At 73.6% G+C, this 215,577-nt stretch carries 190 protein-coding genes, 1 pseudogene and 1 riboswitch (1 of these 192 cut by a window edge); of the genes and pseudogenes, 97 read left to right on the plus strand and 94 right to left on the minus strand.

The window, feature by feature from the left end; translation table 11 throughout:
* A protein-coding gene (locus tag ACFYYW_RS36835; RefSeq protein WP_387655992.1) for a serine hydrolase domain-containing protein crosses the window boundary here: on the plus strand, positions 1–446 show its 3' portion. It extends 700 nt beyond the left edge of the window; 446 of the gene's 1,146 nt are visible here — the last part of the coding sequence; the start codon falls outside the window, past its left edge; the stop codon is at positions 444–446.
* Between the two features lie 135 nt (positions 447–581).
* Here ACFYYW_RS36835 and ACFYYW_RS36840 read toward each other — a convergent pair whose 3' ends face one another.
* The 6 genes from ACFYYW_RS36840 to ACFYYW_RS36865 form a co-directional block, all read right to left on the minus strand.
* Positions 582–1,676 carry a right-handed parallel beta-helix repeat-containing protein gene (locus ACFYYW_RS36840; RefSeq protein ID WP_387655995.1) on the minus strand — a complete coding sequence of 365 codons (1,095 nt, stop codon included), beginning with the start codon at positions 1,674–1,676 and terminating at the stop codon, positions 582–584.
* Entirely contained in the window at positions 1,673–3,580 is a 1,908-nt protein-coding gene (locus ACFYYW_RS36845) for a DUF2264 domain-containing protein (RefSeq protein ID WP_387655997.1), read from the minus strand. The genes ACFYYW_RS36840 and ACFYYW_RS36845 overlap by 4 nt, the downstream gene beginning before the upstream one ends.
* Positions 3,581–3,583: 3 nt before the next feature.
* Positions 3,584–5,941 carry a polysaccharide lyase 8 family protein gene (locus tag ACFYYW_RS36850; RefSeq protein WP_387656000.1) on the minus strand — a complete coding sequence of 786 codons (2,358 nt, stop codon included), beginning with the start codon at positions 5,939–5,941 and terminating at the stop codon, positions 3,584–3,586.
* Between the two features lie 60 nt (positions 5,942–6,001).
* Positions 6,002–7,321 carry a M60 family metallopeptidase gene (locus ACFYYW_RS36855; protein WP_387656003.1) on the minus strand — a complete coding sequence of 440 codons (1,320 nt, stop codon included), beginning with the start codon at positions 7,319–7,321 and terminating at the stop codon, positions 6,002–6,004.
* 112 nt (positions 7,322–7,433) lie between these two features.
* Entirely contained in the window at positions 7,434–8,513 is a 1,080-nt protein-coding gene (locus ACFYYW_RS36860; RefSeq protein ID WP_387656005.1) for a LacI family DNA-binding transcriptional regulator, read from the minus strand.
* Complete coding sequence (locus ACFYYW_RS36865; RefSeq protein ID WP_387656008.1) at positions 8,510–9,529, minus strand: hydroxyacid dehydrogenase; 1,020 nt, start codon at positions 9,527–9,529, stop codon at positions 8,510–8,512. Before ACFYYW_RS36865 ends, ACFYYW_RS36860 begins: the two co-directional genes overlap by 4 nt.
* A gap of 189 nt (positions 9,530–9,718) precedes the next feature.
* Here ACFYYW_RS36865 and ACFYYW_RS36870 point away from each other — a divergent pair, with 189 nt between their 5' ends.
* The 6 genes from ACFYYW_RS36870 to ACFYYW_RS36895 are packed head-to-tail and all read left to right on the plus strand — an operon-like array spanning position 9,719 to position 18,058.
* Positions 9,719–10,699: an ABC transporter permease subunit gene (locus tag ACFYYW_RS36870; RefSeq protein WP_364419890.1), complete on the plus strand. Its 981-nt coding sequence runs from the start codon at positions 9,719–9,721 to the stop codon at positions 10,697–10,699.
* The gene (locus ACFYYW_RS36875) at positions 10,686–11,573 is read left to right on the plus strand and encodes a carbohydrate ABC transporter permease (protein ID WP_352323979.1); all 888 of its coding nucleotides are present in this window, start codon (positions 10,686–10,688) and stop codon (positions 11,571–11,573) included. Before ACFYYW_RS36870 ends, ACFYYW_RS36875 begins: the two co-directional genes overlap by 14 nt.
* Before the next feature lie 26 nt (positions 11,574–11,599).
* Complete coding sequence (locus ACFYYW_RS36880) at positions 11,600–13,267, plus strand: extracellular solute-binding protein (protein WP_387656010.1); 1,668 nt, start codon at positions 11,600–11,602, stop codon at positions 13,265–13,267.
* A 2-nt stretch (positions 13,268–13,269) separates the two neighbouring features.
* A complete protein-coding gene (locus ACFYYW_RS36885; RefSeq protein ID WP_387656013.1) occupies positions 13,270–14,640 on the plus strand; it encodes a M1 family metallopeptidase in 1,371 nt (456 codons plus the stop codon).
* Positions 14,637–16,844 (plus strand): right-handed parallel beta-helix repeat-containing protein, encoded by a 2,208-nt coding sequence (locus ACFYYW_RS36890; protein WP_387656016.1) that lies wholly within the window; start codon positions 14,637–14,639, stop codon positions 16,842–16,844. The genes ACFYYW_RS36885 and ACFYYW_RS36890 overlap by 4 nt, the downstream gene beginning before the upstream one ends.
* Positions 16,841–18,058, plus strand: a complete 1,218-nt coding sequence (locus ACFYYW_RS36895) for an alpha-L-fucosidase (protein WP_387656018.1) — start codon at positions 16,841–16,843, stop codon at positions 18,056–18,058. Before ACFYYW_RS36890 ends, ACFYYW_RS36895 begins: the two co-directional genes overlap by 4 nt.
* A gap of 58 nt (positions 18,059–18,116) precedes the next feature.
* On the opposite strand, the gene ACFYYW_RS36900 is transcribed toward ACFYYW_RS36895, so the two are convergent.
* Positions 18,117–18,875: an SDR family oxidoreductase gene (locus tag ACFYYW_RS36900; protein ID WP_387656021.1), complete on the minus strand. Its 759-nt coding sequence runs from the start codon at positions 18,873–18,875 to the stop codon at positions 18,117–18,119.
* A gap of 190 nt (positions 18,876–19,065) precedes the next feature.
* On the opposite strand from ACFYYW_RS36900, the gene ACFYYW_RS36905 reads away from it, so the two are divergent.
* Complete coding sequence (locus ACFYYW_RS36905; RefSeq protein ID WP_387656023.1) at positions 19,066–19,944, plus strand: helix-turn-helix transcriptional regulator; 879 nt, start codon at positions 19,066–19,068, stop codon at positions 19,942–19,944.
* Positions 19,945–19,991: 47 nt separating this feature from the next.
* On the opposite strand, the gene ACFYYW_RS36910 is transcribed toward ACFYYW_RS36905, so the two are convergent.
* From ACFYYW_RS36910 to ACFYYW_RS36920, 3 genes are all read right to left on the minus strand, one after another.
* Complete coding sequence (locus ACFYYW_RS36910; RefSeq protein ID WP_352323987.1) at positions 19,992–20,330, minus strand: hypothetical protein; 339 nt, start codon at positions 20,328–20,330, stop codon at positions 19,992–19,994.
* Between the two features lie 9 nt (positions 20,331–20,339).
* The gene (locus tag ACFYYW_RS36915) at positions 20,340–20,783 is read right to left on the minus strand and encodes a VOC family protein (protein ID WP_387656026.1); all 444 of its coding nucleotides are present in this window, start codon (positions 20,781–20,783) and stop codon (positions 20,340–20,342) included.
* Positions 20,784–21,152: 369 nt separating this feature from the next.
* A complete protein-coding gene (locus ACFYYW_RS36920) occupies positions 21,153–21,572 on the minus strand; it encodes a nuclear transport factor 2 family protein (protein ID WP_387656029.1) in 420 nt (139 codons plus the stop codon).
* A gap of 242 nt (positions 21,573–21,814) precedes the next feature.
* Here ACFYYW_RS36920 and ACFYYW_RS36925 point away from each other — a divergent pair, with 242 nt between their 5' ends.
* Positions 21,815–22,771 carry a LysR family transcriptional regulator gene (locus ACFYYW_RS36925; RefSeq protein ID WP_387656032.1) on the plus strand — a complete coding sequence of 319 codons (957 nt, stop codon included), beginning with the start codon at positions 21,815–21,817 and terminating at the stop codon, positions 22,769–22,771.
* Between the two features lie 78 nt (positions 22,772–22,849).
* On the opposite strand, the gene ACFYYW_RS36930 is transcribed toward ACFYYW_RS36925, so the two are convergent.
* Both ACFYYW_RS36930 and ACFYYW_RS36935 read right to left on the minus strand, forming a co-directional pair.
* Entirely contained in the window at positions 22,850–23,803 is a 954-nt protein-coding gene (locus ACFYYW_RS36930; protein WP_387656035.1) for a hypothetical protein, read from the minus strand.
* 309 nt (positions 23,804–24,112) lie between these two features.
* The gene (locus ACFYYW_RS36935) at positions 24,113–24,553 is read right to left on the minus strand and encodes a DUF402 domain-containing protein (RefSeq protein ID WP_387656037.1); all 441 of its coding nucleotides are present in this window, start codon (positions 24,551–24,553) and stop codon (positions 24,113–24,115) included.
* 287 nt (positions 24,554–24,840) lie between these two features.
* On the opposite strand from ACFYYW_RS36935, the gene ACFYYW_RS36940 reads away from it, so the two are divergent.
* Positions 24,841–25,884 carry a zinc-dependent alcohol dehydrogenase family protein gene (locus ACFYYW_RS36940; protein ID WP_387656040.1) on the plus strand — a complete coding sequence of 348 codons (1,044 nt, stop codon included), beginning with the start codon at positions 24,841–24,843 and terminating at the stop codon, positions 25,882–25,884.
* Between the two features lie 315 nt (positions 25,885–26,199).
* Positions 26,200–26,430 carry a hypothetical protein gene (locus tag ACFYYW_RS36945; protein WP_387656043.1) on the plus strand — a complete coding sequence of 77 codons (231 nt, stop codon included), beginning with the start codon at positions 26,200–26,202 and terminating at the stop codon, positions 26,428–26,430.
* Positions 26,431–26,460: 30 nt separating this feature from the next.
* On the opposite strand, the gene rph is transcribed toward ACFYYW_RS36945, so the two are convergent.
* Positions 26,461–29,085 (minus strand): rifamycin-inactivating phosphotransferase, encoded by a 2,625-nt coding sequence (gene rph / locus ACFYYW_RS36950; protein ID WP_387656046.1) that lies wholly within the window; start codon positions 29,083–29,085, stop codon positions 26,461–26,463.
* A 562-nt stretch (positions 29,086–29,647) separates the two neighbouring features.
* Here rph and ACFYYW_RS36955 point away from each other — a divergent pair.
* From ACFYYW_RS36955 to ACFYYW_RS36970, 4 genes are read left to right on the plus strand one after another with little or no spacing between them, the layout of a single operon-like run.
* Complete coding sequence (locus ACFYYW_RS36955) at positions 29,648–30,178, plus strand: EF-hand domain-containing protein (RefSeq protein ID WP_352323995.1); 531 nt, start codon at positions 29,648–29,650, stop codon at positions 30,176–30,178.
* A 52-nt stretch (positions 30,179–30,230) separates the two neighbouring features.
* Positions 30,231–31,301, plus strand: a complete 1,071-nt coding sequence (locus ACFYYW_RS36960; RefSeq protein WP_387656049.1) for an isocitrate/isopropylmalate family dehydrogenase — start codon at positions 30,231–30,233, stop codon at positions 31,299–31,301.
* Positions 31,298–32,215, plus strand: coding sequence for a cysteine hydrolase family protein (locus ACFYYW_RS36965; RefSeq protein WP_387656052.1), 918 nt, complete (start codon positions 31,298–31,300; stop codon positions 32,213–32,215). Before ACFYYW_RS36960 ends, ACFYYW_RS36965 begins: the two co-directional genes overlap by 4 nt.
* Entirely contained in the window at positions 32,170–33,126 is a 957-nt protein-coding gene (locus ACFYYW_RS36970; RefSeq protein ID WP_387656055.1) for an SAM-dependent methyltransferase, read from the plus strand. Before ACFYYW_RS36965 ends, ACFYYW_RS36970 begins: the two co-directional genes overlap by 46 nt.
* A 222-nt stretch (positions 33,127–33,348) precedes the next feature.
* Here the strand turns inward: ACFYYW_RS36970 and ACFYYW_RS36975 are convergent, their stop codons facing one another.
* On the minus strand, positions 33,349–34,242 hold the full coding sequence (locus ACFYYW_RS36975) for a Gfo/Idh/MocA family protein (protein WP_387656058.1): 894 nt from the start codon (positions 34,240–34,242) through the stop codon (positions 33,349–33,351).
* Between the two features lie 403 nt (positions 34,243–34,645).
* Between ACFYYW_RS36975 and ACFYYW_RS36980 the strand changes: the two genes are divergently transcribed.
* The 4 genes from ACFYYW_RS36980 to ACFYYW_RS36995 all read left to right on the plus strand — a co-directional run bounded on the left by ACFYYW_RS36980 (position 34,646) and on the right by ACFYYW_RS36995 (position 39,160).
* Positions 34,646–36,070: an amidase gene (locus ACFYYW_RS36980; protein WP_387656060.1), complete on the plus strand. Its 1,425-nt coding sequence runs from the start codon at positions 34,646–34,648 to the stop codon at positions 36,068–36,070.
* 223 nt (positions 36,071–36,293) lie between these two features.
* On the plus strand, positions 36,294–36,872 hold the full coding sequence (locus tag ACFYYW_RS36985; RefSeq protein ID WP_387656063.1) for an RNA polymerase sigma factor: 579 nt from the start codon (positions 36,294–36,296) through the stop codon (positions 36,870–36,872).
* The gene (locus tag ACFYYW_RS36990) at positions 36,869–37,828 is read left to right on the plus strand and encodes a CU044_5270 family protein (protein ID WP_387656066.1); all 960 of its coding nucleotides are present in this window, start codon (positions 36,869–36,871) and stop codon (positions 37,826–37,828) included. The genes ACFYYW_RS36985 and ACFYYW_RS36990 overlap by 4 nt, the downstream gene beginning before the upstream one ends.
* Positions 37,829–38,008: 180 nt before the next feature.
* Complete coding sequence (locus ACFYYW_RS36995; protein WP_387656068.1) at positions 38,009–39,160, plus strand: serine hydrolase domain-containing protein; 1,152 nt, start codon at positions 38,009–38,011, stop codon at positions 39,158–39,160.
* A 44-nt stretch (positions 39,161–39,204) separates the two neighbouring features.
* Here ACFYYW_RS36995 and ACFYYW_RS37000 read toward each other — a convergent pair whose 3' ends face one another.
* Positions 39,205–40,107 carry an RDD family protein gene (locus ACFYYW_RS37000; RefSeq protein ID WP_387656071.1) on the minus strand — a complete coding sequence of 301 codons (903 nt, stop codon included), beginning with the start codon at positions 40,105–40,107 and terminating at the stop codon, positions 39,205–39,207.
* A gap of 194 nt (positions 40,108–40,301) precedes the next feature.
* Here ACFYYW_RS37000 and lgt point away from each other — a divergent pair, with 194 nt between their 5' ends.
* Positions 40,302–41,138 carry a prolipoprotein diacylglyceryl transferase gene (gene lgt / locus ACFYYW_RS37005; RefSeq protein ID WP_387656073.1) on the plus strand — a complete coding sequence of 279 codons (837 nt, stop codon included), beginning with the start codon at positions 40,302–40,304 and terminating at the stop codon, positions 41,136–41,138.
* Positions 41,139–41,152: 14 nt separating this feature from the next.
* Here lgt and ACFYYW_RS37010 read toward each other — a convergent pair whose 3' ends face one another.
* From ACFYYW_RS37010 to ACFYYW_RS37020, 3 genes are all read right to left on the minus strand, one after another.
* On the minus strand, positions 41,153–41,773 hold the full coding sequence (locus ACFYYW_RS37010; protein ID WP_387656076.1) for a DsbA family protein: 621 nt from the start codon (positions 41,771–41,773) through the stop codon (positions 41,153–41,155).
* A 131-nt stretch (positions 41,774–41,904) separates the two neighbouring features.
* Positions 41,905–43,890 carry a right-handed parallel beta-helix repeat-containing protein gene (locus tag ACFYYW_RS37015; RefSeq protein WP_387656079.1) on the minus strand — a complete coding sequence of 662 codons (1,986 nt, stop codon included), beginning with the start codon at positions 43,888–43,890 and terminating at the stop codon, positions 41,905–41,907.
* Between the two features lie 47 nt (positions 43,891–43,937).
* On the minus strand, positions 43,938–45,068 hold the full coding sequence (locus ACFYYW_RS37020; RefSeq protein ID WP_387656082.1) for an ROK family protein: 1,131 nt from the start codon (positions 45,066–45,068) through the stop codon (positions 43,938–43,940).
* A gap of 132 nt (positions 45,069–45,200) precedes the next feature.
* Between ACFYYW_RS37020 and ACFYYW_RS37025 the strand changes: the two genes are divergently transcribed.
* Genes ACFYYW_RS37025 through ACFYYW_RS37055 form a run of 7 tightly spaced genes read left to right on the plus strand, consistent with a single transcriptional unit; the run spans position 45,201 to position 55,109 of the window.
* The gene (locus tag ACFYYW_RS37025; RefSeq protein WP_387656085.1) at positions 45,201–46,478 is read left to right on the plus strand and encodes a Gfo/Idh/MocA family protein; all 1,278 of its coding nucleotides are present in this window, start codon (positions 45,201–45,203) and stop codon (positions 46,476–46,478) included.
* A gap of 5 nt (positions 46,479–46,483) precedes the next feature.
* On the plus strand, positions 46,484–47,779 hold the full coding sequence (locus tag ACFYYW_RS37030; RefSeq protein WP_387656088.1) for an ABC transporter substrate-binding protein: 1,296 nt from the start codon (positions 46,484–46,486) through the stop codon (positions 47,777–47,779).
* A gap of 1 nt (position 47,780) precedes the next feature.
* Positions 47,781–48,731, plus strand: a complete 951-nt coding sequence (locus ACFYYW_RS37035) for a sugar ABC transporter permease (protein ID WP_352328248.1) — start codon at positions 47,781–47,783, stop codon at positions 48,729–48,731.
* A complete protein-coding gene (locus ACFYYW_RS37040) occupies positions 48,728–49,621 on the plus strand; it encodes a carbohydrate ABC transporter permease (RefSeq protein WP_387656092.1) in 894 nt (297 codons plus the stop codon). The genes ACFYYW_RS37035 and ACFYYW_RS37040 overlap by 4 nt, the downstream gene beginning before the upstream one ends.
* 20 nt (positions 49,622–49,641) lie before the next feature.
* On the plus strand, positions 49,642–51,987 hold the full coding sequence (locus ACFYYW_RS37045) for a discoidin domain-containing protein (protein ID WP_387656095.1): 2,346 nt from the start codon (positions 49,642–49,644) through the stop codon (positions 51,985–51,987).
* Between the two features lie 22 nt (positions 51,988–52,009).
* On the plus strand, positions 52,010–53,710 hold the full coding sequence (locus ACFYYW_RS37050; protein ID WP_387656098.1) for a beta-galactosidase family protein: 1,701 nt from the start codon (positions 52,010–52,012) through the stop codon (positions 53,708–53,710).
* The gene (locus ACFYYW_RS37055; protein ID WP_387656100.1) at positions 53,703–55,109 is read left to right on the plus strand and encodes a glycoside hydrolase family 20 protein; all 1,407 of its coding nucleotides are present in this window, start codon (positions 53,703–53,705) and stop codon (positions 55,107–55,109) included. Before ACFYYW_RS37050 ends, ACFYYW_RS37055 begins: the two co-directional genes overlap by 8 nt.
* A gap of 19 nt (positions 55,110–55,128) precedes the next feature.
* Here ACFYYW_RS37055 and ACFYYW_RS37060 read toward each other — a convergent pair whose 3' ends face one another.
* A complete protein-coding gene (locus ACFYYW_RS37060; protein WP_387656103.1) occupies positions 55,129–55,617 on the minus strand; it encodes a hypothetical protein in 489 nt (162 codons plus the stop codon).
* Positions 55,614–56,459, minus strand: coding sequence for an alpha/beta hydrolase (locus tag ACFYYW_RS37065; RefSeq protein ID WP_387656106.1), 846 nt, complete (start codon positions 56,457–56,459; stop codon positions 55,614–55,616). Before ACFYYW_RS37065 ends, ACFYYW_RS37060 begins: the two co-directional genes overlap by 4 nt.
* A 234-nt stretch (positions 56,460–56,693) precedes the next feature.
* Here ACFYYW_RS37065 and ACFYYW_RS37070 point away from each other — a divergent pair, with 234 nt between their 5' ends.
* Positions 56,694–57,296 carry a TetR-like C-terminal domain-containing protein gene (locus ACFYYW_RS37070; RefSeq protein WP_387656109.1) on the plus strand — a complete coding sequence of 201 codons (603 nt, stop codon included), beginning with the start codon at positions 56,694–56,696 and terminating at the stop codon, positions 57,294–57,296.
* A 6-nt stretch (positions 57,297–57,302) separates the two neighbouring features.
* Here ACFYYW_RS37070 and ACFYYW_RS37075 read toward each other — a convergent pair whose 3' ends face one another.
* Positions 57,303–58,313: a hypothetical protein gene (locus ACFYYW_RS37075; RefSeq protein ID WP_352330376.1), complete on the minus strand. Its 1,011-nt coding sequence runs from the start codon at positions 58,311–58,313 to the stop codon at positions 57,303–57,305.
* 113 nt (positions 58,314–58,426) lie between these two features.
* Between ACFYYW_RS37075 and ACFYYW_RS37080 the strand changes: the two genes are divergently transcribed.
* Both ACFYYW_RS37080 and ACFYYW_RS37085 read left to right on the plus strand, forming a co-directional pair.
* Positions 58,427–60,226 carry a hypothetical protein gene (locus ACFYYW_RS37080; protein ID WP_387656112.1) on the plus strand — a complete coding sequence of 600 codons (1,800 nt, stop codon included), beginning with the start codon at positions 58,427–58,429 and terminating at the stop codon, positions 60,224–60,226.
* Between the two features lie 202 nt (positions 60,227–60,428).
* Positions 60,429–63,914, plus strand: coding sequence for a S8 family serine peptidase (locus tag ACFYYW_RS37085; RefSeq protein WP_387656115.1), 3,486 nt, complete (start codon positions 60,429–60,431; stop codon positions 63,912–63,914).
* 4 nt (positions 63,915–63,918) lie between these two features.
* On the opposite strand, the gene ACFYYW_RS37090 is transcribed toward ACFYYW_RS37085, so the two are convergent.
* A complete protein-coding gene (locus ACFYYW_RS37090) occupies positions 63,919–64,890 on the minus strand; it encodes a helix-turn-helix domain-containing protein (protein WP_352328209.1) in 972 nt (323 codons plus the stop codon).
* Positions 64,891–65,078: 188 nt separating this feature from the next.
* Here ACFYYW_RS37090 and ACFYYW_RS37095 point away from each other — a divergent pair, with 188 nt between their 5' ends.
* The 3 genes from ACFYYW_RS37095 to ACFYYW_RS37105 all read left to right on the plus strand — a co-directional run bounded on the left by ACFYYW_RS37095 (position 65,079) and on the right by ACFYYW_RS37105 (position 67,035).
* Complete coding sequence (locus ACFYYW_RS37095; protein WP_387656118.1) at positions 65,079–65,882, plus strand: NUDIX domain-containing protein; 804 nt, start codon at positions 65,079–65,081, stop codon at positions 65,880–65,882.
* An 82-nt stretch (positions 65,883–65,964) separates the two neighbouring features.
* Positions 65,965–66,186 (plus strand): DUF3072 domain-containing protein, encoded by a 222-nt coding sequence (locus ACFYYW_RS37100; RefSeq protein WP_387656121.1) that lies wholly within the window; start codon positions 65,965–65,967, stop codon positions 66,184–66,186.
* Between the two features lie 87 nt (positions 66,187–66,273).
* On the plus strand, positions 66,274–67,035 hold the full coding sequence (locus ACFYYW_RS37105) for a hypothetical protein (protein ID WP_387656124.1): 762 nt from the start codon (positions 66,274–66,276) through the stop codon (positions 67,033–67,035).
* Here the strand turns inward: ACFYYW_RS37105 and ACFYYW_RS37110 are convergent.
* Positions 67,022–68,455, minus strand: coding sequence for a multicopper oxidase family protein (locus ACFYYW_RS37110; protein ID WP_387656126.1), 1,434 nt, complete (start codon positions 68,453–68,455; stop codon positions 67,022–67,024). The genes ACFYYW_RS37105 and ACFYYW_RS37110 overlap by 14 nt on opposite strands.
* Before the next feature lie 214 nt (positions 68,456–68,669).
* On the opposite strand from ACFYYW_RS37110, the gene ACFYYW_RS37115 reads away from it, so the two are divergent.
* On the plus strand, positions 68,670–69,773 hold the full coding sequence (locus ACFYYW_RS37115) for an ABC transporter substrate-binding protein (protein WP_387656129.1): 1,104 nt from the start codon (positions 68,670–68,672) through the stop codon (positions 69,771–69,773).
* A gap of 17 nt (positions 69,774–69,790) precedes the next feature.
* On the opposite strand, the gene ACFYYW_RS37120 is transcribed toward ACFYYW_RS37115, so the two are convergent.
* On the minus strand, positions 69,791–70,660 hold the full coding sequence (locus ACFYYW_RS37120) for a GNAT family N-acetyltransferase (protein ID WP_387656132.1): 870 nt from the start codon (positions 70,658–70,660) through the stop codon (positions 69,791–69,793).
* Between the two features lie 74 nt (positions 70,661–70,734).
* Positions 70,735–73,002, minus strand: a complete 2,268-nt coding sequence (locus ACFYYW_RS37125; protein WP_387656134.1) for a catalase — start codon at positions 73,000–73,002, stop codon at positions 70,735–70,737.
* A gap of 254 nt (positions 73,003–73,256) precedes the next feature.
* Here ACFYYW_RS37125 and ACFYYW_RS37130 point away from each other — a divergent pair, with 254 nt between their 5' ends.
* Genes ACFYYW_RS37130 through ACFYYW_RS37140 form a run of 3 tightly spaced genes read left to right on the plus strand, consistent with a single transcriptional unit; the run spans position 73,257 to position 74,979 of the window.
* Positions 73,257–73,940 carry a hypothetical protein gene (locus ACFYYW_RS37130; RefSeq protein WP_387656137.1) on the plus strand — a complete coding sequence of 228 codons (684 nt, stop codon included), beginning with the start codon at positions 73,257–73,259 and terminating at the stop codon, positions 73,938–73,940.
* Entirely contained in the window at positions 73,937–74,329 is a 393-nt protein-coding gene (locus ACFYYW_RS37135; protein WP_387656140.1) for a phage holin family protein, read from the plus strand. The genes ACFYYW_RS37130 and ACFYYW_RS37135 overlap by 4 nt, the downstream gene beginning before the upstream one ends.
* Positions 74,305–74,979 carry a DUF3618 domain-containing protein gene (locus ACFYYW_RS37140; RefSeq protein ID WP_352328802.1) on the plus strand — a complete coding sequence of 225 codons (675 nt, stop codon included), beginning with the start codon at positions 74,305–74,307 and terminating at the stop codon, positions 74,977–74,979. Before ACFYYW_RS37135 ends, ACFYYW_RS37140 begins: the two co-directional genes overlap by 25 nt.
* Positions 74,980–75,050: 71 nt before the next feature.
* Here ACFYYW_RS37140 and ACFYYW_RS37145 read toward each other — a convergent pair whose 3' ends face one another.
* The 6 genes from ACFYYW_RS37145 to ACFYYW_RS37170 form a co-directional block, all read right to left on the minus strand.
* Positions 75,051–75,515, minus strand: coding sequence for an ester cyclase (locus ACFYYW_RS37145; protein ID WP_387656143.1), 465 nt, complete (start codon positions 75,513–75,515; stop codon positions 75,051–75,053).
* Positions 75,516–75,572: 57 nt separating this feature from the next.
* Complete coding sequence (locus ACFYYW_RS37150; protein WP_387656145.1) at positions 75,573–76,457, minus strand: LysR family transcriptional regulator; 885 nt, start codon at positions 76,455–76,457, stop codon at positions 75,573–75,575.
* A 60-nt stretch (positions 76,458–76,517) separates the two neighbouring features.
* Entirely contained in the window at positions 76,518–77,264 is a 747-nt protein-coding gene (locus ACFYYW_RS37155) for a class I SAM-dependent methyltransferase (protein ID WP_387656148.1), read from the minus strand.
* Between the two features lie 146 nt (positions 77,265–77,410).
* Positions 77,411–78,670, minus strand: coding sequence for an alpha/beta hydrolase (locus ACFYYW_RS37160; protein WP_387656151.1), 1,260 nt, complete (start codon positions 78,668–78,670; stop codon positions 77,411–77,413).
* Between the two features lie 78 nt (positions 78,671–78,748).
* Positions 78,749–79,402 carry a response regulator gene (locus ACFYYW_RS37165; RefSeq protein ID WP_387656153.1) on the minus strand — a complete coding sequence of 218 codons (654 nt, stop codon included), beginning with the start codon at positions 79,400–79,402 and terminating at the stop codon, positions 78,749–78,751.
* Positions 79,399–81,300 carry a sensor histidine kinase gene (locus ACFYYW_RS37170; RefSeq protein WP_387656156.1) on the minus strand — a complete coding sequence of 634 codons (1,902 nt, stop codon included), beginning with the start codon at positions 81,298–81,300 and terminating at the stop codon, positions 79,399–79,401. The genes ACFYYW_RS37165 and ACFYYW_RS37170 overlap by 4 nt, the downstream gene beginning before the upstream one ends.
* Positions 81,301–81,365: 65 nt before the next feature.
* Between ACFYYW_RS37170 and ACFYYW_RS37175 the strand changes: the two genes are divergently transcribed.
* On the plus strand, positions 81,366–81,551 hold the full coding sequence (locus tag ACFYYW_RS37175; RefSeq protein ID WP_352331543.1) for a hypothetical protein: 186 nt from the start codon (positions 81,366–81,368) through the stop codon (positions 81,549–81,551).
* Here ACFYYW_RS37175 and ACFYYW_RS37180 read toward each other — a convergent pair.
* Entirely contained in the window at positions 81,548–82,159 is a 612-nt protein-coding gene (locus ACFYYW_RS37180) for a dihydrofolate reductase family protein (RefSeq protein ID WP_387656159.1), read from the minus strand. The two genes, ACFYYW_RS37175 and ACFYYW_RS37180, sit on opposite strands and share 4 nt — an antisense overlap.
* A 74-nt stretch (positions 82,160–82,233) precedes the next feature.
* On the minus strand, positions 82,234–83,076 hold the full coding sequence (locus tag ACFYYW_RS37185) for a helix-turn-helix domain-containing protein (protein WP_387656161.1): 843 nt from the start codon (positions 83,074–83,076) through the stop codon (positions 82,234–82,236).
* Positions 83,077–83,167: 91 nt separating this feature from the next.
* Between ACFYYW_RS37185 and ACFYYW_RS37190 the strand changes: the two genes are divergently transcribed.
* The 5 genes from ACFYYW_RS37190 (at position 83,168) to ACFYYW_RS37210 (ending at position 88,233) form a co-directional block, all read left to right on the plus strand.
* Positions 83,168–83,449 carry a hypothetical protein gene (locus ACFYYW_RS37190; protein WP_387656164.1) on the plus strand — a complete coding sequence of 94 codons (282 nt, stop codon included), beginning with the start codon at positions 83,168–83,170 and terminating at the stop codon, positions 83,447–83,449.
* 53 nt (positions 83,450–83,502) lie between these two features.
* Positions 83,503–86,253: a LuxR C-terminal-related transcriptional regulator gene (locus ACFYYW_RS37195; protein WP_387656167.1), complete on the plus strand. Its 2,751-nt coding sequence runs from the start codon at positions 83,503–83,505 to the stop codon at positions 86,251–86,253.
* Between the two features lie 3 nt (positions 86,254–86,256).
* Positions 86,257–87,144 carry an alpha/beta hydrolase gene (locus ACFYYW_RS37200; RefSeq protein ID WP_387656170.1) on the plus strand — a complete coding sequence of 296 codons (888 nt, stop codon included), beginning with the start codon at positions 86,257–86,259 and terminating at the stop codon, positions 87,142–87,144.
* Positions 87,145–87,296: 152 nt separating this feature from the next.
* Positions 87,297–87,701 carry a YbaB/EbfC family nucleoid-associated protein gene (locus ACFYYW_RS37205; protein WP_387656172.1) on the plus strand — a complete coding sequence of 135 codons (405 nt, stop codon included), beginning with the start codon at positions 87,297–87,299 and terminating at the stop codon, positions 87,699–87,701.
* Positions 87,694–88,233: a hypothetical protein gene (locus ACFYYW_RS37210; RefSeq protein WP_387656175.1), complete on the plus strand. Its 540-nt coding sequence runs from the start codon at positions 87,694–87,696 to the stop codon at positions 88,231–88,233. The genes ACFYYW_RS37205 and ACFYYW_RS37210 overlap by 8 nt, the downstream gene beginning before the upstream one ends.
* Here the strand turns inward: ACFYYW_RS37210 and ACFYYW_RS37215 are convergent.
* From ACFYYW_RS37215 to ACFYYW_RS37235, 5 genes are all read right to left on the minus strand, one after another.
* Entirely contained in the window at positions 88,170–89,351 is a 1,182-nt protein-coding gene (locus ACFYYW_RS37215) for an amidohydrolase (RefSeq protein WP_387656177.1), read from the minus strand. The genes ACFYYW_RS37210 and ACFYYW_RS37215 overlap by 64 nt on opposite strands.
* A 55-nt stretch (positions 89,352–89,406) precedes the next feature.
* Positions 89,407–91,218, minus strand: coding sequence for a S9 family peptidase (locus tag ACFYYW_RS37220; protein WP_387656180.1), 1,812 nt, complete (start codon positions 91,216–91,218; stop codon positions 89,407–89,409).
* Complete coding sequence (locus ACFYYW_RS37225) at positions 91,218–93,005, minus strand: N-acetylglutaminylglutamine amidotransferase (RefSeq protein ID WP_387656183.1); 1,788 nt, start codon at positions 93,003–93,005, stop codon at positions 91,218–91,220. The genes ACFYYW_RS37220 and ACFYYW_RS37225 overlap by 1 nt, the downstream gene beginning before the upstream one ends.
* Before the next feature lie 31 nt (positions 93,006–93,036).
* Positions 93,037–94,194 carry a glutamate--cysteine ligase gene (locus tag ACFYYW_RS37230; RefSeq protein WP_387656186.1) on the minus strand — a complete coding sequence of 386 codons (1,158 nt, stop codon included), beginning with the start codon at positions 94,192–94,194 and terminating at the stop codon, positions 93,037–93,039.
* Between the two features lie 112 nt (positions 94,195–94,306).
* Positions 94,307–94,885 carry a helix-turn-helix domain-containing protein gene (locus tag ACFYYW_RS37235; RefSeq protein ID WP_387656473.1) on the minus strand — a complete coding sequence of 193 codons (579 nt, stop codon included), beginning with the start codon at positions 94,883–94,885 and terminating at the stop codon, positions 94,307–94,309.
* A 138-nt stretch (positions 94,886–95,023) separates the two neighbouring features.
* Between ACFYYW_RS37235 and ACFYYW_RS37240 the strand changes: the two genes are divergently transcribed.
* Positions 95,024–96,058 carry an alpha/beta fold hydrolase gene (locus tag ACFYYW_RS37240; protein WP_387656189.1) on the plus strand — a complete coding sequence of 345 codons (1,035 nt, stop codon included), beginning with the start codon at positions 95,024–95,026 and terminating at the stop codon, positions 96,056–96,058.
* Here the strand turns inward: ACFYYW_RS37240 and ACFYYW_RS37245 are convergent.
* Positions 95,942–96,847 carry a MerR family transcriptional regulator gene (locus ACFYYW_RS37245; protein ID WP_387656192.1) on the minus strand — a complete coding sequence of 302 codons (906 nt, stop codon included), beginning with the start codon at positions 96,845–96,847 and terminating at the stop codon, positions 95,942–95,944. The genes ACFYYW_RS37240 and ACFYYW_RS37245 overlap by 117 nt on opposite strands.
* 22 nt (positions 96,848–96,869) lie before the next feature.
* Positions 96,870–97,679, minus strand: coding sequence for an alpha/beta fold hydrolase (locus ACFYYW_RS37250; RefSeq protein ID WP_387656194.1), 810 nt, complete (start codon positions 97,677–97,679; stop codon positions 96,870–96,872).
* 200 nt (positions 97,680–97,879) lie between these two features.
* On the opposite strand from ACFYYW_RS37250, the gene ACFYYW_RS37255 reads away from it, so the two are divergent.
* Complete coding sequence (locus ACFYYW_RS37255; protein ID WP_387656197.1) at positions 97,880–98,197, plus strand: hypothetical protein; 318 nt, start codon at positions 97,880–97,882, stop codon at positions 98,195–98,197.
* A gap of 24 nt (positions 98,198–98,221) precedes the next feature.
* Here the strand turns inward: ACFYYW_RS37255 and ACFYYW_RS37260 are convergent, their stop codons facing one another.
* Positions 98,222–99,277 (minus strand): DUF2867 domain-containing protein, encoded by a 1,056-nt coding sequence (locus ACFYYW_RS37260; RefSeq protein ID WP_387656199.1) that lies wholly within the window; start codon positions 99,275–99,277, stop codon positions 98,222–98,224.
* A gap of 82 nt (positions 99,278–99,359) precedes the next feature.
* On the opposite strand from ACFYYW_RS37260, the gene ACFYYW_RS37265 reads away from it, so the two are divergent.
* The 4 genes from ACFYYW_RS37265 (at position 99,360) to ACFYYW_RS37280 (ending at position 102,865) form a co-directional block, all read left to right on the plus strand.
* On the plus strand, positions 99,360–99,992 hold the full coding sequence (locus ACFYYW_RS37265; protein WP_387656202.1) for a TetR/AcrR family transcriptional regulator: 633 nt from the start codon (positions 99,360–99,362) through the stop codon (positions 99,990–99,992).
* 13 nt (positions 99,993–100,005) lie between these two features.
* Positions 100,006–100,764: a class I SAM-dependent methyltransferase gene (locus ACFYYW_RS37270; RefSeq protein WP_387656205.1), complete on the plus strand. Its 759-nt coding sequence runs from the start codon at positions 100,006–100,008 to the stop codon at positions 100,762–100,764.
* Between the two features lie 168 nt (positions 100,765–100,932).
* Positions 100,933–102,159 (plus strand): cytochrome P450, encoded by a 1,227-nt coding sequence (locus ACFYYW_RS37275; protein ID WP_387656208.1) that lies wholly within the window; start codon positions 100,933–100,935, stop codon positions 102,157–102,159.
* A 145-nt stretch (positions 102,160–102,304) separates the two neighbouring features.
* Positions 102,305–102,865 (plus strand): GNAT family N-acetyltransferase, encoded by a 561-nt coding sequence (locus ACFYYW_RS37280; RefSeq protein ID WP_387656211.1) that lies wholly within the window; start codon positions 102,305–102,307, stop codon positions 102,863–102,865.
* A gap of 13 nt (positions 102,866–102,878) precedes the next feature.
* On the opposite strand, the gene ACFYYW_RS37285 is transcribed toward ACFYYW_RS37280, so the two are convergent.
* The 6 genes from ACFYYW_RS37285 to ACFYYW_RS37310 form a co-directional block, all read right to left on the minus strand.
* A complete protein-coding gene (locus ACFYYW_RS37285) occupies positions 102,879–103,019 on the minus strand; it encodes a hypothetical protein (RefSeq protein WP_387656214.1) in 141 nt (46 codons plus the stop codon).
* 149 nt (positions 103,020–103,168) lie between these two features.
* Complete coding sequence (locus ACFYYW_RS37290) at positions 103,169–104,173, minus strand: C-terminal binding protein (protein ID WP_387656218.1); 1,005 nt, start codon at positions 104,171–104,173, stop codon at positions 103,169–103,171.
* Positions 104,160–105,932, minus strand: coding sequence for an IlvD/Edd family dehydratase (locus ACFYYW_RS37295; protein WP_387656221.1), 1,773 nt, complete (start codon positions 105,930–105,932; stop codon positions 104,160–104,162). The genes ACFYYW_RS37290 and ACFYYW_RS37295 overlap by 14 nt, the downstream gene beginning before the upstream one ends.
* 103 nt (positions 105,933–106,035) lie before the next feature.
* On the minus strand, positions 106,036–106,815 hold the full coding sequence (locus ACFYYW_RS37300) for an LLM class flavin-dependent oxidoreductase (protein ID WP_387656224.1): 780 nt from the start codon (positions 106,813–106,815) through the stop codon (positions 106,036–106,038).
* Positions 106,815–109,148 carry an ATP-binding cassette domain-containing protein gene (locus tag ACFYYW_RS37305; RefSeq protein WP_387656227.1) on the minus strand — a complete coding sequence of 778 codons (2,334 nt, stop codon included), beginning with the start codon at positions 109,146–109,148 and terminating at the stop codon, positions 106,815–106,817. The genes ACFYYW_RS37300 and ACFYYW_RS37305 overlap by 1 nt, the downstream gene beginning before the upstream one ends.
* A gap of 78 nt (positions 109,149–109,226) precedes the next feature.
* The gene (locus ACFYYW_RS37310; protein ID WP_387656230.1) at positions 109,227–109,781 is read right to left on the minus strand and encodes an NADPH-dependent FMN reductase; all 555 of its coding nucleotides are present in this window, start codon (positions 109,779–109,781) and stop codon (positions 109,227–109,229) included.
* Between the two features lie 116 nt (positions 109,782–109,897).
* On the opposite strand from ACFYYW_RS37310, the gene ACFYYW_RS37315 reads away from it, so the two are divergent.
* Positions 109,898–110,815 carry an AraC family transcriptional regulator gene (locus ACFYYW_RS37315; RefSeq protein ID WP_387656233.1) on the plus strand — a complete coding sequence of 306 codons (918 nt, stop codon included), beginning with the start codon at positions 109,898–109,900 and terminating at the stop codon, positions 110,813–110,815.
* Between the two features lie 46 nt (positions 110,816–110,861).
* Here the strand turns inward: ACFYYW_RS37315 and ACFYYW_RS37320 are convergent, their stop codons facing one another.
* Positions 110,862–111,419 carry a hypothetical protein gene (locus ACFYYW_RS37320; RefSeq protein WP_387656236.1) on the minus strand — a complete coding sequence of 186 codons (558 nt, stop codon included), beginning with the start codon at positions 111,417–111,419 and terminating at the stop codon, positions 110,862–110,864.
* Positions 111,420–111,619: 200 nt separating this feature from the next.
* On the opposite strand from ACFYYW_RS37320, the gene ACFYYW_RS37325 reads away from it, so the two are divergent.
* Both ACFYYW_RS37325 and ACFYYW_RS37330 read left to right on the plus strand, forming a co-directional pair.
* On the plus strand, positions 111,620–112,204 hold the full coding sequence (locus tag ACFYYW_RS37325; RefSeq protein ID WP_352326557.1) for an isochorismatase family protein: 585 nt from the start codon (positions 111,620–111,622) through the stop codon (positions 112,202–112,204).
* 13 nt (positions 112,205–112,217) lie between these two features.
* Positions 112,218–113,120: a GlxA family transcriptional regulator gene (locus tag ACFYYW_RS37330; RefSeq protein ID WP_387656239.1), complete on the plus strand. Its 903-nt coding sequence runs from the start codon at positions 112,218–112,220 to the stop codon at positions 113,118–113,120.
* Positions 113,121–113,251: 131 nt separating this feature from the next.
* On the opposite strand, the gene ACFYYW_RS37335 is transcribed toward ACFYYW_RS37330, so the two are convergent.
* A complete protein-coding gene (locus ACFYYW_RS37335) occupies positions 113,252–113,719 on the minus strand; it encodes a cupin domain-containing protein (RefSeq protein ID WP_387656242.1) in 468 nt (155 codons plus the stop codon).
* Between the two features lie 55 nt (positions 113,720–113,774).
* On the opposite strand from ACFYYW_RS37335, the gene ACFYYW_RS37340 reads away from it, so the two are divergent.
* On the plus strand, positions 113,775–114,377 hold the full coding sequence (locus tag ACFYYW_RS37340) for a pyridoxamine 5'-phosphate oxidase family protein (protein WP_387656245.1): 603 nt from the start codon (positions 113,775–113,777) through the stop codon (positions 114,375–114,377).
* Between the two features lie 15 nt (positions 114,378–114,392).
* Here ACFYYW_RS37340 and ACFYYW_RS37345 read toward each other — a convergent pair whose 3' ends face one another.
* The gene (locus ACFYYW_RS37345; protein ID WP_387656248.1) at positions 114,393–115,361 is read right to left on the minus strand and encodes a phosphotransferase family protein; all 969 of its coding nucleotides are present in this window, start codon (positions 115,359–115,361) and stop codon (positions 114,393–114,395) included.
* A gap of 101 nt (positions 115,362–115,462) precedes the next feature.
* On the opposite strand from ACFYYW_RS37345, the gene ACFYYW_RS37350 reads away from it, so the two are divergent.
* The 4 genes from ACFYYW_RS37350 (at position 115,463) to ACFYYW_RS37365 (ending at position 119,618) form a co-directional block, all read left to right on the plus strand.
* The gene (locus ACFYYW_RS37350; protein ID WP_387656251.1) at positions 115,463–116,077 is read left to right on the plus strand and encodes a TetR/AcrR family transcriptional regulator; all 615 of its coding nucleotides are present in this window, start codon (positions 115,463–115,465) and stop codon (positions 116,075–116,077) included.
* A 99-nt stretch (positions 116,078–116,176) separates the two neighbouring features.
* Positions 116,177–117,688, plus strand: a complete 1,512-nt coding sequence (locus ACFYYW_RS37355; protein WP_387656254.1) for a nitrilase-related carbon-nitrogen hydrolase — start codon at positions 116,177–116,179, stop codon at positions 117,686–117,688.
* 77 nt (positions 117,689–117,765) lie between these two features.
* A complete protein-coding gene (locus tag ACFYYW_RS37360) occupies positions 117,766–118,983 on the plus strand; it encodes a sensor histidine kinase (protein ID WP_387656257.1) in 1,218 nt (405 codons plus the stop codon).
* 44 nt (positions 118,984–119,027) lie between these two features.
* Entirely contained in the window at positions 119,028–119,618 is a 591-nt protein-coding gene (locus tag ACFYYW_RS37365; protein WP_387656476.1) for a LuxR C-terminal-related transcriptional regulator, read from the plus strand.
* Here ACFYYW_RS37365 and ACFYYW_RS37370 read toward each other — a convergent pair.
* On the minus strand, positions 119,608–120,252 hold the full coding sequence (locus tag ACFYYW_RS37370) for a TetR/AcrR family transcriptional regulator (RefSeq protein ID WP_387656260.1): 645 nt from the start codon (positions 120,250–120,252) through the stop codon (positions 119,608–119,610). The two genes, ACFYYW_RS37365 and ACFYYW_RS37370, sit on opposite strands and share 11 nt — an antisense overlap.
* 99 nt (positions 120,253–120,351) lie before the next feature.
* Here ACFYYW_RS37370 and ACFYYW_RS37375 point away from each other — a divergent pair, with 99 nt between their 5' ends.
* The gene (locus ACFYYW_RS37375; RefSeq protein ID WP_387656263.1) at positions 120,352–121,776 is read left to right on the plus strand and encodes an MDR family MFS transporter; all 1,425 of its coding nucleotides are present in this window, start codon (positions 120,352–120,354) and stop codon (positions 121,774–121,776) included.
* Here the strand turns inward: ACFYYW_RS37375 and ACFYYW_RS37380 are convergent.
* Positions 121,715–122,194, minus strand: a complete 480-nt coding sequence (locus ACFYYW_RS37380; RefSeq protein ID WP_387656266.1) for a MarR family winged helix-turn-helix transcriptional regulator — start codon at positions 122,192–122,194, stop codon at positions 121,715–121,717. The genes ACFYYW_RS37375 and ACFYYW_RS37380 overlap by 62 nt on opposite strands.
* Positions 122,195–122,289: 95 nt before the next feature.
* Here ACFYYW_RS37380 and ACFYYW_RS37385 point away from each other — a divergent pair, with 95 nt between their 5' ends.
* Positions 122,290–123,702 carry an FAD-binding oxidoreductase gene (locus tag ACFYYW_RS37385; protein ID WP_387656269.1) on the plus strand — a complete coding sequence of 471 codons (1,413 nt, stop codon included), beginning with the start codon at positions 122,290–122,292 and terminating at the stop codon, positions 123,700–123,702.
* Positions 123,703–123,747: 45 nt separating this feature from the next.
* Here the strand turns inward: ACFYYW_RS37385 and ACFYYW_RS37390 are convergent, their stop codons facing one another.
* Entirely contained in the window at positions 123,748–124,350 is a 603-nt protein-coding gene (locus tag ACFYYW_RS37390; protein ID WP_387656272.1) for an RICIN domain-containing protein, read from the minus strand.
* A 124-nt stretch (positions 124,351–124,474) separates the two neighbouring features.
* Here ACFYYW_RS37390 and ACFYYW_RS37395 point away from each other — a divergent pair, with 124 nt between their 5' ends.
* The 3 genes from ACFYYW_RS37395 to ACFYYW_RS37405 all read left to right on the plus strand — a co-directional run bounded on the left by ACFYYW_RS37395 (position 124,475) and on the right by ACFYYW_RS37405 (position 126,247).
* Positions 124,475–125,056 carry a hypothetical protein gene (locus tag ACFYYW_RS37395; RefSeq protein WP_387656275.1) on the plus strand — a complete coding sequence of 194 codons (582 nt, stop codon included), beginning with the start codon at positions 124,475–124,477 and terminating at the stop codon, positions 125,054–125,056.
* A 127-nt stretch (positions 125,057–125,183) separates the two neighbouring features.
* A complete protein-coding gene (locus tag ACFYYW_RS37400) occupies positions 125,184–125,492 on the plus strand; it encodes a hypothetical protein (protein ID WP_387656278.1) in 309 nt (102 codons plus the stop codon).
* A gap of 305 nt (positions 125,493–125,797) precedes the next feature.
* Positions 125,798–126,247: a hemerythrin domain-containing protein gene (locus tag ACFYYW_RS37405; RefSeq protein WP_387656280.1), complete on the plus strand. Its 450-nt coding sequence runs from the start codon at positions 125,798–125,800 to the stop codon at positions 126,245–126,247.
* Between the two features lie 208 nt (positions 126,248–126,455).
* Here the strand turns inward: ACFYYW_RS37405 and ACFYYW_RS37410 are convergent, their stop codons facing one another.
* From ACFYYW_RS37410 to ACFYYW_RS37425, 4 genes are all read right to left on the minus strand, one after another.
* Positions 126,456–126,827 carry a hypothetical protein gene (locus ACFYYW_RS37410; RefSeq protein ID WP_387656282.1) on the minus strand — a complete coding sequence of 124 codons (372 nt, stop codon included), beginning with the start codon at positions 126,825–126,827 and terminating at the stop codon, positions 126,456–126,458.
* Positions 126,820–128,313 (minus strand): nitronate monooxygenase, encoded by a 1,494-nt coding sequence (locus ACFYYW_RS37415; protein WP_387656285.1) that lies wholly within the window; start codon positions 128,311–128,313, stop codon positions 126,820–126,822. Before ACFYYW_RS37415 ends, ACFYYW_RS37410 begins: the two co-directional genes overlap by 8 nt.
* Before the next feature lie 14 nt (positions 128,314–128,327).
* Positions 128,328–128,819, minus strand: coding sequence for a hypothetical protein (locus ACFYYW_RS37420; protein ID WP_387656288.1), 492 nt, complete (start codon positions 128,817–128,819; stop codon positions 128,328–128,330).
* Between the two features lie 61 nt (positions 128,820–128,880).
* Entirely contained in the window at positions 128,881–130,047 is a 1,167-nt protein-coding gene (locus ACFYYW_RS37425; RefSeq protein WP_387656291.1) for a globin domain-containing protein, read from the minus strand.
* Between the two features lie 209 nt (positions 130,048–130,256).
* Between ACFYYW_RS37425 and ACFYYW_RS37430 the strand changes: the two genes are divergently transcribed.
* Positions 130,257–130,682 (plus strand): pyridoxamine 5'-phosphate oxidase family protein, encoded by a 426-nt coding sequence (locus ACFYYW_RS37430; protein WP_387656293.1) that lies wholly within the window; start codon positions 130,257–130,259, stop codon positions 130,680–130,682.
* 52 nt (positions 130,683–130,734) lie between these two features.
* Here ACFYYW_RS37430 and ACFYYW_RS37435 read toward each other — a convergent pair whose 3' ends face one another.
* Complete coding sequence (locus tag ACFYYW_RS37435; RefSeq protein WP_387656296.1) at positions 130,735–131,490, minus strand: sigma 54 modulation/S30EA ribosomal C-terminal domain-containing protein; 756 nt, start codon at positions 131,488–131,490, stop codon at positions 130,735–130,737.
* Between the two features lie 122 nt (positions 131,491–131,612).
* Positions 131,613–132,080: a MarR family winged helix-turn-helix transcriptional regulator gene (locus ACFYYW_RS37440; RefSeq protein ID WP_387656298.1), complete on the minus strand. Its 468-nt coding sequence runs from the start codon at positions 132,078–132,080 to the stop codon at positions 131,613–131,615.
* A 69-nt stretch (positions 132,081–132,149) separates the two neighbouring features.
* Here ACFYYW_RS37440 and ACFYYW_RS37445 point away from each other — a divergent pair, with 69 nt between their 5' ends.
* Genes ACFYYW_RS37445 through ACFYYW_RS37455 form a run of 3 tightly spaced genes read left to right on the plus strand, consistent with a single transcriptional unit; the run spans position 132,150 to position 134,441 of the window.
* Complete coding sequence (locus ACFYYW_RS37445) at positions 132,150–132,926, plus strand: SDR family NAD(P)-dependent oxidoreductase (RefSeq protein ID WP_387656301.1); 777 nt, start codon at positions 132,150–132,152, stop codon at positions 132,924–132,926.
* A 52-nt stretch (positions 132,927–132,978) separates the two neighbouring features.
* Entirely contained in the window at positions 132,979–133,803 is an 825-nt protein-coding gene (locus ACFYYW_RS37450; RefSeq protein WP_387656304.1) for an SGNH/GDSL hydrolase family protein, read from the plus strand.
* On the plus strand, positions 133,800–134,441 hold the full coding sequence (locus ACFYYW_RS37455; RefSeq protein WP_387656307.1) for an NAD(P)-dependent oxidoreductase: 642 nt from the start codon (positions 133,800–133,802) through the stop codon (positions 134,439–134,441). Before ACFYYW_RS37450 ends, ACFYYW_RS37455 begins: the two co-directional genes overlap by 4 nt.
* A 278-nt stretch (positions 134,442–134,719) precedes the next feature.
* Here the strand turns inward: ACFYYW_RS37455 and ACFYYW_RS37460 are convergent, their stop codons facing one another.
* From ACFYYW_RS37460 to ACFYYW_RS37470, 3 genes are all read right to left on the minus strand, one after another.
* On the minus strand, positions 134,720–135,436 hold the full coding sequence (locus ACFYYW_RS37460; protein WP_387656310.1) for an alpha/beta hydrolase: 717 nt from the start codon (positions 135,434–135,436) through the stop codon (positions 134,720–134,722).
* Positions 135,437–135,569: 133 nt separating this feature from the next.
* Positions 135,570–136,076 (minus strand): GNAT family N-acetyltransferase, encoded by a 507-nt coding sequence (locus tag ACFYYW_RS37465; RefSeq protein ID WP_387656313.1) that lies wholly within the window; start codon positions 136,074–136,076, stop codon positions 135,570–135,572.
* A gap of 82 nt (positions 136,077–136,158) precedes the next feature.
* Positions 136,159–137,004 carry an acyl-CoA thioester hydrolase/BAAT C-terminal domain-containing protein gene (locus ACFYYW_RS37470; protein WP_387656316.1) on the minus strand — a complete coding sequence of 282 codons (846 nt, stop codon included), beginning with the start codon at positions 137,002–137,004 and terminating at the stop codon, positions 136,159–136,161.
* Between the two features lie 105 nt (positions 137,005–137,109).
* On the opposite strand from ACFYYW_RS37470, the gene ACFYYW_RS37475 reads away from it, so the two are divergent.
* On the plus strand, positions 137,110–137,406 hold the full coding sequence (locus tag ACFYYW_RS37475; RefSeq protein ID WP_387656319.1) for a DUF4287 domain-containing protein: 297 nt from the start codon (positions 137,110–137,112) through the stop codon (positions 137,404–137,406).
* A gap of 56 nt (positions 137,407–137,462) precedes the next feature.
* Here ACFYYW_RS37475 and ACFYYW_RS37480 read toward each other — a convergent pair whose 3' ends face one another.
* Both ACFYYW_RS37480 and ACFYYW_RS37485 read right to left on the minus strand, forming a co-directional pair.
* Entirely contained in the window at positions 137,463–138,494 is a 1,032-nt protein-coding gene (locus ACFYYW_RS37480; protein WP_387656322.1) for a ribonucleotide-diphosphate reductase subunit beta, read from the minus strand.
* Positions 138,476–140,950, minus strand: coding sequence for a ribonucleoside-diphosphate reductase subunit alpha (locus ACFYYW_RS37485; protein ID WP_387656325.1), 2,475 nt, complete (start codon positions 140,948–140,950; stop codon positions 138,476–138,478). Before ACFYYW_RS37485 ends, ACFYYW_RS37480 begins: the two co-directional genes overlap by 19 nt.
* 128 nt (positions 140,951–141,078) lie before the next feature.
* Positions 141,079–141,284, minus strand: a riboswitch (cobalamin riboswitch).
* A gap of 195 nt (positions 141,285–141,479) precedes the next feature.
* Here ACFYYW_RS37485 and ACFYYW_RS37490 point away from each other — a divergent pair.
* Positions 141,480–142,424, plus strand: a complete 945-nt coding sequence (locus ACFYYW_RS37490) for an alpha/beta hydrolase (protein WP_387656328.1) — start codon at positions 141,480–141,482, stop codon at positions 142,422–142,424.
* Between the two features lie 108 nt (positions 142,425–142,532).
* Positions 142,533–143,507, plus strand: a complete 975-nt coding sequence (locus tag ACFYYW_RS37495) for a hypothetical protein (RefSeq protein WP_387656331.1) — start codon at positions 142,533–142,535, stop codon at positions 143,505–143,507.
* A gap of 16 nt (positions 143,508–143,523) precedes the next feature.
* On the opposite strand, the gene ACFYYW_RS37500 is transcribed toward ACFYYW_RS37495, so the two are convergent.
* Complete coding sequence (locus ACFYYW_RS37500; RefSeq protein ID WP_387656333.1) at positions 143,524–144,144, minus strand: TetR/AcrR family transcriptional regulator; 621 nt, start codon at positions 144,142–144,144, stop codon at positions 143,524–143,526.
* Positions 144,145–144,257: 113 nt separating this feature from the next.
* Between ACFYYW_RS37500 and ACFYYW_RS37505 the strand changes: the two genes are divergently transcribed.
* Positions 144,258–144,905, plus strand: coding sequence for an FMN-dependent NADH-azoreductase (locus ACFYYW_RS37505; RefSeq protein WP_387656335.1), 648 nt, complete (start codon positions 144,258–144,260; stop codon positions 144,903–144,905).
* Between the two features lie 2 nt (positions 144,906–144,907).
* Positions 144,908–145,228 carry a multidrug efflux SMR transporter gene (locus tag ACFYYW_RS37510; RefSeq protein WP_352331556.1) on the plus strand — a complete coding sequence of 107 codons (321 nt, stop codon included), beginning with the start codon at positions 144,908–144,910 and terminating at the stop codon, positions 145,226–145,228.
* Positions 145,229–145,275: 47 nt separating this feature from the next.
* Here ACFYYW_RS37510 and ACFYYW_RS37515 read toward each other — a convergent pair.
* Positions 145,276–146,793 (minus strand): annotated as a pseudogene (locus ACFYYW_RS37515) (FAD-dependent monooxygenase); the annotation flags it as partial.
* A 69-nt stretch (positions 146,794–146,862) separates the two neighbouring features.
* Here ACFYYW_RS37515 and ACFYYW_RS37520 point away from each other — a divergent pair.
* The gene (locus ACFYYW_RS37520) at positions 146,863–147,468 is read left to right on the plus strand and encodes a TetR/AcrR family transcriptional regulator (protein WP_352330390.1); all 606 of its coding nucleotides are present in this window, start codon (positions 146,863–146,865) and stop codon (positions 147,466–147,468) included.
* A gap of 43 nt (positions 147,469–147,511) precedes the next feature.
* Here ACFYYW_RS37520 and ACFYYW_RS37525 read toward each other — a convergent pair whose 3' ends face one another.
* Positions 147,512–148,054 carry an RICIN domain-containing protein gene (locus tag ACFYYW_RS37525; protein WP_387656338.1) on the minus strand — a complete coding sequence of 181 codons (543 nt, stop codon included), beginning with the start codon at positions 148,052–148,054 and terminating at the stop codon, positions 147,512–147,514.
* Positions 148,055–148,159: 105 nt separating this feature from the next.
* On the opposite strand from ACFYYW_RS37525, the gene ACFYYW_RS37530 reads away from it, so the two are divergent.
* Positions 148,160–148,936 (plus strand): class I SAM-dependent methyltransferase, encoded by a 777-nt coding sequence (locus tag ACFYYW_RS37530; protein ID WP_387656341.1) that lies wholly within the window; start codon positions 148,160–148,162, stop codon positions 148,934–148,936.
* 31 nt (positions 148,937–148,967) lie between these two features.
* Here the strand turns inward: ACFYYW_RS37530 and ACFYYW_RS37535 are convergent, their stop codons facing one another.
* Together ACFYYW_RS37535 and ACFYYW_RS37540 are read right to left on the minus strand one after the other, a co-directional pair.
* The gene (locus ACFYYW_RS37535) at positions 148,968–149,597 is read right to left on the minus strand and encodes a response regulator transcription factor (RefSeq protein ID WP_352330396.1); all 630 of its coding nucleotides are present in this window, start codon (positions 149,595–149,597) and stop codon (positions 148,968–148,970) included.
* Positions 149,594–150,706: a sensor histidine kinase gene (locus ACFYYW_RS37540; RefSeq protein WP_387656344.1), complete on the minus strand. Its 1,113-nt coding sequence runs from the start codon at positions 150,704–150,706 to the stop codon at positions 149,594–149,596. The genes ACFYYW_RS37535 and ACFYYW_RS37540 overlap by 4 nt, the downstream gene beginning before the upstream one ends.
* Before the next feature lie 120 nt (positions 150,707–150,826).
* Here ACFYYW_RS37540 and ACFYYW_RS37545 point away from each other — a divergent pair, with 120 nt between their 5' ends.
* Positions 150,827–151,930, plus strand: a complete 1,104-nt coding sequence (locus tag ACFYYW_RS37545) for a hypothetical protein (protein WP_387656347.1) — start codon at positions 150,827–150,829, stop codon at positions 151,928–151,930.
* Here the strand turns inward: ACFYYW_RS37545 and ACFYYW_RS37550 are convergent.
* Entirely contained in the window at positions 151,899–152,279 is a 381-nt protein-coding gene (locus ACFYYW_RS37550; RefSeq protein WP_364418609.1) for a PPOX class F420-dependent oxidoreductase, read from the minus strand. The genes ACFYYW_RS37545 and ACFYYW_RS37550 overlap by 32 nt on opposite strands.
* Positions 152,280–152,372: 93 nt before the next feature.
* Here ACFYYW_RS37550 and ACFYYW_RS37555 point away from each other — a divergent pair, with 93 nt between their 5' ends.
* Together ACFYYW_RS37555 and ACFYYW_RS37560 are read left to right on the plus strand one after the other, a co-directional pair.
* Positions 152,373–152,837 carry a winged helix-turn-helix transcriptional regulator gene (locus ACFYYW_RS37555; protein WP_387656350.1) on the plus strand — a complete coding sequence of 155 codons (465 nt, stop codon included), beginning with the start codon at positions 152,373–152,375 and terminating at the stop codon, positions 152,835–152,837.
* Positions 152,838–152,972: 135 nt separating this feature from the next.
* Positions 152,973–155,210 carry an Orn/Lys/Arg decarboxylase N-terminal domain-containing protein gene (locus tag ACFYYW_RS37560; protein WP_387656353.1) on the plus strand — a complete coding sequence of 746 codons (2,238 nt, stop codon included), beginning with the start codon at positions 152,973–152,975 and terminating at the stop codon, positions 155,208–155,210.
* 115 nt (positions 155,211–155,325) lie between these two features.
* Here ACFYYW_RS37560 and ACFYYW_RS37565 read toward each other — a convergent pair whose 3' ends face one another.
* On the minus strand, positions 155,326–156,225 hold the full coding sequence (locus tag ACFYYW_RS37565) for a hypothetical protein (RefSeq protein ID WP_387656356.1): 900 nt from the start codon (positions 156,223–156,225) through the stop codon (positions 155,326–155,328).
* A gap of 115 nt (positions 156,226–156,340) precedes the next feature.
* Between ACFYYW_RS37565 and ACFYYW_RS37570 the strand changes: the two genes are divergently transcribed.
* From ACFYYW_RS37570 to ACFYYW_RS37585, 4 genes are all read left to right on the plus strand, one after another.
* On the plus strand, positions 156,341–156,853 hold the full coding sequence (locus ACFYYW_RS37570; protein WP_364418617.1) for a SigE family RNA polymerase sigma factor: 513 nt from the start codon (positions 156,341–156,343) through the stop codon (positions 156,851–156,853).
* On the plus strand, positions 156,840–157,568 hold the full coding sequence (locus ACFYYW_RS37575; protein WP_387656359.1) for a hypothetical protein: 729 nt from the start codon (positions 156,840–156,842) through the stop codon (positions 157,566–157,568). Before ACFYYW_RS37570 ends, ACFYYW_RS37575 begins: the two co-directional genes overlap by 14 nt.
* Positions 157,569–157,649: 81 nt before the next feature.
* Positions 157,650–157,919 carry a metal-sensitive transcriptional regulator gene (locus ACFYYW_RS37580; RefSeq protein ID WP_352328991.1) on the plus strand — a complete coding sequence of 90 codons (270 nt, stop codon included), beginning with the start codon at positions 157,650–157,652 and terminating at the stop codon, positions 157,917–157,919.
* 159 nt (positions 157,920–158,078) lie between these two features.
* The gene (locus ACFYYW_RS37585; protein WP_387656363.1) at positions 158,079–159,470 is read left to right on the plus strand and encodes a rhodanese-like domain-containing protein; all 1,392 of its coding nucleotides are present in this window, start codon (positions 158,079–158,081) and stop codon (positions 159,468–159,470) included.
* Between the two features lie 100 nt (positions 159,471–159,570).
* On the opposite strand, the gene ACFYYW_RS37590 is transcribed toward ACFYYW_RS37585, so the two are convergent.
* Positions 159,571–160,206 carry a transcriptional regulator gene (locus ACFYYW_RS37590; protein WP_387656365.1) on the minus strand — a complete coding sequence of 212 codons (636 nt, stop codon included), beginning with the start codon at positions 160,204–160,206 and terminating at the stop codon, positions 159,571–159,573.
* Positions 160,203–160,598, minus strand: a complete 396-nt coding sequence (locus tag ACFYYW_RS37595; protein ID WP_352328996.1) for a DNA-binding protein — start codon at positions 160,596–160,598, stop codon at positions 160,203–160,205. Before ACFYYW_RS37595 ends, ACFYYW_RS37590 begins: the two co-directional genes overlap by 4 nt.
* Before the next feature lie 58 nt (positions 160,599–160,656).
* Between ACFYYW_RS37595 and ACFYYW_RS37600 the strand changes: the two genes are divergently transcribed.
* On the plus strand, positions 160,657–161,955 hold the full coding sequence (locus ACFYYW_RS37600; protein WP_387656368.1) for a PEP/pyruvate-binding domain-containing protein: 1,299 nt from the start codon (positions 160,657–160,659) through the stop codon (positions 161,953–161,955).
* A 27-nt stretch (positions 161,956–161,982) separates the two neighbouring features.
* Complete coding sequence (locus ACFYYW_RS37605; protein ID WP_387656371.1) at positions 161,983–162,579, plus strand: histidine phosphatase family protein; 597 nt, start codon at positions 161,983–161,985, stop codon at positions 162,577–162,579.
* A gap of 17 nt (positions 162,580–162,596) precedes the next feature.
* Here the strand turns inward: ACFYYW_RS37605 and ACFYYW_RS37610 are convergent, their stop codons facing one another.
* The 5 genes from ACFYYW_RS37610 to ACFYYW_RS37630 are packed head-to-tail and all read right to left on the minus strand — an operon-like array spanning position 162,597 to position 172,121.
* Positions 162,597–165,692: a DUF5722 domain-containing protein gene (locus ACFYYW_RS37610; protein WP_387656374.1), complete on the minus strand. Its 3,096-nt coding sequence runs from the start codon at positions 165,690–165,692 to the stop codon at positions 162,597–162,599.
* An 11-nt stretch (positions 165,693–165,703) separates the two neighbouring features.
* The gene (locus tag ACFYYW_RS37615; protein ID WP_387656377.1) at positions 165,704–167,155 is read right to left on the minus strand and encodes an ABC transporter substrate-binding protein; all 1,452 of its coding nucleotides are present in this window, start codon (positions 167,153–167,155) and stop codon (positions 165,704–165,706) included.
* Positions 167,156–167,203: 48 nt separating this feature from the next.
* Complete coding sequence (locus tag ACFYYW_RS37620; RefSeq protein ID WP_387656379.1) at positions 167,204–168,028, minus strand: carbohydrate ABC transporter permease; 825 nt, start codon at positions 168,026–168,028, stop codon at positions 167,204–167,206.
* Entirely contained in the window at positions 168,025–168,915 is an 891-nt protein-coding gene (locus ACFYYW_RS37625; protein ID WP_387656382.1) for a carbohydrate ABC transporter permease, read from the minus strand. The genes ACFYYW_RS37620 and ACFYYW_RS37625 overlap by 4 nt, the downstream gene beginning before the upstream one ends.
* 5 nt (positions 168,916–168,920) lie before the next feature.
* Entirely contained in the window at positions 168,921–172,121 is a 3,201-nt protein-coding gene (locus ACFYYW_RS37630) for a family 78 glycoside hydrolase catalytic domain (RefSeq protein WP_387656385.1), read from the minus strand.
* Positions 172,122–172,291: 170 nt separating this feature from the next.
* Here ACFYYW_RS37630 and ACFYYW_RS37635 point away from each other — a divergent pair, with 170 nt between their 5' ends.
* A complete protein-coding gene (locus tag ACFYYW_RS37635; protein ID WP_387656388.1) occupies positions 172,292–173,329 on the plus strand; it encodes a LacI family DNA-binding transcriptional regulator in 1,038 nt (345 codons plus the stop codon).
* 89 nt (positions 173,330–173,418) lie between these two features.
* Positions 173,419–174,999: a DUF5722 domain-containing protein gene (locus tag ACFYYW_RS37640; RefSeq protein ID WP_387656391.1), complete on the plus strand. Its 1,581-nt coding sequence runs from the start codon at positions 173,419–173,421 to the stop codon at positions 174,997–174,999.
* A 74-nt stretch (positions 175,000–175,073) separates the two neighbouring features.
* On the opposite strand, the gene ACFYYW_RS37645 is transcribed toward ACFYYW_RS37640, so the two are convergent.
* The 3 genes from ACFYYW_RS37645 to ACFYYW_RS37655 form a co-directional block, all read right to left on the minus strand.
* Positions 175,074–179,528 (minus strand): ThuA domain-containing protein, encoded by a 4,455-nt coding sequence (locus ACFYYW_RS37645; RefSeq protein WP_387656394.1) that lies wholly within the window; start codon positions 179,526–179,528, stop codon positions 175,074–175,076.
* Between the two features lie 212 nt (positions 179,529–179,740).
* Positions 179,741–180,928: an ROK family protein gene (locus ACFYYW_RS37650; RefSeq protein WP_387656397.1), complete on the minus strand. Its 1,188-nt coding sequence runs from the start codon at positions 180,926–180,928 to the stop codon at positions 179,741–179,743.
* A gap of 113 nt (positions 180,929–181,041) precedes the next feature.
* Positions 181,042–182,187, minus strand: coding sequence for an ATP-binding protein (locus ACFYYW_RS37655; RefSeq protein WP_387656400.1), 1,146 nt, complete (start codon positions 182,185–182,187; stop codon positions 181,042–181,044).
* 102 nt (positions 182,188–182,289) lie between these two features.
* On the opposite strand from ACFYYW_RS37655, the gene ACFYYW_RS37660 reads away from it, so the two are divergent.
* The 5 genes from ACFYYW_RS37660 (at position 182,290) to ACFYYW_RS37680 (ending at position 186,225) form a co-directional block, all read left to right on the plus strand.
* A complete protein-coding gene (locus ACFYYW_RS37660; RefSeq protein ID WP_387656403.1) occupies positions 182,290–182,832 on the plus strand; it encodes a helix-turn-helix domain-containing protein in 543 nt (180 codons plus the stop codon).
* A gap of 3 nt (positions 182,833–182,835) precedes the next feature.
* On the plus strand, positions 182,836–183,210 hold the full coding sequence (locus tag ACFYYW_RS37665; protein WP_387656406.1) for a hypothetical protein: 375 nt from the start codon (positions 182,836–182,838) through the stop codon (positions 183,208–183,210).
* Between the two features lie 64 nt (positions 183,211–183,274).
* Positions 183,275–184,321, plus strand: coding sequence for an ABC transporter ATP-binding protein (locus ACFYYW_RS37670; RefSeq protein ID WP_387656409.1), 1,047 nt, complete (start codon positions 183,275–183,277; stop codon positions 184,319–184,321).
* Positions 184,318–185,115, plus strand: a complete 798-nt coding sequence (locus ACFYYW_RS37675; protein ID WP_387656412.1) for an ABC transporter permease — start codon at positions 184,318–184,320, stop codon at positions 185,113–185,115. Before ACFYYW_RS37670 ends, ACFYYW_RS37675 begins: the two co-directional genes overlap by 4 nt.
* A 108-nt stretch (positions 185,116–185,223) precedes the next feature.
* Positions 185,224–186,225, plus strand: a complete 1,002-nt coding sequence (locus ACFYYW_RS37680; protein WP_387656415.1) for an alpha/beta fold hydrolase — start codon at positions 185,224–185,226, stop codon at positions 186,223–186,225.
* Between the two features lie 115 nt (positions 186,226–186,340).
* Here ACFYYW_RS37680 and ACFYYW_RS37685 read toward each other — a convergent pair whose 3' ends face one another.
* The 3 genes from ACFYYW_RS37685 to ACFYYW_RS37695 form a co-directional block, all read right to left on the minus strand.
* Positions 186,341–192,589 (minus strand): RHS repeat domain-containing protein, encoded by a 6,249-nt coding sequence (locus ACFYYW_RS37685; RefSeq protein ID WP_387656418.1) that lies wholly within the window; start codon positions 192,587–192,589, stop codon positions 186,341–186,343.
* Between the two features lie 20 nt (positions 192,590–192,609).
* A complete protein-coding gene (locus ACFYYW_RS37690; RefSeq protein WP_387656421.1) occupies positions 192,610–195,855 on the minus strand; it encodes a LamG-like jellyroll fold domain-containing protein in 3,246 nt (1,081 codons plus the stop codon).
* A gap of 197 nt (positions 195,856–196,052) precedes the next feature.
* Entirely contained in the window at positions 196,053–197,255 is a 1,203-nt protein-coding gene (locus ACFYYW_RS37695) for an aminotransferase class V-fold PLP-dependent enzyme (protein ID WP_387656423.1), read from the minus strand.
* Between the two features lie 28 nt (positions 197,256–197,283).
* Between ACFYYW_RS37695 and ACFYYW_RS37700 the strand changes: the two genes are divergently transcribed.
* Complete coding sequence (locus tag ACFYYW_RS37700) at positions 197,284–198,678, plus strand: PLP-dependent aminotransferase family protein (RefSeq protein ID WP_352327505.1); 1,395 nt, start codon at positions 197,284–197,286, stop codon at positions 198,676–198,678.
* A 10-nt stretch (positions 198,679–198,688) separates the two neighbouring features.
* On the opposite strand, the gene ACFYYW_RS37705 is transcribed toward ACFYYW_RS37700, so the two are convergent.
* The 4 genes from ACFYYW_RS37705 to ACFYYW_RS37720 all read right to left on the minus strand — a co-directional run bounded on the left by ACFYYW_RS37705 (position 198,689) and on the right by ACFYYW_RS37720 (position 201,254).
* Positions 198,689–199,354, minus strand: coding sequence for a hypothetical protein (locus tag ACFYYW_RS37705; protein WP_387656479.1), 666 nt, complete (start codon positions 199,352–199,354; stop codon positions 198,689–198,691).
* Positions 199,237–200,199, minus strand: coding sequence for a serine/threonine-protein kinase (locus ACFYYW_RS37710; RefSeq protein ID WP_387656426.1), 963 nt, complete (start codon positions 200,197–200,199; stop codon positions 199,237–199,239). Before ACFYYW_RS37710 ends, ACFYYW_RS37705 begins: the two co-directional genes overlap by 118 nt.
* Before the next feature lie 139 nt (positions 200,200–200,338).
* Positions 200,339–200,695 (minus strand): hypothetical protein, encoded by a 357-nt coding sequence (locus ACFYYW_RS37715; protein WP_352366240.1) that lies wholly within the window; start codon positions 200,693–200,695, stop codon positions 200,339–200,341.
* A 1-nt stretch (position 200,696) separates the two neighbouring features.
* Positions 200,697–201,254: a TetR/AcrR family transcriptional regulator gene (locus ACFYYW_RS37720; RefSeq protein ID WP_387656430.1), complete on the minus strand. Its 558-nt coding sequence runs from the start codon at positions 201,252–201,254 to the stop codon at positions 200,697–200,699.
* 97 nt (positions 201,255–201,351) lie between these two features.
* Here ACFYYW_RS37720 and ACFYYW_RS37725 point away from each other — a divergent pair, with 97 nt between their 5' ends.
* On the plus strand, positions 201,352–202,149 hold the full coding sequence (locus tag ACFYYW_RS37725; RefSeq protein WP_387656432.1) for an endonuclease/exonuclease/phosphatase family protein: 798 nt from the start codon (positions 201,352–201,354) through the stop codon (positions 202,147–202,149).
* Between the two features lie 53 nt (positions 202,150–202,202).
* Here ACFYYW_RS37725 and ACFYYW_RS37730 read toward each other — a convergent pair whose 3' ends face one another.
* Positions 202,203–202,610 (minus strand): hypothetical protein, encoded by a 408-nt coding sequence (locus tag ACFYYW_RS37730; protein WP_387656435.1) that lies wholly within the window; start codon positions 202,608–202,610, stop codon positions 202,203–202,205.
* 324 nt (positions 202,611–202,934) lie between these two features.
* Between ACFYYW_RS37730 and ACFYYW_RS37735 the strand changes: the two genes are divergently transcribed.
* Entirely contained in the window at positions 202,935–203,342 is a 408-nt protein-coding gene (locus tag ACFYYW_RS37735; RefSeq protein ID WP_387656438.1) for a hypothetical protein, read from the plus strand.
* Between the two features lie 7 nt (positions 203,343–203,349).
* Here ACFYYW_RS37735 and ACFYYW_RS37740 read toward each other — a convergent pair whose 3' ends face one another.
* Complete coding sequence (locus ACFYYW_RS37740) at positions 203,350–203,811, minus strand: winged helix-turn-helix transcriptional regulator (RefSeq protein ID WP_387656441.1); 462 nt, start codon at positions 203,809–203,811, stop codon at positions 203,350–203,352.
* An 83-nt stretch (positions 203,812–203,894) separates the two neighbouring features.
* Between ACFYYW_RS37740 and ACFYYW_RS37745 the strand changes: the two genes are divergently transcribed.
* A complete protein-coding gene (locus ACFYYW_RS37745; RefSeq protein ID WP_387656444.1) occupies positions 203,895–205,091 on the plus strand; it encodes an MFS transporter in 1,197 nt (398 codons plus the stop codon).
* Between the two features lie 4 nt (positions 205,092–205,095).
* Here the strand turns inward: ACFYYW_RS37745 and ACFYYW_RS37750 are convergent, their stop codons facing one another.
* Together ACFYYW_RS37750 and ACFYYW_RS37755 are read right to left on the minus strand one after the other, a co-directional pair.
* Positions 205,096–205,920 carry a nitroreductase/quinone reductase family protein gene (locus tag ACFYYW_RS37750; protein WP_387656447.1) on the minus strand — a complete coding sequence of 275 codons (825 nt, stop codon included), beginning with the start codon at positions 205,918–205,920 and terminating at the stop codon, positions 205,096–205,098.
* A gap of 285 nt (positions 205,921–206,205) precedes the next feature.
* Entirely contained in the window at positions 206,206–206,619 is a 414-nt protein-coding gene (locus ACFYYW_RS37755; RefSeq protein ID WP_387656450.1) for a VOC family protein, read from the minus strand.
* Positions 206,620–206,898: 279 nt separating this feature from the next.
* Here ACFYYW_RS37755 and ACFYYW_RS37760 point away from each other — a divergent pair, with 279 nt between their 5' ends.
* Positions 206,899–208,284 (plus strand): MFS transporter, encoded by a 1,386-nt coding sequence (locus tag ACFYYW_RS37760; protein ID WP_387656453.1) that lies wholly within the window; start codon positions 206,899–206,901, stop codon positions 208,282–208,284.
* A 17-nt stretch (positions 208,285–208,301) separates the two neighbouring features.
* Here the strand turns inward: ACFYYW_RS37760 and ACFYYW_RS37765 are convergent, their stop codons facing one another.
* Entirely contained in the window at positions 208,302–208,913 is a 612-nt protein-coding gene (locus ACFYYW_RS37765; RefSeq protein ID WP_387656456.1) for a dihydrofolate reductase family protein, read from the minus strand.
* Between the two features lie 128 nt (positions 208,914–209,041).
* Here ACFYYW_RS37765 and ACFYYW_RS37770 point away from each other — a divergent pair, with 128 nt between their 5' ends.
* Positions 209,042–211,768, plus strand: a complete 2,727-nt coding sequence (locus tag ACFYYW_RS37770; protein WP_387656458.1) for a LuxR C-terminal-related transcriptional regulator — start codon at positions 209,042–209,044, stop codon at positions 211,766–211,768.
* On the opposite strand, the gene ACFYYW_RS37775 is transcribed toward ACFYYW_RS37770, so the two are convergent.
* Entirely contained in the window at positions 211,752–214,226 is a 2,475-nt protein-coding gene (locus ACFYYW_RS37775) for an ATP-binding protein (protein WP_387656461.1), read from the minus strand. The genes ACFYYW_RS37770 and ACFYYW_RS37775 overlap by 17 nt on opposite strands.
* Before the next feature lie 178 nt (positions 214,227–214,404).
* Between ACFYYW_RS37775 and ACFYYW_RS37780 the strand changes: the two genes are divergently transcribed.
* Together ACFYYW_RS37780 and ACFYYW_RS37785 are read left to right on the plus strand one after the other, a co-directional pair.
* Complete coding sequence (locus ACFYYW_RS37780) at positions 214,405–214,860, plus strand: carboxymuconolactone decarboxylase family protein (RefSeq protein WP_387656464.1); 456 nt, start codon at positions 214,405–214,407, stop codon at positions 214,858–214,860.
* A 60-nt stretch (positions 214,861–214,920) separates the two neighbouring features.
* Positions 214,921–215,385, plus strand: coding sequence for a DUF1801 domain-containing protein (locus ACFYYW_RS37785; protein WP_352330113.1), 465 nt, complete (start codon positions 214,921–214,923; stop codon positions 215,383–215,385).
* Positions 215,386–215,577: the final 192 nt, after the last annotated feature.

The following is a 215,577-nucleotide window of genomic DNA, read 5'->3' on the forward strand; positions in this document are numbered from 1 at the left end:
GTTTCGCCCACGGGTACACGGTCGACAACGGCAAGACCATCGACTACTTCACCCGCTACGGGGCCACCGGCATCCCCACCGACGTGTACGGCATGCCGTTCGGCGACGGGATGTTCGCCGGGACCGCACTCGGCGCCGCCAAGCTCCTCGACGCGCTGTATGCCAGGAAACGGCTCCTGCTGCCTGCAACAGTCACGCAGATGATCAAGGTGACGCCCCAGTCGGTCCAGGCCGGGGAGCCCTACGGGATGGGCACCCTGGCGACCAGCGTCTCCGGGCGCAGCTGGCAGGGGCACTCAGGGCTGTACGGCGGTTTCACCTCCCTGGGCGGCACCGACATGGCGAGAGGGGTCACCCTCATGGTCGTGACCAACCAGGAAGGCAGGGGAGCCGCCAGGACGATCTGGACGGACCTGGCGAAGGCCTACGCGTCCGCAACCTCCTGACGCCCGAAGAGGGCACGGCCGGCGCGGACGCCAAGCACATCGGCCCAGGTCATGGGTCTGCGATCGTGGTGGCCACATCGCCCACGCGGACGCGGGCGGCCCGCGTCCGCGTGGGCCGCCCGTGCTGTCGGCCGGTCAGGAGGTGGGGGCGCAGTCGAGCGTGGTGCCCGGTCTCGCGGTGACGGCGCCGTAGTAGTGGACCTTCTCGCAGGGCGCGGTGTTGCCGGTGACCACGACGTCGGTGACGGGCGCCGCGTCGGCGCGGATGCCGACGGCGTCGCGGGCGCCGGTGCCGGTCACCTGGTTGCCGGTGATCTCGACCGTGCGCAGCGGCGCGCCCGCGACCGACTTCACGTAGATCCCGCCCTCGCAGTTCTCCACCTGGTTGTCGGTGATGCGGACGTTCTGGGCGTTGACGGTGGCGATGCCGTCGTAGCGGGTGTTGCGTACGAGGTTGTTCTGAATGCGGATGTTGGTGTGCGGGTGGGCGGGGTCGGAGGTGTGGGAGCCGGTGAACTGCCCCCAGCCCGCCTGCGAGCCCGAGATGTCGCAGGTGTTGCCGGTGAGCAGGATGTCGGTGCACGGCGTCAGGTCGCTCGCGCCGCCCCACGTGTTGTCCCCGGCGGGCAGGTCGAGCTGTACCGCCTCGCCGTGCCACAACCCCTGGCCGGGGTCGCGGATCCAGCCCTTGAGCGCGCAGCCGCTGACCGTGCCGCGCCGTACGGCGTTGAGCTCGATGCCGTGCCACCACTTGACGTTCCACATGGTGACGTTCTGGATGAGGACGTCGGAGGCGTGCACGGCGGTGATGCCGTTCATCGCCGGGGCCTCGTCGAGCGCGCCGCGCTGGACGAAGTCCCAGACCGGGTCCCAGCTCCCGCCGGTGATCGCGATGTTCCCCGCTCCGGCGTAGCCTCCGGTGGCCGCCCCGACCGCGTTCAGGACCATCGTGTGCTTCACGCCCTCGGCGGGGAAGCGGGACACGATCCGCGCGGCCGTGGCGTCCAGGTGGGTGTTGCGGTACACGACGAGGGGCTCGGTCAGCAGGTACGTGGCCTTGGGGACCTCGGCGACGTACCGGCCGGCGGCGTCCTTGGCGCCCTTGCCGTCGCGGGCGGCGTCGAGGAGCTTCTGGATCTCCGAGCCGCTGACGTAGCTGGGTAACGAGGTGAACGCCTTGCCGGCGACCAGGGCCGCCGCGCCGCTGAGAAAGGTCCGTCTTCCGATCATGAAGCACTGTGGTCCGGGCCGGGAGACCGTGTCAAGATCGTGGACGTGCCGTCGGGGAAGCCGATGACGACCTCGCGGGCGGCGACGTCCACGGTGATCGCGTCGCGGAGGGCGGCCGGGTGCACGGCGTCGCCGGAGAGCACGACCAGCGAGACGTGCAGGCCCGGCTTGTCCGCGTGCAGGCACGGGACGGCCGAGTGCGGGCCGAACGCGTTGGACTCGATCTCGCGCGCGACGCTCGCCCGCCGCCAGCCGTGCAGGGCGACGATCGCGGAGGTGAGGCCGTCCGCGCGGCGCGCCATCGCCCATCCGCGCCCGGTCGCCACAGTCGGCGGCACGTCCCCGGCCACGGCGAACCCGCCTTCACGCACACCGCCCTCACCGCTGTCCTCGCCGCCGTCCTCGCCGCCGCCTTCGTCGCCGTCCTCGCCGCCGGCGATCTCGTGGACGCGGAGCTCCCAGGGGCCGCGGACGACCGAGGTGCTGGTGACGAGTGCGCCGCCCGCGGTCCGATGGGAGGAGGAGGCGGTGGCGTCCGCGCACGTCAGCGGCGTGATCGCGGTACGGCGCGAGGGGGTGCCGTCGGGCGCGACCAGCGCGAGGTGGTTGTCGAGGTCGCGGGCCCAGGCGTGCTCGGCCGCCTCGGGGGCGGTGCGGGTGGAGTAGGCGAGCTTGGCGTAGTGCGGGTCGTCGGGCGGCGCGCCGTGGTCGCTGCCGTGGTTGACCAGGCGGACGATCCCGTCGTGCCGGGTGCCGTGCAGGAGCAGCCCGGCGGCGGGGACGGCCGCGACGACGTCGTGCTCGTCGATGGGCAGCGGCTGCTCGCGCTCGGTCCACACCGGGTGGTCCGGCGGCAGCAGCAGCCCGAGGAACCCCTTCGACGCCCAGTACGGCGACGCGGGCCCCGAGTACGCCTGCGTCACCGGCAGGAACGGCTCGTACCAGCCGAGGGAGAGCAGCCCGTCGGGGCCCGGCACGCCGCGCTCGGCGAAGTGGCGCACCACGGAGGAGGCGAGCTTCCTGGTCTGGCCCGGCGTGAGCGGGGTGGCGCCGGTGAGCGCGCCCAGCCAGACGGGCGCGAGGGCGGCGAAGCGGTAGGTGAGCGAGCGGCCGTGATGGACGGGCGCCCCGTCCGCACCGAAGAAATGCTGATATGTCGTGAGGAATTCGTGCAGGCGGCTCGTGTAGACGCCGGCCCGCTCCGCGTCGCCCGACATGCGCGTCCACAGCAGCGGGTACAGGTGCAGCGCCCAGCCGCAGTAGTAGTCGAAGTTGCGCGAGCCGCCGTCGGTGTACCAGCCGTCGCCGGCGTACCAGTCCTCGATGCGTTCCAGGCCGCGGTCGATCTCGCGCTGCTCGTACGGCCCGCCCACCGACTTCAGGAACTCCTCCGTCACCGTCTGGAACAACATCCAGTTGTTGTCCCAGGTGCGCTTGCCGACGAAGCCGCCGAGCCAGTGGACGACCCGGTCCCGTACGCCGTCGTCGAGCCGGTCCCACAACCACGGCCGGGTCTCGTGCAGCGCGACCGCGATCGAGGCGGCCTCCACCATCTGCTGCGAGCAGTCGGTCAGCTCGGGCCACGCCTCGCCGCTGCCGGGGTCGGTGCCCGCCGCCAGGCCCCTGGCGTACCGTTCGGCGAGGCCGGGGACGTCGCCCGCCGCGCCCGCCAGGCGGAACGCGGCGAGCAGGAAGGTGCGCGCGAACCCCTCCAGCCCGTCGAGCGCCACGCCCGACCAGCTCGCCCGGCCCGGGAGGCGGAGCTGCGCGAAACCGGGCGAGGCGTACGGCGTCACCGCCCCGAGCAGCCGGTCGGCCAGGGCCTCCCAGTGCGCGCGGGTCCAGCCGGTGCGCGAGGAGAGCACGCGGTCGGTCGGCGGCAGCGACAGGTACGGAGGGATCAACGTTCAGCCTTTCCTGCCGACGGCGAGCACGGCGGTGTGGGACCGGCCGCGGGAGCCGGCCAGATCGACGATGACGGAGGGCCGCTCGCCCGTCGTGACCGAGACGGTGTCGTCGGCCCTGACCAGGGCGTGCGCGGGATGGGAAAGCACGAGCGTCACGGCCGCCACGGTACGCCCGGGGTCGGACACGGCCACGGTCAGCCGTCCCGCCGCCCGCCGGACCAGGACCGCGCAGGGAGTCGAGGCCGACACCCCGCCCGCCTCCCCCGCCGCCCAGAACGTGGCCGCGAACAGCTCGCCGCCGCCCGCCGAGCGTCCGTGCGCGCGCACCGCCTGCACGGTCGCGGTGTTGGCCAGGATCTCGGCCCGGTCGAAGTCGCGCGTCCGGTCGGGCGTGGCGCCCGGGAGCATGATCCAGGCGTAGTCCGCGCCGGACGGGCTGATCCCGTGGTCGAGCCACAGGGTGGTGTAGTCGCAGGTCACGGTGGCGTCCGTGCCCTGCGTGCTCGCGCCGTCGTTGATCGACCGCCAGGTGTCGGCACGGCGCTCGGTGAGCGAGCGCGGCCGGTGACCGGCCGGGAAGACGTACCCGGCGACGCCTTCGAGGTGCGCCCAGCCGTCGCCGGTGGTGAGCGGGGCGGAGGTGCGCCGGTTCTCCACGACCGTCTCGATCACGCGGCCGTCGGCGCTGGTGATCCCGGCGCCGAGGCAGACGACGGCGTCGTCGAGGCACACCCAGGTCTTGCGGGCGGTGAGCGTGGTGCCCGCGGCCGTCAGGTCGAGCGCGGCGACGCCGTACCCGTCCGCGGTGGCGCCGCCCGCCCAGGCGTTCTTCGGGCGGAACGTGCCGGTGCCGCCGGAGGAGACGGCCGGGTCGCGCGGGCGGGTGTCGACGGTGGTCCCGGCGAGCCGGTGGGAGTCGACCGTGGGCCAGTAGCCGTCGCTGTAGTGGCCGGCGTCGAGGTAGAGGTACGTCGCGCCGTCGCCCTGGTACCAGGCCCGGTAGTTCTCGCCGTTGCCGCACTCGTACATGGCGATCCGCCTGGACGACAGGCTGATCGCGTACGACCAGCCGGGGCGGCGGTGCACGACGCGGTCCATGTCGGCGAACACGTGGTGGCCGCTCGGCCGGGGCGCGGGGGCGACCGCGTCGTCGGCGAGCACGGCGACGGCCCGCGCGGTGGCCGCGACGTCCGCGCCCGCCAGGAACCGGCCGCGCGCGATCCACCCCTTGGCCAGCTCGCGGAACCGCGCCGCGTACGGCTCCCCCGCGCCGGCCGCCAGGCGCAGGATCGCGTCCACGGTGTCGCGGCCCGCGTCGTGGTCCTGGCTGAACTGCCGCGACACCGCCCGGCCGCGCACGCTGTCCATCATCAGCCCGTCGTGGATCCACGGCGCGTACGTGCGCTCCACGGCGTCCAGCACGACCCGTACCGCCGGGTCGTCCACCTGCCAGGCGCTCCCGCCGAGCAGGCCGAGGATCGCGCTCACCGACTGGAGCAGGACGACGCCGTACGAGCCGGTGTAGGCCACGACGTCGTGCTGGACGAACGAGCCGTCGGCGTAGTAGCCGTCGCCGGAGGTGACGTAGCCGAACAGGGTGTGCTTGCCGGCGTCCCGCCGGTCGGACAGGCCGTCGCGGGCGAGTGCGATCTTGTCCGCGCTCTCGCCGACGATGCCGCGCAGGGCGACGATGAGCGCCTTGTCGGCGCGGTTCGCGCCGGTCTCAGCGAAGTTCGTGAGGTTCGTCCGGCGGTCGGGGTTCGGGCAGAAGCGGTCCACGGCGCGGATCCAGGCGGCCCGCCGTCCCGCGTCGACGGCGTCGTGCATGAGCACGCAGGTGTCCATCAGCGCGCGCGGGGCGCCGATCTCCCAGTGCCACCAGTTGCCGGTCTCGCGCTTGCCCTCGTTGTAGGCGCGCTCGTAGAGCAGGTCGAGGCCGCCGATGATCTGCGCGGCCAGGGTCTCGTCGGCGTACAGGGCCGAGCCGCGGCTCGCCCAGGCGGTGGCGAGCGCGCGCAGGCGCTGGTGGCTGGTCGCGATGTCGCCGGACACGCCGGTCAGCGGGAGGTCCGGCCACAGGTGCGTACGTCCTGGAGCCAGGTTCATCGACGCCCGGTGCGCCAGGGCGGTCGCGTCCAGGCGGGCCAGCGGCGCGGCGAAGGCCGGGTCGCGCGGGTCGAGGTCGCCGCCCGTGATCAGCTCGGCCGCCTTGGCCCGAAGCCGGGCGAAGTCGGCCGGACCCGCCGATGCGTCCACCCCCGAGGCCGCCGTGTCGCGGACGGTTCCGGCCCAGGCCGGGGTCGCGGCGAGCAGGGGCGCGGCGGCGACGGCACCGAGGAAGGCGCGGCGGCTGGTCATCGCTCGCTCAGCCGGGTCAGGTCGGCGTCGGGCGGGGCGGGCAGGGGGCATGGGGGGCTCCTAGTCGGTGAGCGTCGAGGGGTCGGCGGCGGGGGCCGGGAGGCCGAGGGCGGCGACCCGGGCCAGGTACTCGGCGGTCAGCGGCGCGCCCCAGCGGGTCCAGAAGCCCGACAGGTCGGCCCCCGCGATCCGCGAGGTGTAGATCGCGAGGTAGCCCCACCGCTTGGCGGACTCGGTGTAGTCCGAGGCCGGACGTTCCGCGCGGACCAGCCGGTGCAGGCGCGGGTGGAAGTCCTCGCCGAAGGCCAGTTCGAGCTGCCGGAACGGCACGAGCTTCTCGTAGGCCCCCAGCTTGCGGAAGTCGGCCGCGGGCAGCTTGGCCAGCGCGCTCTGGTACGGCGTGAGCCCCGTCCTGGCGTCCGGCTTGGTGAGGTTGGACGGCTGCGCCAGCGTGCGCTGCGCGGCCAGCGCGTAGACGTTGACCGTCACCTCGGTCAGGTCCTCCGGCTTGTAGGCCATCTGCTGGTGCTGGTGCCCGAGCTCGTGGTAGACGCCCCAGCCCCGGGTGCGCAGCCCGTCCACGGCGATGAGCCGGTCGAGGTAGGTGCGGGGGTAGGCGGTCCAGCCGTGGGTGGCGTACGCGCCCGCGCCCGTGGGCATGCGCGGGGCCTCGACGAGGTGGAAGGGCAGCGGGGAACGTTCGGCGGCGGACAGGCCGGAGATCGCGGCGTGCGAGGCGATGATCGTCTCCAGGAGCCGGAGCAGTTCCCCGTGGTCCTGGTCGCGCCAGGCGAGCAGGCCGTCGCGGGTGATCGTGACGATGGCGTGCGGGGAGACCAGCTCGGCCTGCGGCGCGGCGGTCAGCGTGTCGAGCTGGGCCTGGAACTCGGCCTCGGTGCTCTCCCCCAGCGTGAACGTCGGCACGCGCACCCCGCCCGACAGGAACTTGACCCTGGCGCGCTGCCCGTCGCCGGTCAGCGCCAGGTAGACGAGCCCGCCGCCGGGGTCGGTCACGGTGGTGACGCCCTCGGTGAGCGGGTAGGCGCGCGGGTTCTTGTACGCGACGTCGGCGTGGGTGTCGGGCGCGCCGACGTACAGGGTGGGCAGCACCCCGTCGGGGGCGGTGACCTCGACGGCCATCGGGGTGCCGGCGGGCAGGTGGACGCGGGTGGGGTGGAACTCGGTGGTCCTGAGCGCCTGCTGGAGCCGGAGGCGTTCGCCCTCGGCCGCGGGCCTGGCCCTGAGCGTCACGGTGTGCCGCGCCTCCTGGCCGGCCGTGCGGGCCAGGGCCGGGCGGGAGCCGAGCAGGGCCGCGCCCGTCACCGCGCCGGCCGTGCCGAGGGAGGCGCCGAGGAAGGTTCTGCGTGTGAGGGGGGTCATGGCAGGGATTGTGTAAGCGCTTACTATGCCGGTCAAGGGCTTACTAGATCTTTCTACGGCTTTCTATCCCTGCTCCACGCGGCAATCCGGACCCATGATCAGTAAGCGCTTCCTACGGCAGTGGCGCGACCGAGGCCCTGACCACGATGCTCGTGCCGACCTTGGCCATCGTCTGCACGGGCGAGAGGTAGTCGTCGTCGTCCCCGACGTCGAGGCCGAGGCGGACGGCCTGGCGGCCCAGCTCCTCCAGCGGGATGCGCACGGTCGTCAGCTGCGGCCGCAGCTCCTGCGCGATCGGCACGTCGTCGTAGCCCACCACCGAGACCGCCTCCGGCACCGGCACGCCCGCGAGCTCCAGCCCCTGCATCGCGCCCGCCGCGACCGTGTCGTTGGCGCAGAACAGCGCCGTGAAGTCGAGCTTGTCGGCCAGCAGCGCGCGGATCCGGTCATAGCCGAACCTGCGGTTGAGCTGCCCGAGGTGGATCAGGCCCTTGTCGTAGGGCAGGCCGCGGAAGGCGAGCGCGCGGCGGTGCCCGGCCAGCCGCGCGACGGTCGTGGACAGGCTCGGCGGCCCGCCCAGGAAGACGATCCTCCGGTGCCCCTGCGTGATGAGGTGGTCGGTGATCGCGAAGGCGCCGCCCTCGTTGTCGTACTCGACGACCCGGGTCGGCACGTCGTCGCCGAGCGACGGCCGGCCGCACAGCACCAGCGTGGAGCCGCTGGCGTGCAGCGCGCGGGCCCGGCGGGCGACCTGGGCGGCGTAGGCGCGGTCCTCGTAGGCGCCGCCGACCAGGATGACGGCGTCGGCCCGCTGCTCGTGCAGCAGGTCGATGAGCGCCAGCTCCTTCTCGTGGCTGCCGTGGGTGCAGCAGACCATGCACAGGCGGCCGTGCCTGGTGGCCTCGCGCTCGACGCCCCGGGCGATGTAGGCGTAGAAGGGGTCGATCACGTCGTTGATGATGATCCCGACGGTCCTGTTGGTGGCTCCGGCCAGGGCGCGGGCGTGGGCGTTGGCGACGTAGCCCAGCTCGGCGATGGCTCGCTCGACCCGCTGGCGCGTGACGGCCGAGACCGGGTAGTTGCCGTTGATCACCCGGGACACGGTCGCGCTGGAGACGCCCGCGTGCTTCGCCACGTCGGCCATCGTCGCCAGGCTCGGCTCGGTCACCGGCACCTCCTCGCTGTCGATCATGCCATTCGGTCGAGCTCGCCGCGATCGATCTCGTGCAGCAGCGGCAGCCCGGCGGCGTAACGGGCGATCTCCCCGAGCGTCGACTCGGCCAGCCTGCCGAGCTCGTTGCCCTGCGCGCCCGCCAGATGGGGGGTCACGAACGCGTTGGGCAGGTCGAACAGCGGATGGCCGGGCGGGAGCGGCTCGGGGTCGCTGACGTCAAGTATCGCGTCGAGCCGGCCGCTGCGTACCTCCTTGACCAGCGCGTCCGTGTCGACCAGGCCGCCGCGGGCGGTGTTGACGACGACGGCGCCGTCGCGGAGCATCGACAGCCGCCTGGCGTCGAGCATGCGGCGGGTCTCGCGGGTCTCGGGGGCGTGCAGGCTGACCACGTGCGACCGCCTGACCAGGGTGTCGAGGTCGACGGCCGTGCCGCCGAGCTCGGCGATCCCGGCGGGGTCGGCATACGGGTCGTAGACCAGCACGTCCGCGTCGAGGCCGCCGAGCAGTTCCATGACGCGCCGGCCGATCCTGGACAGCCCGACCAGGCCGACCGTGATGCCGCAGGCGCCGAGCCAGGGCAGACCGGAGAAGTCGCGCCGGGTGCCGCGCTCGCGGTAGCGGCGGGCCAGGGTGAAGGCCCGCTTGGCGCCGAAGACGATGGCGGCGAAGGTGAACTCGGCGACGGGCACCGCGTTGGCGTCGGCCGCGCTGCAGACCCGGACGCCGCGTTCGAGGACGGCCGGGTCGAGGAAGGTCTTGACCGTGCCGGCCGCGTGCGCGACGAGGCGCAGGCCGGGGGCGTGTTCGAGCAGCCCGGCGTCGATCTTCGGGCAGCCCCAGCCGGTCACCAGGACCTCCGCCGCGGCCAGCGCGCGCAGGGCGTCCGGCGAGCCGACCTCGTGCAGCACCTGGTCGTGGAGCTCGGTCAGCTCGCCGAGGCGGCGCAGGGCCTGGGGCCCGAACACCTCCTCGCGCACCCCGGGCGCCATCGCCAGCACGGCGCGCGGTCTCGGCCGGGTGTGCGGAGGTCTCACCGGCGCCTCTTGTCTGCCCACGTCCATCTCCCGATAGTAAGCGCGTTCTACGCACTGCTGCGGCACGCTAGGGCGTCACCTGCGTAAAGGTCAAGAAGCCCGGCACAGAAAGGCATGACTTCCGGCCGGGGTCTTGACGAAGCATGAAAGCGCTTACTAGCTTCCTCGCCAACCGGAAGGACCCAGCGCATGACCGCTACCCTCGACGCCCCCCGTGCCGGGACAGCGTCGTCGTCCGGCGAGAGGCCGCGCAGGCTCTCGCTGTGGCGGCGCCTCCGGCGCGACCGGGTGATGCTCCTGCTGACGCTGCCCGGGCTGATCTATTTCCTGGTCTTCCACTACGGGCCGCTGTTCGGCTACGTGGTCGCGTTCAAGGACTACCAGCCCTACATCGGCTTCATCGACAGCGCCTGGGTGGGGCTGCGGAACTTCGCCGCCGTCTTCGGCGACCCCGGCGTCTGGAACGCCCTCGGCAACACCCTGAAGATCACCCTCACCCAGCTCGTGCTCTTCTTCCCCGCGCCGATCGCCCTCGCCCTGCTGCTCAACAGCGTGGTCAGCGACAGGGTGCGCAGGTTCGTGCAGAGCGTGGTCTACCTGCCGCACTTCATCGGCTGGGTGATCATCGTCTCGGTGTTCCAGCAGATCCTCGGCGGCGCGGGCGCGCTGCCGAACTTCCTGCAGAGCGCCGGCCTGCCGCGCTACGACATGATGACCGACCCCGACGTCTTCCCGCTGCTGGTGACGTTGCAGGTGATCTGGAAGGACGCCGGCTGGGCGACGATCATCTTCCTCGCCGCCCTGCTCGCCATCAACCAGGACCTGTACGAGGCCGCCGCCATGGACGGCGCGGGCCGCTGGCGCCGCCTGTGGCACGTCACGCTGCCCGGCATCACGCCGATCATCGTCCTGCTGCTGATACTCAACCTCGGCAGCATCCTGTCCGTCGGCTTCGAGCAGATCCTGCTCCAGCGCGACAACGTCGGCCCCGAGGCGGGCGAGGTGCTGGACACGTTCGTCTACTTCAACGGCGTCAAGGACGGCCAGTGGGGGCCCGCGGCCGCGGTCGGCCTGGTCAAGACCGTCGTCGGCACCGCGATGGTGCTCGGCGCGAACAAGGTGGCCCACCTGTTCGGCCACGAGGGGGTGTACCGCGGTGGCGACAAGTAGCCGGCCGGCCTGGATGGAGCGGCCCTCCACGCCCGGCCTGATCCTCAAGGGCGCGATCCTCACGACGGTCGTCCTGCTGGTGGCCTACCCCTTCGTCGGCGTCATCGGCACCAGCCTGTCGGCCGAGTCCGACATCGCGCGGGCGGGCGGGTTCGTGCTGGTCCCGTCCGCGCCAAGCCTGGCGGCGTACTCGACGATCTTCAGCGGCGGGGTGGTGACGCGGGCGCTGCTGGTCAGCGTGCTGGTGACGGCCGCCGGCACGCTCGCCAGCATGCTCGCGACCATCGGCATGGCGTACGGGCTGAGCCGCCGCGAGGTGACCGGCTCGCGCTGGATCCTGATGGTGGCCCTGCTGACCATGCTCTTCAACCCGGGCCTGATCGCCAACTTCCTGCTGGTCAAGCAGGTCGGCCTGATCGACTCGTTCGGCGCGCTGATCCTGCCGAGCCTGGTGAGCGCGTTCAACCTGGTCGTGCTGCGCTCGTTCTTCATGGGGCTGCCGCGCGAGCTGCTGGAGAGCGCCCGCATCGACGGCGCGGGCGACTTCGGCATCCTGGTCAGGATCGTGCTGCCGCTGTCGAAGGCGGTGCTCGCGGTGATCTCGCTGTTCTACGCCGTCGGCTACTGGAACGCCTTCTTCAACGCCCTGCTCTACCTCGACGACTCCGACAAGTTCCCGCTCCCGCTGATCCTGCGCACGTTCGTCCTGCAGGGCCGTTCGATGGAGACCGTGACGGCCGCCGAGGCGCCGGCGCCCGTGCAGGCGGTCCAGATGGCCGTGCTCGTGGTGGCGATCGTGCCGATCCTGCTCGTCTACCCCTTCCTGCAGCGCTACTTCACCAAGGGCGTGCTCACCGGCGCCGTCAAAGGCTGACCCCCCAACCCCCCAAGGAAGATCCCATGAGAGAAAGCGTCTCGCGCCGAGGATTCCTGCGGCTCGGCGCCGCCACGGCGGCGGGTGTCGTCGCCTCCTCCGCCCTGGCGGCCTGCGGCGGCGGGTCCGCCGCGCCCGCCGCCAAGGCGCAGGGGCTGACCATCAAGCTGCCGACGTACACGCCGCTCGCCGGCACGCTCACCCCCGACCTGCCGGGCAGCCCCACGGGCGTTCCCGAGGGCTACTTCACCTATCCGGACAAGCTGTTCAGGGCCGTCGCCAAGCCGCCCATGTCGGGCGGGACCGTGAAGATCGCGGTGCAGACGTTCCTGCCGCCGCCGCCCGGCCGCGCGCAGAACCCGGCGTGGCAGGAGGTGGAGAAGCGGCTCGGCGGGACGGCCGACGTGCAGGCGGTCTCCTCCGACGACTGGCCGACGAAGTTCAACACGATGGTCGCGGGCGGCACGTTGCCCGACATGTTCACCTACATCCAGTCGCAGGGGGTGAACAACCTGCCCGCGTTCGCGGCCAGCCAGTGCACCGACCTGACGGCGCTGCTCGGCGGGGACGCCGTCAAGGAGTACCCGAACCTGGCGGCGATCCCGCAGGTGTTCTGGAAGCAGGGCATCGTCGGCGGCAAGCTGTACGGCATCCCCATCCCGCGCAACATGGTCGGCGGGCTCGGCTTCTACCGGGCCGACATGTTCGCGAAGGCGGGCGTCACCGACCTGTCGCAGATCTCCGACATGGACCGCCTGTTCGAGCTGCTCAAGGAGGTGACCAGGCCCAAGGACAACCAGTGGGGCGTGCTCACCATGGTCGGCGGCGTGTACGGCCTGTCGATCTTCTCGCAGCTGTTCGGCGCCCCCAACGCCTGGCGGCTGGAGAACGGCAAGCTGGTCCACGCCATCGAGACCGAGGAGTACAGGGCGGCCGTCGAGTACGTCCGCAGGCTCCGCGAGGCGGGCGTCGTCTACCCCGGCTCGGAGGGCTTCGACGGCCTCAAGCGCAAGAACGAGTTCAACTCCGGCCACGCCGCGATGGTCTACGACGGCCTGCCCGCCTACCTCGGGCCCACCGGCTACCTGCAGACGTCCAAGAAGATCGACCCGGCGGCCGATCCGCGGCCGCTCACGCCGGTCGGCCCGAAGGCCAAGGCGTTCCTCAACAACATCGTCGTCTCGATCACCATGCTGAAGAAGAGCGACGAGCAGCGGGCCAAGGAGCTGCTGCGGGTGGCCGACTTCTTCGCCTCGCCGTTCGGCAGCGAGGAGTACACGCTGCTCAACTACGGCCTGGAGGGCACCGACCACACGCGCGACGCCAAGGGCGCGCCGGTGCTGACCGAGCAGGGCGGGCGGGACACCGCCGTGCCGTGGAAGTTCGTCGCCGCGCCGACGCAGGCGCTGTTCGACTCCTCCTCGAAGGAGGCCGTGAAGATCATGCACGACGCGATCGGCAAGATGATCGCCGTGGGCGTGGAGGACCCGACGGTCGGGTTGTACTCCCCCGCCAACGAGAACAAGTACGAGTCGCTCTACACCATGCGCACCGACCGCGTGACCTCCATCGTGGCCGGGCGGGCGCCGCTGAGCGACCTGGACAAGCTGGTCAAGGACTGGCGGGCGCAGGGCGGCGACCAGGCGCGCGCCGAGTTCGAGGAAGCGATCGAGCAGTCTCCGAAGGCGGGCTGACCATGAAGCGGACCGTCCTCGCCCTCGTCGCGGCCGCGCTGCTCGGCACCGCCGCCGCCGTACCCCCGTCGCCGGGCTCGCCCGGCCTCGGCGACCCGCTCTTCCCGACGCTCGGCAACGGCGGCTACGACGTGCGCCACTACGACGTCTCCTTCGACTTCACCCCGGTCACCTACGACTTCTCCGGCGTCGTACGGTTCACCGCGAAGGCCACCCAGGCCCTGTCGTCCTTCAACCTCGACACCGACGGGCACGTGATCGACGCCGTCACGGTCGACGGCCGGCCCGCCGCCTGGGCGCTGTCCGCCGGGCAGAGCGGCCAGGAGCTGACCGTCACGCCCGCCGAGCCGCTGCGCGAGCACGTCCCGTTCGAGGCCGAGGTGCGCTTCCACGGCAACGGCAAGGCGCCGCGCGCGGGCCTGACCGGCTGGCGCTTCGGCCCCGACGGCGGGTTCGCCGCCGCCGCGCAGTCCAGCAGGGCCGACACGTTCTTCCCGGTCAACGACCACCCGTCGGACAAGGCCACCTGGACCTTCCGCGTCACCGCCCCCGAGGGGTACGTCGCCACCGCCAACGGCGTCCTGACCGGCCGCGACGGCGGCACCTGGACGTTCGAGGAGCGCGAGCCGATGGCCTCGGAGCTGATCGGCCTCGCCGTGGTCAAGGGCACGTACGTGCACGGCACCGGCCCGCACGCGCTGCCCCTGCGGCACGTCGTCCCGCAGGGCCAGGAGGCCAGGTACGCGCCGATCGCCGCCGAGACCGGCGCCCAGATCGCCTGGGCGGAGGCCAGGTTCGGCCGGTTCCCGTTCTCCACGTACGGGGTGCACATCTACCCGGGGTACACCGACGCGCTGGAGAACCAGACGCTGTCGCTGTTCGGCACCGGGTGGTTCGACCGGCCCGCGTACTCCAACACGATGGTGCACGAGCTCGTCCACCAGTGGTTCGGCGACTCGGTGACCCCGGCCACCTGGCAGGACGCCTGGCTGAACGAGGGCCCGGCCGTCTACTACGCGGCCGTGTGGGCGCAGGAGCACGGCGGCCAGCCGCTGGCCGACAGGATGCGCGGCGTGTACGCCAAGCTCGACGAGGTGCGCGCCAAGGACGGCCCGCCCGGCAGGCCGAAGGGCCTCGGCGGCTACAACATCTACGACGGCGGCGCCCTCGTCCTGTACGCCCTGCGCACCGAGGTCGGCGAGGAGACGTTCGACCGGATCATGCGCCGGTGGGTGCAGCGCAACAAGGACGGCAACGCCTCCACCGAGGACTTCATCGCCCACGCCGCCGCCACCGCCCACCGTCCCGCCCTGGACGGATTCCTGCGCGCCTGGCTCTACGGCCCCCAGAACCCCCCGCTGGAGGGAATGTGAACGCCGCGATCGCCCTCGCCCTGGCCCTCTCCCTGACCCCCGCGACGCCCCCCGCGACCGGCCCGGCCCCGAAGGTCTTCCACGTCGCCCCGGACGGCCGGTCCGCGGCCTGCAACCAGGTCAACCCGTGCTCCCTGGAGACCGCGCGGGACAAGGTCCGCGCGGCCCTGGCCGGCGGCATGGACCGCGACGTCGAGGTCCGCCTGGCCGGCGGCGTCTACCGGATGGCCGCGCCGCTCGTCCTGGACCGGCGCGACTCCGGCCCCGAAGGGCACACGGTGACCTGGACCGCCGCCCCCGGCGCCCGCCCGGTGCTGTCCGGCGGCGTGCCGATCACCGGGTGGCGGCAGGAGGGGCGCCTCCAGGTCGCGCCCGTTCCCGAGGGCCTCTCGCCGCGGCAGCTCTTCGTCGGCGGCGTACGCGCGATCCGGGCCCGCGGCGCGTCGTGCCCGGCCTCGACCTGCGACGCGACCAAGACGGGCATGACCGGCGCGGTGAAGAGCGGGGTCGCGGGCTGGGCCCACCCGGCGAACGCCGAGGCGGTCATCAAGGTCAGGTGGCGGAACTACCGCTGCCGCATCGACCGCGTGGACGGCGACGTGATCACCTTCGTCCAGCCGTGCTGGACGAACTCCGCGAGCGGCACCGGACGCACCGGGCCCGCGTGGGACTCGACGACGGTCGACTCCTCCCGGTACTCCAAGGTGTCCTTCTTCGAGAACGCCGCCGAGCTGCTCGACGAGCCGGGCGAGTTCGTCTTCGACCGGACCGCCCGTACCGTCTCCTACCTGCCCCGGCCGGGCGAGCGGCTGGACGACGTGATCGCGCCCGCCACCGAGACGCTGCTGCGCCTGGAGGGCGCGAGCCGGGTCAGGATCGCCGGGCTGGGCTTCGAGCACGCCGCCTACCTGCAGCCGGACACCGACGAGGGGTACGCGGGCACGCAGGGCGGCCTCACCCTGACCGGCGCGACCGGCCCCGAGGACCACGCCGGCCGCTTCTACACCAAGCCGGCCGCGGCACTCGTCGTGCGCGGCGGCCGGGACGTGACCGTCGACGCAGCCGCGTTCGCGCACCTCGGCGGCGCCGGCGTGATCCTGGAGGGCGGCGCCAAGGACTCGGCGGTCACCGGCTCGACGTTCACCGACCTGTCGTCGGGCGCGGTCTACGTCGGCGACACCGAGCCCAACCCTCCGGCCGAGCTGCGCGGCGAGCGCAACACGGTGGCCCGCAACACCATCACCTGGACCGGCCGCGAGTTCACCGACGCGGTGGGCGTCTGGGCGGGCTACGAGTCCGGGTTGCGCGTGGACCACAACACGCTGGAGAAGCTGCCGTACTCGGGCGTGTCGGTCGGGTGGGGCTGGAACCAGCCGGTGGCCCAGAACCCGGACATGCGCGACAACCGGATCACCGGCAACAGGATCGTGGACGCCATGATGGTCGCCGAGGACCAGCACGACGGCGGCGCCATCTACACCCAGGGCCCGCAGCCCGGCACGGTGATCTCCGGCAACTACCTCAACCGGTCGGCGTACGGCAACACCGAGCGCGACGGCAACGGCGTCTACCTCGACGAGCAGAGCTCCCACATCACGGTCGAAGGCAACGTGATCACCCGCGTCGGCTACAAGTGGATCTCCAACTGGGCCGGGTACGGCATCGACAACCTCGCCACCGGCAACTGGACCGACACCACCGCGCCGGAGCTGTCCGGCCGCGGCTCGCGGCAGGCGGACAACCACACCGCCCTGGAACGGCTGCCCGACGCGGCACTCGCCGTCGCCGCGGCGGCGGGCGCGCGCCCCGGCCCGGTCGAGCAGCTCGAACCCGACCTGGCCAGGACGGGCACCGCGACCCAGTCCACCACCGAGGGCACGGCGGCGGCCGCGAACGCCCTCGACGGCTCCACGGTGACCGACACCAGGACGACGTCCGCGCCCGGCTCCTGGTGGCAGGTCGACCTGGGCGGCCCGCACCGGATCGGCACCGTGGAGATCTGGAACGACGCCTCCATGACCACGGCCGACGCCGAGCTGCTGGTCTCGGCCACCCCCGACTTCGCGCAGGCCACGCGGGTGCCGCTGCCGGGCCGGGCGCTGCGCCCGTCCGTGGTCGCGGTGGACGCCGAGGGCCGGTACGTGCGGATCCAGCGGACCGGCACCGGCAGGATCGGCCTGTCGGCCGTGATGGTGCACCCATGAGCTGGTTCACGCAGGCCCGGTTCGGCCTGTTCGTCCACTGGGGCATCTACGCGGCGGCCGCCCGCCACGAGTGGGTGCAGTCCTACGAGAAGATGGACGACGAGCGCTACCGCCGCTACTTCGACCACTTCGACCCCGACCTCTACGACCCGGCCGCCTGGGCCGACGAGGCCGTCAACGCCGGGATGAAGTACCTGGTCGTCACGAGCAAGCACCACGACGGCTTCTGCCTGTGGGACTCCGCGCTGACCGATTTCAAGGCCCGGCGCGACCTGCTCGCCCCCATGCTCGACGCCTTCAGGGAGCGCGGCCTGCGTACCGGCCTGTACTACTCCCTGCTCGACTGGCACCACCCCGACTTCCCCAACGACCTCTACCACCCCCGCCGGGAGGAGGACCTCGGCGAACGCGACATCGCCAAGTACGCCGACTACCTGCACGGCCAGGTCCGCGAGCTGCTGACCCGCTACGGCCGCATCGACACGATGTGGTTCGACTTCTCCTACGCCGGACGCGGGTTCGGCGCCAAGGGCCCCGACGAGTGGCGTTCGGCCGAGCTGGAGCGGATGGTCCGCGAGCTGCAGCCGGGCATCCTCGTCAACAACCGGCTCGGGCTCGGCGGCGGCGACTTCACCACGCCCGAGCAGGTCATGCCGCCCGGCGGCGTGCCCGGCCACCGGCCGTGGGAGGCGTGCCAGACGCTCAACGGCAGCTGGGGCCACCACCGCGACAACCAGGACTGGAAGCCGGTCGAGCTGCTGGTCAAGATGCTGGTCGACACCGTGTCCAAGGGCGGCAACATGCTGCTGAACGTCGGCCCGAACGCCCGGGGCGAGTTCGAGCCGCGGGCCCTGGAACGGCTGCGCGGGATCGGCGCGTGGATGCGCCTGCACGCCCGGTCCATCCACGGGGCGGGGCCCGCGGAGTTCGAGGCCCCGCCCGACTGCCGCTACACCCGGCGCGGCGACCGGCTCTACCTGCACCTGCTGTCGTGGCCGATGCAGCACGTGCACCTGCCCGGCCTCGGCGGCCGGGTGGCCTACGCCCAGTTCCTGCACGACGCCTCGGAGGTGCCGTTCGTCGAGATCGACCAGAAGGAGCCGTTCCACCACTACCTGCGCGGCCTGCCGGAGGACACCCTGACCCTGCGGCTGCCGATCACCCGCCCCGACGTGACGATCCCGGTCGTCGAGCTGTTCCTGCGGCCCGGGTGACGTGCCTCCAAGGGCGCGTGCGGCACGAGCCGGGCGACGACGCCTGGCCGGGACGCGGTCACGAGGATCGGGAGAACATGGCCAGGGCCTGGGAGCGCTGCGCGACGAGCTCGTCGTAGGTGCCGTCGCGCTCGGCCCAGCGGTGCATGAGGACCCGCTCGACCAGGATCTCGTCAGGGGTCGGGTCCTGGGAGAGCAACCGCGTGACCTCCTCGGCGAAGTCGTCGAGCGGCAGTGCGTGCGGGTTCACCTTCTCCTGGCCCGCCGTGGCGACGGCCGGCGGGACGAGTTCGACGACGCCGACGCCGGTGCCGTCGAGCTGCGCCCGAAGCGCCTCGGAGTAGGCGTGCACCGCGGCCTTCGAGGCGGCGTAGGTGGGCATGGGCGGGAACGGCAGGAAGGCGATCCCGGAGGTGACGGTGACGAACGTGCCGGCGCCGCGCCGCACCAGGTGCGGGGTGAAGGCGTCGATGACCCGGATGGTGCCGACCAGATTGGTGTCGATCGTCGTCCGCGCCGCCTCGAAGTGGGCGGGGTCGCGCAGATCTTCCAGGAGCATGACGCCCGACATGGTCACCACGGTGTCCAGCTCGGGGTAGCGGGCGAGTACGGCGTCGCGGGCGCGTGCGACGGAGGCGTCGTCGGTGACGTCGACGGCGAACGCGCCCAGACCTTCGCCGGCGAGTTCCTGGAGCGACTCGGCGCTGCGGCCTCCGACGGCCACGGTGCTGCCCGCCGCGGCGAACCGCCGGGCCAGCTCCCGCCCGATGCCCGAGGTTCCGCCCACGATGAGAACGGTGCGGTTGGAGAGGTCCACGAGGTCTTCCCTTCGGTGGGGTGCGCCGCGGCGTTCGGGCCTGCGGCGCCTTCGATGACGGACGGCGTCACCGGGCGCGGCGGTGACGTCTCGAGTGTGGACGTCCCCCTGCGGGCCTGGCAGCGCCCCCGTCTTCCCTGGTCCTGACAGGACCCCCTCTGGGGCGCGCGCACCGCATTACGGTGTCGGTATGAAGGGCGATAAATCCGACAATCGGCTCGGCAGCTACCTTCGCGCACGCCGTGAGCTGGTGACCCCGGAGCAGGCCGGCCTCCCGCCCGGGGGCAACCGCCGCGTCCCCGGACTGCGCCGGGAGGAGGTCGCCCTGCTCGCCGGGATCAGCGCCGACTACTACCTGCGCCTGGAGCGGGGCCGCGACAAGAACCCCTCGCCCCAGGTCCTCGAATCGCTCGCGCGCGTCCTGCGACTCGACGACGTCGAGCGTGCGTACCTGCTCGGCCTCGCCGCGCCCCGCCCGAGAACGCGCCGCCGCAGGCGACCCGAGCACGTGCCGGCACGGGTGCACGAGCTCCTCGCCCATCTCCAGATCCCGGCGTTCGTCGAAGGACGCGCCTTCGACGTCCTGGCCTCCAACCCGATGGCCGTCGCGCTCTCCCCGCGGCTGAGGCCCGGCCAGAACCGGCTGCGCTCCTTCTTCCTCGACCCCGAGGAACAGGCCTTCCACCGGGACTGGGAGAAAGCCGCCGCCGGCTTCGTCGCGACCCTGCGCACCAGCGTCGGAGACGACACCGACGATCCCCGCTTCATCGACCTCGTCGGAGAACTCGCACTGTCCAGTCAGACGTTCCGCACCCTGTGGGCCCGGCACGACGTCCGCGCCCTCGACGGAGGGACCGCCGTCGTCGACCACCCCGTCGTCGGTGAACTACGGCTGCACCGCGACAAACTCCCCGTGGACGACGTCATCCTCGTCCTCTACTACCCCGACAAGGACAGTGACAGCGACGAGAGACTGAGGCTCCTCGCCGCCCTGTCGCACACCGCCCACCGGGAGCACGCGGAGCACGCGGAGGCAGTCCGCCCCGGTCGGCTCCATGATGATCCGTGACGCACCTGACAGACCTGGCAGGCGCTGATCGACCTGGCTGAGGTCGTTCATGCGGGGAGGGCGTCTCCGGGGAAGCCGTGGCAGGGGTGCACCTCGTAGCGCATCATCCCGGCCTGCACGCAGGGGTCTCCGGCCATGATCTCCGAGGCCTCCTCGGCCGGCACGGTCATGATCGCGACGCCGGCCATGGTGTCGGAGGCGACCGGGCACAGGATCGCGATCACCCCCTCGGCGCGCAGGGACACCATGCGTCGCTGGTGTTCGAGTTCGATGGCGTCCGCGCCGTCCCTGGTGCGGTCCGGCCCCCAGTGCAGGAGCGCCAGGCTGTACGGCTTCGCGGTCGCGGCCAGAGCCTGGATCTGTTCGTCAGTCACGGTCGTGCTCATGATGTCCCCTTACTTCTCGATGCGTTCGGCCAGCGAGACGCAGATGCCTTCGGGCCCGCGGACGTAGGCCATCCGCCAGGCGCCCTCGTATTCGCCGATGCCTCCCACCAGCCCGTAGCCCTCGGCTGCGGCGTGGTCCACCGCGGCCTGCAGGTCGTGCACCTCGAAGGCGACGTTGCGCAGGCCCAGCTCGTTGGCGGGCGCGGCGGGCGAACCCGGGAGGTGGTGCGGGCGCGTGAAGCTGGAGAGCTCCAGTGTCGTCCCTCCGCCGGGCGGTCGCAGCATGACGATCTCGGTGCGGGCGCCGGTCATGCCGATCACCGTGTCCAGGAAGTCGCCTTCGACGGCCATCTTCGGATCGGCCTCCAGACCGAGGCTGACGAAGAACGCCGTCACGGCGTCGAGGTCGGCGACGGTGATGCCGACGTGGTCGAAACGCCTGATGAATGTCATCGGATGCCTTTCAGGGTTTCTTCAAGAGACGCATGAGGAAAGTAGCACTTTAGGTTCCGTAAGGGAACCCCAATTGCTGGGGACCGGCCTCGGCTCGGGATCCGATGCGTTGCCCGGCCCTGATCTTCCCGGCTTCTCGGCCTCCCTTGCAGGTGCTCAACCGCGCGGACCTCGCGAACGGCGAGGAGGCGCTGGAGCGTTTCGTCCGCGAGGTCGGCGCCACTCGGCGGGTCTCCGCGTTCCGCACCGCGGCGCTGATCGACACCGGCCTCGACCAGCACCGGCCGCACATCGCCAGCGAGTACGTCGCCGGCCCGATGTTGAGCGCCGTCGTGGCCGCCGGGTTGCGGCTCGTCCGGTCCCGATGGGTCAAGGGGTGGAGTGGTGAGGGAAGAGGGCGGCGGCGACGTGCTGGGTGTCGGTGTACTCGATCACCGAGGTGATCTTGCCATGGTGAACGGTGCAGACGGCGATGCAGCGGTTGTCGTAGGCGGTGTCGTGGACGGTGGTGGCCTTGGAGGTCCATTCGGCGACCACGTGCTCACCCTCGGCGATCGTGCTGACCAGCTCGATCTGCAGGGTTCCCGGGACCAGGATCGTTCCCATGCCGCCCAGGAAGTCGTTGACGATCGCGTCGCGCCCCCGCCACACCTTCGAGATCGGCAGGTCGCCGGGATAGTGCCAGGTCGCGTCGTCGGCGAAGCTGTCGCGGACGACGTCCGCATCGCCATCCCGGACGGCTTCGACGTAGCGGATGACGACGGCTCGGGGATCGGTGACGGCGTTCATGATCTGCACTCCTACGGTCGGGGGTCTCGTGGTGGGCAAGCGGGGCGTTCAGGGGGCGCGGAAGTGGCGGATGACGGCCGACTCGGGCCCGTCGAAGAAGGCGAAGAGACCCGGGAATGAGCGCCTCCATCCTTTTGCCTCCCCGGTGCTTTTTGCGACCAGTTCACCGGAGGGGGCAGTGACGAGGCCAACAACGCGCCCGCCCGGCCGACAACGCCTGGTTGTCGCCTATGGTCGTAGGCGTGGATCTCGACCTGACCTTGGTCCGCGCGTTCGTCGTGACCGCCGGGACACTGCACTTCGGGCGCGCCGCCGAGCGGCTGGGGACCAGCCAGCAGGCGCTGTCCAAGCGCATCGCGCGACTGGAGGCAGTGCTGGCGGTACGGCTGTTCGAACGCGAGGGCGGCATCCGGCTGACCGAGGCGGGCGAGCGGTTCCTGCCGGCCGCACGCGAGGCGCTGGCGGCGGCCGAACGCGCGGTCGCGGAGGTGACGGGAGCCGGACCAGTCGTGCGCATCGACACCTGGGGCCACCTGTACGGGCCGATGCGCACCGTCGCTCAAGCAGTGCAGGCGCTCAGCACGGTCCGCCTGGAGCCCGGCCCGGGACGCGACTGGCCCTCGGTCGCGGCGGCGTTGCTGCGCGGCGACACCGACGTGGGCTTCGGCCGGGTGCACCCGCTGCCGGGCGGCTCCGACGTCGGCCTCACTCAGCGGCTGGCGCGGCTGGAACCGGTCGACGCCGTGGTGAGTACGTCGCACCCGCTGGCCGCCGCCACCACATTGCGTCCGGCCGATTTGCGCGACAGCACCCTGTGGTGCCCGGCCGAGCTGACTCGCCTGGACTTCCTGCGCCGTTTCGCCGACGAGTTCCAGATCACGCGGCGGCAGGACGGCCCCAATCTAGGCATGGACCACCTTGTGCAGCACCTCCGCACCGACGTCTCGTGCTTCACGCTCGTTCCCGCCGACGCGCCGCTTCCCGACCACGCGGGTCTGCGCTCCATCCCGCTCGTCGAGCCGACCCCGCTGTACGCGTGGTCGCTGGTCTGGCGCACCTCCCACCGGCATCCGCTGCTCGAACCCCTGGTGCGCGGTTTCGCCGACACCGGCCGCGCCCACCGATGGCTGGACTACACGCCACAGCAGGACTGGCTCCCTGACGCCGACCACGCCAAGCTCATGGCCGATCACGTGTGATCATTACCGCTTGGACGCGCCGCACGCGTCCAAGAGCGTCGACCCCGGTCTGACCTCGGCCGCAGCGCAGGAGCGTCCCTAGGAGAACCAGCTTCCGCCGAGCTCCTGGACGGCCTTGCCGCCCTTGGGCACCAGCACCGCCTCGCTCAGCACGTTGGTGACGCTCTTGGTGTCGTTGAGCAGGGCGAACAGGAAGAACATGCCGCCACTCGCCGTACGGAAGCCGAAGACGGAGCCGTGGCCGGCGAAACCGACGTACAACCCCTTGTTGACCTCGGGGAACGCCTTGCGGCTGTAGCTGTCCTTGGCCAGGCGGTAGCCGGAGTCGCCCTCCTTGTCCTTGTCCCCGTTCCAGAAGTTGCGGTACTCCTCGGCCACGGCGGCCGCCATCGCGTTGTCCATGTCCGTGATGTAGCCGTCGGCGTCGAGCAGCGGCTCGGGCATCCGCTGTCCCCAGTGCACCGGGGTCACGACGGCCAGCCGGAAGGACTGCCCGGCAGAGCGCAGGAACCCCAGCAGGTGCGGACGGCTGTGGCCCTTGGTGTCCCGGTAGGTCGCCTTCGCGATGAACCAGTCCCCGGCCGGTGGCTGCCGCTCCGGCCTGGGCACATAGATCGTCGGGGTGCCGGTCGGGTTGATCGGTCGGTGCGCCGGCTTCCATCCGAGCTCCTCACGGCTGCGTTCGAGCACGCCCTCGTACAGGGCGCCTTCGACGAACAGCGCGTCGAGCCGGGCGTTCGACCGCCACCACTTGCGCTTCTTGAGCGCCGCGTTGTACGTGGCCAGCCACGTGCGCATGGCCGTCCGGGCCCGGGCGACGGTCAGGGCCTGCGCGGTCGCCGAGGGAGCCGGGGTGGCGCTCGCGGACGGCGCGGCGTCCGGCGACGGAGCCCGAGACGGAGACGGCGAGGTGGCGGGCGAGGCGGCGCGACTCGGCGTCGGCGGGTCCGCGGGCCGATAGGGCAGTCCCGGGATCGCACCGCAGCCGCCCAGGCTCAGCACGAGAGCCACGATCAGCGGTAGTGCGCGCACCGAACAACTCCCCCAAGACAGCACAAAGCCCCGACAAACAAGAACATATCGAATGCGTCCCGCCACACCGGTATCCACACAGCTCACCGGCATACGAAGGACCGGCATACGCGCTTCGGCACCCGCGGACCGGCGGCCATTACACAGCCGCGCAGCCCTGCGGAATCACCTGCCGGGCTGCAGGCCGCCGCGGGACGTGGTCAGCAGCCTGCCCCTGTTCGGCGGCGTCGGAACGAAGACCAAGTCGCACGAAGACCAAGTCGCACGAAGACCAAGCCGCCCGCCACCAGGTGAACCGCCCTTCTCCGGTCAGGAACGGGGGATCTCCACCTCGCGCACGGCCGACAGCGCGGCCGGCGGAAAGTCCGGCCACTGCGGCCCGTGGTGCCCCTCACCCTGGAGGTACTTGTCGGCGAACGCCTGGGCGGCGGCCAGAACGTCCGCGACCTGCCGCGCGGTGAGCCTCCCGGACGTCAACGCCTCTCCCAGCTCGTGCAGATCCAGCACCCGGTACGGAAGCCCCGGCGGGCCGACGACGAAGTCGACGTAATGGTCGACCACCCGGACCGTGTCGCCCCTCTCGCGGATCCCGACAAGGTCGATGTACCACCAGCCGGCGCGCTCCGGCCGGAACACCACGGGCTGGTGGAGTTGCACCGACTCCTCCAGCAGCAGGAACGCGCGTTGCCGCCGCCCCGCGCCGGGGCGCACGTACCTGCCCTCCGGGATGTCGAACTCGTACGCCGCCACCCGGCCCACCCGAACCCCCGGACACGACAGATCACCGCGCACAACCGTGACCCGCTCCTGAAGAGTTCGGCCCTCGCTCACACGGCCGGATCGTATCGGGGCCGGCCGTTCAGCGGGACGGATCGGTGGAGGGCGGCTCCTGGGGATGGGTGGCCGCCAGGCGTGACGCGCCCGCGCTGGCCTCCGCCTCGAGCGTGTATGGCCAGGTCAGACGGGGAGGAGCCAGGAAGCCGGGACGCTCGGGCCCGCTCGCGACCACCACGCAAGAACGAATCGGAGAACTCCTGATGCGCGCAACCCTGATGTACGGCGCCGGCGACGTCCGCGTCGAGCAGGTGCCCGACCCGGCCGTCCAACTGCCCACCGACGCGCTGGTCCGCGTCACCGCGTCCTGCATCTGCGGCAGCGACCTGTGGCCCTACGGCTCGATGAAACCGCAGGACGGCCCCGCCCGGATGGGACACGAGTTCATCGGCGTCGTCGAGGACGTCGGCTCCCAGGTGACCACCCTCGCCCGGGGCGACCTGGTCGTGGCGCCGTTCGCCATCTCCGACAACACCTGCCGGTTCTGCCGCGAGGGCCTGCACACCTCCTGCGCCGACCCGCAGGCCGGCTTCTGGGACGCCGAACCGGACGAGGGCGGCCAGGCCGAGGCCGTACGCGTCCCGCTCGCCGACGGCACCCTGGTCAAACTGCCCGTCGAAGCCGACTCGCCCCTCATGCCGTCCCTGCTGACACTCGCGGACGTGCTCGGCACCGGCCACCACGCCGCCGTGGCCGGCGGCGTCGGCCGGCGCACCCGCGTCACCGTCATCGGCGACGGCGCCGTCGGCCTGCTGGCCGTGCTGTCGGCCAGGCGCCTGGGCGCCGAGCAGATCATCCTCATGGGACGCCACCAGGCCCGCACCGACCTCGGCCGCGAGTTCGGCGCCACCGACGTCGTGGCCGCCCGCGGCGAGGAAGGCGTCGAGCAGGTACGCGACCTCACCGGCGGCGACGGCACCCACGTCGTCCTGGAGGCCGTCGGCAACATGCCCGCCTACCAGCAGGCGCTCGGGGTCGTCCGGCCGGGCGGCGTCATCAGCCGCGTCGGCGTCCCGCAGTACGACGACGCGCCGATCGGCATGGACAGCCTGTTCCGCCACAATCTGCGCCTGGCCGGCGGCCCCGCCCCGGTCCGGGCCTACATCGAGCAGCTGATGCCCGACATCCTGAACGGCGTCATCGAACCCGGCAAGGTCTTCGACGCCACCACTGACCTCGACGGCGTCCCGGCCGGCTACCGGGACATGGCCGACCGCAAAAGCCTCAAAGTGCTCATCAAGCCCTGACCTTCCGAAGCTTCCCCGAAGCGTCGGCCGCAACAGGCAAAGCCGCGATCGACGCCGGAACGCCACCCGCGGGCGAAGCCGCTGCCAAGCGGGAGGAAGGAAACAACCCCGCGAGGAACGATCCTCAGCCCGTCACGCCACCCCGCCCGCCCCTCCCCCGCGCGCGGTCGCCATACTGCAGAAGGCGCACGGTGAAGAGCCCCCTGGTGGCCTGAGCACAGACCACCACGGCACCTCCCGCCGACCCGGTGCTCCGGAGCCGCCATCGGCCCGGAGCACCCGCGCCCACGACATCCACGACGTCGAAAGGCCCTGATGACAGCCGACCAGCCCATCTGCTGCCCCACCTGCAAGGGAGTCCTCCCCGGCCGGCAGCGCAGCGACTACACGGCCGCCCGCGGACGCCTCGTCGTCGTCAACGGCTACTGCCAGGGCCAGTGCCCGGCCCCCGAACAGCGGCCCCGCCTCCAGGCCCCCGCCGAGCACCCCGCGCCCGCCGGCCACGGCACCCCGCAGCCGCTGAGCGTACCGGCGCCGGCGCTCTGACCCCGGCACGCGAGACAGGGCCGCCGCGGCTCAGTCGAGGAGCTCCACGTACCCGTCGGTCCCGTGAACGCGGATCCGCTGCCCGTCCCGGATCAGCCGGGTGGCCCCCTCCACCCCCACCACCGCCGGCAGCCCGTACTCCCGCGCGATCACCGCTCCATGCGTCATCAGGCCGCCCACCTCCGTCACCAGCCCGGCGATGCCCACGAACAACGGGGTCCAGCTCGGGTCGGTGAAGGCGGTGACCAGGATGTCACCCGCCGCCAGATCGGCCCGCGCCATGTCCGGCACCACGCGGGCACGTCCCTCGACGGTCCCCGCCGACACCGCCAGACCGGCCAGCGCCCCCGGCGGCACGTCCTCGCGCTGGTACCGGCCGGCGAGCACCTCGCCGTCCGACGTGATCACCCGCGGCGGGCGCAGCGTCTCGTGCCACCGGAAGTCCTCCCGACGCCGCCGGACGAGCTCGCCGTCGGCCTCGCCCGTGCGCACGACCTCCTGCAGTTCCTGGAACCGCAGGTAGAAGACGTCCTCCCGGTCCCGCAACACCCCCGCCCGGACGAGCCGATCGGCCTCCCGCCACAACGCCTGCTTGTAGGCCAGGTAACGGCAGACCATGCCGTACTTGGGGAACTCCCGATAGCCCGCGAACGTGCGCACCCGGGCGATCATCCGCTCGGTCTCCGCCGCCTTCCGCTCCCCGTCGGGCAGGGCCCGCAGGCGCGCCAGCACGTCCCGCTCCTTGCGCAGAGCCTCCTGACGTCCCTGCTCGAAACGCCGCGCACCGGCACCCGCCTCAAAATTCCGGACATTGCCCAGAATCACCGGAACCAGCATGGCGGGCCGCTCACTCCAGCGCGTCCGGGTGATGTCGATCTCCCCCGGGCAACGCATGCCGTACCGCTCCAGGAAGCCCCGCATGGCCTCGGCCGCCTCCCGGCCGCCGGGCAGCTCGCCCAGCTCCTCCAGGAAACCGTCGCCCTCCCGATCCTCCGCCGCCACCCGCTGCAGGAACGCCACCACCTCCGCGTGCGGACGGATCACGTCCGCCACGTCCAGCAGCGCCAGCCCCATCTCCGACGTGACGTTGTGCGGAACGGACTGCGTCAGCACATCGGCCACGTTCCGCTCACCCAGCCACTCCTCCAGGTGATCGTTCAGCCACCAGGCCGCCTCCATCCCCGCCATGATCGCCTGGAAGCTCCGCGGGCCGAACAGCAGCCGCCTCAGCTCCGCGATGTCGGCCAGGATGAACTCGAACAGCTCCGGCCCGGACAGCTCCTCGATACGGCGCCGCAACACGGCCACGGACTCCCGGCCGTCCCGGACCAGCTCGGCGACCAGCTCCGGATCGGTCTCGATCGGCGCGGGCGGAGCGGCCGCGGGCGCGACACCCGACTCCTCCTCCGGCACCGCGCGGATGAAGTCGCCCCGGTCCACCACCGTCTGCAACGCGTCCCGGATGAGCGGATCGGACTTCCCCAACGTCCCGATGAGGTTCGCCCGGCCCGCCGCCGTCGCCAGAACCGGGGCCACGTCCACGAACAGCCGCCCGCCCGCCTCCGCCATCGGCCGCGACGTCGTCAACTGCCAGAAGGACAACCCCAGCGGCTTCATCGCGTCGGTCATCATCTGCTGATGCCCCACGGAGACGTAGACATGGTTGTCCTGGTCGTCGGCGACCGGGACCGGGAACAACGTCGTGATCGGCCGGCTCTGGACGACATGGAACTCCTCGCCGGACAGACACCACTCGATGTCCTGCGGCCGGCCGAACCACGCCTCGATCCGCCGTCCCAGCCCCACCAGACGAACCGCCTGCTCATCGGTCAGAGCGCGCCGGACCGACCGCCCGGCCTCGACCGGCCCCTCCTCGGTGCCGCCCGCCGGCGAGGCCCGCACCACCCGCGCCTTGTCCCCGACCGACACGTCCACGACCCGCTCGTCCCGCACCGTGTAGACGTCCCCCGCGACCACGCCCGAGACCAGCGCCTCACCCAGCCCCCACACCGCCTCCACGACGGCGGTCCTGCGGTCCGACGTCACCGGATCCGCGGTGAACAGGACCCCGGCCGCGTCCGGGAACACCATCCGCTGCACGACCACCGCCATCCGCACCCCCCGGTGGTCGAACCCGTTACGACGCCGATAGACCACCGCCCGCTCGGTGAACAGCGAGGCCCAGCACCGCCGCACATGCGCCAGCACCTCCGCCCGCCCCACGACGTTCAGGTACGAGTCCTGCTGCCCGGCGAAGGACGCCGTCGGCAGGTCCTCGGCCGTCGCGCTCGACCGCACCGCGCAGGCCGCCTGCTCCCCGAGCCGGGCCAGCGACTCCCCGATCGCCGCCACCACGTCGTCGGGCACCGGCGCGCCCTCGATGACGGCGCGGATCTCCGCGCTCAGCGCGCGGACCGCCGCCGGGTCGTCCGGATCCACCTTCGCCAGCAGCTCCAGCTGGGCGTCGAACGACGGCACCGCGGACACCACCCGCTGGAAGGCCTCGGTCGTGACGCAGAAGCCGTCCGGCACGCGGACGCCGTCGATCCGCGAGAGCTCGCCGAGGGCGACGCCCTTCCCGCCGACGTCCGCGATGTTCGCCGCGTTGATCTGCCCGAACTCCAGCACGTAACCCAATTCCGTCGCTCCATCCATCGTCGGGTTGGTTCGCAACGGGCAGTATGAACGACTTTTCGAGGTCTCATGAGGGGCGGGGATCCGCTATAAAGTGAAAGTGAGGGGACGTTCGTTTCCCCAGCATCCAGCCCGACCGCCGCTGCCGGACGGTCCGTGGGGCCGTTCGCCTCGGAAGATCACTTTCGCCGGTCGCCTTTACATTGTAGATCTTGCCACGAGACGGCGACGACGCAATCACCTAAAAGCCGCCAAGGCTACCCCCATCCGGGCCACCCCCGCCCCCACCATCACCCGGAGACATGAAAAACTAGCTTCCGGGCTACGGAAACACGGCGCCCTCGAACCGCAAGTCACAAATCCCCATATAACCGGAAATATCCCCAGCTTCCCGGCGGTCCCCGCCTGCCACGGGTGCGAGAATCGCATGACTTCTCCACCTTTGTCGCCCATCGAGGCTTTCTGGCGAATTATTCCAAATGCGGGATTTTACGTTTCCATCAGCGCCAAAGACCTGGTCACCCACGCGTCTGGTTCCGTTATAGAGTCTGCACCCGGACCCCGCCGAAGAAAGGTGTCAGGCATGCAAGACGCGGCCATCGACCGAGTAAAGCTCATCTTCACCCTGTTCGACGCCGACGGCACCGGTTACCTTGAGGCCGAAGACTTCGACCGCATGGCCAACCGCGTATTGGCGGCCTCCCCTCGTTCTACAGAAGCCGCCAAGAGCGCGATCAGTGACGCTTTCCGTCGTTACTGGACGACTCTTGTCGAGGAACTCGACAAGGACAAAGACGGCCGCATCAGCTTCGAGGAGTACAGCGCGTGCGTCCTGTCCCCCGAGCGCTTCGACGACGCGCTCACCGACTTCGCCGAGGCGCTGGCCGAGCTGGGCGACCCCGACGGCGACGGCCTCATCCACCGCACCGATTTCATGGCGCTCATGACCGCCATCGGCTTCAAGCGGCGCAACGTCAACACCCTCTTCGACGCGTTCGGCCCCTCCCAGGACGACCAGGTCAAGGTCCCGGTCTGGGCCGAGGGCATCAAGGAGTACTACAGCCCCGAGAAGGCGGACATCGCGGGCGACCTCCTGCTCGGAGAGTCCAGCTGACGGCCGCCACGAGCCGGCGCGTCCGGCCTTCGACGACGAAAAGGGAGCAGTAGTGGAACCAGTCATCGGACTTGCCATCGGCCGGGGAACGGGCCCCGAGCTCGCGGCCGTCTTCGAGCGGGTGCTGGCCGGGATCGCCGACGCCTGCGGCACGAAGGTGGCCCTCACCCGCTCTGAACGGATCTATCACTCCTACGTGTCCTTGAAGGCCGGCGCGGAGGCCGAGGAGATCCGCGAGAGCACGCAGCAGGACGCCGACCACTACACGCGCTTCTGCCGCTCGCTGGCGGCCGCCGGCGTCCCCGCCGTCTTCCGTACGGCGATCAACGCCCAGTCGCTCTACCTGGTCCGCCAGCGCCTCCAAGCGGTGAAGATCGACGCCATCACCACGGCGGGGGCCTCGCTGCTGCTGGTCAGAGACCAGGCCCAGGGCTTCTACACCGGCGAGAACGTGCATCTTCCCGGCGCGCTCGTCCGCACGATGACCTTTAGCAGGGAGATCACCGAGAAGGTCATCGCGCTGGCCGTGCGCCGGGCGCGCCAGGAGTGGCCCGACGGCCGCATCGACGAGATCGTCATGGCCTACAAGTTCCACCTGCTCGACGGCGCGCTCGACGAGTGGGTGGCCGAGAGCGCCGCGCGCCACGGCGTGCAGATCGGCCTGTTCCAGCCCGACACGGTGAACCGCAACCTCATCGAACGCGGCCCGCGGCCCCGCACGGTGATCATCGCAGGCAACGAGTGGGCCGACATCATGCACGTGGTGCTGCTCGACCGCTTCGGCTCCGAGCGACAGGAGAACCGCTGCACCGAGAACGTCTACCTGCATCCCGACGCGTGCGGCCTGGTCGAGTACCAGACCGTGCACGGCTCCGCCGACGACCTGGCGGGCACCGGGAGGGTCAACCCGGTGGCCACCGTCCGGGCCGCGGCGGCCATCGCCGAGCGGCACGCGGGGTGCGCCGGAGCGGTGCGGATGGTCGAACGCGCCCTGATGGCGCTCGGCCGTCACGGCGTCGCCACCCCTGACGCCGGCGGACGCCACTCCACCACCGGCGTGGTCGACGCCCTCCTCGACGCCCTGGAACCCGCGGCCCAGCCGGTCCTGATGGCGGACTCATGACCGACGAGCAGTCACCGTCCCGTAAGGAACGTTCCATTCGGGTCCCCGGGGAACATCAGGAACGTGCGGCCGTCCCGGCTGCCGAAGGCCACCGGCCCGTCCAGGAACATGCGGCCGTCCCGGCCGCCGAAGGGCACCGGCCCGTCCAGGAACATGCGGCCGTCCCCGCCGAAGGGCACCGGCCCGTCCAGGAACGTGCCGGTCTGGCCGGCGAGGAGCACCTGCCCGGCACCGAGCGTGCGGCCCTGGTCGTCGTCGACCTGCAGAACGACTTCTGTACCGGCCCCACCGCCCGTGCCCGTTACGCCGGTGACCCGGCGGCTCTGGAAACAGTCGCGGCCAACACCGCCAGAGCCCTCGCATCGGCGCGAGCCCGCGGCATGGACGTGGTGTTCGTCCGGTTCGTCGGCGACGCCGAGCATCAGGGGCCGAGCTGGCGGCGGCGCGACCTCGCCCAGGGCAAACCCCTCAAATGCCTCGAAGGCACCTGGGGCGCGCAGTTCCACAAGGTCGAGCCCGCGCCCGGGGAGCCGGTCTTCACCAAGTGGGCCTGCTTCGACGCCTTCCTCAGCGAGGGCTTCGAACGGCACCTGCGCGGGCGCGGCATCGTCCGTCTGGTGTTCGCCGGCCTGTACACCGACGTCTGCGTGGACTCCACCGCACGCACCGCCTTCCAGAAGGGCTTCCACATCACGGTGCTGACCGACTGCACCGCCAGCCGCTACCTGCCCGACTCGGAGATCCTGCGCTTCATGGCCGCCCTCTACGGCGCCCATCTCACCTCCCACGACGTCCCTGGCTCGTGGATCCCGGAACAGGAGACCGCCGCGGTGTCAGCGGCCGGTCGACCGGCCCGAGAGGAGAGCACGTGCCGGACAACCGACAGCTCCAGATCGACACCGGCGTCGGCCTGACCGCGCTCATGGTCGCCGCCGCGCGGGCGATCGAGACCCACCGCCCCGACTCCCTGGCCGCCGACCCCTACGCCGAGCACTTCGTCCGCGCCTCCGCCGCCTCGGCCGCCTGGCCGACCCGTCCGCAGGACGTGCCCGGCGGCGACGCCAACCCTCTCTGGGGCAGGCTCGGCCGGTACTTCGGTCTGCGTACCCGGGTCCTCGACGACTTCCTGCTGCGCGCGGCCAAGGGGGGCATCCGGCAGGTCGTCCTGCTCGGTGCGGGGCTCGACACCCGGGCTCTGCGGCTCGCCTGGCCTCGGGGGCAGGTCGTGTACGAGATCGACCGGCCTGGCGTGCTGGCGTTCAAGGAGCACGTGCTCGACGCGCTCGCCGTCGAGCCGCCCTCCCGGGTCCGGGGCGTCCCGGCGGCACGGCGTCGGGTGGTCGCGGCCGACGTGGGCGACGACTGGGCCGGCGCGCTGCTGGCCGCGGGCTTCGACGCGAGCACACCGACCGCTTGGCTGGCCGAGGGGCTTCTGCTCTACCTGGATCCAGCGGTCGAACGCCGGCTCCAGCGGACCATCGACGTCCTGAGTGCCGAAGGAAGCGTCCTGGCGTTCGAGGCCAAGCTCGGGCTGGGGTCGCCTGCGGTCCGCGCCAACCCGGTCTACGCCTCGACCAAGGCACAGATCGGCGTGGATCTGCTCGCGTTGTTCGACAGGAAGCCGCGTCCCGACTCCATCGGGCTGCTGAGGGGGCGCGGCTGGTCCACCACCGTCCGTACGCCCTTCGACTTCACCCGTCAGCACGGTCGAGGTCCCCTTCCCGAACCGGACGACGCCTTGGCCACCAACCGCTGGGTGTTCGCCGACAAACCACGACAAAGTCACGTCTTGGGCGTCTCGGTGCCCACGTTCCGCGACTGCTGACGGCCGCATCCGGAACCAGCCCCCGATCAGACGGCGCGGCCCCGTTCCTCGGCTGCACCGGGCGGTTGCGATCGCGAACGGCCGGAGAGCGGGGCAGCTCAGGTGGCGCGGCTCAGGATGGTGCCATGGGTGGCCGTCGGGCGGGGGCTCGGTCGGGAGGCGGGCTTGGTGTTTGAGCAGCGATTGGTGGTGGCGGCGGTGCTCAGGTGGTGGGGGCGGTGCTCAGGTGGTAGGGGCGTGTTCTCGTGCTGAGATCAGGATGTCGAGGATTGCGAGGGTTTCGGCCCATGGCACTGGGTTCGGGGCGCCGTCCACCATGCTGAGGAACGCCTCCATTGTCCGGACGTATCCCAGGTTGTGGACGGGGTCGGGGCCGCTTTCGATCACGACCGACTCGCTGCCGTGCCGGCCGTGGAGGGTCACCGTGTAGGCGTTGTCGTCCGAGACGCCCAGGATTTCGACCGTTCCGACTATTCCGTTCGCCCACTGCAGTGCCAGGACGCCGGTGTCCTCGGAGCTGAGTGTCCGGTAGTGGCGTCTGGTTCCGGCTGCCCCGACCAGGCGCACGTCCGGGCCCAGGAGGGCTACCAGCGGCTCGACGCCGTGGATGCCCATGGTCACGATCGTCCCGCCGCCCTCGCCGGGTGTGTCCTGCCAGGCGTTGTAGCCGTCGGCCCACTGGCCCACGTCGTGCCGGACCGTCGCCCGTACCGACAGCACGTCCTGCGCGTCGGCGCGGACCTCGGCGAAGGCGGGCGCGAAACGCAGCACCGAGCCCGACATCACCCGATCGTGCACCGGCAGCCGGCGCAGGGCGTCGAGCTGCTCCCTGGTCGCGGCGGCGGGCTTGTTCACGAAACACGGCACGCCGGTCTCCAGCACCCGGCCGAGGGCGGCGGGCACGTCCGGGTTGGGCAGCGTCAGTACGACGCCGTCCGGGTTTCCCGCCAGCAGCTCGTCGAGGTCGCCCGCCACCTTCGCCCCGGGATGCTCCTCGGTGAAGCGCCGCAGCCGCTCGGCGTCGGGTTCCCACACGGACAGCTCGGCGTGGTGGGCGAGGGTGCGGGCGTCGGTGTACGGGTGGCTGGTGGCCAGCCCGGCGAGCGCGATGCGCACAGGTTTCCTCCAAGTGGGCGATATTTCAGGAAATGATCCACATCATGTCAGGACCGCGGGAACCGCTCCGGCCCCCCGAAGCTGGATCCCAGGGCTCCCCGGCCGAAGCCGTTCCTGGAGGGCACGGGCAACCCACTCCCGACCCCCAGGAGCGGAAGGCGCGCCCCGGGCCTTCGGCTCGTCGTGTTGCGGCCATGAGGGCCGTGGCCCCCCGGCGGAAAACTCGGTGGACCGAAGGGCCGGGCACTGCGAGCATGGCCGGTGATGTACCGAGCGTAGGAACACGTCGATCACCGGCAGGGGGACGGCCCAGGAGCCGTCGCTCCCTTGTCGGCAGCTCTCGGACTCTTTCCTCAGACGATCGACGTGCGGGCGCCCGAGCGCGCCCGGAGAAGGGCTCTCCATGGACATCCATGAGTACGCCAGGTACGACGCCACCGGCCTCAGCGACCTGATCAGGACGGGCGAGGCCGACGCCGGCGAGGTCGAGACGGCGGCCCGCCAGGCGCTGGCGCAGGTTGACGAACACGTGAACGGGCTGGCGCTGCCGGTGTTCACGCCGGCGCTCGGCCACGCGGCGGACGGCCCCTTCGCGGGGGTGCCGTTCCTCATCAAGGATCACGGGCCGGTGGCCGAAGGGGTGCCGTTCACGCTGGGCAGCCGGGCCTATCCCGGCGTCCTCGCCCGGCGCGACACCGACCTGATGACGCGGTTCCGCGCCGCCGGTCTGGTCACGCTGGGCCTGACCACGGTGCCCGAGCTGTGCGTCAGCTTCACCACCGAGCCCGTGCGCTACGGACCCGTACGCAACCCCTGGGACCTCGGCCGCACTGCGGGCGGGTCGAGCGGCGGCGCCGCGGCGCTGGTGGCGGCCGGGGCTGTGCCGGTCGCGCACGCCAGCGACGGCGCGGGCTCGACCCGGATCCCGGCCGCCTGCTGCGGGCTGGTCGGGCTCAAGCTGAGCCGTGGGCGCGGCCCCTGCGGCCCGGACGCCGGCGAGCTGGTGCTCGGCATGGCGGACGAGTTCGTGCTCACGCGTACGGTCCGCGACGCCGCGAGCCTGCTGGACGCGGTCCACGGGCCGGGGATCGGCGACAAGTACACCGCCCCTCCGCCCCGCGGGTCGTACACGCGGGAGCTCCTGACGGAGCCGGGCCGGTTGCGGGTCGCGCTGACCACCACCTCCTGGATGGGCACGGACGTGGACCCGGAGGTCGCCGCGGCGGCGGTCGCGACGGCCCGCGTGCTGGAGCAGGCGGGGCACGTCGTGGAGGAGGCGAGCCCGGCGGTCGACCGGGAGGACGCCATGAGGGCGTGGATCATCGAGGCCGTCGGGGTCGCCGCCCCGTGCCTGCTCGCGCCGCGGCTGCCCGACGAGGCCAGGATGGAGGCGGTCTCGCGGGAGTTCCTGAAGGCGGCCAGGCAGGCCACCGCGCTGGACATGCTGGCCGCCTTCGACGCCCAGAACCGGATCACCCGGTCGGCGGCGGCCTTCTTCACCGGGTACGACCTGCTCGTCACGCCCACCCTGGGCCGTCTGCCGGTGCCGCACGGCACGTTGCGGTACGACGATCCCGGTCAGACGCTGCGGGGATGGCTGGAGACGTTGTCCGGGTTCGGGCCGTTCACGCAGTTGTTCAACACCACCGGGCAGCCGGCGATCAGCCTGCCGCTGGGGCAGAGCGCCGGCGGGCTGCCCATCGGCGTGCAGCTCGCCGCCGCGTACGGGCGCGAGGACCTGCTGTTCCAGGTTGCCGCGTACCTGGAACGGGCGATGCCGTGGCGGGACCGGGTTCCGCCGATCTTCGCGGGCGGCCTGTCAGGGTGATCGGAAGGCGGCCGCTCTGAAGCGGCGGGTGAGGGCGGCTCGGCTTCGAGCGGGGGACATGGTCATACCCGGTCGAGGTCGTAGCCGCCCTTGCGGCCGGTTCAGGGCGGTCGCGCCATCGCGAGCCGACTGTGGGTGCCCGCGGACGGGCGCGTCGCGTGAACTCGAACGCCGGCTCGTGTGAAAGACGGGCGACACTACTTCCTTGCAAAGGCTCAACCACATGCCGCCCAGTACAACCCTGTCCGACGCCGCCCTGATCGAACGGTCGTGGCGAGATCCCGAGGACTTCGCCTTGCTGTTCGACCGGCACGCAGGACACATCCACCGTTATGTGGCCCGCCGGCTCGGCGACGACACGGCCGACGACGTCGTCTCCGAGACGTTCCTCGCGGCGTTCAGGCAGCGCCGGGACTACGACACCGCCCGTCCTGAGGCTTTGCCCTGGTTGTACGGCTTCGCGACCAATTTCGTCCGCCGGCACCAGCGCGCCGAGATCCATCGCTACAAGGCGTACGCGAAGGTGGGCGCGCTGCCGGACGCGGACGACGCCGCGGAGCAGGCACTTGAGCGAGCCAGCGCGCAGGCCGTGCGCCGCCCGCTCGCCAGGGCGCTGGCCTCGCTGAAGGCCCGCGACCGTGACGTGCTCTTACTCGTGGCCTGGGCCGACCTCACCTACGAGGAGGTGGCCAACGCCCTGTCCATCCCGATCGGAACGGTTCGTTCCCGCCTCAGCCGCGCGCGGGCCATCGTCCGCGACGCCCTCGGCAGCACCGACCCCACGATGGAGCAGACCTCATGAACGACCGGACCGAGCTGACCGAGCTGCGTGACCTGTTCGCCGACAAGCCGTACCCGACGGCGGATCGCCTCGCCCCCGCCCGTGCCGCGCTCCTGGCCGAAGCCCGTACCAAGCGCCGGCTCCGGCTCCGGGCGGCCGGGCTGCGGCGGCTGGTGCCGGCGGCGGGCCTGGCCGCGGCGATGGCCGCGGGGGTGATCGTCGTCCAGACGGTCAACTCCTCCGCGCCCGCGAACGCCGCCGAGGTGCTGCGGCTGGCGGCCGAGGCCGCGACCGCCGCGCCCTGGCCGCAACCCCGCGACGACCAGTACCTCCACTACGAGCGCATCGCGGTGGCCCGCAGCGAGAAGGGCGTCCGCAACGTCGTCCCGCGCCACAACACGGGTGAGGTCTGGCAGTCCGTCGACGGGTCCCGCACAGGGCTCCACTGGCACAAGCCGGCGAAGACCGTCCCCCGAGGGGGCGAGTACAAGCAGCTCCTGGTCCGGTGCCCCGAACGCGGCGTCCGGCGTCTCACCTACGCCGACCTCCGCGAGTGGCCGGTCGACCGGCAGCAGCTGCGGCGCAAGCTGGCCGAACGCGGCAACGAGATGCTCCCCGGCAAGGACACGGCGACCCAGATCTGGTACGGCGTCCGCTCCGTCCTCGGCAGCCCGGTCCCGCCCGCGCAGCAGGCGGCCATCTTCGAGATCGCCGCGACCCTGCCGGGCATCGAGATGGAGGAGCTCAAGGACGCCACCGGCAAGCCGGGCATCGCGGTGACCCGGGTGGACGACCTGGGGCCCGGGGGTACCGTCTCGAGGGAATCCCTGATCTTCGACAAGGCCTCCTACGTCCTGCTGGGCGGGCAGGACTTCGTGCCGGGGCAGGGGCGTGAAGTGTGGTCCGTCAGCCGCCCGCAGGTCACCGACGCCCTCCCGGCCTGGTCCAAGTCGGTGACGCGGAAAGCCTGCGCCTGAGCCGCGCCCGGCGGACCACGGACGGACCGCAGGGCGCGACCGCCTGGCGGCGGGCCCAGTGGACCGGTTCCGGAGTACTCCCGGGGTCGTAGCCGGCCGTCCACTGATCCCCCGGCGGTAGCGGCAGGTCACTCCGCCGGCAGGACGCCGTCGGACGGCGGCGCGACCATCATGGCGGGCATGAGATCAGCAGTGAATGAGCGGGAGAGGTCGGAGGTCCTGGATTCGGCGCTGGACGCCGTGCGTCGCGCGGGGGTGCCGGGCGTGTACGCCGAGGTGCGCGACACCGGCCGGGTGTGGCGGGGCGCCGCCGGGGTGGCCGACGTGGACAGCGGACGTCCCGTCGAGCCCGGGATGGTGCAACGTGTGGGCAGCATCACCAAGACCTTCGTCGCGGCGGCCGTCCTGCAGCAGGCCGAGCGGGGCGACCTGCAGCTGGACGCGCCGATCGGCCGCTACCTGCCCCGGCTGGTGCCGGGCGGACGGGGGCAGCGGATCACCGTCCGGATGCTGCTCAACCACACCAGCGGCATCGCCGACTATCTCCCGGCCGCGTTCCCGTCGCTGGGCGGATTCCCCTCCCTCCCGGACGTCTCGCCGGCGAGCCTTGACGGCAACCGGTTCACGTACTTCCCGCCGGCCGAGCTGATCAGGATGGGGCTGGCGGCGCCCCCCACCGGCGAGCCCGGCGGCTCTCCCGGCGTCTACTCCAACACCAACTACATGATCCTCGGCCGGCTCCTGGAGCACGTGACCGGCACCACGGCCGAGGGGTACGTCACCCGGCACGTCATCGAACGCGCCGGGCTGCGCAACACCGCCTTCCCCGGCGGGCCGAGGATCGAGGAACCGCACCCGCGGATCTACGAGTCGTTCTTCGGCATGATCGACCCGCCCCGCGACTACAGCGTGTACGACATGTCCTGGGTGCGGACGGCGGCCTCCCTGGTGTCCACCATGGAGGACCTCAACACCTTCTACGGCCTGCTGCTCGGCGGCGAGATCGTCGGCCTGTCCCACCTGGCGGAGATGCACCGCACGGTCCCGGTCCGCGCCCACACCGGGGAGATGCTCGACTACGGCCTCGGCCTGCAGAGGGTCGAGATCCCGAGGGGCGGCGTCTGCTGGGGCCACGGCGGCACGGTCTGGGGAGCCACGACGTTGTCGCTGACCCGCGACGACGGCAGGCGGCAGATGTCCATCACGACGAACCTCGCGAGATGGAACAGGCCGGACTCCTCGGGCAGGCCCCAGCCGCATCCGATCGACGCCGCCCTGGCCGCCTTCGGTCGGCAGGTCATGGGTCCTCGCAAGGGCCGCGGCCGTGCGTGAGTTCCTTACCAGCGCGCCCGCCTTTACAACGTAGATTCCTTCCGTCAGGGCCGATCGCGGGCGACCCGGGTGCCGGCCAGGCGGTCGCGCAGGGTGCGGCCCGCCGGGTCCGGCACCGCCCACAGGCCGTCCACCAGCAGCACGATCAGCCCGAACTCCGGCAGGCAGACGAGCACGGGGAACACCAGCGCCCGGACGGCCGCCCGGCGCAAGCCCGGCCAGTGCCCCGTGGTGTCGCAGACGACGCGTAAACGCATGAGCTGCTTGCCGAACGTCCGTCCGCTCAGGACGTACACGAACATGGCGGCGACGGCGAGCAGGGGCGCCGGCTCGTCGAGGCGCAGCCAGTTCCGCAGCCCGAAGTCCAGACGGCTCCACCCCGGTTCGAGGGCGGCCAGGAAGGTCACGAAGAACCCGTAGTCGATCGCGAAGGCCACCGCCCGGCGACCGGTGAGCCCGTACGGGACGGGCCGCCCGCCGGTCCCGGTGGCCGCCAGAACCAGCAGGGCGGACAGCAGGAGGGCCGACTCGTAGGGTCCGTACGCGTTCGCCACGGCCGCGAACCAGTCGTTGGTCAGCACGGGGACGGTCGAGCAGCCGTCCGCGGCGGTGTGGAACGGGCTGAGCGGCCCGGCGACCGCGAGCAGGGTGAGCAGGCCGGCCACGCGGCGGCCGATCAGGGCTCGGTCGCGGGTGCCGGCCGACATGAGCCATCCCGCCAGGACGGTGACCGCGGGCACTCCCCACTGCAGGGCCGAGTAGGCCAGGCCGTAGGCGTCCGCCAGCGGAGGGGAGACCAGGTCCGCGAGTTCGTGGCCGTGGACGGGGAAGGCGGCCACGCAGCCGTGCAGGGTGTACTCGCCGTCCTCGGGATGGTGGAGGTCCCACGTGGGGTAAGCGGCGGCGGCCAGGGCGGCCAGCCAGGCGAGCAGGGTTGATCGCGACACGAATGATCTCCGTTTTTCGCGACACCCTAACGCTGACGTCCCGGATCGCTCGCGCGGTGGGGGCGCGGGATGGTCGCGGATGGGGGCGGGGTGGTCGTGGATGGCTCGGGGGTTGCTCGCGGGGTGGTCGCGGATGGTTCGCGATCGGGTCACGGGGACGGCCTGGCGGCCGTTCGTCGGCTAGCGTCACCGGCATGCCCCTCGCCTCGATTCCCAGCCCTTCCCAAGGGGTCTGGCATCTCGGATTCGTCCCGATCCGGGCCTACGCGTTGTGCTTCATCGTCGCCATCGGGTTCGGCATCTGGCTGAGCGAGCGGCGCTGGCGCGCCCGGGGCGGCGAGCGGGGCACGATCGGCGACATCGCGATGCCCGCGGTGATCCTCGGGCTGGTCGGCGGCCGTCTCTACCACGTTCTCGTCGACTGGCAGACCTACTTCGGCCCGCGCGCGATCAAGGAGCCGTACCAGGCGCTGTTCGTCTGGGAGGGCGGGCTCGGCATCTGGGGCGCGGTCGCCCTGGGCGGCGTGGGCGTGTGGCTGGCCTGCCGCCGCCGGGGGCTGCCGCTCGGGCCGGTGGCCGATGCGATCGCGCCCGGCATCGCGTTCGGGCAGGCCATCGCCCGGTGGGGCAACTGGTTCAACCAGGAGCTGTACGGCAGCCCGACCACCCTGCCGTGGGGCCTGGAGATCGACCAGGCGCACGGCGGCCTGCCGGGCACGCTCTACCACCCGACGTTCCTGTACGAGTCCCTGTGGGACGTGGCGCTCGGCTTCGCGCTGATCCTGGCCGGCCGGCGGCTGAGGCCGGGCCGCGGCCGGCTGTTCGCCCTCTACGTCGCCGGTTACACCGCCGGACGGTTCTGGATCGAGGGGCTGCGGATCGACCCGGTCGGCGGCGTGGACCACGCGGTGACGCTCCTGGGCCTGCGCATCAACCAGTGGACCTCGATCGTGCTGTTCGCCGGCGCGCTGGTCTTCCTCTGGGCGACTCGCCGCAAGGAGGCCGAACCGGCCCTGGAGCTCAGCCGCTGACGGCCGGGACGGCGTCAGCCGGTCGGGGCGCCCAGCAGCCGTCGCAGGTCGGCGACCGGCTGGACCCCGGAGACCGGCGGACGGCCGTCGATCACCAGGCTGGGCACGCCGGTGACGCCGTGCTCGGCCGCGCGGCGCCGGTCGGCGCGCACCTGCTCGGCGTACTCGTCGCCGGCCAGGACGGCGCCCGCCTCGGCGTCGTCCAGCCCGGCCTGGCCGGCCAGGCGCCGCAGGACCTCCGGGTCGGCCACGTTGAGCCCTTCGGTGTGGTAGGCGTACAGCAGCGCCTCCAGCATCTCCTCGGCCCGGCCGCGGCCGGTGGCCAGCTTGACCAGCCGGTGGGCGTCGAAGGTGTTCACCGGCCTGGCCAGGTGCAGGTTCAGCTCCAGGCCCTCGGCCGCGCCCACCTCCCGGATGTGGGCGACGCGGGCCGGAGCCTGCTCGCCCCACCAGCCCGCCATGGCCTCGGCGGCGGTCGGGCCGGGGGTGCGGCCCTCGTCGGGTGCGAGTTCGTGGCTGCGCCAGACGATCTCGACGCCGTCGCGGGCGCGGTGCCCGGCCAGCGCGCGGGACAGGCGTCGCTTGCCGATGTAGCACCAGGGGCACAGCACGTCGGCGTAGATCTCGAGCTTCATGAACGTCCTGTCCTGATCGGGGGAAGCGGTCGGGGGGCCAGGACATCGTGCAATCTCAACCGCGCTTGAGGTCAACCCGGCGGCGGGAGGTCGCGCCAGGGATCCCGGCGCGACCTCGGTGAGGGAGGGGCTCAGCGGGTCGTGATCTCGCTGACGGACAGGTTGCCCCAGGTGTGGTTGGCGGCCTTGACGACCAGGCGCACCTGGGTGGTGGTGACCGGCGCGGGCAGCGGCACCGACCGGCGTTCGACCGTGGCGGTGTTGCTCGCCCAGCTGATCGCCGCGCCGGCCGTCCGGGTCACCCAGGCCGAGCCGTCCCAGGTCTGGACGTCGAGGGAGGTGATGCCCTGGCCCTGGCCGAAGTGGGTGGCCAGCACGACCTCGCCGACCGTCCTCGCGTTGGGGAAGGTGAGGGTGACGGTGCCCGGATAGGTGACGCCGGAGGACGGGCTGGCCCAGGTCGTGTAGTCCCAGCCGTCGGTGAGGGCGGCGGGGGTGGTGCTCTGGCCGTTGCCGAAGGAGGTGGTCACGGTCGCGGCCGGCTCGGACAGGCCCGCGCCCGCGGTCCGCTGGACGGCGCCGAGGTCGGGCATGCCCGAGGGCAGGGCCGTGCCGGAGACGTCGCGGCCGCCGTCGGAGGCGATCTCCAGGCCCTGCCGCAGGACCGGGGAGGACGCCGTCGGGAGGTAGCCGGACAGGTCGGCCAGCGTGGTGGCGGCGCCGGGGGCGGTCAGCAGCGGGTTGCCGGACAGGGCCGCCCGGTCGCCGCCGGGGACCGGCCCGGAGTAGTAGAGGTTGCGGTCGTACTGCACGGCGCCGCCGTCGTTGTAGGGCAGGTTGGCGCCGTTGTAAATGACGTTGTTGCGCAGCCGGATGTTGCTCACCGAGCTGCTCCACACCTTCACCAGGCTGAACGAGGCCCGGTCCGGATGGTTCTGGATGAACGGCGTCAGCGGCACCCAGACGGTGTTGTTGTAGGCGTCGATGTTCCTGGTGTTGGTGGAGAAGGCGAAGACCTGGTTGGCGTCGTTCTGGCTGATGTTGTAGCGGATGGTCGCCTCGGCCGGTCCGGTGCCGGTCGACACGGCGATGAAGAAGCCGCCCTCGTTGTCGTGGCTGAAGTTGTACTGGACCAGGCTGCGGTGGACGGAGGCGTCGGCGTCGAAGGCGTTGCCGTCGCTGGCCAGGCCCCAGTACTTCGTCCCGGACACCTCGTTGAACTGGACCACGGTGTCGTCGGCCCCGGCCCACCAGATGCCGACGTTGCCGTGGTTCTGCGCGGTCCTGGCGACCCGGTTGCGTTCGATGAGCGCGCCCTGGGCCTGCATGACGGTGATGCCGCCGGCCGAGATGTCGTGCACGTCGTTGCCGCGGACGACCACGCCCGTGCTCGGCGTCCAGGGCCGGTAGTCGGCGGCGGGGATGCCCATGAGGTCGCTCCACAGGGACGTCCAGCCTTCGCGCTGCATCCACTGCGACCAGGTGACGATCCCGTACGAGCGGGAGTCGGCGACCTCGTTGTCCTCGATGAGCAGGTCCTGGTAGTAGGTGGCGGTGTTCTTGCCCAGCGCGCTGACGATGATCCCGCCCGCCGACGGGTTGGAGGACTGCGATCCGGAGGTGGCGCCCTGGATGGCGTGCACGTAGTTGCCGCGCACGGTGATCCGGGGGACGGCGCCGAGGTCGGTCGCGGTGACCGCGATGCCGATGCGCGGCGTGCTCCCCGACCCGGTGTTGGTCACCTCGAAGCCGTCCAGGACGACGTCGTGCAGGTCGGCCAGCTTGACGGCCGCGTCCACGACGCCGCCGCCGGCGATGGACGGCCGGGCGCCGGCGCCGTAGGAGGTGAAGGTGACCGGGCTGCCGGCCGAGCCCGAGCCGCGCGGCGCGAGCCGGCCGGTCCACTGCCCGCCGGCCTTGAAGCGCACGGTGTCGCCGGGCTGGAACGTCTGGGCGTTGACCTTGTCCAGGGTCCGCCACGCGGTGGACGGGGAGTGCCCGTCGGCCGCGTCGTTCCCTGCGGGGTCGACGTAGTAGGAGGTGGCGGCGTAGGCCGGGGCAGGCGCGGCTGCGAAGGTCAGGACCAGCGCGGCGCACGGTAAGAGAACTCGGAACACGGCAACTCCTTGGGAGGTGACGGTCGGGCGCCCGAGTTACTAATTAATCAAGGTTTAATATCTTGCCTGAAGAGGGTCAGGTCAAGAGGGAGATCCACGTCGTAGAGAAGCTCGTCCACGTGGTTGAGGGCGTGCCGTACGGCGCCGAGCACGACGGCCTGGTCGGCGAGGGTGGAGATCTCCAGGGCGGGCGGTTCGAGGCAGAGCGGGTCCAGGTGGCGGCGCAGCGGCTCCATGAGCACGTCGCCCGAGCGCGAGACGCCGCCGCCCACCACCACCAGGTCGGGGTCCACGGTCAGCACGATGGCGGCGATGCCCTCGGCCAGGTCGTGCGCGTACTGCTCGACCGCCCACCGGGCGGCGGGGTCGCCGTCCCTGGCCGCGGCGAAGACCAGCCCGGCCACCTCCTCCGGCGCGGCATCGGGGGCGAAGCGCGCCAGGTGGTCGGGCGCGCGGTGCCAGCCGACCAGGTGCAGCGCGCCGATCTCGCCCGCCATGCCGCGCCCGCCGCGGTGCAGCTCGCCGCGCACCAGGATGCCGGCGCCGGTGCGCACGCCCGACAGCACGAACACCACGTCGTCCACCTTGCGGGCCACGCCGGCCCACCGTTCGGCCAGGGCGGCGAGGTTGCAGTCGTTCTCCACCAGGACCCGGCAGGGGTAGTCGCGGCCCACCTCGGCGGCCAGGTCCAGGCCCGTCCACTCGGGCAGCCCCACGCACAGGCGGACCGTCCCGGACGGGCTCACCACGCCGGTGGTGCCCACGGCCACCGACAACACCTGGTCGGCGGTGACGCCGGCCTCCCGCAGCGCGGCCGCCATCGTCGCGCGGACGGCCGCCAGCCGCTCGGCCCTGCCGTAGTCGGCCTGGACGCGGGTGAAGCCGAGGCCGACGGGCTCGCCCTCCAGGTCGGTCACCTGGGCGCGGACGCTGGAGGAGCCGATGTCGACGCCGACGACGTAGCCGGTGGTGGCCCGGAACCGGTAGAGGCGGGCCGGCCTGCCCATCTGGCCGGCCTCGGGGGCGACCTCCTCCAGCCATCCGTGCCCGTGCAGCTCCTCGACCAGGCCCTCCACGGTCGGCCTGGACAGCCCGGCGCGGCGGGCCAGGTCGGTGAGCGGGACGACGCCCGCCGCGCGGATCGCCCGCAGCGTCGCGATCATGTTGATCCGCCGCAAGCGATGTGCGTCGCTTCCTTGGAGCGCGACCTTCCGCATGGACCCCCCTTGACAGTGCTGCCTGGCGACCAATACAAACAGGGACTAATAAAAACAGCTTTAATTACTAAGTGGCAAACCGGAAGGACATCGATGTCGGAACCCGTCGTCACGCTCGCCGTCGCGGGCGCGGGGCTGCGGAGCACGCTGTACGCCCGCCGGGCCCTGACGACCGGCCGCGCGAGGATCGTGGCCGTCGCCGAGCCTGATCCGCGACGCCGCGCCGCCTTCGCCGCCGAGCACGGCATCGCACCCGGCAACGTCTTCGCCGACTGGGCCGACCTCGTCGCGGCGGGCCGGCTGGCCGACGCCATGATCATCGGCACCCAGGACCGGATGCACGCCGAGCCCGCCGTCGCCGCGGCCGACCTCGGCTACCACATCCTGCTGGAGAAGCCGATGGCCCCGACCGAGGAGGAGGCCGCGCGCATCACCGAGGCCGCCGAGCGCAACGGGGTCATCCTGGCCGTCTGCCACGTCATGCGGTACACCGACTACACGCGGGCCCTGAAGTCGCTCGTCGACCGGGGCGCCGTCGGCCAGATCATGAACATCCAGCACCTGGAGCAGGTCGGCTGGTGGCACCAGGCGCACTCCTTCGTCCGCGGGAACTGGCGCAACGAGGCGGAGTCGGCTCCGCTGCTGCTGGCCAAGGCCTGCCACGACCTCGACTGGATGGCCTACATCAAGGGCAGTCTGCCGCACCGGGTCTCCTCCTTCGGCGATCTCGTCTATTTCCGCCAGGAGCAGGCCCCGGCCGGCGCCACGGCCAACTGCCTCGACTGCCCGGTGGAGGCCACCTGCCCGTACTCGGCCAAGCAGCTCTACCTGGGCTGCCTGGGCGACCCGGACAAGGAGTGGTGGCCGCTGTCGGCGGTCACCGCCGACCACACGGAGCAGGGCGTGCTGACCGCGCTGCGCGAGGGCCCGTACGGCAGGTGCGTGTTCGCCTGCGACAACGACGTGGTCGACAGCCAGGTGGTGAACCTGGAGTTCGCCGACGGCGCCACCGCCTCGTTCACCGTCACCGCCTTCGCCGCCCTGGAGCACCGCAAGACCCGGATCTTCGGCACGCACGGCTCCATCGAGGGCGACGGCGTGCGCCTGCGCCTGCACGACTTCCTCACCGACCGGATCACCGAGATCGACACCCGGACCGGCGCCGGGGCCTCGATGGCCGGCGGCCACGGAGGCGGCGACGACGGCCTGATGGACGCCTTCCTCGACGCCGTGGCCTGCGGCGACCCGGAGATGATCCGTTCCAGCGGTCACGAGAGTTTGGCCACGCACCGCGTGGTCTGGGCGGCCGAGCGCGCCCGCCTGTCCGGCACGGTGATCACTCTCGCCGAGCCCTCCCCCCTTGAAAGGTGACAACCATGACCAACGTCCTCTCCCGGACGGCCGCGCTGGTGGCGGTCGGCGCGCTCGCGTTCGGTGTGACCGCGTGCGGCAACAAGAACAGCGGCGGCCCGGCCGGGCAGGCCGGGCAGAAGTCCCTCGTCTACCGCTCCTCCTGGGGCGAGCAGGAGCCGCAGGCCAAGATCTTCAAGGCGATTCTGGACGACTTCGCCAAGCAGAACAACGTCAAGGTGGACGCGAAGTTCGTCGGCCGCAAGGGCACCGAGAACCTGCCCACCGAGATGGCCGCCGGCCAGGGCCCCGACCTGTTCGACGTCGCGACCGACAACCTGCCCGGCTGGCGGGCCCAGAACCTGAACGCCCCGCTGGACGACCTGCTCACCAAGCAGGTGCCCGGCGAGGGCAAGACCGTCGGGGACGTGCTGCCGGAGTCGGTCCGGCAGGCCGCCTCCGACGACAAGGGGCTGGGCTTCCTCCCGCACACCGTGATCTCCACCGCCGTCTGGTACGACGCCGCCAAGCGCCCCGAGCTGGCCGAGAACCCGCCGCGCAGCTGGGCGGACCTGATCGCCTTCCTCGACAAGGAGAAGGCCGCCGGCCGGACCGGCATCGGCCAGGACGGCACGATCCCGTTCTACAACGTCTACTGGTTCTACTCGGCCCTGGTCCGCGCCAACGGCGCCGGCAGCCTGCTGGCGCTGTCGAAGGACGCCGCCGCCTGGGACAAGCCCGAGGTGCTGGCCGCCGCCAAGCAGGTCGAGCAGCTCACCAAGGGCGGCTACTTCCAGAAGGACCACATGGCCACGAAGTACCCGGCCGCGCAGGACGACTGGGCGCAGGGCAACTCCGCCCTGAACATCAACGGCACCTGGCTGGCCAGCGAGGTCAAGACGAAGACCCCGGCCGGCGCCAAGATCCGCTCCTTCCAGCTCCCCGTCGGCGGCAAGAACTCCGTCGAGGTCGGCGCGCTCGGCTGGGGCGTCAACGTCAAGGGCAAGAACGTCGAGACGGCCAAGGAGTTCCTGGCCTTCGCGCTGCAGAGCAAGCACCTGAGCCGCATCTCCACCGAGGCGCTCAACATCCCCTCCCGGCCCGACATCCCCGCCCCCGACTTCCTCGCCGACGTGCAGAAGGCGATCGCCGAGGCGCCCGCCGTGCACAAGACCTACGACACCCTGGCCGCCGACAAGGCCTACTGGGTCGACCTCCTGCTGCCCCTGGACGACCAGCTCCTGGCGGGCAAGATCGACGCCGCCGAGTTCGTCGCGCAGGGCAAGAAGAAGACCGCCGACTACCTCGCGAACAAGGGCTGACATGGCATACGGCTCCCTCGTTGCGGAGACGGCGCTCCCGTCGCGGGATCCGTACCGCGGCAAGATCCTGCGGCCGGCGCGGGAACGGGCCTTCTGGCCCTTCCTGCTGCCCGCGCTCGCGCTCTACACGCTGCTGTTCGTGCTGCCCTCCTTCTACGGCGTGTGGGTCAGCCTGTACCGCTGGGCCGGTCCCGGCGCCGAGATGGAGTGGCGCGGCCTGCGCAACTACCTGGCGCTGCTGCGCAACGACGCGTTCCTGCAGTCGTTCGCCAACACGTTCCTCCTGGCGGTGGCGGGCGGCGCGCTGGTCTTCGGGATCACGTTCCTGTCGATGATGGCGCTGCGCCACCTGAAGGGACGGGCCTTCATCAGGTCCGTCGTCTTCCTGCCGATGATCATCTCGGCGATCGCGGTCGGCGCCGCGGTCGGGTTCCTGCTCAACCCCGGCGGCGTCGTCAACCAGGTGCTGGGCTGGGCGGGCATCGACGGGCTCCCCTGGCTCGGCCCCGACCTGGTCTTCCGGTGCGTCATCGGCGGGCTGGTCTGGTCCTCCACCGGCTTCTACATCGCGCTGATGATGTCGGCCGTGGACGGCATCCCGCCCCACCTGTACGAGGACGCGGTGCTCGGCGGCGCGACCAAGTGGGAGCAGTTCCGCCACATCACGCTGCCGCTCACCTGGGACGTGTTCGCGGTCGCCGCCGTGTTGTGGGTGGTCAACAGCCTCAAGGTGTTCGAGATCGTGATCGCCTTCACCACCGGCGGCACGCCCGGCGCCCCGCCGCTGCAGGCCAGGACCGTGGCCGTGCAGCAGTACACGGTGATCACCGGGGGCGGCGTGCCCGAACTGGGGTCCGGCGCCGCGATGGGGGTGGTGGTGACCCTGATCACCATCGTGCTGATCGTCCTGGTGCGCCGCATCACCCGCCGAGAGAGCGTGGAGCTGTCATGACGACCGTCCCGGTGAGGCGTCCGCTGGCCCGGCTGCTGGGCGACCTGCTGCTGCCCCGGCTGACCGCCGTCGCCCTGTGGGCGTGGGTGGCCTTCAACCTGGCCCTGGTCGCCTGGGTCGGCCTGCAGTCGCTGAAGTCCTCCGGCGAGGTGTGGCTGCACCCGTTCGCGCTGCCCGACTCCCCCGCCTGGGAGAACTACGACTCGGCCTGGCAGGCCGGCCAGTTCTCGATCGCCGCGCTCAACAGCGTCGTGCTGACCGCGCTCGGCGCGTTCCTCATCGTCGCGATCGCGGCGCCCGCCGCCTACGCGCTGTCGCGGTCGTCGCGGCGGATCGCCGGGCCGATCACCGGGTTCTTCGCCGTCGGGCTGAGCATCCCGCTGCAGACCATGGCGATCCCGATCGTGGTGGCCAAGCTGTCGGTCTACACGTTCATGGAGGACTGGGTCACCGGCTGGTGGGACAACCGCATCACGCTGCTGGTGTTCGAGGTCGTCCTGTCGCTGCCGTTCGCGGTGTTCGTCCTGACCGGCTACTTCCGGTCGCTGCCCAGGGAGGTCGAGGAGGCCGCCGAGCTCGACGGCGCCGGGCCGCTGACGGCGTTCGTCCGCGTGATCGCGCCGCTGGCCCGGCCGGGCCTGACCACCGTGCTCGTGCTCAACGTGATCGGCCTGTGGAACTCCACCCTGCTGGTCCTGCTCATCACCCCGCTGCCCGAGGAGCGCACGCTGCCGGCGGCCCTGCTCAACCTGTACTCGACCATGCAGTACAGCTCCGACTGGGGCGGCCTGTTCGCCGGGATCGTGATCCTCATCTATCCGATGGTCATCCTCTACATCTGGCTCGGCCGGCGGGTCGTCGAAGGCATGACGGCCGGTATCGGCAAATGACCTGGAAAGGACGCCCGCTCTTGCGCGTCATCGTCACCGCTTTAACGTTGTTCGCCGGACTCCTGGCCGCCACCCCCGCGCAGGCCGCGACCGGCACCACCTACTACGTCGACGCCTCGGCCGGCGACGACGCCGCCGACGGGTCGAGCCCGGCCACCGCCTGGCGGAGCCTGGACAAGGCGAGCGGGCTGAGCCTCGGCCCCGGCGACCGGCTGCTGTTCCGGGCCGGGCAGCGCTGGACCGGCCGGCTCACCCTGAAGGGCGCGGGCAGGCCCGGCGCCCCGGCGACGGTCGGCTCCTACGGCCAGGGCGCCAAGCCGCTGATCGAGGGCGGCGGGCTCGACGGCGCCGCCGTCACGATCGCCGACGTGCACGACTTCGTCGTGGACGGCCTCCAGGTGACCAACAGCGACGGCCGGGCCGTCTACCGCACCGGCGTCAACCTGTACGCCAAGGACTCCGGCAGGCTGGCGAACGTCACCCTGCGCAACCTGGACATCCACGACGTGGACGGCGCCGGCGGCCACAGCGTCGCCACCGCCGGGCTGCTGATCTCGATCCGGGGCAACCGCACGCCGACCTGGTTCGACCGGCTGGTCATCGAGGACAACGAGATCTCGAAGATCGGCTCCTACGGGATCATCATGTGGTCCACCTGGTCCCGGCGCAACGGCATGACCAGCCTCTACCCGGTCGAGACCGGCATCCCCGACAGCGAGGTGGTCACCTGGACGCCGAGCACGGGCGTCGTCATCCGCGGCAACCGCGTCCACGACGTGACCGGCGGCGGCATCACCCCGATGCACACCAAGGGCGCGCTGGTCGAGGGCAACAAGGTCGAGCGGGCGGTGACCGGCCGCACCAAGCCGACCGGCGGCAACGTCGGCATCTGGTGGCAGGGCAACGACGACCTCGTCGTCCAGCGCAACGAGGTGAGCGGCACCGGCTTCAACGGGCCGGGCTCCGACGGGCACGGCTTCGACTCCGACGCCGACAACAACCGCAGCATCGTGCAGTACAACTACAGCCACCACAACGACGGCGGGTTCTTCATCGCGGTGTCCTTCGCCGGCGCGCCCACCCGCGACACCGTGGTGCGCTACAACGTCAGCGAGAGCGACGGCTACGAGGTGTTCGGGCTGTCCACGGCCACCCACGGCACCGACATCCACCACAACACCGTCTACGCCGACGGCCGGGTGGTCGAGGTCAAGCCGCCGCTGGCCGGGGCCGGCCGGTATCCGCTGGGCAAGGTCGTGCGGATCTACAACGACGCGGCGGGCGTCACGGTGCGCGACAACGTGTTCCTCAACGCGGCCGGCGCCGGGTTCGACGGCAAGAACGGCGCGATCTACGACCACAACCTGTACTGGGGCACGCCGCAGCCGCCGACGGGGCCCGACCACAAGGCGATCGTGGCCGACCCCCGGCTGGCCTCCCCCGGCTCCGGCGGCCTGGCGGGCTACCGTCCGCTCGGCGGCTCGCCGGTGTTCGACGCGGGCGTGAGCGTGCCCGCCGTCTCCGACCTGGCCGGCACGCCCGTCCCGGACGCGGCGCCCGACCTCGGGGCGTACCAGCGGGCCGTCCCGCTCCCCGACGTGAGCAGCACGTTCACGCCCCAGGGCCACCTGGAGCGGCTGGCCGACCGCGACCCGGCCACCTTCTGGCAGAGCGGGCCCAAGCCGCGTTTCCCCGGCAACGTCGACCTGACCTACGCCGTGCCCCGCACGTTCAGCCGGGTCGAGGTGAGCGGCTCGCCGGACATCGTGTTCGACGTCCAGACCTCCGCGGACGGCCGTACCTGGCAGACCAGGGCGAGCGGCGCGAAGCAGGCGGTGACGCTGCCCGCGGAGGTCACCACGCGCCGGGTGCGGCTGGTCGTCACGGGCGAGGGCCGCTTCCGGATCGGCGAGGTGCGGCTGAGCGTGCCGGCCGCCACCGAGCCGTACCTGCCGCCCGGCGGCGTGCCGGTGGCCACCTCGTCGTTCGTGTCGGCGTCGGCGCTGGAGAACCTGATCGACGGCGACCCCGGCACGCCGTGGGCCTCGGCCTCGACCGGGGTGACCTTCCCCGGCGACATCACCGTCGACTACCGCACGCCGCGGACCGTCTCCGAGGTCACCCTGCACACCGCCTGGGCCAAGGGCCAGGGCATCACGGACGTCTCGCTCCAGACCTGGGACGGCGACTCCTGGGTCACCCGGGTCGACCATCACCTCATCGACTGGCCGTCCAGCAGCGCCACCGTCGAGACCAGCACGATGCGGCTGCCCGCGCCGGTGTCCACCCAGAAGATCCGGCTGATCGTCCACAAGGCGAACCTCGAATGGGGCAACCTCGCCCTCTACGAGATCGTCACCCGCTGACCAGATCAGGAGAGATGAAGGCATGACTCAGGTGCTGTCGGGAGCGATGCACTACTTCCGGGTCCTTCCCGAGCAGTGGCGGCAGCGCCTGGCCATGCTGCGGGCCATGGGCCTGGACACCGTCGAGACGTACGTGGCCTGGAACCTGCACGAGCCGCGGCCCGGCCGCTTCGACTTCACCGGCCGGGCCGACCTGGGCCGCTTCCTGGACCTGGCGGCCGAGGAGGGGCTGCGGGCGATCGTGCGGCCGGGGCCCTACATCTGCGCGGAATGGGACAACGGCGGCCTGCCCTGGTGGCTGCTCGCCGACCGGGACGCCCGGCTGCGCTGCCACGACGAGACCTTCCTCGGCCACGTCGGGCGCTTCTTCGACGAGGTGATCCCGATCGTCGCCGCCCGGCAGGTCACCCGCGGCGGCAACGTGATCATGGTCCAGGTGGAGAACGAGTACGGCTCCTACGGCTCCGACCGGCGCTACCTGGCGTGGCTGGCCGACGGGCTGCGCAAGCGCGGCCTGGACGTCCCGCTGTTCACCTCCGACGGCGCGATCGACCACATGCTCTCCGGCGGCGCCCTGCCGGGCGTGCGGGCGACGGTGAACTTCGGCTCCGACCCCGAAGGCTCCTTCGCCGAGCTGGCCCGCTTCCGGCCCGAGGACCCGCCGGCGTGCATGGAGTTCTGGAACGGCTGGTTCGACCACTGGGGCGACACCCACACCACCCGGGACGCCGCCGAGGTGGCCGGCATCCTGGAACGCATGCTGGCCGCGGGCGCGTCGGTCAACCTCTACATGGCCCACGGCGGCACCAACTTCGGCACCTGGGCCGGCGCCAACCTGGGCGGCGACCTGCAGGACGGCGCATACCAGCCGACCGTCACCTCCTACGACTACGACGCCCCGATCGACGAGCGGGGCGCGCCGACCGAGAAGTTCTGGGCGTTCAGGAAGGTGCTGGCCGCCCACCGGGAGGGCCAGGTGCCCGAGCCGGCGCCGCTGCCGCCGACGCTGCCGGCCGGCGCCGTCGAGCTGACGCAGTCGTTGCGGCTGTTCGACGCGCTCCCGCCGGTCGCGGGCCGCTCGGCGCGCCCGCCGACGTTCGAGGAGCTCGGGCTGGCCCACGGCCTGGTGCTGTACCGGGCCACCGTGCACGGGCCGCGGGGTCCGTACGAGCTGCACGTCGACGGCCTGGCCGACCGGGCTCACCTGTTCGTGGACGGCGAGCCGGTGGCGGTGCTCGAACGGGACGGGCTGACCGGCGTGCCCGTCGCGGTGCCCGGCCCGTCGGCGGTGGTGGAGCTGCTGGTCGAGTCGATGGGCCGGGTCAACTACGGCCCCCGGCTGGGCGACCGCAAGGGCATCGTCGGCGGCGTGCGGCACGAGCGGCAGTACGTGCACGACTGGGAGGCCGTGCCCATCCCGCTGGACGATGTGTCCGGGCTGCCGTGGGGCCGTACCGGCGCGACGACCGGGCCCGTCTTCCACCGCGGCACGCTCACCGTGGCCGAGCCGCGCGACGCCTACCTCGCCCTGCCCGGCTGGACCAAGGGGTACGTCTGGGTCAACGGGTTCTGCCTGGGCCGCTACTGGGACCGGGGCCCCCAGCGCACCCTCTACCTGCCGTGGCCGCTGCTGCGCGCGGGCGGCAACGAGCTCGTCGTCCTCGAACTGGACGGCTGCCGGGCGCCGGTCGTGGAGATCCGGGAGGAGGCCGGCCTTGGGTAACCCGTGCCCGGTCGTCGTCCCCCGGCTGCAGCAGTGGGACGGCGGCGCCGGCGTGCTCCCCCGGGCCGCGCTGGCCAGGGTCGTGAGCGACGAGACCGCCCTGCGCGACCGGCTGGCCCGGGAGATCGGGCAGGTCACCGGCCTGACCCTGGCCGCGGCCGGCGGGCCGGCGGGCGCCGGTGACGTCGTCCTGACCCTCGATCCGGCCCTGACGTGCGAGGCGGGCGGCGCCCGCTTCGCCGAGGAGGGCTACCTGCTCGCCGTCACCGGCGAGCAGGTGCGGATCTCCGCGCCCACGCCCACCGGCCTGTTCTACGGCACGCGCAGCCTGCTGCAGATCCTGCGCACCGCCGCCGACCTGCCGGTGGGCGCCGCCGCCGACTGGCCCGACTACCCGGTGCGCGGCTTCATGCTGGACGTGGGCCGCCGCTTCTTCACGCCGCGCTTCATCCGCGAGCAGCTGGCCGTCATGGGCTGGTTCAAGCTCAACGAGCTGCAGCTCCACCTCAACGACAACGGCTTCCTGGCCCCTGACGGCACCTGGTCGCAGGTGCAGGCGGGCTTCCGGCTGGTGCCGGAGGATCCCGCGCTGGCCGGGCTGGCCTCGGCCGACGGCGCCTACGACCGGGCGGACTGGGACTCCTTCGAGGAGGCGGCGGCGGCCGAGGGCGTCACCCTCGTCCCCGAGATCGACGCGCCCGCCCACTCGCTGGCGTTCGTCCGGTTCCGTCCCTCGATCGGGCTGGGCGACGACCACCTGGACCTGTCGAAGCCGGAGGCCACGCAGTTCGTCAAGGACGTGTTCACCGAGTTCGTCCCCTGGTTCCGCGGCCCGCACGCGCACTTCGGGGCCGACGAGTACCTGGCCGACGAGCCGCGCTACCGGGAGTTCTTCAACGCGATGGCGGCCCACCTGCGGGCGCTGGGCAAACGTCCGCGCGCGTGGGGCAGCCTGACCAGGATGGCGGGCGGCGTCCCCGAGGGCTACGACCGGGACGTGGTGATCAACTGCTGGGCCACCGTCTGGTACGGCCCGCACGAGGCCGGGCGGGACGGCTACTCCTTCGTCAACACCAGCGACTCCCTGCTCTACATCGTCCCGGCCGCCACCTACTACCACCCCGACGGCCTGGACGGCGAGTACCTGTACGACCACTGGGCGCCGCACGTCTTCCCCGACGGCCAGAGCGTCGCCCCCGGCGATCCGCGGCTGCTGGGCGCCATGTCGGCGGTGTGGAACGACATCACCGCGGCGCCCTACACCGAGGACGACGTGCGGGACCTGGTCGAGCCCACCTTCGCCGTCCTGGCCCAGAAGATGTGGAGCGGCGCGGGGGGCATGCCGTACCGCGCCTTCATGGACGCCGTGCGGGAGGCCGGCGGGCCGGCGCGCCCGTAGCGGTGGGGGGCGGGTTCCCTCAGGGATGGACGGCGGGCACGATGCGCCAGTCCCGCTGGAAGACGAGGTTGTGCAGGTCGGCGGCGGCGATGGCGCGCAGGACGGGGACGAGCTCCGCCGCCTGCGCCGCGTCCGCGACGTTGAGCGGCCACTCCCCGACGGTGGCGCCCCGCAGGTGCGGATGGTGGAAGCCGGCGCCGTAGTGGGCGGTCAGGGTGATCGGCGTGAGGCCGGCCGCCCGTTGCGTCGGCCATGACAACGTCCAGGAGGCGAAACTGCCGCCCGCGGCGTCGGCCCGGGTGCCGGTGGCCTCGACGGCGCCGGCGCCCAGCAGGAGGTGCCGGTCGAACTCGGCCAGCACCTGCCGGGCGGGCGCGTCGAGGAGTTCGGCGGCCCGGCGGAAGGCGTCCTGCTTGCCCTGGCGGGTGACGTGCCCGGCGTGGGTGCCGTCGCGCAGGTCGGCGAAGTGGCGGACGAGCGCCTCAAGGGGGGCGGGGGGAAGGTTCATCGGTGGTCCTCTCGATGGTCGGACGGGCCCGGCCCGCGCAGAGCCCGCGCGAGCAGCCGGAGAAGGGGACGGTCGGGGCGCAGCACGTCGCCGTGGACGGTGCCCGGCGGGCGGAGCAGCCGCACCGGGACGCCGTCCGCGCGCAGCCGTCGCGCGTAGGACTCGACGTCGTCGTGCACGGGGTCGTCGCGGCCGACGGCCAGGACGGCGGGGGCGACGCCGGCCAGGGTGGCCGCCTCCCAGTGCGTCGTGTGCAGGCGGGTGCCGTCGGCGTCGCGGACGGCGGCCGGCCGGTCGCCGCGCCAGGCCCGCCAGGCCCGGCGCAGCGGCTCCGCCTGCGGGAACGCCGCCGGCGAGCGGTGGTAGGACGCGCCGGCGCAGGCGGGGTCGAACGGCGGGTAGGCCAGCACCTGCGCGGCCAGCGGCAGGCCGCGGTCCCGGGCGGCCAGGGCGGCGACGGCGGCGATCGTGCCGCCCGCGCTGTCGCCGCCCACCGCGAGCGGGAGCCCGGCCGCCCGGCCGTGGGCCCAGCCGAGGGCGGCGAGGACGTCCTGCACGGCGCCGGGGTGGCGGTGGCGCGGCGCGAGCCGGTAGTCGACGCTGATCACCGCCCAGCCGGACCAGGCGGCCAGCGCCGCGGTGGCGTCGTGCCAGCCGGCGGCCGAGCCGCGCTGCCAGCTGCCGCCGTGCGCCCAGACCAGCAGTCCGGCGGGCGGCAGGTCCTGCGGCCGATGGACGCGGACCGGCACGGGAGGCGAGCCGGGCAGGACGAGAGGTGACCACGACGGCTCCCGGCGTCCGCCGGTCTCGGCGATCACCGTGCCGCTGGGCTGAAGGTCCATGATGTGCTCCGCGAGGACGGGGACGGCGGGTCAGGCGTGCGCGCGGTCGCGCCGGCCGCGCAGGAAGATCGCCGCGACCAGGACGCCGACCAGGACGAGCGCCGCGTTGACCGCGATCGCGACGGTGACCCGCAAACGGTTCTTTAGTTCCGTTAAGATGCGAGAACAGTAGCACCGAAACCGACGCTAAGGGAACTCTGGTTCCGATAAGGCTTCGATCGAGGAGGAGTCCGCATGGCCGCCGTCCCACCGCCGGGTGCCGTCCGTCCTGGGGGGCGTACCGCCCGCGTCCGCGAGGCCGTCCTGCTGGCCGCCGGCGACACCCTGGTCGAGAAGGGCTTCGCCGGGCTCGACCTCGCCGACATCGCCCGCCTCGCGGAGGTCGGCAAGACCACCGTCTACCGCCGCTGGGGCACGCCCGGCGCGCTCGCCGCCGACCTCCTCAAGGACATGGCGGAGACCTCGCTGCCCCGCGCCCGCAACGGCGACGTGCGGGCGGACCTGCGCGACAACGCGCGCCTGGTCGTGAAGACCCTCACCGACCCCCGCCAGGGACGCCTGTTCAAGGCGCTGATCGCCGCCTCGCTCTGCGACGGGGAGGCCGCCCGGGCGCTGCAGCGGTTCTACGCCGTCCGCATCGAGGAGTGGGCCGGCTGCGTCACCGACGCCGTCGCGCGCGGCGAGCTGCCGCCCGGCACCGACCCGCGCCGGGTGATCGCCGCCGTGTCCGCGCCCCTGTACTACGCCCTGCTCAACACCGGGGAGGCCCTCGACGAGGCCGCCGCCGACCGGGCCGCCGCGGCGGCGCTGGCGGCTGCCCGTGCCGGGGCCCTGTGAGCCTTGTCAGATCCTGAGCTCGGCGTAGACGGTGTCGAGGTAGGCGGCGAAGTCCGCGGTGTACTCCCGGTACCGCCCGCGCCAGCGCTCCAGGTCGGCGGCCGACACCGAGGAGCCGAGCACCGCCGTCAGGTGGGCGATGAGGAAGGTGTCGTCCTGGCCGGCCTCGAACCGCACCCGGCTCTCGACGATCTCGAACCGGCGCATGAGGTCGAGGCGGAGCAGCTGGTAGAGGAAGGACTCGGCGGCGAACCTGAGGGACTCCGGCATCTCCTTCGAGATCGACTGCGGGCCGTGGTACCAGGAGAGGTAGACGGCGTCGTCGAAGATCTCGAACCGGTAGGTCGCGGTGTCCTCGATGTAGGCCAGGTCCACCGGGCAGATGTGCCGGTAGTCGAACAGCGCGACCGTGCTCATGATGAGCTCCTCGCGCAGCTCCTCCGACAGGGTGGAGTTGTCCTTGCCCGCCAGCCTGGCCCAGGTGGTCCGGTCGGTGGCGCGGCGCGAGATGGCCAGCCGGTCGCCGGGGTTGAGCATCGCGACCCGGACCTGGTGGGGGAAGTGGCGGGACCTGGCCAGCCGGGCCGACACGTAGCGGGCGCTCGGGCCGCAGAAGGCGTAGAAGCCGGTGGCCTCCAGGCTCGTGGTCACGTCCTTGTTGAAGGCGTCCCCGTACGTGCCGTCCACCGGGTCGAAGGACGGGTAGACGGCCGTCGGCATGAAGCCCTTGTGCATCGAGGCCACCTCGGTGCGCAGCCCCGTGGCCAGGTCGTCCAGGTGCTGGGCGATGTTCTCCTCCATGCTGCGCTGCTGCACCTGGGAGCTCAGGACGGAGAACACGACGGCGAAGGCGACGGACGCGATCAGGTTGAGGCCGATCGAGGAGAGCACCGCCGCCCTGGTGAGGGCCGGGTCGAAGAAGACCATGAGCACCGCGGCGAGCAGGGTCACCGCACAGGAGAGGCCGAAGGCGTACCAGCTCAGGGTGTTGCGAAGCTTGCGCGGGGGCGTTGACATGCAGAGATCTCGCTTCGTCGCCGAGTGTCGCCACGATCCCCGATCCCGTTCCATGCTAACCGCGCCGGCGGCCCGGCGCGGAGTGCCCGGAAGCGTGCCGGCCGAATATGATCATGCGCATCGCCGCCTTCCTCCGGGCCGTCGCCCGCCACCGCTACGGGCGTCCGGCCGCCGTCGCCGTCGCGCTCTACCTGACCGCCGCCGCCGTCGCCGCCTGGTACGACGGCGGGCGGTGGTTCGTCGCCGTCGCGACGGCCGGCGTCCGGCCGTGGGATGGCGAGGCGCGGCTCCTGCCCGCGGCGATCTGCGTGCTCAACGCGTGGGCGCTGTGGCAGATCCTGCGCGGGCCCGTCCGGGCGGGCGCCGGGGCGTTGCCGCGTGACGTGGTGTGGCTGCGGCGCCTGCTCTACGCGGACGTGGCCGGCGACCTGCTGCTCTGGGACCTCCTCGACCGCCTGTCCGGCCTCGCGGAGTACGTCGCGCGCTGGGCGGTGTGGGCCGCCACCATGCTGCTGCTGGTGCGGGTGCTCACCGGGGTCACGGCCCGGTTCCGGATGATCGCGCTCGGGCTCGGCCTGGCCGGGGTGCTGGGGGCGGCGTTGCGGCCGTTCGCCGCGATCCCGCTGCTGTGGCTGTCGGTCCCGCTGGCGCTGGCGACCCTCGCCTGCAGGGCGATGATCATCGCCGGCCAGGGACGCGACGGCCGGTTCGGCGCCGTCACGCTCGCCGTCGGCTGGACGGCCCTGCTGGTGCCGCAGGCGTACTCACTCCTCCAGGCCGGGCGGCTGACGTTCGACGGCCTGTCGCTCGTCGTGCAGGCACTCGACGGGCTGCTCGTCGTATGGGCGGCGCGCACCGCGCACGAACTCGCCGTGCCCCGCCAGGACGCCCCCGTGGCCGGAGCCGGGTGGGCGCCGCGGCTGCTCGCCGCCGCCGCGGTCCTGCTCGTGCTGCCGATGGCGGTCGTCGGCGCGGAGCGGGACGCCCGGCTCACCTACACGGCCGCGGACGAGGGCTGCCGCGACCGGCTCCGGCCCGCGACCGGCCTCGACGCAGAGGAGCGGCGGCGGTCGTTCCTCTGCCTGGCCAGGAGCGACACCTTCGCCGCGGGCACGATGTTCCCCGGACGGCTGCCCGACCAGCGCGTCCTGGCCTACGGCGGACAGCTGTGCGCGCTGCCCGGCGACCAGGAACGGCTCGCGCTGCACGGGCGGGCCGGCGGCATGGGGGACGCCATCGAGCTGGCCGCGGCCCTGGAGTACCTGTGCCCCGGCATCGTCGCCCGGCAGACCGCCGACGCCGACCGCCGCCAGGCCGAGCACGACCTCCAGGAGGCCAGGTGGAAGGCCGAGGCGAACGCCCGGTGCACCGACCCGTGGCCCCGGGTGCGGGCCAGGCGGCAGGGCACGGCCGCGTACATGTTGTTCGAGGGCGGCGGCTACGCCGTCTTCGACGATCGCGACGACAGCGCGGGCGACCCCGGTGACATCTTCGACAGCGGCGAGGAGGCCGCCGACGTCTTCGACGCCGCCGAGGACGGGTTCATCGACGCCGCGGGCAGCGGCGCCGCCATCGTGACCGCCGAGGAGAACGCGCCGATGTGCCTGACGGTCAAGGCGTTCGACCGCGCCCCGCCGCTGCGGCTCGCCGGCTGGGACCGGGTGGTCGAGGTGGGCATCGCCAGCCGCAGCGGCCGCCTGGTGGTGCCGGCCTACCCCGAGGGCGGCGACAGCGGGGCGGCCGGGCCGCTGCCCAGCCTGGCCGTCGCCGGTCCCGGCCGCTACCGGCTGCGCGTGCACGCCCGCACGGTGCCCTGGGACGAGGACGACCCCGACGCGCCGCTGGAGGAGCACCTGATCGTGGTCTATCCCGGCCGCTCGACGGAGAAGGTCGTCCACCGCCCGCGCGGCTGACCTCGCCGGATCCGGGCGTCGTGGGTGAACGTCGGCGCCGTGTCGCAATCACGACATGGCAGACAAACGGCACGGGTGACACCTGGCGCTCCGCGCATCCGATCACCCACTCTCGTGTGCACTGGTTGTTGCTACGAGAGGTTTCACCCCCATGCACTGGTCCGCCCATGTGACGGTGGCAGGAGTCACCACGGCCGCCCTGTTGAGCTCCCCCTTAGCGGCGGCCTCGGCCGCGGCCGAGCCCGACGGCGGGAGCGTCCACCGCGTCACGCTGATCACCGGGGACGTGGTGACCGTCAGGCAGGCCGAGCCGGGCAGGCAGGCGGTGGAGGTGAAGCCGGGGCCGGGCCGCGAGCGGATGGCGTTCAGCACCACCGAGGAGAACGGCGAGCTGCGCGTCCTGCCCAAGGACGTCGTGCCCCTCCTGGCGGCCAAGCGGCTGGACCCGGCCCTGTTCTCGGTCACCCGGCTGATCGCCCAGGGGTACGACGACGCCAGGTCGGACAAGCTGCCGCTGCTGTTCCTCTACGACGGCGCCGCGCCGAAGAGCGCGTCCGCACCCGAGCTGGAGAGCGTCAACGGCCGGGCGGTCGCCGCCGACAAACGCACGATCGGCGGGTTGTGGAAGTCGCTCGACGGGCAGCGGGCCACGCTGTCGCAGGGCGTGTCGAAGATCTGGCTGGACGCCAAGGTCAAGGCCACCCTCGACCACAGCGTGCCGCAGGTGGGCGCGCCGGAGGCGTGGCAGGCCGGGTTCGACGGCAAGGGCGTCAAGGTCGCCGTGCTGGACACCGGCGTCGACGTCACCCACCCCGACCTGGCCGGACGCGTCAAGCAGAGCAAGGTGTTCACCGGCGAGCCGAGCGTCCGGGACGGCAACGGGCACGGCACCCACGTCGCCGCCACCATCGCCGGCGGCGACGGCCGGAAGGGCGTCGCCCCCGGCGCCGAGCTGATGGTCGGCAAGGTGCTCGGCGACGACGGCTCGGGCACCCTGTCCGGCGTCATCGAGGGCATGGAGTGGGCCGCCGCCGAAGGCGCGTCGGTGATCAGCATGAGCCTCGGCGGCAGCCCGACCGACGGCACCGACCCGCTCAGCGAGGCCGTGAACACCCTCACCGAGCGCACCGGCGCCCTGTTCGTGGTCGCCGTGGGCAACGACGGCGCGGCCTACTCCATCGGCACGCCCGGCGCGGCCACCTCGGCGCTGACCGTCGGCGCGGTGGACGGCAAGGACGCGCTCGCGGAGTTCTCCAGCCGCGGCCCGCGCCTGGACGACGCGCCCAAACCCGACCTGACCGCCCCCGGCGTGGCCATCGTCGCGGCCCGCGCGGCGGGCACCAGCATGGGCGAGCCGGTGGACGAGCGTTACACGGCCGCGTCCGGCACCTCGATGGCCACGCCGCACGTCGCCGGGGCCGCCGCGATCGTCAAGCAGCGCCACCCCGCCTGGACGGCCAGGCAGATCAAGGACGCGCTGATCGGCTCGGCCAAGCCCGTCCCCGGCCAGCAGATCGACGACGCCGGCGCCGGCCGCCTGGACGTGGCCCGCGCGGTGCGCCAGGGCGTGACCGCGACCGGCGTGGTCGACCTCGGCAAGCACCAGCAGGACCAGGGCCCCGCCACGGCCGAGGGCACCATCACCTACGCCAACGGCACGGCCGCCCCCGTCACGCTGGAGCTGGCCGCCACCCTCGACAAGGCCGAGCTCAGCGCCAGATCCGTGACGGTCCCGGCGGGCGGCACCGCCGACGTCAAGGTCACGGTGGACCTGGCCGAGCTCTCCTTCGGCCGGTACGGCGGGCTGGTCACCGCCACGGCGGGCGCGGAGCAGGTGCACACCACGCTGGCGCTGACCTGGAAGGGACCGCAGCACAAGGTCCGCTTCACCGCCGTCGACGCCGCGGGCAGGCCGACCGGCGCCGACACGCTGTCGATGTTCGGCGCGTCGCAGCAGGATGACCTGTTCACCTGGCTGCCCCAGGAAGGGCTGACCGTGGAGGTGTCGGAGGGCACCTACATGACGCAGTCGCTCAACCTGGGCGGCGGCTGGGGCCGCACCCACCCGCGGGACGGCATGGTCGTCATCCCCGAGCTCAAGGTCGACCGCGACCTGGACGTGGTGCTCGACCTCCGCAAGACCACCCCGGTGACCATCAGAACCAGGGAGCCCGCCGAGCAGGTGGGCATCTACACCTACTTCACCCATCGCGCGTTCGGCTCGCGCAAGATCTCCCAGGGCGTCATGAACTTCGACGTCATCGAGGGGCTCAACGTCTCACCGACCCAGCCCGTTCGGGACGGCTCGTTCGAGTTCGCCTCGCGCTGGCAGCTCGTCGCGCCGAAGCTCACCGCCCGCGTGCCCGGCTCGGGCGAGCCGTACCCGATGGGCTTCCTGGGCGGGTCGCCGGGCGTGGACGGGCGGCACATGTGGCGGCTGGCCGACGGGGTCGCCGGGTCCAAGGGCAAGGCCGCGGTCATCCGCAGCCAGGACATCGACTGGTCCGACCCGTCCGGGGCCGCGATCAAGGCGGGCGCGGTCGCCGTGATCCTGGTGCTGTCCCCCGACGACGCGTTCGGCCACGACTGGAAGCCGGTCGGGGCCGACCTGCCGATCCCGGCGCTGGTGGTCGCCGGCGACGACGGGCAGCGGATGCTGGAGCGGATGCGGAAGGGCAACGCCAAGCTGGAGGTCACCGGGCAGATGGACTCGCCCTACCTCTACGACGTCATGCAGGTCTCCGGCGGCCGGGTGCCGGACAAGATCGTGCACGAGGTGAACGACGGCAACACCGCCCGGGTCACCACGACATATGCCGACAACGGCGGCTTCGGCTGGGCCAAGGAACAGCGCTTCGGCTGGCGTCCCTGGCAGTCGTACGCGCTGGGCCAGCAGATGGAGACCCAGCGGATCGTCAGGACCCCGCTGCGCCGCACCGAGTACGTCAGCGCCGACGGCTCCTACTGGCAGCACCTCGTCAACCACCAGTACGTCTGGGACGAGATGGGCCGCCTGCTCGACGGCATGACCGAGCAGCCGCGCACCTACCAGCCCGGCGCGCGGATCAGCGAGAGCTGGCACGCCCCGGTGGTCCGCCCGGCGATCCCCGGCTGGCTCAAGCCGTCCACCCGGGAGGGCGACACGATGGAGATCCGCGTCCCCGAGTTCGTGGACTCCTCCGGGCACGTCTCCCGCGCGGGCGTCGACAACGACACCTCCTCGGCCCGGTTCTTCCGCGACGGCACGCTGGTGGCCGAGCGCGACGCCGCCTGGGGCGCGTTCCCCGCGGCGCCGCAGGAGGCCGCCTACCGGCTGGAGCTGTCCACCAGCCGCACCTCGCAGGAGTGGACGACGGCCGTCGCGACCGAGACAGCCTGGACGTTCCGCTCCAAGCCGGGCGACCGGGTGCTGCCGCTGCTGCAGGTCGACTATGACGTGCGCCCGGAGCGCCCGGGTCTGGTGGGCTTCGCCGTACGGCATCAGGAGGGCGTGACCGGGGCGCGCGCCAAGGACCTGAAGCTGGAGCTGTCCTACGACGACGGCGCGACGTGGCGGCGGCAGCCGGTGATCGCGCTCGGCGGCGGCCGCTACGACGCGATCGTGCTGCGCCCGCACCCGTCGCTGCGGGTCACCGCCACCGACTCGGCCGGCAACACGGTCCAGCAGACGGTGATCAGGGCCTACTGATCGGTCAGAGCCAGTTCTCGCGGGCGGCGTGCCAGGCCAGTTGCATCCGGGTCTGCGCACCCGCCCGCTCCATCAGGTAGGCGATCCTGCGCTGCACCGTCCGCTGGGAGATCTTGAGCTGGGTGGCGATCGACTTGTCCGGGACGCCGGCGACCAGCAGCGACAGCAGGTAGAGGTGGTCGGCGTCGAGCGGGCTGCCCGGGTTGGTGAGGCTGACCGGGGTGGCCCGCTCCCACAGGCTCTCGAACAGGGCCTTGAGGGCGTCGAGCAGGCTGCTGGGCCGGATCAGCGCGGCGGTGAGCTGGGTCAGGCCGTCGGTGTGCTGGATGAGCGGGAGCACGCCGAGCTCGCCGTCCGCGATGAGCATCCGTACCGGCAGGACGGGCAGCGCGCGGGCCTGCTCCCCCAGCGTGATGCCGTCGGCGAGGTTGACCAGCATGCCGGGTTCCTCCAGCAACGCCCCTTCGTAGATGACGCGGTAGCCGACGCCGCGCCGCAGCGCCGCGAGCTCCTCGTCGTTCTCCTGCGAGCTCATCGCCACGTGCCCGGCCCGGCACAGGCTGAGCACCTCGTGCCGGGCGCCGTCCTGCAGCAGCCGGAGCTGCTCGCGCAGCGCCGCCCGGCTGGTGATCACCTCGATGAGCTGCGCGGCCTCGCGCCGCCTGGCGTGCGCCAGGTACTCCCCCGTGAGCTGTTCCATGGCGTGCCGGGCCCGGTCGACCTCGGCCTGCCGCCGGTGCAGCCGGGCCGCGAGCGCGACGTCGGGGGCGACCGCGGTGAACCGGCCGGGCTCGCCCGGGACGGCTCGCGCCAGGCCCTTGGCCAGCAGCGAGCCGAGCGCCTGCCGCGCCACCTCGGCCGCCACGCCCAGTTCCTCGGCCAGGGCGTCGGACTCCACCTCGGTGGTCCTGACCAGCAGCCGGTAGGCGGCCTCCTCCTCCGCGCCCAGCCCCGCCGCGCTCAGCACGTGCCGCACACGGCCCGATCCAGATTCACCCGGCCATTGTAGGGAGCGGCCGCCGGGGCGGTGCCGGCGTCCGTCACGTCACGAGTTCGGTGCGCGGTTCGCGGCTGCCGTCGGGGAAGCGGGATCGCCGGGCAGTGGCGGCACTGCTCACGTACGGAAACTTCCCTGCCATACTCGGTGATCGGGATCCGGCACCCATGGCGAAAGGGCGACATGACGGCACGATCGGCGCGACAGCCCGCTCCTGTCCGCGCGGGCAGGGCGGCGGAGATCCCCACGGCGGGCGCGTCCGCCGGGCGTGGACGGTCGTCGTGACCGCGGGCGTCGACGTGCCCGACGGGCGCGGCCGTACCGGCCTGGACCAGGCGGGACGCGACCTGACCGGCAACCCCCGGGTGCGGGTGCGCGACGTGCGGCTGCTGGCCTGCAACTGGTACGTGCTGCGCACCACCACCTTCGACTACCGGCACGCCGACGGCCACTGGAGCACCCAGCAGCGGGAGACCTACGACCGCGGCAACGGCGCCACCGTGCTGCTGTACGACCCCGACCGCCGCACCGTCCTGCTGACCCGGCAGTTCCGCTATCCCGCCTACGTCAACGGGCACCCCGACGGGATGCTCCTGGAGACCGCGGCCGGGCTGCTGGACGACGACGCGCCGGAGGAGGCGATCCGGCGCGAGGCCGCCGAGGAGACCGGCCACGCCATCGGCGAGGTCGAGCCGGTCTTCTCCGTCTACATGAGCCCGGGGTCGGTGACCGAACGCCTGCACTTCTACGCCGCGCCGTACAGCGCCGCGACCCGCACCTCGGCGGGCGGCGGGGTCGCGGCGGAGGGCGAGGACATCGAGGTCGTGGAGCTCGGCTTCGACCACGCCCTCGACCTGGTCGGGCGGGGTGAGATCGCCGACGCCAAAACGATCATGCTGCTGCAGTGGGCGGCGCTGAGCGGCCCCTTCTCCCCCGCCCGCACACCGGACCGGCCCGCGACGCGGCCGTAGGGGCCGTCGCCTCGCGTTTGCGGCGCGCTCCTGCGGGCACAGCGTGCTGACCCAGGAGAACGTGAGTTCGAGGAGAGTCAGCATGAGTCACGGACCGGTGGAGAAGGACCCCGACGAGTGGACGACCGGTGACGAGCCCATGACCGGCCCGCAGGAGTCCTACCTGCACACCCTGGCCAGGGAGGTGGGCAGGGAGGTGCCCGGCGGGCTGAGCAAGGCCGAGGCGTCCCGGTTGATCGACGAGCTGCAAGAGAACAGCGAGCGCCTGCGCGCGTCCGGCAGCCGGCCGGAGGGCACCGGCTGATCCGCCGGGCGCTGCCCCGCGCAGGGGAGGCGGTTCCCTCGCGGGAGGGAGATCCCGGGCGGGCCGCGCGGCCTACCGTGGGCGGCCATGAGATCACTCACACGGCCCGCGCTGCTGGCCGCAGGCTGGACGGCGGCGGCCGCCCTCGTGCTGGTGGCGCCCGGGAACCTGGTCATGCGGCTGGTGTTCGGCAGGCTCGACGACCCCGCGCTGGCCCGGCAGGCGCTGCTCGCCGCGGCGGGGGTGCTGCTGGCGCTGGCGGCCGTCCGCTTCGGGACGCGTACCGCCGCGCGGCCGCCCGGGCGGCGGGCCGACGGGACGGTCCGGCCCGCCCGCTGGGCCAGGGCGGCGACCTGGACGGCGGCCGTCGTGCCGGTGCTCGGCTTCTCGGTCCCGCACCTGCTGTGGGGGCTGGGCCTGCCGCTGGGCGTGGCGGCGGGCTCCCGCGCGGGCCTGGCCGAGCTGGGCGGCTCGGCGGTGTTCTGGGTGCTGCTCGTCGCCGGGCCGGTGGCCGGGGGCCTGCTCACGCTGGGGCTGATCGCCCGATGGGGACAGTTCGTCCCGCGCTGGGTGCCCCTGGCGGGGGGACGGCGGGTGCCGCGCGCGCTCGCGGCGGTCCCGGCGGCGGCCGTGGGCATGCTGGTCGGCCAGTACGGCGCGATGATGACGAGCTGCCTCGCCTTCGGCGTCACCCGCAGGTGCGCGCCCGGCGGCGGGGTCGAGGTCCTGGACGGGAGCTGGGGCTTCGCCGGGACCTACCCGGTCTTCCTGCTCTGGGGGACCTCGCTGCTGGCCGCCGCCGCCGGTTACCTGCACACGACCGCGCGCACGCCGATCAGTGTCTCATGACGTGCCGGCGCTTCGGGGCCTTGCCGTAGCCGAGCAGGCCCATCATGCCCTGCTCCTGGTGGTAGAGGTTGTGGCAGTGGAACATCCACTCGCCGGGGTTGTCGGCGTGCACGTCGATGCTGATCCGCTTGTACGGCATGACGTTCACGGTGTCCTTCCGCGGCCCGCCGCGCTCGGTCGTCCGGACCTGGAAGGTGTGGCCGTGCAGGTGCATCGGGTGCCACATGTGCGTGTCGTTGTGCATGACGATCCGGATCGTCTCGCCCCGGTCGACCCGCAGGCGCAGCGGGTCGTCGCCGAGGTGCCCGTTCATCGGCCACTCGCTGCCGGAGGTGCCCTGACGCCAGCCGAGCGTGACGGTGACGGTCCTGGACGGCGGGCGCAGCTGGTCGCGGCGGCGCGCCTGGAGGTCCTGGTAGACGAGCTGCCGCCGCTGGAGCTCCGGCACGGCGCCGTCCGGTGACGGCGTGCGCGCGCCGGGCGTGGTGCGCACCACCGCGAACGCCCGCCCGGCCTTGCCCTCCGCCATCGCCATCAGCGGGAACGCCCCCGCGTCGAGCGTGGCGACGAAGTCGTAGCGCTCCCCCATGCCGACCACGACCGTGTCCACGGTGACCGGCTTGCACGGGAAACCGTCGGTGTGGGTGATGGTCAGGCGGTGGCCGCCGAGCGCCACCCGGAAGGCGGTGTCGGCGGCCGCGTTGATCACCCGGAACCTGGCGCGCACGCGGGGACGGCTCATGAAGGTGGTGGGATCGTCGGCGGTGCGGCCGTTGACCAGGTAGTACGGGTAACGCGCGTGTCCGGACGTGCCGCCGAGGACGTGGCTGCTCAGCGTGTCGTCGTGCGGGGTGGTGTTCAGGGCGCGCAGCGTGTCGTCGGGCGTGCCGTTGACGCCGTCCTGCCAGTCGTCGAGGACGACCGTGAACTCCTGGTCGTACCCGAGCGCCTCGTACGGGTCCTCCACGATCAGCGGGCCGTACAGGCCGCGGTCGCTCTGCATGCCCACGTGGGAGTGGTAGAAGTAGGTGCCCGGGTCGGGGACGGTGAACACGTAGTCGAACGTCCCGCCGGGCCGGGTCGGGCGCTGCGAGAGGCCGGGCGCGCCGTCCATGTCGGCGGCGATCCTGATGCCGTGCCAGTGCACGGTGGTCGGCGCGGGCAGGTCGTTGACGAGCCTGACCCGTACCGTGCCGCCGGCCGTGGCCCGGATGGTCGGGCCGGGCAGCAGGCCGTCGTAGGCCCAGGTGGACACCGTCCGCCCGCCGAGGGACACGGTGGCGGGCGCGGCCCGCAGCACCCTCCCGCCGGCCGTCCCGGCGGCCCTTCCCGCCGACGGCCCGGCGGACGCGCCGGCGGCGGCCGCCGGAACGGCGCCCAGGGCGGCGAACATGCCGCTGACGAACAACCTGCGGGACACGGTCCCACGCGAATCAGTCACTACGGATCCCCCTCATCCATCTCGCAAAATAACGGAGAGTGACCGTGGAAGGACGACGCCACGCGCGGCGGGGCGCTTCAAGATCGCCGCACTCCGGCCGGGGACGGCCCGCCCCCCGGCCCCGGCGCCGTCGCGACACCGCGATCCCGGCATACTGGGCCACCGGATCGTCACCTTCAGGGAGATCATGCGCATGAGCACGCCATCGTCGCAGCCGGGGACGAGCGGGCCGTCCGTCCGGATCGGCGCGCTGGTCCCGCTCACCACGCCCGGCTGGGTCGAGGCGGGCCACCACCTGCTGGCCGGGCTGGAGCTGGCCGCGCGGGACGTCAACGACGCCGGCGGCATCGGCGGCCGGCCGCTGGAGCTGGTGGTCCGCGACACCGCGGCCGACCCGCGGAAGGCGGCGGCGGCCGTGGACGAGCTGGCCCGGCTCGGGGTGACCGCGCTGGCCGGCGAATACCACAGCGTGGTCGCCCGCGCCGCCGCCGCCCGCGCCGAAGCCGTCGGCCTGCCGTTCCTCTGCTCCTCGGCGGTCCTCGACGCGCTCACCGAAGAGCCCGCGACGTGGGTCGCGCGCCTGGCCCCCGCGCAGTCGCGCGGCTGGCGGATCTTCGCGGACTTCCTCCTCGGCGCGGGCCACGAGCGCGTCGCGGCGGCGACGCAGCCGAGCCTCTACTGGGCGTCGGGGCTCGGCGTCCTGCGCGACCACCTCGCCGGCCGCGGCGGCACGGTCACCGAGCTCGACCTGACCGCGCTCACCCCCGCGGCCGTGTGCGGCGAACTCGCCCGCGACGGCGCGACGGCGCTGCTTCTCCTGGCCGGCCATCCGGAGCCGGCGGTGCCGATCGTCCGGGCCGTGCGCCGCGACCGGCGGCTGGCCGGGACGCTGATCGGCGCGCCGGCCGGGCAGCCGGAGTTCCCGGGATGGGCCGAGTCGCTGGGCGACGACGGCGCCGGGATCCCGTTCCTGCGCTACCTGCCCGAGAGCCTGAGCCCCCTCGGCGTCCGGGTGGCGGCGGCCCTGCGCGAGCGGCTGGCCGCGACACCGTCGTTCGTCGCCTTCGAGGGCTACGACACGGTCACCGTGGTGGCCGAGGCGCTGCGGTCGCACGGCGTGGACCGGGCGGCCGTCGCCGGGTCCTGGCCGCACGTCGCGGTCGAGGGCACCCGGGGGACGATCCGGTTCTCCCGCGCGCCGGGCGTCGGCGTCTGGCAGTGGGCCTGGCCCCCGATCCAGGTGGCCGACCGCGACCCGGCGAACCCGGCGCGCTTCCGCACCCTGCACACTGCCTGACCGCCGCGCGGGACGCCTCAGGAGGGGTGGCGGGACACGTCGTGCCGCTCCGTCAGCCGTTCGAGACCGGCCGACCGGTAGGTGGCGATGCCGCCGGTGTTGGAGCTCGGGCAGCACACGAGCACGCTGGACGAGCCGGCCTCCCGCAGCGCGCGCGCCGCGGCGACCGTGATCGCCCGGCCGTGGCCGCGGCCCCGGTGGTCCCGGTGCACCCCCATCGGCTCGATCAGCCCCGGCCTGCCCGCACCGGCCGACCACACCGCCACGGCCGCCACCGCCGCGCCCCGGTCGTCGCGGGCGAGCAGGCACCGCGCGCCGGCGTACGGGACGCCCGCCGCCATGGCGTGCCAGCGCTCCTCGGTGAAGGTCGAGCCGTCGAACGACGCCCGGACGACGGCGGCCCACTCGTGCGCCTGCTCCGGCCCGACCGCCTCGACGTGCACGCCGGGATCCGGGACAGGCGCGCCGAGGTCGCGCCCGAGCACCGTCCACGGGTCGTCGGCCACCCAGCCGTCCTTGAGCAACAGGTCCCGGACCAGCGCGCCCGGCGGCGACTCGACGTGCGCCCGCCCCTCGGGCAGCACCCCGCGTCCGGGCTCCGACACGTCGCCGGCCACCCGGCGGGCCAGCTCCTCGTCCTGCGAGGCCCCCGGCGCGAACGCCAGCCGCAGCAGGTCGTCGCCGTCCAGCAGCCCGGCGGCGACGACCTGCCCGGCGCGGCTCCAGGTCAGGGTGGCCGCCGCCGTGCGCCGAGCGCCGAACCGCCAGAACCATCCCAGGTCACCCGGATGCAGTTGCACGGGCTCTCCGTCGCGCTGCCACTCCCCCAGCAGCCGCACCACGTCGCCGAGCCCGTCGATCCCCGGCCTGCCTGTCTCGATCGCCATCCCCCGATCACACACCACCCCGCCCGCCGCCCGCACCCGGATTTCTGGCGGGCCGGCCGGGCGGTTCTGCTGGCTCAGGCCACGTCGGGGTGGACGCGGAAGCGGTCCCAGACCCGGTGCAGGGGCAGCAGGGCCAGCACGTCGCGCAGCACGCCCTCGCCGTCCTGGCCGGTGACGACGCCCGGCGCCTGCGCGGGGATCCCCGCGGCCTGCAGCGCCTGCGCGGCCGTGCCCCAGCCGCCCACCGCCTTGGCGTGCCGGTACGCCTCGCCGACCAGGAGCAGCACGCGCGGGTCGACCGGGGTGCCGCCGTCGCCGGCCTTGGCGTCGCGGGCGCCGTACGCGTCGTCGCCCGGGGCCGGCGCCCCGGCCAGCAGCACCGCGTCGAACTCGACGGAGCGGGCCGTGGCGAAGGTGCGCTGGACGGCCAGCGTGCCGCCCAGCATGCCGCCCTTGGGCGCGATGACGAGCGGCGTCATCCCGCCGTCGAGCACGGCCTGGCGGACGGCGCCGACGACGCCGAGGTCGCTGGTCTCGTCCGCGACGATGCCGATGATCCGGCCGTCCAGCGGCCACTCCCGGCCGACCTGCGACAGCGCCGGGCTCGGCGCCGGGTCGGCGAGCGGCACGGTGGGCTCGGGCGCGGGCAGCCCGAGGCCGTCGGCGACCTCCCGGCACAGGACCGGGTCGATGTTGGCCAGCACCCGCAGCTGGCGTTCCTTGACCGCCTGCTCGTAACACTTGCCCAGCTCGAAGGTGTAGGCGCTGATGAGGTGCTCGCGCTCGACCGGGGACAGGCTCAGCCAGAACAGCCGCGGCTGGCTGTAGTGGTCGGAGAAGGTCGCCGGCGCCTCGCGCACCTTGCGTCCGGCGACCTCGCGCGGCACCTCGACGTAGGCGCCCTGCTCGGCCCCGGCCTGGAAGGGGCAGCCGCCGTCCAGGGAGTTCGGCCGGTACGGGGCCACCCCGCGGTGGACGGCCGTCTGGTGGAAGCCGTCGCGCAGCATGTCGTTGACCGGCGCGTGCGGCCGGTTGATGGGGATCTGCGCGAAGTTCGGGCCGCCCAGCCGGGTGATCTGCGTGTCGAGGTAGGAGAACAGCCGGGCCGCCAGCAGCGGGTCGTCGGTGATGTCGATGCCCGGCACGAGGTGCCCGACGTGGAAGGCGACCTGCTCGGTCTCGGCGAAGAAGTTCGACGGGTTGGCGTTGAGCGTCATCAGGCCGACCGGGTGCACGGGGGCCAGCTCCTCGGGCACGATCTTCGTCGGGTCCAGCAGGTCGATGCCCTCGAACATCTGCTCGGGCGTGTCCGGGAAGACCTGGATGCCCAGCTCCCACTGCGGGTGCGCGCCGGCCTCGATGGCGTCGGCGAGGTCGCGCCGGTGGAAGTCGGGGTCGACGCCGCCGGCGATCTGGGCCTCCTCCCAGGTCAGGGAGTGCACGCCGAGCTTGGGCTTCCAGTGCCACTTGGCCAGCGTCGTCTCCCCCGCGGCGTTGACCAGGCGGAAGGTGTGCACGCCGAAGCCTTCCATCATGCGGAACGAGCGCGGGATGCCGCGGTCGGACATGTTCCACATCGTGTGGAAGGTGGCCTCGGTGTGCAGGGAGACGAAGTCCCAGAACGTGTCGTGCGCGCTCTGGGCCTGCGGGATCTCCCGGTCGGGATGCGGCTTGCCGGCGTGGATGACGTCGGGGAACTTGATGCCGTCCTGGATGAAGAAGACCGGGATGTTGTTGCCGACCAGGTCGAACACGCCCTCGGCGGTGTAGAACTTGGTGGCGAAGCCGCGGGTGTCGCGGACGGTGTCGGCCGAGCCGCGCGAGCCCAGCACGGTGGAGAAGCGGACGAAGACCTGGGTCTTCACGCCTTCGGCGAGGAAGGCCGCCTTGGTGATGTTCGAGGCGGTGCCGTACGCCTGGAACACGCCGTGGGCGGCGGCGCCGCGGGCGTGCACCACCCGCTCGGGGATGCGCTCGTGGTCGAAGTGCATGACCTTCTCGCGCAGGTGGTGGTCCTGCAGCAGCACCGGGCCGCGCGGGCCGGCCTTCAGCGAGTGGTCGGTGTCGCGCAGCCGCACCCCCTGGGCGGTGGTCAGGTACTCGCCGCCCTGCGCCATCTGGTCCTGCGAGGCGCCGGTGGGCTGCCCGGTGGGCGAGACGGTCTCGGGCCCGGTCTGGTCCGGCTTGGGCGGCAGCGGTTCCCGTGGTTCGGTCGGCTCCTCGAGCTGGGGCGGCAAACTGTTGGGCACGCCGGGGATCTCGGCCGGCTTCACCGCGTCGTGATCGGTGACGGCGCCGACGACCTTGTCCACGGCGGACTTGAGCGGGTGTGACTCGTTCATGCTTGGTTCCTTAGGAAGGGCCACATCGGATTGACCAGGTCTGGCGCCTCCCTACCCATGCTCAGCCGTATAACGCGAATCGTCGCACTTCAGGGCGGTTCGCGACCCCGCGCGACCAGGATCGGAGCCCTTCTGGAGCAGCGCGGGACACCGATCCCCTCTTCACGTTCTTTGCCCTGCGTTGGGGTGTTCTTGGTTTGGCGGGGGCCGTCCGGGTAGCCACAGGCGGCATCAATCCCACGAGGAGGGCACCCATGAGTGAATACCCGACGGGGACCGGCCAGGAGGGAACGCTCCATCAAGGCAAGGCCGCCGCGCAGGAGGTCGCCGGGACGGCCAAGGAGGCCGGCGTCCAGGTGGCCGGCGAGGCCAGGGCCCAGGCCAGGAACGCCGTCCACGAGCTGCGCGACCGGGTGCGCGCCCAGTCCGAGCAGCAGAGCCGGCGGGCCGCGCAGAGCCTGCGCGAGTGGTCGGAGGACCTGTCGGCCATGCACGAGCAGGCCAAGCCCGACTCGCCGGTGACCAGCGTCGTACGCCAGGCCGCCGACCAGGGCCGGCGCGCGGCCGACTACCTCGACAGGCACGGCCTGGCCGGCGTGGTCGGCGAGGTGCAGAGCTTCGCCCGCCGCCGCCCGGCCGCGTTCCTGGCCGGCGCCGTGGCCGCGGGCTTCCTGGTGGGCCGCATCATCAAGGCCTCCGGCGACAGCTCGGGGACGGCGTCCCAGCCGGCGAACCCGTCGCCGCCCGCCGACCCCACCCTGCCGAGCGTCGCGCAACCCGGCACGGCGCCGCCGCAGCCGCTGCACCGGCCGCTCGGCGACCCGCTCGGGCAGGACGACACCCGCCCGGTGCCGCCGCTCACCACCCCGCCGGCCCCGCCGGCCCCGCCGGCCGCCCCCGCGGCGCCCGCCTACGGCGCCGGGAGTGACCTGCCATGACCGCGCAACCTGAGGAACCGACGCTCGGCCAGCTGGTCGGCGAGATCGGCGAGGACATCTCCAAACTGTTCCGCCAGGAGGTGGAGCTGGCCAAGATCGAGCTCCGCCAGGAGGCGACCAAGGCGGGCAAGGCGGCCGGGATGCTCGGCGGCGCCGGCTTCGCCGGGTACATGATCGCGCTGCTGGTGACCCTGGCCGTCATGTTCGGCCTGGGCGAGCTGATGGGCCTGGGCTGGGCCGCGCTCGTTCTCGCGGTCGTCTGGGCGGTCATCGGTGGAGTGCTGTACGTCAACGGGCGCAACCGGCTGCGCGCGATCAACCCCAGACCCGAGCAGACCATCGAGACGCTCAAGGAGGACGCGCAATGGGCACGCGACCTGAGGAAGTGAGACACGAGATCGCCGTCACGAGGGCCGAACTCGCGGCCGACGTGGACCGGCTGGCCGACCGGACGAGCCCGGCGCGGATCGCGCGCCGCCGTACCGAACGGGTACGGGAGGCCGCTCGATCGTTGCGGGAACGCGTGATGGGAACCCCCTCCCATGGCGTGTCCCATGCCGCCGGCCGGGCGCGGCACGGCGTCGCCGCCACCGCCGGCTCGGTGGGCGAGGGGGCGCACCAGGCCGGCCAGGCGGTGCGGGAGGGCGCCCACCAGGCGGCCGACACCGTACGGCACGGCGCCCACGTCGCGGCCGAGACCGTCCGGGCCGCGCCGGAGCAGGCCAGGCGGGGCACCCAGGGCAACCCCCTGGCGGCCGGCCTGATCGCCTTCGGCGCCGGTCTGCTGGCCGCCACGCTCATCCCCGCCACCGAGGCGGAGGAGCAGGCCGTCGGCCAGCTCCGCGAGCAGGTCGGCGACGTGCTGGAGCCGGTCGTGGAGGCCGGCCGCGAGTCGGCGCAGCAGCTCGGCCAGGACGCCAAGGAGCTGGCCGGGCAGGCCGTCCAGCAGGTCAGGGACAGCGCGTCGGAGGCGGCCGCGGCCACCGCCGACCAGGCCCGCGAGCAGGCCCGCCAGGTGGGCGGTCACCGCTCCGGCTGACGCCCGCCCGGACGTGCTCAGGCCCTCACAGCCGGATCAGGCCGTGAGGGCCTGCGCCGTTGTCCGGCGAGTCAGCCGGCGTCCTCCGCGGGGGGTTCGAAGGACAGGGGCAGGCACAGGCCGATCTGCGCGTAGATCTCCAGCTGGTCGTAGTAGAGGCGCTGGCTGGAGACGAGGCCGTCGCGCAGGTCCCAGAACCAGCAGGCCCGCACGGTGATCTGGCGGCCGGTCGCGGCCAGCACCTCGCCCCCGACCGTCAGGTAGGGGCCGGAGTGCGTCCCGGTCGCCGTCAGCTCGGTGGCGACCGTGTCGCCCAGCGCGACGGGCTCCCACAGCGTGAAGTGCAGGTCGGGAAAGCCCTCCCAGATCTGGGTGAAATAGGAGGCGATCTCCTCCCGACCGGCCGCCTCCATCTCGGGGCTCACCACGACCGCGTCCGGCGCGTAACACCGCGACACCGCCTCGACGTCGTGCGCGTTGGCCGCGCCGAGCAGCCGGTGCACGATGTCGTCCGGCGGCGGCGGCACCTCTTCCATGCCAGGGACCGTACCCGGGCCAGGGCAGCGCACCGCCAAACGGTCGTCAGCAGCGGCTCATGGATGGGGGGCCGGGGCCGCGGGCGTCCGGAGGGTGCGCAGCTCGCCGAGCAGGTCGCGGATCAGCGCGGAGCCGGCCAGTTCGCGGGTGGTGACGTAGCCCACCCGGCGGCGGGGGGCGCCCTCGCCGAGTCCGGCCGTGGCGACCCTGGCCGGGGCGTCCACCGTGGACAGGCGGGGCACGATCGCCGCGCCGAGCCCGTGCCCGACCATCGACATGACGACGCCGTCGTCCTCGACCGTGATGTCGCCGGGCGGGATCCACTCCTGCGCGGCCAGCCAGCGCCGGGTCTCGCCCGAGCAGTTCTCGTGCCAGTCGATCATGGGGAGCGACCGCGGGTCCGGATGTCCCAGCGGATGGGCCAGCACGTACGGCTCCTCGTACAGCTCCTTGCAGACCAGGCCGTCCACGTACGTCGGCAGGGTGAGGACGCCCACGTCGGCCCGGCCGTCGGCCACCTCGCCGGCGATGCCCCTGCCCAGGTCCGGCACGACGCGCACGTCCACGGTGACCTTGGGGTGCCGCCGGCCGAACCGGACCAGCACGCGCGGCAGCAGGTGGAAGGCGGCGCTGCGGAAGGCGGCCAGCCGGATGGTCCCGGTGGCCTCGCCGCGGGCGGCGGTGCGCGTGTCGGCCCGCATGACCTCCATGAGCCGCAGGATGTGCCGGGCGTGCCCGACCGCGGCCCGTCCCGCCGCGGTGGCCCGCGCGCCGGCGCGGCCGCGCTGGAACAGCACCGCGCCCATCTTCCGCTCGGCCGCGCGCAGGGCGTGGGAGACGGCCGACTGGGTCAGCCCCAGCCGCACGCCGGCCGCCGTGACGCTGCCCTCGCCGTCGACGGCGATCAGGACGCGCAGTTCCGCGGGGGTGAGATCGTCCACGGCGGCGGCAACGTATGAAGACCACTCGTGCATTCCGCGCCGGCCGGCCGCCGGTCCGGGCTACGCGATCAGCAGGCGCAGGCCGAGCTCGGCCTCGTCGAGATCGAGCAGGTCCCGGTTGCGTGCGGCCCACCGGCCGGAGGCGAGGTCGGCACGCAGGTCGCGCACCGCGCGCCGCTCGACGTCCGGCCCGAGCCTGGCCCAGACCGACATCCCGCGGCGGACGTCCTCCTCCAGATACGCCTCCGGCCGGCGCCAGAAGGCCTCGAAGAGGCCGTCGGCGCAGTCCCACGGGATGGGCACGGGTTCCAGCCGGGCCCCGATCGCCGCCGCCAGCTCGGTCACCGAGGGCCGGCCGGCCACGAGGCCGGCGACCTCGGGCAGGTAGTCGCGGGACAGCCAGAACCGGTGGCGCCAGCCGGCGTCGCCGGTGTCGTGGGTGAACACCACCACGCGCCGGGCGACCCGCCGCATCTCACGCAGGCCGCCGAGCACGTCCGGCCAGTGGTGGACGGACGAGACGGCCATCGCGGCGTCGAAGGACCGGTCGTCGAACGGCAGGCGCTCGGCGGACCCGGCCAGGCACGGCGCCGCCCCCGCCGGGCGCTGCGAGCGCATGAGCGCCGACGGCTCCACGGCCAGGACGTGACGATCGGGCGGCTCGTAGGAACCGGTGCCCGCGCCGACGTTCAGCACGGTCCGGGCGTCGCCGAGGGCGGCCCAGATGCGCTCGGCGATGCGCGGATCGGTGCGCCGCGTCCTGGTGTAGGCCGCTCCGATGAGGTCGTACAACGGCGCTCCGGACATTCGGCACCGCCTTCCCGGCCGTCACCGTCCGACGGGAGGCCGCTTGATCGTTGTTCTCGGACCGATCGAGGTCGAGCACCCGCCGCCCGGCGGAGCCCCGAGTCACCCGCATCCTAAGATCGCGGGTCCCGGGGCGCGCGGGTCGTCTAGGACCGGGCGGGATCGGTGGCGCCGGTGTAGGCGGGGACGGGCAGCGGGCGGTCGAGGAGGAAGGCGCGGATCAGGTCGCGGTAGAGGCCGGGGCGGCCGTTGGCGATCGAGTGGCCGGCGCCCGGGACGTACACCAGGGTCGAGTCGGGCAGGGTGCGCCGGTAGTCGTAGGTGACCTCCCACTTCAGGTAGTCGCACTGCCCGCGCATGATGAGCACCGGCACCCGTACCGCGCGCAGCCTGGGCCGCGGGTCGGGCACGGCGGCGGCGTCCTCGGCGGTGACCTGGTTGCTGTAGAAGCCGGGCAGGTTGCCGTGCACGGGGGCGGGTCTCGCGTCCGCGCAGCCCGTGGCGTCCTTGGCCACCAGCAGCAGCGCGCGCATCCGGGCGTCGGCCTCGGCGTCGGGCACCAGCGCCCGCGCCGCGGCCGGGTTCACGCCCAGGAGCAGCGCCTGGACCAGCATGCGCGGGGAGCTCGTCAGCGCGTCGGCCTTGGCCTGGAGGGGGGCGGGCAGCCCGTCCCACGGGCTGCCGACGCCGCCGGGGAAGGCGGGCTCCCAGATCGCGCCCGGCGAGGTGAGCACGGCCTTGGCCACCCGGTCGGGGTGGGCGGCGAGGTAGGCGGCCGCCAGCGTGCCGCCCCACGACCTGCCGACCAGGACGATCTTCGGTGCGCCGATGGCCTGGCGGATGGCCTCCAGGTCGGCGACGTGCCGGGCGACCGTGTACCCGGCCGGGTCGGCCAGCCGGGTCGAGCGGCCGGCGCCGACCTGGTCGTAGGCGTAGACGTCGAACCCGGCGGCGGCCAGCTCCTCGCTGCCCTCCGGCAGCCCCTCCCCGGGCGTGCCCGGCCCGCCGTGCAGGAAGATCACGGGCGGGCGGCCGGCCGCGCCGGATCCGGCGAGCTTGACATAGGCGAGCCGGGAGCCCGTCGGGAGCTGCCAGTACGCGACCCCGGCGGGCGTCGCGGCCGGCGGCGGGACGGGGAAGGGCCGGAAGGCCGCCAGCCCGGCGAGGGCGGTGACCGCCACGGTGTTCACCACCACGTACGCCGGCACCAGCCGGGGCAGCCCGAGCAGCCGCAGCGCGGGACGTCCGAGCAGGAAGGTGACGGCGGCGACGGCCAGCACCCCCGCCCCGGCGAACAGCGGCACGGCGGCCGTCACGGCCGCCACGAGCAGGAAGACCAGGGCCCCGGCGGCGGCCGCGGCGATCTCGGCGCCCACCAGCAGGAGCGCGCCTGACACACGTTTCATGTGCCACAACGTTAGGAACGCGCGCGCCGCGTCTCCTCCTGCCGGCGACCGAACCGCGCCCCCGCCGCGCGGCGGGGGTCAGCCGGCCCCGGGACGGATCAGGCCGGACTCGTAGGCGTGGATGGTCGCGTGCAGCCGGTCGCGCACGCCCAGCTTGGCCAGGATCGCCGCCACGTGATCCTTGACCGTGGCGGGGCTGAGCGCCAGGACGGCGGCGATCTCGGCGTTGGACAGGCCGCGCGCGACGTGCCCGAGCACCTCGCGCTCGCGGGCGGTGAGCCCGTCGGGCCGCGCGGGCGGGCCGGGGCCGGCGGCCGTGGCGAAGCGTTCGAGCAGCCGCCGGGTGATCACCGGGTCGAGCAGCGCGTCGCCGCGCGCGATCACCCGCACCGCGTCCACGACCCGCGCCGGCTCGGCGTCCTTGAGCAGGAACCCGGACGCGCCGGCGCGCAGCGCGCCGAACACGTACTCCTCCAGGCCGAACGTGGTCAGCACGACGATCCGGGTGCCCGGCGGGCCGGCGGTGATGCGGGCGGTGGCGGCGAGCCCGTCGAGGCCGGGCATCCGGACGTCCATGAGCACCACGTCCGGGCGCAGCTCGGCGGCGAGCGCCACGGCGGACGCGCCGTCGGCGGCCTGCCCGACCACGTCGAGGTCGGGTTCGGCGGCCAGCACCGCGGCGATCCCGGCCCGGACCACCGCCTGGTCGTCGACGACGATCACCCTGATCATCTGGGCAACCATACCCGCACGTCGCCTGGGCCGCCGGTGTCGAGCGTCCCGCCGTAGCCGTCGGCCAGGGTGTGCAGCCGGCGGCGGGCGCGCCGGGCCGCCGTGCCCTCGACGAGCACGCCGTCGGGCAGGTAGGACACGGTGACGCGGTCCCCGGCCAGTTCCTCGACGGCCCGGAACACGCCCACCTCCAGCTCGGGGGTCAGGCCGTCCGGGGCGCCGACGTGGCGGACGCCCGACTGCCGCCGGGCGGCCAGCACCTCCAGCCCGGCGAGCGTCGGCGGCGGGCCGTCGGCTCCGGCGGGGCGGCGCAGCTCGTCCAGCAGCCGCCGGAGCGTGTCGATCGCGGCGCGGGCGGCGTCGCGCACCGCCGCCAGGTCGCCCTTCCCGGCCGCCGCGACCACCGCGTCCGCGTGCCCGGCCGCCGTGCCGCGCAGCCCCTCGACGATCCGCTCGCGTTCGCCGCGCGCCACGTCCGCCAGCCGGGCGGCCAGCAGGTCGCGTTCGGCCGTCGCGGCCGCCCGCCGCCGCGCCCGCGCCCGGGCCACCAGGACGCCCGCCGCCCACGCCGGGGCCGACAGGAGCGCCACGGCGGTCGCGAGCACGGCCCAGGCGGCCGTCCGGTCGCCGGCGATGCCCGGTCCGAGGGCCAGCGCCAGGCCGCCCACCAGGCCGACGGCCGCGATCGCGAGCACGCCCCGGCGTCTGGGGTGGTGGGCGCCGAAGGCGTAGAGCTGGGCCAGCTCCACCCACCACGCCCAGAGGAACAGGTCGCCCGCGGGGGTCGGGGTCAGGCCGGCCATCGCCACCGGATGGATCGACAACATCGCGGCCAGGCTCCACGCGGGCCGCCGCACCCGCCACCACAGGGGCACGGCGTGCAGGACGAAGAGGGGGCCGAGCACGAGGAACTCCCGCGGCGCCGGAGTGCCTCCCGGCAGCAGGCTCGCCCCCACCGTCAGCGCGAGGGCGAGCCCGGCCAGCGCCGCGTCCCACGCCCGCCGCCCGCGCCACCACGCCCGCCGGAACGGGGGCGGCCCGGCGGGGGCGGGGAAGGCGGCCCGGACGGTCCAGCCGCCGGCGTCCGGGCCCGCCGTGAGCGTGCCGCCGGCGGCCGCCACGGTCGTGGCCAGCCCGGACAGGCCGTGGCCGGTGCCCAGGTCGTCGTGCTCCCGCGTGCCGCCGGTGTCGCGCACCTCGACGGTCAGCCGGCCGGGTTCGCCGAGGACGGCGACGTCCACCCGGGCTCCGCCCGCGTACCGCGCGGCGTTGGTGAGTCCCTCCCGGACCACCCGGTAGGCGGCCGCCGCGACCTCGGGCGGGGCGGTGGCGGCCGTCCTGCGGTAGCCGACCCGGCCGGGGTCCGCGCCGGGCCGGCCGGCGACCAGGGCGTCGATCGCCGGCAGGTCGCGGACGGCGTCCTGCGCGCCCGCCAGTTCGGCGCGGGCCAGGCGGGCGGCTTCCCCGGCGTGGCGCAGGGCGGACTCCCGCATCGCCGGGTCGGCCACGTGCAGCGCGGACGCCGCGGCCACCGCGATGCCGGTGAGGCGGTGGGCGGCGGTGTCGTGCAGCTCGGCCGCCATCCTGAGGCGCACGGCGTCCGCCACGGCCGCGGCCGCCCGTGACCGCGCCGCCCGGTGCGCGGCCAGGGCCGCCCGCCGCGTCCGGCCCCGCCGGTGCGCCCGCCCGAACGCCCAGACGACCGCGGCCACGCCGCCCGCCACCAGCGCCACGCCCGCCAGCGCCCGCGGCGGCCATCCGCCGGCCGCCGCGACGGCCGTCGCCGCCGCCACCAGGGCCGCGGCGACCGCGATCGTGATGCCGGCCGTGCCGCGGACGGCCGCGCCGTACAGGAGGGCGACGCCGACGAGCGCGCACCACAGCAGAACGGAGCTCACGGCGTCAGGCTAGCTTCCGCGGATCGGCCGCGCCCATGTCCGCGATCATTGGCTACCGTCGGGACATGACCCTCTACTGCCTGGCCTGCCTGCAGCAGAAACGTTCCACCGAGGCGTACACGATCATGCGTGGTTACGCCCTCTGCTTCGACCACGTCGAGCAGATCCTGGCCGACCGGCGGATGAGCCACCCGTCGCTGGACGGGTCGGCGTTCCGCAGGGACCTCGCGCGGATCGTCGGCCGCGACTAGCGGCGCACCTTGTACCGCAGGTGCAGCACCCCCTCGCCCTGGACGACCACGTGGGGGTCCGCCAGGAGGTGCTGCCCTGCGACGCGGCCGAAGTAGGGCTTGCCCGAGCCGAACACCACCGGCACGACGTCCATCGCCACCTCGTCCACCAGACCGGCCGCGAGCAGCTGGCCGCCGACGTCGCCGGCGTTCACGCTGACGACCCGGTCCCCGGCGAGCTCCTGGGCGCGGGCGACGGCGGCCGTCACGTCGGCGGCGAAATGGTAGGACGCCTCGGGGTGCCAGCCCTCGGGCTTCGGCCGGTGGGACACCACGACCACGTGCTCCCCCGCGGGCGGCCGCCCTTCCCACCCGTTCACCAGGTCGAACAGGGTACGGCCCATGATGATCACGCCGACCGACTCCCAGACCGGCCGGACGTACTCCGCCGACGCCTTGGACACCCTGAAGCGGCCGCCCGCGCCGGAGTGGTCGTAGTCCTGGTCGTCGCCCAGCGTGAGCGGGGTGTCGCCGTTCCAGTACCAGTCGTGCAGGGGGCCGACGTCGTCGTTGCCGTCGGCGATGAAGCCGTCCACCGACACCGAGCTGTTCATGATCACTGCGCCCACGGGGTCTCCTCGGTCCTCGTCAGAAGTACGCCTGCGATCCTGCCGCCCGGCGGGGCTGACGGGCTTGTAGAAAATCAATCGGCGGGCATCGGGCCGCCGTCCGGCGGGAAGCCCGGCTCGGCGGGGAACCGGCGCCGCAGCGCGAGGTACTCGGTCGGGGTGTGGCCGGTGAAGTCCTTGAACTCCCTGCTGAAGTGGGCCTGGTCGAAGTAACCCGCCGTGTGGGCGAGCGCCGGCCAGTCGACCGGGCGCAGCGCGTCCACCGACAGGATCAGCCGGGCGAAGCGGTAGATCCGGGCCACCCGCTTCGGGGTGACACCGACGTGGGACTTGAACTGCACGGCCAGGTGGTTGCCGCTCACCCCGGCGGCGTCGGCCAGCGCGCCGACCGGGACCGCGCCGTCCGTCGCCGCCAGGCGGCCGCCCGCGTGCCGGACGAGGTCGAGGTTGCGCGACGCCGTCCCCGCGAACCGCGCCCGCAGCTCCTCCTCCACCACCCGCAGGACCCCGGCGGCCGAGGTGAGGTCGCCGGCCCGGTCGCGGATCCGGTCCAGGGACCGTTGCCACAGGGCGTCGGCCGGCACCCACCGGTCGCGCAGGTCGCCCGCCGGCACGCCGACGAACGGCGACATCCCCCACGGCTTGAAGTGCACCCCGACCAGCCGCACCCGCGCGGGGTACTCGTAGCGGAAGCGCCTGGTCCACATCCCCATGAACCAGCCGTCGGCGAACACCGCCGGGGGCACGGAAGGGTCGGAGTCCCACAGGCGGGCGGGGTCGCCCAGGTTGACGAACAGGTGTCCCGACGGCATCGGCGGGACGTTCATCAGCCGGTGCCGCGGCACCCCGGTCAGGCAGTAGATGTCGTCGATGAACCGGTCGAGCGGCGGCGCGGGCACCCGTCCGACGTATTGCATGGGACCAGTGTGGCCGAGGTGATCGTGTCCCTGCACCGGATCTTCACCTCGGGTGCGCATCGGCCGCACACCGGTCTGCTTCGATGTCGGCGTGACCGATCGGAGCAGGCCGCCGGCCGGGGACGTCCGCTGGGCCTTCGGCTGCGCGTTCCCGGCCGTGTCGGCCGGGTCGGCGGTGCTGTCCTTGCCCGTCCAGTTGCTCGCGCGGTTGCCGTGGGCGGCCGGGCGGCGGTGGCCGCAGCTTCTCTCGGCGGTGCTCGCCCTCGCCGTCACGGTCGCCGGGCCGGTCGCGCTGACCCTGTACGACCTGGCCGTCCAGGGCACCCCTGGCGACTGCGTCCTGCCCTGGTGGCCTGCGTGGCTGCCCTCGTAGGGACGCTCGCCGGGGGCTCGGCGGTCCGGGCCGCGCGCCTACAGTAGGGGCTTGTGCTCTACGGCAGATCTGCGGAAATCAGCGTTCTCGACGAGGTGATCGCGCGCGCCCGCGACGGCGCCGGCGGCGCGGTGGTGTTGCGCGGCGAGGCGGGGGCGGGCAAGACGGCCCTGCTCGACGCGGCGGCCGCGCGCGGCGGCGCGATGCGGGTGTTGCGGCTCACCGGTGTCGAGTCGGAGTCCGACCTGGCGTTCGCGGCGCTGCACCAGCTTCTGTGGCCGGTGGCCGGCTCGCCCGGCGCGCTCGACGCGCTGCCCGAGCCGCAGCGCCTCGCCGTCCGGGCGGCCCTGGGGCTGGCGGCCGGAGGCGCCGGTGACCGGTTCCTGCTGGCCGCCGGGGTGCTCTCGCTGCTGGTGGAGGCCGCCGCGCCGGACGGGCTGGTCTGCGTGGTGGACGACTTCCAGTGGGTCGACCGGGCCTCGGCCGACGCGCTGCTGTTCGCCGCCAGGCGGCTCGCGACCGAACGCGTCGCGATGCTGCTCGCGGTGCGCGGGGACGCTCCGGTCAAGGGCGTGCCGCTGACGGTGGAGGTGCGCGGCCTGGCCGAGGCCGCCGCGGACGAGCTGCTGGCGTCCCGCCACGGCGCGCTGCCCGTCCAGGTGCGGCGGGAGCTCGTCACGCTGACCGGCGCGAACCCGCTGGCCCTGCGCGAGATCGCCGCCCGTCTGACGCCCGCCCAGCTCGCCGGACGCGAACCGCTGCCCGACCCGCTGCCCGGCGGCGCCCGGCTGTTCGGCGACCAGGTGGCCGCGCTGTCCGCCGCCGCCCGGCTGGCCGCCCTGGTCGCCGCCGTGGAGGGCGACCTCGACGTGGCCCTGCGCGCCACCGGCCGCCTGCTGCTCGCCGAACGCGCGGACCGCCCCGGCACCCGGGCCGCCCGCCCGGCCCCGCCCTCCACGGAGGCGACGCCGGAGGTCGAGGTCGGGCGGGCGGCGTTGGGCGAGTTGGAGGAGGGCGGGCTGGCGGAGGTGTCGGGCGCCGGCGTGCGCTTCCGTCACCCGCTGATCCGTTCGGCGGTGCGCGAGGCGGCCACCGCGGCCGAGGTGCGCCGGGTGCACGCCGTCCTGGCGGAGCTGACCGCCGACGACCGCCGCGCCTGGCACCTGGCCGGAGCCGCCCTGGGCCAGGACGAGGAGGTCGCCGCCGCGCTGGTGGCCGCCGCCGGGCGGGCCCGCGACCGCGGCGGGTACGGCGCCGCCGCCACCGCCCTGGCCAGAGCCGCCGAGCTGACCCCCGCCCCGCGCGAGCGGGCCGTCCGGCTGAAGGACGCCGCCGTGGCGGCCTGGCTCGGCGGCCGTCCCGGCCAGGCGGAGTCGCTGCTGGCCGAGGCGCGCGAACGGGCCGGCGGCGACGTCGCCGTGACCATGGAGATCGCCCAGCTCCGGGGCCGGTTCGAGCTGAACTCCGGCAACGCCGCCGAAGCCGTGCGCATCCTGGCGGCGGGCGACAGCCTGGACATGCTGGCCGACGCCTCCGAGGCGGCCGCGTACGTCGGCGACACCGCGATGATCGTCGAGCTCGGCCGGCGGGCCGCCGCGCACCCGGAGGGCTTCCTGCGGGACACGGTGGCCGGCATCGGCCTGACCCTGGGCGGCGACCCCGCCGGGCCCGGCCTGCTGCGCCGGGCGCTGGCGCGGGCCGGTGAGCTGGCGGACCCGGCGGGCCACCTGTGGGCGGCGGCCGCGGCCAGCCAGCTCGGCGAGACGGACCTGGCCGCCGAGCTGAGCGACCGGGCCGGGCAGGTGGCCAGGGTGTCGGGGATGGCGGGGCAGTTGCCCGTCGTGCTGGAGTTCGTGGCGACCGCCGAACGCCTGGCCGGACGGCTGGCGCGCAGCCAGGCCCTCTCGGAGGAGGGCCTGGAGCTGGCCCGCGAGGCCGGTTACGAGAACACGGTGGCCGCGCACCTGGCCAACCTGGCGGTGGTGGCGGCGCTGCGCGGCGAGGAGGAGGACTGCGAGCGGCAGGCCCGCGCGGCGCTGGCCATCGCCGTCCCCCATCGGGTGGGGCTGCGCGCGGGGGTGGCGGCGTACGCGCGGGCGATGCTCGACCTGTGCCTGGGCCGGCACGCGGCGGCGCGCGACCGGTTCGCGGCCATCGCCGCGGCCGGGCCGGGCACCGGGCATCCGGCGGTCGCCTGGCGGACGACCCCCGACCGCGTCGAGGCCGCCGTCGGGGCGGGCGACGAGGCGGGCGCGCGGGCGGCGCTGGAGGCGTACGAACGGGGGTCGCGGCACGCGGCGACGCCGGAGTCACGCGCGTTGCTGGCGCGCTGCCGCGGCCTGGCCGAATCGCGCGAGGACGCCTTCGACGAGGCGCTGCGGCTGCACACCAACCCCTTCGAGGCGGCCAGGACGGCTCTGCTGCTGGGCGAGCGGTTGCGCCGCGGGCAACGTCCGGGCGAGGCGCGGGCGCATCTGCGGATGGCGTGGGAGACGTTCGAACGGGCGGGCGCTCGGCCGTGGGCGCGGCGCGCGCAGGAGGAGCTCCGGGCGGCGGGCGAGAGCGGGCAGGCGCCGGCCACGGCCGTGCTCGACGCGCTGACCCCGCAGGAGTTGCGCATCGCGGGCCTGGTCGCCGACGGGTTGTCGAGCAAGCAGATCGCCGCCCAGCTGTTCCTGAGCCCGCGGACGGTCGAGTACCACCTGTACAAGATCTATCCGAAGCTGGGCATCGGCTCCCGTACTGATCTGGCGCGGCTAGTAGTTCTACAGAAGGCGCCCGTAGCGGGGCCGGGCAAGCTGTGAGGCATGCAAAACGTGAACATCTGGAGTGAAGAGTTCGGCGCCGCCACCGACGAGCCGATCCTGCTGATCATGGGTTCGATGTCGCAGGGCGTCCTGTGGCCGGACGAGTTCGTCGGGCTGCTGACGGCGGGCGGCCGCCGGGTGATCCGGTACGACCACCGCGACACCGGCATGTCGGACACGGTCGACTTCGCGGCCCACCCGTACACGTGGGACGACATCAAGGACGACGTCTACCGGGTGATGGACGCGCACGGCCTGGACAGCGCGCATCTGGTGGGTCACTCGGCGGGCGGGCTGCTGGCGCAGTACGTCGCGGTGGAGCGGCCGGAGCGGGTGCGGTCGCTGACGGTCATCGGCTCCTCGCCGCTGGGCGGTTGCGAGGGTCAGGTCATCATGCGGGCGCTGCTGGGGCAGCCGCAGCCGGAGGGCAGCCTGCCGGCGCCGACGCCGGAGTTCGTGGCCTTCTACCAGGCCCTGATCGCGTCGCCGCCGCCGCAGGACCGGCGGGCGGCGATCGAGGGCATGATCGCCGAGCAGCGTCTGCTGCACGGGACCGGGCTGCCGTTCGACGAGGACGCGGCGCGCCGGCTGCAGGAGCGCATCTACGACCGGGCGCGCGACCTGTCGGCGACGGTCAACCATCGGCTGGCGGCGGGCGCCAACCCCGACTTCGAGCCGGTGGGCGTGCTGCACCAGGTCAAGGCGCCGACGCTGGTGATCGAGGGCACGCACGAGCCGGCCAAGCCGGGCCATGGCGCGCTCATCGCCGAGCAGGTGCCGGGGGCGCGGTTGATGATGATGGAGGGCCTGGGGCACACGCTGCCACCGCAGGTGCACGAGGAGCTGGCCGCCGCCGTCCTCGCGCACACGGCCCCTCGCGATCAGTGACTCCGGGGTCCCGCCGGGTCGGCTCGCCGGCCCGGCGGACGGGTTTCGGTTGGCCTGAACTGCTCGTTTTCCGTCCGTAAAGAGATTTAGTACGGTAGGCGTCCACGTTACAGCTGCGGCAGAAGTCGCCCCTGGTACGAGAGGTACGCCGTTTGAGCGACGAGTTCGGGCTGACGGTCGAAGCGTTGGCCAAGGAGTACAACCGGCAGGCCCGCGAGCTGCGGACGGCGTACGGCAAGCTGTCGGAGCTGGCGGCGACCGCGGAGAGCCGCGACGGCCTGGTGAGCGTCACGGTGGGGCCGCGCGGTCAGGTGCAGGACATCACGCTGGACCCCCGGGTGTACCGCAAGCTCGCGCCCTCGCAGCTGGCCCGCTCGATCATGGAGCAGATCGGCGCCGCCACCGCGCAGGTGGCCGACCGGACGAAGGAGCTGATGACGCCGTTCATGCCGAAGGGGCTGCCTCTGGAGGAGGTGCTGGGCGAGGGGGCGGACATCGAGTCGTTCCTTCCGCAGCCCGTGCGGCTTCCGCCGGCGGACGGCGAGAGGCATGAGTGACACCCGCGGCCAGGGATACCAGGCCGTCTTCAGCGGTCTTCGGCAGCGGTCCGCGCAGGCCGGCTCCAGCGTCAACGCCCTGTGGGACATTCGCGACGTGTTGAGCGCCGCCTTGTACCGCGAGGGCAACCCGCTGGGCGACGACCAGTACGGCATGGAGCTGGAGAAGAACCGGTACAAGATCGAGCACCGCATCTTCGCCGCCTTCGACGGCTACATCCGCGGGCTGGAGGCCGTGCAGGACGGGCTCTGGGGCAACGCGCGGAACTACGAGGACGCCGAAGGCTACGGCGACCCCGGCGGCGAGGACCCGGGCTACCCCTCCCCCGGCGACCAGGGCCTCCCGGATCCGTCCCTCGACGACTGGCTCCCGCCCCCCGCGGACGCGTCCCCCGCGGGGATGCCTCCCCAGGGCGACGGCCGCGGCCGCGTGACGTCCCGCCGCCCGGCCCGCCCGCGGGCCGGGCCTCACCGGGCGGGCGCCGCCGCGGGAGCTCCGGCGGCCAGGACGCGGCGCGCCAGCGTCACGTAGAAGTCCGTCCCCGTCCGCAGGACGGCGTCGTTGAAGTCGTACTCCCGGCTGTGCAGCGGGTCGCCGCCCCGGCCGGGTTCGGTGCCGTTGCCGAGGAGGGCGAAGCAGGCCGGTACGGCCCCGGCCAGGACGCCGAAGTCCTCGCTCGGCATGACGGGCGCGCAGTCGGGGTCGACGCCGTCCTCACCGGCGACCGCGACGGCCGCCTCGACCGCCGCGGCGACGCAGGCGGGGTCGTTGACGGTGGGCGCGAACTCGTGGGTGTAGGTGACGGCGCACGTGGCGCCGTGGGCGGCGCCGATGCCCTCGCAGAGCCGCCGGACGCGCTCCTCCAGGAGCGCGGCGACGGCGGGGTCGAAGCTGCGCGTGTCGCCTCTGATGACGACCTCGCCGGGGATGGCGTTGCGCGCGCCGTCGGTGCTGATGTCGGTGCAGGACACCACGGCGGGCTGCGCGGGGTCGACGTTGCGGGCGACGACCGTCTGCAGGGCCAGGACGATCTCCGCGCCCACCACGATGGGGTCGACGACCATGTGCGGGCGGGCGGCGTGCCCGCCGCGGCCCCGGATGCGGATCTCGAAGTTGTCCTCGCCGGCCATGATGCTCCCGGCGCGGGTCAGGAAGTGACCGGCGGGGGCGCCGGGCCAGTTGTGCAGTCCGTACATGGCCTGGACGGGGAAGCGGGCGAGCAGGCCGTCGTCGAGCATGGCCCGCGCGCCGCGGCCCGGCTCCTCGGCGGGCTGGAAGACGAACCGGACGGTTCCGTCGAAGCCGCCCTCGGCGGCCAGGACGGCGGCGGCGCCGAGCAGCATCGCCATGTGCCCGTCGTGGCCGCAGGCGTGCATGAAGCCGGGGTTGCGGGAGACGTGGGCGTGCGTACCGGGCTCGTCGATCGGCAGGCAGTCCATGTCGGCCCGCAGCCCGACGGCCCGGCCGGAGCGGCCCCTGGTCAGGGAGGCGACGACGCCGGTGCCGCCGACGCCGGTGACGACGTCGAGGCCCGCCGCCTCCAGCGCCTCGGCCAGGTAGGCGCTCGTCGCGTGCTCGGCGAAGGCGGGCTCGGGCCGCCGGTGCAGGTCGTGCCGCCAGGCGCGCAGCCGGGAGTCGAGGTCGGTCACGAGCGGGTCCTTCCGTGCCGGTGGGGCACCATGATGGACGCGTCCGGCCGCCCGATCAATGCGGGGAGGGCCGCAGGTGCTCGTCGAGCCAGTTCAGGACCTTGGAGACGAGGCTGATGCGGTTGGCGCGGTTGCGGAACTCGTGGCCCTCGTCCTCGAAGAGCAGCAGGTCGCAGGGCACGCCGCGGGCGCGGGCCGCCCCGAACGCCTGCCGGGCCTCGTGCACCGGCACGTTGGTGTCCTGCGCCCCGTGCACGACCAGGAGCGGGGCGGCCAGCCGGTCGAAGGCGCGCAGCGGGGACAGGGCGTGCAGCAGGTCGCGGTCCGCCTCCGGGTGCCCGTACTCCGACACCGCCGCGGCGGCGATCCACGGTTCGGTACGGGCGTAGAAGGTCTCGAAGTCGGCGATGCCGCTCATGTTCACGCCGGCTCGGAAGAGGCGGGGATGGGTGACGAGGGCGGCCAGGGTCAGGTAGCCGCCGTACGACCAGCCCATGCAGGCCAGCCTGGACGGGTCCGCCGCGCCCGTCCGCACCAGCGCGGCGGCGCAGTCGGCGACGTCCTCGACCGCGCGGAAGCGCAGCGCCAGGTCGTCGGCCCGGCGGAAGGCCCGCCCGTACCCGCCCGAACCGCGCACGTTGGGCGCCAGCACCCCGATCCCGGCGGCCAGGAGGTTCTGGTAGAGCGGGTTGAAGGTGGGGCGTTCCTGGTCCTCCGGCCCTCCGTGCAGCGACACCACGAACGGCGCCGGCCCATGGACGTGCGCGGGACGGTAGAGCCAGGCGGCCAGCTCCAGCCCGTCGCGGGCCGGGAAGCGCAGCAGCTCGGCGCCGGTCGCGACCGGGAGCCGCCCGGCCCCGGCGGCGTACCGGTACGTCCCGGAGGTCAGGTCGCACAGCAGCACGTGCGAGGGCTCCTCGGGGCTCTCGGCGGCGAGCACCGCCGTGCGGCCGTCCCAGGCGACGCGGACCGAGGTGACCACGTCGGCGGGCGGCCGCGGCAGCGGCCGGACGTGCGCGGCGGGCAGCTCCACGACGTCCAGCGCCGAGCGGCCGTGCTCGTTCCACACCAGGACGCCGCGGCGGCCGTCGACGCTGAGCGCGAACCGGTCCAGCTCGGCGTCCGGCCGCTCGGCCAGCACGACGGGGTAGGCGTTGCGCCGCACCGCCAGCAGCGCGGCCCGGTCGCGGCCCGCGTCCGACACCAGGTAGGCGACCTCGCCGTCGGGCGACAGGACCCCCTGGTCGGTCGAGCCGGGCAGGCCGGGCAGCAGGTCGCGCTCGCCGCCCGGCGGATGGCCCGGGACGGCGTCGGCCGCGTACATCCGGCGCAGGCCGCGCGGCCCGCGCCGGAGCAGCATGCGCGCGTGGTCGCGGCTGACCGCGGCCGGCCACAGCAGCTCCCCCACGGCGATGACCTGACGGGCGCCGGTGACGGCGTCGGCCAGCTCGGCCCGCGTCAGGCCGGCGGCGGAGGTCTCGGCCACCAGGACCGACTCGCCCCGGCCGGTCCAGCGGACCAGCGCGGCCGACCCGTGCGGCGGGACGGCGAGCGGCCGCAGCTCGCCGCCGTGCGGGCGCACGGTCCACACCTGCGTGTGCTCGCCGCCGCCCGGCGCCACCAGGACCGCCAGATGCTCCCCCGTGGGCCCCCAGCTCACGTCCACGACCGGGTGGTGACCGGTGTCGACCGGCCACGCGTCGAGGTCCGCGCCGAGCGGCTGGACCCACACCCGGGGCACGCCGTCCTGGTCGCTGACGAAGGCCACGGCGCTGTTGTCGGGCGCCAGCGCGGGCCGGCGGCAGCTCCAGGCGTGCAGTGCGGCGGCCGACGGCAGGTGCGACAGGTCGCCGATGATGTCCGGCATCACATCTGGTGGGCCTGGAGCCACAGTTCGAGCAGGCCGATCTGCCAGAGCGTGTTGACGCCGGTCGTCGCCCGGTCGGACTCGGGGTCGGCCAGCAGCCGCCGCACGAACTCCGGCCGGAACAGGCCCCGCGCGCGGGCGGCCTGGCTGGTGAGGGCGTCCCGGACGAGGTCGAGCAGGGCCCCTTCGACGTGCCGGACGGCGGGCACCGGGAAGTAGCCCTTCGGCCGGTCGATGATCTGCGCGGGCAGCAGCCGGCGCGCGGCGTCCTTGAGCACGCCCTTGCCGCCGTGGGCCAGTTTGAGCCCGTCGGGGCAGGCGGCGGCCAGCTCGACCAGGTCGTGGTCGAGGAACGGCGTGCGGGCCTCCAGCCCGTGGGCCATGGTCATGTTGTCGACGCGTTTGACCGGGTCGTCGATCAGCATGGCCGTGGTCTCCAGGCGCAGCACGGCGTCGAGCGCGGTGTCGGCGCCCGGCCGCGCCACGTGCTCCCGGACGAAGTCGCCGCTGACGTCCCGCTCCAGCAGGTGATCGGGGGCCAGGACGCCGGACAGCTCCTGGTGCGGGCGGTCGGCGAACTCCCTGCAGTAGACCTCGGCCGCCTGCTCGCGCGGCACGCCCGCCAGCGGCGGGAACCAGCTGTAACCGGCGAACACCTCGTCGGCGCCCTGGCCCGACTGCACGACCTTGACGTGCCGGGCGACCTCCTGCGACAGCAGGTAGAAGGCGACGCAGTCGTGGCTGGCCATCGGCTCGCTCATGGCGCCCACGGCCCGTTCCAGCCCGTCCAGCAGGCGGTCGTCGGGGATCCTGATGCGGTGGTGGTCGGTGCCGAACCGGTCGGCGACCAGGTCGGAGTAGGCGAACTCGTCCCCCTTCTCGCCGCCGGCCGGCTCGAAGCCGATGCTGAACGTGGTCAGGCCGCTCTGCCCCTCCTCGGCCAGCAGCGCCACGATGAGGCTGGAGTCCAGGCCGCCGGAGAGCAGCACGCCGACCGGCACGTCGGCGACCATCCGGCGGCGCACCGCCGTGCGCAGAGCGTCCAGGACGGCCCGGCGCCAGTCCTCCTCGCTCAGCCCCGCGTGCTCGGGCAGGGCGGAGCGGGTGTAGGACGGGTCCCAGTAGCGGTGGTCGGTGTGCGTGCCGTCCGGCTCGACCACCCGGACGGTGGCCGCCGGCAGCTTGCGCACCCCCGCCAGGATCGTGCGCTCGCCGGGCACGAGCGAGTGGAAGGTCATGTAGTGGTGCAGCGCCACCCGGTCGATGCCGGTGTCCAGGCCGCCGCCCGCGACCAGCGCGGGCAGGGTCGAGGCGAAGCGCAGGCGGCGGGCGTCGTGGCTGAGGTACATCGGCTTGATGCCGAGCCGGTCGCGGCCGAGCACGAGCCGGCCGCTGTCCCGCTCGTGGATCGCGAAGGCGAACATGCCCTTGAAGTGGCCGACGCAGTCGGCGCCCCACCGGTGGTACGCCTTGAGCAGCACCTCGGTGTCGGAGGTGGAGTAGAACCGGTAGCCCGCGCCGCGCAGCTCCTCGCGCAGCTCGCGATAGTTGTACAGGCAGCCGTTGAACACCACCGCCAGGCCGAGCCCGGCGTCCACCATCGGCTGGGCCGCCTTCTCCGACAGGTCGATGATCTTGAGTCGCCGGTGGCCCATCGCGACGGCCCCCTGCGCCCACAGGCCGGAGCCGTCCGGCCCGCGGTCGTGCATCGCGTCGGTCATCCGGCCCACCGCGCCGATGTCGGCCTCCGCGCCGTCGAACCGCAACTCGCCGCTCAGCCCGCACATGCCACTACCTCCGTCCCGCAGCCGCCGGCCATCAGGCCGCCGGTCGGCACGAAGGGAGGTCGTGGTCCCCCGTCGGCCGGTCCCACTCGCACGTGCGGGTCTCGCTGAGCACCAGGTCGGCCACGTCCGCCAGGCTGCCCCGTTCGGCGTACACCGCCCGCTGGCGGGCCGCCGACGTGCCCGTCCGCAGGACCTGCCGGGTCAGCCTCGTCACCAGCTCCCAGTCCCCGGCCGCCTCCAGTTGCGGGCGCAGGCCCGTCACCAGGTTCTCGACCACCTCCTTGGCCGGGCGCGGCACGCCCTCCACCGGATCGACCAGGTCGCCCTCCAGCCCCCACCGGGCCGCCTGCCAGGTCGCCGCGCGCGCCGCCTCCACCTGCACCTCCGGCCCCGGGCCGCGGCGCGCCGCCGCCACCTCCCTGGCCACCAGCGCCCGGAACAGCCCGGCGATCAGCACGACGTCCTCCACCCGGGGACAGGCGTCGCAGATCCGCAGCTCCACCGTCGGCACGTGTTGCGAGGGCCGGACGTCGAAATAGAGCATCCCCGCGTCGCTGATCACCCCGGACCGGATCAGACCCTGCACCATCTCCTGGTACTCGGCCGCCGAGCCGAACTTGCCGATCGGCCCCGTCGTCGGCCACCGCTGCCAGACCAGTGTGCGATAGCTGGCGTAGCCGGTGTCGGCGCCGTCCCAGAACGGCGAGCTGGCGCTGAGTGCCAGCAACGGCGCCAGCCAGGGCGTCAGCCGGTGCGCCACCGCGACCGCCAGGTCCGGGTCGGGCACCTCCGCGTGCACGTGCGTGCCGCAGATGAGCTGCTCACGGGTCAGCACCTGGAAATCGCTGAGCATCTTCTCGTATCGCTGGTCGGGGAAGACCTTCACCTCGTCGAGGTCGGCCAGCTGCGGCGTGCCGACCGCCGCGATCCCCAGCCCCAGCTCGTCGGCGGTGGAGATCAGCTTGCGCCGCAGGCGGCACACGTCGCGGGCCAGGTCGTCCAGGGCCAGGAACGGCGCGCTGTTGGCCTCGACCATCGACCGTTGCAGCTCGTGCGTGAAGCTCTCCTCGGGCAGCGCGCTCAGCAGCGCCCCCGCCCGCGCGGTCACCCGGCGTGTGGTCGCGTCGACGATGTGGTACTCCTCCTCCACACCGACCCGGATCGCTCCCCCGGACCCCTCCACGGTCACCACTCCCATCATTAGGCACTCGAAGCCACCCCCTTCTCCCCCGAAAACGGGCTTCAGCACCTCTTGACCTCCACAAATGAAGGTCAGGCCGCGAATGCGGTCTGCCGGGTGTTCAGTGGGGGCTCCGGTGGGGGTCGGCATGGATGTGGGTGCGCATGCCCTGGGGGTCGAACAGGATGAGCAGCTCGACCGTGCCGCCGTCGGCGCTGCCCAGCCAGTGGGGCATGGACGTGTCGAACTCGGCCGCCTCGCCGACCGGCAGCGTCAGGTCGCGGTCGCCGAGGACGAGCCGCAGCCGCCCGGTGAGGACGTAGAGCCATTCGAAGCCGTCGTGGGTCTGCGGGGTGGGTTCGAGCGGTTCCGGCCGCGCGGGGATGATCATCTTGAACGCGTGGACCCCGCCCGGCCGCCGGGACAGCGGCACGAAGGTCATCCCGAACCGGGTGATCGGCTTGAGGTGGATCCGGGGGTCGCCGGTGCGCGGGGCGCCGACCAGGTCGTCGAGCGGGACGTCGTAGACGCGGGACAGCGGCAGCAGCAGCTCCAGCGTGGCCCGGCGCTGCCCGCTCTCCAGCCGGGACAGCGTGCTCTCCGAGACGCCGGTCGTGGTGGCGAGCTCGGCGAGGGTGATGCCGCGGTGACGGCGCAGAGCTCGAAGGCGCGGCCCCACCGCGCTCAGCACCTCGTCCATGTCGTCGTCCACGCGCGCCATCTTGCCATAACCGCAACTTTTCGTGCCAGAACGGCGGGCTGGTGATCGGATCGAACCCGCACTGCTCGACGGCGGCACCGGCCGTCGCCCCCGCCCCTCTTCTCAGGACAGGACCACATGACCACTGCTCCACGGCCGTCGCCGGGCCGCCTCGCCCGATCCGCGCGCACGGCGGCCACCGTCGCGCTCGCCCTCCTGCTCGCGCTCGGCGCCACGGCCTGTGCGCCGCCCGCCGCCGCTCCCCCGCCTGCCGCCTCCTACACCACCGCCACCCAGGACGACCCGCGGTTCGGCAGGACGTTCCGGCACGAGTTCGCCGACGTGGACGGCGTGCGCATGCACTACGTGACGGGCGGGACCGGCACGCCGGTGGTGCTGATCCACGGCTGGCCCCAGACCTGGTACGGCTGGTGGCCGATCATGCCGGACCTGGCCCGGCACCACACCGTCTACGCCGTGGACCTGCCGGGACTGGGCGACAGCGAAGGCTCGCCCACCGGCTACGACAAGGCCACGCTGGCGCGCTACGTGCACCAGCTGATCGCCGGACGGCTCGGGATCCGGGACGCCGCCGTCGTCGGCCACGACTTCGGCGCCGCGGTGGCGTTCCAGTACGCGAGCCGGTTCCCCGCCGACACCGCCCGCCTCGGCTACCTGGACCTGCCGCTGCCCGGCCCGGCCGTCGACGCGGCCGCGTACCGGTCGCTGAGCTGGCACATCGCCTTCCACTCCCAGCGGCGGGTGCCCGAGGCGGTGGTGGGCGACGACGTCCGCGAGTACCTGGCGCTGTTCTACCCCCAGGTCTCCTACGGCGGAACGGCGTTCGGCGGCACCTCGGAGCGGTCCCCGTTCACCGACGCCGAGATCACCGAGTACGCCCGCACCTACAGCCGGCCGCAGGCCCTGTCGGGCGGCTTCGAGCTCTACCGCGCCCTGGACCAGGACGTGCGCGACACGACGGCGGCGGCGCCGGTGCGCGTCCCGGCGCTGCTCATGACCGCCCAGGGGCAGCTCGACGCGATCCGGGCCACGGTGTCACCGCGCCTGACCAGGATCGTCCGCGCGGTGGACGTCCCGCGCGCCGGGCACTGGCTCGTCGAGGAGAACCCCGGTTTCGTCACCGCGGAGCTGGAGCGGTTCCTCGACGGCTGACCCGGCCGGCCACCACGACGGCGGGTCCACCTGCTCCAGTCTGCTCCAGCCGGTCCAGCCATGCCGGCGCAGCAGCTCGATCAGCCGTCGGGCGGGCGGGACGGCGTCGAACGCCAGGGCGTCCATCAACCGGACGAACTGCGGCTCCACGTCGAGGTCGTCGACGTAATCCCCGTCCCGCCCGCCGGTCAGCCGCGTGAGGCAGGCGGCCAGCTCGCCGGCCAGCTCCGCCAGCCGCGGGTCGTCGGCGGGCCGCGTCAGGGCCCGGCCCAGGATGCGGAAGAAGCCGACGAAGTCCGGGTCGTCGAGCTGCTCCCGTTTGCGGGCCATCCACTCCGGCACGCGTCCGGGCGAGTGCGCGGCCAGCAGGATCCAGCCGTCGCGTTCGGCCTGGACGATGTGGTCGTCCACGCCGAGGGCCCGCAGCCGGTCGAGGTAGCCGACCACCTCCGGGGGCAGCGCCAGGCCGTCCCCGGCGGCCAATCGGGCGATCCGCTCCCGGTGGCGTTGCCGCCGCCGGATCTCGGCGCGCAGCCGCCGGTCCACGTCGGCCAGCGCGGCGGCGAACTCCTCCTCGCCGGCCCCCAGCAGCTCCCGCACCCGCGCGAGCGGCACCCCGGCCTCGGCGAGGGTCCGGATCCTGACCAGCTCGACCACGGCGGCGGCGGCGTACCTGCGGTGGCCGTGGCGGTCGCGCGCGGGCTCCGGCAGCAGTCCCTTGGCGTGGTAGTGCCGCACCGCCCGCACGGTCACCCCCGCGTACGAGGCCAGTTCGCCGATGGTCAGCATGGGACCAGCCTTCCAGAGGTCGTCAAGCAGCCGTCTTCCGGATGATCCGGGCGATCTCCGTCGCGTGCGTGAAGACCAGCCCGTGGTCGGCGTCGAGCCACGTCGTGGCGATGCGCGGCTGTTCCCGGACGAGCCGCTCGATCCCGGCCCGCCAGTTGCGGTTGAACCGGGCGGCGGGCCCGTCGCCCGCTCCCGCCATCGAGATCGACATGATCATGCTGATCGGCCGGTCGATCATGGGGTACCGGGACAGGATCCCGGACCGGACCGCGTCGATCTCGGCGTTCAGGTCGAGGATCTGCCGCGCGGTGAGCAGCACCTGCCGCGGGGTGCCGCGCCGGCTCTGCTGCTGCGCGGCCAGCTCCTCCCACATCGCGCGGAACCGCGGCAGGACGTCCTCGGTGAGGAACGGCTCGGGCACCGGGTTCGCCCCGTCGATCAGGACGAGCCCCGCGACGCTCCCGGGATGCCGGGCGGCGTGGTGCACGGCCAGGTCGGCCCCCAGCGAGTACCCCACGAGCACGGGGGCCCGGCCGAGGCCGAGCCGGCCCACCCGGGCCATCACGGCGTCCAGGTCGCCGAGGAACGCCTCGAACGAGTACCGGTCCGCGGCCGGGGTGCGGCCGTGGCCGCGCAGGTCGAAGGTCACCACGTCGTGGTCGTGCCGCAGCAGCTCGATCAGCTCGCCGAGGTCGGCCTGGGTCGAGTTCAGCCCGGGGCACAGCACCAGGGGGCGGCCCCGTCCGCCGCGGGACAGCGGGATGGCGAGGCCGTCGTGGTGGGCCGTCAGCTCGCCGGACGGCGGGCGGTTCGTACTGGTCGCAGGGGTCATGCCCCCATGCTGGGACATTGACCCTGCGTCAGGGGAAGAGCGCCGGACGCGGCCCGCAAGTGTGAGTTCTCCCGGTTCGGCATGATCCTGCTAGCCTGATCGCCGTTTCTGCCGGAGGGCGGGAGCCGAGACGATCGTGTGCCCCGGCCGCGGCGAGCCGCTCGGCCCACGCCGCCATGGAGTCTGGGGGCCGACTGACGATGAGCGCGGAAGAGGATTTCCGGCAGGTCGGCGCCGAGCTGGCCGACCTGGGGGTGCAGATCTCCAGGATGATGGGGCGTCCGGCGCTCAAGGATCAGGCGGGCAAGGTGTTCGCCAGCCTGCAGCGTGACGGCGCGATGGTGTTCCGGCTGGTCAGGGACACCGCTGAGCACGCGGCCGCGCTGGAGCTGGCCGGGGCGTGCCTGTTCGATCCCTCGGGCACGGGCAGGGTGGTCAAGGACTGGGTGGTCGTGCCGCACTCCTCGGCCGAGAAGTGGACGGATCTGGCCGAGGCCGCCCTCAGCCGGCCCCGCTGACCGGCGCCTCGCAGGCCCGAAGCGCTACCGGGCGCCGCCGCGGGTCAACCTCGCCGCGGCGCCCCGGAGCACCCGGGGGGCCAGCCGGCGATGGATCGCCGACAGGGGCGGCCACACGACGCGCCCGAGGCCCCGGTCATAGCGCAGGAGCGTGGTCAGCGACACCCGCCCGTCCGCCGCACGTACGACGAGGTCGGCGGTCAGGAACCAGGACGCGGCCGCCAGCCGGATCCAGTCGTCGCCACGCGCGGTGATCCGCCATCCGGCCACGGTGGCGGGCGATCGGCCGCGGGCGAGCCGGAGCCCCAGGAGGCCCCGCCAGATGAACCGTTCCCCCGCGCTGGGCACGTCGCCGAACATCGCCCGCGCCCACCGCTCCGCCGTCGCCCCGGCGAGGGAGTTCCCGGCGAGGGCGAAGTGGTCGGCGTAGTCGATGACGGGCAAGGAGCTCAGCGCGCGGACCGACGGCGGGATGCGGCCCGTCCCGACGGCGGACTCCAGGACGCCCGCGTCGCGCTCCAGCCAGGCGCGCTCCAGCCGCCGGACGAAGGCCGGCAGGACGATGATCCGGCGGAACGGCGTGATGGCGGCCAGGTAGCACCGTCCCAGCAGGCCGTTGGGGCGCACGAGGACGGCCATGCGCAGCTCGTGCCCGCCGCCGGCGGCCGGCGCCCACGCCAGGTGCATCACCGCGTGAACCGTGCGGTTCGCCAGCTCCAGCGCGCATTCGTCGTCCAGCGCGTAGACCGGGGAGAAGGGCGCCAGGCCGGCGTCGGAGCCGCGCGGAACCCGGGGCAGGTCGGCGGGCAGGCGGTCGCGCAACGACGGGACGCGCCGTCCGACGCCCGCCGACGCCCTGTCCCAGCCGAACAGGGCGCCCAGCTTCCAGCGCACCGCGAGCAGCAGCCGCACCGGCAGGGGGCCGTCGCCGGCGTCGCGCAGCGCGGCGAGCACGGCGGAGAAGTCCTCCTGTCCGGCGCCGGGGGTGCGGATCGCCCAGACGTCCTCCAGCTCGAAACCTCCGGCGATGTCGTGGATGCGCCAGGGCCGGCCGGTGTGGACGGCGTTCGCCAGCCTCATGATCCCTCCAGATCTATACGCTGCCGTATATACTGAGGTTAACCACGGTTATACGGTGGCGTATAGATGTATTCCGAGTGAGGTGGCACACACGGTGGGCGCGGTCCGCACGACACGTGAGGAGTGGATCGAGGAGGGGTTGCGGGCGCTGGCCGCCGGCGGCCCCGACGCGGTGCGCGTGGAGGCGCTGGCCAAGCGGCTCGGCGTCACCAAGGGCGGGTTCTACGGGTACTTCGCCGACCGGGAGGCGCTGCTCCAGGCGATGCTGGACACCTGGGAGCGGGAGAGCACCGACGAGGTGATCGAGCGCGTCGAACGCGAGGGCGGCGACCCGCGGACCAAGATCAGGCGCGCGGGCGTGCTGACGTTCTCCGGCGACCGCCTGCTGCCCATCGACCTCGCCGTCCGCGACTGGGCCAGGCGCGACGAGGCGGTCGCCGCACGCCTGCGGCGGGTGGACAACCGGCGCATGGCGCTGCTGCGCGAGATGATCGGCAGCTTCTGCTCCGACCCCGACGAGGTCGAGGCCCGCAGCCTCCTCGCCTTCTGCGCGGCGATCGGCGCACACTTCCTGGCCGCCGACCACGGCGGCCGCACCCGGGCCCAGGTGATCACCCGGGCGGCCGCCCTGCTGCTCGACAAGGCGGAAGACCAGCCGGCTCGCGAACGTGCGCCCGGCCCCGGCGAACAGGCCGCGTCGCCGCGCACCTCGTGACGTGCGGGCCAGAATGGCCCATATGACGACGATGCCCGAGAAGCGGGTCGCGGATTCGCCCGAGAGCGACGCCTACGACGCGATCGCCGAAGGTTACACGGCCGAGAACGAGAGCAACCTGCTGAACGCGTACTACGAGCGGCCCGCGATGCTGCAGCTCGCCGGGGACGTGACCGGCCGGCGCGTCCTCGACGCCGGCTGCGGCTCGGGCGCCCTGTTCGCCGAGCTGCGGGATCGCGGCGCCGTCGTGACCGGGGTCGACGCGAGCGCCGGGATGCTGGAGATGGCCCGCCGGAGACTGGGCGCCGAGGCGGACCTGCGGGTCGCCGACCTGGCCGACCCGCTGCCCTTCCCCGACGACGCGTTCGACGACGTCGTCGCGTCGCTGGTGCTGCACTACCTGAAGGACTGGGGGCCGGCGCTGGCCGAGCTGCGCCGCGTGCTGCGGCCCGGCGGCCGGCTCCTCGTCTCGGTCGAGCACCCCTTCGCCATCACCCTCACCCAGCACATGGCCGGGGAGAAGCCCGGCTACTTCGGGATCCGCAACCGGGTCGAGGAATGGACCATGGGCGGGCGGACCAGCCGGCTCACCTTCTGGGACCGGCCGCTGCACGCGATGACCGAAGCCTTCACCGCGGCGGGCTTCCGCATCGGCGTCATCAGCGAACCGCCGTACGCGCCGGAGGCCCGCGAGCTGTTCCCCGAGGAGCTCCGCGAGATCCCCGGCCCGAGGTTCCTGGGCTTCCTGTTCTTCGTCCTGGAAGCCGGCTGAGGCGCCCGGCGTCAGGACGTCACACGCAGCTCGCGGGGGCCGTGGAAGCAGGCGCTTGACTTACGGGGGCGGGCGTCGGTTACTGGACATGACATCGGAGAGTGCGGGTGCGTCAGGCGGGAAGTCGATGAGCGCCGTCCGGGGCAGGCGAGTGGAAGGAACACCGTCATGACGGCGATCCCAGATCAGGACATGTCCGGCACGTTGCCCGAGTTCCCCGGCATCCGGGCGGCGGCGTGCCCGTTCGACCCGCCGCCCGCCCTGCAGGCGCTGCGGCAGGACGCGCCGCTGACCCGGGCACGGCTGCGCGACGGCGGCACCGTGTGGCTGGTCACCGGCTACGCCGAGCAGAAGGCGGTGCTGAGCCATCCGCAGGTCAGCTCCGACGTCACCCGGCCCGGCTACCCGCTGCCGGTCCTGGCGCCCAACCGGCCCGACAGCGCGATCAGCTTCATCCTCATGGACGACCCCGAACACCACCGGCTGCGCCGCATGGTGCAGGGGGCGTTCACCGTCAAGCGGGTCGAGACCATGCGCCCGGCCGTCCAGCGCATCGTCGACGGCCTCATCGACGACCTGCTGGCCGGGCCGAGGCCGGTGGACCTGGTGGAGGCGTTCGCGCTGCCGGTGCCGTCGCTGGTGATCTGCGAGCTGCTCGGCGTCCCGTACGCCGACCACGGCTTCTTCCAGGACAACAGCCAGATCATCGTCAAGCGGGACGTCTCGGTCGAGGACCGGACGGCCGCGGGCGGGCGTCTGCGGCAGTACCTGGACGGGCTCGTCGGCGACAAGCTCGCCCGCCCCGGCGACGACCTGCTGTCCCAGGTGGCCGCCCGGGTCACGGCGGGCGAGCTGACCAGGCAGGAGGCGGCCCAGATGGGCGTGCTGCTGCTCGTGGCCGGCCACGAGACCACCGCCAACATGATCGCGCTCGGCACCCTCGCGCTGCTCCGCCATCCCGACCAGCTCGCCCTGGTACGCGGGAGCGACGACCCCGCGCTGATCGCGGGCGCGGTGGAGGAGCTGCTGCGCTACCTGAACATCACGCACGGCGGACGCCGCCGGGTGGCCAAGGAGGACATCGAGGTCGGCGGCCAGGTCATCCGCGCGGGCGAGGGCATCATCGTGGCCAACGACATCGGCAACCGCGACCCCGAGATCTTCCCCGCCCCGGACGAACTGGACGTGCGCCGCGACGCCCGCCGGCACGTGGCCTTCGGCTTCGGCGTGCACCAGTGCCTGGGCCAGCCCCTGGCCCGGCTGGAGCTGCAGGTCGTCTACGGCACCCTCTACCGGCGCATCCCCACCCTGGCCCTGGCCACCGAGTTCGAGAAGATCCCCTTCAAGCACGACGGCCAGGTGTACGGGGTGTACGAACTCCCCGTGACCTGGTGACCGCGCAGGCTCGACGATCACGACCGGCGCGTCATGGCGATACTGACCTGCCTTCCGGCCGTGCCCGCCCCGCCGCGATCAACGGTGCCGGCCGCCCGTGAGAGGATTCCCCGCAAGACGGGTGAACCTGGACGGAAAGGCAGCGATGTTCGCGATCTCCCTGGGCGACGACGGCGCGGAGCTGCGTCCGCTGGAGCCCTGGCGGGCCGAGGAGTTCCTGAGCCACATGGACCGCGGGCGCGAGTTCATCGGCCGGTTCATCTCCCTGCCCGACCTCGTCACCGACCTGGAGTCCGCCAGGTCGGTGCTGCAGTCGTACGCGGACAAGGCCGCGGCCGACACCGGGCGCATCTACGGCATCTGGACCGGCGGCAGGCTGGTCGGCGGCGTGCTGTTCCGGACGATGGACGTCCGGCAGGGCACCGCCGAGGCGGGCTGCTGGCTGGAGCCGTCGGCGGCGGGCAAGGGCCTGGTGACCAGGGCCATCCGCGTGATCGTCGACTGGGCCGTCGAGGAACGCGGCATCCACCGCGTGGAGTGGCAGGCCGCGGCGGGCAACACCGCCAGCATCGCCGTGGCCCGGCGGCTCGGGATGAGCAAGGACGGCGTCCTGCGCGAGAGCTACCCCCACCGGGGCGTGCGGCACGACGTCGAGGTCTGGTCCGTGCTCGCCCCGGAGTGGCGGGCCGGCCGCCGTACGGGCTGAACCGCTTGCGCGGCTATCCGGCCTCGTCCAGTCGCCTGAAGTCCGGCACGAAGTAGCGGTCGATGATCGTGGCGGGATCCTCGGGGGAGACGGCCATGTCCCGGGTGTAGGCGGTCAGGAAGTCGGCGAGGTCGCGCTCGCAGGTGATGCCCATGAAGCGTCCTTGAGGAGTGGGGGTGGCTGCCGTCCCGATCCTCGCCGCCCGCGCCCGCCGTCGTCGTCGTACGGCCGGAGACGGTCGGCGCTGCTCCCGCCGTCGTACGCTCCCGTGCGGCTACGGCGCCGGGAGCACACGAGCGCCCGTCAGGGCCGGGCCGTGACGTCGTTCACGGGGCTGCGCGGCGCCTGCCCGGTCAGGACCCGGACGGCCTCCTCCGCGGCGAACCGCCGCACCGTCTCCACCGCCTGCTCGGAGTAGTAGGCGGCGTGCGGGGTGACGATGACGCCCGGCAGCGTGAACAGCGGGTTGTCCGGACGCCAGTCGCGCTGCTTGGCCGGCTCCTCCTCCAGGTCGTCCAGGGCCGCGCCGGCGATCCAGCCCTCGGTGAGCGCCTGGTAGAGCGCCTCGTCCTGGACGATCGGGCCGCGCGCGGTGTTGACGAGCACCGCGCCCGGCTTCATCCTGCGCAGCGTCGCGCGGTCGAAGGCGTGGTGCGTCCCGGGGGTGAGCGGCGCCTGGATCACCAGGTGGTCGGCGCCCGCCACGAGCTCGTCGAACGACACCGGCCGCACGTGGTGCGCCAGGATCTCGGAGTCGTCCATGAAGGGGTCGTGCGCCCAGACCTCGACGCCGAAGGGCCGCGCGCGGGCGGCGATGAGCTGGGCGATGACCCCGAAGGACAGCAGCCCGAAGACCCGCCCCCGCAGCCGCTGGATCGGCTCGCCGGTCTGCCATCGCCACACGCCCCGCCGGGTGGCGCGGTCGTACTCGCAGATCTTGCGGGCGGCGGCCAGCCAGAGCGCGACGGCGTGGTCGGCGACCTCCTCGGCGCACCACTCGTTCGGCGCGTTGGTGACCTGGATGCCGCGCCTGGTCGCGGCCTCGACGTCGACGATGTCCACGCCCGTGCCGTAGCGGGCGATCACCCGGCAGCGGGTGAGGGCCTCGACGGCGCGGGAGCCGATCCGGGCGTACTGGGTCAGGACGCCGTCGGCGTCCCGGCCCTTCTCGATCACCTCGTCCTCGCTCTTGCACTGCTCGGCGAGCAGCTCGAATCCGGCGGCCTCGACGATCGCGCGTTCGATGTCCACGTCGCCGAAGTCGGAGTCGGCGATCATGATGGTGCCTCTGGCGTCAGTGCGAGTCACGGGGAATCCCCTTGGTGTGTACGAGGTCCTGGTACGACAGGGCCAGCTCCAGGCATCCCCCGCCGTCGAGCTGCCCGACCGTGGCACGGTAGATCTCCTGCCACGGCGTCTGGTTCTCCAGCGGCGGCGGCGTGTGGCGGGCCCACCGCGCGGCGATCTCCTCCTCCGTCAGCAGCACGTCGACGCGCGCGTTGTCCACGTCGACGCGGACGAGGTCGCCGGTGCGCAGGATGGCCAGGTTGCCCCCGGCGGCGGCCTCGGGGCTGGCGTTGAGGATGGACGGCGCGTCGGAGGTACCGCTCTGGCGGCCGTCGCCGAGCGTGGGCAGCGTGGTGACGCCCAGCCGCAGCAGCGCCGACGGCACCTCCATGTTCACCACCTCGGCCGACCCGGGGTAGCCGATCGGCCCGGTGTAGCGGATGACGAGGATGCAGCCCTCGTCCACGCCGAGCTCCGGATCCTGGATGCGGGCGTGGTAGTCCTCGGGCCCCTCGAAGACGATCGCGCGGTAGTCGCGGGCCGTGCGGAACTCCGCGCCGAGGACCGAGGTCTTCATGACGGCCGAGTCGAACAGGTTGCCCGTCATGATGAGCAGCCCGCCGCGCGCGGCGACCGGGTCGTCGTAGGGGCGGATGACCTCCGGGTCGCCGGGCGGGGCGTCGGCCAGGTTCTCGGCCACGGTACGGCCGGAGACGGTCAGGGCCTCGCCGTGCAGCCGCCCGGCCGCCAGCAGCGTCCGCATGACGGCGGGCACGCCGCCCGCGCGGTAGAAGTCCTCGCCCAGGAACTCCCCGGCGGGGGCGACGTCGGCCAGCACCGGGACGTCGGCTCCGACGCGCTGCCAGTCGTGGATCGTCAGCGGCACCCCGGCGTGCCGGGCGATGGCGTTGACGTGGATGGGCACGTTGGTGGAGGCGCCGATGGCCGAGGCGACGACGATCGCGTTCTCGAACGCCCGCATGGTCATGATCTTGCGCGGGGTGAGGTCCTCGCGTACCAGCTGCACCGCCCGCAGGCCCGTGTCGTAGGCCATCTGGGCACGGCGGCGGTAGGGCGCGGGGATCGCCGCGCAGCACGGCAGCGACATGCCGAGCGCCTCGGCCAGGCTGTTCATCGACAGGGCGGTGCCCATGGTGTTGCAGTGGCCGATGCTGGGCGCGGAGGCGGCCACGCGCGCCATGAACTCGTCGTAGTCGATCTCGCCGGTGGCCAGCAGCCGCTTCGACTGCCAGATCACCAGCCCCGACCCCGACGCGGCCATGCGCCTGCCCTGGTGGTAGCCGTTGAGCATCGGCCCGCCGGACAGGACGATCGCCGGGATGTTGACCGTCGCCGCCGCGGCCAGGCACGCGGGCGTGGTCTTGTCGCAGCCCGTCGTCAGGACGACCCCGTCGAGCGGATATCCGTAGAGCACCTCGACCAGCCCGAGGTAGGCGAGGTTGCGGTCGAGGGCGGCGGTCGGGCGTTTGCCGGTCTCCTGCAGCGGATGGACGGGGAACTCCAGCGGGATGCCGCCGCCGTCGCGGACGCCGTCCCTGACCCGGTCGGCCAGGGCGAGGTGGTGGCGGTTGCAGGGCACGAGGTCGCTGCCCGTCTGGGCGATGCCGATGATCGGCCGGCCGGACTGGAGCTCCTTCGGGGTCAGCCCGAAGTTGAGGAAACGTTCGAGGTAGAGGGCGGTCATCTCCGGATTCCCGGCATTGTCCCACCAGGCCTGGCTGCGCAGGCCGCCGCTCTCGGGATGCCCGGTCGGGCGCATCAGCTCGCTCCTCACTCGCGCGGGCCGCCGGCCGGGTGGTGTCGTGGCGCACCTCGGACGGGCGATGACTGGCCTACCCCGGCACCGCCACCGCGCAAACGCCTCAGATCATCGCCGCCATCACCTGCTCGACGCTGCTGACCTCGGGAAACTCGATGAGGCACCACGTCGCGCCGGCGTCCTCGTACGGGCCGGGATGCACCCCCGGCGGGACGCCGACCGCGACCTCGAAGCCCTCCAGCCCGCCCCGGTGCTCGGCGACGACGGCCAGCATGTCCCGCAGCCCGGCCGGGGTGGTCTCGGGACAGAGCCCGTCGAAGAGGGCGGCGCGGCGGAGCGGCGCCCGCCGGACCGACTGGGCGGCCACCCAGACGGGGATCCGCGGCCGCTGCACGGGCTGCGGCTGGAACGCCAGGTCGTCGACGCGGTAGTGGCGGCCCCGGTGGCGGACGGGCAGGCCGGTCCACAGCCGGCAGATGACGTCGAGGCCCTCGTCGAGCATCTCCGCCCGGACGCGCGGGTCGCCGGTCTCCCCCAGCCTGCTCAGCTCCCCGCCGTCGTCCGCGCCCAGCCCGACGCCGAGCACCATCCGCCCGCCGCTGAGCTGGTCGAGGGCGGCGGCCTGCCTGGCCACCTCGTACGGCCTGCGCCGCGACAGCGGCGTGACCCGGGTGCCGATCCGGATGCGCTCGGTGGCGGCGGCGATCGCGGCCAGCGCGATCCAGGCGTCGCAGACGGGCAGCCCGGGGCTCAGCGGGCGCACGACGTGGTCCCACAGGAAGACGCCGTCGAACCCGGCGTCCTCGGCGCGGGCGGCCAGGTCGGCGAGCACCCGCGGATCGGCCAGCTCCCCGAACGGCGGCAGATACAGCGCGCGGCGCATCACAGCAGGCCCTTCAGGTGCGGCGCGGTACGGCTGCGCGGGCTGGCGGCGACCTGCGCCGGGGTGCCCGCGGCCACCACCGTGCCCCCGGCCGAGCCGCCTCCCGGCCCGAGGTCGATGACGTGGTCGGCGGTCGCCACCACCCGCATGTCGTGCTCGGCGACCACGACCGTGCCGCCGCCGCCGACCAGGTCGTGCAGCCGGTCCATGAGCACGTCGGTGTCGTGCGGGTGCAGGCCGGTGGACGGCTCGTCGAGCAGGTAGATCGTGGACTCGGCGCGACGGCCCTGCAGCTCGGCGGAGAGCTTGATGCGCTGGGCCTCGCCGCCCGACAGCTCGGTGGCGGGCTGCCCGAGCCGCAGGTAGCCGAGCCCCACCTCGTGCAGCGTCTCCAGCGGGCGGCGTACCGCGGGGACGTCGCCGAAGAAGCCGGCGGCCTCGTCGACCGTCATCTCCAGGATCTGGGCGATCGTGCGGTCGCGGTAGGTCACCCGCAGCGTGTCGGGGTTGTAGCGGGCGCCGCCGCAGTCGGGGCAGGGCGCGTACGTCGTGGGCAGGAACAGCAGCTCGACGGCGACGTAGCCCTCGCCCTGGCAGGTCTCGCAGCGTCCGCCGGGCACGTTGAAGGAGAACCGAGCCGGGCCGTAGCCGTGGGAACGCGCGCCGTCGGTGGCGGCGAACAGCTTGCGCACCGTGTCGAACAGCCCGGTGTAGGTGGCCAGGTTGGAGCGCGGGGTGCGGCCGATGGGCTGCTGGTTGACCCAGACCACCCGGCGCTCTCCGGCCGCGGCCTCGGCGACGGCTGCCAGCAGGCTGCTCTTGCCCGCTCCCGACACGCCGGTGACGGCGGTGAACACGCCCAGCGGCACGTCGACGTCCACGCCCCGCAGGTTGTTGCGGGTGAGCCCGCGCAGCTCCAGCCGGCCCGCCGGCCGGTGCGCCGGTCGTTCCGGCACGACGGAGTGGAACAGGTAGCGGCGGGTCACCGACCCGGCGACCTCCCGCAGCCCGGGGACCGGCCCGCTGTACAGGACGCACCCGCCGTCGCCGCCCGCGCCGGGGCCGACGTCCACCACCCAGTCGGCCTGGCGCACGACGTCCATGTCGTGCTCGACCAGGCAGACGGTGTTGCCGGTGTCGCGCAGGCGGCGCAGCAGGTCCGACAGCGCGGCGGAGTCGGCGGGGTGCAGGCCGGCGGAGGGCTCGTCCAGCACGTACACGACGCCGAACAGCCCGGCGCGCAGCTGGGTGGCCAGCCGGATGCGCTGCAGCTCGCCGCTGGACAGGGTCGGCGCGGGCCGGGCCACGCTCAGGTAGCCCAGCCCCAGCTCGTCCAGCACCTCGATGCGGTCGAGGATGTCGCGGGTGAGCGCCCCCGCCGGTCCTGGTTCGTCCCGGTGCGGGCGGAGCACGCCGGCCAGTTCGCCCATCGGCATCGCGGCCAGTTCGACGACGGTGCGGCCCGCGTACGTGACCGCCAGCGCCTCGGGACGCAGCCGCCGGCCGCCGCAGAGCGGGCAGGTGCGGTCGGTCATGAAGCGTTCGGCCCGCAGGCGGCTCTTCTCGCTGGCCGAGGACGCGTACGCCTTGAGCACCAGCCGCCGGGCGCTGGCGTACTTGCCCTGGTAGGGGCGGTGGATCCGGCCCGCCTCGCGTACGGGATGGACGGTGACCACCGGCTCCTCGTCGGTGAACAGGATCCATTCCCGCTGCTCGCGCGGCAGGCTGCGCCAGGGCGCGTGGATGTCGTAGCCGAGCGTCGCCAGGATGTCGCGCTGGTTCTTGCCCTGCCAGGCGCCCGGCCACGACGCGATCGCGCCCTCTGCGATGCTCAGCGACGGGTCGGGCACCAGCGACTCCTCGGTGACCTCGTGCAACACCCCCTGCCCCTGACATTCCGGGCAGGCGCCGGCGACGGTGTTGGGCGAGAACGCGTCGGAGTCCAGGCGCGGCGCGCCCGCCGGATAGGCGCCGGCGCGGGACATCAGCATGCGCAGCGAGTTGGAGACCCGGCTCAGCGTGCCGACCGTGGACCGCGCGGACGGCGTGGCACGCCGCTGGCCGAGCGCGACCGCGGGCGGCAGGCCGGTGATGTCGTCGACGTCGGGCATCGGCAGCTGCTGCAGCAGCCGACGCGCGTAGGGCGCCACCGACTCCAGGTACCGGTGCTGCGACTCGGCGAAGATCGTGCCGAACGCCAGCGACGACTTGCCCGACCCGGAGACCCCCGTGAACGCCACGAGCGCGTCGCGCGGGATCGCCACGTCGACGTCCCGCAGGTTGTGCACCCGCGCGCCGCGCACCCGGATGCCGCTGACCACCTCATCTTCCACTCTGCGCAATCTACCCATCGCCCGCCGCGCGACCGCCGCGCGACCGCCGGGCGGGATCGGGCGGCTACCGGGGCGGGATCAGGCCGCCCGCAGCGGGCGCAGCGCCGTGCCCCACGCGAGGACCTGGTCGAGGACGGCGTTCAGCCGGTCCTCGTGGGCGGCGGCGGGCCGGAAGCCGTCGGCGAAGTCGGTGGCGATCGACAGGCCGACCTGGTTGGACACGGTGGCCACGCTGAGCAGGCCCAGCACGTGCCGCAGGTGGGCGATGGCCCGGGGCGCGCCGTCCACGCCGTAGCCGACGAACCCGGCCGCCTTGTTGGTCCACTCGGCGTACAGGAAGTCGAGAGCGTTCTTGAGCGCGCCCGGGTAGGAGTTGTTGTACTCCGGGGTCACGATCACGAACGCGTCCAGCTCCGACACCGTGGCCGACCAGCGCCTGGTGTGCTCGTGCTGGTAGTTGCCCATGGCGGGGTGCTCGGGCTCGTCCAGGTTGCCCAGGTCGTAGTCCTTCAGGTCGATGAGCCGGTACTCGGCGTCGCCCCGCTTGGCCGCCAGATCGCGCACCCAGTGGGCCACCGCCTCGCCGTTGCGGCCAGGACGGGTGCTGCCGAGGATGATCCCTACCTTGAGCATGTGCCTCTCCCTCAGTTCGGTTACGGAAACCAACCGTAGGAAGAACGGCTGAGATACTGAATGCGCTGCTGTCCACCATTTATACGCGAGCGTCTCAGCCCTTAGACTCAATCCTCATGGACGTGCTGAGTGACGTGATGGCCTTCATGCGGTGCGGGCGCCCCACCTCCTCCCGCATCTCCTGGCGGGCGCCGTGGGGGGTGGCGTTCCGCTCGGTGGCGGGGTCGGCGGGTTTCCACGTGGTGCTGCGCGGGTCGTGCTGGCTGATCCCGCCCGACGGCGAGCCCGTCCCGCTCAGCGTCGGCGACGTGGTGTTCCTGCCGCACGGCGACGACTTCGGGCTGGCCGACGATCCCGCCCGGCCCCTGGTCGAGTCCGACTGCGAGCCGCACTCGGAGTTGTTCGCCTCGGCCGGCTTCGGCGGCACGGGGGCCGAGACGGTGGTGCTGTCCTGCGGCTACCGGCTCGAACTCGACCGGACCCACCCGATCCTGGGCTCGCTGCCCGGCGTGATCCACCTGCCTGCGACGCTCGGCAGCCGTCCGGAGCTGCGGGCCGCCGTCGAGCTGCTGGCCGCCGAGATCGACGGCCCGCGGCCCGGCACCGACACCGTCGTGTCGTCCCTGCTCGACATGTTGCAGCTGTACGTCCTGCGCGCCTACTTCGAGACCCAGGACGAGCCCTGCACGGTCTCCGGCTGGGCCGCCGCGCTGGCCGACCCCGTCGTCGGCCGCGCGCTCGACGCCATCCACCGCGACCCGGCCCGCCGCTGGACCGTCGAGTCGCTCGGCGCGCACGCGGGCATGTCCCGGGCCGGCTTCGCCCGCCGCTTCACCGGCCTGGTGGGGCAGCCGCCGCTGGCGTACCTGACGTGGTGGCGGCTGATGAGCGCGGCCCGCCTGCTGCGCGAGTCCGACGCGCCGGTGGCGCGGGTGGCCGAGCAGGTGGGGTACGGGTCGGAGTTCGCCTTCGGCAACGCCTTCAAGCGCGAGTTCGGCGTCGCCCCCGGCCGCTACCGCCGCTCGGCGGCCTGATCCCTCCGGCCGTCACCGCCGGTCGGCGGCCTGATCCCCCTGCCCGTCACCGCCGGTCGGCGGCCTGATCCCACGGGCCGGCCGGGTCGGGGCCCCATCGTTCCTGGGCGTACTGGCGGCGGACGCCGGCCGACTCGCCGATCCGGGTCCAGGAGCGGCCGTCCTTGCGGGCCGCGCGCACGGCGGCGTCCAGGTGGCCCTGGGCCCGGCGCACGGCCTCGGCGGCCTGCCGGACGGCGACCAGGCTCGGCGGGTCGAGGTGCGTCTCCCACTCCGCGCGGATCGCGACCGCCACGTCGTCGGGGGCGGCGCCGGACAGCAGGCATTCGCTCAGCGCGTAGATGCGCCGGGCCGCGAAGTCGTGGCGCACCTGGGCCACGCGTTCCCACAGCGGCCCCTGCCATCCGCAGGCGCAGTGGCCGCGCCAGCCGATCGCGGTGCGGCCGTCCACCACGTCGCCGCGGCCGAAGCCGATGCGGCCGTCGGAGCCGATCGGGTGCACCCTCGCCCCGCCGTCGGCCGGGCCGGTGGAGACCCGCCCGTCGGGGAAGACGGCGGCATCCCAGCCTTCGTGGCGTCCGTCGTCGCCCTCCCACCACTTCATGACACGCCCCCTCCAGAGATCGTCCGGATCAGCTGGCGCCTCCATGGTGGCAGGCGGCACCGGCCCTTGCGAGGGCCCGCGGATTACGGTGTCACGCTGGGGGGATATCGGCCCGGCGGTGGGGCGCCGACTGGATCGGTCCACACGCTGACCAGGTCGTGCCTTCCGCCGGGGCGCCTCGTCCGGCCAGCCTGGGTGGCGTGATCAGCGCCCTCGTCGTCATCGACGTCCAGAACTCCTTCCTGCAGCTTCCCGACTGGCGGCACACCTCCAGGCCGGACATCGTCCCGCAGGTCAACCGCCTGGCCGCGGCCGCCAGGCAGGCCGGGGACGCGGTCGTGTGGGTGCTCGGGTCGCGGCCCGGCTCGGGCACGGTCTTCGATCCGGCCCGCGGGTTCGTCCAGCTGATGGACGGCCTTGAGCCCCTTCCGGACGAGCCCGTCCTCACCAAATCGGCGCACAACGCCTTCACCACCACCAACCTCCACCAGTTCCTCACCCGGCGCGGCGTCAGGCGGCTGACCGTCTGCGGCATCCGGACCGAGCAGTGCTGCGAGACCACCGCGCGCCTCGCCTCCGACCTGGGCTTCGAGGTCGACTTCGCCATCGACGCCACCGCCACCACGCCGCTCCCCCACCGCGACGCGCCCGACGACGTCCCCTTCGACGAGCTCGTACGGGACCCGCGCACGCTCGGCGTGGACGACATCCTCGCCCGTACCGAATACGCTCTTTCGGGTCGTTTCGCCACGATCAGGACCGTGGACGAGCTCACCGGGAACTGAGGAGGCGCCGGTCATGTCCCGAGTCGTCTTCCTGCTCATCCCGCGGGTGCACCTGCTCGACGTGGCCGGGCCCGCCCAGGTCTTCTCCACCGCCGCCGACCTCGGCCGGCCGTACACCATCGACTACGTCGCCGAGGAGCGCGAGGTGGCCAGCGTGCAGGGGCTGACGCTGCACGCGCGGACCTCGTGGCCGTCGCTGACGCCCGACGACCTGATCGTCGTGCCGGGCTGGCGGGGGCCGGCCCGGCCGGCGAGCGGCGAGACGTTGCGCCGGCTGCGCGAACACCACGCGTCGGGCGGCACGGTGGCCGGCGTGTGCGCGGGGGCCGACGCGCTCGGCCGGGCGGGGCTGCTCGACGGCCGCCGGTGCACCACCCACCACACCGTCCAGGACGAGCTGGCCCGCCTCTACCCGCGGGCGAGCGTCGCCAGGGACGCCCTGTACGTCGAGGACGACCGGATCGTCACCTCGGCGGGCGTGGCCGGGGGCATCGACGTGGCGCTGCATCTGGTGACCACCCGGCACGGGCCGTACGCGGCGGGGCAGGTGGCCCGCGCGATGCTCGTGCACGCCCACCGCGACGGCACGGCCGAGCAGGTCAGCCCGCTGCTGCGACGGCGTTCGCACGTGGACGAGACGGTCCACCGCATCCAGGACCTGATCGAGACCCGGTTCACCGAGCGGCTGCCGCTGAGCCTGCTGGCCGGTGCCGCGGGATGCAGCGAGCGCACGGTGACCCGGCTGTTCCGGCGGGCGACCGGGCTCACCCCGCTGGCCTACCAGACCGCGCTGCGGCTGGAGCGGGCCGAACACCTGCTCGGCCGCGGCGCGACCGCCGAGGTCGCCGCGCGCGAGGTGGGCTTCGCCGACGCCCGGATGCTGCGCCGGTTGCGCACCCGCGCGGCGGCCTCCTGACCGTCGGCGCGACGGCTTCCTGGCCGTCGGCGCAGTGGCCTCCTGAGCGTGGGCGCAGTGGCCTCCTGACCGTCGGCGCGGCGGCGTCCTGACCGTCGAGGTGGCGGCGTCCCGAGGATGGGCGCGGGCGGTCAGAGCGAGGTGGTGCGGTAGCGGGAGCGGAACTCCGCCAGCAGCTCGTCGGTGACCTGCGCGCCCGCGGCGACGGCCGCGTGCACCTCGCGGAAGTACCCCTCGTAGCCCGAGGGCGTGTAGAGGCACAGCGCGCGCACGGTGCCGTCGCCGGCGTTCCTGAAGCCGTGCGGGGTGCCGCGCGTGGCCGCCAGCAGGTGGCCGGGGCCCGCCGTCACCTCGCCCGCGCCGTCGTGCAGGGTCAGCTCGCCGTCCAGGACGTAGAAGTACTCGTCGTGGCCGTGGTGGACGTGCGGGCGCGCCCCGACGACGCCCGGGTCCAGCGTGAACTCCTCGAACGCGAACCGGTCCCCCGTGTGCTCCCCGGTCAGCCGGAAGAAGTGCCGGACCCCGGCGACGTTGATGAGCTCCCCCTCGGCGGGACGCCGGAGCAGGGGACGCGGTTCCGGGCTCTCTTCGGCGATCATGCCGGGCATTCTGCCACCCGGAGACACGCCGCCCGCAAGGAGGATAATCCGGACCATGGGAAAGACCTACGACCGGATCGACGGCCGGTTGCGCACGTTCATCGAGTCACAACCCATCTTCTTCACGGCGACCGCGCCCCTGGCCGGCGACGGCACGGTCAACCTCTCGCCCAAGGGCCTGAAGGGCTCGTTCGCCGTCCTGGACGACCACACCGTGGCCTACCTCGACTTCGCCGGCAGCAACGCCGAGACCATCGCCCACCTGCGCGAGAACGGCCGCGTCACGCTGATGTGGTGCGCCTTCGACGGCCCGCCGAACATCGTGCGCGTGCACGGCCACGGCGAGCCGGTCTTCCGCGACGACCCCCGCTGGACCGGGCTGCTGCGGCACTTCCCGGACATCGACCCGGCCCCGCACGGCCTGCGCGCGATCATCGTCGTGACCGCCCGGCTGATCCGCGACACCTGCGGGTACGCCGTCCCGTTCATGACCTACGACGCCGACCGCCCGCTGCACGGCTCCCGCTTCGCCCGCGAGGACGACGAGTCTCTCGACGCGTACTTCCACAAGAAGGAGCACGTGGCGACCAGCATCGACGGCCTGCCCGGGCTGCCGCTCCCGCTGCCCCCGCTGCCCCCGCTCCCCCGCGAAGGCTGACCGGACGGGCCGGCCTCACAGGACGGCGAGGGCCTTGGCGATGTTCCACTCGGCCAGGTCCAGCATCCAGCGCCGGCCGGGGAAGTCGGTGTCGGCGATGCGCAGCGGGCCCTCGATCAGCGAGAGCACCTGCGCGTACCGGTAGAGCTCCAGCCGGTGGGGGTCGAGGGCGGGCGGGCGCAGCGCCGGGTAGGCGTCCTCGAAGCGCATGCGCAGCCAGGCGTGCTCCCACTCGGCGTCGAAGTAGGTCAGGCCCTCGAAGTCGATCATGACGGGTTCGCCCGCGGGCGTGACGAGCACGTGGTCCGGCCCGAGTTCGCCGTGCACCAGCCCGTACCGTTCGCGGGGGGCGACCGCGTCGCGCAGGCGGCGTACGTGGGCGGCGATCCGGTCGTGCGCCCGGCCCATCCGGGCGTCGCGGGCGGCGAGATGGGCGAGCGCGCGGTCCAGGACGACGTCCTCGGCGGGCCGGGACGGCCGGGCCCGGCCGTCGGCCAGACGGGCGAGCTTGCCGTAGGACGGGCCGAGGGTGGCGTGCATGCGGCGCAGGGCGTCGCCGAGTGCGGCCAGCGGCCGGACGGCGGCGGCCGGGTCGCGTTCCGTCAGGGCCTCCAGCGTCGTGGCGCCCGCGTCCTCGACCAGGGCGAGGGCGGCGCCGAGCCGGCGGCCGCCGGGGTCGAGCGCCAGCAGCCGGGGCACCCGCACGTCCGCCGCGGTCAGGGCCGCGTGGCCGGCGGCGAACAGGTCGGCTCCCGACGCGTCGGTGAAGGGGTCGTCCTCGACCGCCGGGGACGGCGGCCAGTAGTTCTCGGCCTCCGCCCAGACGTAGAGGATCACGCTGGTCGCGTCGTCCAGCCGGAGCCGGTAGACGCCCTTCTTGCTGCCGCCGGTCAGCCGGTCGAGGGCGGCCGGCCGCCGGTCGGCGCCGAACTCCTCGGCGACCAGGTCGCGCACGTCGTCGGGCCGCAGGAACGTTCGATTCATGATCGTTTTCTATCACTGAGGAGGGCCGGCGCCGCGCCACCGTCACGGGTTCGTGAAAACATCTGATCGGCAGGTCAGGTCGTGCAGGAAGGTTGTCCCCGATGCCGCCCGCGTTCACCGCAGAGGAGAAGGCCCGCATCACCGCCCTGTTGCTGGCGAACGGCGAGAAGCTGTTCACCGGTCAGGGGCTGCGCAAGACCTCCCTGGAGGAGCTGATGGCCCCCACGGGGGTGGCCAAGAGCAGCTTCTACGTCTTCTTCGACTCCAAGGAGGCGCTGTACCTGGAGCTGATGCTGCGCCAGACCGGCGAGGTGCGGCGGCGGGTCATCGACGGCGCGCTGATGAGCTCCGGCGACCCGCGCGAGGCGCTGCGCCGGTTCCTGCACGCCACCGTCGAGGAGTTGTCGGTCAACCCCCTGTGGCGCCGCCTGATGACCCATCCGGAGGAGATGCAGGCGGTGGCCCGCAAGCTCGACCCCGAACGGGTCGCCGCGATGTCCGGCAGCCCGGCCGCCGCCCTCACCGAGTACGTCACCGCCCGCCGGGCCGCGGGCGAGCTGGTCGACGCCGACCCCGCCGTCATCAACGGCGTGCTGCAGTGCGTGCTGCTGGTGCCGATGTTCGCCGAGCGGCTCGGCGACCCGGCCCTGCACCCCAGGATCATCGACCTGCTCATCGACGTCGTCGCCTCGGGGCTGGCCCGTCCCGGCGGATGACCTCCCTGCGGACGGCCTCCCGGGGGTGGAGATAACTACAGGGAGAGTCGAGAGTCAGCCCCAATGGCGGGCGCCGCGCGATCGGCGAGGCTCCTGGTCATGGCAAACACCGCAACCACGGCAATCCCCCACCTGGCCGGCGGCCGGCGAAAATACGCCTGGCTGGCGGCGGGGATCGTGCTCGCACTGTTCGGCACGAACAGCGAATGGTCGATCCCGCCGGCCGGATGGCTGTTCCCCATCGCCCTCATGCGCTTCACCCGGAGCTCGGGCGGCCCGGCCGGGCTCGCGGCCGTCGGCCTGTCGGCCGCCGCGACGACGGTGGTCTTCGTCGCGGCGGCGGGCTCGCTCGCCGTCCTGCCGATCCTGCTCGGCTGCCTGCTGCTCAGCCTGGTGCTGAGCCTTCCGCTGCTGGCCGACCGGCTGCTCGTCCGGCGGCTCGGCCCGGTCGCCGGCACGCTGGTCTTCCCGGCCGCCCGGGTGACGGCCGAGTTCCTGATCGCCACGGTCAGCCCGCTGGGCACGATCTTCGGGCCGCTGGGGGCGACGCAGTCGGCGAACCTGCCGCTGCTCCAGACGGCGTCCGTCACCGGCGTCTACGGGATCAGCTTCCTGATGGCCTGGGCCGCGCCGGTGGTCAACCTCGCGCTGGAACGCCGGATGGCCTGGCCGTCGATCCGGGGCGTCACGCTGACGTACGTCGCGGTGCTCGTCCCGGTGCTGCTCGGCGGCGGCCTGCGGCTGGCGGCCGCGCCGTCCGCACCGGAGCTGGTGCGCGTCGCCGGGATCAGCGCCTCGCTCGCCGCCGAGCGGCGCATGCGGCAGATCGACGACTTCCACAGCCCGCAGGTCCTGCCCGCGCAGAAGCCGACGCTGCGCAGGGCGTTCGCGGTGATCGACGACGACCTGTTCGCCCGCACCCGGATCGAGGCCGACGGCGGCGCGAAGATCGTGGCGTGGGCGGAGACCGCCGCGGTCGTGCTCGGCGAGGACTACCCCGGCTTCCTGCGCAGGGCCCAGGACCTGGCCAGGGAGAAGGGCGTCTATCTCGACATGGGGGTGGCCGTCGTCCTCGACGGGGAGCCGCGCTCGCGCGACCTGGCCGTGCTGGTGACCCCCGAGGGGCGGGTGGCGTCGGTCTTCGACAAGGCGCACCCGGTGCCCGGCATGGAGAGCCTGCGGCCGGGCGACGGGGTCGTGCCGGTGACCGGCACGCCGTACGGGAGGCTGGCCCACGTCATCTGCTTCGACGCCGACTTCCCCGCGACGCTGCGCACCCGCGCCGACGTCATGGTCGTGCCGGCCAACGACTGGAAGGGCATCGAGCGCATGCACGCGGCGAACGCGGTGTTCCGGGCCGTGGAGAACGGCTACAGCCTCGTCCGGCCGGCCGCCAACGGCCTGGCGATCACCGTCGACCCCTACGGCACCCCTCTGGCCAGGGCGAACTACTTCGGCACGGCCCGGCAGAGCATGGTCGTCTCCGTCCCGACCCGCGGCGTCTGGACGCTGTACGGCCTGGTCGGCGACCTGTTCGCCGGGCTGTGCGCCGCCGCCCTGGCCGGGCTGACCGGGCTCGCCGTGCTCCGGCGGGCCGCGTACCGGGGCTGACCATGGGATTTCCGGAGGAAGGTGCGATGATGCCACGGGCGCGGAACGGGAAGACGCGGACGACGGGGAGACGAGGGGTGAAGGCGAGACTCACGACGCCGGTGCGGGCGCTGGCCATGATCGGGCTGTCGGTGGCCGGCGTGCTCGCGGCCGTCCTGGTCGTGCTCAGCGCGGTGCCGGCGGTGGCCGGCGTGGGCCGGGGGGCGTTCCGGCAGGCGGTGTCACTGCAGCGCGCGGTCGCCGACGCGGCCCGGCGGCTGGCGGGCCGGCTCGGCGTGCGCGTCGAGCGTCCCTACGGTCCCGGCACGGACGCGTCCGCGCTGCTGAAGGACCCGGCGACCTGGCGGGACGTGCTCTGGGGCGTCCTCGACCCGCTCATGGGCACGTGGGCGTCCGCGCTGGCGCTGGGCATGCCGCTCTACGGCCTGTACGGCGTGGCGGTGCAGCCGTTCGTGTGGCGGGCCAACCTGCGGGCCGGCGGCGCGAACGCCTACGGCGTCATCCACGTCACCTCGACGGCCGCCGCGCTGGCGGCGATCCCGGTCGGGCTGGCGCTGATCGCGCTCGGCCTCTACATCGGCCCCCCGCTGCTGCGCCTGCGCGCCCGGTGGGCCGGCGCGCTGCTCGGCCCGTCGCGCAGGGCCGCGCTGGAGCAGCGGGTCGAGACGCTGGTGGAGACGCGCGCCGACAGCGTCGACACCCAGGCCGCCGAGCTGCGCAGGATCGAGCGCGACCTGCACGACGGCGCGCAGGCCCGGCTGGTCGCCCTGGGCATGGGGCTGGGCCACGCCGAGCGGCTGTTCGACGTGGACCCGGAGGCGGCTCGCGCCCTGCTGGCCACGGCCCGCGAGTCCTCCTCCAAGGCCCTGGACGAGCTGCGCGACCTGGTACGCGGCGTGCATCCGCCGGTCCTGGCCGACCGCGGCCTCGCCGACGCGATCCGGGCCCTGGCCCTGGACTGCCTGCTCGACGTCGAGGTCACCACCGACCTGGCCGGACGGCCCGCGCCGCCGGTGGAGTCGGCCGTCTACTTCGCCGTCAACGAGCTGCTCGCCAACACCAGCAAGCACGCCGGGGCGGCGACGGTCCAGATCACGCTCGCCCACCGGCACGGGATCCTGAGCTGCGACGTCGTGGACGACGGCGGCGGCGGCGTCGATCCGGCCGACGGCACCGGGCTGCGCGGCATCCAGAGCCGGCTGGCCGTCTTCGACGGGACGATCGCCGTCGACAGTCCGCCCGGCGGGCCCACCCGGGTGCGTCTGGAGGTGCCGTGCGCGATCAGGTCCGAGTAGTCGTCGCCGAGGACCTGTTCCTCATCCGGGACGCGCTGGTCCGCATGCTGACCGAGCACGGCTTCACGGTCGTGGCCGCCGTCGACAACGGGCCGTCGCTGCGCAGGGCGCTGGCCGAGGAGCGGCCGGACGTGGCGGTCGTCGACGTGCGGCTGCCGCCGTCGTTCACCGACGAGGGGCTGCAGGCCGCGATCCAGGCGCGCCGCGACCGGCCCGGCTTCCCGGTGCTGGTGCTGTCGCAGTACGTGGAGCAGCTGTACGCCCGCGAGCTGCTGGCCGACGGCGCGGGGGCGGTCGGCTACCTGCTGAAGGACAGGGTGGCCAACACCGGGCAGTTCATCGACGCGGTCACCTCGGTGAGCCGGGGCGGCACGGCGATGGACGCGCAGGTCATCGCCAAGCTGCTGACCCGCGGCGACGCGCGCGGCCGCACCGGCGAGCTGAGCCCGCGCGAGCGGGAGGTGCTGAGCCTGATCGCCGCCGGGCGGTCCAACACGGCGATCGCGCACCAGCTCGTGATCTCCGCCAGCGCGGTCAACAAGCACATCTCCAGCATCTTCGGCAAGCTCCGGCTGCCCGAGTCCGAGGACGACAACCGCCGGGTGCTGGCCGTCCTGGCCTATCTCAACCGCTGACCGGGCCGCGGCGGGCGTAGTCGCCGATGGCGGGCCGCAGCAGGTCGTAGGCCTGCCGCGCGGTGCGGGCGAGGGCCGCGAAGATCTGCTCGGACTCCTCCCCCGCGAGGACCCGGCGCTGGGCCTCGTCGAACAGCAGTCGCTCCACCGCGGCCAGCGCGGCGGCCACCAGGCGGGGCGTGACGCCGCTGTCGCCGGTCTCCTCGGCCAGGAGGTCGGCGAGTTTGGTCTCGGCCTGGTCGTGCAGCTGGCGCAGGCGGGCCCGCAGCACCGGCGTGTCGCGTACCATCCGCTGCCAGTCGGCGCCCGCGTCGGGGATCGCGCCGTCGCGGCGGCTCAGGCGTTCGTCGTAGTCGCGGTGGGCGGCCTCCAGGGCCGACTCGCCGGGCTCCCGCCGCGACACGGCCCTGGCCAGGCCGTCGACCACCTCCTCGTGCCGGTCGAGGATGAGGTCCTCCTTCAGCGGGAAGTGGTTGGTGACGGTCATCTTGGCCACGCCGGCGGCGGCCGCGACGTCGGCGATGGTGACGTCGTCGTAGCCGCGCTCCAGGAACAGGCCGGTCGCGACGTCGGAGATGAGCTGCCGGGTCTGGTGTTTCTGGCGCTCCCGCAAACCCTTGGATCGTTCGGTCACGAGCTCTGCCCTTTCCGCGCGTTCATTAGGTTTGACCTAGCGATTAGGTCGGACCTAGTGTTTGGAGTCGTCCTAGTCAATCGATCCTAAGGGTGTTCGATGACCACCACCTCTGCGGCCGGGGCCGCACGCGACCGGCTCGATCCGCACCTGCTGCGCATGGGGATCGTGCTGATCGCGGCCCCGATCCTGGCCACGATCGACGCCACCGCCGTGGGCATCGCGGCCGACGCAATGGCGGCGCACTTCCGCACGTCGCTGACCGACGTGCAGTGGGTGGCGGCCGGCTACCTGCTCGCGATCGCGGTGGTCATGCCCCTGTCGGGCTGGCTGAGCCGGCGGTTCGGGGCCAAGCGCACGTGGATGGCCGCCGTGGCGGTCTTCACCGCCGGTTCGGCCCTGTGCGGCCTGGCCTGGTCGCTGCCGGCCCTCATCGCGTTCCGGCTCGTGCAGGCGGTCGGCGGCGGGCTGATGAACCCCGTCGGCCAGACGATCCTGGCCCAGGCGGCCGGGCCGTCCCGGATCGGCCGGGCCATGAGCGTGCTGACGATCCCCGTCATGTTCGCCCCGGTGCTCGGGCCGATCGTGGGCGGGCTGGTCGTCCAGCAACTCGACTGGCGCTGGATCTTCTACCTCAACCTGCCCGTCTGCCTGCTCGTCCTGCCGGCGGCCGCCCGCGTCCTGGCCCGGGACGAGGTCGCGGACGAGCCCGGCGGCGCGCCCAGGCTCGACCTCCTCGGCCTGGCCCTGCTCTCCCCCGGCCTGGCGGCGGTGGTCTACGGGCTGACCATGGTCGGCGGGCGCGACGGGGCATGGACGCCGGCCGCGCTGGTCGGCGCGGGGCTGGCGCTGATCGCCGGGTACCTCGTGCACGCGCTGCGCACCCGCCGTCAGCCGCTGATCGACGTACGCCTGTTCGCCAAGGGCCGGTTCACCGCGGCCTGCGTGGCGCTGTTCCTGCTCGGGGCCTCGCTCTACAGCTCCATGATCCTGCTGCCGCTGTTCTTCCAGCACGACCGGCACGCCGACACGCTCTCGACGGGCCTCCTGCTCACCCCGCAGGCGCTCGGGGCCGCCGTCGGCTCGTTCGCCGCCGGGCGGCTGGCCGACCGACACGGCCCGCGCGCCGTCGTGACCGGCGGGCTCGTGCTCTCGCTGGCCGGGCTGCTCGCCTTCACCCAGGCCCCCGCCCGTCCGGACACCTGGCTGCTGACCCTCTGCCTGGTCCTGTACGGCCTGGGCATCGGCGGCGTCTCCGCGCCCACCATGGCCGCGGCGTACGCCTCGGTCGACCGGCAGCAGACGCCGGGCGCCGCCGGCGCGCTGAACGTCGTCAACCGGCTCGGCGGCTCGCTGGGCACCGCCGTCCTCACGACCGTCCTGGACAGCGGGCTGCGCCAGGGCGGCGGCGCGGCGCACGCCTACGGCACCGCCTTCTGGTGGGCCTTCGGACTGTGCCTGGTCACCCTGGTTCCGGTGACCTTCTTCCGCTCGGCGCGCCGTGATGGTCGGCGAGGCGGGTGAGCAGGTCGACCAGGCGCTCGCGGTCGGCGGGGGGCAGCGGGGCCAGGAACTCGTCCTGGGCGCGGGCCAGCAGGCGGTCGAGCTCGGCCAGCCGGCGGCGGCCCTCCGCCGTGATGGTGACGATGTTGCGGCGGCGGTCCTCCGGGTCGGGCGCGCGTTCGACGAGCGCGCGCCCGGCCAGGTCGTTGACGGTCGCCACCATGTCGCTGCGGTCGATGCCGGTACGCCGGCCGAGCGCCGCCTGGCTCGCCGGGCCGTACTCCTCCAGCGCGGCGAGCAGCGCGTAGTGGTAGCGCCGGACCTGGGCCTGGGCGAACGCCTGGTCCACGATCCGGTTGGCGGTCAGCGCCGCGTGGTTGGTCAGCCTGCTCGGCAGCGCGCGCAGCCGCTCCGGCGGCCTCCCCTCCGGGATGTTCACGAAGCCAATCTAACAAGTCGTTGGCACCACCCACGATCGTCTGTATTGTTGGTCGAACCAACGTTGGTCCGTCCAACTATTGAGTGAGGTGGAACATGTCCGACATCGAGCTGCGGACCGGCCCGGCGCACGACCTGGCGGCCCTGGCCGCGCTGATCCGGGGCCGCACGCTCCGGCCGGGCGACGAGGGCTTCGCCGACGCCTGCTCCGGCTGGCTGCTGACGGTCGAGCACCGGCCCGCCGTGGTCGTGGTCGCCGCCGACGCCGGCGACGTGGCCACCGCCGTCACGTACGCGGCCCGGACGGGACGTGTGGTCGCGGTGCAGTCCACCGGGCACGGCAAGTCGCTGCCCGCCGACGGAGCCGTCCTCATCGCCACCGGCGAACTGCGCGAGCTGTCGGTGGACCCGGACGCCCGCACCGCGCGGATCGGCGCGGGCCTGCGCTGGGGCGAGGTGGTCGCCGCCGCGGCCCCCCACGGGCTCGCGCCGCTGTGCGGATCGTCGGCCGAGGTCGGCGTGATGGGCTTCCTGACCGGGGGCGGGCTCCCGCTGGCCGCCCGCACGTACGGGTTCGCCGCCGACCGCGTCCGCTCGCTCGACGTCGTCACCGCCGACGGGCGGCTGCGGACCGTCTCACCCGGCAGCGAGCCCGACCTGTTCTGGGCGGTACGCGGCGGCAAGGGCAACTTCGGCGTCGTCGTCGCGGCCGAGATCGAGCTCCTGCCGCTGCGCACGGTCTACGGCGGCGAGCTGTACTACCCGGGCGAGGACCCCGAGCACACCGCCCACCTCCTGCGTTCCTACCTGGCCTGGGCGAAGGAGCAGCCGGAGGAGATGTCGTCCTCGGTGACGCTGGTGCGCTTCCCCGACGCGCCGCAGTTGCCGCCGGAGTTCCGCGGCCGTTCGATGGTGCAGGTCCGGACGGTGTACGCCGGGGACGCGGAGCGGGGCGCCCGGCTGGTGCAGCCGCTGCGCGCGCTCGGCCCGGAGAAGGACACCTGCGCGGCCATGCCGTACAGCCGGATCACCGAGATCTACCAGGACCCCCGCCACCCGGTCTCGGCGCACCTGCGCAGCGCGCTGCTGCGCGAGCTGGACGACGACGCCGCCGCGGAGCTGGCCTCGTTCATCGACCCCGCCCGGACGCAGGGCCCGTTCCCCGGGATCCAGCTGCGTCACCTGGGCGGGGCGCTGGACCGGCCGCCCGCCCGTCCGCACGCGGCCGGCACCCGGGGCGCGGCCTTCCTGCTGTGGATGCGGCTGCCGGCCCCGCCCGGCCAGGCCGAGGCGGCGCGCGCGGCCGCCGACGAGGTGCTGGACCGGCTGCGGCTCTGGGACACCGGCGCCCTGCTGCCGAGCTTCCTGTTCGACCACGACGCGGCCCCGGACCGGGTCAGGCGGGCCTACTCCGAGGCGGACCACCGGCGGCTGTCCGCGCTCAAGGCCCGGTACGACCCGGACCGGCTGTTCCGCGTCAACCACAACATCGCCCCGGCCGCGTCGTGAGGCGGCGCCGGCCCGGAGCGGTCCGGGCCGGCGCCGGGCGGCCGGTCACACCTGCCGGAAGTACCACAACTGCTGGCCCGCGTACTCGTCGCAGGTCCACTGCTGGATGTTGGCGCCGTTGTGCGTCCAGCCGTGGTCGACGTCGAGGCACTTGCCGCTCTTCTGGTTCTCCAGGAAGTAGAAGGTGTTCCACCATGCGTCGGTGTAGGCGTACTTCCAGCGCCACAGCTGCTGCGGGACGTTGACGCATTCCCACTGCTTCACGTTGGCGCCGTCGAAGGTGTAGCCGTTGTCGACGTCCAGGCACTTGCCGCTGTGCTGGGCGCGCAGGAAGAACCACTCGCTGCCGGGGGCCGCCCGCTGGAACTGCCAGTGCTGCTGCGGGACGTTCACGCACTCCCACTGCTTCACGTTGGCGCCGTCGAAGGTGTAGCCGTTGTCGACGTCCACGCACTTCTCCGGCGCGGGGAAGCGCCGGCGGATCTCGAACAGGTAGGACCAGGGCTCGGCGAGCGTGCGCCCGCGAGCCGCCACGGCCCCGGAGGCCGGGGCCGCCGCCGACCACAGGGGCACGGCGACCGACACGACCATGATCACGGCCAGCAGCCCCCGGCGGCCGATCCGTCGAAGATGTACGCCTTTGCGCACCGCATGCTCCTTTCCGGTGTTCCGTCCCTTGCAGGGTGCGCCGCCGGCGGCGGGAGGGCATGAGTACCGCCTACTCAGGTGGGCGGGCTGGCCATCGAGGGGTGGGAGCGTCCATGATCGGCTCATGCTCAGCACCAGTGAGGGCGCGCCGACGAGCGCCTACGTGACCCGCCGGCCGCTGCTCGCCGGCGCCAACCCGTACGTCACCCTCTACGACGGCGACGTCCCCACCGGGTACGCCTCCCTGTGGCAGGTCGACTGGTCCACGCACGGCGCCGGCGCGGTGATGGTGGTGTGGACGCCCGCCGGGTTACGCGTCGTGAGCGACGACCCGGAGCTCGGGACGTGGATCGAGGAGCACTTCGTCCGGCACTTCGACGAGGCCGCCGCGCTGCCGTCCTGGCCCGCCGCGCGGGTGGAACGGGCCGCCGTGGACCTGCGCGTCGACCCCGCGACGGGCACGCATGCGACGGCGGCCGGCCTGGCGGTCAGCATCACCGGGCCGCTGGACGCCAGGCCGTTCTCGATGGCCGACTTCCCGCTGCTGGGCGTCAGCCACGGGCTGTCGATGCAGATCATCCCGTGCGAGCACGCCTCGATCACCGTGGACGGCGTCCCGGTGCCGGGCCGGCCGGCCGTCACGTGGCCCGGCGGCCGGCCCGTCTCGTCGGCCATCACCACCGTCCACGAGGCGTGGAGCAGGTGAGACCGGACGCCCGCCGCGCCTCCACTCCGGTCGAGCGGCGGGCCAGCAGGGCGAAGCGGTGGGCGTGGGCGGCGGCGCGCTGAGGGCCCGGTTGACCTCTTCGAGGTCGCGGCCGCCCACCTGCTGGGTGACGAAGACCCCGCCGTCGGCCAGCACGCGGCGGACCTCGCGCGGGTCGAACGACTCGTGCCGGTTCGCCACCACGGCGAACGCGCCGGCGGGGAACGGCAGCACGTCGTCCTCCCGGACCGCGGCCACCTCGACCCCGAGCGGCGCCAGGCGGCGGCGGGCGATCGGCAGGTTGGGCGGGTGGCCCTCCGTGGCGGCGGTGCGCGGCGGCAGCGGCGCCAGCCCGGCCAGGAACTCGCCGCCGCCGGTCCCCATGTCCAGCAGCGAGGCCGCGCCGGGCAGCCGGCCGCGCAGGAGGCGCTCGTAGCTCCAGGGCAGCGGCTCCTCGACGACCCGGCCGCCCAGGGCGGTGAAGTCCCAGCCCTCGATCACCGCCGCCGACGCCCGCGCGACCAGCTCGCCGTACTCCATGGCCGTGATCGTCCCTGACGCCGCCGGCGCCCGTCACGCGGTTTTCCGACGGAGGTCAGGGGCGATCGGGGACTTTCGGCCCTGACCGGCGCGTCGTCCCGCCGGGAAGGGTGGAGGCAAGGGGCGGCCCGGAGAGCGGTACGCGTATGCGCGCGCCCGGCTGCCGCCGTCCAGAAGCGGCCCTCCTGCAAGGACGTGACCATGTGCAATTACTGCGGCTGCCGGGAGTTCCCACTGATCGGCCGCCTGTCCCAGGAGCACTGGGACATCCAGGAGTGCGCGGGGGCGCTGCGCCGCGCCATCGGGGAACTGCGCCAGGGTGACGCCGTGGCGCTGCTGGCGGACCTGATGGCCCGGCTCGTCCCGCACACCGACGCCGAGGAGAGCGGGCTGTTCGCCGAGCTGCACGCCGAGGGGTCGCTGGCCGAGGAGGTGGAACGGCTGTGCGCCGAGCACGCCGACATCCACGGCATCCTCGGCGCGATCGACCCGGCCGCGCCCGACTGGCCCGCCGTGCTGGACGCCCTCGACCGCCTCCACTGGCACATCGACCACGAGGAGCACGGCCTGTTCCCGGCGGCCGTCATCATGCTGCCGCCGGCCGCCTGGGACCGCATCACACCCGGCCGGTCCCCGGCAACGACCGCCTGACCAGCCCATCGGGGCTGGCCGAGATACAGCTCGCCCTGGACCACCAGCAGCCCGAAGCGGCGGCCGACGGCGGCGAGCACCAGGGCGCGGCGCTCGTCGTCCAGCAGGCGCCGGGCCAGGGGCAGCAGGACGAGGGAGACGGCGAGCTGGCCGCCGACCCACAGCGCGGCCCCGAGCACGTGCAGGAAGCGCACCACCGCCCACCAGGTCATCGCGCGCCCACACGGTCGCCGGGCGACGGGCGGCGGGGGATGCCGGTCGCGCCGAGGTGGAGCCGGGCGTAGAAGTCCTCCAGCGCGGCCAGGGTGCTGTTGATCGTGCTGGGGGCGTAGCGGCCGTCCAGCTCGCCGTGGTAGGCGTGGGCGGTGCGGACGGCCACGGTCGTGTCGGCCAGCGGCTCGCCGGCCAGCAGGCCGCGCTCGCAGGCGGCGGCGACCCAGGTCAGGTAGCGGCCGACGCGGCGCAGGTAGCTGGCCTTGCTGGAGGCGGCCAGCGGCGAGCCGGCCAGCGCGGCGGCGTAGGCGGCCAGCATCGTGTCATAGGGCGCGGCCAGTCCGCCGGGCCTTGTCCTGTCATCCATGGGCGGCCAGTGCTCCTCGCAGGAGGTGGTCCACGACGTCGGCGGCCGAGTGGTCGTCGGGCAGGCCGTCCAGGAAGCCGAGGTCCTGGCCCAGGGTGAGCAGGGCGGGCTCGTGGTAGCCGTCGGCGCGGTGCTGGCCCAGGCCGATGGCGGCGGTCAGCCCGTTGCACAGGCACTGACGGCCCTCGGCCTCCTCGGCGGGCCGGCCCTTGCGGACGTAGGCGTCCACGGGTTCGGCGGGGCAGCGGTAGCCGATCGCGCCGCCGGGCCTGACGTACGGGGTGCGCAGGTAGCCCAGGTCGCACAGCCGGGGACGCCGGTCGAACACCTCGGGCTCCGACAGGGTGCCGGGCAGGCTCGCGACCTTGAACGGGAATCCGGTGGGCGAGGCGCGCGGGTCGTTGCGCACCTCCAGCGCGCCCCGGCGGGCCCGGCTCAGCATGCGCCGCCGCAGGCCGTCGTCGAGGCCGGACTCCCGGCACAGCGCGAACGCCGTCCCCACCTGGATGCCGGCGGCGCCGGTGGCCCGCGCGGCGGCCGCGCCGCCGGGGGTGGCGTAGCCGCCGGCCAGCCAGAACGGCAGCCCGATCGCGGCGACCTTGGCGGTGTCGGCCGCGTCGCGCGGCCCGTAGACGGGTTCGCCGCGCTCGTCCAGCACCAGCCGCCCGCGCGGCGGCGCGCTGTGCCCGCCGGCCACCGGCGTCTCCAGGACGAACCCGTCGGGCCTGGTCACCGGCGAGCGCGCCAGGTAGGCGGCCAGCACGTGGGAGGAGACGATCGCCAGCAGCCTGGGCCGCCGCAGCGGCTCGGCCGGGGCGGCCCCGGGCCACAGCGCGGCCGGGTCGAGGCCGGTCGTGTGGCGGGCGTCGCCGGCCTCGGCCACGGCGACGGTGATCTCGGCCGGGCGGTGGGCGGCGAAGGCGTCGAGCAGCGCCGGGATCTCGGCCGGGATGCCGGCGCCCATCAGCACGTAGTCGACGCCGGCCAGCATCGCGCCGTAGGCGGCGGCGGGCGTGGCGAGCTGGATCTTCTCCAGGTAGTTGACGCCGACGGGCCCGTCGTGGCCTTCCTTGGCCAGGAAGACCTCGGCGAAGTTGGCGACCACGGCCAGCTCGTCGCGGGCCCGGCTGGGCCGCAGCCCGAGCCGGGGCACCGGCCGGTACGGCGTGCCGGGCGCGATCCCGCCGGGCACGAAATAGCGTCCGAGCACGCGTTCGGCGAGCTCGGGGACGGGGCAGCAGGCCAGTGCCCGGCGCAGGTCGCCGCCGGGGTCGCCGCGCTGGAGGCGGCGGGCCAGGGTGACGTCCAGGGCGGTGCCCGACACCACGCCGAGCTGCCCGGTACGGGCGACCGCGCGCGCCAGCCGCCACCCGGACACCGCGACGCCCATGCCGCCCTGGATCAGGACGGGGAGCCTGGCCTCAGACACGCCGGTGGACGGCACGAGGTCCGCCGGCTGGGTGGTTCCGGACGTCGCCGGTCGCATGGTTCCCGTCCCCCTCACGCGTCGGCGGCGAGGGTGGCGCCGCAGGTCAGCAGGGCGGCGCCGGTGAGCGTCAGCAGCCCGCCCAGGCCGATGGCCAGGTTGCCGAGCTGCCAGGCCTGGTAGGCGTTGAGCAGGGAGGCGCGCAGCATCTGGCCGGTGAACGCGGTCCGCCGCAGGCTCTCCAGCTCGGCGTCCGCGCCGCCCGCCGCGAACAGCTCGGCGCTGACCTGCGCGTACGTCCGGCCGCCGGTGGCGGTCAGCACGTTGCGGCCGATCACCTGGGCGTAGGCCCTGGCCTGCGGGCCGGTCAGGACGGCGCGGCCCTGGTGGGCGGCGACCTCGTCGGGCAGCCCCTTGGCGGGGAAACTGATGGCCTGCCGGCGCAGCTCATCGCGGATCTCGCCGCGCGCCCGGACGCCGCGGGCGGCCATGACGGGACCGGCGGCCGCCATCGCGGCGCCGGCGGCGCCCAGAAGCGCCCTCGCCGCGCCTCGGACAACGCTCATCTCATCCTCCTGGTCACGTGGATCGCCGGTGGACCGGCGGGGTGGATCGGCGGGCGGGCGGTCAGCCGGCGGCGAGCCACAGGTCGGGCCCGAAGACCTCGTAGTGCACGTCGCGCGCCGCCACGCCGGCCTTCAGCAGCGCGGCGCGCGCCTCGCGCATGAACGGCAGCGGCCCGCACAGGTAGGCGACCGCGCCCTGCGGGATCGGCACGCCGGCCAGGTCCATCAGGCCGTCGCGGTCGGGGGCCTGGGCGCCGCGCTCGTACCAGAAGACGTGCTCGGGGGCCAGGCGGGTCATGTCCTCGCGCAGCGCGTGCCGGTCGGGCGAGCGGTCGGCGTGCAGGGCCAGGACGCGGCGGCGGGAGCCGGTGGCGGCCAGGTGGTCGAGCATGGCGACCATGGGGGTGCCGCCGATGCCGGCGCTCACCAGCACCAGCGGCGCCTCGGACTCGTCCAGGGTGACGTCGCCGAAGGGCGCCGACAGGGTGAGCTCGTCGCCCTGGCGCACGGTGGCGTGCAGCAGGGTGGACACCTCGCCGGCGGGGTCGCCGTCCACGCGCTTGACGGTGATCCGGCGCAGGCCGTCGCCGGCGTTGGACAGCGTGTACTGGCGCAGCTGGCGCACGCCGTCGGGCATCTCGACCTGGACGCTGACGTACTGGCCGGGGCGGGCGGGCGGCGGGGGCTCCTCCCCGACCGGGGTGAGCAGGAAGGAGGCGACGTCGGGCGTCTCCTCGCGGCGGCCGGCCACCCGCCAGCGCCGCCACGTGCGGCCCTCGACGGCGCCGGCCTCGGCGTAGAGGCGGGCCTCCATCGCGATCAGGGCGCCGGCCATCAGCCAGTAGACCTCGTCCCAGGCGGCGGCGACCTGCGGGGTGACGGCCTCGCCCAGCACCTCGGCGATCGCGCCGAACAGGTACTTGTGCACGATCACGTACTGGTCGTCGGTGACGCCGACCGCGGTGTGCTTGTGCGCGATGCGCGCGAGCAGGTGGTCGGGCCGCTGGTCGGGGTGGTCCAGGAGGGTGGTGGCGAAGGCGGCGACGGAGGCGGCCAGCGCCTTGCGCTGCTCGCCGCTGGCCTGGTTGCCGCGGTTGAACAGGCCGTCCAGCAGCTCGGGCCGGTCGGCGAACATCGTCGCGTAGAACCGCTCGGTGATGGCGTCGAGCGAGGCGCCCACGACGGGCAGCGTGGCGCGGACGACGGCGGCGGATTCCGCGGACAACATGGTGACCTCCACAGTCCCAGGGTGAGACCCGCGACGGCGGGCGGTTCTCAGGCTAGGAGCGCGGCCCGGCCGCCGACCGGGGCGAACGTCCGCAGTCGGAGGGCCGAAGGTCCCGGACGGGACATCCGGCCGGCCGCGGGCCGGTCGCCGGGCAAGAGGGGACTTTCGTCCCTGCCGCGGGCGGGGGCGGGTCGGGGATCCTGGAGACCATGCAGCTCGACTCGTCCGGACTGCAGGTGCTCTCCGAGGAGGAGTGCTTCCTGCTGCTGTCCTCGATGCCCATCGGGCGGATCGTGTTCACCGATCGTGCCCTGCCCGCCGTCCAGCCGGTGAACTTCTGTCTCGACGGGCGGTCCGTCGTGATCCGCACCGCGGCGGGGTCGAAGCTGGCGGCGGCCACTCGGCGGGCCGTGGTGGCCTTCGAGGCCGACGACTTCGACGCCGGGCTGCGCACCGGCTGGTCGGTCACGGCGGTGGGGCACGCGCGCGAGGTGACCGACGCCGCCGAGCTGGCCCGCCTGGCGCAGCTGCCGCTGACGACGTGGGCGCCGGGCGACCGGGACCACTACATCGTGGTCGAGGCCGAGCAGATCTCCGGCCGCCGCATCGCGCCCGCCCGCGCGACCGTCGGGTGACGGGTCTTCGAGCGGTCGGCGCCGCCCCCGGTCCGGGGGGCGGCGCCGGCTCTCAGTCCTCGTGCGCGGTGGTCACCAGGCCGTAGTCGCCGTCGTCGCGGCGGTAGAGGAGGCAGCCCGCTCCGGTGCCGGAGTCGGCGAAGAAGACGAACGGGAAACCGGTCAGCTCCAGCCGGTCGAGTGCCTGCGCGGCGGTGAGGCGGGGGGCCGGCAGCGGGCTGATCGAGATCGCCGCGCAGGTCGGCGCCGGCAGGCCGGGACGGGGGTCGAGCCGGGCCAGGCGGTAGCCGTCGCCGGTGCGGTAGATGACGCTGTCCTGGCCGGTCGCGGTCTCGGTGAACAGCAGGAAGTCGTAGTCGAGGTCGTCCAGGTCCACCGCCGCCTCGTCGGGCACGGCGCGGGCGGCCGTGAAGGTCCGGACGATCCGGCGTTCCCCGGCGGGCGGGGCGGGGTGGGGCGGCCGGGGGTGGCGGCCGCGCCGGTTCTCCCAGTCCCGGGCGCTCTCCAGCAGCCGCGCCCGCAGCCGGTCGCCGAGCAGGTGGATGGCGGCGCGGGTGGAGGCGGCGCCGGCCCGGGCCCTGATGAGCCGGCCCTGGACGTCCACCACGGCCTCGGCCGTCCGCCGCTCCCCCGCGACCTGCGGGGTGGCGGCGAGCTTGACGGTCGCGCCGAGCACCGGCTCGTGGGCGAGCCGGGTCAGGTCGGCCACGGTGTGGCGGGCACGCCGCACGTCGGCCGCGCGCACGCCGCCGCCGCGGATCCTGACCTGCACGTCGTCGGCGTCAAGGGCGATGGGCCTGTGCCTCATTCGGGAACACCTTCTTCGCATCCGGTGATGTTGATCCAAGCCTCTGGCCTGGGCGGATGCGGCTCCAGAGCCGTAGGTCCCGCCGCGCGGGGACCTACGGCCCGCCGGGCGGCGGGCGGCCCTCAGGAGCGGCGGTAGCCGGGATGCACGCCCGGCGTCAGGCCCTGGTCGGCGGCGACCAGCTCCAGCAGGGCGAGCAGCTGGCCGCGCTGGTCGGGGCTGAGGCACGAGGTCAGGTCGGCCTCGTGCGCCATCGCGGTCTTCCTGATGTCCTCCATCACCTTCGCGCCCTGCTCGGTCAGGTGCAGCTCGTGGTTGCGGCGGTCGCCGGCCGAGCGGCGCCGCTCCACCAGTCCGGCCCGGTCGAGCGGGTCGAGCAGCGCGGTGACCCGGCTGGGCACGACGCCGAGGGCGGCGGCGAGCGACTGCTGGCTGCGGCCGGGCTGGAGGGCGATCATCCGCAGCAGGCCGACGTCGGACGGCGACAGGCCGAGCTCGGCGACCCGCGCGGCGAACCGGCCGGCGGCGTGCGCGCCGAGCTGCGCGAGCAGGAAGGCGACGCCCATCGGGCGGTTGCGGGACGCGGACACAGCGCATACTGTACTCCGCACAGAACCATTCACAAGAGTGAACCTTTCTCCAGAGAGAAGTAATATGCGATGACCACCGACCGGCCTGACTGGCCCAGACATCCCGGACTGGAGGGCAAGGTCGCCCTCGTCACCGGCGGTTCCCGCGGCATCGGCGCGGCCACCTGCCACGCGCTGGCCGCCAACGGCGTCCGGGTCGCGGTCACCGGCCGCGACATCGAGGCGGTGGACCGCGTCGTCGCCTCGATCGCCGCCGAGGGCGGCCGGGCGCTGGCCGCGCCCGGCGACGTGACCGACGCGGGCGTCCTGGCCCGCATCCGCGCCGAGGTGGAGGCCGCGCTCGGGCCGGTGGACATCCTGGCCCCCTTCGCCGGCGGGCAGGGCGCGCCCGCGCCGACCGCGGGGCTCGACCCCGGCCGCTGGCGCGCCGTGCTGGAGTCCGACCTGACCTCGGTGTTCCTCACCGTCCACGAGTTCCTGCCGGGCATGCTGGCGCGGCGCGCCGGGTCGATCATCCTGATGTCGTCCACCGCGGGCCGCCACCCCGGAGGCGCCAACGCCGCCTACGCCGCCGCCAAGGCCGGCGTGGTCATGTTCGCCCGGCACCTGGCCGCCGAGGTGGGCGGCGACGGCGTGCGGGTCAACTGCCTGGCGCCCTCGGCCGTGCTCAACGACAAGCTCGCCGCGCTGCCCGCCGAGCGGCTCGCCCAGCTCGCCGCGGCGTTCCCGCTCGGGCGCGTCGGCCGTCCCGCCGACGTCGCCCAGGCCGTCCTCTACCTCGCCTCGCCCGCCGCCGCCTGGGTGACCGGGGCGACCCTCGACCTCACCGGCGGACGGCTCTCATGAACGCCGCGCTCCGCCCGTCCCTCGCACCCATCGCCCCGACGGAGGCCATGTCATGACCGATCCGATGACCGAACGGCTCGTCCGGTTCCAGCGGCCCGACGCCCTGCCGTACCTGATCGGCGCGGACGAGGCCCGCCTCGCCGCCCTGTTCGGCCTCGACGCCGGCGCCTACCGCGCGCTGCTGGACGGCTTCGACCGCCAGACCCGGCAGGCCGCCGAGACGCTGCTGGCCCGGCCCGGCCTCGCCGACGCCGTCGACCGGCTGCCCCTGCGCCCCGAGGGCGACCGCGACGCCTTCCACGTGGTGGCCCTCGGCGAGAGCACCACCGCCGACCGCCTGTCCTGGTTCGAGATCCTGCACCGGCTGGTCGCGCTGCGCCGTCCCGGCGACGCCGTCCGCTTCACCAACCTGGCGATCTCCGGCAGCACCACCACCCAGGCGCTCACCCAGCTTCCCGCCCTCGGCTTCCAGCGGCCCGACCTGGTGCTGTGCATGATCGGCGCCAACGATGCCCAGCACCTGGCCCCCGACGCGCCGACGCTGGTCAGCGCCGCCGAGACCGAGCGCAACCTGGCCATGCTGCACGACCTGGCCCAGCAGCGGGGGCCCGTCCGCTGGGTCTGGCTCACCCCGAGCCCCTTCGACGAGCCGCGCGCCGCCGCCTACCCGCACTTCCGGCGCGCCGGCATCACCTGGGCCGGCAAGGACGTCGACGCCACCGCCGACCACCTGCTGGGCCGTCCCGAGCCGGTCGTGGACACCAGGCTCGCCGTCCGCGAGGAGCACCACTTCCTCGACGACGGCGTGCACCTGAGCATCGAGGGCCAGCGCGAGATCGCCGAGGCCGTCGTACGGGCCCTGGCCGGTGCGGCATGAAGCTGATGGTCCTCGGCGCGACCGGCGGGACCGGACGCCAGGTGGTCGAGCAGGCGGTCGCCGTCGGGCACGACGTCACCGTCCTGGCCCGCGACCCCGCCCGCGTCCCGGCGGCCGAGCGGGTGAGCGTGATCGGCGGCGACGTGCTGACCCCCGGCCCCTGGCGGGACGCCGTCGCCGGGCACGAGGCCGTGCTGTCGTGCCTGGGCAGCACCGACCGCGCCCACCCCACCACCGTCTACTCCCAGGGCACCGCCAACGTCATCGCCGCCATGCGCGACAGCGGGGTGCGCCGCCTGCTGTGCCTGTCGTCGGCGGGCCTGGACATCCCGCCGGGCACGCCGCTGGGCCGCCGCCTGGTCACCCGCTTCGTGATCCAGCGCCTCTACCGGCACGGCTACGCCGACATGAGACGCATGGAGGCCGCCGTCACCGCCGCCCACGACCTCGACTGGACGATCGTGCGCCCGCCGATGCTCACCGACGGCCCGCTGACCGGCCGCTACCGCACCGCCGAGAACGCGCCCCTGGCCAAGGCAGGCTCGATCTCCCGCGCCGACCTGGCCCACTACCTGCTCCACCACCTCGCCGACGAGCACAACCGCCACGCCGTCGTCGAGATCGCCGGCGGCTCCTGACTTCTCCGGCGAGCCGCGGCGAACCCTGGCGAAGGGCCGCGTCACGGCCGCCCTGCGCGATCCCGCGCCCGGCGCGCTGGCGATCACCGGCCCGCCGGGCGCCGGCAAGAGCCGGCTGGTGCACGAGGCCCTCGCCACGCTCGATCCGTCCCGGTTCGTCGTGCATTCCGTGCCGGCCACCTCGGGCAACTCCGACGTCCCGCTCGGCCCGCTCGGCGTGCTCGTCCCCGACGGCGTCGTGGGCGTGGCCGGCCGCCACCTCCCGGCCGGCGGCGGCCTCAGCCCAGCCGGCCGGCCAGGAAGCGCAGGGCGCTGTCGATCTCGAAGTCCGGCACGTCGGCGTGCCCGCCGGGGTTGGCGTGCAGGGTCTTCTCGGCCGAGGCCAGGGCGTCGAACAGGGCCAGGGCCTCGGCCCGGGGCACCCGTTCGTCGTCCCACTGCAGCAGGAACCGCACCGGGACGGTGATCGCGGCGGCGGCCTGGGCCGAGGCGAGCGAGGTGCCGCTCAGCCCCAGCACGGCCGCGCCGATCCGCGGCTCGGCGGCCACCAGCGGGATCCCCAGGGCGCAGCCCAGCGACACGCCCCAGTAACCCACCGGTCCATGGTCGCCGAGCGCGTCCAGGACCGACCGCCATTCCGGCACGGTCCGGGCGGCCAGCAGCGTGTGCAGCTCGGCCAGCAGCGGGGTGGGGTCGCCCGCGCCGGCCATCCGCTCCCGCATGGCGGTGATGATCCGCTCGTGCTCGGCGCTCCGGGGCCGGTCGCCGTGGGCCGGCGCGTCGACGGCCGCCGCCGCGAGGCCGCGTTCGGCCGCCAGCCGGCGCGCGCGTCCGACGACGCCCGGGGCCCGCTTGTGCTGCCCGCCGCCGTGCCCGATCAGGACCAGGCCGCGGGGGTCGGCGTCCTGTGGGGTCCACAGGACGCCGGGGACGTCGCCTAGGGTGAAGGATCGTTCGATGACGCCGTCGGCCGACGTCCGGGAGAGAAAACGCATGCGCGTCCTGAGCCTTTCGGGATGCCTTGTGCGGGCGCTCCCTAGGCGATGCGCGTGAGGGAGCCCCGACCTGTCACAACGTTGATCGGTCTCACCTCCTCAGCTCGAATGCGTGGCAAAACGTACCACACCATCAGTTTTCGGCGGCGGTGAAGGAGATCCACACGTCCGGCGGGACGTCCGGGCGGTTCGGGACGGGCAGGCGTTCCTCCGTCCACGCCTCACCGGCGAACTCGGTCGCGACGCGCCGCCAGAACGCCACGCCCGCCGTGTTGGCGTCCTGGAAGGCGATCCGCCACGGCCCCGGGTGCCGGGAGATCACCTCCCGGACGACCCGCAGCCCGATCCCGGACCGTCGTGCCCCGCGGACCACGAAGAAGCTGTTCAGCACCCGGACCGGGCCGGCCGCTGCCCGGACGAACGCGAACCCGACGGGCCGGTCGCCGCTGGTGAACAGGTAGGCCGTCCAGTCGTCGCCCTCGAGGGCGGTGCGCAGGCGGTCGCCGTGGTAGGTGCCGTCGGGGTCGGGCAGGCCGCCCTGGAAGTCCGCCATGTCGTGGCGGAACATGAGCCAGAGGCGTTCGACGGTGGGGTGGTCCGCGGCCTCGACGGGCCGCACGTTTACCGCAGAAATGGTCATACAAGCACTCTCGGCCAGATGCAACATCCGGCCGGAAGGTACAAACTAGCAGAAGACGATCATCGCAGGCGACCCGCGGGCGTCAGCCGTGCAGCAGGTCGAGGATGTGCGGCCAGGCGTCGGCTCCGAGCCCGGCGTCGGCGACCGGGTCGCCCCCGTACAGGAAGTCCGGCGACTCGGGGGCGGGCCCCTCCCCCGGCAGTCGCGGGCGATGACCCGCCTCGGCCCGGCTGACCACCCGCACCGGGCGGCCGGCGGCACGACGCCGGGCGGCCAGCCGCCCGGCGAACGGCAGGGACGGCCACATGGCGTCATCGCCGCCCGCCACCAGCAGCACGTCGGCCGCCGCCGCCTCGATCGGGATCTCCGCGGCCGGCAACAGGTCGGCGAACGTGCGCTCGCTGAGCTCGTACAGCTCGCGCAGGGCCAGCGGGCCGTGCTCGGGCTCGGCCTCGGCCCAGTCGTCGTCGTACGGGACGAACGGCAGCGGCTGCCCCCGCCACGTCCACGACGACCGGTAGGGACGTTTCTCCCCGTCCGCCCCCGGCCCGACGTTGCCCCACACGACCGAGGTCGGCGACAGCGCCACCACCCCGCCGACCCGCCGATCCCGCACGGCGGTCAGCAGCGCGGCCTCGGCCCCCTTCGACATGCCCAGCACGCAGACCCGCCGGACGCCGGTGGACTCCAGCAGATCGACGGCCGACACGAACGTCTCCAGCGGGATCTCGCAGATGCCCGGCGGCTGGCCCGGACCGCCGAACCAGCGGATCGACAGCGCGGTCACCCCCTCCGCGGCCAGCAGGCGGGCCCTGTCCCGTTCGATCCGCCCGCTCGACCCGGCCAGCACGAGCACGCCCGTGCGGACGGCCGGGCCCGGCGTGACCAGGACGCCTTCCCACGGGGAGCTCAGTTCACGCTCGTCCATCACCGTCACCCCTCGGCACTCGGCGGAACGGCATTCTACTGAGACGGCGTGCCCCTCGAAATGGTGCATCATGGCCGTAACACCCCATGACGAGCGGAGAACACCATGTCCTTCCAGGCCTACCTGGACAACATCGAGGGCAAGACCGGCCTGACCCCCCGTCAGTTCATCGCCCTGGCGAAGGAACGCGGCTTCGACGCCCCGTCCACCAAGGCCGGCACGATCATCGACTGGCTCAAGCAGGACTACGACCTCGGACGCGGCCACGCCATGGCCCTCGTCCACGTGATCAAGAAGGGGCCGCAGATCGACGCCAAGCACGTCGGCGGCACCGGTTCCCACCGCGACGAGTCCGACGTCCTCTGGCTGGACGGCAAGGACAACCGTCCCGGCCCCGCCTGACCCGTCCGGCGGGGGTGACCACCGCCGGACGGCTTTACATTGGAGATCGGTAAGGGTCAGAAGTCGGCGTCGAAGCTGACCGAGCCGGTCACCCCCACCTGGTACGCCGACACCCGCCGCTCGAAGAAGTTCGACAACTCCTGCACGTCCTGCAGCTCCATGAACGCGAACGGGTTCTTCGACCCGTACAGCGGCTCGACGCCGAGCTGGGCCAGCCGCCGGTCGGCCACGTGCTCCAGGTACGCGCGCATGTCCGCCGTCGACATGCCCGGCACGCCCTGCCCGAGCAGGTCCTCGGCGAACTGCGCCTCGCAGTCGACCGCCTCGGCCAGCATCTCCCTGACCTGGCGGGCCATCTCCTCGTCGAAGAGGTCCGGCTCCTCCTGCCGGACGACGTCCACCACGTCGAAGGCGAAGGCCATGTGCATGGACTCGTCACGGAAGACCCAGTTGGTGCCCGAGGCCAGCCCGTTCAGCAGGCCGCGCGAGCGCAGGAAGTAGACGTAGGCGAACGCGCCGTAGAAGAACAGGCCCTCGATGCAGGCGGCGAAGCAGATCAGGTTGAGCAGGAACGCCCGCCGGTCCTCGCGGGTCTCCAGCCGCTGGAGGCTGCCGATGGAGTCGATCCAGCGGAAGCAGAACTCGGCCTTGCGCCGGATGGAGGGGATGTTCTCCACCGCCGCGAACGCCGCGAACCGCTCCTCCTCGTCCGGCACGTACGTGTCCAGCAGGTTCAGGTAGAACTGGACGTGCACCGCCTCCTCGAACAGCTGCCTGCTCAGGTACAGGCGCGCCTCGGGCGCGTTGACGTGCTGGTAGAGGTTGAGCACCAGGTTGTTGGCCACGATCGTGTCGCCGGTGGCGAAGAAGGCGACCAGGCGGCTGACCAGGTGGCGCTCGGCCGCCGACAGCTTGGGCAGGTCGTTCAGGTCGGAGTGCAGGTCCACCTCCTCGACCGTCCAGGTGTTCTTGATCGCGTCGCGGTAGCGGTCGAAGAACAGGGGGTAGCGCATGGGCCGCAGGGTCAGGCTCATGCCCGGGTCGAGCAACATCGGGTTCTCCTCGGGGGTCACTGGCAGGCCTCGCACGACTCGGGGTTCTCCAGGGAGCACACCAGGGCCTCCTCGGACTTGTTCGCGCGGGGCGCGGAGGGCGCGGAGGGCGCGGTGGGCGCGGCGGGCGTGAGGGGCACGGTGGCCTGCTGGATGCGGGTGGCCGGGCGCGAGCGCAGGTAGTAGGTGGTCTTCAGGCCGGACTTCCAGGCGTACAGGTACATCGAGGAGAGCTTGTCGATCGTCGGCGCGCTCATGAACAGGTTGAGCGACTGGCTCTGGTCGATGAACGGCGAGCGCGCGGCGGCCATGTCGATCAGCGCCCGCTGCGGCAGCTCCCAGGCGGTGCGGAACAGCCGGCGTACGTCCTCCGGCAGCTCGGCGATGCCCTGCACCGAGCCCTCGGCCTGCTTGATGGCCGCCCGGACGCGGTCGTTCCACAGGCCGCGCGACTTCAGCTCGGCCACCAGCGCGTTGTTGATCTGCAGGAACTCCCCGCTCAGCGTCTCGCGCTTGAACAGGTTGGACACCTGCGGCTCGATGCACTCGTAGCAGCCGACGATCGAGGCGATGGTGGCGGTCGGCGCGATCGCGATCAGCAGCGAGTTGCGCAGGCCGTGGGCGGCGATGCGCTCGCGCACCGCGTCCCAGCGCCCGGCCTGGGTGCCGCTCTGGCCCCACAGGTCGTGCTGGAGCCGGCCGCGGGCCGCCCACGTCTGGTCGTAGGCGGGGTGGGCGCCGAAGCGCTCGGCCAGGCCGGCGGAGGTCTCCAGCGCCGACAGGTAGATCTCCTCGGCGATCCGGGTGGACAGCTCCTTGGCCTCGGCCGAGTCGAACGGCAGGCGCAGCGCGAAGAAGACGTCCTGCAGGCCCATCACGCCGAGGCCGACCGGGCGCCAGCGCGGGTTGCTGGCCGCGGCCTGCTCGCTCGGGTAGTAGTTGATGTCGATCACCCGGTCGAGGAAGGTGACCGCGGTGCGGACGGTGGCGCGCAGCCGCTCCCAGTCGATGCCGCGGTCGATGCCGCCGTCGGGGGCCGCTGCCTGCCCCGTGCCCGTCAGGTGGGCGGCGAGGTTGACCGAGCCCAGGTTGCAGACCGCGGTCTCGGCGTCGCTGGACACCTCGACGATCTCGGTGCACAGGTTGGACAGGTGCACCACGTTGCCGGGCTCGGCCGCCTGGTTGCACAGGCGGTTGGCGGCGTCCTTGAAGGTCATCCAGCCGTTGCCGGTCTGGGCCAGGGTGCGCATCATCTTGGCGTACAGGTCGCGGGCCTTGATCTGCCGGACGTACCGCCCGTCGCGCTCGGCGGCGCGGTAGGCCTCCTCGAACGCCTCGCCCCACAGGTCGGGCAGCTCGGGGACCTCGTCGGGGTCGAACAGCGACCAGGTGCCGTCGGCCTCGACCCGGCGCATGAACTCGTCGGGGATCCAGTTGGCCAGGTTGAGGTTGTGGGTGCGGCGGGCGTCCTCGCCGGTGTTGTCGCGCAGCTCCAGGAACTCCTCGACGTCGGGGTGCCAGGGCTCCAGGTAGACGCAGGCCGCGCCCTTGCGCCGGCCGCCCTGGTTGACGGCGGCCACCGACGCGTCGAGCGTGCGCAGCCACGGGACGATGCCGTTGGAGTGCCCGTTCGTGCCGCGGATCAGCGCGCCCCGGGAGCGCACCCGCGACCAGGAGATGCCGATCCCGCCGGCGAACTTCGACAGCTGCGCCACCTGGGCGTACCGGTCGTAGATGGAGCCGATCTCGTCACGGGGCGAGTCGACCAGGTAGCAGGAGGACATCTGGGTGTGCCGGGTGCCGGAGTTGAACAGCGTCGGCGAGCTGGGCAGGTAGGCCAGCGACGACATGAGCCGGTAGAAGCCGACGGCCTCGGCGGGCGTCTCGGCCAGCCCGCAGGCCACGCGCAGCAGCCAGTACTGCGGCGTCTCCACCACCAGCCGGGTGGACGGGTGGCGCAGCAGGTAACGGTCGTAGACCGTCCGCAGCCCGAAGTACTCGAACCGCAGGTCGGCGGTGACGTCGATGGCGTCGTCGAGCTTGCGGGCGTTGGCGTTGACGAACTCGGCGGTCTCGTCGCCGATGAGCCCCTCGGCGTGGCCCAGCCGGATCGCCTGGCTGAAGGAGGCCACGCCCTGCCCGCGGACCTCCTTGTCGATGTAGCCCGACAGCAGCCGCGCGGCCAGGCGCGAGTACTGCGGCTCCTCGCCGATCATCTCGGCGGCCGTCTGGATGGACAGCCGGTCCAGCTCGGCGGTGGTGGCCCCGTCGTAGAGGCCGCTGATCGTCTTGGTGGCCACCCGCATCGGGTCGATGTCCGTCAGATCGGTCGCCCAGTGCTCCACCGCACGTACGATCTTGTTGACGTCGACCGGCTCCGCGGTGCCGTTGCGCTTGCGCACCTGCATCTGGACGCGCCGCGGCGCGGACCTGTCGGCGTCCGCCCGCGCCGTCGCGGCCAGGTCCGTCATCGGGTCCCCTGTGACCGTCACTGCGCTCTCCCCTCGTGAACTCGGTCAGCGGCCGAGAACGCGCGCAGGAGGCGGACGGCGAGGCGCCACAGCCCTCTCGCCGGTGCCGTCCACCGTCCCGCGCGGTCTCGGACCAGCCGCGCGCGCATGATCGCGCGCGGCGCGCCGGCAGGTCTTCGGACTCGTGGGCATGCTGTCGCTGCCTACTGGCCGTCGCTTCCCGGGCCTTCGGCCCAGTGCGTCTGACGGCGTTCGTTCCCACTTACCGCTGCGGGGCAGTCCCGGATTCCCACCGGGTTCCCTCTTGCCTCGGCCGCCCTGGCGGGGCGACCGAACCGGCTGCGGGAGACACCATATATAGGGCGGATCAAAAAGTCACACCCAACATCTCGTGTTGCGAAGAACCCACGCTCCGATCCGGCCATCCGCCACGGGGCCGCGCCCGCGAGGCTGGCGGCCCGATTGTGATCGACGTCATAGGCCCGCGATGCCCCGTTTTCGCTACCTTAGGTATCGATACTTCAAGTAGCGAAAACCTGAGGAGACGAGCATGAGCGAGACCACCGGCCTGCGTCCGGTCACGCCCGACTGGGACACCGTCACCCCCGCCGAGCTGGCCGCCTACGTCGAGGCGGAGAACCGGCTGCGCGCCTCCGTCGAGGCACAGGCGATCACCGGCCGGCCGGATCCCGGCGCCGCCGTCGACTGGCGGACGGTGGCGCTGCCCGGCCGCGACATCCGCGTCCGGGTCCACCGGCCCCGAGCGGCCGAGCCGGGGGACGCCCTGCCGCTCGTGCTGCACGTGCACGGGGGCGGCTTCGTCGGCACGGCGCCGCAGAGCGACTGGGTCAACAGCCACCTGGCCGCCCACCTGCCCGCCGTCGTCGTCTCGGTGGACCACCGGCTGCTCGACTGGCGCACGCCGCTGGCCGCCGCCGCCGACGACGGCTGGGACGTGCTCCGGCACGTGCTGGAGAACGCCGCGCAGTGGGGCGTCGACCCGGCGCGGGCCGTCCTGTTCGGCGAGAGCTGCGGCGGCCTGATCTGCGCCCTGGCCGCGATCAGGGCCCGCGACGCCGGTCTGCCCCTGAAGGCCCAGGTGCTGGTCAACCCCGCCGTGGAGGTGGCCGGGACGATGTTCGACCACCCCTCGATGACCCAGTACGCCGACACCCCGACGCTCAGCGTGCCGGTGTTGCGGCTGTTCCACCGGCTCGCCGTGCCCGAGGGGACGGACGCCCGCGCGCTCTCCCCGCTGTACGCCGACGACCTGGGCGGGCTGGCCCCGGCGCTCGTGGCGGTGCCGACCCACGACCCGATCGCCGACCACGGCCGCCGCTACGCCGAGGCGCTGCGGGCCGCCGGCACCCCCACCCGCCTGGCCGAGTACCCCGAGGCCGGGCACGCCTTCCTCAGCATGCCGGTGCTGGCCCCCCAGGCCGAGGACGCGCGGGCGGACATCCTGGGCTTCCTCCGCGACGCCCTCACCGCGTAACCCGCGACCGGAGCGGGCAGGCGAGGACGACCCGGCCCCTCGCGCGGCGCCGGGTTCTGCTTCATGATTCGGGGTGTCACCCCGTGGCCCCTCGCGATGGGACGGTCAGTGAAGCGCATCCTCGCCTGGATCGGCGTCAACGTCGACATCCTCGTCGCCCTGGCGGTGGCGGTCGTCGTGAGCATCTTGGACGTCGCGGGCATCGCCACCGCGGAGGCCGTCAGCAACGCCACCGTGGCCACGCTGGCGGTGCTCGCGTTCGTCATGCTGCGCAGCCGGACGCGGGCGCAGTCGGCGGAGAACGCCGTGGAGCGGGCCGTGCTCGCCGCCGATCGCAAGCTCGACCTGCTGCCGTCCCTGCTCCAGGAGCAGTCGGCGGTCCGGCTGGTGCGCGGCGAGGAGTTCAACCGGGTGCTGGCGCAGGCGCGCGGGGACACCGACCGGTGGATCTTCAAGGGCTCGACGGGCGCGTACGTGCGCGCGGTGACGCTGCCCGAATGCCTGGCCAAGGCCCGTCAGGGACGGCGGGCGCTGCTGGTCCGGCTGGAGATCCTGGACCCGGACGACCTCGCGCTGTGCGAGCGGTTCGTCCGCCTGCACCGGAGCCTGGCGCTGGACGACGACAGCCCGGAGCTGACCTGGACCGCCGACGGCACCCGCAGGGAGCTGTACGCGACCGTGTTGTCGGCCTGCTGGCATCACCAGCGCTACGAGCTCCTGGACATCGAGATCGGGTTCTCCTCGATCGCCTCGACGTTCCGCTACGAGCTGTCCTCCCGCCACATGTTCATCACGCAGCGGGGGCCCGGCTTCCCCGCCACCGTCATCACCGGGAACGCGCTCGCCCTCGACTGCTGGGCCACCGAGCTGCACGCCAGTCTCCGCCAGGCGCGCCCGCTGAACCTGCGGGGCGCCGAGGACGTGACGTTGTCGTTCTCGCCCACGGTCGAGGAGGTGCGGGCGCTGTTCGAACGCCTCGGCCTCGCCCTGCCCGGCGCCTACGGCGACGAGGACGTCGAGGAGATCGTCGGGATGGCCTTCAGGAACGTCGACCCGTACGACAAGGCGGCGGCCTGGGGGTGAGCCGCCGCCGGCGCGGTCAGCGCCCGGCGTCCCGGGCGACGATGCCGTGCGCCAGCCGGGCCAGGGCGGCGCCGATCTGCCCGGGGGTGAGGCCGCGCCTGCGCTGCTCGGCGTAGACGTCGGGGCTGAGCGGGGCGAGCAGGATGTCGGCCAGCGCCTCGGTCTCCGGGACGCCCGCCTCGGTCAGCAGCACCCGCACGTGCGCCCGCCAGAACCCGTAGGCGCCGGTGGCGTAGCGCAGGGCGCCCTGCTCGGCGCCCAGGACGAGCGAGATGTGCTCGTCCAGCAGGCCGACCATCGCGGCGTAGAAGGCGGCAAGCCGGTCGGCGGGGGGCGCGCCGGGGCCGAGCGGCGGGTCGCCGCGCAGCAGGCGTTCCTGCAGCGCGCGCTCGTGCTCGTCGAGCAGGGCCTGCGCGATCGAGACGGTGTCGGGATAGCGGCGGTAGAGCGTGCCGCGCCCGACGCCCGCGGCCTTGGCGATGTCGTCCATCGTCACGCCGCGCGGGTCGCGGGTGGCGAACAGCTCGGCCGCCGCGGCGAGCACCTTGGCGCGGTTGCGGGCGGCGTCGGCGCGCTCCCGCGGGCGGCTCGCCTCCGCCACGGGACGTCCGGTCAGCAACTCGGTACGGGACTCCATGGCGGCGACTCTAACCCACCACGACGTAAGTGGACAACGTGCCCACTTAGTTGCTACGGTCACCTCGACCGCAAACCGGACGTCATGTCCACTTAGTTCGAGGAGCCCCTCCCATGGCCGTTCTGCTGCACCTGGACGCCAGCGCCCGACGCCGTTCCATCAGCCGCGAGCTCGGCGACGCCTTCGCCGAGGCGTGGCGGTCCGCCCACCCCGAGGGCACCTACGTCCACCGCGACCTGGCCGCCGAGCCGGTGCCGCACATCGGGGAGGCGTGGACCGAGCTGTGCGACTACGTCATGGCCAACCAGATCACCGACATCTCCCGCTACCACGAGGCCGCCCGCACCCCGGAGCAGGCCGCCGCCTGGGCGATCGTCGAGCCGCTGCTGTCGCAGCTGGTGGCCGCGGACGTGGTGCTGATCGCCACCCCGATGTACAACTACTCGATCCCGTCGGCGCTCAAGGCGTGGCTGGACCAGGTGACCTTCCCCAAGATGTCCCTGACCGGGCGGCGTTTCGTGGTCACCACCGCCCGAGGCGGGGCCTACTCGCCCGGCGCCCCCAAGGCCAGGTTCGACTACCAGGAGCGCTACCTGCGTGACTTCTTCGCCGGCCACTTCGCCGTCGAGGACACCACCGTCGTCGCCGCCGAGCTGGCCAACTCCCGCATCGACCCCGGCCTGTTCCACCTGCGCGCCCAGCACGACGAGCTGTACGCCGCCGCGCTGCGCGGCGCCCGCGACCTGGGGAAGGAGTTCTGACGATGAACTGGCTCATCCTCGGGCTGGCCGGGCTGGTCGAGATCGCCTGGGCGCAGAGCATCAAGCCCACCCAGGGCTTCACCCGGCCGCTGCCCACGCTGATCTGCTTCGTCCTCATGGTGGCCGCAGTCTGGCTGCTGTCGTACTCGATGAAGACCCTCCCGGTCGGCACCGCGTACGCGGTCTTCACCGGCATCGGCGCGGTCGGCGCGATCGCCCTGGGCGTCGTCGTGCACAAGGACCCGCTGTCGATCGGCCGGATGGCGGCGCTGGCGCTGATCGTCGGCGGCATCGTGCTGGCCCGCGTCACCAGCCCGGAGTGACCCCTCCCCCTCCGGGCGGGCGGCCGGGCTAAGCTCGGGCCGAACCAGCGGGCGAGGGCGGCCCTGAGGCCGTCGGGGCCCGCGCCCGCCCAGGCGACGTAGCCGTCGGGCCGGACGAGCAGCGCCGGGGCGGGAGCGCCGGCGGCGGCGGTGGCGGCCACGTGGCGCACCCGGCCGAGCCAGGGCGCGGCGGCGGCGGCCAGCGCGTCGCCGCCGGTCAGGTCCAGGAGCAGGGGGCGGGCGTCGCGCATCAGCTCGGCCAGGCGCCACGACCGCCCGTCGCCGGTGGTCAGCGCCAGGGACGGCGCGAACCAGCCGGTGGGCCCGGCGGGCCGCTCCTCCCCCATGTCGTGGCGGACGTCGCCGCCCGCCATCAGCTCGGCGATCACGCGCAGGTTCTCCGCACGGCCCAGGAGCTCGGCGAACAGCCGTCGTAGCGCGGTGACCTCGGCGCCGGGCGCCAGCAGGGCGGTCGCGGCCAGGGTCTGGGTGACCACGCGTTCCGCGCACGCGCGGCGCTCGGTCTCGTAGCTGTCCAGGAGCCCTTCCGGGGCCTGCCCCCGGAGCGTGGCGGCGAGTTTCCAGGCCAGGTTGGCGGCGTCCTGGAGCGCCAGGTTCAGGGTGGGCCCGTGGCTCACCTGGGCGGCGTCGCCGGCGATGAAGACGCGTCCGGCGCGGTAGCGGTCGGCGAGCCGGGTGTTGCGCCCGCAGAGCCGGCGCAGCATGACCGGCGCTCCCTCGGGCGGCGGGCTCAGCGGCAGGCGCACCCCGAGGACGCGTTCGACGCTCTTCTCCATCTCGGCCAGCGTCATCGGCGCGCCCGGCCCCGGGAAGCCGCCCGCCGGATGCTCCTCCCACTCGGCGGTGTTGATCAGCGGCCGCCGCGGGTCGTGGGCCAGGAGGGTGAAGACGCCGCGATCGGTGCGGTGGAAGTGGGCGGGGATCTCGCCGAGCCCCTCGATCAGGACGCGCCCGCCGGGCAGGACCCGGAAGTGCTCGCTCGGGCCGATGAGGGCCGAGCGGTCCACGACGTGGTCGTCGCTGACGCCGGGGAAGCCGATGCCCGCAGCCTTCCTGACCATGCTGTGGCCGCCGTCGCAGCCGACCAGGTAGCGGGCGGTGAGGGTGGTTTCGGCGCCGCCGGGGCCGCGGGTCACGACCTCGACCCGGTCGGCGTCCTGGCCGAAGGAGATCACCTCCTGGCCGCGCCGCACCTCCGCGCCCAGTTCGGCCGCGCGCGCGGCGAGCACGCGTTCGAGGTCGCGCTGGTCGCAGGGCAGCAGGTACATCGGGTTGGCCTCGCCGAGCGTGTGCAGCGGCAACGGCATCCCGCCGAAGAAGTAGCCCGGCGCCGGTGCCGGGACGCCCCGGCCGCCGCAGCGTTCGTACAGGCCGCGGTGGTCCAGCAGCCGGACGACCTGGCCGGCCAGGCCGTGGGCCTTGTCCGACAGGTCGGGCTCCGGCCGTCGTTCCAGCACCAGCGGCCGCACGCCGGCCAGGCGCAGCTCGCAGGCGAGGAAGAGGCCGGCGGGCCCGGCGCCGACGACGATGACGTCGAACATCATGGACGGTCCTTTGGGTACAGGGCTGTATCTAATTCCGGCCACCGTAGGGCCCCGAGTTAAGATACGCAAGTGAATCTCAAGCACCGTGCCCCCGGCGGCGCGTCCCGCCGTCGCGGCCCCGCGCTGGAGGAGGCGATCCTCGACGCCGCCTGGCAGGTCCTGGTCGAGCACGGCTACCACGGCTTCACCTTCGAGGCCGTCGCCGCCCGCGCCGGCACCAGCCGACCGGTGCTCTACCGGCGCTGGCCCCGGCGCGACGACCTGCTGCTGGCCACCCTCGCCAAGTTCTGGCGGCTGATCGACGTGCCCGACACCGGCAGCCTCCGCGAGGACGCCGTCGGGTTCCTGCGCAACGCCGGCGACGACCGCGCGGGCATGCTGACGCTGATGAGCGTGCAGCTCGCCGACTACTTCCGGGAAGCCGGCACCAGCCTCACCGAGCTGCGCGACACGCTGCTGCCGCCCGGCCGGGCGACCGCGTTCGAGACGATCGTGGGCCGGGCGGTCGAGCGCGGCGAGCTGCCCGACGTGCCGCGTTCGTCCAGGGTGGTGAACCTGCCGCTGGACCTGCTCCGGCACGACATGCTCGTCACGATGCGCCGGGTGCCGGAGGAGTCGATCGCCGAGATCGTGGACGAGGTGTGGCTGCCCCTGCTGGGCGCGCCCCCCGGCTGACCGGCGGTCACCAGGGGACCGCCTCCCCGTGACGGCGAGCCGGTCAGCTCCCGTAGTAGTCGCGGATCTCCCAGAACCTGGACGGGTGCCCGTCACAGGTGTACTGGACGGCCTCCAGGTTGTTGGCGGTGCTCACCCCGCCGGCGATGGTCAGGCACTTGGCGGTCTGCACGTTGCGGAACTCGACGTACTGGCCGACGCGGTTGCCGAGCGCCCAGTAGCGCGAGGGGTGGGTGTCGCAGGTGTACTGGAGGGCGACGACGTTGTTCTCGGTGCTGACGCCGCCGGCGATGGTCAGGCACTTGCCGGTCTGGCGGTTCCTGACCTGCAGGGCCGCGCTGGAGTAGCCCCAGACGTCCCAGCGGCGGGAGGGGTGGCTGTCGCAGTCGTACTGGACGGCGTGCACGTTGTTCTCCGTGCTGACGCCCCCGGCGATGGTCAGGCACTTGCCGGTCTGCCGGTTGACGAGCTGGACGTTCGACGCGGCCCAGACGGACGCGGCCGACGCGGGCGCCGGGGCGGCGGTGAGAGCCAGGACGAGCAGCGGGGCGGCGACGGCCGCCGGGCGAAGGAGGTGTCTCTTCATGCGCCCAAGCGTGCGGCCGCGGGGTTCGTACCGCCTGAGTAGCGCGTACTCAATGTGCGCCGGCGGGGTTGTGCGCCTGGACGATCATGAATGAGGATCGGGCACATGACAACACAACGGATTCAAGGAAGGGTCTTCGGCGAGGTCGCCGACGAGTACGACAGGGTCCGGCCCGGCTACCCGGCGGAGCTGGCCGCGGACGTGCTGGCCTACGCCGGAGGGCCCGCGCTGGAGGTGGGCGCGGGCACGGGGAAGGCGACGGAGCTGTTCGCGGCGAGCGGCGTCGAGATCGTGGCCACCGAGCCGGATCCGGCCATGGCCGCCGTGCTGGCCCGGCGGACCGCCGGCCGGCCGAACGTGACGGTCACCGTCTCCACGTTCGAGGAGTACGTCCCGGAGCGGGCGTTCGGCCTGCTGTACTGCGCCCAGGCGTGGCACTGGGTCGACGAGGAGGTGCGCTGGCGGCGGGCCGCCGCGGCGCTGGCCCCGGGCGGCGGGCTCGCCCTGTTCTGGAACGTCGACTGGCCCGCCGACGAGGACGTGACCGCGCGGCTGCTGGCCGCCCACGAGCGGTTCGCCCCGCACATCAGGCCCAACACCGGCCCGATCGGCAGGCCCATCGGCGAGGAGGCCGGGGCCCGCGAGTGGGCCGGGGAGATGGGGCTGCCGCCCGAGTTCGGCGACCTCGGCACCCGCCTCTACCGGTCGGGACGCACGCTCTCGGCGGCCGACTACGTCGCCCTGCTGTCCACCCAGTCGTCCTACCGCATCCTGGCCGAGGACGTGCGCGACAACCTGTTCGGCTCGCTCCTCGACACGCTCGGCGAGCAGGTCGCCCTGAACGTCGAGACGGCCCTCTACCTGGCCCGCCACCTCCCCTGACCGGCGGCACGGCACGGACGGGCGCGCCCCGTCACGGCTGGGCCCTGCCGGTCGCCCACGCCCATCCCGCGATCATCACCCGGTTCCTCGCGCCGATCTTGCGCTGGACCGCGGCGACATGGTTCTTCACCGTCCCCGGCGACAGGAAGAGCTCGGCGGCGATCTCCGCGTTGGTCCGTCCCTGAGCCACCAGGGCCACGATCTCGTCCTCCCGCTCGGTCAGCACCACGTCCGAGACCTCCCGTTGCGGGCCGCTGCCGCGCAGCAGCCTCACGGTGAGCTCGGGGCTGATGAGCATGTCGCCGTTCACGGCCGCCCGGACGGCCTCCACGAGCAGCGCGGGGCCCGAACGTTTCAGCACGAACCCGGCCGCGCCGTGCCCGAGCGCCGCCCGGACGTACTCCTCCAGCCCGAACGTCGTGACGACCACCACGTGGATGCCGGTGCCGGACAGGGCGCGGGTCACCTCGATGCCGTCGGCGCCGGGCATGCGGACGTCGGCGAGCACCACGTCCGGCCGGACGGCGAGGGCGGTGTCGATCGCGGTGCGCCCGTCGGCCGCCTCGGCCACCACGCTCAGGTCGGGCTGGGCGTCGAGGATCAGGCGGAAGGCGTCGCGGATGCCCTCCTGGTCGTCGGCGACGAGGATGCGGATGCTCACCCGGGAGATTGTCGCAGCGGCAGCCGCGCCGTCAGCGACCACCCGCCCGGCCCCCGCCCGTCCGGCCCCCACGTGTCCGGCCCCCGCCTGTCCGGCCCCGTGTCCGGCACGGGCCCCGCGACCAGCTCGCCGCCTTGTTCGGCGACGAGCGCGGCCAGGCCGGGCAGGCCCGAGCCGCCGCGGCGGCGGCCCGCCGCGCCGGACGTCCCGTCGTTGGTCAGCGTGATCTCCAGGACGTCGCCCGGCGCCGTGACGGACAGCTCGACGCGGCCGGCCCGGGGCGCGTGCCGCCGGATGTTGGTCAGCCCTTCGATCACGATCCGGTAGGCCAGCGCCGCCGTCTCCGCCGGGACGTCCGCCGCGCGGTCGATGCGCACGCCGACGTGCGCCGGACCGGCGGCGGAGAAGCGCGCGGCGGCCTCGGCGATGCCGTCCAGGTCGCCGGACGGGCCGAGGGGCCGGTCGTGGTGGAGCATGTCGAGCGTGCGGTCGAGCGTGGACAGGGCCCGTTGACCGGCCGCCTCGACGCGTTCCAGCGCCCGCAGCGGATCGCCCGCGACGGTGCCCGCCTGGGCGTGCGCGACCATCTCGCTGATGTCGTGGGCGAGGAAGTCGTGCAGGTCGCCGGCCAGCCGCAGCCGCAGGAGGGTGCGGCTGCCGGCCACTGCCCGCCGCTGCCGTACGTCGAGCAGCCGCAGGTAGGCGCCCACGGCCGCGCCCGCCAGCACGCCCGCACCCCAGAACGCGCACGCCCCCACCGCCTCCAGCGCGGAGGCCGGCGTGAAGACCCGCGGCAGCCAGGTGGCCGCGGCGAGCCCGGCCAGGAGCGCCGCGGGCACGGCCCGGCGGACCGGCGCGTACCTGACGACCAGCCCGGCCGCGACCGTCAGCGCCGCGCTCTCGGCCATGCCCAGCGCGCCGGCGACCGGCGTGGACGGCCCCCCGGCGGCCCGCCACAGGACCGTGACCGCCAGCGACGCGCCCGCGGCGGGAAGGATCAGCCAGGCGAGCCACGTGGCCCTGCTCCCGGCCAGGAACAACCCGATCGCCGCCACGGCGACGGCGACCGCCGCCGGCAGGGACGCGGCGACCATCCACAGCACGTTCACCCGGGACACGATATGCGCCCGCGCCGCGTGCCCCCATGTGCCGAACGGCACTGCCACGACCGGCGGGAGGTGCCGAACGGCATCTGCCCGCCGGACGCCGGCGCTGGAAGGCTCGTCGTCATGACGATCTTCACTTCCGGCCGGTACGGGTACGCGGCGGCGCTGTGGGCGGTCGCCTATGGCCTGCTCGGCGCGGCGTGGGCGCTCGGGGCGCCCGGCTACCCCTGGGGAGCCGACGATCCCGACCCCGACGGCGCGCTGTCGATCCTGGCCGGCACGGCGCCGCCGTTCGGCTGGTGGATCGCGGCGTTCTCGGCCGTGACCGCCGCGACGGCACTGGCCCTGACCCGCCGCACCCACGCCCGCCCGACGGACCGACCCGAGCCGAACGGCCCCTCACCGCGCCGACCCGAACCGGGCCCCCGGGGTGGTGGGCGCCCGGCGAAGGGGGCATGGGGGCGGGTGCCGGTCGTCCTGGCCTGGCCGATCGCCGTGCTGCTGGTGCTCGTGGTTCCGGACTCGCGGCTGATGATGGGCGTCGCCTACACGCCGTTGCTCCTGGTCGCGCCCCTGTTCGGCTGGGGGCTGGGCGGCGCGACGTTCGCCGACGCCTGGCCGTGGCCGGTGCTCAACCAGCTCGTGTGCGTGCTCGGCGGCCTGCTGCTGGCCGCCGCCGCGCGGGACCACGGGCGGGGGCGCGGGAACTGGTTCACCCCGGCGCGCGGGCGGATCGCGGTGTGCGTGGCGGTCGCGGTGCCGCTGGTCTACTGCGCCACCCGGTGGGCCTGGGCACTGGGCATCCCGCTCGGCGTGAGCGCGGAGTTCCTGGCCGAGGGCGAGGACGGGCTGTGGCTGGCGGGGGCGTACCTGGCGACGTTCGGGGCGCTGGGCGGCGTGCTGACCCTCGGGCTGGTGCAGCGGTGGGGCGAGGTGTTCCCGCGCTGGATCCCTGGGCTGCGCGGCCGGCGGGTGCCGCCGCTGCTGGCGGTCGTCCCGGCCGGGTTCGTCTCGATCATCATCACCGTGGCGGGGCTCACCTACATCCGCTGGACCGTGGCCGGCCGGTTCGCCCTGGAGGAGTGGGGAGCCTGGCTGCCGGAGTGCTTCTGGCCGGTGTGGGGCGCCGCGCTGGCCACCGCCGCCGTCTGCTACCACCGGCGTCGCCGGGAGAGCCCGCACCCGGCGGCGCGGGTCAGCCCGCGCTCTGCCGCTCGGGCTCGATGAGCAGGACGACCCGTTCCTCCGCGCGCGAGTAGGGGCCGCCGATGTACTTCGCGGCGATCCGGTCGACGATCTCCCAGCCCGCCTCTCCCTCGACCCACTCCACGACCCTGCCCCTGACGAGCACCGGCCGGAACGGGTCGCCGGGCGGCGTCAGGGAGAGCGCGACCCGCGGGTCGCGCCGCAGGTTGAGCGCCTTTCGGGAGCGCGGGCCGGTGAGGATGGCGACCTGGTCGCCGTGCGTGCCGATCCAGACCGGGACGGAATGGGGAGCGCCGTCGGGCAGGACGGTGGCGAGGTGGGCGATGGGGGTGCCGTCGAGCACGCCGCGCACGTCGGGGTCGAGGTTCATGGTTCTCTCCGGGTCTGTTGAGTTCCTTGAGGAGACTCCGTAACCGTAGCATCCGGAGTTCCTTCAGGGAACCCCAAGAGGTAGAGTGGCCTCATGCAGCGCACGAACTTCGCGGAGATGGCCTGCTCCATCGCCCGCACCCTCGACGTGATCGGCGAGCCGTGGTCGCCGCTGATCCTGCGGGACGTGTGGGCCGGGGTGCGGCGGTTCGACCAGCTCCAGGCCGATCTCGGCATCTCCCGCAAGGTGCTGACCGAACGGCTGGCCCACCTCGTCGGCCACGGCGTGCTCGAACGCCGCCCCTACGACCGGCGGCCGCGCCACGAATACCACCTGACAGCCAAGGGCGCCGAGCTGGTCGACCTGCTCATGGTCATGGCCGGATGGGGTGACAGATGGCTCGCGGGCGAGGCCGGGCCGGCCGTGCTCTACCGCCACCACGCCTGCGGCGAGATCAGCGCCGTGGAGCTGCGCTGCGCCCACTGCGGCGCGCCGATGCACGCCGGCGACGTCGACCTGCTGCCCGGCCCCGGCGCGGCAGAACGCGACCCCGGGTGAATCGGCGGCCGTCGCCGCCGGCGGCCAGGGAGCTCGAGCCACACCCACAGGCTTTCGTCACTTACCGTGTCTTTGCCGTTCCTTGGCGTTACGATCGGGGAAACCTGTCGTCCCTGATCGATCACGGAGTGCCGTATGGAGCGAACGGTTCTGGCCGCCGTCACCGAACACCCCGACGCCGACTCGGCGCTCGCCGAGCAGATCCGCCGGGTGTGCGCCGAGATGGGCGAGCTCGGCCTCCAGGTGCGCTGGACCCGCCGCACGGCCGACGCCCTGGCGGTGGTCGGGTCCGACGCCTCGCTCACGGCGATCCTGGCGGCCTGGGACGCGCCCGGCGCCGAAGACCTGCTGGCCGCGGTGGCCAAGCGCTTCCGCGGCCTGCCGGTCTTCCTGATCACCCAGGACCAGGAGCTCCCGCTGTGGGTGTACGAGGTCATCCAGGGCTACGTCTTCCCGCTGGAGGACACCCCGCAGTTCATCGCCGGGCGCATCGCGCACGCCGCCGAGCAGTACGCCGACCAGATCCTCCCGCCGTTCTTCCGCGCGCTGCTGCACCTGGAGGACCATCACCCCTACTCCTGGCACACCCCGGCGCACGCGGGCGGCGTGGCGTTCCTGAAGTCGCCCGTCGGCCGGGCGTTCTTCGACTTCTACGGCGAACGGCTGCTGCGCACCGACCTGTCGATCTCCGTCGGGGAGCTGGGCTCGCCGCTCGACCACACCGGCCCGATCGGCGAGGCCGAGCACAACGCGGCCCGCGTCTTCGGCGCCGAGCGCACGTTCTTCGTGGTCAACGGCAACTCCACCGCCAACCGCATCGTCGGGCACCACGCGATCGCCCGCGGCGACACCGTCCTGGTCGACCGCAACTGCCACAAGTCGATCCAGCACGCGCTGGCGATCAGCGGCGCCCGGCCGGTCTACCTGGTTCCCGAGCGCAACGGGCTGGGGCTGGCCGGGCCGATCCCGGCCGCCGCGCTGGAGGCGTCCGCGGTCCGGGCGCGGGTGGCCGGCCATCCGCTCGCGGCGGGCGACCCCGCGTACGCGGTCGTCACCAACTCCACCTACGACGGCGTCTGCTACGACGCGGTCCGGGTCGCCGAGCTGCTGGGCCCCACCGTGCCGCGGCTGCACTTCGACGAGGCGTGGTTCGCCTACGGCCGGTTCAACCCGCTCTACTCCCGCCGCTACGCCATGTCGGTCGACGAGCGCACGCTGCCCGGCCCTGAGCGTCCCACCGTGTTCGCCACGCAGTCCACGCACAAGTTGCTGGCCGCGTTGTCGCAGGCGGCGATGTTGCACGTCCGGCCCTCGCCGCGGGCGCCGGTCGACTACGACGCGTTCAACGAGACGTACCTGATGCACGCCTCGACCTCGCCGCTGTACCCGATGATCGCCTCCCTCGACGTGGCCGCGGCGATGATGGACGGCCCCTCCGGGTCGTTCCTGACCGGCGAGGCGATCGTCGAGGCGGTCCGGTTCCGGCAGGCGATGACCCGGCTGGCCGCCCGCATCCGCGAGGACGGCCGCCGGCCCGGCTGGTTCTTCGGTCTCTGGCAGCCGCCCTCGGTGCCCGACCCGCACACCGGCCGGGCCGTGCCCTTCGCCGACGCCGACCCGGCGCTGCTGTGCTCGGAGCCGCGCTGCTGGGTGCTGGAGCCCGGCGCCGCCTGGCACGGCTTCGACGGCATGCGCGACGACTACGCCCTGCTCGACCCGGTCAAGGTGACGATCACCTGCCCCGGCGCCGACGCGGCCGAGGGCACGCAGGAGTGGGGCATCCCGGCCAAGATCGTGGCCGCCTACCTGCAGCGGCGCGGCATCGTGGTGGAGAAGACCGGCGACCACACGCTGCTGGTGCTGTTCTCGATGGGCATCACCAAGGGCAAGTGGGGCACGCTGATCGACGCCCTCACCGACTTCAAGAACGCCTACGACGGCGACCGGGCGCTGGCGGACGTGCTGCCCGGGTTCGGGCCGTCCGGGGTGTCGTTGCGGGCGTTCTGCGGCCGGGTGCACGCGAAGCTGCGCGACTCGGGCGTGGGCGCGCTGCTCGACCAGGTCTTCACCGCGCTGCCCGAGCCGGTCGCCACGCCCGCCGACGTCTACCAGGCCATGATCCGCTCCCGTACCGAGCGGGTCCCGCTGGACCGGCTGGCCGGGCGGGTGGTGGCGGCGACCGTGGTGGTCACCCCGCCCGGGATCCCCATGCTGATGCCCGGCGAGGCGACCGGCGCGGCCGACGGCCCGCTGCTGAGCTACCTGCGGGCCCTGGAGGACTTCGACCGCACCTTCCCCGACCTGGCCACCGACATCCACGGCGCCCACCGCGACACCGAGGGCCGCTACCAGGTGGAGGTCCTCCGCGCCTGACGGCCGCCCCCGCCGGGCCGTCAGAGCAGAGCCGGACCGTCAGGACGCGGCCGGCACGGCGGGCCGGGGCCGGGGCCGGATCAGGGCAGGGCCGGCGCGGCGGGCCGGGGCCGGGTCAGGGCAGGGCCGGTACGGCGGGCCGGGCGTCGGTCCAGCCGACCTCGGCCAGGGTCGTGACGGACGACTTCGCGGGCCCCTTCCCGCCGCCACCGGCGCTGTACTCCTGCGACAGCAGCGCCATCCTGCCGGTGTCGACGATCAGCCGGGTTCTCGTCCGCGTCGCCGTCCCGCCCGTCCCGTTCGTCGTGTCGATCACGACGACGGCGCCCGGCCTGCCCAGCTCGTCCTTGGCGTTGCCGTCCGCGCGCACGCCCGGCATGGTGAGCATCGCCTGGTAGGCGGCGTTGCGCACCTCCTTCGGGGCGGGCAGCACGTGCAGGAGCTGGGGCAGCGTCCCGGCCACCCAGCCGGGCAGGGCGCTGTCGGGGATGCGGCCGACCCGGCCGGCCCTGGTGAGCCAGTCCTTGAGCAGGGCGGGGTCGGCGGGCAGGCGCTGGACCTCGTCGTAGGTCAGCAACTGCCCGGCCAGCTCGAACTTGACGGACTCCCGCACGGCCCCCACGTGCCCCTTGGCCGGCTCGGTGGACAGCCGCACGGTCTTCCCGTCGATCGACTCGCTCCACCTGGCGGGTGAGCCGTCCCGCCGCCAGGCCTTCTTGTCGGCCGGGGTCGGCGGGGTCGCCCCGAGTTCGCGGTAGGCGTACCAGGCCCTGCCGTCGGGGGTGGTCCACCGTTCGATGATCTGCTTCTTGACCAGCGAGTACGGGTGCGCCCTGGTGCCGAACCGCCACTCCTGCGGCATGGTGAGCAGTTCCTTGACGTGCCAGTAGGCGCCCTCCGGCGGGGCCGCCGCGGCCGGCGCCGGCATGCCCAGGGCGGCGCCCACCGCCAGCCCGGCGCCCATGGCGATCAGGCGGCGGAACGTCGCCGCCGCGGTCCATGAATACAAAGTCATGACCGTCCATACGCCTGAGCCGCCCGAAGGGTTGCCCGCCGCCTTCCTGCGCTCTCGCGGGCAACCGCCGCCGGCGCCCAGGCGTATAAGGAAGCGTGAAATCGGACAGACAGCCGTGAGCGCCACGGAACACGACTTCGGCGCATTCGTGGCCGCACGCGCCACGAGCCTGCTACGGGTCGCCTACCTCGCCTGCGGCGACGAGGCGGAGGCCGAGGACCTGCTGCAGACCGCGCTGGAGCGCACCTACCGGAACTGGGACCGGGTCCGCCACGACAGCCCCGAGCCGTACGTGCGCCGCGTCATCGTCAACGCCGCCATCAGCCGGGCCCGCCGCCGGGCGATCCTCAGGATCGTCCCGATGCACAGCCCGCCGGACACGCCGGACCGGGCGACGGACACCGACCTGCGCCAGGTGCTCATGGACGCGCTGCGCGCCCTGCCGCCCCGGCAGCGGGCGGTGATCGTCCTGCGGTACTGGGAGGACCTCAGCGAGGCGCAGACGGCTGAGGTGCTCGGTTGCTCGGTCGGCACGGTCAAGAGCCAGGCGTCGAAGGCGACGGCCAAACTCCGTTCGGCCCTCGGACGGGAGACAGTGGAAGGAGTGATCAGGAATGCCCACGCTTGAGGAGGAGCTCCTCCGGCTCATGACGGAGGAGACCACCCGGCTGCACGCCGCGCCCGACCTGGTGGAACGGGTGGTGCGCGGGTCCCGGCGCAGGCGGGCGAGGGGCCGCATCGCGGCGTTGTCGGCGTCCGTGGCGGTCGTGGCCGCGCCCGTGGCGTACCTGGGCGCGAGCACGGTGACCGCGACGGGCGGCCAGGTCACGATCTCCGTGACGCCGGAGCCGCCCGCCATCGACGACACCCCGCCCCCGCCATCGGAACCGCCGAGCCTCGGCGACCTGGGCGACGGGACGACGTTCGGGCACGTCAAGGTGGGATACCTGCCCGAGCGGCTGAAGTGGTCCGGCTGGTCGGTGGACTTCGGCGACAAGTACACCACCGCCTACTTCTACGAGGGCGACGACCCGGGCTCCTACCGGGTGCAGATCTACATGTACGAGGAGGGGGCCGTCCAGGAGGTCGGCGACCGGATCGCGGCCTACCGCGACGAGGGGGACGGCGAGGAGGTCACCGTCGGCGACCGCGGCGGCTACCTGGTCGTGCAGAACGTCGGCGAGGACGGCATGAAGGGCACGCCCACCCTCTTCCTCCGCATGGGCGACCGGCAGTGGGCCGAGATCATGTTCAGCCCGACGTACGCCAAGGAGTTCCGCGACGCCGGGGCCGTGTCCGCCGAGCTGAAGAAGATCGCTGAGCGGCTCACCCCCAACCCGTGACCGCCTCCGCCTCCACCGCGCCCCCGCGGACGTGCGCGCCACAATACCTAGGGGGGTATATTGGCGGTGGAGGTGGAGCGAATGGACATGAACGCGGCCGTCCTGGCCGAGGCGCTCACCCGGCTCAAGCGGGCCCACGGCCAGCTCGGCGGGGTGATCGCCATGATCGAGAACGGTGACGACTGCGAGCGGGTGCTGACCCAGCTCGCGGCGGTGTCCAAGGCCCTGGACCGGGCCGGATTCAAGATCATCTCCACCGGCCTGCAACAGTGCCAGGCGGCGCGCGAGCGCGGCGAGGAGCCCGCCATCACGCCGGAGCGGCTGGAGAAGCTGTTCCTGGCCCTGTCCTGATTCAGCACCGATCTCCCCCACGGGCATCCGAAGGCGGCGGCTGAACCCGTACGCCCGAGCATGCCCGTCTTTTTACCTGCCCTATACCCCCCAGGGTATCAATGGGTAGGACGGTCCTGACCGGACCGCGACTGCGACGACACGAAGGCGGCGAAGACGATGAGCACGATCCACGTCGAGGTGGTGGAGACCTCTTCCCTGGGCGACCGCAGCTATCTCGCCCACGACGGCCAGGTCGCCCTGGTCGTCGACCCGCAGCGGGACATCGACCGGATCCTCGCCCTGGCCGGACGGCTCGGCGTGCGCGTCACCCACGTGGCCGAGACCCACCTGCACAACGACTACGTCTCGGGCGGCCTGGCGCTGGCCCGGGTGACCGGCGCCGCCTACCTGGTCGCCGACGACGAGAGCGTGCGGTTCGACCGCCGGCCGGTCTCCGACGGCGAGGAGGTCACGCTGTCCGGCGCGATGAGCGTCCAGGCGGTGGCCACGCCCGGCCACACCTTCCACCACCTGTCCTACATCCTGACCGGCCCGGACGGGCCCGAAGGGGTCTTCACCGGCGGCTCCCTGCTCTTCGGCACCACCGGCCGCACCGACCTGCTCGGCGCCGAGCACGCCCACGACCTGGCCCACCGCCAGCACACCTCGGCGCACCGCCTGGCCGACCTGCTGCCCGACGGCGCCCACGTGTGGCCCACCCACGGCTTCGGCAGCTTCTGCTCGGCGACGCAGGCCGACGCCCCGGCCTCCACGATCGGCCGCGAGCGGCAGGCCAACCCGGCGCTGCGCCTGGAGGCCGACGACTTCGTCGCCCAGACCCTCGCCGGTCTCGACGCCTACCCCGCCTACTACGCCCACATGGGCCCGCGCAACTCCGAGGGCGGCGGCCCGATCGACCTCACCCCCGTACGGACCGCCGACCCCGCGGAGCTCAGGAAGCGGATCGCGGCCGGGGAGTGGGTGGTGGACCTGCGCTCCCGCAAGGCGTTCGCCAGCCGCCACCTGACCGGCACGCTCAGCTTCGGCCTCGACGGCCCGATGTCCACCTGGCTCGCCTGGATGGCTCCCTGGGGCGCGCCGATCACCCTGCTGGGCGAGGACGCCGCGCAGGTCGCCGCCGCCCAGCGGGAACTGGCCCGCATCGGCGTCGACCGTCCGGCCGCCGCCGCGACCGGCGATCCCGGCCAGTGGGCCGGCGGTCACGACGAGCGGCTGGGCGAGCTGGCGGTGGCCACGTTCGCCGACCTGGCCGCCGTCCGCGCCGGGCGCGCGCCCGCGCACCTGCCCGCCCCGGACGTCGTGCTGGACGTGCGCATGACCAACGAATGGCGGGCCGGCCACGTCGCGGGCGCCACCCACATCCCGCTGCCGGACCTGCCGCACCGCCTGGCCGACGTCCCGGCCGGCACGGTGTGGACGCACTGCGGCTCCGGCTACCGGGCGGCCGCCGCCACCAGCCTGCTCGCCCGCGCCGGACGCCGCGTGGTGCACATCGACGACGCCTACGCGGCGGCCGCCGAGGCGGGCCTGACCATCACCGGCGACTGATCCGGCCGGTCCGCGCCGCCGTGCGCGTCCGGGCCGCGGCGACATGCCGCTCGACCTGCCGCGCGCACCACACCGCCCCGCGCCCCGGCGCGCGCCGGCGTCAGGAGCGGGCGTGGCGGTCGAGGCCGAGGGTGGAGATCAGGTCCTCGTGCAGCTCGAACCAGACGCGGTGGCAGGAGTCGACGTCGGTGCGGTCCACCCACGCGCCCTCCCCGTTGCGGGCGCGGGCCAGGGCCGCGGCGAAGCGCCTGTCGTACCCGCCGAACCGGGCCAGGACGCCGGTCAGCCGGTCGGCGAGCGGCTGGAGGGCCCGGCCGACGACGGTCAGCTCGTGCAGGATCCGGGCGTCCCAGGCGGGGTCGGAGTGGTCGTTGACGGCGAGCCGGTCGCGGCCGTCCGGGCGCAGCTGCCAGTCGGTGCACGCCTTCAGCAGCAGGGCGTTCAGCGGCAGGAACTCGCGGTAGACGTCGTGCACCTCCTCGGCGCAGCCGGCCTGGTCGAGCTCGGCGGCCAGGCGCCGCTCGTCCTCGGCCCGGCCCGTCTCGGTGAGCGACCAGCCGCCGGTGCCGGCGAACTCTGAGCGGCTCACCCAGCCGCGCGCCTCGGCGTCGAGCAGCTCCTCCTCCGTCTCGGCCACGCCGAGCGCGTACCGGCGGGCGAGCACCGGGGTGTCGGCGAAGCCGGTGACGCGTACGGCGTGCAGCGCCAGCAGGCCGGGCGCGGACTGCCGGGTCATGAGCCGGCCTCCTGACGGGTAGTCAGGCGGGTGTAGTGCTGCTGGCACGCCTGCGGCGAGTTGAACCCCATCGCCTCGGCCATCTGCGCCCAGGTCAGCCCGGCGCTGCGGGCGGTGAACAGCAGGGCGGACTCGATCGCCTCGACCTCGGCGCGCGCGGCGGGCAGCAGGGCCAGCGCCCCCAGGACGTCCTCCGGCTCCAGGCCGGCGTTGCGCCAGACGGCGAACCGCGTCAGGTCGACCGCCGACGGCGGCACGGGCGGAGGTTGCCACGGGCGCGGGTCGAGCAGGTCGGCGCCCAGGGCCATGAGCCGCCGGCGGCCCTCCTTCTCGCGCTGGGCCTGAAGCTGGTCCGCGTTCGCGGCGCGGACGGGGTCGTGGTTGCGTTGCATGCGGGCCATGATTCACAATCGGCGGGACATCGTCAACATTTTGTTGAAGGGCGGGCGGATGATCGTACCCCTCGAGGAGGCCGCGGCCGACACCTGCGGGGGCAAGGGCGGCGCGCTCGGCGCGCTGCTGCGGGCCGGGCTGCCGGTCCCCGACGGTTTCGTGGTGCCGTTCGCCGCCTACCTCGCCGCGGTCCGCGGCCTCGACCTCGGCCGGCGCACCGCGGGCCCCGACGACCCGGCCGCGGCGCGGCGCGCGATCGAGGCGCTCACGGTCGACGCCGGGCTGGCCGCGGCGCTGGCGCGGGGGCTCGGCGCGCTCGGCGACCCGCCCGTGGCCGTGCGGTCGTCGGCGGCCGACGAGGACACCGGCCGCAGCTCGGCGGCCGGCCGATACGAGAGCTTCCTCGCCGTGCGCGGCGCGGACGGCGTGGCCGAGGCCGTGCGCGCCTGCTGGGCCTCGCTGTTCTCACCGCGCGCCGCCGCCGGCCGTGAGTCCGGCGGCGGCTCCGGCGGCGGGTCCGGCGACAGGTCGGGCGACAGGTCGGGCGACGGCCCGGCGATGGCCGTGGTCGTCCAGCGCCACCTGGACGCCGAGGCGTCCGGGGTCATGTTCACCCCGGCCGGGCCGGGCGAGCCCACCGGGATCGAGGCGTCGTGGGGGCTCGGGCCCAGCGTCGTGGGCGGCACGGTCACCCCCGACTCCTACCGGGTCGCCGCGGACGGATCGGTCGTGCGCACGCCGGCCGACAAACGCACCCGGCTCGACCGGGAGGGCGCGCGGCTCGTCGTGCGGAACGTGCCCGACGGCGTCCGGGGGCGGGCGGCGATCGACGACGCGACCGCCGTGCGGCTGGCCGGGCTGGGCGCGCGGATCGCGGCCCTGCGCGGCGGGCCGCAGGACGTCGAGTGGGCCGTCGCGGCCGGCCACGTCTGGATCCTGCAGGCCCGCCCGGTCACCGCCGCTCCCCCGCCCGCCGGCCCGCCCGTCCCGGCCGCGGACGTGCCGTCCGGGGCGCTCGTCGGGACGCCGGGCAGCCGCGGAGCCGTCACCGGCACCGCGCGGATCGTGCGCGGGCCGGGCGACTTCGCCCGCGTGCTCCCGGGCGACGTGCTGGTCTGCCCCTTCACCGACCCGGCGTGGACGCCGCTGCTGCGCATCGCCGCCGGCGTCGTGACCGAGACCGGCGGAGTGCTGTCCCACGCCGCGATCGTGGCCCGCGAGCACGCCATCCCCGCCGTTCTCGGCGTCCCTGACGTGACCAGCAGGCTGCGGGACGGCGCGCTCGTCACCGTCGACGGCACCGCCGGCACCGTCACCGTCACCTGCCCCCGGAAAGGAGAGGGGAGCGGCCGCTGACCCGCCGCTCCCCGATCACCCATGTCAATGCGACGCCTCTACCTGGCCCGCCACGGCGCGGCCGACGCGTTCGGGCAGCTCACCGACGACGGGCGGCGGCAGTCGGCCCTGCTGGGCGAACGGCTGGCCGCCATGCCGATCGACGCCGTGTGGCACTCCCCGCTGTCGCGTGCCGCCGAGAGCGCGGGCGAGCTCGCCCGGCACCTGCCCGGCGTGCCCGTGGCCGAGGCCGCCGAGCTCGTCGACCACGTGCCGTACGTGCCCGCCCCCGCCGAGACGCCCGCGTCCTGGGCCGGTTACTTCGACGGCTTCGACCAGGCCGAGGCGGCCTCGGGGCGCGCGCTCGCCGACGCCCTGGTCGCCCGGTTCGCGACGGTCCCCGGCGAGCCCGCGTCCGACGTGCACGAGGTGCTGGTGACGCACGCCGACCAGATCGCCTGGCTGGTCCGGCACGCGCTGGACGCGCCGCCGCCCCGGTGGCTCGGCCTGAACAGCGCGAACACCGGCCTGACGATCATCGAGTACCGCGCCGGCCTGCCGCCCACGATGGTGATGTTCAACGACCTGAGCCACCTCCCGTCCGGCCTGCGCTGGACCGGCTTCCCGCGGGACCTGTGGCCGTGAGCGGCGGGCCGGGGGCGTCAGGAGATGCTGCGCCCCTCCACCGCGTCGAGCACCAACGGGCTGGGGCCGGGGTCGCCGCGCACGCCGAAGCCGTAGCGGTAACCGGCCCTGACCTCCGGGTCCGACAACGCCGGCAGGTGTTCCAGCGTGGCCGCGGTCACCAGCTCCCAGCCGGAGCCGGTGTCGGCGTACATGGCGGCCCGCTCGCCCACCAGCGACAGCGCGAAGCGGCCGCCGTCGGGGACGGTGACGCCCTGCTTGACGCCGAAGACCGCGATCCCGCCCGGCACCTGCGGGCCGCGCACCTCGAACCCGGCGAACTTGTGGCTGTTGACGTAGAACGCCGCCACGTCCGTGCTGCCGTCCTTGACCAGGCCCGTGTAGACGGTGTCCATGTCGGTGGAGTCGCCCTGGAACCTCCTGATCGTGATCGCCGTGGCGAACGCCGGGTTGCGCGGCGAGACGCCCGACGACATCAGCCCGAACCAGGACGCCGACGGGTGCCCGGCCGACAGCGCGCCGCCCGCGTACGTCACCCGCGGCAGCTCCTTGTCCTCCGGCTGGACCCGGTAGGCCTGGTAGTCGCCGGCCTGGTCGAAGTCGTCGGCCAGCTCCTGGTTGGCGAAGGCGTCGGGGGCGGGCGGCACGTACGCGGCCTGCGGCGGCAGCCGGAACGTCACCCGGTCCGTGCGCCCCAGGTAGGACGCGCACACCACCGGATACTCCTGGTTCGCCGGCGCGTATGCGGTCAGCGTGGTCCCGTACGTGCGGCTCGCGCCCGTGCGCAGGCCGCTCACCGGCAGCGCGCCCGGGTCGACGGCCACGCCGTCGCAGGCGGACAGCGTGACCCGGCCGGCCATCGGCAGCACGTCCCGGTTGGTGACGGTGAAGGTGACCTTGGAGCCGAGCCGGCCGCGCTCGGCGGTGGACGCGCTCACCTCGACGTTGCGCCGGGCGAGGCCGGGCAGCGCCGCCGCGGCCAGGCTCAGCCGGTCGATGTCGTAGGAGCCCGCCCAGTCGGAGCCTGCCGAGCCGCGCACCCACACCTTGACCCGGGAGATCGCGGCGCGCGGGGCCCAGCGGGACAGGTCCAGCGTGAGCCGGTTCCAGCCGAGCTCGGGGTCGACCGTGCCGGCGCCCTCCGCGACCGCGCCGCCGCGCCCGTAGACGCGGACCTTGGCGGTGAAGACGTTGCCCGGTTTGAAGCCGTCGTCGGCCTCGGGCGGCACCCGGACCGACACCGACAGCGACGGCGTGCGCGAGGCGTCGAGCGGCTTGCCGAACAGCACGTCGGCGCCCTTGTACGACTTGGCGTACCGCGACCAGCCGGGCAGGTCGCGGTCGAAGCGCACGCGCAGCGCGTGCCCGCCGTCCACGGCCACCCGCTCCACGGCGGCGGCGTTGTCCGAGGGCCGCCAGCCGTCGGCGCCGGTCTCGAAACCGGAGATCACCCGCTCGGCGACCGGCCTGGCGTCGAGCTGCGTGCCCACCGTGGCGGGCGGCTTCCTGACGGCCAGCTTGCCCGGGTCGAAGCCGGGGATGACGTCCTTCCAGTCGGAGATGCCGATGATCTTCTTGGCGAACTCGGTCACGCTCAGCGACCGGTCGGTGTCGATGGCGGCGAACACCTCGTGCAGGGGCTTGCGCTCCCCGGCGTTGGAGGGCGCGCCGTGCTCCTCGTCCCACGTCCACAGGCCGAGCCGCAGGCCGCCCTCCTGCTTGTGGTCGACGTGCCGGTGCAGGATGAAGGAGTCGATGCCGTCGGCGAAGGCGATCTTGTAGTAGGCGTACGCGTAGGCCGCGGCCTGCAGCTCCAGCTCCTTGGCGGAGTAGTCCTGGGAGTTCAGGCCCTGTTCGGAGAGGATCACCCGCCGCCGTTGCCCGTTGTAGGTCAGGTTGTCCTGGGCGAGGTAGCGCGGCAGCAGCTCGATGTTCTTGAACGTGATCCGCAGGGTGTCGAAGCTGTCCGTGGCGGTCTTGTCGTTCCAGAACGCCGGGTTAAACAGGTTCTCCGGGTAGGGGTGGTAGGCGATGTTCCAGTCGAAGTCGCCCTGGCGCTTGGTGAGGGCGTTGAGCCCGTCCACCACGTCGCGGCCCTTGTAGGTGTACTTCGGGTCGTCGTTGGCCGCGCCCGTCCAGAAGTGCGTCAGCGAGGTGTAGACGCGGGCGGCGGCGTCGGCCTTGCGCACGGCCTGCCAGGTCAGCCGCATGGCGCGGGCGTACTGGTCGAGGAAGACGGCACGGTCCTGGCGGCCCATGTTGTACCAGAACTGCTGGGCGTCGATCTCGTTGCCGACGATCCAGCCCCACGCCCGGCCGTACCGGCCGTCGGCCTGGCTGTAGCGCTGGGCGAAGAACTCCATCGCGGCGGTGAAGTGCGCCTCGCCCTCGGCCGTCTTGGTGTTGAACGCGTACACCGTGCCCTTGCCCAGCTCGGCGTCGGGGTGGATGAGCGTGCGCGCGGCGGAGTTGGGCGCGCCGCTGTTGTAGACCAGCACGATCATGTTGACCAGGACGCCGTTGTCCGACAGCGGCTTGACCTGGGCGTCGAGCCCGGCGACGGCGCCGCGGTCGAAGTAGTACGTCTTTCCCTGCGAGACGAACTCGATGGTGTTGCCGGGGGCGCCCGGCCCGGCCGTCATGACCGAGTCGAGGGCCAGGTTGATGCCGGCGTGCTGGACGCCGATCTCCTCGGCGTCGTCCGTCATCTGCACCTGTAACCCCTTTTTGCCCGACATTTCGGGATAAAGGGTTTGGTTGGCCGACGCGAAGCTCAGCTTGTCGGCGTAGTGCACCTCTCCCACCGGGCCGTCCGCGCCCACCGCGAGGAACTTGTCGTAGAGCCGGTCCTGGTCACCGTCCATCCGGGGCACCTCGACGCGGAACGGGCCCGCCTCGACGGACGCGACCGGCTGCTCGCCCGCGGGCGAGTCCTGCCAGGTGTCCAGCGCGTACAACTCAGCCCGGCCAGGGGCGACGCCGGTGACGGTGATCGTGTCCCCGCCGACCTCGACGCCGCTCACCCCGCCGGCCGCCGCCGCGCGCGCGGGCTGGGCCTGCGCCGGGAGGGCCAGCATCGGGACGGCCAACGCCAGGGCGATCAACAACCTCATGTCATCTCCTCCTACTTGGCCCAGTCCTCGTCGCCCCAGGCGTTCTTCTTGATGCCGGCCTCGATGCCGCGCTTCCACCACTTGTCCAGGTCGGCCAGCTCCTCCTCCAGGGAGCGCCGGCCGAGCAGGTAGCCGTCGAAGACGTCGCGGAAGGAGGTGCCCTCCGGGCCGCCCGGCAGGGCCACCACCCGGAACGGCTTGCCCCACTCGCCCTCCAGCATCCCGGCGGTCTCGGCCGACGGCTCCACGCCCTCGACGGCGGGCAGGCCGCCGGTCGCGTCCAGCCAGGGCTTGATCGCCGGCGAGCTCATGTACTGGAGGAACTTGACCGCCGCCGCGTACTTCTCGCCCTTGACGGTGGAGGGGATCATGTAGCTGGTGCCGCCGATCGAGGCGCCGTAGCGGGCCGGGGCCTCCGACGACAGCGGCGTGCTGGCCTTGGTGATGGTCGGGAACGGCATCGTGCCGAGGGCGAACTTCGCGTCCGCCTTCAGCGCCTCCACGGCGAAGTCGGTGCCCCACGACATGGCGGCCTTGCCGGAGACGAAGTCGCGGTAGCCCACGGTCGCGCCGCCGTCGGCGACGCCCGTCCAGTTGGGCGTGCCGCAGTCGAAGAACTCCTTGTAGATCTTCAGGGACTCGGCGACCTCGGGCGTCCTGGTGGTGAGCGTGCCCTGCTTGATGGCCTTGCTCATCGACTTCTCGGTCACGGTCGGCGCCTTGCCGGGCTTGCCGGCGGCGTCGAAGAAGTTCCAGTCGTCGTGGTACTTGTCGATGAGCTGGGTGCTGACCGCCTCCCACGTCCAGCCGGCGGCCAGGCCGCCCTTGTCGAGGGCGACGGGGTCGAAGCCGGCCGCCTTGAGCTTCCCGCAGGCGCTCCTGAAGTCCTGCCAGGTGGCGGGGGGCTGGTCGATGCCCGCCTTGGCGAAGGCGTCCTTGTTGTAGAACAGGCCGATGGCGACCAGGTTGAAGGGGATGTACTCCAGCTTGCCGCTCTCCTTGCTCAGCGCCTTGGAGACGGCGGGGCCGTAGTACTCCTTCCTGAACACGTCGATCCAGCGCTGGTTGCCCGGCACGTACGGGTTGGGCTTCTGCAGCTCGGCGTCGAGCGCGTGCACCTCGTGGGCCTTGTGCGGCGGCTGGTTGAAGACCAGTTCGGGCGCGGTGCCGGCGGCGAGCTGGGTGGTGATCGTCTGCATGAAGCCGTCGAGAGGCAGCACCTGCGTCCTGACCTCGATGCCGGGCTCGCGCTTCTCGAAGGCGTCGACCAGCGCCTCCCAGGCCGGTCCGAAGCTGCTCCCGCTGGCGTTCCACTGGTTGGGGCCGGCCAGCGTGATCGTCACCTTGCCGCCGCCGTCCTGGGCGGACGTGCCGCCGGTGCCGAGCAGGCCGCAGCCTGTCAGCGCGAGCAGCGCGGCCAGCGCGGCCGGGGCCGCGAGCCCGCTCGTGGGGGGTGTTCTCATCGGGTACGGGTCCTTTCCATATTGATACGTTTCAATCGCGAGACCGGCTCACTTGCCGGACACGATGCCGCCCTGGATGCCCGCCAGGAACCACTTGGACAGGAACGTGAACAGCACCACCAGCGGCAGGCTGGCCAGCACGTAGCCGGCGAACAGCGGGCCCCACTGCTGCGCGTTCTGGTTGGCGAAGAAGGCCAGCCCCGCGGGGATCGTCCGGTAGGCGTCGGTCTGCACGGTGAGCAGCGGCCAGAAGTAGTCGTTCCACACGCCCAGCACCGTCATCAGCGCCACCGTGCCGATGACCGGCCTGGCCAGCGGCAGCATGAAGGCCAGGAACAGCCGGACGCCGCCCGCCCCGTCCACCCGCGCCGCCTCGAAGATCTCCTCGGGGATCTGCGCCATGTAGGTGCGCATGACGACGATCCCGAAGACCGTGTTCGCGGTGACGTGCGGGATGATCAGCACCAGCCGGCTGTCCAGGATGCCGAGGTCGCGCATCAGCACGAACAGCGGGATCAGGCTGGTGATCGAGGGCACCATGAGCAGCGCCGCGACCAGCCCGAACAGCGCGTTGCGCCCCGGGAAGCGGTAGCGGGCGAACACGAACGCCGCCGCCGGGGCCAGCAGCATCGTGCCGCCGATGGCCAGCGCCGCCACCACGAACGAGGTGAACAGGTACGGGCTGACCTGCTCCCACGCCGCCGCGTAGTTGTCCAGGTGCACCGGCCAGGCCGGCGACCAGTAGCTGGCGAAGAACTGCTCGTTGTCCTTGACCGACGCGGCCAGCATGAACAGGTACGGGAACAGCCCGGCGAAGGCCAGCACCGTCAGCACGCCGCCGGCCACCAGGTCGGTCCTGCGGGTCCGGCTCACGATCCCGACCTCCTGCCGAGCGCCAGCGCGACCAGGCTCACCCCGAGGGTCAGCGCGAACAGCACGGTGCCGAGCGCGGCCGCGTACCCCCAGCTCGTGTCCACGAAGGCGGCGTCGAGCATGCGCAGCACGGGCACCTGGGTGGCGTTGTCGGGGCCGCCCTTGGTCATGATGTGGGCCTGCATGCCGTACTGGAGCACCGAGATCACCGCCAGCACCAGCAGCAGCTTGACGTCGCGGAACATCATCGGCAGGTCGATGCTCCAGAAGCGGCGCAGCCGGCCGGCGCCGTCCACCTCGGCGGCCTGGTAGATCTCGGCCGGCACGTTCTGCAGCGCCGACAGGAAGACCAGGAACGGCAGACTGGCCACCCACGGGAAGCCGATCGTCATCAGCGCGGCCAGCGCCGTGGCCGGGTCGCCGATCCAGTTGCCGGCCAGCCCGTCCAGGCCGAGCGCGCGCAGCAGGCTGTTGACGACGCCGTCGCGCGGGTCGTACATGAACTGCCACAGCAGCACGTTGACCACGGCCGGGAAGGCCAGCGGCAGGATCAGCAGGGTGCGGAAGACGAACCGCAGCCGCTCGCTGGACAGCGACATCACCAGCTCGGCGGCCAGCAGCGGGAACACCCACATGAGCGTGACGGCCCAGACGAAGATGATCCCGGCGTTGCGGAAGGAGGCCCACCACAGGTCGTCGCCGAGCATCGTGAGGTAGTTGTCCAGACCGACGAACGGCGAGCCGAAGCCCGGCCGCCACTCGTACAGCGAGTGCAGCATGCCGTTGAGCGCCGGGTAGTAGGCGAACGCCGCGAGCAGGGCGAAGGTGGGAAGAAGGACGAGGTAGACGCCCCACGGGATCCGGCGGCGCGCTTGTGTGCTGGTCACGATCGTCAATGCCTCTCAGCGGTGGTGCGGAACGCGTACGAGCCGGAGCCGACCCGGTAGACCGCGGCCCCGTCGTCGAGGCGGTCGAAGGTCACGCCCTCCGCCTCGGCCGCCGGCCGGCCGCCCTCGGTCACCCGCTCCGGCGGCGCGGGCACGTGCACCTCGGCGCGGGTGTTGGGCGGCACGACGACGTCCAGGGCGAGGCCGCCGTCCGTCAGCCGCCAGGCGATCTCCACCTGGCCGTGCCGGGTGCGGTGGGCGGTCCGCGCCCAGCCGATCCCGCCGCCGGGGCGGGGGCGCACGACGATGTCGGCGTAGCCGGGCGAGCCGGGGGCCAGGCCGCCGACCGTCCGGTACATCCAGTCGCCGACGGCGCCGTAGGCGTAGTGGTTGAAGGAGTTCATTCCGGGGTCCTGCAGCCCGCGGTGGTGGCTCCAGGAGTCCCAGCGCTCCCACATGGTCGTCGCGTCGCCGTGCACGACCGGGTAGAGCCAGGACGGGAAGGTGTCCTGCGTCAGCAGCCGGTAGGCCACGTCCAGCCGCCCGGTCGAGGTGAGCGCGTCCAGCAGGTACGGCGTGCCGAGGAACCCGGTCGACAGGTGGCCGCCGCGCGCCTCGACGTCACCGGCCAGCCGGGCCGCGGCCCTGGGCAGCTCGTGCTCCTCCAGCAGCCCGGCGGTGACGGCCAGCACGTACGCGGTCTGCGTGCCGCTCGCCACCACGCCGGGGCCCTCGACGAAGGCGGCGCGGAAGGCCCGGCGCACCCGTTCGTACAGCTCCAGGCAGGTACGCTCGTCGGCGTCGCGGCCGAGCGCGGCGGCCAGCCCGGCCAGCTGACGGGCCGACAGTGCGAAGATCGCCGTGCCGACGAGCCGTTTGGGGGTCTCGGCGCCGATCGACAGCCAGTCGCCGAACCCCTCGTCGGGGAAGATCCCGTTCTCGGAGCGGCGGTCCAGGTAGGCCAGCCAGCGCAGCATGGGCTCGAAGCAGGCGGCGACCACGCGGGCGTCGCCGCGCAGCCGGTGCAGCGCCCACGGCAGCATGACCAGCGCGTCGCCCCAGCCGGGCGAGCCGGCCTCCTTGGGGCTGGGCGACAGGCCGCGGCCCGACAGCACGTCGGGCACCACGTGCGTGACCGCGCCGTCGTCGCCCTGGGCGTCGACCACGTCGGTCAGCCAGCTGCGCAGGAACGCGGCGGCGTCGTAGTTGAACAGGGCGGTCGGGGCGAAGGCCCAGATGTCGCCGGTCCAGCCGAGCCGCTCGTCCCGCTGCGGGCAGTCGGTGGGGACGGCCAGGAAGTTGCCGCGCTGCCCCCACACGATGTTGCGCTGCAACCGGTCGAGCCGCTCGTCGGAGCAGGTGAACTCGCCGGCCGGCTCCATCGCGGCGTGGGCCACCCTGGCGGTGATCGACTCGGGGGCCGCGCGCAGGCCCGACACCTCGGCGTACCGGAAGCCGTGGAAGGTGAACCTCGGCTCGAACGTCTCGGCCTGCTCGCCGCGGGGCAGGAACTCGTCCGTGGCGCGGGCCGAGCGCAGGCTGGCCAGGTGCAGGCCGCCCTCGTGGTCGAGGACCTCGGCGTGCCGCAGCACCACCGGGCGGTCGCGGCCGGCACGGCCGGTGAGCCGGACCCAGCCGACCAGGTTCTGCCCGAAGTCGGCGATCCACACGCCGGGCCGGTGCTCCCACACGCGCACCGGCTCCACCTCCTCGTGCACCCGGATGGGCGGCGCGACGGAGGCGGTCACCCGGCCCGCCGGCGGGCTCACCGGCACCACGGGCGCCCAGCCGGAGTCGTCGAACCCGACGGCCGTCCAGCCGAGCGGTTCTGCCGCCAGGTCCTGCCGCTCGCCGTTCTGCAGGTCGGCGTAGCGGATCGCGCCGGAGCCGGCGCGCCAGTCGGCGTCGGTGCGCAGCCGGGTGCGGGTGCCGTCCTCGTGCAGGATCTCCAGCTCGGCGCGGAAGGCCAGGCGGCGGCCGTACTGGAAGGAGCCGAACCAGCTGATGTTGCCGGCGTACCAGCCGTCGGCCAGGACCGCGCCGATCGTGTTGCGCCCCTCCGCCACCAGCGCCGTCACGTCGTAGGTCTGGTACGTGACGCGGTGGCGGTAGTCGGTCCAGCCGGGCGCCAGGTGGTCGGCGCCGACCCGGGCGCCGTTGAGGTGGATCTCGTAGACGCCGAGCGCGGTGGCGTACAGCCTGGCCCGGCGCACCGGCGACGGCACGCCGAACTCGCGCCGCAGGTACGGGCTCGGCCGGTCGCCGACCGGTTCGCGGCCCAGCGGCGGGTCGCCGTGCAGCCCGACCTCCTCGGCCAGCCGCCAGCCGGAGTCGTCGAAGCCGGGCTGCTCGAAGCCCTCGCCCGGCCGGTTCTCGGCCCGCCACCGGCCGCCGGAGGTGACGGTCACCGTGCTCTCGCCCGCCACCGGGACGAGCTGCGGCAGCGCGGGCCGCCCCTCGACCACGACCTCCAGCCGCACGCACAGCCCCGGCCCGGCGGCCCGGATCGCGAGCACGTTCTCGCCCGAGGCCACCAGGTCGCCCGCGTCGGCCACGAACGCCCCGTCCCGCCGCTCCCCCGCGACCGGCACCCCGTTGACGTACGCCTCGATCGTCTCGGCGGTCTCGAGCGTCTCGGCCGTCTCGGCGGCGCCCCCGCCGTCGCCGATCACCAGCCACGCCGACAGCGGCCTGGCCCCGCCCGGCACCGCGAACCGCGTCCGGAACGCCCCGGTCGGCGACCCGGACGGGCCCAGCGGGCCGGCGACCCAGATGCGCGGCACGTTCTCCAGCGACGGCAGCCGCTCCGAGCCGGGCACCATGGGGGTGCCGATCCAGCCCGCCATCCAGCCGCCGGCCTCGCCGAGCCCGGTCTCGAACCAGTGCGCGGGGCTCCAGCCGGACCATTCGCCCTGCTCGTCGGCCACCTCGACCCGCCACTGGTAGCGCGTCCTGGGCCGCAGCGCGGCGCCGCCGTACGGGACGTCGAAGGTCGCGGCCGAGGTCACCGCGCCGCTGTCCCAGACGACTTCGGCCCCCTCGCCGGCCGGATCGCTCTCCCGGGCCACGACCAGCCGGTACGCGCTCTGCGCCCGTCCGCGCCCGGCCCCGGTGATCCGCCAGGAGAACTCCGGCGCGTCCACGTCGAGGCCCAGTGGTTCGGCCAGTCCTTCGACGCGCAGGTCGGTCACGGCGAGATGCGACAAGGGTACTCCCGACTAGTTGAAACATTTCAAACAATGCGCACCGTAGGCACCGTGAGGTACTTCCGTCAATGCCCCGGATCCAGACGTGCAGCGCGGGATCGTTTGGCTGAAACATTTCAACAAGTAGACTGGCCCTCTCTCTGCCAGGTGACCAGAAGGGCTGTCCACCGGTGACCGACATCCACAAGCCGGCCGAGCGCCGCCGGCTCAGCATGGTCGACGTCGCGGCGCATGCCGGCGTGTCCGTGGGAACGGTCTCCAACGTGCTCAACCGGCCCGAGCTGGTGGCCGAGCGCACGTTGCGCCGGGTGCGCGCCTCCATCAAGACGCTCGGCTTCGTGCCCAGCGCGCCGGCCCGTCAGCTGCGCGGCGGCTCCGGCCGCTCGGTGGGCGTCATGGTGCGCGACATCGGCAACCCGTTCTTCAGCGAGGTGCTGCCCGGCATCGAGACCCGGCTGTCGCAGGAGCAGCTGCTCCTGGTGCTGTGCAGCTCCGGGGACTCGGCCGAGAAGGAGGCCCACTACCTGCAGATCCTGGAGCAGCACCGGGTGCCCGGCATCCTCATCACGCCCGCCGGGCCCGACATCTCCCATCTGGTGGAGCTGCGCAGGCGCGGCGTCGGCATGGTGCTGCTCGACCGGCCGGGCGCCGACGCCCAGCTCTGCGCGGTGGCGGTCGACAACGTCCGGGGCGGTGAGCTGGCCGGCGCCCACCTGCTCGCGCTCGGCCACCGGCGCATCGCCTTCCTCAACGGGCCGCCGATCGTGCGCCAGTGCGCCGACCGCCGCGAGGGGCTGGCCAGGGCGGTGCGGGCCGCCGGGCTCGACCCCGACGAGGTGATCACCGAGGTCACGCTGCCCGCGCTGACGCCGCGCGAGGGCGAGGCGGCCCTGGAGCGGCTGCCCGCCCGCAAGGGGCCGACGGCGCTGTTCTGCGTCAACGACACGGTGGCGCTGGGCGCGCTGCGCGGGCTGGAGCGGCGCGGCGTGCGCGTCCCGCACGACATGGCCGTCATGGGCTACGACGACGTCGAGTTCGCCGAGCTGCTGTCGCCGTCGCTGACCTCGGTCCGCCAGCCCAAGCACCAGCTCGGCCAGGCGGCCGCGGAGCTGCTGCTCACCGACGCCCGCGGCGACGTCAACCACTGGCACCAGGAGATCGTCTTCCAGCCGGAGCTCATGGTCAGGGCGTCGACGCTTCCTCAGTGACGTTTCAAGCCGGCCTGCCGCAGGAAATCAGGGCTTGCCTGGCCGCCTTCTGGGCCTCATTGTTGAGACGTTTAAATCCAGGAGGTCCCATGGGTTGGGTTGCCCGCATCGCCGCCGTCCTCTTCCTTCTCCTCCCGGCCGCTCCGGCCGCCGCCACCGCCACCGCCACCGCCGCCGTCACCACCGCCGCCGCTCTGCCGTACCCGGTCAGGTCCGACTACCGCATCAAGGGTCTGCAACCGGACTTCTGGCCCGACAAGAACGAGATCGCCGGCAACAACGCCGGCGGCGTCGCCATGAACCTCATCTGGGCCGACTGGGAGCCCAGCGTGAAGACGCCGCCGTGCGCGGCGGGCGCGCAGGAGTTCGGCGGCCGCTGCTTCACCGTCGGCTCGGCCGTCGACGCCGCCGTCAGGGACTGGACCGCCCGCGGTCTCGTCGTCACCGCCGTCGTCTACGGCACCCCGGCCTGGGCCCGCGGGGCCCGTCCCTGCACGCCCGCCGCCCCCGGGTTCGAGAAGTTCTGCGTCCCCGACGACCCCGCCGACTACGGGCGCTTCGCCGGCATGCTGGCCCAGCGCTACGACGGGCAGCACGGCAACGGCCGCATCGCGGACTTCGTCGTCATGAACGAGGTCAACAGCAACACCTGGTTCGACATCGGCTGCGGCCAGGGCACGGCGTGCGGCACGACCGCCTGGCTGGACGCGATCGCCGCGAACTACAACGCCGCCTATGACGCCGTCATGGCCCAGCAGCCCACCGCGAAGGTGCTCACCTCGCTCGACCACCACTTCGGCACCGCCTACGACCAGCCGGCCGCCGCCGACGCGATGTTGTCGGGCATGACCGTGCTCAAGGGCCTGGCGGCGCGGGCCGGCAGCCGGGCCTGGCGCGTCGCCTACCACCCCTACCCGCCGAACCTGCTGGCGCCGCAGTTCTCCGCCGACGACTTCCCGAAGGTCACCTACGGCAACATCGGCGTGCTGGTCGGCTGGTTGCGCCAGCAGTTCCCGAACACGCCGTCGGCCTGGCAGGTGCAGCTGACCGAGAGCGGCGTGAACTCGCTGTCGCCCTCGTCGGAGGCCGCGCAGGCGTCGCAGTTGTGCAACTCCTTCCGCAACGTCCTGGGCACGCCGGGCATCGAGAGCTACGTCTGGCACCGCATGAGCGACCATCCGGACGAGACGGCCGCCGGCCTCGGCGTGGGGCTGCGCCGTACCGACGGGTCGGCCAAGCCGGCCTGGGCCACGTGGGCGCTGGCCAACCGGAACGACCTGTCGCCCCCGCAGTTGTCGTGCGGCTTCGAGCTGCTGCCCCACACTCAGCTCCGTCGCGGCTACCAGTCGAGCAAGGGGCACGTGGCCAGCTCCCGGCTGCTGCCGCCCGGCTTCGCCCAGGAACGCGTGTGGAAGCTGCTGCGCAACCAGGCGGCCGGGACCGTGCCCCTGTACGAGTGCAAGGTCGGCGCGCACACCATGCTCACCCGCGACCCCGGCTGCGAGGGGCAGTTCCCGATGGGCCCGGTCGGGCACGTCTACACCAGCCAGGTGCCCGGATCGGTCGCGCTGCACCGGTGCCGGGCCGCGAGTGGCGACCACCTGGTGACGGACCAGGCGGGCTGCGAGGGCCTGATCCACGAGCAGATCCTCGGCTACGCGCTGCCCTGACCCCGGGCCGGGCCGGTGGCCGCCCGCGTGGCGGCCACCGGCCCGGGGGCTACCGGTGGCCGTCGGCGTGGCGGCTACCGGGCTCGTCTCGCCGGCGTCCTGGCCGCGGCGCGGACCAGGGTGAAGTCGTCGACGTCGAAGTCGGCGCCGGTGAACACCAGGTGCAGCCGGGCGGCGCCGGAGGGCACGCCGGTCAGCGCCGTGGAGACGTCGGCGTAGGACTCCCAGCCTCCGGTGTTCGGCACGGTGACGGCGCCGAGCACCGGCCCGGCCGGCGAGCCGGCGCGGATCTCGAAGCCGCCCGACGGCCCCGGCGAGGCCACCCGCGCCCGGAACGCGGTGACCCCGGTGAGGTCCACGTCGTAGGCCGCCCAGTCGCCCGGGTTGACGTAGCCGAGCACGGTGCCGCCGTGCGCGGGCGCGTGCGGGTAGGTGGCCACGCCGGACGCCTGCGCCCAGGTCTCGGCCTGGACGACGGAGTCCCCGGCAGGCGGCCCGAGCTCCTTGATCCGGATGTTGCGGAAGGACGCGTGGTCGGCGTCGCTGTGGTTCTGGATGCCGATGTGCCCGTTCCTCAGTGAGCGGGCCGGGTCGGTGTTGGTGAAGTCGTTGATCCGCACGCCGTTGAGGAACACCTGGAGGCGTTCGCCCTCGACCCGGATCTCGTAGGTGTTCCACTCCCCCGGCGGGTTCAGCGCGGCGTCGCGGGCGGCGATGTCGGCGGCCTTGAAGCCGTAGACCGAGCCGGTGGTCCGGTCCGGCGCGTCGGTGGCGTCGATCTGGATCTCGTAGCCGCTGTTCACCGCCGAGGACGGGTCGGTCGAGGGCGGGAAGCCGACGAAGACGCCGGAGTTGTCGTCACCGGCCAGCTTCCAGTCCAGCTTGAGCGAGTAGGAGGTGGTGTACTCCTTGGCCTTGTACCACAGCAGGCCCATGCCGCCCTGCGAGGTCAGCGTGCCGCCGGCGTTGGCGAAGCCGCCCGGCCCCGCCTGCTCCCAGCCGGTGGTCGAGCCGTTGTAGAGGGTGGTGTAGCCGGTCTCGGGGCGGCAGTCGGCCTTGGCCTGGCCGGTGGCGTAGGCCAGGCCGCCGCGCAGGTGCTGCCGGAAGGCGGGCTCGGCGAAGGACTCCGCGGTGTGCCCGCCGCCGGTGTAGAAGGAACGCCCCCCGTCGTACGGCTTGCACCAGGCGATCGGGTGGTCGGCGCCCATCGTGCCGCCCGAGTACGTCGACTCGTCCAGGGTGGCCAGCACGTGGGCGCCGGTCCTGGCGTTGGTCCGGTAGTCGTACCACTCGTCGGTCCGCGGCCAGGTGGCGTCGAGGTGGGCGGTCGCCGGGTGGGCGCGGTCCTCGACCTTGACCGTCGCCTTCTGCACCGCCGGGTGGGCGGCGAACCAGGCGCCGACGAGGCCGCCGTACCAGGGCCAGTCGTACTCGGTGTCGGCGGCCGCGTGGACGCCGGCGTAGCCGCCGCCCGCCTTGACGTACGCCTCGAACGCGGCCTGCTGCGCGGCGTCGAGCACGTCGCCGGTGGTGTTGAGGAAGACGACCGCCTTGTAGGCGGCCAGGTTCGCCGTGGTGAACGCGGCCGGGTCCTCGGTGGCGGTCACCCCGAACCCGAGGTCCCTGATCGCCTGGACGCCCGCCGCGATCGAGTCGTGCCGGAACCCCGCCGTCCGGGAGAAGACCAGGACGGCGGGGCCGCCGGCGGAGGGGGTCGCCGTGGTGAACCTCTGGGCCGTGCCGCCGTCGCACGTCCTGATGACGAGCTGGGCCGGGTCGGTGGCGTCGAGGCACTTGCCGAGCGCCTTGAGCGCGCCGCCCTCGGCGGTCCACTTCTGCGCGCCCGTGCCGTTGCAGGTCCAGATCTGCACCTTGGTGCCGTCGGCGCTGTTCGCCCCTGCCACGTCGAGGCACTTGCCGAGCGCCTTGACGGTCTGGCCGTCGATGGCCCAGTTCTGGGCGTTCGTGCCGTTGCAGGAGTAGAGCTGAACCTTGGTGCCGTCGGCGGTGCCGGCGCCCGCGACGTCCACGCACCTGCCGTCGGCGGCGCGGATCGGGCCGACCGCCGTCGCCTCCTTGGCCAGGGTGAAGTCGTCGAGGTCGAACAGCGCCCCGGCGCCGCCGGTGAAGACCAGGTAGAGCGTGGTGGACGCGGCGGTCGCGCCGGTCAGCGGGGCTTGCACGTCGGTGAAGGTCTCCCAGCCGCCCGTCACCGGGACGGCGGCCTTGCCGAGCAGCGGCCCGGTGGGCGAGCCCGTGCGCACCTCGATGGAGCCGCCGACGCCGCCCGAGGAGACGCGCGCCCGGAACGTCCTGGCGTCGTCGAGCCGGTAGGGGGTGAAGGCGATCCAGTCGCCGTTGTGCACGTCGCCGACCGTCCTGCCGCCGTGCGCGGCCGCCTTGGAGATCTGCGAGACGCCGGACATCGTCGCGTAGTGCTCGGCCTGGCGGTGGCGGGGCTGCAGGACGTGCTGGGTGTGGGTGGTCAGGCCGCCCTTGTCGGTGTACTCGGCGTCGAAGACGGCGAAGATGTTGGCCGCGTCGTCGTGCTCGCCGTCGGCCGGGATCGTCAGCTCGCCCGCGCAGCCGTTCTTCGAGGTGATCTGGTGGCCGTGGCTGTCGTGGCCGAGCACGTACGTCATCCGCACCTTGGCGCAGTCGATCTGCGTGTCCTCGGGGTCGGTCACCCCGATGGTGAAGGGCACGGTGTCGCCCCAGGTGAACAGCGTCCCGGGGGCGGGTGTGCCGATGGTCACGGCGGGGGCGGTGTTGCCGGCCGTGATGACCACGCCGGCCGTGCCGGTGTTGCCCTGGGGGTCGCGCACGGTGAGCGTGGCGGTGAACGAGCCCTCGCTGGTGTAGGTCTTCGTGGGGTTCGGGGCGGTGGAGGTGGTGCCGTCGCCGAAGTCCCAGGCGTAGGTGAGCGCGCCGCCCTCGGGGTCGGCGGAGCCGGCGCTGGAGAAGGCGACGGTGAGCGGCAGCTTGCCGGACGTCCGGTCGGCCTTGGCGACCGCGACCGGCGAGCGGTTGCGGTCCTTGATGTACTCGACGCGGTAGAGGGCGGAGTTGGCGTCGCCGCCGAAGTAGCCCGAGCCGTAGTCGAGGACGTAGAGCGCGCCGTCGGGCCCGAAGGCCAGGTCCATCACCTGCGTGCCGGTCCAGGGGAAGGCGGCGATCTCGCCGCGCGTGCCGTCGGCGGCCACGTCGATCGCCTTGATCCACTTGCGGCCGAACTCGCCGGCGAAGAAGTGCCCGTCGAGGTCCTGGGGGAACTTGACGGCGGAGTTCAGGGCGGCGTCGTAGCGGTAGATCGGGCCGCCCATCGGCGACTCCGAGCCGCTGCCGAACTCGGGCGGCGAGCCGGCGTCGCCGCCGTACCTGATCCAGGCGGGCTTGGCGGGCGGGAGCTTGGCCAGGCCGGTGTTGCGCGGCGAGTCGTTGGCCGGGCCGCCCGCGGCGCAGTCGTACTTCTGGCCTGAGGGGCCCGAGGGGAAGGTGTAGTCGTTGTAGGTCTCGGTCAGGGTGTTGGTGCCGGTGCAGTACGGCCAGCCGTAGTTGCCGGGGCCGGTGACGCGGTCGAACTCGACCTGCCCGGCGGGCCCGCGGTTCGGGTCGGTGCTGCCGGCGTCGGGGCCGTAGTCGCCGACGTAGACCACGCCGGTGGCCTTGTCCACGGTCATCCTGAACGGGTTGCGGAAGCCCATGGCGTAGATCTCGGGCCTGGTCCGCGCGGTGCCCGGCGGGAAGAGGTTGCCCGCGGGGATGGTGTAGGTGCCGTCCGCGGGGTTCACCTTGATGCGCAGGATCTTGCCGCGCAGGTCGTTGGTGTTGCCGGCGCTGCGCTGGGCGTCGTAGACGGGGTTGCGGTCGGGGCGCTCGTCGAGGGGGGCGTAGCCGGCCGAGTCGAAGGGGTTGGAGTCGTCGCCGGTGGACAGGTAGAGGTTGCCCTGGGCGTCGAAGTCCATGTCGCCGCCCACGTGGCAGCACATGCCGCGGTCGGCGGCCACGTCGAGCACGGTCCGCTGCGAGGCCAGGTCGAGCGTCCAGTCGGGCTTGAGGGTGAACCGGGCCAGGCGGTTGACGCCCTGCCAGGCCGACCAGTCGGCGCCGGTCGCGGGCGCGTCGCCGGTCGGCGTGCTCAGGCGGGGGGCGTAGTAGAGGTAGATGGTCCGGTTGGCGGCGAAGCCGGGGTCCACGGCGACGCCCTGGAGGCCCTCCTCGTCGTGGGTGTAGACGGGCAGCGCCCCGACCACGGTGGTCAGTCCCTGGGCGTCGGTGCGGCGCAGCGTCCCGTCGCGCGCGGTGTGCAGCACCGACAGGTCGGGCAGCACGGCCATGGTCATCGGCTCGCCCATCTCGGCGACGCCCTTGGCCAGCTCGACGCGCTGGTAGTCGGCGGGGTCGATGGCGGCGTGGGCGCGGGCGGGCGGGGCGGCCACGGTGAGCACGACCGCGCTCGACATGGCCAGGAGGACGGCGCTGACCCGCGCCGTCCATCGGGAGGCACGGGTGGGCCTGCTGGGAGGCATCGCGGAGGTTCCCTTTCCGTGGGGGGTGGACCGGGAAGGAGGGTTCCATTGGCGGACGATCGAAGAACCTTCGTAGATCGCGACAGTAGATCCGACTTTTGATGATTGTCAACGAAAGTCTGTTAAGTCCTAGACGAAACGGTTTCGGTCCGTGGCCGGAACGACGAAGCGCCCCGCCTGCGCTGGGCAGGCGGGGCGCTTCGCGGACGAGGTCAGCCGGCCAGGGCGCTGTCGACCGCCTCCGGGGCCAGGACGTGCTCCAGCACCATGACGGCCGCCCCGATGACGCCCGCCCGGTCGCCCAGCTCGCTGACCTGGATGCGCAGGTGCTGGGTGGCCAGCGGCAGCGAGCGCTTGTAGATGGCCTCCCGCACGCCCGCGAGCAGGTGTTCACCGGCGTCGGCCAGGTCGCCGCCGATCACGATCGCGGCCGGGTTGAAGAAGTTGACGATCGTGGCCAGCACGTCGCCGATCTCGCGCCCGGCCTGGCGGACGAGCTGGGCGGCGTCGCGGTTGCCGGCGCGCAGCAGCGCGACGACGTCCCGGCCGCCCGCGGCGGGCACGCCGGTGGCCGAGATGCGGGCGGCCAGCGCGGCCCCGCCGGCCAGGGCCTCCAGGCAGCCCACGTTGCCGCAGTGGCACAGCACGCCGTCGTCGGCGGTGGCCACCCGGATGTGGCCGATGTCGCCGGCCGCGCCCTGCGCACCGCGGTGGAGGCGGCCGTCGGAGATCACGCCGCAGCCGATGCCGGTGCCGATCTTGACGAAGACGAGCTGGCCGGTCGCCTGCCGTCCGGCGCGCTGCTCGCCGAGCGCCATGATGTTGACGTCGTTGTCCACGAAGACCGGCACGCCCAGCCGCTCCCCCAGCCACTCGGGCACCGGGAACCGGTCCCAGCCCGGCATGAGGGGCGGGTTGACCGGGCGACCCGTCGGGTACTCGACCGGGCCCGGCAGGCCGATGCCCGCCCCGCACACGTCGGCCAGGTCGCGCCCGCTCTCGTCGAGCAGGTCGGTGAACGTGCGCGCGAGCCGCCCGAGCGTCGCCTCGGGGCCCTCGCCGATCGGCGCGTCGGCGGTGCGCTCGGCCAGCACCGTGCCGCCGAGGTCGGTGATCGCCACCCGCTCGTGCGTGACGCCCAGGTCGGCGGCCAGGACGAGCCGGGCGGTGCGGTTGAAGGCGAACATGGCCGCGGGCCGCCCGCCCGAGGAGATGGCCTCGTCGGCGGGCAGCACCCAGCGGTGGCGGAGCAGCGCGTCGAGGCGCAGGGACACGGTGGACCGGGCCAGGCCGGTGAGCTGGACCAGCTCGGTCCGGGTGCGCGGCGGCCCGTCCCGCAGCAGGGAGAGCAGCGCGCCGGCCCCCGCCGTCGCGCCGTTGAGCGTGTCCAGAGTCAACACCAGCCTCTCCGCCGATGACGGCAGCCACTTCAGAGGAGCCCAAGTCTATCTTCGCCGAATGGGGCACGACTTATGGCTGACCATCGGCATAAGCCCGTCGATGCCGCGGACGATCACGTCGCCAGCGGGAGCCTGAGGACGAAGCGGGCGCCGCCCGGGTGGTCGGCCACGAAGAGGTCGCCTCCGTAGGCGTGGGCGATCTCGCGGGCGATCGGCAGGCCGAAGCCGGAGCCGCCCGCGTCCAGCGAGCGCGCCTGGTCCTGCCGGTACAGCCGGTGGAAGATGCGCTCCCGCTCCTCGGGCGGGATGCCGGGCCCGTCGTCGATGACCTCCAGGACGGCGTACGGCGGCGCGGCGGCGACCACGAACTCGATCTGGCCGGTGGTGTGGCGTTCGGCGTTGGCCACCAGGTTGGACAGCAACCGGGCCAGCCGCACCCGCGAGGCGCGGACCACCACGCCCTCCTCCAGCCGGGTGCGGACGGACGCGCGCGGCGGATGCGCGTCCAGCTCCTCCACCACCAGGCGGCCCAGATCGACGAGGTCGGCGCCGGGCGGCGGGGCGGTGTAGAGGCGGGCCAGGGCGAGCAGGTCGCCGACGATGTCGTTGAGCCGCTCGGCGTCCCGGTGCAGGCTGTGCAGGGTCCGGCGAAGGTCGGCGCCGGGGTCGGACAGGGCCTCCTCCAGCTCGGCCAGCAGGCCGGTGATGGGGTTGCGCAGGTCGTGGGCGGCGTCGAAGACGAACCGCTGCTGGTGCTCGATCGTCTCGTGCAGCATGGAGACCTTCTGCTGCTCCTGGCGGTAGGCCTGGTGCAGCTGCGCGTCGGGCTTCGGGGAGCCGGGGACGCGTTCGCCGGGACGGGCGGCGAGCCGGGGTTCGAGCGACCCGGCGACGTCCCCGAAGACGACGACGATCTCCTTCACCTCGCCCGGCGGGCCGGGCACCGGGGCGTTCGCCAGCCGCCAGTGGCGCCGGCCGGGCGGCTCCCAGTCGTCGCGCAGCAGCGGCACGACGTCGCCGGCGCCGGTGGCGGCCACCCGCTCCAGCGAGGCGTGCACCTTCGCCGCCCCCGACCCGCTCAGGCCGGTCAGCGCCGGGGGCGCGCCGAGCAGGGCGCGGCCGACGACCTCCGCCCGGTCCTGGCCGGTCATCCGCAGGTAGGCGTCGTTGACGGCCAGCACGACCTGGTCCCGGGTGAGCAGCATGCAGGGACACGGCAGCGCCTCGAACGCCGCCTGGTATCCGACCGTCGCTCCCATCACCGGGTCCCCCTCAGGCCCCACATACCCCCCTAAGGGCGCTGACATGCGGAAATGCCCTGTTGTTCTCATTCTCATTCTCGATAGTGATAACGTGTGAACGTGACGACCTCGACAGAGCGCTGGGCCGAGCTGGCGCTGCATCCCGTGCGCATCCGCATCCTGCGCGCCGTCGCCGGGGGCCGCCGGACGCCCTCCGACCTGGCCGGCCTGCTGCCCGACGTGCCGCAGGCGACGCTCTACCGGCAGATCGCGACGCTGGCCAGGGCCGGGATGCTGGAGGTGGTCGAGGAGCACAAGGTCGGCGGGGCGACCGAACGGGTCTACGCGGTGCCCGAGGGCGGCCTGACGCCGTCCCCCGAGGCGCTGGCCGCCGCGTCGGCGGAGGACCACGCGCGGTACTTCACCGCGTTCGCCGGCAGCCTGCTGTCGGAGTTCTCCCGCTACCTCGAGCGGGACCGGGTCGATCTGGCCGCCGACGGCGCCGGATACCAGCAGGTGGTCCTGCACCTGGACGACGAGGAGTTCGTCGCCTTCGCCACGGGGTTCGCCGAGCTGGTGCGCCCCCTGCTGGCGAACGAGCCGGGACAGGGACGTACGCCGCGCCTGCTGGCGACCGTCCTGCTCCCCCTGAAGGAAGGCTGAACTGTGGCAACGGTATGGGTCGGCGAGGGCATGGTCGTGATCGAGTTCGGGCGCTGGGAGCGGTTCCTCACCGGTCACGGCCGGTACACGCTCCCGCTCGCGTCCGTGCGGGAGGCGCGGGTCGCGGACGACCCGTTGCGCGTCCCGCGCGGCGCGCGCAAGGGGCTGAGCGTGGCGGGTCACGTCAAGATCGGGGTGTGGGGCCTGTTCGGCGGGCGGCGGCAGCTCGTGTCGGTGACCGGTGACACGCCGGCGGTGCACCTGCTGCTCGACCGCGCCGCGTCCGGCGGCGAGTTCGACGAGGTGGTCGTCTCCGTCCCCGACGCCGGCGGGGTCGCCGCCGCGGTACGGGCCGCGGTACGAGCGGCGGCCGCGTGACCGGCGTCGAGGTCCGGGCCGCGGTCCGGGCGGCGGTGCGGGCAGTGGTGCGGGCGGCGGTCGCGTGACCGGCGTCGAGGTCAGCGGCCTGACCAAGCGGTACGGCGCGCTGACCGCCGTCGAGGACCTCAGCTTCACGGTCCGGCCCGGGGCGGTCACCGCGTTCCTCGGCCTCAACGGCGCCGGGAAGACCACGACGATGCGCATGATGGTCGGCCACGTCACCCCCACCCGCGGCGTCGTGACCATCGGCGGGCGCCGCTACCGTGACCTGCCGCGCCCGACCACCGTGGTGGGGGCGACCTTCGACGCCGCCTCCTTCCATCCCCGCCACTCGGTCCGCGACCATCTGCGCGTCTACGCCGCGATGGGCGGCCATCCCGATCGCCGGGTCGGCGACCTGATGGGCCTGGTGGGCCTGGCCGGAGCCGCCGGGCGGCCGACCGGCGCCCTGTCCACCGGGATGCGGCAGCGGCTCAACCTGGCCACCGCGCTGCTCGGCGACCCCCGGGTGTTGCTGCTGGACGAGCCGGGCAACGGCCTGGACCCCGAGGGGGCGGCGTGGCTGCGCTCGTTCCTGCGCGAGATGGCCGCGCAGGGGCGGGCGGTGCTGGTCTCCAGCCACGTGCTGGCCGAGGTGGAGCAGGTCGCCGACGACGTGGTGGTCATCGGGCGGGGGCGGCTGCTGGCCGCCGGCCCGCTGCGCGAGCTGTGCGGCGCTGAGCCGGATGTGCTGGTGCGCACCCCCGACGCCGCCGCCCTGCGCACGGCGCTGGCCGCCGAGGCCGCGCGGGTGGACGTGACCGGCCCGCACGACCTGCGGGTCCGCGGCCTCGATCCGCCGCGGGTCGCCGCCCTGGCCGCGGCCCGCGGGCTGCCGGTCCACGGCCTGACCACCGAACGCCCGCCCCTGGAACGACTCTTCCTCAGGCTCACCGACGAAACAGCGAGCACGCGGGAGCTGGGGGGCACGGACGGGAAGACGGCGGGCACGCGAGAACGAGCGGGCACAGGCGAGAAGACGGCGGGCACGCGAGAACGAGCGGGCACAGGCGAGAAGACGGCGGGCACGCGGGGACGGGCGGGCGCGGGTGGGGAGGCGGCGGTATGAGGGGGTTTGTGCGGGGGGAGTTCCGGCGGCTACTGGCCACCAGGATGTGGTGGGGCATGCCGCTGGCGGCCGTGCTGCTCGGGGGCGGTCTGATCGGGCTGCTGGCGCTGGTCGGGCCGGAGAACTTCGAGCCGCCGATGCCAGGGCTGGACACCGAGGCGGGGGTGCGGGCCGTCCTGGGGTTCCTCGGGTTCACCGCGTTCGTGCCGGCCGCCGTCGGGACGCTCGCCGTCACGTCGGAGTACCGGCACCGCACGGTGAACTTCACCTTCCTGTTCGCGCCGGACCGGTGGCGGGTGCTGGTGGCCAAGCTCGTCGCCTACGCCGTGGCGGGACTGGCGTACGGGCTGGTGCTGGCCGGCGCGGCAGGGGCGGCGCTGTTCGGCGTGGCCGCGGCCCGCGGCACCGAACTGGGCCTGCCCGCCGGGACGATCGTGACGCTGCTGGCCCGCCTGGGGGTGGCGATGGCGGTCTACGTGGTGCTCGGCGTGGGCCTGGGCGCGCTGATCCGCAACCAGGTCGCGGCGCTGTGCGTGGTGATCGGCTACCTGTACGGCGGCGAGCTGGCGCTGATCATGATCCCCGGCGTGCGGGAGCTGTACCCGTGGCTGCCCGGCGGCGCGACCTCGGCGCTGACCGACTTCACCGCCGTGGCCGACGCCCTGGCCGCCCAGCTGGCGAGCGAGCCGGTCCGGCTGCTGTCACCGGCCGCCGGGGCGCTGGTCCTGCTGGCGTACGCGGCGCTGGCGAGCGCGGCCGCCGTCCTGCGGCCGCTGCGCCGGGACGTGACCTGACCCGGCGCCGACTCGGCCGGCAACAGCCTTACCGGTACGGGCCCGGCCGGTGACGGGCGGGAACATTCGTACAAGCCGGTGGGGCAGGCGGTCCGCGACAGTGTCGCCATGATGACTTCCCAACAGGTCCGGCCCCTGGCCCGCCCGGCGGCCGGGCGGCGCGCCGGGGGCCGCGGCCGGCGCCGTCGCGTCGTGGCGGCCGTGCTCCTCGTGGCCGCCGTGCTGCTCCTGGTGAACACGCTGGTGGTGGCGGGGCAGGAGGCCGTGGGCGAGCCGAACGTGCCCCTCGACGGCGGCGGCCTGTACGTCCGCCAGGACGGCCCCGCCGGCGCCCCCGCGCTCGTGCTGATCCACGGCCTGGCCGGCTCGACGCGCTGGTGGGACCGGGTGGTCCCGGAACTGGCGCGGACGCATCGCGTGATCCGCATCGACCTGCTCGGGCACGGCCGGTCGGCCGAACCGGCCGGCGGCGGCTACACCGTCGCCGAGCAGGGACGGCGGGTCGGCGCGGCGCTGGACCGGCTCGGCGTGCGGCACGCGGTCGTGGCCGGCCACTCCACCGGCGGCTCGGTCGCCACCGCGCTCGCCGAGCAGCGGGGCGACCTGGTGGCCGCGCTCGCCCTCGTCGACTCCGGGCCCCGCCTGGACGCCTTCGTCTCCGACGGGTTCGTCGGCAGGTTGCTGTTCGTGCCCGTCGTCGGGCAGCTGCTGTGGCGGTTCCGCACCGACGGTCTCCTCCGGGGCCTGGAGAGCGCGTTCAGCCGCCCCGGCTTCCGGATCCCGCCTGAGCTCGTCGAGGACGTGCGCGGCCTCACCTACCACTCGCTCACCGCGACCTCGGACGCCGCCGACGCCTACCTGCGACAGCGCACGCTGCCCGACCGGCTGGCCGGGCTCGGCAAGCCACTGCTGGTGATCTTCGGCCAGGACGACCGGAGATGGCGCTCGGCCTCGGCCGCCGGCTACCGGACGGTCCCCGGCGCGACCGTCGAGCTGCTGCCCGGGGCCGGGCACTCCCCCATGCTGGAGGACCCGGCCCGGACGGCGGCGTCCCTGCCGGCCTTCGCCACGGCCCACGACGCGCCGCCACCGGACGCGGCGGCCGGCTGACCACCGCGCCCAGCGAGCGAGCCCCGGACGCGGGAACAGGTCGAACCCCGGACCCGGGAACCGGGTGAGCCCCGGGCGCGGGAACCGGATCGGTTCGCGTGCCCGGGGCCGGGGATCAGAAGAAGCCGCCGAGGAAGTCGTCCAGGCCGCTCTGGTCGATCCATCGGGTGACCCGGGCGCCGGTCTCGGCGATCGTGCCCGTCCTGGTGTTCTCCGGCTCGATCTTCTCCGGCTTGAAGATCTGCTTCTCCGCCTGCCCGGAGCCCTGGGGCCTGGTCAGGCTGGGTGGCGGCGGCCCGTCCGGGTACATCTTGCCGTCGCGGTAGACGGTGTAGGACTGGGTCGGCTGCGTGGTGCCGTCGTTCCGGTAGACCTGGCTCGGTCTCGGCTGCGCCGGCTGCCTGGTGGCCTTCGGCGGCGACTGCCGTTGCACCGCCCGATGACTGGTCGGACGCTGTGCCGGGCGCCGCGCCGCCTGGGCGCGCCGGGCCTGGGCGGCCCGGTAGCGGTTGCGCGCCCGCGCCGCCTGCGTGGCCCGCCGCTTGGCCGCCGCCTCGGCGGCCTTCCTGCGCGCCTCCCTCTTGGCCGCCGCGGCGGCCCGTCTCTTGGCCGCCGCCGCGGCCGCCTTCCTGGCCTTCTCCGCCGCCTTCTTCCTGGCCGCGGCCAGCGCCCTGCGCTTGGCCGCCGCCGCGGCCTTCTTCTTGGCCGCCTCCAGCGCCTTCTTCCTGGCCAGCGCCGCCGCCCGCCGCTTGGCCGCCGCGATGGCCGCGCGCCGCGCCGCCGCACGGGCCGCCGCGAGCGCCGCCCGCCGGGCCGCCGCCTGCGCCAGCTTCCTGGCGATGATCCGCGCCGCGATGCGCGCCGCGATGCCGACGGCGATCCAGAACAGCTGGCCGTCGGGGTCGCTCATGCTGACGGGGCTGTTGTTGGCGTAGGCGTAGGCGTTGAGCTGCTGCGGGTCCTCCTCGTCGATGATGGGGTCGACCGACAGGAAGCGGCCGTTCTTCGGGTCGTACTCGCGGGCGCCCAGGTGGACGAGCCCGGTTGTCGGATCCTTGGTGCCGCCGACGAAGGACCGCTGCCCGGGCCACCATGGCGGCGGCGACCCGCGGTCCTCGCCGAACGGCGTCATCCGCCGGACGGCCAGCTCCCCGGTGCCGCCGTTCACCGCGGCCTGCGCGGTGCCCTGGTGGTCGGCGGCCAGGAAGTAGACCTGGTTGTCGGGGGTGCGGACCGCGATCGGCTCGCCGTTGATGGTGTAGTAGCGGGTCTGCTCGACGGCGTCCTTGGCGAAGTCGAAGCGCAGCTCCATGTCGTCCACGTACAGGGTGGCGTCCGTGGCGGTCTTGCGCAGCAGCCGGTCGCCGTCGGCGTCGTAGACGAACGATGTCGTCTTGCCGGCCTCGGTGACCGACTCCAGGTTGCCCTCGGCGTCCCAGACGAGGGTCTGGTCGGACGTGCCGACCTTGCGCCTGGTGGTGTTGCCGGCCTCGTCGTAGGCGAACAGGTCGGCCCCGATGCTCTGCACCGCGTGCGGCTGCTTGCCGCCGGCCGCCGGGTAGACCGAGGTGCGCACGGTCTCGGGCGCGCCGCCCCAGGCGTGCTTGGTCTCCTTGACCCGGTTGCCGGTGGAGTCGTAGGCGTAGCTGACCGCGTACGGCGCCACCCCGCCGATCTTGTCCGAGGCGGGCGTGCCGCTCGCGCAGTCGTCGTTGGCCGTCCACGCCGAGGTCATCCGGCGCAGGTGGTCGTAGGTGAGGCACTGCGTGTCCTGGCCGCCGGCCCGTTCGGCGATCTTGGTGATGTTGCCGGCGGCGTCGTAGGCGTAGTTGAGGTCGAGGTCGGTGGCGGCGGCGCCCTCCCGGTCCAGCCGCATCCTGGTCAGCCTGCGGGTGGACTCGTCATGGGTGTAGGTGAGCCAGGTCTTCTTGCCGCCGGAGCCCAGCTCGTACTGCAGGGTCTCGCCGAGCTTGGAGTAGCGGGTCGCGGTCACGTACGACGACAGCCCGCTGACCTTGGTCGGCTGGCTGAGCTCGTCGTAGGAGTAGACCACCGACTCGGCCTCCAGCCCGCCCCCGGCCGGGAAGCTGACCGACTGCACCTGGTCGTCGAGGGTGTAGCGGGTGTTGAGCACGTACGAGCCCGCGAGCTTGCCCTCCCGCTCGGGGACGGTCACCGTCTCGCGCAGGGTCCGGTAGTCGGAGTCGATGGCGTTGATCTCCGCCTTGTACGCCTGGCCGCCCGCGTACCGGATGCTGGCGTTCATGTGGCCCTTGGCGAGCGCGTCGTACTTCCACTCGGCCAGCAGCGCGCCAGTGGCCGAGCCGTCGCGCAGCTCCTTCTTGCGGCCGAGCTCGTCGTAGACGTACCAGAGGGTCTTGCCGCGGGCGTCGGTGGTGCTCACCAGCTCGTCGGCGTCGTTGTACGTCATCGTGGTGACGCCCTTGTCCGGGTCCTCCGTCTTGATCTCCCGGCCGCGCACGTCGTAGTGGTGGCGCCACACGTTGCCCGCGGCGTCGGTCACCGTGGACAGGCGGCCGGCGGGGTCGTAGGTGTACTTGGTGGACTCGTACGGGCCCGTCGGGGTGGCGCCCTTGTACTGGCGCAGCTCGATGAGCCGGTCGTCGGCGTCGCCGATGCGGGTCGTCGCGGTGCCGCCCGGCGGCGGCGTGATGTTGACGCGGTCGCCCTGCTGGGTGGCCGAGACGCGGTACTTCTCCACGCCCTTGGCCTTGAGGATCTGGGCGTTGACCTCGCCGGCGCCGTCGAAGACCGACACGACCTGCGTGGGCACGTCGGTGTCGGCGACCGCGAGCAGCTCGGTGGCGGGCGTGCCGGTGGCGAAGTAGCCGGTGTTGGACTTGCTGACCTCGCCGAGCGAGTTGTAGAAGGTGTCGGTGATGGTGCGCCCGTCGCGCAGCGCCGGGTCCTGCGTCTGGTCGTCGCGGGGGGCGGGTTCCTGCGTCTGGCGCTCGCGCATCAGGCCGTCGTACAGCTCGTGGCTGACGGTGTAGCCGCCGTCGGCGCGCAGCGTCTTGGTGGTGACGACGCTGGGGCCGTCGGTGCGCATGGTGTAGGCGTACTCGGTGCTGGGCGACTGGCCGGCGGCCTTGCTGCGGTCCGGCTGCCAGACCTTGACCAGGCGGCCGAGCGCGTCGTGCTCCATGTCGGTGCGCCGGCCGTTGGCGTCGACCTCGGCGACCGGCTCGCCCCAGGCCGGCTCGACGAGGGTGCGCTCGACGTGGCCGAGCTGGTTGGTCTCGACGATCTCGGTGGCCGGGGCGCCGGTGGCCGGGCTGTAGGTGATGGTGGACTTCGTCCCGACCGGGCCGGTCTCGCTGGTCTCGCGGCCGTAGACGTCGTAGGTGTGGGTGCTGTCGGTGACGGTCGACCCGTCGGCCGCGGCGAGCTGCTGGACGGTGGTCACGTCGCCCTTGGTGGGCGCCTGGCCGTAGGCCTTGTTGTCGTACTGGACCCGTTCGTCGGAGATCACCTCGCCGGCGGCCAGCGTGGAGACGGCGGTGGCGCAGCCCGCGGCGACCTTCTGGATCCTGCTGGCGTAGTCGAGCATCCAGGCGGTGTCGTTGCGCGCGTAGGTGTAGCGGGTGCACTGGTCGTCGTCGGCGGTGGCCAGGTCGCCCTTCTCCTCCACCTGGGTGAGCAGGCCCTTGGCGTCGTACGAGCGCTCCTCGCCGGTACGCCGCCACGCCCCGCCCGCCAGCGCCGTGCGGGTCACCATCGACTTGGGCTCGACCACGTAGGCGGCCTTGGTGACGCCGCCCTGCGTGGACTCGGCGGTCTTCAGCGACCACGGCTCCTCGGCGGTCGCGGTGAGCACCGTCGCGCTGTCGCCGTCGTAGAGGATCTCCTCGCGTTCGAAGCCGGACAGCTGGTCGAGGTCGTCCAGCTTGCCGCCTTCGGTGTCGACGACCTGCGCGACGCGCTTGGAGCCGTCGGCCTGCCTGTCGCCGTGCATGCCGCGGAAGTACCTGAACTCGGTGAGGGTGCGCCGGGTGTCCTGCCCGTCGCCCTCACGCACCCGGACGCGGCCGAACCCGCGCCAGTCCGACCAGGTGCGCTGCTCGGGCTTGACGAGGATGTTGTCGGCGTAGTGCCAGGCCGCGCCGTCGAGGTACTCGTAGTCGGTGACCACGTTCGGCGAGCCGGCGACGCGGTCCACCTCGACGGTCTGGGTGACGACGTACTTGTGGAACCAGTCGGTGACCTCGCCCTCGTCGGGCGGCGCCCAGCGCTGCGGGAAGCACAGCCGGTTGTTCTTGTCGGCCGCGGCGGGCACGTCGCCGGGCTTGCAGTCGGCAGGGGCGTAGTTGACCCGCAGCTCGCCGCCGGTCTCGTTGTTCACGGCCTGGACCCGCCACTTGACCAGCGGCGCGCGTCCTTCGTTGGCGTCCACCCGGTTGGGCAGCTGCACGCCGCTGAAGGTGATCTTCGGCATGGTGAGGGTGCCGCCCACGTGGCCGCTCTGCTGGACCGAGGCCAGCCACAACGACGGGCTGAGGCCGTCGCCCGTGGCGGGGAACTGGTGGGTCAGCGTCCAGGAGTCCACCGGGCTGTACTGGCCGGAGGCGCCGAGCACCTGCGTGGTGACCTTGGCCAGGCGCTTGCGCGAGAAGAACGTCGGCGACAGCCGGTCGGTGCACTTGACGCCGGCGTCGCAGATCTGGTCGAACGGCACGTCCGGCCAGGACGCCGCGGTCTCCTTCTTGAGCTGGTCGGCGGCGCAGGTGACGGCGCCGGAGGGCAGGCAGCGCTCGGCCACGTCGAAGACCACCCGGGCGGCCGGGGCCTTGGTGAACAGCTCGTTGCTCAGGTAGCCGTAGTCGACGCGAGTGAGGTACGCGCCGCGCACGTACACGGTGCCCAGCTCGGGCTTCATGCTGCGGCCGTAGTAGTTCTTCTCGTTCTCGTACCAGTACGTGGTGGCGTTGCCGTGGGTGTCGACCGCGTAGTCGAGGTTCCACCGGTAGGCCTGCTGGCACCAGGCATTGGCGGGGGTGCTGGAGTAGCACGGCTCGCCGCTGTTGTTGCCGAACACCGGCACGGTCTGCACCGACTTGGTCTCCGGCTTGCCGGTGACCCAGCCGGGCAGGCGGTTCAGGCCGAAGCTGTACTGGGTGCCGTCGGCGGTGGTGACCCGCCAGTACTCGCCGTTGTTGTCGCCGTTGGCGGCGCCGGTGAGGTACTCGATGCGGGTGCCGTCGTCGCGCTTGGGCCGCCACTGCTTGGTGGTGGCGTCCTTGACCAGCTCGACGGCGGAGTTGCCGAGCGACAGGGTGGCGTTGTCCTGGTCCCAGCACAGGTCGCCGGTCTTCTTGCCGTCGATCATGCACGACTTGTAGCGGCGTTCGACGTAGCCGCTGGGGTTGAGCTCGAAGCCCTCCCCCACCCAGGACGGCTGGTTGTTGGTGGAGACGGTGCGGCCGTCCACGCTCTGGGAGGAGTAGTCGAGCGACAGGTCGGGCTCGTCGCCGCCCAGGGCGGGCGGGGTGCGCAGGTCGTAGCTCCAGGAGAAGTCGCCGGACTGGTTGCCGACGCTCCAGCTCGCCGAGGCGGCCAGCGAGGTGGCGGCGTGGTCGCCGGACGGGCCGGAGGCGGCGGCGGTCACGGCGTACAGGCCGGTGGTCTCGACCTCGGCGGTCAGCTTGCCCGCCTTGGCGTCGTTGTCGCTCCTGACCGGCCGCGGCGCGGCGCAGGTGGCGGCGGGCTTGGCGTCGAGCGCGCACTCGTCGAGCTTGACCATGCGCAGCCGGGCGCCGTAGTCGCCGCCGAAGGCGTACCGGAAGCCGGAGTAGTCGATCTCCAGCCGGGTCTTGCCGGACGCCTTGGCGGCCGTGACGCCCTGGCCGGGCGAGACGCGCATCGCGACGCCGAGCAGGTCGGTCTCGAGCAGCTCGACCTTGACCGGGACGGCCTCGGCCGCGGCCACGCCCTTGGCGGCGGGGGCGAGCCGCACCGGGAACCCGGCGGAGAGCGTGGCGGCACCCTCGGTGGAACCGCCCAGCTCGGCGGTGCCGGCGGCGGGCCAGGTGACCTTGGGCGGGGCCTTCCACGCCTGCTTCGAGGCGGGATCGGCGAGCGGCGGCAGGACGGGCACCTTCCCGCCCTTGACCGGCGTCTCCTTCTGCACCGTGGGCGCCTTGCGGGGCGCGGCGGAGGCGGGCATCGCGTACGCCATGGGCGCCAGGAGCACGACCGTGAGCACGGTCGCCAGCCTGCGCGGCCAGGCGGTCTCGGGCTTGACGCCCGCGAAGCGGTTCCAGCGGGGGTCGGGGGCGTCGGGTTCGGCGGCGGGTTGCTGAAAACGATTCCAGTTGGGCTCTGGCAGGTCTAACTCACTGTCCACGGATTCTCCCAGGGAGGGGCCTACTGGGCTGCTAGCTGGGCTATCTGCTCGGCGCTGAGCACGCCGTCGTACGTGCGGACGTCGTCGACGGTCCCCGGCCAGTAGCCGGTGAAGACGCCCGCGGTCTTGCTCCGGCCCAGTTGCAGGGGGCCGGTGGCGGTCCAGGTGCTCACGTGGGGGGTGACGGTGGTGGCCGACAGGCGGCCGTTGACGTAGACGCGCAGCTCGCCGGCCAGGGCGTCGTACACGCCGGCGACGTGCGTCCATTCCAGGGGGGCGGGGACGGCGTCCGAACGGGTGCGGACGAGGGCGGCGGTGTCGGTGTCGGCGGCGGCCATGCCGAGGGCCCACCGCCCCTGTTCCTTGTCGAAGCCGAGCTGGAACCCTGCCGCCCTGGCGCCCGGCTGGGCGACGGCGGCGGTGTCCTTGGCGGGCAGGTAGTCGAGCTGGGTCCAGACGGCGACGGTGAACCCGGAGCCGGTGGCGACGGCGGGCGCGGCGGTCTGGGCGTAGCCGGTCGCGCCGTCGAGCGCGAGGGCGCCGTCCAGCCAGCCGTCGGTCCAGCCGGCGGCGCCGGACAGCGCGGCGGGCGTGGCCCGGCCGGAGGAGTCGGCGGCCGACAGGCCGCCGTCCTCGTCCAGCTTCCAGTGGCCGACCAGCGTGGCGGCGCTGTTGACCAGGTCGGCGACCTCGTCGGCGAACATGGCGCGGCCGTAGACCCGCACGTCGTCCACGTCGCCGGGCCAGAAGTCGGCCGCCGCGCCGGCTGCTCTGCCGCGGCCGATGGTCAGCGGGCCGGTGGCGTTCCACGGCGCCGGGACGGCGACCGAGGACTCCAGCCGGCCGTTGACGTAGAGGGAGATCTGGCCGGACGCCGAGTCGTAGACGCCGGTCAGGTGGGTCCACTCGTTCAGCCGGGGTGTCGCGGCCGACAGCGCGCGCACGGCCGGGGCGGCGTCGGCGTCGGCGCCGGTGACGGCCAGCGCCCAGCGGTTGTCGCCCTTGCTGTACTGCAGGGAGAACGCGCCGGTCCGGCCGCCCTCCTGGGTGACGGCGGTGGCGGAGGCGGCGGTGCCGGTCAGCCGGACCCAGGCGGCGACGGCGAAGTTGCGGCCGGTGTCGGCGACCGGGCCGCCGGTCTGCGCGTAGGCGTTGGCCAGCCTCAGCGCGCCGCCGGTCCGGCCCGAGGTCCAGGTGGCGCCGTACAGGGTGGCCGGGTGGGCGCCGGCGGCGTCGGCGGCGGTGCCGCCCTGGCCCTCGTCCATGGGCCAGTGGCCGGCCGGCGCCCGTCCGGCGTTGACGTTGAAGACGTACGTGCGGATCGGGCCGAGTTGCCCGGCGCGGTCCTTGCTGCGCACCGACAGGACGTTCGGGCCGTCGTGGCGCGGGGTGAGGGTGATCGCGGCCGTGCCGTCCTGGGCGGGCGGGACCTCGGTCTTGGGGGTGGTGTCCAGGCCGTAGACGTAGGCGGCGACGTCGGTGACGCCGTTGGGGGCGAAGGTGAACCGGCCGGCCAGGCCGACGCCGTCGCTCCAGCCGTTCTCGGTGAACCGGTCGGAGGACACCTCGGGCTCCCGGCCGGGGGCGGTGGCGTCCACGGTGGCCTCGCACCAGGGGCTCCAGGCGCTGTTGGCCTTGCCGTCCTCGGCGCGGACCCGCCAGCGGACCAGCGCGCCGTCGGCGTACAGGCTCTGCGGGACGAGGGCGGAGAAGGCCGTGCCGGTCGAGCCCACGGGGGTCAGGTACTCCCCGGCCTTGGTCCCGTCGGCCCGGTACCACTCGAAGCGGCCCCTGACGGAGTTGTCGGCGTCCTTGAGCCGGGCCCACAGCTTGGGCGTCGGCGTGCTGATGACCGGCCGGTCGTCGCCCGAGACGCACGGGCCGCCCGGGTCGGACCAGGCGTCGGCCGCCACCGGGTCGGCGGGCAGCGAGTTGTACTCGATGACCAGGCTCGGGTTGTTGCGGAACTTCTTCCAGGCGTACTGGTCGGTCTCGCTGGTGGCGCGGAGGCCGACGGTGATGTTGGCCCACTTGTTGGCGGCGGCGTCGGCGACCTGGGAGGTGACGTCGAACTCGACGCCGCCGGGCAGGCACGCCGAGCCCCAGCCCTTGGCCACGTTCACCGTGGACAGCTTCTTGACCCACTTGGGCTGGTTGCTCCAGGTGGTGCTCTTGCTGATCGTGTTGGTGGACCACGCCTCGACCGCGCGGGCGCTGCACGAGTACGACCACGTCTCGTACGTGCGCAGCGTGCCCTTGATGATCTGCTTGCCGTGGATCGTGGAGCCGGTGTTCATCTGGAAGAACGAGCGGTTGGTCTGCGAGTTGACGTGCCCGACGCGGGCGACGTCGCTGGAGTTGAGGTAGTTGGAGCTGGGCCAGTTGCTCCACACGGCGGTCCAGGCGCCGCGGGCGGCCGAGAAGTACGGGTCCAGGAACACCGGGTAGCGCGTCTTCGGGTCGCTCATCATCGCGCGGTCCGGCCGCAGCCGCAGCTTCCTGCCTTCGAGCGAGACGCCCATGGTGGCCTGGCGGGCCTCGGGCGCGCGGCCCTCCTTGACCGCGGCCTCGCCGGCGCCGGTCGAGTCCCACATCGTGGGGGTGGGCGCGATGAAGATCGTGCCGCCGGTGCGGTCGACCGCCTCCAGATTGCCCGCTTTGTCGGCGGTGAGCGACAGGCCGCTGACCGACAGCGGGAAGTCCAGGTCGGGCAGGGCTCGCGCGGCGGCCCGCGTCTTGACCACCAGGACGTGGGAGAAGCCGTCCACGTCGGCGGTGACCCGCAGGTCCACGCCGGGCAGCACCTCGGGGTAGGTGGCGGTGTCGCCGTCGAGCGAGGGCGTGGGCAGCGTGCCCGGCCAGGTCAGCTCCAGGGCCTTGCCGCCGCGGTACAGGCGGGCGAGCGGGCCGCCGCCCCCGCCGGAGAAGGTCAGCCCGGCCGCCGTCGCCACCGGCTCGACCGCGCCGTCGGGACGCAGCCGGAGCGTGGTGTCCACGGGCACCCAGCCGGCGGCCTGGCGGACGCGGACGGGGCGGGCGTGTTGTTCGAGGGTGAAGGTGCCGTCCGGGCGGGCGAAGACCTGCCGGGTCTCGCTGCGCATCGACTCGATCTCGACCGGCCGGCCGGTGCGCCTGGCCGTGGCGGTCGCGGCCGTCTCCGGCGCGAGGGGCGCCGAGCGCGCGGGGGGCGCGCTCGCCGCCGGAGGCGCGCCTGCCTCCGGCGGCTCCGCGCCGGCGGGCGGCACCGCCGGGATCGTGAACGCCAAGACAGCCGCGACCAGACCACGCCCAACCCGCATCGGTCCTCCGCATGTCGACCAGAGGTCCGCGCGGGACCAGGCGATCTTCGATTGACGAACGGATTGTCACCCGCGTAATGCCGTACGTCTAGATCTTCTGGCGAAATTCGCCATAAGTTGGGACATGGCTGGAAGGAACCGCCGTCAGCCGCTCGCGGGACCCGTCACCGGGGCGCGGCGGCCAGTTCGGCGACCGCCGCGACGACCAGGTCCACCTCCTGCTCGGTGTTGTAGTAGTGCGGCGACAGGCGCAGGCACCAGTCGACGTCCTTGTCCCCGAAGTCGAACTGGGCGAAGTGCCGGAAGCTGAGCGCCGAGTTGACGCCGCGCGCGTCCAGCGCCGCCTTGAACGGCTCCGCCTGCCAGCCCTCGACGGCGACGGTGACCAGGGCGCCCAGCCGCCGTCCCCGGTCGAGCACGCGCACCCCGGGCAGCGCGGCGAGCCCGTCGCGCAGGCCGGCGGCCAGGGCCGGGGTGCGCCGGGCGACGGCGTCCACGCCCACCCGGCGGGCGTAGCGGGCGGCGGCCGCGCAGCCGAGCACCACGGAGTAGGGGAACTCCCAGTCCTCGAACCGGGCCGCCGTCGCGACCGGCTCGTAGCGGCCCGGCTCGGTCCAGCGCGCGCCGTGCATGTCGATGAACAGCGGCTCGTAGCCGGCGTCCAGGACGCGGTCGGCGACGTACAGGAAGCCGGAGCCGCGCGGGCCGCGCAGGAACTTGCGGCACGTGGCGGTGAGCAGGTCGCAGCCGATCTCCTCGACGTCGATCGGGTACTGGCCGACCGACTGGCAGGCGTCCACCAGGTAGAGCAGGTCCAGCTCGCGGCAGTGCCGGCCGATCTCGGCGACCGGCTGGACCAGGCCGGAGTTGGTGGGGATGTGGGTGGCGGCCACCAGGCGCGGGCGGTGCCGGCGCATCAGCGCGGCCATGGCGGGCACGTCCACGCCGCCCTCGGGCAGGTCGGGCGCGTGCACGACCCGTACGCCGAACCTCTTGGCCAGGGAGAGGAAGGCGATCTGGTTGGAGATGAAGTCGTTGCGGGTGGTCAGGACGACGTCCCCGGCCGCGAACGGGATCGCCGACAGCGCGGTGGAGAAGGCGTGGGTGGCGCTGCCGGCGAAGGCGATGTTGCGGGGAGCGCAGTTGATCAGGGCGGCGGTCTCGGCGTAGAACTCGGCGACCTGCGCCGCGCGGGCGGCGGCGGCCTCGTAGCCGCCGAGCTGCGCCTCCAGCCGCAGGTGGTCGACCATCGCGGCGAGCACCGGAGCGGGCAGCAGGCCGCACCCGGCGTTGTTGAAGTGCACGACCTCCGCCGCGCCTGGGGTGTCGGCGCGCAGGACCGCGACGTCCAGAAGCGATTCTGCCAAAGTGCTGGAAGCGCTATCATCGATTCTCATGTCCGACAGTAGCAGTTCGGCCGAGCTGGCGACCAGGATGCGCACCATGATCGACCGGCTCGCCCCGGGCGACCGGCTGCCGAGCAGCAGGGAGCTGATCCGGCGCTACAAGGTCGGCCCCGCCACCGTGTCGCAGGCGATCGCCGCGCTGGCCGCCGAGGGCGTGGTGGTCACCCGTCCCGGCAGCGGCACCTACGTCGCGGCCCCGGCGCGGCGGCGCGAGGCCGTCCCCGACACCGCGTGGCAGAGCGTCACCCTCGCCGACCGGGCCGTGGACACCCGCAGCCTCACCGGCGCGGTCGGCGCGCTCCCCGAGGGCACGATCCTGCTGGACGGCGGCTACCTGCACCGCTCGCTCCAGCCCACCCGCGCCCTGACCGCCGCGCTGGCCCGCGCGGCCCGCCGTCCCGACGCCTGGGACCGCGCCCCGGCCGCCGGCCTGGCCTCCCTGCGCGGCGTGTTCGCCACGATGGCGGGCGGCGGCGTGAGCGCCGAGGACGTCCTGGTCACGGCCGGCGGGCAGAGCGCCCTGTCCATGGCCTTCCGGGCGATCGCCGGGCCGGGCGACCCCGTCCTGGTGGAGTCGCCCACCTATCCCGGGGCGATCGCCGCCGCCCGCGCGGCCGGCCTGCGCCCGGTGCCGGTGCCGACGGACGCCGACGGCCTCAAGCCCGACCTGCTGGCCGACGCCTTCGCCCTGACCCGCGCCCGCCTGCTCTACTGCCAGCCGACCTACCACAACCCGACCGGGGCGGTGCTGGCCCCTGGCCGCCGGCGCCAGGTCCTCGACACGGCCCGCGCGGCCGGCGCCTTCGTGATCGAGGACGACTTCGCGCGCCACCTCGGCCACGGCGCGCCGGTGCCGCCGCCGCTGCTGGCCGACGACCGCGACGGCACGGTCGTGCACCTGACCTCCCTCACCAAACCGGCCGCGCCCAGCCTGCGCATCGGCGCCCTGACCGCCCGGGGCCCGGTCATGGAACGTCTGCGCGCCGTGCGGCTGGTCGACGACTTCTTCGTCAGCCGCCCGCTGCAGGAGGCGGCGCTCGACCTGCTCACCTCCCCCGCCTGGGAGCGGCACGTCCGGTCGCTGGGCGCGGCGCTGCGGGAGCGGTGCGCGACGCTGGCCGCCGCCGTCCTGGCCGAGCTGCCCGGCTGGACCCTCGACCGCGTGCCCGCCGGGGGCCTGCACCTGTGGGTGCGCCTGCCCGGCGGCGCCGACGACGCCGTGGTCGCCGACGCGGCCCGTCGCCGGGGCGTCGCCGTCAGCGCCGGGAACCGCTACTTCGCCACCGAGCTGCCGGCGGCCTGCCTGCGCCTCGGCTTCGCCGCGACCGCCGGGCACGCCGAGCTGGCCGGAGCTGTGCGGCGACTGGCGGAGGCGAACCGGTAGCGCTTCTGGGTCAGCCCTGCGCCCAGGCGGTCGCCGACCAGGTGAGCGCGTGCGTGGCGGCGGACTTGCGGAGCAACCTGAGGTGGACGACCTGGTGGTCCTCCGTGACGACGCACAGGCCCATCCCCGTCCGCATGCGGGCGAAGGTGAGCGAGGAGCCGAGCGGGTTCAGGTTCACCGCGTCCACGCAGGCGGCCGGGTCCGCGGGGCCGTCGAGCAGGGCCTCCTGGCCGGTGACGTCCCAGACGGTGAGCTTGGCGACCTGGTCGTCGTAGCAGTCGTAGACGAGGTCGCCGTTGCTGCCGACGGTGACCTTCGGGCCGGCGGGGGTCAGGTCGATGCCGTCCTGGAAGTGGGAGAAGTCGGTGCAGGGCGGGCCGCCGGGGAGGGTGAAGCGCACGTTCTCGTACTCCTTCTCGTACTCCGGCAGGGTCGGGGAGGGCACGGCGGCGGTCCGGACGGGGGCTGTGGCCGGGATCGTGACGGTTACCGCGGGTGGCGGGGTCGTCGTGACGGGGGCCGGGTCGCCGGGACGGACGAGTGCCAGGGCCGACGCGGTCAGGGCGACGGCGGCGGCGCCCGTCCAGAGGGCGAGGGCCGCCCTGGCCCGGCGCGGGCGGGTGGGACGCGTCGGCGAGCCGCGCGGCGGCGCGTAGGTGTGCAGCGTGGACGCCACCGCCGCGGGCAGCCAGGGACCGGCCGCCGCACCCCCGATCCCCCGGCGAGCGCGGCGACCTCCGCCGGGGCGGGCCGGTCGGCCGGGTCCCGGCTGAGGCAGCGGGCCAGCGGCCCGGCCAGGTCGGGCGGGCAGCCGCGCAGGTCGGGCTCCTCGTTGGCGATGCGGTGGAAGAGCACGTCCGCCGGGCCCTCGCCGAACGCGGGCCGTCCGGTCAGGGCGAAGACGGCGAGCTGGCCCAGCGCGAACACGTCCGTGGCCGGGGTCACCGGCAGGCCCCTGACCTGCTCGGGGGTCATGAACGCGGGGGTGCCGACACGCATGCCCGTGTGGGTGAGGCAGGTGGCGTCCACGGCGCGGGCGATGCCGAAGTCGATCACCTTGGGCCGGTCCTCGGCCAGCAGCACGTTCGACGGCTTGAGGTCCCGGTGGACCAGCCCGGCCGCGTGGATGCCGATCAGCGCCTCGGCGACCCCCGCGACCAGCCGCCGGACGGTGGCCGGCGGCAGCGGACCGTGCTCGGCCACGGCCTGGTGCAGCGAGGGCCCGCAGATGTAGGCCGTGGCCAGCCAGGGAACGGCCGCGTCGGGGTCGGCGTCCACCACGGGGGCGGTGAAGGCGCCCTGCACCCGCTGGGCCGCCTGCACCTCCTGGCGGAACCGGCGGCGGAACTCCGGGTCGGCGGCGTACTCGGGCTTGACGACCTTCAGGGCCAGGAGGCGGCCGCCCGGCGAGACGGACAGGTAGACCCGGCCCATCCCGCCCTCCCCCAGCCGGGCGCGCAGCGGGTAACCGGCCACCGACGTGGGGTCGTCCGGGGTGAGGGGAGGGAACTTCGTCGCCATCGGGGACTCCAGGGCCGGTACGGGGGTCGTCCGCGTGGACGCGGGACGGCCGGCGTCGCACGGGCTCATTGTCGGCCCGTCGAGGCGTACGGCGCCTGTCCTGTATTCGTCCCACACCGGCCTGTGGTGCGGGCGGCCGTCAGCGGACGGCGATGGCCTCCTCCACGAGCGCCACGGCGGCGCGCGGGTCGGCGACCTCGATCACCAGCCGGGCGTACCGCTCGTCGGCCAGCTCGATGACCACGGCCTTGGCGGCGTCGTGCACGTCCCAGAAGACCTTCTCGCCGTTGAGGTGGAACGTTCCGGCCGTGATGACGCCGGGCAGGTGGGCGCCGGGCGCGCGCACCCCCTTGGGGTCGCCGACGATCCCCGGGTCGGCGGTGGCGCCGCGCACGTTGGCCAGCGGGATGACCAGCCGGCTCTTCAGCGCCCACAGTTTGTCCAGGCCCTCGATCTCCACGACCAGCGCCTGTCCGTCAATGCTGATCCTCGCCATGTCATGCTCCTTGGTGGTGGTGGTGGTCGAGCCGGCGGGCCAGAGCGGCGCCGGCCCGGTCGATGTCGGTGTTCGCGGTGCCCGCCCTGGCCCGCATCCGCAGGCCGAGGAGGGCCGCGGTGAGCGCGAAGGCCAGGTCGTCCTCGGCGCCCTCGCTCCCGGACGCCGCCCCGGCGGCCCGGTCGAACGCGGCCAGCACGGCGGCGAGCCGGTCGGCGACCTCGCGGTCGACCGGGGCGCGCTCGACCGCGGCCAGCAGCAGCAGGTTGAGGCCCACCTCGGCGGCGGGCTCGGCGGCGGCCACGCGCAACGCCTCGGCCAGGTCGCCGGCGGCGGCGATCCGGTCGATCAGCGGGTTGACGTCGTGCTCCAGGGACCAGCTCAGCGCGGCCTGGTAGAGACCGCGCTTGCTGCCGAAGGTCTTGTACAGGCTGTTGCGGTGGACGCCGAGGTGGGTCACCAGCTCGTCCATGGAGATGCCGTCGTAGGACCGGGTCGAGAACAGCTCCGCCGCCGCCCGTACCACGGTGGCCTCGTCGAATCCTCTTGGTCGTCCCATGTCTCGATCGTAGACAATAAAGGAACGATCAGTCAAGAACGTTCGTTCCTAAACTCCTGGCGGTTCAGGTTGGGGGGATTGGTCTAGGTTTGGGCGGGTGCGGATTGTTTCGGTGAACGCGTGGGGCGGGGCCATGTTCGACGAGCTGGCACCCTGGGCGGAGGGTTGCGGCGCCGACGTGCTGTGCCTGCAGGAGGTGACGCGCACGCCCGGCCTGCGCGGCTGGACCAGGTTCGACGACGCCGAGCGGTCCCTGCCGCAGCGGGCCGACCTGCTGGCCGACGTCGGCTCGCGCCTCCCCCGCCACCAGCCGCTGTTCGCCGTCAGCGACTCCGGCCCGGTCCAGGACGAGGAGGGCGGCTCGCACCGGCAGGATTTCGGGGTCGCCACGTTCGTCGCCGAGACGCTACCCGTCGTCGGCGTACGGTCCGCGTTCGTGCACGGCGGCTACGCCGAGCACGACGACGAGTGGCCGGCCGGCGACCGGCCGCGCGCCGCCCTGGCCGTACGCGTCTTCGACCGCCCGGCACGGCGGTTCGTCACCGTCGCGAACCTCCACGGCCTGCGGGACGCGGACGGCAAGGCCGACACCCCGGCCCGCCGCGCCCAGGCCGAACGGCTCGCCGCCCTGGTCGCCGGCGCGCGCGAGGACGGCGACCTGACCGTGGTCTGCGGCGACCTCAACCTCCTGCCCGGCAGCGAGACGTTCCGGATCCTGGCCGGGCTGGGGCTGCGCGACCTGGTCGGCGACGCCGACACCAGGACCTCCCGCTACCGCAAGCCCGTGCGGCACGCGAGCTACCTGCTCGTCTCCGACCCCGCCGCCGTCAAGGAGTTCGAGGTGGCGGCCGCCCCCGAGGTCTCCGACCACCGCGCCCTGATCCTCGACCTCTAGCCCAGGACCAGGCCCCCTCCTGAAATCGTCTTGAAGGTTCGCCGCGCCCGAGGTCACAGGGGGATGGTGACGGTGTTGCTCCAGAGAGGCTGGTTCGCCGGCACGCTCGTCGGATCCCGTCGGCTGTCGGTCGCCGAGAAGTGGATCAGCGCCGATCCGGCGGCGTTGCGCGGCAGCAGCAGGGTGTTGAGCGGTCCCCACGTCCGTTCGATCGCACCGGTCGCGTTCGAGCCGGTGAAGACCTGCGGATACTCCTGAAGCGTGACCCCGTCCACTGCCCGGATCGCGATACCGCTTGGGCTGTCGGGCTGGTCGGGCAGGAACCCGCTTCCCGTGATGGTGAACGTCACCGCATCGATCGGGCCGTCCTGCTGGACCTGGATCCGAGGCCGGGCCGGCGGCGGATCGGCAGGACCTGCGGCGCCGGTGACCTGGACATTGAAGGACTTCTCCATGATCACGTAGCCCGCGTTCGAGATGCCGCGGCGGCGGACCGTGACTTCCCAGCGGCCGGTCGGCCCGTTGGGCGAGTGCGGGACGGAGGTTCCGGGACCCGCGCCGGAGTCGTGGCGGGAGCGAGCTGACCGGGCGGGACGGACTGCTCCCAGGGATGGCGCAGGTCGCGCTGTGCCTGAAACGCGGCCTTGCCGCAACGCCGCTGCAGCAGCCGGCCGGCCGTCAGCCGGCGCCCCAGGGCCACCGGTTCGAGGGTGGGGCCAGCACCACCCTCAAGTGGGAACGCAGCCCCATCGTCCGCCGGGGCCGCGAGTTCCTACCTTTGAGGCATGAAGAAGATCTTCGCAGCCACCGCCGTGCTGGCTGCTGGCGCGATCGCCGGAGGCGCGACACTGATCCACAGCAACAGCCGCGAGCCGATCGTGCCCTCTTACGAGAGCACCCACGGCACGTACCGACTGACCGGAGACGAGCTGGAGGTCGACTCCAGCGGCCCGGTGACGATCACCATGGTCACCGGGCCGGCGGGCGAGGTCGTGGTCGACCGCAGGCTGCGCTGGACCGGCCCCAAGCGCCACACCGAGTCGTGGAACGAGCACCGCATGACCATCGACTACGAATGCGGGGGCGGCGACTGCCGCGCCGACTACCGGCTGAGCGTGCCTGGAGGTACCCGGGTCAGGTTCGGCGGCGCGAAGGTCAGCTGCCCGCCCGAGATCGCATGCGAGGAGGCCTAGACCTCCGCTAGCCGGACGCGGCGGTCTTCCGGACGCGGGAGGTCTCGGCGGACAGGGGCGTGCCGTCCTGGCCGAGCGGGTGCAGCCGGGGCAGTTCCCGCCCCTGGCCGTCGACCAGCACCGAGTGCGGCTCGTCCGGGGCGAAGGCGTGGCGTTCGCCCCATTGGCGCAGGGCGACGACGGCCGTGAAGAGGTCGCGCCCGGCCTCGGTGAGCCGGTAGGCGTGCCGCCTGCCGTCCCCGGCGGCCCTCCTGTCGAGGATGCCGTGCTCGACCAGCTTGCGGAGCCGGTCGGTGAGGATGTTGCGGGCGATCCCCAGCCGCTGGTGGAAGTCGGTGAAGGTGGTGGCGCCGTCCATCGCGTCCCGGACGATCAGCAGGCTCCACCGGTCGCCGACCAGGTCGACGGCGCGCGCGACCGGGCAGGCCGGGTCGGTCCAGGCGCTTCCCGCAGCGAGTGTGACGTCCACCGGGCCCTCCGATCAGTTGCAATCCGAAACCATTATGCCCTAGCCTCCGATCGGTTGCATATTGAAACTGATTGAGGAGTGACATGTCGCCAGGACTGACCGGAAGGCAGCGGATCGTGCTCGCCCTGGTGTGCGCGGTGGCCGTGTCGCCCGTCTACGGCATCCAGCCGGTCCTCCAGGCCGCGGGCCGGGACCTCGGGCTGGCGGACGGATCACTGGGCTCCCTGGTCGCCGCCGGCCAGATCGGCTACCTGGCCGGGCTGGTGCTGCTCGTCCCGCTCGGCGACCTGTTCGACCGGCGCCGGCTCATCACAGCCCACCTGCTGCTGACGGCGGTGGGCGCCGGGGTGGCCGCCGTCGCGCCCGGCGGCGGCCTGGCGCTCGCGGGCCTGGCCCTGGCCGGGCTGTTCGCCGTGGTCGTCCAGGTCACGGTGGCCTACGTCGCCGCCGTCTCACCGCCCGGCGAGCGCGGCCGCAACATCGGCACGGTCACCTCGGGCGTGGTGGCCGGGATCCTCGGGGTCCGGATGGTCGCGGGCCTGCTGGGCGAGCTGGCCGACTGGCGGGCGGTCTACCTGGTCATCGCCGCGTCGTGCGTGCTGCTCGCGCTCGCCGCCCGCCTCGTCCTCGACGCCGACGTCCGGCGCCCCCGGGTCTCGTACGGCCGGTCGCTGTCGTCGCTGGGCCGGCTGGTGGCCGGCGACCGGCTCCTGCTCAGCCGGGGGCTGATCGCGTTCTTCCTGTTCGCCTCCTTCGGCACGTTGTGGAGCGGGCTGGCGCTGCCGCTCGGCGCCGCGCCGTGGCACCTCGGCACCACCGGGATCGGGCTGTTCGGGCTCGCCGGGCTCACCGGCGCGCTGGGCGCGGCCCGGGCCGGCCGATGGGCCGACCGGGGCCTGGCGTCCTCGGTCACCGGCTGGTCGCTGGCGCTGCTGGCCGGCTCGTGGCTGCTGACCGCACAGGCGGGGTGGTCGTTGTGGCTGCTGATCGCCGGCGTCGTCGTGCTCGACTTCGCCGTGCAGGCCGTGCACGTCAGCAGCCAGCACCTGCTCACCACCGCGCGTCCCGACCGGAGCAGCGGGGTCATCGGCGCGTACATGGCCTGCTACTCCCTCGGCTCCGCGCTCGGCGCGATCACCACCACCTGGGCCTACAGCCTCGCGGGATGGCCGGCCGCCTGCCTGCTCGGCGCGGCCTACGCCGCGCTCGGGCTCGTCGTCGCCGTCTCGACCCGGCGGCTCGGCGCCGCGCCGGCGGCACGCGCGTCCGCCTCGGCCTGAACGGTCAGGGAAGGTCGAGGATCGGCACGAGCTGCTCCTCCTCGTACGCCAGATGCGCTTCGAGCTCGTCGGCCAGCCGCTCGATCTCCGCCCGCACCCGTGCCGGGTCGTCACCCGACAGGGCTTCCTTCAGCTCCGCCACCAGCACGCTCACGCGCTGGTGCTCCACGGCCAGCCGCTCGATCACGGGGGCGAGCGCGGGATGCCGCTCGGCCAGCGCCGGGAACATCATCGTGTCCTCGCCGGTGTGATGGTGGTGCAGCCCCTGGCACATGGTCAGGCAGTTGACGCGCAGTTGCACGCCCAGGCCGGGGCGTCCGGTGTCGGCCAGCTCCTTGCGGATCAGCGCGAGCTCGCGGCGGAAGCCGTCGTGCACCAGCTTGAGGTACGCCCCGCCGGAGGGCGCGGTCGACCGGGGCGGCCCCGGCACCACCTTCAGCGCGACGACGGGGATGATCCGGGTCGTCTTGGCCTGGTAGTCGGCCCAGCCGGGGTCGCTCTCCACGGCGCGGGCGAAGGCGGCGTCCCGTTCGGCCCCCTCCAGGACCTCCGCCTCGACGTCGAAGACGAAGACGCCGCTCTCGACGGTGGCACGCGGCTGGGCGCGCAGGTTGTGGTACCAGGCGGGGTTTCGCGGCGCCCCGCCGGCGGAGGCGATGACCAGCATGCGCTCGCCGCCGTCCGGCAGGTAGCCGAGCGGGGTCGTGTGCGGCTTGCCCGAACGGGCGCCGGTCGTGGTGAGCAGGAGCAGTCTCGCTCCCTCGAAATAGCCGCCGACCTGGCCGTTGTTGGCGCGGAACTCGTCGATGACCTGCTTGTTGAAATCCACTCTTCTCCATGGGTGATGGTCTCTGCTCTGACGTGCTGAGGAGGAGAAGAGGAAGCGGCGGGCCGCGCGCCCGCCGGGCGGTCACGCCAGGGCCGGGCTGCTCTCTGGTGCGTGGCCCAAGGCCGACCCGGCAGTCACGGGCGTGACGCTACTTCATCAAGATACTTTTCGCAAAGCCGACAGGACGTCCACGTTCCTCCGCGGCCGGTGCGCGGTGGTCCGGCGTCGGCACGGTCGCGTGCCGGCGCCGGACCTCACCACCTCCCGTGGAGGCGCCCGTCGCGGCTACTCGGCGTAGGGCTGGTCCTCGCCCTGCTCGCTGTAGCCCAGGCTCCAGACGTAGCCGTCGGGGTCGGCGAAGGTGCCGCCGTACCCGCCCCACGGCAGGGCGCCGGCGGGCTTGAGGATCGTGGCGCCGGCCTTCTCGGCCTCCTCCATGATCTCGTCCACCCGAGCCTCGCTGCGGACGACGTACGTGAGCACGACCCCGCTGAACCCGCTGCCCTCCGGGCTCAGCCCGATCTGGTCGGCCAGGCCCTCGCGGCCGTAGAAGCCGACGGGCGAGGCGCCGTCGGACTCGAAGAACACCGAGATGCCGTAGTCGTTCTGGATCTTCCAGCCCAGGCCCTCCGTGTAGAACCGCTTGGCCGCCTCCATGTCGCGGACGGCGAGGAGGATAGAGCTGACGTGCGCTTTCATGCCGTGTCTCCTTGGTGCTTCAACGTTCTCCGACGATGAGAGCCACGCTACGGAGCCCGCCCGGCCGGGCGCTTCTCGAATCCTGACCGGTTGGACCGGCCTTGGGAAAGGCACGGCGGGAGCCGGACTTCTGTCATCGCCCACCGGTGACTGCGGCGTCTGCGCCGGCTCCGAGGGGCTCCTTCTCATTGCCGCGTGCCGGTGATTTGACGAGCGTCCCACAACTGTACGAGGATCCCGAACTGTACGTTATTTCCGGACAATCGTATGAAGGTGGACATGAGACGCCGACCCGGCCTGATCCTCGCCCTGCTGGCCCTTTCCCAGCTCATCACCTCCCTCGACTTCAACATCGTCTTCGTCGCGCTGCCCAGGATCGGCGCCGACCTGGACTTCTCCCCGCAGACCCTGCAGTGGGTGGCCAGCGCCTACGCCGTCGCGTACGGCGGCTTCCTGCTGCTCGGCGGCCGGGCGGCCGACCTGCTCGGACACCGCCGGATGTTCGTGGGCGCGCTGGCCCTGTTCGCACTCGCCTCCCTGGCCGGCGGCCTGGCGCAGAGCCCGGGGACACTGGTCGCCGCGCGGGCCGCGCAGGGGCTGGGCGGCGCGCTGCTGTTCCCGGCCACCTTGGCGCTGGTCAACACCGGTTTCGCCGAGGGGAAGGCGCGCAACAGGGCGCTGGCGGTGTGGAGCGGCGCCGGAGCCAGCGGGCTGGCGCTCGGGTCCCTGCTCGGCGGCCTGCTCACCGGCGCCTGGGGCTGGGAGGCGGTCTTCTACGTCAACGTGCCGCTCGCCGTCGTCGCGATCGCCGGAGCCTGGCTGCTGCTGCCCGCCGACGGGGCCCGCGCGCGGGGCCGCCGGTTCGACGTCCCGGGCGCGGTGCTGGCCACCGGCGGCGTCACCCTGCTCGCCTACGCGCTCATCCAGGGCCCCGAGTCCGGGTGGAGCTCACCGCTGATCACCGGCGGGTTCGTGCTGGCCGCGGTGCTGCTGGCCGCGTTCGTCGCGGTCGAGAAGGCGGGCGCCGACCCGCTCATGCCGCTGCGGCTGTTCGGCAACCGCAGCCTCAGCTCGGCCGTCGCGGTCATCCTGGTCTTCGGCGCCACGTTCAACGCGCTGCCGTACTTCCTGACCGTCTACTTCCAGACCGTGCTCGGGTACGGCGCCGTGGCGACCGGGCTGGCGTTCCTGGTGCCGTCCCTGCTGATCGCGCTGGGCACCCAGCTCGGCGGGCGGCTGGCCGGGCGGATCGGGATGCGGGTGACGCTGCTCCTCGGAACCGTCGGCGGGGCGGCGGGCACCGCGCTGCTGGCGATGGGGATCAGCGCCGACGGCTCGTACTGGGGAGTGCTGCCCGGCATCGTCGTGGCGGGCGTCAGCCAGGGACTCACCTGGACCGGGATGTGGATCGCCTCGGCCACCGGCGTGGCGGCGGGCGAGCAGGGGATCGCCTCCGGCATGGCCTCCACCGCGCTCCAGGTCGGCGCGGCGCTCGGGCTCGCGGTGCTGGTCGCGGCCGGCGGCGTGGGCGAGGCCACCGGGCCCGCGCTCGCCTCGGGGATGCGCACGGCGGTGCTCGTCGCGGCCGCGGGCATGCTGCTCGGGACGGTCGTCGCCCTCACCTTCGCCCGCCACCGCGCCACCGCCGCCCCGCTCCCCGCCTGACCTGGGAAGGCGGCCCTTCAGCCCTGGCGCAGGCGGTCGTAGAGCAGGCAGATCGCACCCGAGCCGGTGGTCGTCAGGTCGGTCAGCGACCAGTGCGTGGCGGGCAGGCCGTCCTCGAACAGCCGGGCGCCGCCGCCGGCCACCTCCGGGCAGAGCGTGATGCTCAGCCGGTCCAGCGCGTCCGCCTCCAGCAGGGCCTTGATGACGCTGCCGCTGGCCAGGACGACGACGTCCCCGCCGGCCTGCTTCCTGAGCCGCTCGACCTCCTCGGCAGGGCCGGCCGCGGCCAGGCGGGAGTTCTGCCACGGCGCGTCCGTCAGGGTCGAGGAGAAGACGATCTTCTCGGTGTCGTCGAGCCACTGGGCGAAGGCCCGGTCGCGGGGGTCGGCGCCCTCGTCCTTCGCGACCGCCGGCCAGAAGGAGCCGAAGCCCTCGTAGTTCCTGCGGCCGAGCAGGACGGTGGTGGCGGCGCCGGTCACCCGGATCATGTGGTCGCGGGCGCCGTCGCTGAGCGCGTGCGGGACGATCCAGCTCATGTCGTACTCGCCGCCCGGGCCGTTGACCCGGCCGTCGAGGGAGAGCGAGATGTTGCCGACGATCCTGCGACCCTGGAAGCCGTTCTGCGTCATGTCCGTGTCTCCTGGTGAGGTGCTTGTTCCGATGGGCTCAAGTCTTCCGTCCTGGCGGGCCGGGAACATCGGCCACCTGGCAGAGATGCCGCCGAACCCCTGGCCTATTTGCTGGCATACTTCGGGCGATGTCTGATGTCCGTCATGTTCCGGCAGAGTTGTCGTCGTTCGTGGGCCGGGCCGAGGAGCTGGCGGCGGCCGGCGAGGCGGTGGCGGCCGGGCGGGTCCTGACCCTGACCGGGCCCGGCGGGTGCGGCAAGACCCGGCTGGCGATGCGCCTGTGCCGGGCGGCCGCCGGGGCGTGGCCGGACGGCGTGTTCTGGATCGGCCTGGAGCAGGAGACCGACGGCGGCCAGGTCGGCCGCCGGATGGCCGCCGCGCTGGACGTCCCGCTGCCCGCCGACCGCGACCCGGTGCCGGTGCTGGCCGCCGCGCTGCGCGAGCGCGAGCTCCTCGTCGTGGTCGACAACTGCGAGCACGTGCTGGACGACGCGGCCGGCGTCGTCGCGGCCGTCCTGGCCGAGTGCCCGCGGGTGGCGGTGGTCGCCACCAGCCGGTCCAGGCTCGGCGTGCCCGGCGAGCGGGTGTGGCCGGTGCCGCCGATGAGGCTGGCCGACGCGCTGGAGCTGTTCCTCGAACGCGTCCGCGCCGGCGCCCCTGACGCGGCCGGCCCCGCCGCGGCCAGGGCGGCCGAGTCGCAGGCCAGACGGATCTGCGACCGGCTCGACCGGCTGCCGCTGGCGCTGGAGCTGGCGGCCGGCTGGGCGGGCGCGCTGTCGCTGGCCCAGATCGCCGACTCCCTGAGCGCCCCCTACACCCTCCTGGACGGCGGCGCGCGCACCACCCCCTTCCGCCAGCGCACCCTGCAGGCGTCGATGAGCTGGAGCCACGACCTGCTGGACGACGACGAGCGGGTGCTGTTCCGGCGCGCCGGGGTGCTCGAGCCGGGCTTCACCGCCGACGCCGTCACCCGCCTGGCCGAGCTCGGCGGGCCGAGCGCCGGACGCCTGCTCAGGGCGCTGCGGGGGCTGATCGACAAGTCGCTGGTCGTCGCCGACACCACCGGCCCGGTCGCCCGCTACCGGATGCTCGGGGTGGTGCGGGCGTACGCGCTGGACCGCCTGGCCGCGGCGCGGGAGGAGACCGCCGCGCGCGACCTGCACCTGGACGTCCACGCGTCGTTGCCGGCGGAGCTGGCGCCGCTGCTGGAGACCGACAAGGACGCCTGGCGCGCGCGGCTGGGCGCCGCCTACCCCAACGTGCGGGCCGCGATCGAGTGGGGGGTGTCCCGTCCGGACCCGGCGCTGGGGCGGCGCCTGGCCGCGGACTGCGCGTGGTTGTGGCACCTGGAAGGGCGCGGCGCCGAGGGGGCCGCGCTGCTGCGCCGGGCCGCGGCGCTCGGCGCGGACGAGCGCAGCCCGCTCCAGGCCCGGGTCCTGGCGGCGCTGGCGCTCGTGCTCAACACCGCCGAGCCGGGGATCGAGGCGTTCGAGGTGGCGCGGGCGGCGCGGGAGCTGGCCGAGGCGACCGGCGCCCCGGAGGCCGCCCGGCCGGCCGGGCCGCTGATCGCGCTCGGCCTGCTGGCGACGGGTCTGCCCGAGGCGCTGGCCGAGGCCCGCGCGGTGCGGGAGGAGGCCGTCCGGGCCGGGGACGGGTTCGTCGCCGACAGCGCCGAGGCGATCATCGGCCTGGTGCACGTGCTCGGCGACGACTACCGGCCGGCGATCGAGTGCTTCGAACGGGCCGTGGAGCGGCTGGTCGCGCGCGGCGACCGCGGCGTGGCCTCCTTCGCGCTGGGCTGGTGGGCGCTGGCCGCCGCCCGGTCGGGCGCGCTGGAGCGGGCCGCGGAGCTGGCCGGACGGGCCGTCGCGACCGCGGAACCGCTGCGTGACCTGCACTGGACCGGCTCCGCCCGGGTCGTCCTGGCGGAGATCCGCATCCTGCAGGGCCGCCTGGACGAGGCCGCCGCCGCCCTGGAGCCCGTGGACCGGCTGATCGACGGGCTCGGGCGGCTGCCGTTCATCACCGGGTGGGAGCGCTGCAAGGCGATGCTCGCGCTCGGGCACGACCGCCCGCGCGAGGCGGTGGAGTGGTGCTGGCGGGAGGGCCGCTGGCAGGAGGAGCCGGACGCCGCCTGGCTGGCGCCCGACACCCAGCTCGTGCTGGCGGCGGCGCTGCGCCGGTCGGACGCGGAGGCGGCGGCGGCGCGGCTGCTGGACGCCCTGTCGCGGTCACCGGTCACCGGCCGGATGCCGCGCGTGCGCGCCGGGGTGCTGGACGAGCTGGCGCTGCTGTCCCACGACAGCGACCCCGAACGCGCGCTGCGGCTGCATCACGAGGCGCTGCGCATCCACGCCGACCACGGCCTCGTGCTCGGCCTGGTGGCCGGCCTGGAGTCGCTGGCGCTGCTCGACCTGCGGCGCGGCGCCGTCAAGACGGCCGGGGTGCTGGCCGGGGCCGCCGCGCGGGCCCGCGCGGAACTCGGGGCCGCCCCCCGCCCCCTCCCGGCCGCCGACGGCGAGGAGGGCCGCGAACTGCGCGCGGCCGTCGAGCGGGGACGCGCGATGGACCTGGACGCGGCGGTCGCCCACGCCACGCGTGCGCGGGGGCCGCGCCGCCGGCCCGAGTCCGGCTGGGAGAGCCTGACCCCGGCCGAGCGGTCGGTGGCCGGGCTGGCCGCCGAAGGGCTGTCCAACCCCGAGATCGCCGCCCGGCTGTTCGTCAGCCGGGGCACGGTCAAGACCCACCTGGCGCACGTCTACGCCAAGCTCCAGGTCGCCAACCGCACCGAGCTGGCCCGCGCGAGCGCCGCCCGGCCCGCGTGCGAGGGGGACGAGGTCAGGCGTCCGGGTTGAGTTCGCGGCGGACGGCCTGGCTCGCCGCGCGGTGCTCGGCCGCCGCGGCCGGGTCGCTCTCGTCGAGCACGGCCGCGATGCCCTCGTGGGCCAGGGCCTCCTTGTGCCGCGCGCCCACCCTGGGCGCCAGGTCGAGGGCCTGGCGGTGCAGGCGCAGCGCCTCCTCCGGCAGGCCGGCCAGGCGGCAGGTCTCGGCGTAGCCGTAGAGGAAGTGCACCTTCCAGTGCTCCTCGAACAGCTCGTCCAGGAGGGCGAACGCCTGCCGGTGGCTCTCCAGCGCCTCCTCGTGGCGGCCCATCTGGCGCAGCGTGACGCCCAGGCAGTTGAGGCACCACGCCTCGTTGTGCTTGTGGCCGTCCTCGCGGGCCAGCTCCAGGGCCTGGCTGAGGTGCTGCGCGGCCTCGCCGGGCTCCTCGTGGACGATCGCCATGCCGAGGGTGATCCGGGCGGTCAGCGTGGCCGGCCAGCCGGGCTCGCCGTGCGTCTGCGCCAGCACGTCGCGGGCCAGCCGGGCCGCCTCCTCCCGGCGTCCCAGTTGCAGCATCGCCCACGCCTCGTCGGCGCCGGCGTGGGCCACGCCCCTCGGGCAGCCGGCGTCGGCGTACAGCCGGGCCGCCTGCCGGAAGAGGTCGAGCGGCTCCTCGACGTGGCCCTCGTCCCAGCTCAGGTAGCCGCGGCGCATCATCAGGTCCGCCGCGGAGCGGGCGTCGCCGGTCTGGGACACCAGCGGGGCCGCCGCCTCGTACGCGGCCCCGGCCTCGGCCATGCGGCCCGCGTTGTAGCGGGCGAAGCCCAGGTCGCTGTGCGCCTCGGCGAGCTGCCACGGGTCGCCCAGGCGTTCGGCCGCCGCCAGCGACCGTTCGAAGAGCACGTTGAGGTGGGTGGTGCCGCAGCGCCGGGCGAAGAACGCGCGCATGAAGCGGGGCAGCTCGCACGCGTGCGCGTCGGCGCCGGTGGCGACCGCCACCTCGAAGGCGCCCATGAGGTTGGTGTACTCCGTGACGAACCAGCCCAGCGCCGCGTGCTTGCTGCCGAACGCCGGCAGCGCGGCCGGCGGGCTGCCCGCCGACGCGGCCCGGCTGCCCGACTCGTACGGCATCGCGGCGTCGGCGGCGGCCGCCGCGTGCACGTAGTAGTCGAGCACCCGGCCCAGCGCCTGCTCCCGCTCGGCCGGCGAGTCCTGCTCCTCGGCGGCCCGGCGCGCGTGCTGGTGGACGAGGTCGTGCAGCGTGTACCGGCCGGGCGCGGGCTGCTGGACGAGGTGGGCGTCGAGCAGGTCCTCCAGCATCGTGCGCGCGTCGCGCAGCGGCACGCCGGCCAGGGCGGCGGCCACGTAGTCGTCGAAGGAGGACCCGGACAGCAGGCCGAGCAGCCGGAACAGGCGGCGCTGGGCCCGGTCGAGCTGCCGTACGGACATGGCGAAGGCGGTGTCGAACTCGCTCGGCCCCTCGGCCATGCGCTCGACCAGGATGCCGACGGTCCAGCCGGGCCGGTGGCGCAGCCGGGCCCCGGCCAGCCGCAGGGCCAGCGGCAGGTGGCCGCACAGCCGCAGCACCTCGGCCGCCGCCTCCGGGTCCTGGGCCAGCCGCCCGTCGGGGCCGCTGGGGTCGCCGCTGGCGCGGGCCAGCAGCTCGGCGCTCTCCTGCGGGGTGAGCACGTCCAACGAGACGGGCGGCACCTCCTCCAGGCCCAGCAGCCGGTTGCGGCTGGTGATCAGGGCGACGGACTCGCCCGCGCCGGGCAGCAGCATGCGGACCTGGTCGGCGCCGGCGGCGTTGTCGAGGACCACGACGGCCCGCCGTCCGGCCAGCTCGGCCCGCCAGCAGGCGGCCAGCGGCTCGATGCCGCCCTCCTGCGGGATCTTCTCCGAGGGCACGTCGAGCGCGGCCAGCAGCGACCGCAGCGCGGGGTCGGGGTCGAGCGGTTCCCGCCCGTCGGTGAAGCCGTGCAGGTCCAGGTAGAGCTGGGCGTCGGGGTAGTCGGCGGCGAGCCGGTGCGCGGCGTGCACGGCCAGGCACGTCTTGCCGACGCCCGCCATGCCGTCCACGGCGACCACCCGGCTCTGCGCGACCGCGGCGAGCACGGCGTCGAGATGGGCCGCGCGCCCGGTGAAGTCCGGCACGTCGCGCGGCAGGTCGTTGCGCGGCGGACGGGGAGCGCCGGCGGGCGCCGAGGGCGGCTGGACCTGGCGGCTCGCCTTGGGCGGCGCCGGAAGGGGGTTGGCCGCCCGGTCCCACAGCGGGCGCAGCGGGCGCGGGTCGCGCTTGACCAGGCGGCACAGCTCGATCACCGCGGCCCACGGCGGCACCGACTGGCCGCTGAGGTAGCGGGACAACGACGACGAGCTGAGGCCCGTCTCCCGGGCGAGCGCCCGTACGCCGTGCCCGGAGAGCTCCTGGAGCAGGCGTAGCCGGGTGGCCAGCTCGTCCTGGGGGTCCGCCGCCTGCTGTCGAGTCACGCGTCCTGCCTCTCTGTCCCGTCGCGGAAGAAACTTACCGGGACGAATCGCCGCAGGCCACCGGCATTCCGGCTGTCCCACGGTGTCCCACGGGCATCGTCGCGGCGGGCCGGCTGCGCTGAGATTAGGTCACGCCCCGGGGGACGGGGCGCCGACCAGGGAAAAGGGAGAAACCACCATGCAGTCCCGGATGAAGAACCCGGCCTTCGTTCTGCCCGGCGCGATGCAGTCGATCCAGGAGCTGTTCAAGGCGGTGCACTCCGGCGGCGTGGACGCCGGCACGCTGGAGCTGGTGCACCTGCGGACCAGCCAGATCAACGGGTGCAGCGCCTGCGTGGACGCCGGCGTCAAGGGCGGCCGCAAGGCCGGGGTGAGCGAGGAGCGGCTGGCCACGGTCACCGCCTGGCGGGAGGCCCCGTACTTCACCGAGGAGGAGCGGGCGGCGCTGGAGCTGGCCGAGGCCGCCACCCGCCTGGCCGACCGGCCCGACGCGGTCAGCGACGAGATCTGGGACCGGGCCGCCACCTACTACGACGAGAAGCAGCTCGCCGCGATCGTGCTGATGATCGGCGTGACGAACCTGTTCAACCGGCTCAACGCCACCACCCGGCAGATCGCCGGCGCGTGGGGCTGAGCGGCGCCACCCATAAAACGGTCAGTACTAGCATTCACCCCACACAGAAGGAGATTCACCATGAGCACCACCAAGAACACCGCCGGGTCCGACAAGGGCTTCGAGGGCTTCACCGAGGACGAGCGCGCGGCGATGAAGGCGCACGCCAGCGAGCTGAAGAAGGCCGCGCGGCGCGGCGGGAAGGCGTCGGCCGCCGACGGCGAGCGCGACGTGCTGGAGAAGATCGCCGAGATGGCCGAGGACGACCGGGTGCTGGCCGAGGCGGTGCACGCCATCATCAGGGCCGCCGCGCCCGACCTGACGCCGAAGACCTGGTACGGCATGCCGGCCTACGCCAAGAACGGCAGCGTCGTGTGCTTCTTCAAGCCCGCGGCCAAGTTCAAGTCCCGCTTCGCCACCCTCGACTTCAACGACGGGGCGACCCTGGAGGACGGCGCCATGTGGCCGAGCGCCTTCGCGCTGAAGGAGCTGACCCCCGACACCGAGGCGCGCATCGCCGCCCTCGTGCAGCGCGCCGCGGGCTGAGCCCCCGCCGGACCCCTGCGGTCCTGCTCCACCGCGGCGCGCCGGACCCTGCTCCGGCCCGGCGCGCCGCAGTGGAGCAGGGGACCGTCAGACCTCGTCCACGCTGCTCGGCTCACGCCGGGACAGATCGATACCGAGTTCCTCCGCCGCGCGGAAGACGTCCTCGTCGGTGTCGCGCATCTCGATGGACAT

It is taken from the genome of Nonomuraea sp. NPDC001831, from assembly GCF_042892035.1.
Classification (GTDB): domain Bacteria; phylum Actinomycetota; class Actinomycetes; order Streptosporangiales; family Streptosporangiaceae; genus Nonomuraea.

Bases quoted from the DNA above. Each gene is read 5' to 3' on its own strand.
- ACFYYW_RS36840 (WP_387655995.1), bottom strand. From the start codon at position 1,676: ATGATCGGAAGACGGACCTTTCTCAGCGGCGCGGCGGCCCTGGTCGCC.
- ACFYYW_RS36850 (WP_387656000.1), bottom strand. From the start codon at position 5,941: ATGACCAGCCGCCGCGCCTTCCTCGGTGCCGTCGCCGCCGCGCCCCTG.
- ACFYYW_RS36855 (WP_387656003.1), bottom strand. From the start codon at position 7,321: ATGACCCCCCTCACACGCAGAACCTTCCTCGGCGCCTCCCTCGGCACG.
- ACFYYW_RS36860 (WP_387656005.1), bottom strand. From the start codon at position 8,513: ATGATCGACAGCGAGGAGGTGCCGGTGACCGAGCCGAGCCTGGCGACG.
- ACFYYW_RS36870 (WP_364419890.1), top strand. From the start codon at position 9,719: ATGACCGCTACCCTCGACGCCCCCCGTGCCGGGACAGCGTCGTCGTCC.
- ACFYYW_RS36880 (WP_387656010.1), top strand. From the start codon at position 11,600: ATGAGAGAAAGCGTCTCGCGCCGAGGATTCCTGCGGCTCGGCGCCGCC.
- ACFYYW_RS36885 (WP_387656013.1), top strand. From the start codon at position 13,270: ATGAAGCGGACCGTCCTCGCCCTCGTCGCGGCCGCGCTGCTCGGCACC.
- ACFYYW_RS36895 (WP_387656018.1), top strand. From the start codon at position 16,841: ATGAGCTGGTTCACGCAGGCCCGGTTCGGCCTGTTCGTCCACTGGGGC.
- ACFYYW_RS36905 (WP_387656023.1), top strand. From the start codon at position 19,066: ATGAAGGGCGATAAATCCGACAATCGGCTCGGCAGCTACCTTCGCGCA.
- ACFYYW_RS36910 (WP_352323987.1), bottom strand. From the start codon at position 20,330: ATGAGCACGACCGTGACTGACGAACAGATCCAGGCTCTGGCCGCGACC.
- ACFYYW_RS36915 (WP_387656026.1), bottom strand. From the start codon at position 20,783: ATGACATTCATCAGGCGTTTCGACCACGTCGGCATCACCGTCGCCGAC.
- ACFYYW_RS36920 (WP_387656029.1), bottom strand. From the start codon at position 21,572: ATGAACGCCGTCACCGATCCCCGAGCCGTCGTCATCCGCTACGTCGAA.
- ACFYYW_RS36940 (WP_387656040.1), top strand. From the start codon at position 24,841: ATGCGCGCAACCCTGATGTACGGCGCCGGCGACGTCCGCGTCGAGCAG.
- ACFYYW_RS36945 (WP_387656043.1), top strand. From the start codon at position 26,200: ATGACAGCCGACCAGCCCATCTGCTGCCCCACCTGCAAGGGAGTCCTC.
- rph (WP_387656046.1), bottom strand. From the start codon at position 29,085: ATGGATGGAGCGACGGAATTGGGTTACGTGCTGGAGTTCGGGCAGATC.
- ACFYYW_RS36955 (WP_352323995.1), top strand. From the start codon at position 29,648: ATGCAAGACGCGGCCATCGACCGAGTAAAGCTCATCTTCACCCTGTTC.
- ACFYYW_RS36965 (WP_387656052.1), top strand. From the start codon at position 31,298: ATGACCGACGAGCAGTCACCGTCCCGTAAGGAACGTTCCATTCGGGTC.
- ACFYYW_RS36980 (WP_387656060.1), top strand. From the start codon at position 34,646: ATGGACATCCATGAGTACGCCAGGTACGACGCCACCGGCCTCAGCGAC.
- ACFYYW_RS36985 (WP_387656063.1), top strand. From the start codon at position 36,294: ATGCCGCCCAGTACAACCCTGTCCGACGCCGCCCTGATCGAACGGTCG.
- ACFYYW_RS36990 (WP_387656066.1), top strand. From the start codon at position 36,869: ATGAACGACCGGACCGAGCTGACCGAGCTGCGTGACCTGTTCGCCGAC.
- ACFYYW_RS36995 (WP_387656068.1), top strand. From the start codon at position 38,009: ATGAGATCAGCAGTGAATGAGCGGGAGAGGTCGGAGGTCCTGGATTCG.
- lgt (WP_387656073.1), top strand. From the start codon at position 40,302: ATGCCCCTCGCCTCGATTCCCAGCCCTTCCCAAGGGGTCTGGCATCTC.
- ACFYYW_RS37010 (WP_387656076.1), bottom strand. From the start codon at position 41,773: ATGAAGCTCGAGATCTACGCCGACGTGCTGTGCCCCTGGTGCTACATC.
- ACFYYW_RS37025 (WP_387656085.1), top strand. From the start codon at position 45,201: ATGTCGGAACCCGTCGTCACGCTCGCCGTCGCGGGCGCGGGGCTGCGG.
- ACFYYW_RS37030 (WP_387656088.1), top strand. From the start codon at position 46,484: ATGACCAACGTCCTCTCCCGGACGGCCGCGCTGGTGGCGGTCGGCGCG.
- ACFYYW_RS37035 (WP_352328248.1), top strand. From the start codon at position 47,781: ATGGCATACGGCTCCCTCGTTGCGGAGACGGCGCTCCCGTCGCGGGAT.
- ACFYYW_RS37040 (WP_387656092.1), top strand. From the start codon at position 48,728: ATGACGACCGTCCCGGTGAGGCGTCCGCTGGCCCGGCTGCTGGGCGAC.
- ACFYYW_RS37050 (WP_387656098.1), top strand. From the start codon at position 52,010: ATGACTCAGGTGCTGTCGGGAGCGATGCACTACTTCCGGGTCCTTCCC.
- ACFYYW_RS37060 (WP_387656103.1), bottom strand. From the start codon at position 55,617: ATGAACCTTCCCCCCGCCCCCCTTGAGGCGCTCGTCCGCCACTTCGCC.
- ACFYYW_RS37065 (WP_387656106.1), bottom strand. From the start codon at position 56,459: ATGGACCTTCAGCCCAGCGGCACGGTGATCGCCGAGACCGGCGGACGC.
- ACFYYW_RS37070 (WP_387656109.1), top strand. From the start codon at position 56,694: ATGGCCGCCGTCCCACCGCCGGGTGCCGTCCGTCCTGGGGGGCGTACC.
- ACFYYW_RS37075 (WP_352330376.1), bottom strand. From the start codon at position 58,313: ATGTCAACGCCCCCGCGCAAGCTTCGCAACACCCTGAGCTGGTACGCC.
- ACFYYW_RS37080 (WP_387656112.1), top strand. From the start codon at position 58,427: ATGCGCATCGCCGCCTTCCTCCGGGCCGTCGCCCGCCACCGCTACGGG.
- ACFYYW_RS37095 (WP_387656118.1), top strand. From the start codon at position 65,079: ATGGCGAAAGGGCGACATGACGGCACGATCGGCGCGACAGCCCGCTCC.
- ACFYYW_RS37100 (WP_387656121.1), top strand. From the start codon at position 65,965: ATGAGTCACGGACCGGTGGAGAAGGACCCCGACGAGTGGACGACCGGT.
- ACFYYW_RS37105 (WP_387656124.1), top strand. From the start codon at position 66,274: ATGAGATCACTCACACGGCCCGCGCTGCTGGCCGCAGGCTGGACGGCG.
- ACFYYW_RS37115 (WP_387656129.1), top strand. From the start codon at position 68,670: ATGAGCACGCCATCGTCGCAGCCGGGGACGAGCGGGCCGTCCGTCCGG.
- ACFYYW_RS37120 (WP_387656132.1), bottom strand. From the start codon at position 70,660: ATGGCGATCGAGACAGGCAGGCCGGGGATCGACGGGCTCGGCGACGTG.
- ACFYYW_RS37125 (WP_387656134.1), bottom strand. From the start codon at position 73,002: ATGAACGAGTCACACCCGCTCAAGTCCGCCGTGGACAAGGTCGTCGGC.
- ACFYYW_RS37130 (WP_387656137.1), top strand. From the start codon at position 73,257: ATGAGTGAATACCCGACGGGGACCGGCCAGGAGGGAACGCTCCATCAA.
- ACFYYW_RS37135 (WP_387656140.1), top strand. From the start codon at position 73,937: ATGACCGCGCAACCTGAGGAACCGACGCTCGGCCAGCTGGTCGGCGAG.
- ACFYYW_RS37140 (WP_352328802.1), top strand. From the start codon at position 74,305: ATGGGCACGCGACCTGAGGAAGTGAGACACGAGATCGCCGTCACGAGG.
- ACFYYW_RS37145 (WP_387656143.1), bottom strand. From the start codon at position 75,515: ATGGAAGAGGTGCCGCCGCCGCCGGACGACATCGTGCACCGGCTGCTC.
- ACFYYW_RS37155 (WP_387656148.1), bottom strand. From the start codon at position 77,264: ATGTCCGGAGCGCCGTTGTACGACCTCATCGGAGCGGCCTACACCAGG.
- ACFYYW_RS37160 (WP_387656151.1), bottom strand. From the start codon at position 78,670: ATGAAACGTGTGTCAGGCGCGCTCCTGCTGGTGGGCGCCGAGATCGCC.
- ACFYYW_RS37165 (WP_387656153.1), bottom strand. From the start codon at position 79,402: ATGATCAGGGTGATCGTCGTCGACGACCAGGCGGTGGTCCGGGCCGGG.
- ACFYYW_RS37175 (WP_352331543.1), top strand. From the start codon at position 81,366: ATGACCCTCTACTGCCTGGCCTGCCTGCAGCAGAAACGTTCCACCGAG.
- ACFYYW_RS37185 (WP_387656161.1), bottom strand. From the start codon at position 83,076: ATGCAATACGTCGGACGGGTGCCCGCGCCGCCGCTCGACCGGTTCATC.
- ACFYYW_RS37200 (WP_387656170.1), top strand. From the start codon at position 86,257: ATGCAAAACGTGAACATCTGGAGTGAAGAGTTCGGCGCCGCCACCGAC.
- ACFYYW_RS37210 (WP_387656175.1), top strand. From the start codon at position 87,694: ATGAGTGACACCCGCGGCCAGGGATACCAGGCCGTCTTCAGCGGTCTT.
- ACFYYW_RS37220 (WP_387656180.1), bottom strand. From the start codon at position 91,218: ATGCCGGACATCATCGGCGACCTGTCGCACCTGCCGTCGGCCGCCGCA.
- ACFYYW_RS37225 (WP_387656183.1), bottom strand. From the start codon at position 93,005: ATGTGCGGGCTGAGCGGCGAGTTGCGGTTCGACGGCGCGGAGGCCGAC.
- ACFYYW_RS37235 (WP_387656473.1), bottom strand. From the start codon at position 94,885: ATGGACGAGGTGCTGAGCGCGGTGGGGCCGCGCCTTCGAGCTCTGCGC.
- ACFYYW_RS37240 (WP_387656189.1), top strand. From the start codon at position 95,024: ATGACCACTGCTCCACGGCCGTCGCCGGGCCGCCTCGCCCGATCCGCG.
- ACFYYW_RS37245 (WP_387656192.1), bottom strand. From the start codon at position 96,847: ATGCTGACCATCGGCGAACTGGCCTCGTACGCGGGGGTGACCGTGCGG.
- ACFYYW_RS37250 (WP_387656194.1), bottom strand. From the start codon at position 97,679: ATGACCCCTGCGACCAGTACGAACCGCCCGCCGTCCGGCGAGCTGACG.
- ACFYYW_RS37255 (WP_387656197.1), top strand. From the start codon at position 97,880: ATGAGCGCGGAAGAGGATTTCCGGCAGGTCGGCGCCGAGCTGGCCGAC.
- ACFYYW_RS37260 (WP_387656199.1), bottom strand. From the start codon at position 99,277: ATGAGGCTGGCGAACGCCGTCCACACCGGCCGGCCCTGGCGCATCCAC.
- ACFYYW_RS37270 (WP_387656205.1), top strand. From the start codon at position 100,006: ATGGCCCATATGACGACGATGCCCGAGAAGCGGGTCGCGGATTCGCCC.
- ACFYYW_RS37275 (WP_387656208.1), top strand. From the start codon at position 100,933: ATGACGGCGATCCCAGATCAGGACATGTCCGGCACGTTGCCCGAGTTC.
- ACFYYW_RS37280 (WP_387656211.1), top strand. From the start codon at position 102,305: ATGTTCGCGATCTCCCTGGGCGACGACGGCGCGGAGCTGCGTCCGCTG.
- ACFYYW_RS37285 (WP_387656214.1), bottom strand. From the start codon at position 103,019: ATGGGCATCACCTGCGAGCGCGACCTCGCCGACTTCCTGACCGCCTAC.
- ACFYYW_RS37295 (WP_387656221.1), bottom strand. From the start codon at position 105,932: ATGCGCCCGACCGGGCATCCCGAGAGCGGCGGCCTGCGCAGCCAGGCC.
- ACFYYW_RS37300 (WP_387656224.1), bottom strand. From the start codon at position 106,815: ATGCGCCGCGCGCTGTATCTGCCGCCGTTCGGGGAGCTGGCCGATCCG.
- ACFYYW_RS37310 (WP_387656230.1), bottom strand. From the start codon at position 109,781: ATGCTCAAGGTAGGGATCATCCTCGGCAGCACCCGTCCTGGCCGCAAC.
- ACFYYW_RS37315 (WP_387656233.1), top strand. From the start codon at position 109,898: ATGGACGTGCTGAGTGACGTGATGGCCTTCATGCGGTGCGGGCGCCCC.
- ACFYYW_RS37320 (WP_387656236.1), bottom strand. From the start codon at position 111,419: ATGAAGTGGTGGGAGGGCGACGACGGACGCCACGAAGGCTGGGATGCC.
- ACFYYW_RS37330 (WP_387656239.1), top strand. From the start codon at position 112,218: ATGTCCCGAGTCGTCTTCCTGCTCATCCCGCGGGTGCACCTGCTCGAC.
- ACFYYW_RS37335 (WP_387656242.1), bottom strand. From the start codon at position 113,719: ATGATCGCCGAAGAGAGCCCGGAACCGCGTCCCCTGCTCCGGCGTCCC.
- ACFYYW_RS37340 (WP_387656245.1), top strand. From the start codon at position 113,775: ATGGGAAAGACCTACGACCGGATCGACGGCCGGTTGCGCACGTTCATC.
- ACFYYW_RS37345 (WP_387656248.1), bottom strand. From the start codon at position 115,361: ATGAATCGAACGTTCCTGCGGCCCGACGACGTGCGCGACCTGGTCGCC.
- ACFYYW_RS37350 (WP_387656251.1), top strand. From the start codon at position 115,463: ATGCCGCCCGCGTTCACCGCAGAGGAGAAGGCCCGCATCACCGCCCTG.
- ACFYYW_RS37355 (WP_387656254.1), top strand. From the start codon at position 116,177: ATGGCAAACACCGCAACCACGGCAATCCCCCACCTGGCCGGCGGCCGG.
- ACFYYW_RS37365 (WP_387656476.1), top strand. From the start codon at position 119,028: ATGCTGACCGAGCACGGCTTCACGGTCGTGGCCGCCGTCGACAACGGG.
- ACFYYW_RS37375 (WP_387656263.1), top strand. From the start codon at position 120,352: ATGACCACCACCTCTGCGGCCGGGGCCGCACGCGACCGGCTCGATCCG.
- ACFYYW_RS37385 (WP_387656269.1), top strand. From the start codon at position 122,290: ATGTCCGACATCGAGCTGCGGACCGGCCCGGCGCACGACCTGGCGGCC.
- ACFYYW_RS37395 (WP_387656275.1), top strand. From the start codon at position 124,475: ATGCTCAGCACCAGTGAGGGCGCGCCGACGAGCGCCTACGTGACCCGC.
- ACFYYW_RS37405 (WP_387656280.1), top strand. From the start codon at position 125,798: ATGTGCAATTACTGCGGCTGCCGGGAGTTCCCACTGATCGGCCGCCTG.
- ACFYYW_RS37410 (WP_387656282.1), bottom strand. From the start codon at position 126,827: ATGGATGACAGGACAAGGCCCGGCGGACTGGCCGCGCCCTATGACACG.
- ACFYYW_RS37415 (WP_387656285.1), bottom strand. From the start codon at position 128,313: ATGCGACCGGCGACGTCCGGAACCACCCAGCCGGCGGACCTCGTGCCG.
- ACFYYW_RS37420 (WP_387656288.1), bottom strand. From the start codon at position 128,819: ATGAGCGTTGTCCGAGGCGCGGCGAGGGCGCTTCTGGGCGCCGCCGGC.
- ACFYYW_RS37425 (WP_387656291.1), bottom strand. From the start codon at position 130,047: ATGTTGTCCGCGGAATCCGCCGCCGTCGTCCGCGCCACGCTGCCCGTC.
- ACFYYW_RS37430 (WP_387656293.1), top strand. From the start codon at position 130,257: ATGCAGCTCGACTCGTCCGGACTGCAGGTGCTCTCCGAGGAGGAGTGC.
- ACFYYW_RS37435 (WP_387656296.1), bottom strand. From the start codon at position 131,490: ATGAGGCACAGGCCCATCGCCCTTGACGCCGACGACGTGCAGGTCAGG.
- ACFYYW_RS37445 (WP_387656301.1), top strand. From the start codon at position 132,150: ATGACCACCGACCGGCCTGACTGGCCCAGACATCCCGGACTGGAGGGC.
- ACFYYW_RS37450 (WP_387656304.1), top strand. From the start codon at position 132,979: ATGACCGATCCGATGACCGAACGGCTCGTCCGGTTCCAGCGGCCCGAC.
- ACFYYW_RS37455 (WP_387656307.1), top strand. From the start codon at position 133,800: ATGAAGCTGATGGTCCTCGGCGCGACCGGCGGGACCGGACGCCAGGTG.
- ACFYYW_RS37460 (WP_387656310.1), bottom strand. From the start codon at position 135,436: ATGCGTTTTCTCTCCCGGACGTCGGCCGACGGCGTCATCGAACGATCC.
- ACFYYW_RS37465 (WP_387656313.1), bottom strand. From the start codon at position 136,076: ATGACCATTTCTGCGGTAAACGTGCGGCCCGTCGAGGCCGCGGACCAC.
- ACFYYW_RS37470 (WP_387656316.1), bottom strand. From the start codon at position 137,004: ATGGACGAGCGTGAACTGAGCTCCCCGTGGGAAGGCGTCCTGGTCACG.
- ACFYYW_RS37475 (WP_387656319.1), top strand. From the start codon at position 137,110: ATGTCCTTCCAGGCCTACCTGGACAACATCGAGGGCAAGACCGGCCTG.
- ACFYYW_RS37490 (WP_387656328.1), top strand. From the start codon at position 141,480: ATGAGCGAGACCACCGGCCTGCGTCCGGTCACGCCCGACTGGGACACC.
- ACFYYW_RS37500 (WP_387656333.1), bottom strand. From the start codon at position 144,144: ATGGAGTCCCGTACCGAGTTGCTGACCGGACGTCCCGTGGCGGAGGCG.
- ACFYYW_RS37505 (WP_387656335.1), top strand. From the start codon at position 144,258: ATGGCCGTTCTGCTGCACCTGGACGCCAGCGCCCGACGCCGTTCCATC.
- ACFYYW_RS37510 (WP_352331556.1), top strand. From the start codon at position 144,908: ATGAACTGGCTCATCCTCGGGCTGGCCGGGCTGGTCGAGATCGCCTGG.
- ACFYYW_RS37525 (WP_387656338.1), bottom strand. From the start codon at position 148,054: ATGAAGAGACACCTCCTTCGCCCGGCGGCCGTCGCCGCCCCGCTGCTC.
- ACFYYW_RS37530 (WP_387656341.1), top strand. From the start codon at position 148,160: ATGACAACACAACGGATTCAAGGAAGGGTCTTCGGCGAGGTCGCCGAC.
- ACFYYW_RS37545 (WP_387656347.1), top strand. From the start codon at position 150,827: ATGACGATCTTCACTTCCGGCCGGTACGGGTACGCGGCGGCGCTGTGG.
- ACFYYW_RS37550 (WP_364418609.1), bottom strand. From the start codon at position 152,279: ATGAACCTCGACCCCGACGTGCGCGGCGTGCTCGACGGCACCCCCATC.
- ACFYYW_RS37555 (WP_387656350.1), top strand. From the start codon at position 152,373: ATGCAGCGCACGAACTTCGCGGAGATGGCCTGCTCCATCGCCCGCACC.
- ACFYYW_RS37560 (WP_387656353.1), top strand. From the start codon at position 152,973: ATGGAGCGAACGGTTCTGGCCGCCGTCACCGAACACCCCGACGCCGAC.
- ACFYYW_RS37565 (WP_387656356.1), bottom strand. From the start codon at position 156,225: ATGACTTTGTATTCATGGACCGCGGCGGCGACGTTCCGCCGCCTGATC.
- ACFYYW_RS37575 (WP_387656359.1), top strand. From the start codon at position 156,840: ATGCCCACGCTTGAGGAGGAGCTCCTCCGGCTCATGACGGAGGAGACC.
- ACFYYW_RS37580 (WP_352328991.1), top strand. From the start codon at position 157,650: ATGGACATGAACGCGGCCGTCCTGGCCGAGGCGCTCACCCGGCTCAAG.
- ACFYYW_RS37585 (WP_387656363.1), top strand. From the start codon at position 158,079: ATGAGCACGATCCACGTCGAGGTGGTGGAGACCTCTTCCCTGGGCGAC.
- ACFYYW_RS37590 (WP_387656365.1), bottom strand. From the start codon at position 160,206: ATGACCCGGCAGTCCGCGCCCGGCCTGCTGGCGCTGCACGCCGTACGC.
- ACFYYW_RS37595 (WP_352328996.1), bottom strand. From the start codon at position 160,598: ATGCAACGCAACCACGACCCCGTCCGCGCCGCGAACGCGGACCAGCTT.
- ACFYYW_RS37600 (WP_387656368.1), top strand. From the start codon at position 160,657: ATGATCGTACCCCTCGAGGAGGCCGCGGCCGACACCTGCGGGGGCAAG.
- ACFYYW_RS37605 (WP_387656371.1), top strand. From the start codon at position 161,983: ATGCGACGCCTCTACCTGGCCCGCCACGGCGCGGCCGACGCGTTCGGG.
- ACFYYW_RS37610 (WP_387656374.1), bottom strand. From the start codon at position 165,692: ATGAGGTTGTTGATCGCCCTGGCGTTGGCCGTCCCGATGCTGGCCCTC.
- ACFYYW_RS37615 (WP_387656377.1), bottom strand. From the start codon at position 167,155: ATGAGAACACCCCCCACGAGCGGGCTCGCGGCCCCGGCCGCGCTGGCC.
- ACFYYW_RS37640 (WP_387656391.1), top strand. From the start codon at position 173,419: ATGGGTTGGGTTGCCCGCATCGCCGCCGTCCTCTTCCTTCTCCTCCCG.
- ACFYYW_RS37645 (WP_387656394.1), bottom strand. From the start codon at position 179,528: ATGCCTCCCAGCAGGCCCACCCGTGCCTCCCGATGGACGGCGCGGGTC.
- ACFYYW_RS37655 (WP_387656400.1), bottom strand. From the start codon at position 182,187: ATGGGAGCGACGGTCGGATACCAGGCGGCGTTCGAGGCGCTGCCGTGT.
- ACFYYW_RS37675 (WP_387656412.1), top strand. From the start codon at position 184,318: ATGAGGGGGTTTGTGCGGGGGGAGTTCCGGCGGCTACTGGCCACCAGG.
- ACFYYW_RS37680 (WP_387656415.1), top strand. From the start codon at position 185,224: ATGATGACTTCCCAACAGGTCCGGCCCCTGGCCCGCCCGGCGGCCGGG.
- ACFYYW_RS37700 (WP_352327505.1), top strand. From the start codon at position 197,284: ATGTCCGACAGTAGCAGTTCGGCCGAGCTGGCGACCAGGATGCGCACC.
- ACFYYW_RS37710 (WP_387656426.1), bottom strand. From the start codon at position 200,199: ATGGCGACGAAGTTCCCTCCCCTCACCCCGGACGACCCCACGTCGGTG.
- ACFYYW_RS37715 (WP_352366240.1), bottom strand. From the start codon at position 200,695: ATGGCGAGGATCAGCATTGACGGACAGGCGCTGGTCGTGGAGATCGAG.
- ACFYYW_RS37720 (WP_387656430.1), bottom strand. From the start codon at position 201,254: ATGGGACGACCAAGAGGATTCGACGAGGCCACCGTGGTACGGGCGGCG.
- ACFYYW_RS37735 (WP_387656438.1), top strand. From the start codon at position 202,935: ATGAAGAAGATCTTCGCAGCCACCGCCGTGCTGGCTGCTGGCGCGATC.
- ACFYYW_RS37745 (WP_387656444.1), top strand. From the start codon at position 203,895: ATGTCGCCAGGACTGACCGGAAGGCAGCGGATCGTGCTCGCCCTGGTG.
- ACFYYW_RS37755 (WP_387656450.1), bottom strand. From the start codon at position 206,619: ATGAAAGCGCACGTCAGCTCTATCCTCCTCGCCGTCCGCGACATGGAG.
- ACFYYW_RS37760 (WP_387656453.1), top strand. From the start codon at position 206,899: ATGAGACGCCGACCCGGCCTGATCCTCGCCCTGCTGGCCCTTTCCCAG.
- ACFYYW_RS37765 (WP_387656456.1), bottom strand. From the start codon at position 208,913: ATGACGCAGAACGGCTTCCAGGGTCGCAGGATCGTCGGCAACATCTCG.
- ACFYYW_RS37770 (WP_387656458.1), top strand. From the start codon at position 209,042: ATGTCTGATGTCCGTCATGTTCCGGCAGAGTTGTCGTCGTTCGTGGGC.
- ACFYYW_RS37780 (WP_387656464.1), top strand. From the start codon at position 214,405: ATGCAGTCCCGGATGAAGAACCCGGCCTTCGTTCTGCCCGGCGCGATG.
- ACFYYW_RS37785 (WP_352330113.1), top strand. From the start codon at position 214,921: ATGAGCACCACCAAGAACACCGCCGGGTCCGACAAGGGCTTCGAGGGC.